196 protein-coding genes, 1 other RNA gene and 2 pseudogenes (1 of these 199 cut by a window edge) are annotated in these 230686 nt (G+C 45.7%); 70 read left to right on the forward strand and 129 right to left on the reverse strand.

Annotated elements, in window-relative coordinates; translation table 11 throughout:
* The first annotated feature begins 50 nt into the window (after window positions 1-50).
* From L6472_RS09620 to L6472_RS09650, 7 genes are all read left to right on the forward strand, one after another.
* A complete protein-coding gene (locus L6472_RS09620) occupies window positions 51-443 on the forward strand; it encodes an endonuclease domain-containing protein (RefSeq protein ID WP_237804547.1) in 393 nt (130 codons plus the stop codon).
* 280 nt (window positions 444-723) lie between these two features.
* The gene (locus L6472_RS09625) at window positions 724-3078 is read left to right on the forward strand and encodes an alpha-N-acetylglucosaminidase (protein WP_237804549.1); all 2355 of its coding nucleotides are present in this window, start codon (window positions 724-726) and stop codon (window positions 3076-3078) included.
* Window positions 3068-4144, forward strand: a complete 1077-nt coding sequence (locus tag L6472_RS09630; RefSeq protein ID WP_237804551.1) for an acyltransferase family protein — start codon at window positions 3068-3070, stop codon at window positions 4142-4144. Before L6472_RS09625 ends, L6472_RS09630 begins: the two co-directional genes overlap by 11 nt.
* 59 nt (window positions 4145-4203) lie before the next feature.
* Window positions 4204-5991 carry a lysine--tRNA ligase gene (gene lysS / locus L6472_RS09635; RefSeq protein ID WP_237804553.1) on the forward strand — a complete coding sequence of 596 codons (1788 nt, stop codon included), beginning with the start codon at window positions 4204-4206 and terminating at the stop codon, window positions 5989-5991.
* Between the two features lie 22 nt (window positions 5992-6013).
* Window positions 6014-7009 (forward strand): NAD(P)H-dependent glycerol-3-phosphate dehydrogenase, encoded by a 996-nt coding sequence (locus L6472_RS09640; protein ID WP_237804555.1) that lies wholly within the window; start codon window positions 6014-6016, stop codon window positions 7007-7009.
* Between the two features lie 39 nt (window positions 7010-7048).
* Complete coding sequence (locus L6472_RS09645) at window positions 7049-8404, forward strand: glucose-6-phosphate isomerase (protein ID WP_237804557.1); 1356 nt, start codon at window positions 7049-7051, stop codon at window positions 8402-8404.
* Between the two features lie 5 nt (window positions 8405-8409).
* Entirely contained in the window at window positions 8410-9126 is a 717-nt protein-coding gene (locus L6472_RS09650; RefSeq protein ID WP_237804559.1) for an HAD family phosphatase, read from the forward strand.
* A gap of 17 nt (window positions 9127-9143) precedes the next feature.
* On the opposite strand, the gene L6472_RS09655 is transcribed toward L6472_RS09650, so the two are convergent.
* The 4 genes from L6472_RS09655 to L6472_RS09670 form a co-directional block, all read right to left on the reverse strand.
* The gene (locus tag L6472_RS09655) at window positions 9144-9698 is read right to left on the reverse strand and encodes a DUF4738 domain-containing protein (RefSeq protein WP_237804562.1); all 555 of its coding nucleotides are present in this window, start codon (window positions 9696-9698) and stop codon (window positions 9144-9146) included.
* Between the two features lie 120 nt (window positions 9699-9818).
* The gene (locus L6472_RS09660) at window positions 9819-10283 is read right to left on the reverse strand and encodes a DUF4890 domain-containing protein (RefSeq protein WP_237804564.1); all 465 of its coding nucleotides are present in this window, start codon (window positions 10281-10283) and stop codon (window positions 9819-9821) included.
* Between the two features lie 104 nt (window positions 10284-10387).
* On the reverse strand, window positions 10388-11068 hold the full coding sequence (gene tsaA / locus L6472_RS09665) for a tRNA (N6-threonylcarbamoyladenosine(37)-N6)-methyltransferase TrmO (protein ID WP_237804566.1): 681 nt from the start codon (window positions 11066-11068) through the stop codon (window positions 10388-10390).
* 14 nt (window positions 11069-11082) lie between these two features.
* Window positions 11083-13632 (reverse strand): DUF5686 family protein, encoded by a 2550-nt coding sequence (locus L6472_RS09670; RefSeq protein ID WP_370640841.1) that lies wholly within the window; start codon window positions 13630-13632, stop codon window positions 11083-11085.
* A gap of 87 nt (window positions 13633-13719) precedes the next feature.
* On the opposite strand from L6472_RS09670, the gene L6472_RS09675 reads away from it, so the two are divergent.
* The 4 genes from L6472_RS09675 to L6472_RS09690 are packed head-to-tail and all read left to right on the forward strand — an operon-like array spanning window position 13720 to window position 16225.
* Window positions 13720-14199 carry a phosphatidylglycerophosphatase A gene (locus L6472_RS09675; protein ID WP_237804568.1) on the forward strand — a complete coding sequence of 160 codons (480 nt, stop codon included), beginning with the start codon at window positions 13720-13722 and terminating at the stop codon, window positions 14197-14199.
* Window positions 14187-14594 (forward strand): GtrA family protein, encoded by a 408-nt coding sequence (locus L6472_RS09680; protein ID WP_237804570.1) that lies wholly within the window; start codon window positions 14187-14189, stop codon window positions 14592-14594. The genes L6472_RS09675 and L6472_RS09680 overlap by 13 nt, the downstream gene beginning before the upstream one ends.
* A 16-nt stretch (window positions 14595-14610) precedes the next feature.
* Window positions 14611-15273 (forward strand): CDP-alcohol phosphatidyltransferase family protein, encoded by a 663-nt coding sequence (locus tag L6472_RS09685; protein WP_237804572.1) that lies wholly within the window; start codon window positions 14611-14613, stop codon window positions 15271-15273.
* Window positions 15260-16225: a phosphatase PAP2 family protein gene (locus tag L6472_RS09690; RefSeq protein ID WP_237804574.1), complete on the forward strand. Its 966-nt coding sequence runs from the start codon at window positions 15260-15262 to the stop codon at window positions 16223-16225. Before L6472_RS09685 ends, L6472_RS09690 begins: the two co-directional genes overlap by 14 nt.
* Window positions 16226-16575: 350 nt before the next feature.
* Here L6472_RS09690 and L6472_RS09695 read toward each other — a convergent pair whose 3' ends face one another.
* Window positions 16576-17823 carry a HAMP domain-containing sensor histidine kinase gene (locus tag L6472_RS09695; protein ID WP_237804576.1) on the reverse strand — a complete coding sequence of 416 codons (1248 nt, stop codon included), beginning with the start codon at window positions 17821-17823 and terminating at the stop codon, window positions 16576-16578.
* A gap of 108 nt (window positions 17824-17931) precedes the next feature.
* Between L6472_RS09695 and L6472_RS09700 the strand changes: the two genes are divergently transcribed.
* Both L6472_RS09700 and L6472_RS09705 read left to right on the forward strand, forming a co-directional pair.
* Window positions 17932-19407, forward strand: coding sequence for a class I SAM-dependent RNA methyltransferase (locus L6472_RS09700; protein WP_237804578.1), 1476 nt, complete (start codon window positions 17932-17934; stop codon window positions 19405-19407).
* On the forward strand, window positions 19397-21511 hold the full coding sequence (locus L6472_RS09705) for a S9 family peptidase (protein WP_237808013.1): 2115 nt from the start codon (window positions 19397-19399) through the stop codon (window positions 21509-21511). Before L6472_RS09700 ends, L6472_RS09705 begins: the two co-directional genes overlap by 11 nt.
* Before the next feature lie 21 nt (window positions 21512-21532).
* Here the strand turns inward: L6472_RS09705 and L6472_RS09710 are convergent, their stop codons facing one another.
* Window positions 21533-23050, reverse strand: coding sequence for a sodium:solute symporter (locus L6472_RS09710; RefSeq protein WP_237804580.1), 1518 nt, complete (start codon window positions 23048-23050; stop codon window positions 21533-21535).
* Window positions 23051-23102: 52 nt separating this feature from the next.
* Entirely contained in the window at window positions 23103-24200 is a 1098-nt protein-coding gene (locus L6472_RS09715; protein ID WP_237804582.1) for a porin, read from the reverse strand.
* 254 nt (window positions 24201-24454) lie between these two features.
* Between L6472_RS09715 and purD the strand changes: the two genes are divergently transcribed.
* The 5 genes from purD (at window position 24455) to L6472_RS09740 (ending at window position 31412) form a co-directional block, all read left to right on the forward strand.
* A complete protein-coding gene (gene purD / locus L6472_RS09720; protein ID WP_237804584.1) occupies window positions 24455-25723 on the forward strand; it encodes a phosphoribosylamine--glycine ligase in 1269 nt (422 codons plus the stop codon).
* Between the two features lie 9 nt (window positions 25724-25732).
* Window positions 25733-26704: a hypothetical protein gene (locus L6472_RS09725; protein ID WP_237804586.1), complete on the forward strand. Its 972-nt coding sequence runs from the start codon at window positions 25733-25735 to the stop codon at window positions 26702-26704.
* The gene (locus tag L6472_RS09730) at window positions 26692-27150 is read left to right on the forward strand and encodes a YqaA family protein (protein WP_237804588.1); all 459 of its coding nucleotides are present in this window, start codon (window positions 26692-26694) and stop codon (window positions 27148-27150) included. The genes L6472_RS09725 and L6472_RS09730 overlap by 13 nt, the downstream gene beginning before the upstream one ends.
* Before the next feature lie 277 nt (window positions 27151-27427).
* Window positions 27428-30781: a DUF2723 domain-containing protein gene (locus tag L6472_RS09735; RefSeq protein ID WP_237804590.1), complete on the forward strand. Its 3354-nt coding sequence runs from the start codon at window positions 27428-27430 to the stop codon at window positions 30779-30781.
* A 19-nt stretch (window positions 30782-30800) separates the two neighbouring features.
* On the forward strand, window positions 30801-31412 hold the full coding sequence (locus L6472_RS09740) for a polysaccharide deacetylase family protein (protein ID WP_237804592.1): 612 nt from the start codon (window positions 30801-30803) through the stop codon (window positions 31410-31412).
* A 66-nt stretch (window positions 31413-31478) separates the two neighbouring features.
* Here the strand turns inward: L6472_RS09740 and mnmA are convergent, their stop codons facing one another.
* The 9 genes from mnmA to frr form a co-directional block, all read right to left on the reverse strand.
* Entirely contained in the window at window positions 31479-32564 is a 1086-nt protein-coding gene (gene mnmA, locus L6472_RS09745; RefSeq protein ID WP_237804595.1) for a tRNA 2-thiouridine(34) synthase MnmA, read from the reverse strand.
* A 328-nt stretch (window positions 32565-32892) separates the two neighbouring features.
* On the reverse strand, window positions 32893-33168 hold the full coding sequence (locus tag L6472_RS09750) for a Txe/YoeB family addiction module toxin (protein ID WP_237804597.1): 276 nt from the start codon (window positions 33166-33168) through the stop codon (window positions 32893-32895).
* Entirely contained in the window at window positions 33165-33419 is a 255-nt protein-coding gene (locus L6472_RS09755; RefSeq protein ID WP_237804599.1) for a hypothetical protein, read from the reverse strand. Before L6472_RS09755 ends, L6472_RS09750 begins: the two co-directional genes overlap by 4 nt.
* Window positions 33420-34271: 852 nt before the next feature.
* The gene (locus L6472_RS09760) at window positions 34272-34469 is read right to left on the reverse strand and encodes a hypothetical protein (RefSeq protein ID WP_237804601.1); all 198 of its coding nucleotides are present in this window, start codon (window positions 34467-34469) and stop codon (window positions 34272-34274) included.
* A gap of 129 nt (window positions 34470-34598) precedes the next feature.
* Window positions 34599-38627: a hypothetical protein gene (locus tag L6472_RS09765; RefSeq protein WP_237804603.1), complete on the reverse strand. Its 4029-nt coding sequence runs from the start codon at window positions 38625-38627 to the stop codon at window positions 34599-34601.
* A 263-nt stretch (window positions 38628-38890) separates the two neighbouring features.
* On the reverse strand, window positions 38891-41341 hold the full coding sequence (locus L6472_RS09770; protein WP_237804605.1) for a prolyl oligopeptidase family serine peptidase: 2451 nt from the start codon (window positions 41339-41341) through the stop codon (window positions 38891-38893).
* A gap of 35 nt (window positions 41342-41376) precedes the next feature.
* Entirely contained in the window at window positions 41377-42168 is a 792-nt protein-coding gene (locus L6472_RS09775; protein ID WP_237804607.1) for an RNA methyltransferase, read from the reverse strand.
* 64 nt (window positions 42169-42232) lie between these two features.
* Entirely contained in the window at window positions 42233-43153 is a 921-nt protein-coding gene (gene rsgA, locus L6472_RS09780; RefSeq protein WP_237804609.1) for a ribosome small subunit-dependent GTPase A, read from the reverse strand.
* Window positions 43153-43713: a ribosome recycling factor gene (gene frr, locus L6472_RS09785; protein WP_237804611.1), complete on the reverse strand. Its 561-nt coding sequence runs from the start codon at window positions 43711-43713 to the stop codon at window positions 43153-43155. Before frr ends, rsgA begins: the two co-directional genes overlap by 1 nt.
* A 146-nt stretch (window positions 43714-43859) precedes the next feature.
* Here frr and L6472_RS09790 point away from each other — a divergent pair, with 146 nt between their 5' ends.
* The 4 genes from L6472_RS09790 (at window position 43860) to L6472_RS09805 (ending at window position 48958) form a co-directional block, all read left to right on the forward strand.
* A complete protein-coding gene (locus tag L6472_RS09790) occupies window positions 43860-44318 on the forward strand; it encodes a T9SS type A sorting domain-containing protein (protein ID WP_237804613.1) in 459 nt (152 codons plus the stop codon).
* A gap of 182 nt (window positions 44319-44500) precedes the next feature.
* On the forward strand, window positions 44501-46327 hold the full coding sequence (locus L6472_RS09795; RefSeq protein WP_237804615.1) for an ATP-binding protein: 1827 nt from the start codon (window positions 44501-44503) through the stop codon (window positions 46325-46327).
* Entirely contained in the window at window positions 46324-48051 is a 1728-nt protein-coding gene (locus tag L6472_RS09800; protein WP_237804617.1) for a PAS domain-containing sensor histidine kinase, read from the forward strand. Before L6472_RS09795 ends, L6472_RS09800 begins: the two co-directional genes overlap by 4 nt.
* Window positions 48052-48085: 34 nt before the next feature.
* On the forward strand, window positions 48086-48958 hold the full coding sequence (locus L6472_RS09805) for an AraC family transcriptional regulator (RefSeq protein WP_237804619.1): 873 nt from the start codon (window positions 48086-48088) through the stop codon (window positions 48956-48958).
* 179 nt (window positions 48959-49137) lie between these two features.
* On the opposite strand, the gene nhaD is transcribed toward L6472_RS09805, so the two are convergent.
* Entirely contained in the window at window positions 49138-50475 is a 1338-nt protein-coding gene (nhaD, locus tag L6472_RS09810; RefSeq protein ID WP_237804621.1) for a sodium:proton antiporter NhaD, read from the reverse strand.
* 191 nt (window positions 50476-50666) lie between these two features.
* Between nhaD and L6472_RS09815 the strand changes: the two genes are divergently transcribed.
* Both L6472_RS09815 and L6472_RS09820 read left to right on the forward strand, forming a co-directional pair.
* Complete coding sequence (locus tag L6472_RS09815; protein ID WP_237804623.1) at window positions 50667-52151, forward strand: rhamnulokinase family protein; 1485 nt, start codon at window positions 50667-50669, stop codon at window positions 52149-52151.
* Window positions 52152-52249: 98 nt separating this feature from the next.
* Complete coding sequence (locus tag L6472_RS09820; protein ID WP_237804625.1) at window positions 52250-53500, forward strand: L-rhamnose isomerase; 1251 nt, start codon at window positions 52250-52252, stop codon at window positions 53498-53500.
* A 143-nt stretch (window positions 53501-53643) separates the two neighbouring features.
* Here the strand turns inward: L6472_RS09820 and L6472_RS09825 are convergent, their stop codons facing one another.
* Together L6472_RS09825 and L6472_RS09830 are read right to left on the reverse strand one after the other, a co-directional pair.
* Entirely contained in the window at window positions 53644-55566 is a 1923-nt protein-coding gene (locus L6472_RS09825; RefSeq protein ID WP_237808014.1) for a nucleoside-diphosphate sugar epimerase/dehydratase, read from the reverse strand.
* 268 nt (window positions 55567-55834) lie between these two features.
* Entirely contained in the window at window positions 55835-56995 is a 1161-nt protein-coding gene (locus L6472_RS09830) for an FprA family A-type flavoprotein (RefSeq protein WP_237804627.1), read from the reverse strand.
* Between the two features lie 115 nt (window positions 56996-57110).
* On the opposite strand from L6472_RS09830, the pseudogene L6472_RS09835 reads away from it, so the two are divergent.
* Together L6472_RS09835 and L6472_RS09840 are read left to right on the forward strand one after the other, a co-directional pair.
* A pseudogene (locus L6472_RS09835) lies at window positions 57111-57602 on the forward strand (hypothetical protein); the annotation flags it as partial.
* 266 nt (window positions 57603-57868) lie between these two features.
* Complete coding sequence (locus L6472_RS09840; RefSeq protein WP_370640842.1) at window positions 57869-58543, forward strand: hypothetical protein; 675 nt, start codon at window positions 57869-57871, stop codon at window positions 58541-58543.
* Between the two features lie 64 nt (window positions 58544-58607).
* Here L6472_RS09840 and L6472_RS09845 read toward each other — a convergent pair whose 3' ends face one another.
* From L6472_RS09845 to L6472_RS09855, 3 genes are all read right to left on the reverse strand, one after another.
* Window positions 58608-58838 (reverse strand): helicase associated domain-containing protein, encoded by a 231-nt coding sequence (locus L6472_RS09845; protein WP_237804629.1) that lies wholly within the window; start codon window positions 58836-58838, stop codon window positions 58608-58610.
* 88 nt (window positions 58839-58926) lie between these two features.
* On the reverse strand, window positions 58927-59376 hold the full coding sequence (gene bcp, locus L6472_RS09850; protein WP_237804631.1) for a thioredoxin-dependent thiol peroxidase: 450 nt from the start codon (window positions 59374-59376) through the stop codon (window positions 58927-58929).
* 384 nt (window positions 59377-59760) lie between these two features.
* Window positions 59761-59910, reverse strand: a complete 150-nt coding sequence (locus L6472_RS09855) for a hypothetical protein (protein WP_237804633.1) — start codon at window positions 59908-59910, stop codon at window positions 59761-59763.
* A gap of 175 nt (window positions 59911-60085) precedes the next feature.
* Between L6472_RS09855 and L6472_RS09860 the strand changes: the two genes are divergently transcribed.
* The 6 genes from L6472_RS09860 to L6472_RS09885 all read left to right on the forward strand — a co-directional run bounded on the left by L6472_RS09860 (window position 60086) and on the right by L6472_RS09885 (window position 64485).
* The gene (locus L6472_RS09860; protein WP_237804635.1) at window positions 60086-61276 is read left to right on the forward strand and encodes an AAA family ATPase; all 1191 of its coding nucleotides are present in this window, start codon (window positions 60086-60088) and stop codon (window positions 61274-61276) included.
* A gap of 208 nt (window positions 61277-61484) precedes the next feature.
* Window positions 61485-62927: a DUF6371 domain-containing protein gene (locus tag L6472_RS09865; protein ID WP_237804637.1), complete on the forward strand. Its 1443-nt coding sequence runs from the start codon at window positions 61485-61487 to the stop codon at window positions 62925-62927.
* A gap of 82 nt (window positions 62928-63009) precedes the next feature.
* Entirely contained in the window at window positions 63010-63183 is a 174-nt protein-coding gene (locus L6472_RS09870) for a hypothetical protein (protein WP_237804639.1), read from the forward strand.
* A gap of 293 nt (window positions 63184-63476) precedes the next feature.
* Window positions 63477-63926, forward strand: a complete 450-nt coding sequence (locus L6472_RS09875) for a hypothetical protein (RefSeq protein ID WP_237804641.1) — start codon at window positions 63477-63479, stop codon at window positions 63924-63926.
* Between the two features lie 22 nt (window positions 63927-63948).
* Window positions 63949-64041: a smalltalk protein gene (locus L6472_RS09880; RefSeq protein WP_155808497.1), complete on the forward strand. Its 93-nt coding sequence runs from the start codon at window positions 63949-63951 to the stop codon at window positions 64039-64041.
* A 21-nt stretch (window positions 64042-64062) separates the two neighbouring features.
* Window positions 64063-64485, forward strand: a complete 423-nt coding sequence (locus L6472_RS09885) for an N-acetylmuramoyl-L-alanine amidase (RefSeq protein WP_237804643.1) — start codon at window positions 64063-64065, stop codon at window positions 64483-64485.
* Between the two features lie 615 nt (window positions 64486-65100).
* Here L6472_RS09885 and L6472_RS09890 read toward each other — a convergent pair.
* The 8 genes from L6472_RS09890 to L6472_RS09925 form a co-directional block, all read right to left on the reverse strand.
* A complete protein-coding gene (locus L6472_RS09890) occupies window positions 65101-65301 on the reverse strand; it encodes a helix-turn-helix transcriptional regulator (protein WP_370640843.1) in 201 nt (66 codons plus the stop codon).
* Between the two features lie 296 nt (window positions 65302-65597).
* Window positions 65598-66710, reverse strand: coding sequence for an FRG domain-containing protein (locus L6472_RS09895; protein WP_237804647.1), 1113 nt, complete (start codon window positions 66708-66710; stop codon window positions 65598-65600).
* A complete protein-coding gene (locus L6472_RS09900) occupies window positions 66707-67681 on the reverse strand; it encodes a hypothetical protein (protein WP_237804649.1) in 975 nt (324 codons plus the stop codon). The genes L6472_RS09895 and L6472_RS09900 overlap by 4 nt, the downstream gene beginning before the upstream one ends.
* Window positions 67682-67731: 50 nt before the next feature.
* Complete coding sequence (locus tag L6472_RS09905; protein ID WP_237804651.1) at window positions 67732-67929, reverse strand: hypothetical protein; 198 nt, start codon at window positions 67927-67929, stop codon at window positions 67732-67734.
* Window positions 67930-67998: 69 nt separating this feature from the next.
* Window positions 67999-68802, reverse strand: a complete 804-nt coding sequence (locus L6472_RS09910) for an SEC-C metal-binding domain-containing protein (protein WP_237804653.1) — start codon at window positions 68800-68802, stop codon at window positions 67999-68001.
* On the reverse strand, window positions 68795-69316 hold the full coding sequence (locus tag L6472_RS09915) for a hypothetical protein (RefSeq protein WP_237804655.1): 522 nt from the start codon (window positions 69314-69316) through the stop codon (window positions 68795-68797). The genes L6472_RS09910 and L6472_RS09915 overlap by 8 nt, the downstream gene beginning before the upstream one ends.
* Window positions 69317-69355: 39 nt before the next feature.
* Entirely contained in the window at window positions 69356-71890 is a 2535-nt protein-coding gene (locus L6472_RS09920; protein ID WP_237804657.1) for a hypothetical protein, read from the reverse strand.
* A gap of 199 nt (window positions 71891-72089) precedes the next feature.
* Window positions 72090-72881, reverse strand: coding sequence for a transposase (locus L6472_RS09925; protein WP_237804659.1), 792 nt, complete (start codon window positions 72879-72881; stop codon window positions 72090-72092).
* Between the two features lie 312 nt (window positions 72882-73193).
* On the opposite strand from L6472_RS09925, the gene L6472_RS09930 reads away from it, so the two are divergent.
* Complete coding sequence (locus L6472_RS09930; RefSeq protein WP_237804661.1) at window positions 73194-73991, forward strand: transposase; 798 nt, start codon at window positions 73194-73196, stop codon at window positions 73989-73991.
* Window positions 73992-74052: 61 nt separating this feature from the next.
* Here the strand turns inward: L6472_RS09930 and L6472_RS09935 are convergent, their stop codons facing one another.
* The 5 genes from L6472_RS09935 to L6472_RS09955 all read right to left on the reverse strand — a co-directional run bounded on the left by L6472_RS09935 (window position 74053) and on the right by L6472_RS09955 (window position 78102).
* Window positions 74053-75048, reverse strand: a complete 996-nt coding sequence (locus tag L6472_RS09935; RefSeq protein ID WP_237804663.1) for a hypothetical protein — start codon at window positions 75046-75048, stop codon at window positions 74053-74055.
* Complete coding sequence (locus L6472_RS09940; protein ID WP_237804665.1) at window positions 75048-76904, reverse strand: ATP-binding protein; 1857 nt, start codon at window positions 76902-76904, stop codon at window positions 75048-75050. The genes L6472_RS09935 and L6472_RS09940 overlap by 1 nt, the downstream gene beginning before the upstream one ends.
* Window positions 76905-77306: 402 nt before the next feature.
* Window positions 77307-77585, reverse strand: coding sequence for a DUF4160 domain-containing protein (locus L6472_RS09945; protein ID WP_237804667.1), 279 nt, complete (start codon window positions 77583-77585; stop codon window positions 77307-77309).
* Window positions 77586-77588: 3 nt separating this feature from the next.
* Complete coding sequence (locus tag L6472_RS09950) at window positions 77589-77810, reverse strand: hypothetical protein (protein ID WP_237804669.1); 222 nt, start codon at window positions 77808-77810, stop codon at window positions 77589-77591.
* Window positions 77803-78102, reverse strand: a complete 300-nt coding sequence (locus L6472_RS09955; protein ID WP_237804671.1) for a hypothetical protein — start codon at window positions 78100-78102, stop codon at window positions 77803-77805. Before L6472_RS09955 ends, L6472_RS09950 begins: the two co-directional genes overlap by 8 nt.
* Before the next feature lie 192 nt (window positions 78103-78294).
* Here L6472_RS09955 and L6472_RS09960 point away from each other — a divergent pair, with 192 nt between their 5' ends.
* On the forward strand, window positions 78295-78654 hold the full coding sequence (locus L6472_RS09960; protein ID WP_237804673.1) for a four helix bundle protein: 360 nt from the start codon (window positions 78295-78297) through the stop codon (window positions 78652-78654).
* 736 nt (window positions 78655-79390) lie between these two features.
* Here the strand turns inward: L6472_RS09960 and L6472_RS09965 are convergent.
* The 16 genes from L6472_RS09965 to L6472_RS10040 all read right to left on the reverse strand — a co-directional run bounded on the left by L6472_RS09965 (window position 79391) and on the right by L6472_RS10040 (window position 96223).
* The gene (locus tag L6472_RS09965; RefSeq protein WP_237804675.1) at window positions 79391-79573 is read right to left on the reverse strand and encodes a hypothetical protein; all 183 of its coding nucleotides are present in this window, start codon (window positions 79571-79573) and stop codon (window positions 79391-79393) included.
* A gap of 13 nt (window positions 79574-79586) precedes the next feature.
* Window positions 79587-80003, reverse strand: coding sequence for a WbuC family cupin fold metalloprotein (locus L6472_RS09970; RefSeq protein ID WP_237804677.1), 417 nt, complete (start codon window positions 80001-80003; stop codon window positions 79587-79589).
* Window positions 80004-80065: 62 nt separating this feature from the next.
* Entirely contained in the window at window positions 80066-81145 is a 1080-nt protein-coding gene (locus L6472_RS09975; RefSeq protein WP_237804679.1) for a glycosyltransferase family 4 protein, read from the reverse strand.
* A gap of 50 nt (window positions 81146-81195) precedes the next feature.
* Window positions 81196-81717: a hypothetical protein gene (locus L6472_RS09980; RefSeq protein WP_237804681.1), complete on the reverse strand. Its 522-nt coding sequence runs from the start codon at window positions 81715-81717 to the stop codon at window positions 81196-81198.
* Window positions 81718-81744: 27 nt separating this feature from the next.
* Window positions 81745-85068 (reverse strand): DEAD/DEAH box helicase, encoded by a 3324-nt coding sequence (locus tag L6472_RS09985; protein ID WP_237804683.1) that lies wholly within the window; start codon window positions 85066-85068, stop codon window positions 81745-81747.
* Between the two features lie 4 nt (window positions 85069-85072).
* Complete coding sequence (locus L6472_RS09990; protein ID WP_237804685.1) at window positions 85073-85924, reverse strand: Hachiman antiphage defense system protein HamA; 852 nt, start codon at window positions 85922-85924, stop codon at window positions 85073-85075.
* A 16-nt stretch (window positions 85925-85940) separates the two neighbouring features.
* Window positions 85941-86909 (reverse strand): hypothetical protein, encoded by a 969-nt coding sequence (locus L6472_RS09995; protein WP_237804687.1) that lies wholly within the window; start codon window positions 86907-86909, stop codon window positions 85941-85943.
* Between the two features lie 18 nt (window positions 86910-86927).
* The gene (locus L6472_RS10000; protein WP_237804689.1) at window positions 86928-88988 is read right to left on the reverse strand and encodes an ATP-binding protein; all 2061 of its coding nucleotides are present in this window, start codon (window positions 88986-88988) and stop codon (window positions 86928-86930) included.
* A 706-nt stretch (window positions 88989-89694) separates the two neighbouring features.
* Window positions 89695-90630, reverse strand: coding sequence for an IS3 family transposase (locus L6472_RS10005; RefSeq protein ID WP_370640904.1), 936 nt, complete (start codon window positions 90628-90630; stop codon window positions 89695-89697).
* Complete coding sequence (locus tag L6472_RS10010) at window positions 90612-90968, reverse strand: transposase (RefSeq protein WP_237804691.1); 357 nt, start codon at window positions 90966-90968, stop codon at window positions 90612-90614. Before L6472_RS10010 ends, L6472_RS10005 begins: the two co-directional genes overlap by 19 nt.
* Before the next feature lie 84 nt (window positions 90969-91052).
* Window positions 91053-91901 carry a hypothetical protein gene (locus L6472_RS10015; RefSeq protein ID WP_237804693.1) on the reverse strand — a complete coding sequence of 283 codons (849 nt, stop codon included), beginning with the start codon at window positions 91899-91901 and terminating at the stop codon, window positions 91053-91055.
* A 141-nt stretch (window positions 91902-92042) separates the two neighbouring features.
* Window positions 92043-92981, reverse strand: coding sequence for a hypothetical protein (locus tag L6472_RS10020; protein WP_237804695.1), 939 nt, complete (start codon window positions 92979-92981; stop codon window positions 92043-92045).
* 147 nt (window positions 92982-93128) lie between these two features.
* Window positions 93129-93542, reverse strand: coding sequence for a hypothetical protein (locus tag L6472_RS10025; RefSeq protein WP_237804697.1), 414 nt, complete (start codon window positions 93540-93542; stop codon window positions 93129-93131).
* Between the two features lie 76 nt (window positions 93543-93618).
* The gene (locus L6472_RS10030) at window positions 93619-94524 is read right to left on the reverse strand and encodes a putative phage abortive infection protein (RefSeq protein ID WP_237804699.1); all 906 of its coding nucleotides are present in this window, start codon (window positions 94522-94524) and stop codon (window positions 93619-93621) included.
* A 502-nt stretch (window positions 94525-95026) separates the two neighbouring features.
* Window positions 95027-95842 carry a hypothetical protein gene (locus L6472_RS10035; protein WP_237804701.1) on the reverse strand — a complete coding sequence of 272 codons (816 nt, stop codon included), beginning with the start codon at window positions 95840-95842 and terminating at the stop codon, window positions 95027-95029.
* A 6-nt stretch (window positions 95843-95848) separates the two neighbouring features.
* Entirely contained in the window at window positions 95849-96223 is a 375-nt protein-coding gene (locus L6472_RS10040; protein ID WP_237804703.1) for a hypothetical protein, read from the reverse strand.
* Between the two features lie 291 nt (window positions 96224-96514).
* Here L6472_RS10040 and L6472_RS10045 point away from each other — a divergent pair, with 291 nt between their 5' ends.
* Window positions 96515-96874, forward strand: a complete 360-nt coding sequence (locus tag L6472_RS10045; protein ID WP_237804673.1) for a four helix bundle protein — start codon at window positions 96515-96517, stop codon at window positions 96872-96874.
* 628 nt (window positions 96875-97502) lie between these two features.
* Here L6472_RS10045 and L6472_RS10050 read toward each other — a convergent pair.
* The 37 genes from L6472_RS10050 to L6472_RS10220 form a co-directional block, all read right to left on the reverse strand.
* A complete protein-coding gene (locus L6472_RS10050) occupies window positions 97503-98363 on the reverse strand; it encodes a hypothetical protein (RefSeq protein WP_237804705.1) in 861 nt (286 codons plus the stop codon).
* 3 nt (window positions 98364-98366) lie between these two features.
* Window positions 98367-100064: an AAA family ATPase gene (locus tag L6472_RS10055; protein WP_237804707.1), complete on the reverse strand. Its 1698-nt coding sequence runs from the start codon at window positions 100062-100064 to the stop codon at window positions 98367-98369.
* A 46-nt stretch (window positions 100065-100110) separates the two neighbouring features.
* Window positions 100111-100671 (reverse strand): hypothetical protein, encoded by a 561-nt coding sequence (locus L6472_RS10060; RefSeq protein ID WP_237804708.1) that lies wholly within the window; start codon window positions 100669-100671, stop codon window positions 100111-100113.
* The gene (locus L6472_RS10065) at window positions 100634-101062 is read right to left on the reverse strand and encodes a hypothetical protein (RefSeq protein ID WP_237804711.1); all 429 of its coding nucleotides are present in this window, start codon (window positions 101060-101062) and stop codon (window positions 100634-100636) included. Before L6472_RS10065 ends, L6472_RS10060 begins: the two co-directional genes overlap by 38 nt.
* Before the next feature lie 148 nt (window positions 101063-101210).
* The gene (locus L6472_RS10070) at window positions 101211-102149 is read right to left on the reverse strand and encodes a hypothetical protein (RefSeq protein ID WP_237804713.1); all 939 of its coding nucleotides are present in this window, start codon (window positions 102147-102149) and stop codon (window positions 101211-101213) included.
* 2 nt (window positions 102150-102151) lie between these two features.
* Entirely contained in the window at window positions 102152-102706 is a 555-nt protein-coding gene (locus L6472_RS10075; RefSeq protein WP_237804715.1) for a hypothetical protein, read from the reverse strand.
* Between the two features lie 198 nt (window positions 102707-102904).
* Window positions 102905-103903 (reverse strand): NAD-dependent epimerase/dehydratase family protein, encoded by a 999-nt coding sequence (locus tag L6472_RS10080; protein WP_237804717.1) that lies wholly within the window; start codon window positions 103901-103903, stop codon window positions 102905-102907.
* Between the two features lie 44 nt (window positions 103904-103947).
* A complete protein-coding gene (locus L6472_RS10085; RefSeq protein ID WP_237804719.1) occupies window positions 103948-105057 on the reverse strand; it encodes a nucleotidyltransferase family protein in 1110 nt (369 codons plus the stop codon).
* Window positions 105058-105085: 28 nt separating this feature from the next.
* Entirely contained in the window at window positions 105086-105820 is a 735-nt protein-coding gene (locus L6472_RS10090) for a WecB/TagA/CpsF family glycosyltransferase (RefSeq protein ID WP_237804721.1), read from the reverse strand.
* An 11-nt stretch (window positions 105821-105831) separates the two neighbouring features.
* Window positions 105832-107055 (reverse strand): glycosyltransferase family 4 protein, encoded by a 1224-nt coding sequence (locus L6472_RS10095; protein ID WP_237804723.1) that lies wholly within the window; start codon window positions 107053-107055, stop codon window positions 105832-105834.
* On the reverse strand, window positions 107048-108202 hold the full coding sequence (locus L6472_RS10100) for a polysaccharide pyruvyl transferase family protein (protein WP_237804724.1): 1155 nt from the start codon (window positions 108200-108202) through the stop codon (window positions 107048-107050). Before L6472_RS10100 ends, L6472_RS10095 begins: the two co-directional genes overlap by 8 nt.
* Before the next feature lie 28 nt (window positions 108203-108230).
* Complete coding sequence (locus L6472_RS10105) at window positions 108231-109457, reverse strand: Coenzyme F420 hydrogenase/dehydrogenase, beta subunit C-terminal domain (protein WP_237804725.1); 1227 nt, start codon at window positions 109455-109457, stop codon at window positions 108231-108233.
* Window positions 109445-110494 carry a glycosyltransferase family 4 protein gene (locus L6472_RS10110; RefSeq protein ID WP_237804726.1) on the reverse strand — a complete coding sequence of 350 codons (1050 nt, stop codon included), beginning with the start codon at window positions 110492-110494 and terminating at the stop codon, window positions 109445-109447. The genes L6472_RS10105 and L6472_RS10110 overlap by 13 nt, the downstream gene beginning before the upstream one ends.
* A gap of 110 nt (window positions 110495-110604) precedes the next feature.
* A complete protein-coding gene (locus tag L6472_RS10115) occupies window positions 110605-111651 on the reverse strand; it encodes an acyltransferase family protein (RefSeq protein WP_237804727.1) in 1047 nt (348 codons plus the stop codon).
* A gap of 72 nt (window positions 111652-111723) precedes the next feature.
* Window positions 111724-112533 (reverse strand): acyltransferase, encoded by an 810-nt coding sequence (locus L6472_RS13660; RefSeq protein ID WP_370640844.1) that lies wholly within the window; start codon window positions 112531-112533, stop codon window positions 111724-111726.
* Window positions 112434-112691 (reverse strand): hypothetical protein, encoded by a 258-nt coding sequence (locus tag L6472_RS10120; protein ID WP_237804728.1) that lies wholly within the window; start codon window positions 112689-112691, stop codon window positions 112434-112436. Before L6472_RS10120 ends, L6472_RS13660 begins: the two co-directional genes overlap by 100 nt.
* Before the next feature lie 9 nt (window positions 112692-112700).
* Window positions 112701-113843, reverse strand: coding sequence for a UDP-galactopyranose mutase (gene glf, locus L6472_RS10125; RefSeq protein ID WP_237804729.1), 1143 nt, complete (start codon window positions 113841-113843; stop codon window positions 112701-112703).
* A gap of 4 nt (window positions 113844-113847) precedes the next feature.
* Window positions 113848-114783 (reverse strand): DUF6625 family protein, encoded by a 936-nt coding sequence (locus L6472_RS10130; RefSeq protein ID WP_237804730.1) that lies wholly within the window; start codon window positions 114781-114783, stop codon window positions 113848-113850.
* Window positions 114784-115803 carry a glycosyltransferase family 2 protein gene (locus L6472_RS10135; RefSeq protein ID WP_237804731.1) on the reverse strand — a complete coding sequence of 340 codons (1020 nt, stop codon included), beginning with the start codon at window positions 115801-115803 and terminating at the stop codon, window positions 114784-114786.
* A gap of 14 nt (window positions 115804-115817) precedes the next feature.
* Window positions 115818-116843: an acyltransferase gene (locus tag L6472_RS10140; RefSeq protein WP_237804732.1), complete on the reverse strand. Its 1026-nt coding sequence runs from the start codon at window positions 116841-116843 to the stop codon at window positions 115818-115820.
* Window positions 116844-116977: 134 nt separating this feature from the next.
* On the reverse strand, window positions 116978-118165 hold the full coding sequence (locus L6472_RS10145; protein ID WP_237804734.1) for an EpsG family protein: 1188 nt from the start codon (window positions 118163-118165) through the stop codon (window positions 116978-116980).
* Between the two features lie 8 nt (window positions 118166-118173).
* Window positions 118174-118878 (reverse strand): DapH/DapD/GlmU-related protein, encoded by a 705-nt coding sequence (locus L6472_RS10150; protein ID WP_237804736.1) that lies wholly within the window; start codon window positions 118876-118878, stop codon window positions 118174-118176.
* Complete coding sequence (locus L6472_RS10155; RefSeq protein WP_237804738.1) at window positions 118875-119870, reverse strand: hypothetical protein; 996 nt, start codon at window positions 119868-119870, stop codon at window positions 118875-118877. Before L6472_RS10155 ends, L6472_RS10150 begins: the two co-directional genes overlap by 4 nt.
* A complete protein-coding gene (locus tag L6472_RS10160) occupies window positions 119867-120613 on the reverse strand; it encodes a glycosyltransferase family 32 protein (protein ID WP_237804740.1) in 747 nt (248 codons plus the stop codon). Before L6472_RS10160 ends, L6472_RS10155 begins: the two co-directional genes overlap by 4 nt.
* On the reverse strand, window positions 120610-121536 hold the full coding sequence (locus L6472_RS10165; protein WP_237804742.1) for a hypothetical protein: 927 nt from the start codon (window positions 121534-121536) through the stop codon (window positions 120610-120612). Before L6472_RS10165 ends, L6472_RS10160 begins: the two co-directional genes overlap by 4 nt.
* Window position 121537: 1 nt before the next feature.
* Entirely contained in the window at window positions 121538-122719 is a 1182-nt protein-coding gene (locus tag L6472_RS10170) for an ATP-grasp domain-containing protein (protein ID WP_237804744.1), read from the reverse strand.
* A 1-nt stretch (window position 122720) separates the two neighbouring features.
* Window positions 122721-123641 (reverse strand): glycosyltransferase, encoded by a 921-nt coding sequence (locus L6472_RS10175; RefSeq protein ID WP_237804746.1) that lies wholly within the window; start codon window positions 123639-123641, stop codon window positions 122721-122723.
* A 210-nt stretch (window positions 123642-123851) separates the two neighbouring features.
* Complete coding sequence (locus L6472_RS10180) at window positions 123852-125300, reverse strand: lipopolysaccharide biosynthesis protein (protein WP_237804748.1); 1449 nt, start codon at window positions 125298-125300, stop codon at window positions 123852-123854.
* Between the two features lie 73 nt (window positions 125301-125373).
* Window positions 125374-126303, reverse strand: coding sequence for a glycosyltransferase family 8 protein (locus L6472_RS10185; RefSeq protein ID WP_237804750.1), 930 nt, complete (start codon window positions 126301-126303; stop codon window positions 125374-125376).
* Window positions 126304-126317: 14 nt separating this feature from the next.
* Window positions 126318-127343, reverse strand: a complete 1026-nt coding sequence (locus tag L6472_RS13665; protein ID WP_370640845.1) for an acyltransferase family protein — start codon at window positions 127341-127343, stop codon at window positions 126318-126320.
* Between the two features lie 83 nt (window positions 127344-127426).
* Window positions 127427-129016, reverse strand: a complete 1590-nt coding sequence (locus L6472_RS10190; protein WP_237804752.1) for a hypothetical protein — start codon at window positions 129014-129016, stop codon at window positions 127427-127429.
* A gap of 55 nt (window positions 129017-129071) precedes the next feature.
* Window positions 129072-129725 carry a dTDP-4-dehydrorhamnose 3,5-epimerase family protein gene (locus L6472_RS10195; protein ID WP_237804754.1) on the reverse strand — a complete coding sequence of 218 codons (654 nt, stop codon included), beginning with the start codon at window positions 129723-129725 and terminating at the stop codon, window positions 129072-129074.
* Window positions 129726-129854: 129 nt separating this feature from the next.
* A complete protein-coding gene (gene rfbD, locus L6472_RS10200; protein WP_237804756.1) occupies window positions 129855-130817 on the reverse strand; it encodes a dTDP-4-dehydrorhamnose reductase in 963 nt (320 codons plus the stop codon).
* Entirely contained in the window at window positions 130817-131719 is a 903-nt protein-coding gene (rfbA, locus tag L6472_RS10205) for a glucose-1-phosphate thymidylyltransferase RfbA (RefSeq protein ID WP_237804758.1), read from the reverse strand. The genes rfbD and rfbA overlap by 1 nt, the downstream gene beginning before the upstream one ends.
* Window positions 131720-131774: 55 nt before the next feature.
* Entirely contained in the window at window positions 131775-132878 is a 1104-nt protein-coding gene (gene gmd, locus L6472_RS10210; RefSeq protein WP_237804760.1) for a GDP-mannose 4,6-dehydratase, read from the reverse strand.
* Window positions 132879-132962: 84 nt separating this feature from the next.
* On the reverse strand, window positions 132963-133757 hold the full coding sequence (gene nagB / locus L6472_RS10215) for a glucosamine-6-phosphate deaminase (protein ID WP_237804762.1): 795 nt from the start codon (window positions 133755-133757) through the stop codon (window positions 132963-132965).
* A gap of 715 nt (window positions 133758-134472) precedes the next feature.
* Window positions 134473-135786, reverse strand: a complete 1314-nt coding sequence (locus L6472_RS10220; RefSeq protein WP_237804763.1) for a UDP-glucose/GDP-mannose dehydrogenase family protein — start codon at window positions 135784-135786, stop codon at window positions 134473-134475.
* 271 nt (window positions 135787-136057) lie between these two features.
* On the opposite strand from L6472_RS10220, the gene L6472_RS10225 reads away from it, so the two are divergent.
* On the forward strand, window positions 136058-137074 hold the full coding sequence (locus L6472_RS10225) for a UpxY family transcription antiterminator (RefSeq protein ID WP_237804765.1): 1017 nt from the start codon (window positions 136058-136060) through the stop codon (window positions 137072-137074).
* Window positions 137075-138189: 1115 nt separating this feature from the next.
* On the opposite strand, the gene L6472_RS10230 is transcribed toward L6472_RS10225, so the two are convergent.
* Window positions 138190-139164, reverse strand: coding sequence for a FimB/Mfa2 family fimbrial subunit (locus tag L6472_RS10230; protein WP_237804767.1), 975 nt, complete (start codon window positions 139162-139164; stop codon window positions 138190-138192).
* A 111-nt stretch (window positions 139165-139275) separates the two neighbouring features.
* Window positions 139276-139678: a transfer-messenger RNA gene (gene ssrA / locus L6472_RS10235) on the reverse strand.
* Window positions 139679-139794: 116 nt separating this feature from the next.
* Between ssrA and L6472_RS10240 the strand changes: the two genes are divergently transcribed.
* The 11 genes from L6472_RS10240 (at window position 139795) to L6472_RS10290 (ending at window position 152991) form a co-directional block, all read left to right on the forward strand.
* Window positions 139795-142332: an SLBB domain-containing protein gene (locus tag L6472_RS10240; protein WP_237804769.1), complete on the forward strand. Its 2538-nt coding sequence runs from the start codon at window positions 139795-139797 to the stop codon at window positions 142330-142332.
* 20 nt (window positions 142333-142352) lie between these two features.
* A complete protein-coding gene (locus L6472_RS10245; protein ID WP_237804771.1) occupies window positions 142353-143405 on the forward strand; it encodes a chain-length determining protein in 1053 nt (350 codons plus the stop codon).
* Between the two features lie 45 nt (window positions 143406-143450).
* A complete protein-coding gene (locus L6472_RS10250) occupies window positions 143451-144773 on the forward strand; it encodes a flippase (RefSeq protein WP_237804773.1) in 1323 nt (440 codons plus the stop codon).
* An 83-nt stretch (window positions 144774-144856) separates the two neighbouring features.
* Window positions 144857-146029, forward strand: coding sequence for a hypothetical protein (locus L6472_RS10255; protein ID WP_237804775.1), 1173 nt, complete (start codon window positions 144857-144859; stop codon window positions 146027-146029).
* A complete protein-coding gene (locus L6472_RS10260; protein ID WP_237804777.1) occupies window positions 146026-146928 on the forward strand; it encodes a glycosyltransferase family 2 protein in 903 nt (300 codons plus the stop codon). Before L6472_RS10255 ends, L6472_RS10260 begins: the two co-directional genes overlap by 4 nt.
* 14 nt (window positions 146929-146942) lie before the next feature.
* Window positions 146943-148121, forward strand: a complete 1179-nt coding sequence (locus tag L6472_RS10265) for a glycosyltransferase (protein ID WP_237804779.1) — start codon at window positions 146943-146945, stop codon at window positions 148119-148121.
* A complete protein-coding gene (locus L6472_RS10270) occupies window positions 148118-148693 on the forward strand; it encodes a DapH/DapD/GlmU-related protein (protein ID WP_237804781.1) in 576 nt (191 codons plus the stop codon). Before L6472_RS10265 ends, L6472_RS10270 begins: the two co-directional genes overlap by 4 nt.
* 27 nt (window positions 148694-148720) lie before the next feature.
* Window positions 148721-149887 carry a glycoside hydrolase family 99-like domain-containing protein gene (locus L6472_RS10275; protein ID WP_237804783.1) on the forward strand — a complete coding sequence of 389 codons (1167 nt, stop codon included), beginning with the start codon at window positions 148721-148723 and terminating at the stop codon, window positions 149885-149887.
* Window positions 149888-149898: 11 nt separating this feature from the next.
* Window positions 149899-150933: a glycosyltransferase family 4 protein gene (locus L6472_RS10280; protein ID WP_237804785.1), complete on the forward strand. Its 1035-nt coding sequence runs from the start codon at window positions 149899-149901 to the stop codon at window positions 150931-150933.
* 546 nt (window positions 150934-151479) lie between these two features.
* Window positions 151480-152283 carry a glycosyltransferase family 2 protein gene (locus L6472_RS10285; RefSeq protein ID WP_237804787.1) on the forward strand — a complete coding sequence of 268 codons (804 nt, stop codon included), beginning with the start codon at window positions 151480-151482 and terminating at the stop codon, window positions 152281-152283.
* A 78-nt stretch (window positions 152284-152361) separates the two neighbouring features.
* Window positions 152362-152991, forward strand: a complete 630-nt coding sequence (locus L6472_RS10290; RefSeq protein WP_237804789.1) for a sugar transferase — start codon at window positions 152362-152364, stop codon at window positions 152989-152991.
* A gap of 228 nt (window positions 152992-153219) precedes the next feature.
* Here L6472_RS10290 and L6472_RS10295 read toward each other — a convergent pair whose 3' ends face one another.
* Both L6472_RS10295 and L6472_RS10300 read right to left on the reverse strand, forming a co-directional pair.
* Window positions 153220-153663: a lipocalin-like domain-containing protein gene (locus L6472_RS10295; protein WP_237804792.1), complete on the reverse strand. Its 444-nt coding sequence runs from the start codon at window positions 153661-153663 to the stop codon at window positions 153220-153222.
* A complete protein-coding gene (locus L6472_RS10300; protein ID WP_237804794.1) occupies window positions 153660-155192 on the reverse strand; it encodes a capsule assembly Wzi family protein in 1533 nt (510 codons plus the stop codon). Before L6472_RS10300 ends, L6472_RS10295 begins: the two co-directional genes overlap by 4 nt.
* A 234-nt stretch (window positions 155193-155426) precedes the next feature.
* Between L6472_RS10300 and L6472_RS10305 the strand changes: the two genes are divergently transcribed.
* Window positions 155427-156431, forward strand: a complete 1005-nt coding sequence (locus L6472_RS10305) for a hypothetical protein (RefSeq protein ID WP_237804796.1) — start codon at window positions 155427-155429, stop codon at window positions 156429-156431.
* Between the two features lie 1067 nt (window positions 156432-157498).
* On the opposite strand, the gene L6472_RS10310 is transcribed toward L6472_RS10305, so the two are convergent.
* The 3 genes from L6472_RS10310 to L6472_RS10320 are packed head-to-tail and all read right to left on the reverse strand — an operon-like array spanning window position 157499 to window position 159689.
* Window positions 157499-158005: a histidine phosphatase family protein gene (locus L6472_RS10310; protein WP_237804798.1), complete on the reverse strand. Its 507-nt coding sequence runs from the start codon at window positions 158003-158005 to the stop codon at window positions 157499-157501.
* Window positions 158002-158616, reverse strand: a complete 615-nt coding sequence (gene udk / locus L6472_RS10315) for a uridine kinase (protein ID WP_237804800.1) — start codon at window positions 158614-158616, stop codon at window positions 158002-158004. The genes L6472_RS10310 and udk overlap by 4 nt, the downstream gene beginning before the upstream one ends.
* A gap of 23 nt (window positions 158617-158639) precedes the next feature.
* Window positions 158640-159689, reverse strand: coding sequence for an endonuclease/exonuclease/phosphatase family protein (locus L6472_RS10320; protein WP_237804802.1), 1050 nt, complete (start codon window positions 159687-159689; stop codon window positions 158640-158642).
* Window positions 159690-159843: 154 nt separating this feature from the next.
* Here L6472_RS10320 and L6472_RS10325 point away from each other — a divergent pair, with 154 nt between their 5' ends.
* The 8 genes from L6472_RS10325 to L6472_RS10360 all read left to right on the forward strand — a co-directional run bounded on the left by L6472_RS10325 (window position 159844) and on the right by L6472_RS10360 (window position 169913).
* Complete coding sequence (locus L6472_RS10325) at window positions 159844-162387, forward strand: TonB-dependent receptor (protein WP_237804803.1); 2544 nt, start codon at window positions 159844-159846, stop codon at window positions 162385-162387.
* A 16-nt stretch (window positions 162388-162403) separates the two neighbouring features.
* The gene (locus L6472_RS10330) at window positions 162404-163270 is read left to right on the forward strand and encodes a DUF5689 domain-containing protein (protein WP_237804805.1); all 867 of its coding nucleotides are present in this window, start codon (window positions 162404-162406) and stop codon (window positions 163268-163270) included.
* A gap of 35 nt (window positions 163271-163305) precedes the next feature.
* A complete protein-coding gene (locus tag L6472_RS10335) occupies window positions 163306-164241 on the forward strand; it encodes a hypothetical protein (RefSeq protein ID WP_237804807.1) in 936 nt (311 codons plus the stop codon).
* A gap of 85 nt (window positions 164242-164326) precedes the next feature.
* Window positions 164327-164581: a type B 50S ribosomal protein L31 gene (locus tag L6472_RS10340; RefSeq protein ID WP_027451013.1), complete on the forward strand. Its 255-nt coding sequence runs from the start codon at window positions 164327-164329 to the stop codon at window positions 164579-164581.
* 73 nt (window positions 164582-164654) lie between these two features.
* Complete coding sequence (locus L6472_RS10345) at window positions 164655-165671, forward strand: DNA/RNA non-specific endonuclease (protein WP_237804809.1); 1017 nt, start codon at window positions 164655-164657, stop codon at window positions 165669-165671.
* A 180-nt stretch (window positions 165672-165851) separates the two neighbouring features.
* Complete coding sequence (locus L6472_RS10350) at window positions 165852-166403, forward strand: glutathione peroxidase (protein WP_237804812.1); 552 nt, start codon at window positions 165852-165854, stop codon at window positions 166401-166403.
* Between the two features lie 42 nt (window positions 166404-166445).
* On the forward strand, window positions 166446-167378 hold the full coding sequence (gene trxB / locus L6472_RS10355; RefSeq protein ID WP_237804814.1) for a thioredoxin-disulfide reductase: 933 nt from the start codon (window positions 166446-166448) through the stop codon (window positions 167376-167378).
* A gap of 846 nt (window positions 167379-168224) precedes the next feature.
* Window positions 168225-169913 (forward strand): response regulator, encoded by a 1689-nt coding sequence (locus tag L6472_RS10360; protein ID WP_237804816.1) that lies wholly within the window; start codon window positions 168225-168227, stop codon window positions 169911-169913.
* On the opposite strand, the gene L6472_RS10365 is transcribed toward L6472_RS10360, so the two are convergent.
* On the reverse strand, window positions 169873-171306 hold the full coding sequence (locus L6472_RS10365; RefSeq protein WP_237804818.1) for a sodium:solute symporter: 1434 nt from the start codon (window positions 171304-171306) through the stop codon (window positions 169873-169875). The genes L6472_RS10360 and L6472_RS10365 overlap by 41 nt on opposite strands.
* A 132-nt stretch (window positions 171307-171438) precedes the next feature.
* On the opposite strand from L6472_RS10365, the gene L6472_RS10370 reads away from it, so the two are divergent.
* Window positions 171439-172803 carry a TrpB-like pyridoxal phosphate-dependent enzyme gene (locus L6472_RS10370; protein WP_237804820.1) on the forward strand — a complete coding sequence of 455 codons (1365 nt, stop codon included), beginning with the start codon at window positions 171439-171441 and terminating at the stop codon, window positions 172801-172803.
* Window positions 172804-172811: 8 nt separating this feature from the next.
* Here L6472_RS10370 and L6472_RS10375 read toward each other — a convergent pair whose 3' ends face one another.
* From L6472_RS10375 to mfd, 3 genes are all read right to left on the reverse strand, one after another.
* Window positions 172812-173516 carry a hypothetical protein gene (locus L6472_RS10375; RefSeq protein ID WP_237804822.1) on the reverse strand — a complete coding sequence of 235 codons (705 nt, stop codon included), beginning with the start codon at window positions 173514-173516 and terminating at the stop codon, window positions 172812-172814.
* A gap of 139 nt (window positions 173517-173655) precedes the next feature.
* Window positions 173656-174084, reverse strand: a complete 429-nt coding sequence (locus tag L6472_RS10380; protein ID WP_237804824.1) for an Hsp20/alpha crystallin family protein — start codon at window positions 174082-174084, stop codon at window positions 173656-173658.
* A 215-nt stretch (window positions 174085-174299) separates the two neighbouring features.
* Window positions 174300-177839 (reverse strand): transcription-repair coupling factor, encoded by a 3540-nt coding sequence (mfd, locus tag L6472_RS10385; RefSeq protein WP_237804826.1) that lies wholly within the window; start codon window positions 177837-177839, stop codon window positions 174300-174302.
* Between the two features lie 99 nt (window positions 177840-177938).
* Here mfd and L6472_RS10390 point away from each other — a divergent pair, with 99 nt between their 5' ends.
* Complete coding sequence (locus L6472_RS10390; protein ID WP_237804828.1) at window positions 177939-178694, forward strand: polyprenol monophosphomannose synthase; 756 nt, start codon at window positions 177939-177941, stop codon at window positions 178692-178694.
* A 364-nt stretch (window positions 178695-179058) separates the two neighbouring features.
* Here the strand turns inward: L6472_RS10390 and L6472_RS10395 are convergent, their stop codons facing one another.
* The 8 genes from L6472_RS10395 to L6472_RS10430 form a co-directional block, all read right to left on the reverse strand.
* Complete coding sequence (locus L6472_RS10395) at window positions 179059-179817, reverse strand: 1-acyl-sn-glycerol-3-phosphate acyltransferase (protein WP_237804830.1); 759 nt, start codon at window positions 179815-179817, stop codon at window positions 179059-179061.
* A 7-nt stretch (window positions 179818-179824) separates the two neighbouring features.
* Window positions 179825-180811: a metallophosphoesterase gene (locus tag L6472_RS10400; RefSeq protein ID WP_237804832.1), complete on the reverse strand. Its 987-nt coding sequence runs from the start codon at window positions 180809-180811 to the stop codon at window positions 179825-179827.
* Window positions 180808-181587 (reverse strand): vitamin B12 dependent-methionine synthase activation domain-containing protein, encoded by a 780-nt coding sequence (locus tag L6472_RS10405; protein ID WP_237804834.1) that lies wholly within the window; start codon window positions 181585-181587, stop codon window positions 180808-180810. The genes L6472_RS10400 and L6472_RS10405 overlap by 4 nt, the downstream gene beginning before the upstream one ends.
* Window positions 181584-182906 carry a dihydroorotase gene (locus L6472_RS10410; RefSeq protein WP_237804836.1) on the reverse strand — a complete coding sequence of 441 codons (1323 nt, stop codon included), beginning with the start codon at window positions 182904-182906 and terminating at the stop codon, window positions 181584-181586. The genes L6472_RS10405 and L6472_RS10410 overlap by 4 nt, the downstream gene beginning before the upstream one ends.
* Entirely contained in the window at window positions 182903-183634 is a 732-nt protein-coding gene (locus tag L6472_RS10415; RefSeq protein WP_237804838.1) for a DUF4369 domain-containing protein, read from the reverse strand. Before L6472_RS10415 ends, L6472_RS10410 begins: the two co-directional genes overlap by 4 nt.
* Window positions 183635-183736: 102 nt before the next feature.
* Window positions 183737-184123 (reverse strand): hypothetical protein, encoded by a 387-nt coding sequence (locus L6472_RS10420; protein ID WP_237804840.1) that lies wholly within the window; start codon window positions 184121-184123, stop codon window positions 183737-183739.
* Entirely contained in the window at window positions 184107-184457 is a 351-nt protein-coding gene (locus tag L6472_RS10425; protein ID WP_237804842.1) for a septum formation initiator family protein, read from the reverse strand. The genes L6472_RS10420 and L6472_RS10425 overlap by 17 nt, the downstream gene beginning before the upstream one ends.
* A gap of 20 nt (window positions 184458-184477) precedes the next feature.
* The gene (locus tag L6472_RS10430; protein ID WP_237804844.1) at window positions 184478-186235 is read right to left on the reverse strand and encodes a DNA polymerase III subunit gamma/tau; all 1758 of its coding nucleotides are present in this window, start codon (window positions 186233-186235) and stop codon (window positions 184478-184480) included.
* 351 nt (window positions 186236-186586) lie between these two features.
* Between L6472_RS10430 and L6472_RS10435 the strand changes: the two genes are divergently transcribed.
* Window positions 186587-187945: an IS110 family transposase gene (locus tag L6472_RS10435; protein ID WP_237804846.1), complete on the forward strand. Its 1359-nt coding sequence runs from the start codon at window positions 186587-186589 to the stop codon at window positions 187943-187945.
* A gap of 104 nt (window positions 187946-188049) precedes the next feature.
* Here L6472_RS10435 and L6472_RS10440 read toward each other — a convergent pair whose 3' ends face one another.
* Window positions 188050-189195 (reverse strand): S41 family peptidase, encoded by a 1146-nt coding sequence (locus tag L6472_RS10440; RefSeq protein WP_237804848.1) that lies wholly within the window; start codon window positions 189193-189195, stop codon window positions 188050-188052.
* 387 nt (window positions 189196-189582) lie between these two features.
* On the reverse strand, window positions 189583-190449 hold the full coding sequence (locus tag L6472_RS10445; protein ID WP_237804850.1) for a hypothetical protein: 867 nt from the start codon (window positions 190447-190449) through the stop codon (window positions 189583-189585).
* Window positions 190450-190745: 296 nt separating this feature from the next.
* On the opposite strand from L6472_RS10445, the gene L6472_RS13670 reads away from it, so the two are divergent.
* The 3 genes from L6472_RS13670 to L6472_RS10455 all read left to right on the forward strand — a co-directional run bounded on the left by L6472_RS13670 (window position 190746) and on the right by L6472_RS10455 (window position 193294).
* The gene (locus L6472_RS13670) at window positions 190746-190943 is read left to right on the forward strand and encodes a hypothetical protein (protein ID WP_370640912.1); all 198 of its coding nucleotides are present in this window, start codon (window positions 190746-190748) and stop codon (window positions 190941-190943) included.
* A 359-nt stretch (window positions 190944-191302) separates the two neighbouring features.
* Window positions 191303-191632, forward strand: coding sequence for a hypothetical protein (locus L6472_RS10450; protein WP_237804852.1), 330 nt, complete (start codon window positions 191303-191305; stop codon window positions 191630-191632).
* 63 nt (window positions 191633-191695) lie between these two features.
* Window positions 191696-193294: a hypothetical protein gene (locus tag L6472_RS10455; RefSeq protein WP_237804854.1), complete on the forward strand. Its 1599-nt coding sequence runs from the start codon at window positions 191696-191698 to the stop codon at window positions 193292-193294.
* 185 nt (window positions 193295-193479) lie between these two features.
* Here the strand turns inward: L6472_RS10455 and L6472_RS10460 are convergent, their stop codons facing one another.
* The 6 genes and pseudogenes from L6472_RS10460 to L6472_RS10485 all read right to left on the reverse strand — a co-directional run bounded on the left by L6472_RS10460 (window position 193480) and on the right by L6472_RS10485 (window position 198824).
* The gene (locus L6472_RS10460; RefSeq protein WP_094389646.1) at window positions 193480-194238 is read right to left on the reverse strand and encodes an NYN domain-containing protein; all 759 of its coding nucleotides are present in this window, start codon (window positions 194236-194238) and stop codon (window positions 193480-193482) included.
* Window positions 194239-194249: 11 nt separating this feature from the next.
* Window positions 194250-194936: pseudogene (locus tag L6472_RS10465) on the reverse strand (KilA-N domain-containing protein); the annotation flags it as partial.
* A gap of 416 nt (window positions 194937-195352) precedes the next feature.
* Window positions 195353-195829, reverse strand: coding sequence for a DUF4625 domain-containing protein (locus L6472_RS10470; protein ID WP_237804856.1), 477 nt, complete (start codon window positions 195827-195829; stop codon window positions 195353-195355).
* 12 nt (window positions 195830-195841) lie between these two features.
* Entirely contained in the window at window positions 195842-196252 is a 411-nt protein-coding gene (locus L6472_RS10475; RefSeq protein WP_237804858.1) for a hypothetical protein, read from the reverse strand.
* 51 nt (window positions 196253-196303) lie between these two features.
* Window positions 196304-198415: a TonB-dependent receptor gene (locus tag L6472_RS10480; protein ID WP_237804860.1), complete on the reverse strand. Its 2112-nt coding sequence runs from the start codon at window positions 198413-198415 to the stop codon at window positions 196304-196306.
* A 70-nt stretch (window positions 198416-198485) separates the two neighbouring features.
* Window positions 198486-198824, reverse strand: a complete 339-nt coding sequence (locus L6472_RS10485) for a hypothetical protein (protein WP_237804862.1) — start codon at window positions 198822-198824, stop codon at window positions 198486-198488.
* A gap of 173 nt (window positions 198825-198997) precedes the next feature.
* On the opposite strand from L6472_RS10485, the gene L6472_RS10490 reads away from it, so the two are divergent.
* Genes L6472_RS10490 through aat form a run of 3 tightly spaced genes read left to right on the forward strand, consistent with a single transcriptional unit; the run spans window position 198998 to window position 202200 of the window.
* Window positions 198998-199303: an ATP-dependent Clp protease adaptor ClpS gene (locus L6472_RS10490; protein WP_237804864.1), complete on the forward strand. Its 306-nt coding sequence runs from the start codon at window positions 198998-199000 to the stop codon at window positions 199301-199303.
* Window positions 199304-199307: 4 nt separating this feature from the next.
* Window positions 199308-201575: an ATP-dependent Clp protease ATP-binding subunit ClpA gene (gene clpA, locus L6472_RS10495; RefSeq protein WP_237804866.1), complete on the forward strand. Its 2268-nt coding sequence runs from the start codon at window positions 199308-199310 to the stop codon at window positions 201573-201575.
* Entirely contained in the window at window positions 201553-202200 is a 648-nt protein-coding gene (aat, locus tag L6472_RS10500) for a leucyl/phenylalanyl-tRNA--protein transferase (RefSeq protein WP_237804868.1), read from the forward strand. Before clpA ends, aat begins: the two co-directional genes overlap by 23 nt.
* Window positions 202201-202318: 118 nt before the next feature.
* Here the strand turns inward: aat and L6472_RS10505 are convergent, their stop codons facing one another.
* Both L6472_RS10505 and asnA read right to left on the reverse strand, forming a co-directional pair.
* Window positions 202319-205972: a hypothetical protein gene (locus L6472_RS10505; protein WP_237804870.1), complete on the reverse strand. Its 3654-nt coding sequence runs from the start codon at window positions 205970-205972 to the stop codon at window positions 202319-202321.
* A gap of 203 nt (window positions 205973-206175) precedes the next feature.
* Complete coding sequence (asnA, locus tag L6472_RS10510) at window positions 206176-207213, reverse strand: aspartate--ammonia ligase (protein WP_237804872.1); 1038 nt, start codon at window positions 207211-207213, stop codon at window positions 206176-206178.
* Between the two features lie 244 nt (window positions 207214-207457).
* On the opposite strand from asnA, the gene L6472_RS10515 reads away from it, so the two are divergent.
* The gene (locus tag L6472_RS10515; RefSeq protein ID WP_237804874.1) at window positions 207458-211972 is read left to right on the forward strand and encodes an autotransporter-associated beta strand repeat-containing protein; all 4515 of its coding nucleotides are present in this window, start codon (window positions 207458-207460) and stop codon (window positions 211970-211972) included.
* Between the two features lie 167 nt (window positions 211973-212139).
* On the opposite strand, the gene L6472_RS10520 is transcribed toward L6472_RS10515, so the two are convergent.
* From L6472_RS10520 to L6472_RS10530, 3 genes are all read right to left on the reverse strand, one after another.
* Window positions 212140-213579, reverse strand: a complete 1440-nt coding sequence (locus tag L6472_RS10520; RefSeq protein WP_237804876.1) for a glycoside hydrolase family 57 protein — start codon at window positions 213577-213579, stop codon at window positions 212140-212142.
* 116 nt (window positions 213580-213695) lie between these two features.
* Window positions 213696-214964, reverse strand: coding sequence for a glycosyltransferase family 4 protein (locus L6472_RS10525; RefSeq protein WP_237804878.1), 1269 nt, complete (start codon window positions 214962-214964; stop codon window positions 213696-213698).
* A 16-nt stretch (window positions 214965-214980) separates the two neighbouring features.
* Window positions 214981-216930, reverse strand: a complete 1950-nt coding sequence (locus L6472_RS10530) for a glycogen debranching enzyme N-terminal domain-containing protein (protein WP_237804880.1) — start codon at window positions 216928-216930, stop codon at window positions 214981-214983.
* A 225-nt stretch (window positions 216931-217155) separates the two neighbouring features.
* Between L6472_RS10530 and L6472_RS10535 the strand changes: the two genes are divergently transcribed.
* Entirely contained in the window at window positions 217156-217848 is a 693-nt protein-coding gene (locus L6472_RS10535) for a Crp/Fnr family transcriptional regulator (protein ID WP_237804882.1), read from the forward strand.
* Window positions 217849-217859: 11 nt separating this feature from the next.
* Here L6472_RS10535 and L6472_RS10540 read toward each other — a convergent pair whose 3' ends face one another.
* Entirely contained in the window at window positions 217860-218792 is a 933-nt protein-coding gene (locus L6472_RS10540; RefSeq protein WP_237804884.1) for a diacylglycerol kinase family protein, read from the reverse strand.
* Complete coding sequence (gene miaA, locus L6472_RS10545) at window positions 218780-219709, reverse strand: tRNA (adenosine(37)-N6)-dimethylallyltransferase MiaA (RefSeq protein WP_237804886.1); 930 nt, start codon at window positions 219707-219709, stop codon at window positions 218780-218782. The genes L6472_RS10540 and miaA overlap by 13 nt, the downstream gene beginning before the upstream one ends.
* A 75-nt stretch (window positions 219710-219784) precedes the next feature.
* On the opposite strand from miaA, the gene L6472_RS10550 reads away from it, so the two are divergent.
* The gene (locus L6472_RS10550; protein ID WP_237804888.1) at window positions 219785-220696 is read left to right on the forward strand and encodes a DMT family transporter; all 912 of its coding nucleotides are present in this window, start codon (window positions 219785-219787) and stop codon (window positions 220694-220696) included.
* Here L6472_RS10550 and L6472_RS10555 read toward each other — a convergent pair.
* Window positions 220665-221126: a GAF domain-containing protein gene (locus L6472_RS10555; RefSeq protein ID WP_237804890.1), complete on the reverse strand. Its 462-nt coding sequence runs from the start codon at window positions 221124-221126 to the stop codon at window positions 220665-220667. The two genes, L6472_RS10550 and L6472_RS10555, sit on opposite strands and share 32 nt — an antisense overlap.
* Before the next feature lie 91 nt (window positions 221127-221217).
* Window positions 221218-222243, reverse strand: a complete 1026-nt coding sequence (gap, locus tag L6472_RS10560; RefSeq protein ID WP_237804892.1) for a type I glyceraldehyde-3-phosphate dehydrogenase — start codon at window positions 222241-222243, stop codon at window positions 221218-221220.
* A 265-nt stretch (window positions 222244-222508) separates the two neighbouring features.
* On the opposite strand from gap, the gene mscL reads away from it, so the two are divergent.
* Both mscL and L6472_RS10570 read left to right on the forward strand, forming a co-directional pair.
* Window positions 222509-222928 carry a large-conductance mechanosensitive channel protein MscL gene (mscL, locus tag L6472_RS10565; RefSeq protein ID WP_237804894.1) on the forward strand — a complete coding sequence of 140 codons (420 nt, stop codon included), beginning with the start codon at window positions 222509-222511 and terminating at the stop codon, window positions 222926-222928.
* A 106-nt stretch (window positions 222929-223034) separates the two neighbouring features.
* The gene (locus L6472_RS10570; protein WP_237804896.1) at window positions 223035-224717 is read left to right on the forward strand and encodes a SulP family inorganic anion transporter; all 1683 of its coding nucleotides are present in this window, start codon (window positions 223035-223037) and stop codon (window positions 224715-224717) included.
* Between the two features lie 180 nt (window positions 224718-224897).
* Here L6472_RS10570 and L6472_RS10575 read toward each other — a convergent pair whose 3' ends face one another.
* The 5 genes from L6472_RS10575 to L6472_RS10595 form a co-directional block, all read right to left on the reverse strand.
* Complete coding sequence (locus L6472_RS10575; RefSeq protein WP_237804898.1) at window positions 224898-225743, reverse strand: hypothetical protein; 846 nt, start codon at window positions 225741-225743, stop codon at window positions 224898-224900.
* Between the two features lie 16 nt (window positions 225744-225759).
* Complete coding sequence (locus L6472_RS10580) at window positions 225760-226950, reverse strand: SPFH domain-containing protein (protein WP_237804900.1); 1191 nt, start codon at window positions 226948-226950, stop codon at window positions 225760-225762.
* A 30-nt stretch (window positions 226951-226980) separates the two neighbouring features.
* A complete protein-coding gene (locus L6472_RS10585; RefSeq protein ID WP_237804902.1) occupies window positions 226981-228234 on the reverse strand; it encodes a zinc ribbon domain-containing protein in 1254 nt (417 codons plus the stop codon).
* A 365-nt stretch (window positions 228235-228599) separates the two neighbouring features.
* Window positions 228600-229511 carry a hypothetical protein gene (locus L6472_RS10590; protein WP_237804904.1) on the reverse strand — a complete coding sequence of 304 codons (912 nt, stop codon included), beginning with the start codon at window positions 229509-229511 and terminating at the stop codon, window positions 228600-228602.
* A 254-nt stretch (window positions 229512-229765) separates the two neighbouring features.
* Window positions 229766-230686, reverse strand: partial view of a DUF4876 domain-containing protein gene (locus L6472_RS10595; protein ID WP_237804906.1) — the 3' portion only. 714 nt of this gene lie beyond the right edge of the window; the window shows 921 of its 1635 coding nt (coding positions 715-1635); its start codon lies off the right edge, out of view; it ends in the stop codon at window positions 229766-229768.

The following is a 230686-nucleotide window of genomic DNA, read 5'->3' on the forward strand; positions in this document are numbered from 1 at the left end:
AACTAAACAATAATCCGCAGATTTCTACGTTATTGCAAAGAAAAGCCCCTATGCACTATCCTACAGCTAAAGCAAACGCTACAGAACAAAAAGAGTATCGCAAGGCTCTTCGCAACAACATGACCACAGCAGAAGCTACGCTCTGGCGTGCCCTGAAGGGTCGTGGGGCTGGCGGCATGAAATTTCGTCGTCAGCAAGGTATAGGCCCTTATATTCTTGATTTCTACTGCCCTGGGCATCGGTTTGGAATAGAACTTGATGGTGCCAGCCATGATTACAAATACGAATACGATGAGCAGCGAACTGAATATCTTCGCGAGCAGGGTATCCGTGTGCTCCGCTTTAGCAATCAGCAGGTGCTTACATCCATGCAAGGTGTCTTGGCTGAGATTGTGCGCGCTGCCAATGAAGTTACAGACCCCACCCCCGACCCCTCCCCTTGAAGGGAGGGGAGTACCTACAGGGACCTTGGATTATCAACCACGCAGTACGAAAGATTCCTTTTTGGGGATATGTTCTATAAATTGCATATAGCATCCGCGAACTCACCTCCCATATATGGGAGGGGAGGGGCTGCGCAAGGTTCAAGCTAAGGAAGCTAGTTGTATGAACTAGAAATTAGGAGCCACTTCACTATGGGCTCCTATTTTTTTAGACGAACCTTTGGACACTACGATTATTTTATATATCTTTGCAGACATAAAAAGCAAACGAGATAAAACTATGAAGATGCTACTCACTGTGGCAATAATGCAGATTGCAATCATCAAGGCTGTTGCCACGCCCATAGACCAACTGTTGGAGCGCATAGACAAAGGGGCTTCACAGAAATTCAAAATAGAACTAAGACAGGAGAAGACGACCAAAAATGTGGATGCCGTACAAAAGGACTTCTTCGAACTGGACCAGCAGGGACAGCGCGTGGTAGTGAGAGGCAACACGTGGGTCAATATTGCCGTTGGCATCAACTGGTACCTGAAATACTACGCAGGCATACATCTGACGTGGAACCACATGAACGCCCAACTGCCCAAAGTGTTACCACGCGTAAAAAAACGTGAGCGTCACGACACGCCCCTAAAGTTGCGCTATGCCTACAACTACTGCACATTTTCTTATTCGATGGCCTTCTGGGACTGGGAGCGCTGGCAACAGGAGATTGACTGGCTGGCGCTGCACGGTGTTAATATGCCACTGGCTATTGTGGGTGAAGAATGCGTGTGGCGCGAGATGCTGCTAAAGTTGGGATACAGCGAGAAGCAGATAGGACAATTCATAGCGGGACCAGCCTTTTTGGCTTGGTGGGAAATGAACAACCTGGAGGGATGGGGCGGACCACTCCCACGCTCATGGTATGACCGTCAAGCACGGCTTCAGCGACAGATACTGAAACGTATGAAAGAGCTAGGCATGCACCCTGTATTGCCTGGCTATTGCGGCATGATGCCTTCAGACTATACCAACGACAAGAAAATACTATGGAATGGTTTTACGCGTCCATCCAATGTTCCAACCACAGATCCACGCTTCGACGAAATCAGCAAGTTATACTACGACGAGCTGACACGGCTCTATGGCAAAGCTGACTTTTACTCGATGGACCCCTTCCACGAGAGCAGCGACGATGCTTCGATAGACTATGCCGAGGCGGGACGCAAACTAATGGCTGCCATGAAACGGACTAACCCACAGGCCACATGGGTGGTGCAGGGATGGACGGAGAATCCTCGTCCCGAGATGCTCGATGCCCTTAAGCCTGGCGACCTGCTTATATTGGACCTATTCTCGGAATGTCGCCCCATGTATGGTGCTCCATCAATTTGGCGTCGCAAGGATGGTTACAAACAACACCAATGGTTGTTCTGCTTACTCCAGAACTTTGGCGCCAACGTAGGCTTACACGGTCGCATGGATCAACTATTAGACAACTTCTACAGCGTGGACCAGCCCACCATGAAGGGCATTGGTTTCACCATGGAGGGCACAGAGAACAACCCTGTGATGTTTGAACTGATGAGCGAGCTGCCCTGGCGCCCCCAAAAGTTCGAAAAAGAACAGTGGGTCAAAGGCTATGTGCATGCCAGATATGGCCTTCCAACAACCACCGATGAGAAAGGAAAGAATGCTGACAACACCTCTCAGTTCTCCGCTCGAGCTTGCTCGCTTTCCTCAGAAAGAACTCTCAGTTCTCAACTAGAACGCTCCTGGCTCCTTCTTGCCCGCACCATATACAACTGTCCGGCTGGCAACAACCAGCAGGGGCCTCACGAGAGCATTTTCTGCGGACGACCTTCACTGAACAATTTCCAGGCTTCATCGTGGTCGAAGATGAAGAACTACTACACGCCCGCCTCTACACTGGAGGCAGCACGACTTTTCCTGGAGGGCGTCACACCGATACTTACGAACAGCGATGATAGCAAGGCCATTTCACCGACTGGCTGCGAGCGAGCTGCTTTCGACCTTGTTGACATTACCCGTCAGGCGCTGGCCGATCAGGCTCGCGTACAGTATCAGCACACCATTGCCGACTATAAGGCCTTCGACATAGACGCATTCCGTCGCGACAGTCAGCGTTTTCTCGACATGCTCCTACTGCAAGACGAACTGTTAGGCACTTGTCGCGAATTTCGACTAGGCCACTGGCTGGAAGCTGCCAAACGCTGTGGCACCACCACAGACGAACAACAACTCTACGAATGGAACGCCCGTGTACAGATCACCACTTGGGGTAATCGCTACTGCGCCGACACAGGTGGATTGCGCGACTATGCACACAAGGAGTGGCAGGGACTACTAAAGGATTTCTATTATCCCCGTTGGAAAACTTATTTCGATGCTCTCCTGGCACAAATGGAAGCACAGCTACACCCGCAACCCGAGCTATTAGGAGGTGGACCGAACGCCAACAAGACTGCTGCCGAACTCTTTGCAATGGCTCTGCCACAAGAGGTAGTCATCGACTGGTATGCCATGGAAGAGCCTTGGACAAAGGCTCATAACATCTACTCGGCAGAACCTGAGGGTAATGCCCTACAGGTAGCTCAAAAAATCATGAACTTTCTCAATGGAAAATAAACAAAGACTGCTATCATTAGACGTCCTACGCGGTATGACCGTAGCTGGCATGATATTAGTAAACAATGGCTACGGTGAATCATTCACCATGTTGGGACACTCACGCTGGAACGGACTGACGCCCTGCGACCTCGTGTTTCCTTTCTTTCTCTTCATTGTGGGCATAGCATGTTATCTTTCGCTGGCCAAAGGCGGATTCACCCCCACTCCACAAACGCTACGACGCATTGCCAAGCGCACGATATTACTCTTCGTGATAGGCCTGGCCATCAACTGGTTTCATGATGCCCTGAAAGGTGACCCACTGGGCTTCGACCACCTGCGTCTGTGGGCGGTGATGCAACGCATAGCCCTATGTTATGGCGCTGTATCGCTCATTGCGCTATATATGAACCATCGCTACATCGTGCCACTCATCATTGCTTTGCTGAGTGGTTATACATTATTATTAATATGGGGCAATGGCTACAGCGAAGACCCCACACAGAACATCCTGGCACGTGCCGACAGAAGCCTGTTTGGCTATGCCCACCTATACCACAAGAGCCCTGTTGACCCAGAAGGTCTCTTGGGCACCATCTCAAGCATTGCCCACGTACTGATTGGCTTCTACTGCGGCAAAGCCATCTATATGGCTAAAAACGTAGAACACAAGGTGATGGGGCTCTTTGTCATTGGCACCGTATGTCTGGTGGCTGGCTACCTGCTGAGCTTTGGACTACCACTGAACAAACGCGTGTGGAGCCCTTCGTATGTACTTGTTACGTGTGCGCTTGCTGCCCTGCTGCAGGCCCTGTTGATGTGGCTGATTGACATTCGTCAAAAAAACAAATGGACCAAACCCTTCTGCGTCTTCGGCATGAATGCACTCGCACTCTACATAGTGAGCGAGGTGCTTTCCATCATTTTCGGACAATTTAGTGTTAACGATCTTGTTTACTGCACATTACATACTTTCATCATTCCTTTACGATGGGCTTCGCTGGCCTATGCGCTAAGTTTCGTCATGTTGAATTATGCTATTGGTTACGCACTCTACAGAAAGCAAATTTATATTAAATTATAAACAGTATCAGTTTTTTTTCGTAACTTTGCGGCCAAAAGAATATATTCGAATATAAAGATATGAACGTACTTGAACTGAGTGAACAAGAAATTCTACGCCGACAGTCGCTCGACGAACTGCGCAAGATGGGCATTAATCCCTACCCCGCCGCAGAGTATTCTGTAAATGCATGGAGCACAGATATCATTGAAAACTTCGAGGATCTGCCTGTTATTGGTAAAGACGAAGAGGGCAACGACATACGTGAGACCGCTACCCCCGAAAACAGTCGCATGGTGAGCATCGCTGGTCGTATCATGAGTAAGAGCATTATGGGAAAGGCCGCCTTTGCCAAGTTGCAAGACTCAAAAGGACGCATACAGGTGTATGTGCAGCGCGACTCTATCTGCCCCGATGAGAATAAAGACCTCTACAACATCGTATTCAAGAAGTTGCTGGACCTTGGCGACTTCATTGGTGTAAAGGGCTATGTGTTCAGAACGAAGACGGGCGAGATTAGCGTTCACGTCATGGAGATGACTGTTTTGAGCAAAAGTCTGAAGCCACTGCCCGTGGTGAAGACCGATGCCGACGGCAAAGTGTACGATGCTTTTGACGACCCCGAGCTTCGCTATCGCCAGCGCTATGTTGACCTGATAGTAAATGCGGGCGTGAAAGAAACATTCCTCAAGCGTGCCACCATCATTCGCACCATGCGTAGCATTCTGGACAACGCTGGCTACACCGAGGTGGACACCCCTATCCTGCAGAACATCGCTGGTGGTGCATCGGCCCGTCCGTTCATCACACACTTCAATGCCCTGAACCAGGACATGTATATGCGTATTGCCACAGAGCTCTATCTGAAGCGCCTCATTGTGGGTGGTTTCGAGGGTGTCTATGAGATGGGCAAGAACTTCCGCAACGAGGGTATGGACAAGACCCACAACCCGGAGTTCACCTGCATGGAGCTCTATGTGAGCTACAAAGACCTGCTGTGGGGTATGACCTTCACAGAGAAGATGCTGGAGGAGATTTGTACAGCCGTAAACGGCAAGCCCGAGGTTGAGATTGACGGTAAGGTGATTTCGTTCAAGGCTCCCTTCCGCCGTCTGCCTATCCTCGATGCTATCAAGGAGAAGACAGGCTTCGACTGTGACGGCAAGAGCGAGGATGAGATACGCCAATTCTGCCTCTCAAAGGGTATGGATGTTGACGAGACCATGGGTAAGGGTAAGCTGATTGACGAACTCTTTGGTGAGTTCTGCGAAGGCAGTTTCATTCAGCCCACCTTCATCACAGACTATCCCGTGGAGATGTCGCCCCTGACCAAGATGCACCGTTCTAAGCCCGGCCTTACCGAGCGTTTCGAGCTGATGGTCAACGGTAAAGAGTTGGCCAATGCTTACTCTGAGCTGAACGACCCCATTGATCAGGAGGAACGCTTCAAAGAGCAGATGCGACTGGCCGACAAGGGCGATGACGAAGCGATGATTATCGACCACGACTTCCTGCGTGCACTTCAGTATGGTATGCCGCCAACTTTTGGTATCGGTATCGGCATCGACCGTCTGGTGATGTTGCTTACTGGCAAGTTCGCTATCGGAGAGGTGATGCTGTTCCCACAGATGAAACCTGAGAAGAAAGCACCTCAGAGCAGCATCCAGGAGTGGGCCGCAATTGGCGTAGCCGAGGATTGGGTCTATGTACTGCGTAAGGCTGGTTTCTATTTGATTCAAGATATCAAGAACGAGAAGCCTCAGGGCTTGCAGCAGAAGATTGGCGATATCGTCAAGAAATACAAGCTCGATCTGCAGAAACCAAGTGTTGACGAGGTAGCTGCTTGGATCGAAAAGGCACAATCCTAATTGTAAATTAGCAATCAGTCTCATGTTCGACTGCGGAAAAATAGCAATTATCGGTGGAGGCAGCTGGGCAACAGCGATAGCCAAGATTGTGGTGAGTCATACACACCACATTGGTTGGTATATGCGTCGTGATGATCAAATAGAAGACTTTAAGCGACTGAACCACAATCCAAGATACCTAACCAGCGTACACTTCAACACCAACGAGATTGAATTCGACAGCGATCTGAACAAGATTGTAGAAAAGTACGACACATTGGTCTTTGTGGTACCATCACCCTACCTGAAGAATCACCTGAGAAAGCTGAAGACACGTCTCAAGGACAAGTTCATTGTAACAGCCATCAAAGGTATTGTGCCCGACGAGAATCTCATCTGTTCGGAATACTTCCATCAGGTGTTTGATGTGTCGCACGACAACCTGGCCTGCCTTGGAGGTCCCTCGCACGCCGAAGAGGTGGCACTGGAACGACTGAGTTACCTCACCGTTGGATGCGCAAACCTTGAGAAAGCGCAAGCTTTTGCCGATGTCCTGACCAGCCAGTTTATCAAGACCAAGACATCGACTGACGTCATCGGCATAGAGTATTCATCGGTACTGAAGAACGTCTATGCTATCGCTGCAGGCATCTGCAACGGATTGAAGTTTGGAGACAACTTTCAGTCTGTCCTTATGGCCAACTCCGTGCAGGAAATGGCACGTTTCCTTCAGGCCGTACACCCTATTGAGCGCAATGTGTGCGACTCAGTCTATTTGGGCGACCTGCTGGTGACAGGCTACTCAAACTTTTCACGTAACCGTGTTTTCGGTACAATGATTGGAAAAGGTTATTCGGTGAAAAGCGCACAAATGGAGATGGAAATGATTGCCGAGGGCTATTTCGGCACCAAGTGCATGAAGGAAATCAATCGCCACTGGCACGTCAACATGCCCATTCTCGATGCCGTCTATAACATCCTCTACGAGCGCATCACGCCGCAGGTTGAGATTAAATTGCTGACAGACTCATTTAGATAATAATAGGTAAACATACAACAACACTTTATATAGTAAGAAATGAAAAGTATTAGTCTTGACATCACAAAGGCTGCTTGCTTCCTCGAAGCAGGCGCAGTGAAGGCTTTCGAGCCTAAAGTGAAAGCCGCACAAGAGGCTTTAGAGAACGGCACTTGCCCAGGCAACGACTTCCTTGGTTGGCTACACCTGCCCTCTTCTATCACACCCGCATTCCTCGACGAGATTCAGGCTACAGCCAATGTGCTGCGCGAGAACTGCGAGGCTATCGTCGTAGCTGGTATCGGTGGTTCATATTTGGGCGCACGCGCCGTCATCGAGTCGCTGAGCAACTCGTTCACCTGGCTCATTCAGGACAAGAAGAACCCCACCATCCTCTTTGCAGGCAACAACATCGGTGAAGACTATCTGTTCGAATTGACAGAATATCTGAAAGGCAAAAAATTTGGTGTTATCAACATCTCGAAGAGTGGTACCACCACCGAGACAGCTCTGACTTTCCGTCTGCTGAAGAAGCAGTGCGAGGCTCAGCGTGGTAAGGAAGAGGCAAAGAAGGTGATCGTGGCTGTTACCGACGCTAAGCGCGGTGCTGCACGTACCTGTGCTGATAAGGAAGGCTACAAGAGCTTCATCATCCCCGACAACGTGGGTGGTCGTTTCTCTGTGCTGACTCCTGTAGGTCTGCTGCCTATTGCTTGTGCTGGTTTCGACGTGAAGGCTCTCGTTGCTGGTGCTCAGGATATGGAGAAGGCATGTGGCAAGGATGTTCCCTTCGAGCAGAACCTCGCTGCACAGTATGCTGCCGTACGAAACGGACTCTATCAGAACGGCAAGAAGATTGAGATCATGGTGAACTATCAGCCTAAGCTGCACTTCTTCTCTGAATGGTGGAAGCAGCTCTATGGCGAGTCTGAGGGTAAGGACGGCAAGGGCATCTTCCCTGCAAGCGTTGACTTCACCACCGATCTGCACTCTATGGGTCAGTGGATTCAGGAAGGCGAGCGCACCATCTTCGAGACAGTTATCTCTGTAGAGGAACCCGAGAAGAAGTTGCTTTTCCCCGAGGATGAAGAGAACCTGGATGGTCTGAACTTCCTGGCCGGCAAGCGTGTTGACGAGGTCAACAAGATGGCTGAGCTGGGTACACGTCTGGCTCACGTGGATGGCGGTGTGCCCAACATGCGCATCAGCGTTCCACAGCTCAATGAGTATTACATCGGTCAGCTCATCTACTTCTTCGAGATTGCTTGCGGCATCAGCGGCAACATCCTTGAAGTAAACCCATTCAACCAGCCCGGTGTAGAGGCTTACAAGAAGAACATGTTTGCCCTGCTCGAGAAGCCTGGCTATGAAGCTGAGACAAAGGCTATCAAGGCTCGCCTTGAAAGTGAGAAATAAAAAAGATGACAGAACAAGTTATTCAAGGATACTTAGAGAAGCACGGCTTCGGGCTCTTCAGCCCGAAAGCCGTGCTTTTTGATATGGACGGGGTGCTCTACGACTCGATGCCTAATCATGCAGTTGCATGGCAAGAATCAATGAAGACCTTCGGCATACACATGACAGCCGACGATGCCTACACCACAGAAGGGGCACGAGGCATCGACACCATACGCATGATGGTGAAACAACAGCAGGGACGCGACATCTCGCTGGAGGAGGCTCAACGCATGTACGATGAGAAGACTCGTCTTTTTCACCTGATGCCAGAAGCCAAGATGATGCCAGGCATACAGGATCTGATGCAGAAGATACATGCTGACGGGTTGTCAATCGGCGTGGTGACGGGTAGCGGCCAACGCCCACTCATCGAACGACTGTTGCGCGACTTCAAGGAATATCTGGACGAGAGTCGCATTGTCACAGCCTATGATGTGAAACGTGGGAAACCGTATCCAGACCCATATCTGATGGGACTTGAGAAAGCCGGCAAGCTGAATCCATGGGAAGCTATTGTCATAGAAAATGCGCCCTTAGGTGTGAAAGCAGGAGTAGCGGCCCGCATATTCACCATTGCAGTAAATACGGGGCCGCTAAAAGATGATGTCCTAAAGGACGCAGGAGCTACTCTGGTATTCCCAACGATAGCGTCGTTGGCAGAACACTGGGCATTTAAATAATACTATAGTCATTGCCCTCAATCTTCAGAATCATCGTCGAATTCATCTAACATATCATTATCAACCTTGATGGCAATACCTTGCTGAGCATTGATAGTTAGTTCAAGAGGAAGATACTCATCGTCCAAAGCATCGGGGCGAGCTATGGCTACCGAGAACTCCAACTCGCCATCATCCACCTCGTTGAAACGCATACTTGACAGCAAGCCATTGCGCTTATAGTCGGCATTCAGATAGGATACAAAGTTATTCTTCGAGAACTTCTTACTGAAAAATACAGACTGGTCGCTTCTAAGCACGGTCAACGTCACATAGTTATCTTTATACTTTTGCCCAATCTCGTCGGAGAGCATCGGCAGACTATCGCTTGCTGTACGGTCTATCTTGACATAATAGACAGCATTCTTCCAACGAACAGTATCCGTCAGATGTTCGTCGTTCATAGCGATAGGAGCCTGTGGACGTTTAGGCACGTACTTTGTCGTTATGATATCTTCCTGTTTTTTTTTCTCCTTACAGGCGCCAAGCATCATGATGCCAGCAGCCAACATAAATGGTAGCAAATATCTCATAGTGGGGGCAAAGATACGAAAAGTTGCGAAAAGTGCAAAAGGAATAAAGAAGAAATCAATAAAAAAACGCAAAGAGCATCGTGAGCTCATTGCGTTTCTCTCTTATCCTAATAGACAATCTTAATCCTTTTTAGGGCGTCTGTCGCCGTTGAAACGAGGATTCTGGCGCATCATTTTCTTCATATCTTCGGTGTAGGCTTTGAACTGCTTCTCTGTGAGAATGGTCTTCAGTTCTGCCTCGTAAGCCTCCTGATTCTTGCGCATCGCCTGACGCAGCGAGTCTCTGTTTGCCTGCGAGAAGTGTTGGCCCTTATGCTGACCGCCATTATGCTGGAAACCGCGATTTCCGCCACGCATACCATGTTCACCACGCATATTCTTAGCAAACTTTGTGTTCAGCTCTTTCAAACGAGCCGTCTGCTCTTCGTTAAGTCCATAGGTCTCAGCCATCTTCTTAGTGCGCTGGTTGATCATCTCCGTAGGATTAATCTGCTTGCGGTTAGGTTTCACACGAGTTGAATCCTGGGCTGCGACACTCATACTGATGGTCATCAAGGCGACCAATGCCAAAACTATCTTTTTCATCGTTTTTATTCCTTTTCCTTTTAGTTTGTTAATACTACGTTTAATTAGTTGCAACTGTCTTTATGACGTTGCTACGCATGAAAAGTTTAACGACTAAAGACGTATTAATGAATTTTAGCAATCTCGAGTACGGTCAGTATGCCATGTTCCACCCGGAAACGGACATCCTTGCCAGCAAATGGCATCCCATAGATGCGCGATTCGTCGTGGTGATAACGGGGACGAGGGTCTTGCGAAAGCACCTGACGAAGCCCCTTCAGTTCGACATCAGAGAACTGTGTCGCCAAGGCATCGGGCAGTTGCACGGTGAGAGGATGCCACTCTACCTGATCGACGAAACCGCTACGAGCATCAGGACGGCTGTCGGCATAAACCACATAGGGCTTGATGTCGTAAATAGGTGTACCATCCATCAAGTCGGCACCAGCCACATGGATGACGGGTCCGTTCGGAGAGCTTATTTCCACCTTATTTATATATACGCACGAGAGCCCCAAGCGGTTAGGACGAAAGGGTGACCGCGAGGCAAACACCCCTACTCGTTCGTTGCCGCCCAACCGAGGTGGCCGAACGGTTAGGTTGGCATTCTCCACACGATTACCACTGAACTCCCATATCAGCCACAGGTAGTCGAACTGATCTAAGCCACGGATAGCATCGGGGTTCTGAAATTCTGGTACGAAAACAATGGTGCCCTGCAAGTCGTTCATCAAACCACTCTGACGAGGAATGCCAAACTTTGAGGTCATGGGCGAATGGAAATAGGCTATCGGTTCAATGTTCATCTTTACGGAATCATTTAGAATGAGGCACGCAACAAGATGCGGATGCCTTGTTTGCTGACGTTGGGATTGTCTAAATACGACAAGCGTCTGACATATTGTATCTGTAATATCTTGAATATATTGTGTATGCCGACAGACAGTTCCCAATAAGGTTTGTGAGAATCCATCACATGATATGCACCATCAGGGAAAACCATCAGAATGTCATTCTGGGAATTTTCATCAAGACAAGGATTATTTTTATCGGTCAAGCAGCCCCACAAACACTTCACGCTCAACCACTCTCGCCACTTCAATTGACGTAACAAGGGAATACGGTTGAAGAGTTTTCCATTCATATTCCAGTCAATCATGAGCGAAGCATATCGGTCGTTCAGAAACTCCATGTTATTGATGAGGTTAAACGTCTGGCGCTGCAACACATAGCTCAGGTTGGCAGAAGGCATGATGAGTAGCGGATAGGGCACTCTGTTCCACTGAGCGCCCATCTTGAGATAGGTGTCCACGCGTCCCCACGACATGGGCAACCATATACGATCAGAGAACGAGGCCTCGGTGAAATTATAATTATAATGACCGCCAAGTACGCCATCGAAGCCCATTGTATGTTTCAATTCAAAGACGGCGACCTCCTTGTTCAACACATGTCGTCGCTGTTTCGTGTTGACATAGGTTTCACCGGGCGACAAGCGAAAGCCGACAGTAGCCTCCGTATAACGCAACGATGACTGTAGCTGTTGGTCGCGGAGTCTTTTCAGTTCCATACCACCAATAGGCTTCACCTTCTCGGATTTAGCCTCCACAAAATACTTCAAGCCCCACTCTTTCTCGTATTCGAACTTCAGAGACTGGGTGTTATATAGAAACATTTTGTCAATGTCAGTCACCTTAAACGACGTGAACACATTGTCCTTGTCGGTACTCAGAAACTTATCACTGGGCATTGCAACGTCACGAGACGACTGGAATGTGACAGCCTGTTTAGGAAACTCGCGAGGCAGATAATCCGGACGATTGAAGGTATAGGTCACCTCGCCACTATAGTAATTCTGTTTAGACGCCATGCCTCGTGCATAATAACCCTTCAAAAAGAGGTGCGGATGAAGATTGGCGGTGGTCTGCGCACTGGCTCGAAGGCGCCACTTATCGTAAAAGTTCTGCGACACAATCGTATTGATAGGACCGATATCCACCTTGCTGGGATGCTCTTTTGTACCCGTTTCCACATAGTTCTCAAAAAGAGCCCTTAGACCAAAGATGATATACTTAAAGCCGTTCATCTGTTCCATGCCTTTCACAAACTGGCTCATAGAGGCTTCACTTCGAGTCAACTCCACCTGTCGATATTGTGTCCAGAAGTCCTCTCCGCGATGGTCGGCATGAGGAACTCTTGTTATTTTCTTATTTCCACTCAACAGATGGTCGGGCAACTCATCGAACGAGAAGTCAGTACGGCGAGTGTTTCTCACCACCATCATCTTTTGAACGAAGTCTAACACCATCAGTTCGACAAACATATCGTCAATGCCCAACACCCATTCACCATTGTCCAACTGCACAAACTCTTGAAGACATTGCATATTCTCCACCCAGTTGATTTCACTTGAACTTGGAATTGTCAGTTCGCAACGACGCACCTGATACGAGGAATCGGCCAAGACATATAGTTGTCCGCGGAAACCTATATCTTGCTGGTTGTTGGGAGTAAAGTCAAGGTGGTAGCAGAGATCATTACCCACGTAAACCGTATCCGTAATATAATAGCGATAGAAGGCTATCGCATCGCGACCGATGGGACTCGTGAAGGATTGTCGAAGAACGCGAATTTGGTCGTCGAAGATGTCAATATCTGCAAACACATCTTTCATCACAGCAGTCAGGATATCGCCAGTCTGAAACAAATCGTTGACGCCCTTTGACGACTGTCCTAGAACAACCTGTCGTTCAACCTCAGGCTTTCGTCGGTAGTATTCCTTCGTCACTGTTTCTTCGAGAGAGAGCGGAAGCACCAGTTTATTGTTGTAGGGCGACACCTCTACTTGGTTCATCAACCACTCATGCTTCTTGAACATAGGATGATCAATCGTCGAAGGGGAAAGGTCGTTGAGTCCCAACATAATCTTCTGGTAATTACAGAACTGATAGTAGTCGTGACTCTTCAGGTGATGACGACGTCGTTGAGCTATCACTCGCCTCATCAGTTCAACCGCAGGATTGTTCTTTCTGCTGTATCTGGCGCGCTTAGACTTCACCGTAACCTCCTGGATATGCTGCGACTCAGCAGAAAGACGTATCACCAGATGATTGGGTGTGGAAGATGTCACATTGACCACATGCGTCACATAACCCACCGAACTGACACTCAAGGGCCGACCTATGTGTCTGGAAATGGTAAATCGTCCCTCTCCATCGCACGACACTGCCACACGATTGCCACTATACGAGACGCTGGCATAAGGCACTGGTCCACCGTCATGAGCATCGATAACCTCACCGGTTATCTGCGCCAATGCCGTCTTCATCATCAGCAGGAGAAGAGAAAACAGTAATAAACGACGTCTCAAAATATAGTAGTTTTTAACAATTAAACTGTGCAAAGTTACGAAATAATTTCGTAATATCAAATAAAATATATACTTTTGCACGCAACAATGAAAAGACTACCCATCATTCCTACCATGATAGCCACAGGCTTTGGGGCCGGCTTTTGGCCTTGGGGGCCAGGCACTGCCGGTGCTGTGTTGGCTACGTCAATATGGTTGGTGCTATCACAATTTCTGATGCCAACCACGACAATGCTCACCACTGGCGTTCTCATTGTCGTGTTTACGTGGCTGGGCACATGGGCAACAGCCAAGTTAACACCACATTGGGGCGACGATCCCAGCAGAGTGGTTATCGACGAGATGATTGGTGTATGGGTTCCGCTATTGCTGGCATACAACTGGTGGACTGCTCTTACTGCACTTTTCTTATTTCGTTTCTTTGATATCGTGAAGCCATTGGGCATCCGTTCTCTTGACAGACGCAAAGGTGCCTTCTGGGTGATGGCCGACGACCTTCTGGCTGGCATCTATTCAGCCATCGTATTGGCTGTCATTATTTACATCTCAAGCACATGGGCAAGATAAAACACGAATTGTGGACATTCTGCAAAGCACAGCTTTCTGCCCAGGCAGCAACGCTTATCGACTTTCTCACATCTATCTTTCTGGCAGAAGTCATTGGCATCTGGTATTTGTATGCCACCTTCGTTGGTGCCGTAACAGGAGGTGCTTTCAACTGCATCATAAACTATCGCTGGGTGTTCGACAATGAAGGACTGAAGAAAAAGAAGGTTGCCTACAGATATGCCTTTGTTTGGGCTGGCAGCATTTCCCTGAATACCATTGGTACATACGTGCTGACAGAACTATCCAGCTATTACTTCGTCATCACAAAGGCAATCGTATCTGTCGTGGTAGCCGTGTTCTGGAACTACCAGTTGCAACGGCTATTCGTCTATAAATCATCACTAAAAGAATAAAAACATTATCAACAATATGAACTACAGAGATTTTCTACAGAAGGTGATCTACATCATGATCAACCCCATCATCAAAGCAATGATTCGCATTGGGTTGACACCTAATATCGTGACCGCATTAGGATTCGTCGGCAATCTGGTTGCCACCTACTTATTTATCAAGGCTGCCATCTTATTTCCCGACTACGAATGTGCTGCCTATCCACTCATCGCATGGGGCGGTGGCATCATTCTCTTTGCAGGTTTGTTCGACATGATGGACGGACGTCTGGCACGAATGGGCAACATGTCCTCCACATTCGGTGCCCTGTGGGACTCCACACTTGACCGCTATAGCGAACTGGTGACACTATTTGGCATCTGCCTGCTGTTCATCAAGGCTGGCGATGAATGGTTTTGGATGGGCGTCATCACCTTTGCCGCAATGGTCGGTTCGGTGATGGTGAGCTACGTTCGTGCACGTGCCGAAGGCCTCGACATCGAGTGTAAGGTGGGCTTGATGCAACGTCCAGAACGTGTGGTAGTCACAGCTATTGTGGCTATCGTGAGTGGTTGCACCTTAAACCTATGGTGGCTTGCGGGTGGCATGATTCTCATTGCCGTGCTTGCCAACATCACAGCATTCTGGCGCATCGGTCATTGTTACAGGGAACTGAAGAAGAAGGATGAAGATAAATAAGCTATTTTCATTAGAAGGCCTATCGCGACGCGAGATAGTGCTTGTCCTGGCGTGCTGCCTTGTCTTCTTGTTGCTACAGGGTATCGTCGTTGGACTAATCCCCGCACAAATCGTGATGGTGGGATTGTTCCTACTACTCTACTTTGCTCACGACTACACCAGGAAGATGGCAGTTGCGCTCTTGCCTTTTATTGCGTTCGAAATCAGCTACGATTGGATGCGCCTATACCCCAACTATCTGGTGAACGAGGTTGACACACAGGCCATATACGAAACCGAGCGTCAGCTGTTTGGCATCGGCGACGGTGCAAAAAGCATCATTCCCGGCGAGTTCTTCATGAGCCATCACAATGCCATAGCAGACCTCATGGCAGGCTTCTTTTACCTGTGCTGGGTTCCTGTCCCCATTGCGTTTGGTTTATATCTATTCATCAAAGGCAAGCGTCGCGACTATCTGCGCTTTGCACTGGCCTTCCTATTTGTCAACTGGTTAGGCTTTATTGGCTATTATATTCACCCCACCGCCCCACCATGGTACGTCTTGCAATACGGTTTCGAGCCCGATTTCAGTACCCCTGGCAATGTGGCAGGCTTGATACGCTTTGACGAGATGATTGGCATTCCCGTCTTTCAGAGTATCTATGTCAACAATTCCAATATCTTTGCAGCGGTACCTTCACTTCATGCAGCCTACATGCTCATAGCCACCATCTACAGTGTAATCAGTCACAGGTCGTGGTTCTGCACCACCATCTTTGCCTTAATCACCGTAGGCATCTGGTGGACAGCCGTCTATTCGTGCCACCACTACATCATTGATGTTCTTCTGGGCATCGCCACAGCATGTGTGGGCATAGCACTGTTCGAAAAACTGTTGATGAGATGGAGCTTCTTCTCTCGGTTCTTCAATGCTTATTCGAGATACATTGGTGAAAACTCCGTACGGGGATAATACAAAAGTGCCACTTTGCGAAGGCTAAAGTGGCATTTTTCTTATGCAATAGTGGCACTTTCATCATGCAATAGTGGCACTATTGATCCGATTCCAGGGGCTAGAAATGCTAATTCTAGGGGCTAGAAAGAGTGTCTCCAGGGGCTAGAAACAACAATTCTAGGGGCTAGAAAGGGAATTTCTATGGGCTAGAATAAAATTCAATGCTTTACTTTTGGATTTTAAAAGGGGGCGAATGGTGCTGTTATAGTGGCACCATAAGCTGGTCAAACAGCAAGAATAAAGTCGCTGTTGCACCAGAAGAAAAAAAAGAAAAGCTTATGCCTACGTCCTATGCTGCAGCCATCACACTATTGAATAGGTATTTCAAACCAGAAGGTGGAGCCTTCGTTCAATACCGATTCCACGCCTACCTGTCCACCCAGACTGTAGGCCAAGGTGCGACAAAGACTCAAGCCGAGGCCGGCACCCGGTATAAACTCATCGACTTTGAAGAAGCGCTCGAAGATGCGCTCATGATTCTCGGGTGCGATACCCTTACCAGTATCGCGCACCCAGACACGGATACGACCATCTACGGGAGCGTCATATCCCACCACAATGCTGCCGGCATCGGTAAACTTAACTGCATTGTTCAAGAGGTGTTTCAGGATTTCGCAGACACGGTTCAGGTCGGATGTAACCATCTGCTCATCACGGGCAAACTGGGTAGTCATCGTGACACCAGGCTTACAGTCGTGCTGACAACTGTCCACATGCTCCGACAACATCATTCCCAACTCAAAATTGGTCATCACCAGTTCTTCCTCGCCAGCTTCAATCTTAGATATACTTACCACATCGTCAATAATGCGCAACAGCTTAGATGTATTTTCGTTGACCAATCCTAACAAGCTCTTGCGTTCCTCTTCATCAGTAACATCGGGCAAAATACCAGTAAAGCCGACAATGGCATTTAACGGCGTACGAATCTCATGACTGATATTTGCGACAAAGGCCGTTTTTAGACGGTCGCTTTCTTCTGCGCGGTTACGAGCACGGATGAGCTCGCTCTCAATATTCTTTTGTTCGTCAATGCGCATCGTGGCACCTGCAATCATAATAGGCTTCCCATCCACATCACGCTCGGCTATCGTCGCATAACTATCTGCCCAATAGGTCTGTTTAGAATGAGGAACTCTCACCTGATATTGAGCTCTACCCAACTCCACGCGTCCACTTACAAGGTCTTCAAAGTTCTTTTTCACCCATTGTCGTCCCGGTTCCAAAATCACAGAATAGACTTCTTCAAGAGGCGTATTGGTAGCCGGAGTATAATTGTCAGTACCTTCACGGAAATCGTTATCGAAGGTCATCAGACGTTGTCTCACATCCAAATGCCATGTGGACAAATGCATCGCCTTCAATATCAACTCATATTCTACATTATGTTTCTTAACCTTATCCAGCTGTTTCAATTCAAATTCAAGATTCAAAGTGATACGATGCTGATAAAAAAGCAGCCATATCGACAATAATATAGCGCCTATGAGTCCCACCCACAGGAAGACACTCGACAAGGTCGATTGGTGACTTACATAAAGAAGCAATTCCTCCATTGTCTGCAAAATTACGAATTAATTTCTAATAAAGAAATAAAAATGCAAAAATATTTTGTTTTTTACCTGAGTTACATTAACTTTGCAGATTGAAACTTTTTTAATTCAATGAACCAAGAATTTGAACTAATCGCCAAAACGTTCATGGGACTGGAACCTGTGCTGGCGAAAGAACTGACCCTGCTGGGGGCAAATAATGTACAGATAGGTAGACGCATGGTGTCGTTTACAGGTGACAAAGAAATGATGTATCGCGCGAATTTCTCGCTGCATACCGCTATCAAAATTTTGAAGCCAATACGTCATTTCAAAGCACAAAGCGCCGATGACGTTTACGAAGCCATTAAGAAAATCGATTGGAGTGAATATCTTGACAACGACCATACCTTTGCGGTCGATGCCGTTGTGTTCTCAGAAGAATTCCGCCACTCTAAGTTTGTAAGCTACAAAGTAAAAGATGCCATCGTCGATCAGTTTCGCGAGAAGACGGGCTCACGTCCAAACATCTCTGTAGCCAACCCCGACATCAGACTACATATCCATATTGCAGAATCTGACTGCACGCTGTGTTTAGACTCAAGCGGCGAGTCATTGCATCGTCGTGGCTATCGTCAAGAAAGCGTCGAGGCTCCCCTTAACGAAGTGTTGGCAGCTGGTATGATCCTGATGACTGGCTGGCAGGGCGACACAGATTTCATTGACCCCATGTGTGGCAGTGGCACCTTGCTGGTTGAAGCAGCACTCATCGCTCGCAACATGGCGCCCGGACTGTTCCGCAAGGAATATGCTTTCGAGAAATGGCCCGACTTCGATGCCGACCTCTTCGACCGGATCTATAATGACGATTCACAGGAACGCGAGTTCAAGCACCATATCTATGGTTACGATATTGACATGAAGGCTGTAAACACTGCACGCCTGAATGCAAAGGCTGCCGGTCTTACGTCCGACATCACCGTAGAGCAGCGTGACTTTAAGGATTTTGTTCAGCCTAAGGAAAAGAGCATCATGGTTTGCAACCCACCCTATGGCGAACGTATCTCTACGCCCGACCTGCTGGGCACTTACCGCATGATTGGCGAACGTCTGAAACATCAGTTCCTCAACAACGAAGCCTGGATTCTGTCATATCGCGAGGAGTGCTTCGAGCAGATTGGACTGAAGCCATCTATCAAAATACCTGTATTCAACGGCTCTTTGGAATGCGAGTTCCGCAAATATCAGATATTTGACGGCAAACTGAAAGAATTCCGCAAGGAAGGTGGTGTTGTAAAGTCAGAGGAAGAGAAGCGTCAGATGAGCGAGAAGCATCGTTTCAAGAAGAATCGCGAATTCAAACAACGTCTCGATGAGCAGGGAGAAAACGAAGAAAACGATATTCGTTCATTCACATTCCACCGCCATGAAATCAAGTCCAACAAGGATTTCAAAGACAGCAGAAGCCGCAAAGGTGGCAGAGATTTTAAAGGCGACAGAGACAGCAAAGGCAGCAAGGAGAATCGCAATCGCGGCGGACACGAGCGTTTCGACCGCAGCAAAGGTGGTAAGAAAACATTTAAGCGTAATCGCTATGATGAAGATTAAACCATTTATTACTGCTTTATTGCTCATCTTTACATGTATGCCCCTCATGGCTCAACAGAAACTTTTCACGCTGGAAGACCTTAACTTTGGCGGTAAGAACTACCACAACCTGCGACCAAAGAACATGTTCCTCACCTGGTGGGGCAATCAGCTGATGTACCAAGACGCAGAGGAAGGCGGAACTGTTGACAACAAGGGCAACAAGAAAGTGTTATTCAACCTCAAAGAGGTGGGTGCCGATTTCCACTCGGCCATGAATGCCAAGTATCCTTATGCAGACCAGCCGCTTGTATTGCTAAGCAACGGCAAACGTCGTATCTTGTATAACTTCAAGACCAAAGCAGTGGTATGGCAACAGGACATGAACCAGAACGAGGCTAACCAGCATTGGAACAAAACATCTAAGGCCGTAGCCTTCACCCGAAACCACCAGCTGTATGTCAGAGACGCCGATGGCATCGAGACACAACTTACGACTGATGGCTCACGAGATATTGTCTATGGCGAGGCTGTACATCGCAACGAGTTTGGCATTAACGAAGGTATATTCTGGAGTCCCGACGGCAAGAAGTTCGCTTTTTACCGCATGGACCAATCTATGGTCACCGACTACCCCCAGGTCAACATCGACCCACGCATTGCAGAAGTAGAGCCCGACAAATACCCCATGGCAGGTATGACCTCTCACGAGGTTAAGGTTGGCATCTATGATTTGAACCTTCAAAAGGTGACCTATCTGAAAACCAACGAGACTTACCTCACCAACATTGCCTGGAGTCCCGACTCCAAGGAAGTGTTTATGTTTGAGTTGAATCGCGATCAGAACGACTGCAAGCTGAAATGCTATGACGCATCAACAGGCAAGTATCTCTATATGCTGAACCACGAGACAAGCTCAAAGTATGTAGAACCGATGCACCCCATCCAGTTTCTGCCTTGGGACAAGAACCTCTTCATCATGCAGAGCCAGAAAGATGGTTTCAATCATTTATACCTTTGTTCTATTAAAGGCGAAATAATCAAACAGCTCACCCAGGGCTCATGGGTTGTACTCGACGTCCTTGGATTCAATGAGAAAAGCCAGTCGGTCATCATCGCTTCTAATGAAAAGCATCCATTGCAGCGCAACATCTACAGTGTTAGCGTGAAAACTGGTAAGCGCACACTACTCGACAATGGCGAGGGCGTGCATCATGGCAACCTGTCAACAACGGGGCAGAAGCTCGTTGACAAATACTCTACGCCATCAATTCCAAATGCTATCAACATCATCGAAGGATCCAAGAAGTCATATCAGTTGCTGTTGGCTGACGACCCCTGGAGCGAATATGTGACGCCACAGTTTGAATGTGGATCCATCAAGGCTGCTGACGGTGTCACAGACTTATACTATCGAATGGTAAAACCTGCCGACTTTGATGCTTCTAAAAAATATCCCACCATCGTTTATGTTTATGGCGGACCTCATGCACACAACGTAGAGGCCTCATGGCACTGGTATAGTCGCTCTTGGGAGACTTACATGGCACAAAAGGGCTATATCGTATTCATCCTTGACAATAGAGGCTCCGAGAATCGCGGCCTGGCCTTCGAGCAGGCCACCTTCCGACAACTGGGACAGATAGAGATGCTGGATCAAATGAAAGGTGTTGACTACCTGAAGTCCCTACCCTATGTTGACACGAACCGCCTTGGCGTACACGGTTGGAGTTTTGGCGGATTTATGACCATTTCTCTGATGACCAACTACCCCGACGTATTCAAAGTAGGTGTCGCTGGTGGCCCTGTCATCGACTGGAAATGGTATGAGGTCATGTATGGCGAGCGCTATATGGACACGCCAGAAAGCAATCCCGAGGGGTATGCCAAGACAAGCCTCATCAACAAAGCAAGCCAATTGAAAGGCAAGCTACAGATTATCATAGGCTACAACGACCCAACCTGCGTACCACAGCACACACTATCGTTTCTGAAAGCTTGTGCAGAGGCTGGCACACAACCCGACTTCTTCGCTTATCCAGGCGAAGAACATAACATGAGAGGACATGCCAGTGTTCATCTACACGAGCGTATCACTCAGTATTTTGAAGATTATTTGAAATAACCTATAACGTATATTCGACTGCTACTTCTTATAGCAGTCGAATATACTTTCTACCAATGGCTTTGACATCTTTGGTGTTATCATACTGACCAACCAAACCACCGGGAAGCCTCCAACCATCGCAATAGCGCCACAGTTGATGGGATTAATGGGATTACCAAGCAGCATGTTTACCACCGTAAGACCTACCCCCCATACGAAACATGCCCACACAGAAACAGTAGTCACGCCACGCCAGTACAATCCCAACATAAATGGTGCCAGAAAAGCACCTGCCAGAGCACCCCATGAGATGCCCATCAGTTGTGCGATGAATGTTGGGGGATTCAACGCTATCAACAGAGAGATAGCGATAAAAAACACAATCAATACTCTCATCACCACCACCTTGCGATGTTCTGTTCTTTCGGCAACAACATCATCAATGCTGCCATCCTCCACCTCGCCTGGCAGCGATTTCTTATCGCGGTATATCAGGTCAAGCGTCATCGTACTTGACGAAGTAAGAACCAATGAGGCCAGCGTTGACATGGAAGCTGAGAGGACCAGCAGAACCACAAGTGCAATTAGTGCTGGCGACAATTGAACCAACATAGCGGGAACAATAGAGTCAAAAGCTATTTTTCCATTGTCGGCAACCACCGGATCATAAAGTCGGCCAAAGCCTCCTAAGAAATAGCATCCACCTGCCACGATGAAAGCAAAGACTGTACTGATGACGGTTCCCCTTCGAATGGCGCTCTCGTCTGAAATGCTATAAAACTTTCCCACCATCTGAGGCAACCCCATAGTACCAAGACTTGTCAGGATCACCACACCCAACAGTCCCCATGGATCTGGACCGAACCATGTTGCAAACATCCCCTGTTGTCCATCATCACCTGGAAGCGCAGCCAACTTGGATACGGCCTCCACAAGACCACCCTGTGCTGCGAGGACGGCTGCAATAACTGCAATGATACCAAAGATCATGATAATGCCTTGAATAAAATCGTTCATCGCTGTAGCTTTATAGCCACCAAGTATCACATAGACAGCTGTGAGGATTGCCATGATAACTACACAATATTCATAAGGAATGCCAAAGCCCATCTCAAACAACGTAGAGATACCTTTATAGACACCCGCCGTATATGGAATCAAAAAGACAAAGGCAATGACAGAAGCCGTCACACGCAACCCTTGACTATCGAAACGAGTGCCAAAGAAATCTGGCATTGTTCTGCTTTCTATATGTTGTGTCATCAACTTTGTCCTACGGCCTAACAACAACCATGCGAGCAACGAACCTATCAAGGCATTACCCACTCCGATCCACGCAGATGAAAGACCATATTTCCAACCAAACTGACCAGCATAACCCACAAAGACCACTGCCGAGAAATAAGAGGTTCCGAAGGCGAAGGCTGTAAGCCATGGTCCCACGGAGCGACCACCCAACACAAATCCATCAACACTTTTGGCTTGCTTACGTGAGTAAAGTCCCACGCCAACCATCACAACTAAAAAAACTACCGTTAAAAGAATTTTTATTATCATTTCAATCTTCTATTTCAATTTATATCTTCTCGTTATATACATCCCTAACTTCTCAAAACGCCACTTGCACCTGAGCCTGCAGCCAGTTATAATCCTTTAAGGAAATATTGTCGCCACAAAGACAACGAGTATATTGCAACTGTACGCGACACTTCTTATAATACCAATACTGCAGCCCCACGGTGAGATTGGTCTGATCCCAGCCATCAACCTTTGTATTTCTGTCAAAGGTCTCTCCACTAGCCACCAAGTCAAGTGCTCCTCTCAGGGGAATACACGTCGTGACATAACCACCACGCGAGCCAACATCCCCGTCTTTACCGCCCAGCCATTCTGCACGGATGCTGGCAGGACGTGCTTCCTTATACTGACCAGGAGAGTAAGGCAGGGTCTTGTATTCCACACCAACGCTATAACGGTCACGCTTGTAGTTATCACCTACGGCCACATCGGGATTCCAGGCTGCGGTACCTACGGCATGACCCGTGCCCAGATAACCAGAACCAGCAATGCGCAGTCCGTCAACCGGACGGACCTCGAGCTTGGCGATAACGTCCTTCTGATTATTTCCATCTTTGCGGTTGATACCCTGGCCACTCATCAGTGCCAGCTCGTAGTGCAACTTGTTCTGCAACAGGTCACCATAGACCATCAATCCCTGGTCACGTCCGTAGTTCACGCCGTTGAGGGGGTCTGGACCTTCACCAGCCAGATAGAGAACGGCTTGCGAATAGACGTCAATCAGTTCCAACTGTGTCGGCGACAACGGATTCTCCATCGAATACGAATGTTTAAACTGTCCGAACCTGACGGTCATGGCCTTGCTGTTCGTGACACGGTAGTCGGTATAGAACTCCTGAACCACACTGTTGAAGTCGTGCATAAACAGAAACGACCATCGATCCGTTATTCGCGCTTTTGCCCAAAGCAACGTGCGCTTTAGATTGTAGGAGTTCATGTTGTGCTGCTTACCAGAACCCGCCTTATCCCGCGAATTCTGATACGACCAACCCGCCTGTGCATAACCATTAAAGGTTATGCGTGATGCCAGATCTTTCGTCCAATCCCCGCTATTTCCTGACTGTGCAATTGCTGTAGTATTCATCATAATGGCTACTGCAGTCAACAGTAATGTCTGTTTTGTACTCATAAAAAAAATCTAATTATGGTCTTTGCGTTAATAAATCGCAGCAAAAGTAAACAAAATTATTGTGACAGCCAAGAAAAAAAGCCACAATATTATATTCGAGGTGGTTATTTTATACACCGACTTCTCAGCAGATGAACCTGCTGACACAGAACGTTAATTTATGTAGTGAAAAGAAATTATTCTCTTGCGATGACCTATTATTTCGATTAAAAAGCTTAACTTTGCACTCGATTGTTCAATCAACCACACAGAGTATGAAGATTTTATTGTTAGGAAGTGGCGGCCGCGAGCACGCCTTGGCTTGGAAGATTGCTCAAAGTGAGCGTGTTGAGAAACTTTTTATTGCACCTGGCAATGCCGGGACAGTTCAAGTTGGCACCAATGTGAACATCAAGGCTGATGACTTTGAGGCCATCAAAACTTTTGTTGTCGAGAATCAGGTGAACATGGTCGTTGTCGGACCAGAGGATCCCTTGGTAAAAGGAATCTATGACAACCTGAAGAATGACGCCAGAACCAAGAACATCCCCGTGATTGGTCCATCAAAAGCCGGTGCAGTATTGGAAGGTTCCAAAGATTTCGCCAAGGCATTCATGATGCGCCACCATATCCCCACAGCAAAATATGCCACGTTCGATGGTGAGCACCTGCAGGAAGGTCTGAAGTTCCTTGAAACATTAGAAGCACCTTATGTATTGAAGGCCGATGGCCTTTGTGCTGGCAAGGGTGTACTTATCCTCCCCACCTTGGAAGAGGCTCAGAAAGAATTAAAGGAAATGCTTGGCGGTATGTTTGGCAACGCATCAAGCCGTGTGGTGATTGAGGAATTCCTCAGCGGCATCGAATGCTCTGTATTCGTACTCACCGACGGTGATCACTATAAGATTCTGCCCGAGGCCAAGGACTATAAGCGCATTGGCGAGGGTGACACCGGTCTGAACACCGGTGGTATGGGTAGCGTGTCTCCCGTTCCTTTTGCCACCAAAGAGTGGATGCAAAAAGTAGAAGACCGCATCATCCGTCCTACGGTAGAGGGATTGCGAGCAGAAGACATCGACTATAAAGGCTTTATATTCTTTGGACTTATCAATGTCAAAGGCGAGCCAATGGTCATTGAGTACAACTGTCGTATGGGCGACCCCGAGACCGAGAGTGTCATGCTTCGACTAAAGAGCGACATCGTTGACTTGTTTGAAGGTGTGGCTGAAGGCAATCTGGATCAGCGGCCGATTGAATTTGACGAACGTGCCGCTGTTTGTGTCATGTTGGTTTCAGGTGGTTATCCCGAGGCCTACCAGAAAGGCTACCCCATCACTGGCATTGAGAATGTAGAAGGCAGCATCGTCTTCCATGCAGGAACAGCACAGAAAGACGGACAGGTAGTCACCAACGGTGGTCGTGTCATTGCCGTTTCTTCCTATGGTGTCAACAAGGAAGAAGCACTCAAGAAGTCATTCACCGAAGCTCAGAAGATTAAGTTCACCGACCAATATTTCCGTCGTGACATCGGTGCCGACCTATAATTGAATGATATGGAGAAACGCCTACACAACCATATCAGCGAGAGCATATTAACCCTTTACAGCAGTGCAATCTATTGTTTCATCACATGGATTGCTGCCGGTTTGTTCACGCACAACTTATGGTTACAGATGGCATTGATGGCTGCCACATGCTACCTGATGGTGGAGATGAGCAAGCATCTTATTTTCCTACGATTGCGCAGCTGGATGGTCACATCGGCATTTATGATGTTGTCATCCTGTTGCGCATTCAATTACGATTCGACAAGTGCGGGCATCATTGGCATCAGTGCCGTGGCAACCCTCTTCCTGCTATTGTCCACCTACCAGAATCCTCAGGATGTAGGGCATAGCTACTATGCCTATGTGGTCTTAGGCATAACAAGTTTGTTTTTTATTAAGGCGCTCTATTTCATCCCCCTGATGTGGCTATTAACACTCCTGATGCTACAATCGTTGAGCTTTCACACTTGGCTGGCATCTATATTAGGCACCATCACCCCCTATTGGCTTATCGGTCCTTGGTACATCTACAAACAGGATTACGATATTCTTTCTACTCATTTCGAGCCTTTATTCAACTGGCACACACCGACAGCGGATGATGTCTTGACACCCATCCGCATCGTCATCTTCGTCATCATTGGCATACTGTTCATACTTGGCGCCATCAATTTCTGGAGTAAGAGTTACGAAGAGCGCATCCGCACACGTCAGTATTATGGTTTCCTGCAATGGATGGTATTGGCACTCAGCATCTTCGTTCTGTTGCAACCACAGTATTACGACACGCTCATCCGTGTGATCATCATCTGCGCCTGTCCTTTTGCAGCCCACTTCTTCACGCTGAACAGTTCAAAAATCACCAACTACCTATTTTTCATCACCTTAGCCATCATCATGATCTTGTCTGTCATCAGTACCAACGAGTCACTGACAGACATCGCCAACCATACACTTCTGGAGATATGGAATGGATAATCGATCTGCTCACCAGCTATGGCTATATGGGCATGCTGATAGCGGCATTCTTGGCAGGCAGTGTGTTTCCGTTTTCCAGTGAGGCTGTCATGCTGGGACTGACGGCAACACCGGGCATTGACTCCTGGCTACTGGTTGTCTATGGAACCATCGGCAATGTGCTGGGCTCATACTTTAACTATGGCATAGGGCGCATGGGCAAACTGGAATGGATTGAGAAGTATTTGAAGATCAAGAAAGAGAAAATGGATCAAGCCGAGCGCTTGATGGCAGGTCGCGGTGCATGGATGGGATTCTTTGCATTTCTGCCCATATTGGGCAGCGCCATCACCGTCACGCTGGGATTCCTGCGCTCCAACATTGTCATTTCGTTTATTAGCATTGCCATCGGAAAGTTTCTTCGCTATTGGCTATTGGTCTATGGTGCAGAACGTCTATTCTGTTAATAATTGTGCAACAGCTGCAAATTCTTATCTTTTCGCAATGCACTTTTCGCTAAAATTACTACCTTTGCATCAAACTTTTCGAATAGACGAAAGCAGACATGAATAATAACAATACTGACCCCACCCCCTGCCCCACCCCTACAAGGGAGGGGAGAACCGCAGAGGAAGCCGCCTCTCTCCCCTCCCTTGTAGGGGTGGGGCAGGGGGTGGGGTCAGTAACCTTAGTTATATAGAAGCTATAATTTGTATTTTAACGTTAAAAAATTACTCATTAACAATGAAACAATTTCGTCTCGTGGACAATATTGTCGGTTGGCTAACCTTCTTGATTGCTGCCGTTGTGTATTGTTCAACCATCGAGCCGACAGCCTCTTTTTGGGACTGTCCTGAGTTTATTACGACAGGCTACAAATTAGAAATCGGTCACCCACCCGGTGCACCATTTTTCATGTTGACAGCCAATCTTTTCTCGCAGCTTACCAGCGACCCCACCCACGTGGCATATATGGTAAACATGATGAGTGCACTGCTGTCGGCCACTTGTATATTGTTCCTTTTCTGGAGCATCACACACCTGGCTCGCCGTCTGGTCATCAACCAATGGAGCGAGCTGACACCGGCCAAGACCATTGCCATCGAAGCATCTGGTCTGGTAGGTGCACTTATCTACACCTTCAGTGACACGTTCTGGTTTTCGGCTGTCGAGGGCGAGGTCTATGCCTACTCGTCTGCCTTCACTGCTGTCGTGTTCTGGCTGATCCTAAAATGGGAAGACCACGCCGACGAACCACATGCCGATCGCTGGTTGGTGCTGATTATGTATATGGTGGGGCTCAGCATCGGTGTCCACCTGCTGAACCTGCTATGTCTGCCCGCTATTGTGCTGGTTTACTACTATAAGCGTTTCCCCAATGCCAACGCACTCGGGTCTTTTGTAGCCCTTGGCATATCTGTCATCATTCTGGCGGCCGTGCTCTATGGCGTAGTGCCTGGCATTATCACCGTAGGCGGATGGTTTGAGCTCTTCTTTGTCAACACGTTAGGTTGTCCGTTCAACACTGGTGAGTATATCTACCTGCTGCTTTTGGTAGGCATTGTCATTTGGGCTATCTACGAGACACAGAATGCCAAGGATACCCGCGGCAGCTGGATTCGTCAGAACTGTGCATTCCTGCTTTCTGTTGGCATGCTGGGCATTCCTTTCTATGGCTATGGCTGGTCAGCTGCCATCATTGGCATCATCGCACTCGTTGCCCTGTGGTTTGTACTTATCTACAGACCGAAGGCCAACGGTCAGAAGCCTCAGCCACTTGTTTCAGCACGTTTAAAGAACACGATGCTGCTGAGCATGCTCATGCTGATGATTGGCTATTCTACCTATGCCGTCATCGTGATTCGTTCATCGGCCAACCCACCAATGGACCAGAACTCACCCGAGGACATCTTCACCTTGGGCAACTACCTGAGCCGCGATCAGTATGGCTATCGCCCTCTGCTCTACGGTCAGGCCTACAACTCTGAATATGCCGTTGGCGAAGACGGACGCGTCAAGATGGATGAGGGTGCCCCCATGTATCAGCGCAAGGAGAAAGCCAATGCCGACGAGCCCGACCGCTATTTTGTGGTCAGCACAAAGGACAAGCCCGTCTATGCCCAGAACATGTTCTTCCCCCGCATGTACTCTAACAATCCTCGCCATATCGAGGCCTATGAGAGCTGGTTAGGAGGCGTAGAGGGCCGACAGATGCCATCCAACTATCGTTCTGGAGAGACGGTGAAGATTCCCACCATGCTCGAGAACCTGCGTTTCTTTATCTCATACCAGTGTAACTGGATGTACTGGCGCTACTTCATGTGGAACTTCGCAGGTCGCCAGAACGACATCCAGGGTCATGGTGGCGTGGAGAAAGGCAACTGGTTGAGCGGCATTCCGTTTATAGACAACGCCCGCCTGGGCGATCAGTCTAAACTGCCCGACGATCTGAAAAACAACAAAGGACATAACGTCTTCTACTGCCTGCCGCTCATTCTGGGTCTGATCGGTCTTTTCTGGCAGATTATGGCATGCGGACAGAAGGGCGTAAAACAATTCTGGGTGGTATTCTTCTTGTTCTTCATGACAGGTCTTGCCATCGTCATCTATTTGAACCAGACACCCGAACAGCCACGCGAACGTGACTATGCCTATGCAGGTTCGTTCTATGCCTACGCCATCTGGTGCGGTCTTGGCGTCATTGCCATCTACGACCTACTGCTCAAGAAGTTGAAGAAGGTCAATCCTGTCGCCGTAGCAGCCGGGGTAGCAGCCGTCACCGTACTCATCCCCATCCAGATGGCCTCACAGACTTGGGACGACCACGACCGCTCTGGCCGCTATACATGTCGCGACTTCGGACAGAACTATCTCATGTCGATGCAGGCTGAGGGCAACCCCATCATCTTTACGAATGGCGACAACGACACCTTCCCACTCTGGTACAATCAGGATGTTGAGGGCGTTCGCACCGATGCACGCGTATGCAACCTCTCTTATCTGCAGACCGATTGGTATATTGACCAGATGATTCGTCCTGCCTTCGACTCACCAGCACTGCCCATCACATGGAGCCGTCTGGAGTATTGTTCCGGCACTAACGAGTACATACACATCGAACCTAATTTCAAGCAGGAGGTCCTGAACTACTACAAACAGGATCCCGAGGCTGCCCGCCGCAACTTTGGCGACGAGCCTTTCGAACTGAAAAACGTGCTGAAATACTGGGTACGCTCAAAGAACCCCGAACTGCAGGTCATCCCAACAGATACGCTTTATATGACCATCGACAAGGAAGCGGTGAAACGTAGTGGCATGCTGATGCAAGGCGACTCCATCCCCGACCGCATGGTCATCTCGCTGAAGGGTCTCAGCTCGCTTGACAAGAGCAAACTGATGATGCTGGAACTGCTGGCCAACTGCAACTGGGAGCGCCCGCTCTACGTTGCCTACACCGTTGGTCAGGAGAACTACATGAACCTGGGCGACAACTTTGTGCAGGAGGGTCTGGCCAACCGCATCACTCCATTTACGACCAACGTAAATGGTCGTCCGCTGGAAGGCATGACCGACTTTGACACCGACAAGACCTTCGACAATGTGATGAACCGCTTCAAGTATGGCAATGTCAATGCCGAGAACATCTACCTCGACGAGACCGTCATGCGTATGTGCTACACCCACCGTCGTCTGTTGGCTAAGCTGGCAATGGAGTTGGCCTACAAGGGCGAAAGCGACAAGGCAGCCAAGGTGTTGGCCAAGTCCGAAGAGGAACTGCCTGCCCGCAATATTCCCCATGAGTATCAGGGTGGCTCACTCGATATGGCTCTGGCCTATTCACTGATTGGCAACAAGGCCAAGGCGAAAGATCTTCTGTCGCAGGTGTGGAACCGCAGCAAGCAATATGTGGAGTTCTACCTCTCGCTGGATAATAATCTGTTCATGATGTCGTCTGGTGATTGCCGCATACAGTTCTACATCATCCAGAGCCTTATCTCTATTGCCGAAGATGTTGACCATGCACTCGCAGCTAACTATACAGCGGAGTGGCAGCAAATGATGAATACATTTGTAAGCAAAGGCGGCAAGCTACGCTAAGCCGCATCCGGATTGATTAATGATTATCGAACAACCCGCCATCTACCTGAGATGGCTATATCCTAAAGCACTTTGGCGCATGGACCGTCACGAACGTTCAGTCTATCTGACGTTCGACGACGGTCCCATCCCAGAGTCCACTCCTTTCATCCTAAAAGTATTGCGCGAAGAAGGTATCAAGGCGACCTTCTTTATGGTGGGCGACAACGTCAGAAAACACCCTGAGCTGTTTCAGCAGATTCTGGACGAAGGCCATCAGGTGGGCAATCACACCCATAATCATATCAGTGGTTTTCGCCATTCGCTCCACGACTACAGCTATAACGTTGAGAAGGCCAATGCCTATATCCATAGTCATTTCATGCGCCCACCTCACGGGTGGATGCGCCTGGACCAATATGCTTGGCTCAGCAGGAAATATAAGGTGGTGATGTGGGACCTCGTGACGCGCGATTATTCAAAATGGATGACGGCAGAGGATATTCTCAACAACGTGAAACGCTATGCACGCAACGGGTCTATCATCACGTTTCACGACTCTCTGAAGTCTATCGAAAAACTGAAAACAGCCTTGCCCGCCAGCATCCAATGGCTGAAAGAGCAAGGCTATGAGTTTAAGATATTCAAATAACCCCTCCCCGACCCTCCCGAGGGAGGAAGAAAAGGATGGAGTATAAAAGTCTCCCCTCGGGGAGATTTAGAGGGGGTTTACTGTTATCTCTGCCGACCCGTAACAACGGTGATGTGCTTCGTCATACACCACGCAGAACTGTCCTGGTGCCACGCCGTGAATCGGGTCTTTTGAGTGTACGACAAAACTTCCCTCACTCGTTTTTTCCAACGATGCCTCATGAAATTCGGGGGTATGACGAATCTTAAAGGTGATTCGTTCGCCCGGCATCTCGCCATTGATGCTGTGGAATCCATGTATCGGAAAGTCTTTCTTATAGGCTGTCTCAGGGTCGTAGCCATGCGACACATACAGCAGGTTCTTTGCCACGTCTTTTTTCACGATGAACCAAGGACCACCGCCAAAGCCTAACCCTTTACGCTGACCGATGGTGTAGAACCAATGTCCGTTGTGCTTACCTATCAACTTACCGGTCTCCAGTTCCAGCACGTCACCCTGTTGTTCGCCCACGTACCTTTTTATATAGTCCGTATAGTTGATCTTTCCCAAGAAGCAGATGCCCTGTGAGTCGCGACGCTTGGCATTCACCAAGTGTTCACGCTCGGCAATCAGGCGCACCTCGTCTTTCACATAGTGCCCAATGGGGAAGATGGCTTTCTCCAGTTGCCAGTCGTATATCTGTGCCAGGAAGTCGGTCTGGTCCTTCACGGGGTCAGGACTGGTGGTCAGCCATTTCTTGCCACCGATGGTTTCCGTTTGAGCATAGTGCCCAGTGGCAATGAGGTCGTAGTCATGACCGCGCTTCTCGTGGAAGGCTCCAAACTTGATCAGTCGGTTACACATCACGTCGGGGTTGGGCGTCAGTCCGGCCTTCACCTTTTCCATGGTGTAAGCCGTCACCTGATTCCAATATTCCTGATGACAGTCCACCACTTCCAACTTGCATCCGTACTTACGTGCCACGGCGGTAGCCATCTCCAAATCTTCCTCGCTGGAGCAGTCCCACTCCTCCTGTTCCTCAGGTCCTATTTTGATATAGAAGCAGTCAGGCTGCAGTCCAAGTCGTGCAAACTCGTACACCACCACACTGCTATCCACGCCACCCGACAAGAGCACAGCGATGCGTTTATCCTTTAATTCATCTATATTCATGCTGCAAAGTTACGAATAAGTGAGTAAAGAACAAAATAAAAAACGCTTTTTCAGTTTGTTAGCTCCAGAAAGACAGCCCAAAACAACAGCTTAAAGCGGCGGTATATTGCGCAAAAAGCTGAGCTTTTGAAACATCATTTCTAAACTATAAAGACCATCCTAAACTCGACGATCCGCAGGGACGGGTACCTATTCTATTCTGTACCGAAAAGAGGTCGTGTCTGTTACTATTGACACGACCTCTTTGCTATTCCGTATATAAATCTTGCAAAGGAATTTGTGGGGTTAGATTGTTTGTTAGAGGTAAAGAGGGGGGGGGCGGTAAAAATTACTTGTCGTTGTAATGTTCCTCGGCTTGAACTACAAGCACCGTGACGCGGTCGTCGTAGATGTCGTATATGATGCGGTCGTGGGCTGTGATGTGGCGTGAATAGGTCACATCGTTTCCTCCGACAAGTGCTTCGGGGTGGCCCAAACCCGTGCGGGGATGCTGCATGATGTCCATCAGAATCTTCGTCGCCTTCTTGAAGAGCTGAGGGTTGGACTTCTTCCACTTGCGCAACGTCCGGTCAGCCTCCTTGGAGAACTCAATCGTGTAGGTCATAGGCTGTCGAAATATCGCTGCATCTCCTCCGGGGTGCTGCATTTGATAGTCTCACCCTTGGCATATTCACGGCGAGCCTTGTTGATGGAGCGGCGCATGGCGGGGGTGATGGTGTGGTCATCACTGATGGTGGCGGTACGCACTGAGGCTATGCCGCGTATCATTTTCAGTGCCCGCTTGATGTCGGCCACGAGCGCATTGTCTTCCAGCGTGATAATCATCTGGGGCGAATTGGGGATGGTTGTTGCCATAATCTATATTATTTCTTTGAATTGTCTGTTGTTGTCTGTCGGTTAACAGTCTGTGGGCTGACAAGTCTGCGGTTCTTGGACTAGCCAAGCGGCAAAGCCGAGCGAAGCGAGGGCCATGATGCTTGCATTGATGGCCGAGCGTGAGCAGACTCGCACGCTTTTGCGTACAAAGATACAAAAATATAATAAATTTCGTACTATTTATAGGTTAAAAATGAAGAAAAGCGGCAAATTGTCCGTGTTTTCGTGTTAATTTCTATGGGAATAGTCCCTAAACCTTGAACCGCAGAGACGTGATCCGCAGGGACAGTACTGTTCTATTCTGGACCGAAAAGAGGTCGTGTCTGTTACTATTGACACGACCTCTTTTATATTCCACATTTAAAACTTGCTAAGGAGGTTTCTTTACAACTAGCAACCTATTACTGGGTCATCTGCAGAAAGAGCACTGATGCTTGATCGCAAGTATGCAGATGCTATTGGTTGTATTCTTAGCAGCAATCTTTCTATTTGGTACTCACTACTGTCCCGTTAAAGTGGACTAATCGGTCTTTGAAATAATTGAATTACAGTCTTTTACGAGCAATTTTGAGAGTCAACGGTTTTGAATTTGTACCTTTGCTGCCAAATTTAACAGGCTACAATGAACCAAGGTCAATACGTTTTCTAAACTCTACAAATACCCTTTCTAGACTCTACAATTACCTTTTCTAAACTCTAGAAACAAACCAAAAGCAGAACTATTGCGTGACAATAGTGGCACTTTAGCCTGTGAAAAGTGCCACTATTCCATGAGCAAATCGGCACTATTCGCAGGGAAAAGTGCCGCTTTTCTATGAGAGAAGTACCGCTTTAGTATTCTTTCTCTTCATCCATATCATCCCACACGTTGTGGCGACGGGTGTCGGCACCGCCTGGGGGCTCGGGGTCTCCCTCACCCTTATCTACATCGGTGTCACCACTAACACGTGTAAGCGATCCGCAGATCATTTGCTGTATCATGATTCTCTGCACTTGAATGGCAGGAACGATATATGTTTTCTTTTTCATATTCTTATACTCGTTTTTCTCGTTCAACATATTTGAGCAAGCTCATTGTTTCTCTCACTTAACCACGACCTTGAGCTTCGCTCGAGCTCGTTCGCGTTCGGAAACATTTGAGCAAGCTCATTGTTTCTCTCACTTAACCACGACCTTCTTGCCATTCTTGACGAATACACCGTTCTTCACGCTCTGTACCTTCTGACCGTTCAGGTTGTAAACAACGCCCTCACTTTCAGAGAGGTCAGCATTGAGGTCACGAATACCCGATGTCACACCATCGATGGTGAAGTCCACGATGCGAGCGCCCATAGTCTTAGCCTCGATGTAAGCACGAGTACCCTTGATGAAGGTACCATCATCCTTAGCCGACTTATAGATCTTGTTCTGATAGATGTAGTAGTCACCAGTCTTAACAAACTTGCTTGCGTCATAAGAACCCACGAAGTCGAAGTTGGTTCCAGCCACCTTAGCCTCACCTGTCTTCACCTGCACACCATTGAAGGTAACAGAAGCAGGAGCAGTAGAAGTCTTCAGCAGCACAGGCGTGTTAGCAGTAATAGCAGGCGTAGCCATCTTTGTAAAGCTAACCGTAGCATTCTGAGCATCAGCACTTGCCTCAGCATATTCAGCCACCTCTACAGTACCGAACTTAGCCGTAAGCGTAGCATTGTCAATGTCGAACGGAACCACAAACGTATTCCAGTTGGTGTTAGAGAGTGTACGAGTCAGGGTAACATCTGCGTAGTCAGAAGCAGCTGGAGTATAGTCAACTCCCTCGTTGATAGAAACAACGTCTGCTACAGCCTTCTTCAGTTCAATGTTAGAAACAGCAATGGCATTATCGGCGCTTACCGAACCGTTCTTCAAGAAAACTTTGTAGTTTCCATCCTCAACTTCGAATACGAAGTTTACAGCAACAACTGAACCTCCTGAGCTCACAGCTACATTAGGTGTATGAACAGTCTTTTCTTTAACAATGTCACCATTTTCTTTCGCAATCTGAATAGTAACATCCTTGTCTACCTGTCCCCAGCCACCTACTTGTGCAGTCATACGATAAACAGTATTTTTGAGAGGTATTGTATAGCCTACCGTCTCGCCATATGTATAAATAGTAGTTTTCGCACTATTAGTACCATCAAAACGGAAGTATGCGCAAGAACGGGTACCATCACCCTGATTGAATACAGCAAGATTATCGTAGTTACCTTGACCAGAAGTCAGAACAAATGCTCGTGCATGATATGCTCCACCTATACCAGCAGAATGGTCAGTTTTCCAACCATCCATAGTACCATCGTTTTCAGATAGAGCAAAGTCACCATTATAAATAGCATTCACCTCGGCAACATTAGCAGTCCATGTAGTGCCAGTCAGAGCAGTGGTAGCAGCAACTACATTCTTTCCTGATACGGTCTCTGGATTAACAGCCTTGGCTGCAGCAAGTTTAGTGAGAGCATCAACGTTATTATAAGGTGCATATTCACCATCTTCAAATCCAAGAGTCTTAGCCTCGGCAGCAGCAATGGCATCAGAAAGGGCTGTCTTCTCTGAAGCGGTTGCCTTTGGCTCGTAGTAAGTCAGAGTCCAGTTGTCATAAACTGTCCATGTGCCACAGTTAGCACCTGGGCGTGAAGGATTCTTAATACCAATCTCCAAACTTCCTGTACCACTTCCTCCATCTGCTACATATACATATACCTCATTACTATAGTTACCTGTTGCAAGGGCTGTATAAGCAGAAGATTCGTTATTAGGATAGTGTTTGCCACCAAAAGAATAATCACTTGCATATGCATCATTTGCTCCATAATCCATCACTGACTTAAGCTGTGTCTTTGCATCGCCTGCATAAAGGTAAGTGATACCACGTGCACCGTCTGCTGCAGATACCTTGACATTGCTTGCTGCACGCTGGAAAGCATCGACGCTCAGTTTATAAAGACCTGGCTCCAGATTCTCCACAGTCTCTGAATAATAAGTCACTGGACCACTATCTGATTGATTACCAGGATAAACTTGGTATTTCTCAGCCTTAGAACCTGTAATAGTAATAGATGTCTCTACATAATTAGTTGCTAATTCAGAATCAAGTGCAGCCTTCGTTGTGATACCTGCCATGCCAGCAGCAGTAGCAGCGTTGATTGACTGTGTGTTTGCATTGGCCGTGTAATTGTCAACATGAGAAGCGGTGCTTTCAAGTGACCAGATATTTGACGTACCTAGCAGATTAACTCCTTCAACAGCATCAGCAACAGTAGCTCCACTATTAGCTGCAAGATATTTGCTGTTGTTGGTGTTCAGGAACTTGTAACCGCCGGCAACTTTCGTTACGTTGAAATTGCGGATTCTACTGTCAGTACAGTCACCATAACAGAATCCATCGTCGCCCAAATACAATTCACTGTCGAAGTATCTGAGTTGTGTGTTGTTGTTTCCGTCAGTGGCAACCTTGAATGCCAGTCCCCAGTTGTCGAGCACAGCCTGTGTGTTATAGGCACCAGCACGACTGATATAAGAGTTTGTATAAGTATTGTACATATAATATGTTCCATCATATATTGCTGGAGTTGTCAAGGTAATGTTCTGAGCCTCATTATATGTACTACCAACAGCATAACCAATAGCATTTGCAGGAATAGCAAGCGTGAAGGCGGTGCCTACTGCAAGACCTGATGGTACCTCGAAACTGAAACCATTAGACGTTGGGGTAACTGCTATTGCATCACCATCGAAAGTGACGCCACTGAAATCCTTGGTGAGAACTGCGCCTGGATTACTCGTCACCAGATCCTGATAGCTAACCGTAACAGTATTACCAGGCTGGATATATGTCTTGTCAGCAGTTGCCGAACCAACAGTATAGGTATAGGAAGCCGGAGCAACCACGAGGTTATTAGCTGCACCTACAGACTTAACATAGTAACGTGTAACAGAGAGTGAATTATTCTCGGCAACGAGTGTGACACCACCTGTAGTGGCAGTAGTTAGTGTATAACCATCGGTTGTACAGATAATTTTGCTAAGATCCGTAGCTGTAGCATTATAGTTGTCGCCGGCAACGGCAATATCAAAGTAATACCATGTGTCAGCAGCCATAGCGCCGCCAGCAGGAAGTTCCTCTGCGTAGTCTTGAACAACCTTGCCAATATAGGTCATTTTAATCCAATCGACACCAAACCAATTAGTGCTTCTTGCACCGTTGTTCTTTACACCAACACGCAATTCTCCATCATTGACGAAAATACCATCAGTTGTATATGTATGAAGATCACTATCACCGCAATCATCCGTAACGCCGGCAAAAACCGTAACACTAGAATTATTTGTAGCATAGACGCCACTATTGCCATTGGGGGTTCCTTGTGTATTCCACATAGATGCAGAAAGAGTATATCTGCCATCAGGCAGACCCGTCACAGTTTGGTAATAGTCGAAGTATCTAGCATGATTGTCACACCAGTGTTCTATAGCGGTATTTCCATGAACCCATGAGTTACCACCATCTTTGTTTATAGTCCAACCATTAAAAGAATCGTTAAAACACCCCCAGAAGTCCCAGTTACTGATAAACTCCGTAACATCAGAACCTGGCGCAATCTCCGTTCCTAAGAATGTTAATGTTACAGCATCAAAATTGGCCCAACGCGCATTAATATCAGAATGACCGGCACAAGAAATTGCCAATGTGCCATCAGTAACTTTGGCTATAACTCTAGTATAACGCCAACCTGCTACACCTGAACCAATAGCTGTTTCTGTACCATTAGCAAGAATATTACCATTTGTGTCACCATTGCGGCTAAAGTAGCTTTCAGCTCCATTGGCAATCAATTTCATCCAAAGATCGGAAGCATTTGACATTTGAGCTGCCGCTTGTACCTGATAATAACCATTTGGTAAACTTGTTACTGTCTGGCTGATAGTAGCATCCCAAGACGAGCCCCAATTTGTAAGTTCAATAAAATTGGTAGTACCATCGAAACCTTTTCCATTGTAATAGCGAGCCTGACCTGTAATTGTCCATCCATCAGCATTGTCCGTAAAAGTAGGATTGGTGATATACGAAGTCATATCATCACCCGGATTAGGATCTGCCCATGCCAAATTGCCACCCCCAACAAATAGGGCGCAAATAGCCATTAATAGTTTTAGTCTTCTCATAAATAGTTAGTATTGTTAGTTAGTAATAAGTTATTCTTAACGTTTTAGTAATTAGTACGTTAGATATCACATCTATCAGTTGCAAAAATAGGATATTTTTATGATATGACCAAATAAAATTGCCATAAAAAACAAAAATAGGACGAAAATTTTTCTTTCGCCCTATTTCATTTTATGTTCTTTATCAATGATTTTTATCACTTTCTGACAAAATCCAAGGATATAATTTGCCGTTTTTTGGACAAAATCCAAGGATTTAGTGCTTAAAGGTTCTTTTGGGGATAAAGCGCATCCCACCATGTGGAGTCGTCTTTCAGCCATTTGGCAAACCACGCCATCTGGGTGGCCAACCACTTCTCTTTCTTGGCATAGTCCAGGATGTGATGGTTCTCACCTTTCACCTGAACCAGAGCCACCTCGCGGCCCAACAGCTTGAGCGCGGTGAACATCTGCAGACTCTCTACCAGAGGGACATTGGTGTCGGCATCGCCATGAAGCAACAGCAACGGGGTGTGAATCTTGTCGGCATTGAACAGTGGCGACTGGTCAACATACAACTGTCGGTGGCTCCAGGGATAGCTGTTGGCCATCGACACCTCGCTGTAGTTGTAGCCCCAATAGCCCTGTCCCCAGTAGCTGGTGTGGTTGGCAATGCCGGCATGACTGACGGCAGCGGCAAAGATGTCAGTCTGCGTCTGCAGATATTGTGTCATGAAACCGCCATACGAAGCGCCCATACATCCCACTTTCTCGGCATTGATGAAGGGATGAGCAGCACAAATCTGCTTCACGCCCTCGATGATGTCTTCGGCAGGCCCATGACCAGCGGTGTTGACATGGCGCGAAGCCCACTCCTGACCGAATCCGGTGGCGCCGCTGGGTTCTACGATGTAGGCCACATAACCCAGCGAGTTCCAGTACTGAGGGGCATAAGGCGACTCGAAATAACGGCTGGTGGGCGAACAACCACCATAATAATAGACAATCATGGGATACTTCTTTGTGGCATCGAAGTCTTTGGGCAGATAGAGACGACCATAGACCGTGTCTCCCTTTGAGTTGGTGTAGTTCCAGTCCTCACAGGTGCCCAACTCTGCATCTCCCAGGGCCTCGCGACCGTCAAACAGCTGGCTGTCTTTTGCCTTCTTGAAGATGTTGGCGACAGAAGCTACATAGGCAGAGGCTGGTTCCATGGTCTTATAGGAGAGATAAGCCACGGTGGCGGCATGCGATGCCATGTCATAACGGTAGATGTTATCACCCGTCACGGGCATTCTCTTGATCTGACCGTTCTGGGGATTGAGCTGATAGAGATAGACATAGTCGCGACACTCAGCACGGAAATAGACCTTTTCATCTACCGACGACCAAACGACATGGCCTGTCACCGAGGGGTCGAAGTCCTTGGTCAGGGGCTTCACCTGCTTCGTGGCGATATCATAGAGGAAGAGTTCGTTCTCGGTCATACTGGGCGTCACGTCGGCAGCCAACTGACAACCGATGCGGTTGAAGGCTTCGGGGCTGCCACTGAACAGGATCTGCCTCCCGTCGGGCGAAAAGGTGCCGCCACCCAAGAATCCCTCACACTGCATCAGGGTGTCGGTCTGCAGCGTCTGTGCATCGATGACAAACACATCTTGCACCTCGGTAGGACGCTTGGCCAGACGGGAATATGAAGACACGACCAACAGTTTTTTACCGTCTTGCGAGATGTCCGACAGGTAGGTGGTCTGACGTCCAAAGGTGATGCGCTGACACAATCCGCTGGCTATGTCGTAGCGTTTCAGGTAGTATCGTGAGCGCCAGCCTGGCTGACGGTCGTCCATCTCCAGCACCTGATAGACGTCGGCATCCTCCTTGGGACCTTCTTCCTGACAGGTGAAAATCAGGAAATCCTCCGTGGGACTGATGGTATAGTCATCGCGTGGAATGTCATAAGCCCACTGCCTGCGCTGCCCGGTCAGAGGATTGACCTGATAGAGCACGCGCTTGTTGCCCTGATACTCTTCTTCGATGTAGGCACAGGTGCGCGGCATCCACCTGCCCATCGACGTGGGGCGCGACAGCAGACGCTGGCTCTTCACGTCGCGCAGCTCGTAGCTCCACTGGCTGTTGCCACCACGGGCCGTGGTCTGATAGGCCACCATCACATACTGACCGTCTGCCGATAGCGAGACGCTGCGCACGCGCTTGCCATCGGTCAGGTCGTGTACCATGTAGGGATGTTGCTTGCTGAGCACAGGTGTCAGCGCACGGGTCATGTCCATGGTCACGTGGATGCTGTCACTATCGGCTGGCTGAGCCAGAAAACGTACAGCCACCTCGTGGTGCTCGGGGGCCAGTTTCACCTCGCCCTTCACCTCTTGACCATCAACATAGACCTGATAGTTCTTGGGACCTTTCACGTGGATGGATCCCTTGGTATAGTCGCTGTTGTTCACGTAGAAGCTAAGCACACCCACACTCTTGCTGTCTGCCAACGAGGGCAACACATGACCCTCGAAGGTGGTGAGAGGCTGACTTCCCAAGGCCAGCTCGTTGAGAAGGGTTTTCTCGTCAAACTTATCACCTTTCACATTCACAGAGTCCATGCACTGCGGTGTCTTCACCGCAAAGGGACCTGCCAGGTTGAAGGCCTTCACGTCGGTCTTCACCTGTGCCGATGCTGCCATACTCAACAGCAGCATGGCAAACACAATCTTGCGATTCATCATTGCTTTTCTATTTTATTTTTTGTATTAGTCTGATGCTATTTTCCAAGTTCCCAGAAAGCCACAGCTGCTGCGGCAGCCACATTCAGGGAGTCCACGCCATGGGCCATCGGGATGCGCACCACATAATCGGTGCTGGCAATGGTGTCCTTGGGCAATCCGTCGCCCTCTGTTCCCATCACGATGGCCAACCGAGTCTCTGCTTTCAGCCTGGGATCGTCGAGGGCTATCGACTTGTCGGTCAGCGCCATCGCCACAGTCTTGAAGCCCATAGTCTTCAGCTCGTCATAGCTATCCAGCCAGGTCCAAGGCACCAGAAAGACCGACCCCATCGACACACGCACGGCACGTCGGTTCAAAGGGTCGCAGGCATTCCTTGTCAGCAGCACGGCATCAATGCCCAAAGCTGCTGCCGAACGGAAGATGGCCCCGATGTTTGTCGTGTCCACCACCCCATCAATGACTACCACCCGACGGGCGCCATCGAGCACACGCGCCATCGAGCATGCAGGCTGACGGCGCATGGCACACAACACACCACGTGTCAAGGTGTAGCCCGTCAACTGCGCCAGCAGTTCGCGCTCACCCGTATAGACAGGTATATCGCCACATCGTGCAATGATATCAGCCGCATCCCCCGTGATATGTCGGCGTTCGCAAAGCAGCGACACAGGCACATACCCCGCGTCCAGCGCCACCCTGATCACCTTCGGGCTCTCAGCAATAAACATCCCCTTTTCAGGATCCAGAACATTGCGCAACTGCGCTTCGGTCAACTTCCCGAACACCTCCAGTCCCGCATCATTCAACGAAGAAACTTCAATAATCATAACCTCTCACCTCTCAATTCTCATCTCTCATCTCTCATCTCTCATCTTGCGGCGCAGCCGCACATCACTGTGCCGCTCTATATTTTCCCTCTTCCTTATCGTTGAGCATCGAGAGATACGACTGATAGCGACTTTCTGCAATGTAGTGATTTTCCAAGGCTTCGAGCACGGCGCAACCAGGCTCGTGCGTATGCGTACAATTTGAGAATCGACAGTCTTTCGAAAAGCGGAAGATGTCCTTGAAATAACCCGTAATCTCTTCGGGCTCCATGTCGAAGGTACCAAATCCTTTGATACCCGGCGTATCAATTAAGTATCCAGAGGGGGCGATGGGAATCATCTCACTGAACGTCGTGGTGTGCATACCCGTATTGTGTGCATCGCTGATCTCCGAGGTGCGCAGGTTGGCATGGGGCGCCAGTCGGTTTATCAGTGTTGACTTGCCCACACCACTATTGCCGCTCAACAGTGTCACCTTGCCATTCAGCATCTGTCGCAGGTCTTCTACACCATCACCTCGACAGGCCGAAATCTGACGACACTCATAACCGACAGTCTCGTAGAGCGTTACCATCATCTGTTGATAACGCAACTCATCGGCATCCAGCAGGTCTGTCTTGTTAAACACCAATACCACAGGGACACTATAAGCCTCAGCCGATGCGAGAAAACGATCAATAAAAGTGGTTGAAGTTTCTGGTTTACTAATTGTTACAATCAGGAAAGCCTGGTCAACATTAGCCGCAAGAATATGACTCTGCTTCGATAAATTAATACTCTTGCGGATAATATAGTTGCGGCGGTCCGCTATCTCAACAATCCATCCTTCGCCATTCACCTCCACACGGTCGCCCACAGCAACGGGGTTGGTGGTGCGAATGCCCTTCAGACGGAAATTACCCTTTATCTTACAATCAAGCAGCTGGCCATCGTCCATGCGGACGGTGTACCAGCTGCCAGTATTCTTAATGACCAGTCCTTTCATTAAACCGTCATAATCTCCTTGTTCTTAGCCTCAATCAGCTCATCGAGCTTCTTGATATATTTGTCGTGCAACTTCTGCAACTCTGCCTCGGCATCCTTCTCGTTGTCTTCGCTCAGACCGTCCTTGATGGCCTTCTTCAGCTTATCCTTCACGTCGGCACGCACATTGCGCACCTCCACCTTTGCCTTCTCGGCTATCTTATTGCACTGCTTCACCAAGTCACGACGACGCTCTTCTGTGGGCTGAGGAAGTGCCAGTCGAATCACCTCGCCATTGTTCTCTGGGGTGATACCGACATCGCTGTCCATGATGGCCTTCTCAATATCACGAATCTGCTTGCGGTCCCAAGGTTTGATGGCGATGGTTCGTGCATCGGGACAGTTCACCGTGGCCACCTGATTCAGTGGTACTCTGCTTCCATATGACTCCACACGCACGCCATCAAGGATGGCCACGTTGGCACGTCCGGCACGAATGCGGCTCAATTCTTCCTCCAAGAACATCGCAGCCATCTCCATGCGCTCTTCACTTTTACTCAATGTCTCTTTAACGTCTATCATAATTATTTGATTTAATTTTCTGTTGACAAATTTAGTGGTTTTATTTTGATTGAGCAACAAAAAGGATTTTTTTTTGTAAAAAAACAAAGGAAATGTACTATTTTTCCAAAATAATATATATCTTTGCCACAAAATAGTCGAAAGTTATGAAGGTTTTAAGAAGTTTAATTGCAGCACTGCTGCTCACAGTCAGCGCCCAAATGATGGCCGACAATTTTGTCTATCTGACCGTTAGTCAGAATGGCTCTGCCAGCAATTTTGAGGTGAGCAAGATTAACAAGATCACATTCGATGCCTCCGACATGATTTTCACCATGACCGATGGCACTTCACAGCGTCTGCCACTTTCTGGGTTGTCGAAGATGTTTTTCTCGGATGGCGGGCTCAACAGCATTGCCACACAGGACATGGCTTCGAAGTGTGAACTGCGCGATGGCACCTTGCGTATTGAGATTGCCAACGGTGAGCGTTGCACACTTTACAATTTGAAAGGTGAGGAGATTTTTAAAGCCAACGAATCTGTCACGCTCAGCGTCAGCTCGCTGAAAAAGGGCGTCTATATCGTTAAGATTGGAAACGAGGCAAAAAAAATACTCAACAAGTAGAAAACCTTTAAATAACTAAAAACACCTTGCTACTAACACCTTTCATCATTAACGTCATCTGCCTTCTTTTGTTCTTTTCAATAGGAGGCTACCTCTTCTATTTGCATCGGAAAGGAGTGCAGAAAAGACAGGAAAACGCAAACATGTCAAGCAGTCTGTCCGAAATCTTATCACCTCTAAAAATGAAAATTTGGGTGTATCATGTGGACCGACAGACGTTTTCGTGGATTGACAATGACGGTCGTCCAGGCAAGATGATAAAGGCATTGGAGTTTGCGCGCGATTACCTGCACGACGACTTCACACGCATCAACGAGGCTTTCGGCCGACTCATCAACAATCAGGAAGAGAAGGTGACGCTGTTCATCAAGGATGAAGACACATCTGACGAGAAGAAAGAAACCCGCTATTTCAATTTGGAGCTGTCGTTATACCGATATCCCAACGGCAAGCCATACCTGATCTTTGGTGCGCGTCGCGACATCACCAAAAAGCACCAGCGCATCAACTATGAGAAGGAAGTGCTGCTGCGCTATCAGAACATCTTTGATTCGTCTTTTTCTGGGCTGGCAATCTTTGCGCCAGATGGCACCATGATTGATGCCAACGAGGAGTTTGCTAAAATCCTGCGCATGACACGCGAGGAGCTCAGGGCCAGCAACATCACTGTCATGGACAGCTTTGGCGAGGACATCATTGACATCGTCAAGCAACACGAGGTGCATGTCTGCTGCATTGCACACCCTCAGCCCAATCGTGATCCCGTATATATTGAAATACAACTCAAGCCTATCTTCGACGAAAACGGCAACTTGAAATACATATTCTGCACTGGAAGAGACATGGGCGAGTTCGTGCATGCGTTCAGAAAGCTGAAAGAAGGGACACAGCAACTTGATGTGGTCAACAAGGAGATTACGAACTACATCAGCAATATAGACTACATTCTGCAAATGGGTGGTCTGCGCATCATCAAGTATTCACCAACCACCCACGACTTAACGATCTTTGATGGCAATCACAAGGAGCTCTATACACTGACTCAGGTGCGCTGTATGGTATTTGTTGACGATGCCGACAAACGTGTTCTCACGCACGCCTTTAAGATGCTCGACAACAAAACACCTAAACCTATCACTACGAATGTCAAGACCATCATTCGCAACAAGGGTACAGAGGTGCTGTACCTACAGTTCGACCTGCTGCCTGTCTTCGACGAGAATGGTGCCGTCAAGTCTTACTTTGGCATCTGCCGAGACGTAAGCCAGACCAAATGGACCGAGCATCTGCTTGCCATTGAGACGGCACGTGCACAGGAGGTGGAGAGCATCAAGAATGCGTTCCTGCGCAACATGAGTCACGAGATTCGCACACCGCTGAACACAGTGGTTGGCTTTGCCGAACTCTTCAATGCGGCAGCATCACCCGAAGACGAAAGTGTGTTCATCGAAGAAATCAAGAACAGCTCGGCTCATTTGTTGCGGCTCATCAACGACATCCTGTTCCTCTCAAGACTGGATGCCAAGATGATTGAGATCAATCCGAAGCCGACGGATTTCAGCAAGTCATTTGAAGAACACTGCTACGAAGGATGGAACGGCCACATGAAAGAAGGTGTGAAATTCAATATTGAGCAGCCCTACAACCAGCTCTTCGTGGATATCGACGACACACAAGTGGGGTATGTCATCCGTAAGATCATTGAGAACGCAACCACCTATACCGACCATGGCTCTATCAGCGCCCGCTACGACTATATCGACGGCAAACTGTTTATCACTATCGAAGACACTGGACGTGGCATCAAAAAGGAGGACCTGCCACGCATCTTCGAACGATTTGTATTAGGCACGAACAAAGGCACGGGCCTCGAACTGGCCATCTGCAAGGAGTTACTCCAACAGATGGGGGGCACTATCAGTGTTTATTCGGAAGACGAAAAGGGAACATCTGTAGTGATCACCCTACCATGTAATGCAATAACCATTGAAAGAAAGGCTTCGCTATGATATTGTTGGATTCCATATTCTCTTCATTCATCACCATCAACATTCTGATGGTTTTTGTGATGATATTCATTCTGGCGATGACCTTCTTCATCGTGAACAGGCGATTTAGCATCGTCACAGCCCAAAATCAGCTACTGAAGGCATTAACACTTTATGTGAAGCACCATGAGTCTTTCGACAATGAAGAAGAAGAGCATCTCGACACCTCATTAGCAGAGCTTGGAGAAAACTACCAAAGGGCTTTCGAGAGTACCCTCGCGGCCATGTCGTTCTATACGCCTGACGGCAAACTAATAGAGGTAAACAATGCCATGCGCAAGCTGTGCCACTTTGATGAGAAGGGCGACACCTACTACCTCCATGTCAACATGTTCGACACCCCTCATCTCATCAAGGACTTTAAACGTGACAGAACAGAGGAGTTTCACGTATGCCAGCACATGTATCAGCCTGAGATTGGCATTGACCAGTTTATCGAGGCAAAGATTCGTCCTGTATTTGACAACGAGGGTAACAAAGCGTTCTATATGTTTGCCGCACGCGACATCACCGACGAACGCAGAACGTATCTTGAGCAACAGCATCGCGACAAGGAATTGCAGGAGGCCAATAGCACCATCATGGAATACGAGAGCGAGCTACGCTATTTGCTGGAAAGCAGCAAAATGTTTGTATGGCACACCATCGACAAAGAGGGTATCATACACTTCTCGCAATCGCTGCGCGACAAAGGCTATACAGAAACTTTCGAAGAGTATATCTCTACCATCAACATATCGCAGCGTGCACAAGCTGCCAAGGCTCTGAAAGAGCTATTGAATAGTGATGAACCACTCAACACGATACATCTCTTCGACCGTACATTCCTCGACGACCAGTCTGGCTGGTACTTGATCAGCGGCGTACCTTTCTACGACGAGAAGGGGGAAAGAACAGGCTACATGGGCATCGTGAAAGACGTGAGTGGACTCATGGAGGCTCAGGAGAAATTGAAAGAGGAGACCCTGCGTGCCGAGAATTCTGGCCGACTGAAGAGTGTCTTTCTGGCCAATATGACCCACGAGATACGCACACCGCTGAATGCCATCGTGGGATTCTCTGACTTGCTGCAGATGGTCGATGAGCCTGAAGACCGCAAAGAGTTCATTCGCATCATCCGCAATAACTGCGACATGCTGATGCGACTCATCGACGACATCCTCGAAGCGTCCGACATGAATCAGGGACCGCAATCCATCCATCCGGAAGACGTTGACTTTGCAGTGGCATTCAACGATATCTGCGAGACCCTGCGACAGCGTGTGCAGAATCCCAATGTGACATTTATCGCTGAAAACGCTTATCAGTCATTCAACACCTGCATCGACAAAGGACGTATCCAGCAGGTGGTCACCAACTTTGTGACCAACGCTGTGAAATACACTAAAGAGGGACATATCAAGGTGGGCTATCAATACACCACCTGTCCTAACAAGCCTGCCGACAGCGAGAGAGGACTTTACATCTACTGTGAAGACACGGGGGCAGGCATTCCGAAAGAAAAACAAGCAGATGTATTCAAGCGCTTCGTCAAGCTCAACGACTTCGTACAGGGCACAGGCCTGGGACTGAGCATCAGCAAGAGCATTGCCGAACGCTGCAATGGAGATATCGGTGTCACAAGTGAGGGCGAGGGCCACGGCTCTACGTTCTGGCTATGGATACCTTGTCAACTGAAAGGATGACCGTAGTAATAATGAAAGATATTTAAATCTAACTATGCAGAAAAGCAGATACTTACTCGCCAGCGAGCGAGACAAACTATGGGGACTGACCATCACCACTGTCGGTTATGAGGAGATTTCCCCCAACGAGCCATATCCTACTCGCGGACATGCAGATGGATATTATTTCGACTGTCAGAAAGGACGCACACTTCAGGAATATCAGTTGCAATATATCATCGAGGGCGAAGGTGTGTTCCGCAGCCAATCACAGAAGGAGACTATCCTCAAAGAGGGCGACATCTTCATCTTGTTTCCCGGCGAATGGCACACCTACTGTCCATCACGCGAAAAAGGATGGAAGTGTTATTGGATTGGATTCAAGGGCAACAACATGAACGAGCGGGTGAGAGCAGGCTTCATATCTCCCTCAAAGCCAATCTATCACGTGGGCTATTCGTCCGACATTGAGACGATCTACAAACAAGCCTACGAGACGGCAGTCGAAGAAGCTGCCTACTCCCAACAGCTCTTGGCTGGCATTGTGAACCACTTGATCGGTCTGATGTACTCATTGGAGCGAAACATTCAACTGAAGACACGCAACGAGGCTCATGTGGATATGATCAGTCGTGCCCGCATGCGCATCCGCGAATCGCTCGAGAGCCCACTCTCCATCCAGCAAATAGCCGAGGACATGGGCGTCAGCTACAGCAACTTCCGCAAACTATTCAAAGAGCACACTGGACTGTCGCCCGCCATCTACCAACAGGATCTGCGACTGCAGCGTGCCAAAGAGTTGCTCAGTTCCACCGACCTCAGCATCAAAGAGATTGCCTATCGCTTGAACTTCGAATCGCCTGATTACTTCTCTGCCAAGTTCAAAGCAAAAATCGGACGCAAGCCCAGCGAGCTCAGAAATAAATAGCCGGCCGCCGGCCGCAAAAAGAATGTCGATATATCGAGATATCGACATATCGAATGGCGGCCGCGTCGAAATATCGATATATCGATATCTCGATATTTCGACAAAATCTCCGGCCGCCTGCCGCCAGGCCGCAAAAAAAAAGAACTGCCAGCAATGCCGGCAGTTCTTTTTTTACTTCTTTAGAAGAACAGCGCCTTCTCTAACCAATAGCAACCAATGCCTGCCAAATAGCCAACAATCACAATCCATGTGATGCGCTTCAAATACCAGCCAAAGGTGATCTTCTCCAAACCCATCACTACTACACCAGCAGCAGAACCGATGATCAGCATCGAACCGCCCACACCGGCACAGTAGGCCAGCAACTGCCAGAAGATACCATCTACGGCCATTGCGTCGCCGGCAACCTCACTGACAGGGTACATGTGCATACAACCAGCGACAAGGGGCACGTTGTCAACCACCGACGACAGCACACCGATGATGCCATTAATCAGATAGTAGTTGCCCGAGAAGGCCTCTGTCAGACCGGTGCCCATGGCTGCCAGCACCTGCACCTCCTGGAGCACGGCAACAGCCATCAAGATACCCAGGAAGAACATAATTGTCGAGAGATCAATACGCGACAGCAAGTCGCTCACACGCTTAGCCATAGTGTCGTCTTCGGAGGTGTTATAGTGGAACACTTCTGTCACAGTCCAAAGCACACCCAATACTAAAAGAATGCCCATGAACGGTGGCAGATGAGTCAGGGTCTTGAAGACAGGTACAAACATCAATCCGCCCACACCCAGCCAGAAGATGATGGTGCGCTGGGTCTTAGAGAACTGGCTGACTTCTAACTTAGGCATATTCTGACTCTTATCAAAACGACCTTTCAGCGAATACGACAGGATCACGGCAGGAATGACCATGGATACCAGCGATGGCAGGAAGATCTCGGTCAGCACACCTTGGGTGGTGACAACTCCCTTAATCCACAACATGATGGTTGTCACGTCGCCAATAGGCGAGAATGCACCACCACTGTTGGCAGAGATGATGATCAAAGCGGCATAGATCAGTCGCTCTTCGCGGTTCTGCACCAGCTTGCGCAGCACCATCACCATCACGATACTCGTGGTCAGATTGTCGAGAATGGCAGACAGAAAGAAGGTCATAAAGGCCATACGCCACAACAACTTACGCTTAGAACTGGTCTTCAGCGTGTCGCGCACAAAATTAAAACCACCATTGGAATCTACAATTTCCACAATGGTCATGGCACCCATGAGAAAGAACAACGTACCTGCGGCATCGCCCAAGTGGTGCTCGATAACCTCACTGATATGGTGCACTACACTTTCTGCCGGCACCTCAGGATAGTAGGCACCAGGCGCCACCATGAGAAGTGTCCAACAACACACACACATCAGCAGCGCAATAGCTGCTTTGTTGACTTTTGTCACACTCTCCAAGGCAATGCAGAGATAGCCTACACAGAAGACTGCGACAATGAAAACGGTTAATGTTGACATTGGATTTTAACTATTACTTATTATAGATTATTGTTGCTGTCTGTTTACCCTTTATCTTTTCAGTTTGCAAAGATAAACATTTATTTTGAGAAAATCATTTTTCTTAGTGAGAAAATCAAAAAATGAGGCCAGCAAAAGTGTTATTCTTCGTAACTTTGCATGCGAACGCTTAAAACAACTAAAACAATTCAATGGAAAACGAAAAATATTTCTTCGCCGTGGACCTTGGGGCGACCAGCGGACGCACCATCATTGGCAAAATCGACAATGGCAAGATTGACCTTGAAGAGGTGACGCGCTTCCCTAATAACCTTATCGAGCAGGGCGGTCACTACTACTGGGATATTCATGCACTTTACTTCGAGATGATTCGTGGACTGAAAGAGGTGGCCACACGACATATCAATATCACATCTATAGGTATCGACACCTGGGGTGTTGACCTTGTGTGCATCGGTGAGGATGGAGCCATCCTGCGCAACCCGCGTGCCTATCGAGACCCCATCACCTTCGAGGCGATGGATCACTATCTGGAGCATGTCTTGCCACGACGCGAGGTTTACGATGTGACGGGCATCCAGTTCATGAACTTCAACTCTATCTTCCAACTTTATGCCATGCAGCGTGAGAACAACTCGGCCTTGAAGCATGCAGAGAAGATATTGTTTGTCCCCGATGCGCTGTCATGGATGCTGACTGGCGAGATGGTGTGCGAATACACCATCGCCTCAACCTCACAGTTGCTGAACCCTCGCACCAAGGAACTCGACGAGAAGTTGCTCCATTCCATTGGGCTGCAGCGTTCTAAGTTTGGGCGTATGGTACAGCCAGGCACCGTGATTGGCACGCTGACCGAAGAGGTGCAGCGCCTCACCGGACTGGGTGCCGTCCCCGTCATTGCGGTTGCGGGCCACGACACGGGCTCGGCAGTGGCTGCCGTACCAGCCAAGAACGAACAGTTTGCCTACCTCTCAAGCGGCACATGGAGCCTGATGGGCATCGAGACGAAAGATGCTATTATCAGCGATCTGAGCTATGAGCGCAACTTCACCAACGAGGGTGGCATTGAGGGAACCACACGTTTCTTGAAGAACATCTGCGGCATGTGGCTCTACGAGCGCTGCCGACTGGAGTGGCCCGAAGAGGTGCGCAGGCTCTCCCACCCCGAATTGCAAGGCTCTGCCATGCAGGTTGAGGCATTCCGCTCTATCATCAACCCCGACGATGCCGTTTTCGCAGCACCGTCAAGCATGATCGAGGCCATTCAGCAATACTGTCGCAAGACCGGTCAGCCTGTTCCCGAGACGCCTGCAGAGTTCTGCCGTTGCATCTTCGACTCGCTGGCACTGCGCTACCGCCAGGTGTTCACGTGGCTTCAGGAATTCACGGATACTGACCTCAACACGCTGCATATCATTGGGGGTGGCAGTCTGAACAAATATCTCAACCAGTTTACCGCCAACGCAACGGGCGCCACCGTGCTTGCCGGTCCACAGGAATGTACTGCCATTGGCAACATCATGTTGCAGGCAAAAGCATCAGCACTGGTGAAGGATATCTGGCAGATGCGCTCCATCATTGCCAACTCTACAGAGCTGGTGAAGTATGAGCCACAGGACAAAGCTGTCTGGGACAAGGCCTACGAGAAGTATCTCGGCATCACGGCACAGGCCTGACGACATGGTGATACTTCCTTTGCGGCGACAAGTGTCCGTCTGATACTGACAACAAGGAGAAAAGAAAGATATTATAAACTTAAAAACAACGAGAGACTATGAAAGCTGAACTAATTGAGAAAGCCTATGCTGTGGCCAAAGATCGCTATGCAGCTATTGGCGTTGACACCGACGCAGTACTCGACCAATTGCAGAAACAACAGATTTCTCTGCACTGCTGGCAGACCGACGATGTTGTTGGTTTCGAGCGTAACGACGCATTGAGCGGCGGTATTCAGACCACAGGTAACTATCCTGGACGCGCTCGCAACATTGACGAGGTGCGTCAGGACATTGAGTTTGTGAAGACGCTGTTGGCTGGTAACCACCGTCTGAACCTGCACGAAATCTATGGTGACTTCCAGGGTAAGTTCGTAGATCGCGACCAGGTAGAGGTCAAGCACTTCCAGAGTTGGATTGACTGGGCCAAGGAGAACAACATGAAGTTGGACTTCAACTCTACATCATTCTCACACCCCAAGAGTGGCGACCTGACACTGAGCAACCCCGACAAGTCTATCCGCGACTTCTGGATCGAGCACACCAAGCGTTGTCGTCGTATTGCCGACGCAATGGGTAAGGCTCAGAACGACCCTTGTATCATGAACATTTGGGTTCACGATGGCAGCAAGGACATGCCTGTGCAGCGCAAGAAGTATCGTGAGATCTTGGCTGCTTCTCTCGACGAGATTATGGAGGAGAAGCTGGATGGCGTAAAGAACTGTTTCGAGGCCAAGCTGTTTGGCATCGGTCTGGAGAGCTATACCGTGGGCTCGCACGACTTCTACACAGCTTACTGCGCCACCCGTAAACAGATGTACACACTCGATACCGGTCACTACGAGCCGACCGAGAACGTGAGCGACTTTGTCAGCACGCTGCTGATGTACGTGCCCGAGCTGATGCTCCACGTGAGCCGCCCAGTACGTTGGGACTCTGACCACGTGACCATTATGAACGACCAGACACTGGATCTGTTCAAGGAACTGGTGCGTTGCGATGCTCTGAACAGAGCACACGTGGGTCTCGACTACTTCGATGCGTCTATCAACCGCATCGGTGCCTACATTGTGGGTACACGTGCCACACAGAAGTGCATTCTGCAGGCACTGCTCGAACCCAAGGAGTTGCTGCGCAAGTACGAGGACAATGGTCAGTACTTCGAGCGTCTGGCACTGATGGAAGAGGCAAAGTCAATGCCTTTCGGTGCTGTGTTCGACTACTTCAACCTGAAGAACAACGTACCTGTTGGCGAGGAATACATCGCTGCCATCCAGCAGTACGAGAAGGATGTGACCAGCAAGCGTTAACATCACCCTATGCTCCACTCCTCGCAAGCCGCGAGGATGTGGGGTGCTTATATCGGCAAACAAAAGTGGCGCTATTCGCAGTGAATAGCGCCACTTTTGATATCCAAAACGAGACATCAAGGGATTCCTCTACTTAGAGGACTTTAACTGACGGGGGTATTTTTATCCAGTTTCTCGTAGATGGAGTTGTTGCTCTTATACTCTGGCACGATGGTCTTCATCTTTGCCACAGTAGCCATATCATCGTACTGTTTCGAGATGGCTATCAGCTCTTCTATCTCTTTGTTCACCTCCTGATAGTCGTACTCGCGCACCTCTGCAATACGTATCTTCTCATGGAACGAGGGCTTGGTGCCCTCCAACTCGTTGAGCACTTCCTCGTAGAGCTTCTCGCCTGGGCGCAGACCCGTGAACTTAATCTCTATGTTCTTGGCACCACTCAAGGCAATCATGCGCTTGGCCAGATCGGCAATCTTCACGGGTTTACCCATGTCGAAGACGAAAATCTCGCCGCCATGTCCCTTGGTTCCGGCTTCCAGCACCAGCTTACAAGCCTCGGGTATCAGCATGAAGAAGCGCACGATGCGCTCGTCGGTCACGGTGACAGGTCCTCCTTTCTTGATCTGTTCGCGGAACAAAGGAATCACAGAGCCGTTAGACCCCAGCACATTACCAAAACGAGTGGTCACGAACTGGGTCACCTTCTGGGCGTTGTTCAGCGACTGAACATAAATCTCACAGATGCGCTTAGAACAACCCATCACATTGGTAGGATTCACAGCCTTATCGGTAGAGACCATCACAAACTTCTTGACGCCATACTTCACACTCAGATCGGCAAGTACCTTCGTGCCATAAATATTGTTCTGCACGGCCTCACTGGGGTTGTTCTCCATCATCGGCACGTGCTTATAGGCCGCTGCATGGAACACATAGTCGGGCTTATACATCTCGTAGATCTGTTCCATTCGATCTGCTTTGCAGATGCTGGTGACGATGGTCTCTGCCTTGACTTTGGGGAAATCGCGTGCCATCATCAGCCGGATGTCATGCTCGGGGGTCTCTGCCTGGTCTATCAGAATCATCTTTTCAGGCTTATAGACGGCAATCTGGCGCACCATCTCTGAGCCAATGCTACCTGCCGAACCGGTGATGAGCACTGTTTTTCCTTCAAGCAGCGCCCCCACAGAGTCCATATCGACCTTGATTTCCTGACGAGGCAGCAGGTCTTCCACCTGCACCTCGCGCAACTGCATGCGCTGAATTTCGTCTTCAGTCACGTCATCATCCATTTCCCTTGTCGATTCTGCCAAGAATATCTTGCAACCGGCCTTGATCAGGCAGTCTTGTAGCGCCGTGTCATTGCGGAAATCCCTAACTCGTAGCGGAGACACCAGAATGCCTTCGATGCCTTCTCGGGCAACGATGTCTTCTATATCATCCGACACATGATACACATTCAGCCCCATCAGCTGGATCTGGTGTGCACGGTCGTCGTGAGAAATGAAGCCTCTCAAAATAAAACGCTTGGGGCGTTCGGAGTTGATATTCTTGGCCAAGCCGACGCCACCCTGCAAAGCGCCGTATATCAGCACCTTCATGGCACGCTTATCGTAGAGTGCAATGCTATAGAGATTCTTCACGAGAATACGGATGCCCCACATGATTACCGTGGCCAAGACAAACGTCAGCAAGATCTCTGTGCTATTGAACGCCGCTACATCGAAAATATGGAGGCTGTTCATCAGCAACGTATAGCAGAACACAAGCACCATAGACAAGAGGTTACCATAAGCCACACGCATCAGATCCACAAAGCTACTGAACCTCACGATGCCTGAATAGGTGCGGAATGCGCGAAAGCCCATACAGCCAATCATGGTGTAAATAAGCATCGTTGAGAACACCTGGATGCGGTTTTCTATGAGCATGTCTGTCTTGCGATACAGCCAGAAAGAAAAAACTCCGGAAAAGAAGAGAATCAGTGCATCTAACAAAAGCATGCACCAATATGGTAAAGATTTCCTGTTAAAATACCAATTAAGTATCTTATTGAATGACATCATCATGGTTTCCATTTCCCAATACTTAAATCAAACATCACTATTTTTCGATGCAAAAATAAACATTTTTTTTATTTTGATACTGATAATTCATGTTTTTTTTCATTTCAAGGCCACAAATACCGTAAAAAAGATAAGTTAAAGGCATTTGTTACCATTTTTTTTTGTGAATGACATCACTGAACGTACACCTAAACAAAATAATAAGGGCGAAGCTGAACTTCTCCACTTCGCCCTCATCATATGCTTTTCACCGGGAATGAACGCCCAATCACTTCGAAAGAATCTCGGCCAACTGTGCCAGTCGTGCTTCATCCTCGGCTTTCATGCGCGAGCGAATGCTCACCATAGGCTCCACAATCTCGCAGTCCTTCATGGCTTCAATCATCGTGCGCATGGTGCGACCTGCCGTAGGTGCCCAGCTTCCATTCTCAATAATGCCAAAGCGACGCTTTTGGTAGTTCTTGATTTGCAGGTGATACAGGAAGTCGTGCATGGGTGGAAACACGCCTGCATCATAGCTGGAGGCAGCCACTACCACCGTGGGATAACGAAAGGCGTCCTCGATGGCCTCAGCCATGTCTGATCGACACAGGTCGCTCACCACCACTTTCTTGGCGCCCTTCTCGCGCAGCAACTCTGCCAGGTGCTCGGCAGCCTTGGCCGTGCCGCCATGGATGCTGGCATAGGCAATAAAGATGCCCTCGCTCTCGGGTTCGTACTTGCTCCAGATGTCATACAGGCGCACAGCCTCTTTCAGGGCAGCCCCCTGCAGCTCTGGTCCGTGCAGCGGACAGATGGTCTGCACATCGATGTCTGCAGCCTTCTTCAGAACGCTCTGCACCTGAGAGCCATACTTTCCACATATATTAAAATAATAACGGCGTGCCTCACAAGCCCAGTCGTCGGTCTCGTTGACCAATGCGCCAAACTTACCAAAACCATCGGCTGAGAACAGCACCTTCTCTGTGCTCTCGTAGCTCATGATGACCTCGGGCCAGTGCACCATAGCTGCACCAATGAAATGCAAGGTGTGCTGTCCCAGCGCCAGGGTATCACCTTCTTTGACGATGACAACGCGACCTTCGAAGTTCACGCCCTCGAAGAAGTTGGGCAACATCTTGGCGGCCTGCGCGCTGCACACCAGTTTGACATGGTGATAGGTCTCCATCATCCAGGCTATCAGCGCTGCATGGTCTGGCTCCATGTGGTGCGCCACCAGATAGTCGGGCTGACGACCGTTCAGGGCCTTCGTCAGGTTAGCTTTCCACTCCTCGCCCTTACGACAATCAGCCGTGTCCAGCACGGCTATCTGCTCATCGTCGATGAGATACGAGTTATAACTCATGCCCTCGGGCACCGCATACTGACTCTCGAAGAGATCGATGTCGAGATCGTCCACACCGATATACTTGATGGTATCGCTTATCATGTCTTATCCTTAATAATAAATAGAAATACAATTTTCGACAAAGATACGAATTAAATTTGTATTGCCAACATCAAACCAAAAAATTTTGTAATTTTGCAAAGAAAAAGAACCGCTTATGACCACTACGACATCCTACTTGAACGAAGAAAACATAGCGCGCAGCACCAACAGCGTGGAGTATCACCCACTGCGTCCGTTCCTTCCCGAGAACGCCCAAGTACTGTTCCTGGGCAGTTTCCCTCCACAGCGCAAGCGGTGGTGTATGGATTTCTACTATCCCAACTTCATCAACGACCACTGGCGCATCGAGGGTCAGCTGTTCTTTGGCGACAAGAACCACTTTGTGGACACAGAGCATAAATGCTTCAAGATCGACGATATTATCGCCTTCTGTCGGGAGAAAGGGCTCGCCTTCTACGACACCTCCACCGCCATTCGCCGCCTGCAAGACAATGCCTCCGACAAATTCCTCGAGGTGGTAGAGCCCACCGATGTCCGCGCCCTCATTTCCAAGCTTCCCCACCTCCGTGCCATCGTCACCACTGGCGAGAAGGCCACCGCCACCATCTGTGCCACCCTTGGCATCCCAGAAGTACCCAAGGTCAACACCTCTGTGCTAGTCTCTGCCGCACCACCTCTCACTTCTCACTTCTCACCTCTCAGTTCTCAGTTTGCGCCAAAGGCGCACTCACCTCTCACCTCTCATCTCTCATCTTGCGGCTCTGCCGCACCACCTCACACCTCAGACATCAGACATCAGACATCAGCCCTCACCCTATGGCGCCTACCCTCTTCTTCACGCGCTTATCCCCTGGCCTTCGACAAAAAGGTGGAGGCCTACCGACTCATGTTTAAAGAAGTATTTGACGAAATATGATGAGACTACAAGAAGAAATACATAGTTGCCCGGAACTGATGGACTTGATCCAAGAAATAGGCTTTCTGCCTCTGTTGGACAGCGGCATCACAGGTTTTTCTGCTGAAGACTTGGTGGACGAAGACTGCCGCTATGTCGTCTATCCCGATGGCGGTTGGGACTGGCCTTTATGGAAATGGAAAGGCCCCATCGTACAGGAGGGCAACTGTGTCTATGGAAAGTTCTTTGCCACCAAGGCTGGCTTCATCAGCCGCGAGTGGTGGCCCGACTTCTGTAACTATCGTCGCAGCAGGTTTTCTGCACCCGAAGAAGGTAGCATCGAAGAAGCCATCCTATTCACCCTGCAGGAGCAAGGCAGCATGATTACACGTAAACTGCGTGCCGCCTGCGGTTTTACGGGTCCAAAGATGCGGAGCAAGTTCGACGGCTACGTCACACGTTTGCAGATGGCTTGTCGTGTCGTCACCGAAGACTTCGTCTATCCACTGGACAAGCACAACCATGAATACGGATGGGGCTGGGCACTTCTCACGACCCCCGAACAACTCTTAGGACATGACGTTTCTCTATGTCCTCACACACCGGAGGAATCCTTTCAGCGTCTCAAGCATCATTTCTGCGCCCTCCTGCCCGAGGCTTCCGACAAGCAAATCGCGAAGTTAATCGGATAGCATCATGCGCCATGATTTGACAGCAAGTTATCCTCATGTCTCGTAGGTTGCGATGCCATCACAGCTACTCATACTGATTCTTCCGCCGATATTGTTCTGTCAAGGTGAGAAGTTCTTTAAACGTCTCCACCCTCTCTGGCTTCATCTTCCCAGCATTCATCGCTTTACGATTCGCCTTCAGCCAGTTCAGCATGTCATGTTCCTCAATCCGATGCTTCGAAGGATTTCGTTTATTGACATCAATAAACGAAATCACTTCCTGATATCTTGCCTCCCAACGTTCGTCTTGTGTCATACCATCATCCATTTTTTAGATAAACAAATAATAATCCGAACAAAGTCCTTTCATCTTTGGGCGATTTTTATTGCTTTACGCTTCGCCCTCATCCCAATATCTGCTTGGCATGCTCCTGGGTTTTGATCTGCTTGCCGGCAAAGATCTGCTCGATGATGCCTTCCTCGTTGATCACAAACGTCGTGCGGATGGTCCCCATTGTCTTTTTGCCATACATATTCTTCTCACCCCAGGCTCCCATTGCCTCCAAGAGCGCATGGTCAATGTCAGCGATGAGCGGAAAAGGCAGTTGATGCTTCTCCTTAAACTTCACATGCGATGCTGCCGAATCCTTGCTCACGCCAACCACCTCGTACCCTCTGCCCTGCAATTCGTTATAATGGTCACGCAAGCTACAAGCCTCAGCCGTACACCCGCTGGTATTATCCTTAGGATAAAAGTACAACACCAGTTTACGGCCACGATAGTCACTCAGACGGATTTCCCGTCCCTGTTCGTCCTTGCCCAGAATCTCGGGCGCTTGATCTCCAATGTTCATATCTTATATTATTTAATACACTTTCCCATATCGTTTCCATTTATTGGTTTCGGTTGCAAATATACGAATTAATTTCTGTCCACCAAGAGATTAAAGAAAACTTATAAAAAAAAGAGCCGCACCACCTCTCACCTCTCACTTCTCAGTTCTCAGTTCTCAGTTTGCGCCAAAGGCGCACTCACCTCTCATCTCTCATCTCTCATCTCTCATCTTGCGCCAAAGGCGCACTCATCTCTCATCTTGCGCCAAAGGCGCACCAATGATAGCTGACAAATCCCAGTTGGGGGTGGCGGAGGGGTGACGGTCGTAATAGGAGAGGATGTCTTGATGGATGGCTAAGAGCTGATCTACGCCCAGGACATCGCTGGGCAGAAGTTTCCCGTTTTAGGCTCGCGAAAAAATGCCATGGGCCAGGTGATAACGGGTCTCCATGGCACGACGACTGTTAGCGAAGACACGGTCGGCCTTCTTCAATACGATGGCTGTCAGCTTGAGCGCTGACGGCAGGGTCACTAAAACGTTTTCTTTCTTCATATAAAACTTACTATTAATGAATAACTGATGTATAAAATATTACAACTTAAAAACATTTGTTAAATGCGTCCTCACACGGACACTTTTTCTTTCGTCTCGCAGGAAATAACGAACTTTGCATCGTCAACATAAACAAGACATTGAATAGTTAACGTAATAATTTGATAGATAGTATATGACAGAACAGAAAAATTCAGTTCCTTTGCACCTGATTCGCGAGGAGCTGTGCCTGGCTGGCATCTCCAGCGAACAGGAACAGCGCCTGCATCAGTTGGAGGCCCGAAGACGCATCACGCCACAAACCAGGCTCCGTCCCATGGAGTTCCTGTTCCGTCTGGGCGGCAGCCCCTGCTTTGCGCGAGGCGAGCTCACCGGCCTGTCGGGCAAGGCCAAGAGCGGCAAGACCTTCGTCAGCAGTATCCTCATGGCCCTGTGCTTTCGCAGTCAGTTGCTCTCCGTCGAACGGATTGAGCAGAAACGGCTGCACGTGCTGTGGTATGACACCGAGCAGAGCGAGGAATCGACGCAAGACATCCTGCGCAACCGTATCATCCCCCTCACAGGCATCGCCGAGGAACAGTTCCCCAACGAGCTGATGGATGTGTTCAACGTCCGTGGCGAGGCCATGGCCGACCGTATCGGCATCCTCGAGCTCTTTGTGCTGCGCTACCAGCCCGACCTGGTGGTGCTCGACGGTATCCGCGACCTCGTGGCAGATATCAACGATGGCGTGGTGGCGCAAGACACCATCGAGCGACTGATGCGTCTGGCCTCCGACAACCATTGCGCCATCGTGTGCGTGCTCCACCAGAACAAGTCGCAGGAAGACCGTAACCTCCGTGGCTGGATAGGCACCGAACTCAAGAACAAGGCCTTTGAGGTGTATGAGTGTTCCAAGTCCAGTGAGCGCATCTTCACCTGGGCGCAGACCGACACCCGTAAGTACGACATCCCCACAGCACTCCAGTTCGCTGTCAACGAGGAGGGACTACCCTACCTGTGTACCCACGAGGAGCTCGTAGAGGCGCAGTTCCGATCTCAGCAGAAGATGGCGGCGAAGATGCAGCAGGGCACCAACAAATTGCCCGACATGAACCCAAAGTACGTACGCAAGGAGGGGCGCAAGTATGTCTTCGATGTCAAGCAGCTCTTTGCTGACATCATGACGCCCGGTCAGCCCTATCAGCAGGACACGCTGAAGACGCAGATCTACGATGCCACCAATGCCATCAAGCCCAAGCTGCACGACGAGATCCTGCAGAAGGCCGTCGCCGAAAAGGTCCTCCTCTGTGTCACCAATCCCTTCGGTAAGAAGGAGTATCTTCTCCCCTTGCCCGATCCAGTGCAGCAAAACCTACCCTTTTAGCGATATCTCTTCCCTCAGACATCAGCCTTCATACATCAGCCATCAATCTCTGCCGTAGGTGAAGTCCTACCCCCATACGTAATTCTCTCTACGAGAGAGAATGTAGTATGTGGGGCCTCAGGCCCTTCACCGCAGGCTATAAAACGAATCGAGCCATCTGCTCACTTTTTTTGTATAATTTCCCGCGATAGCGGCTAAACTAGAAAATATGAAATACGACGATTTAAATCTTAAGAGAATCCGCGAGGTACCTATCTTCGATGTCTGCTCCAAGCTCGGCATCTCGCTCTATGGCATGGGCAAAATCACCAAGCGTGCCAAGTGCTGGTACCACGACGACAAGCATCCCTCGATACACGTCAACAAGAAAAAGAACATCTACAAGTGCTTCGTCTGTGGCAAAGGTGGCGACGTGATTAAGCTCGTGCAAGACTACGAGAACAAAACCTTCCCCGAAGCCTGCGACTGGCTCGTCAACGAGTTCCACATCGTCCTGATTGATTCGGAACCGCTTTCAGCGGAAAGGTATAGCTCGACGGCCTTCAGCCCTCAGACATCAGCCAAAACCTCTCACTTCTCACCTCTCATCTCTCATCTCTCATCTTGCACCAAAGGCGCACTCACCCCTCTTCCCCCCGACCTCGTTCAGAGGTCCTTGTCCCTGGATTCGCAATTCTGTAAATCCGCCATCTCCGCCGGCTATCTCACCGATAGCCAGCTGCGCCACGCGGCAGCCCGCTACCGCCTTGGTTGTTCCAAGGACGGCGGCGTCATCTTCTGGCAGATCGACGACCAGCAGCGCGTGCGTACCGGCAAGATCATGTATTACCAGCCCGACTGTCACCGTGACAAGGAGCGCCACCCCACCTGGGTCCATGCCCTCATGAAGGATACTCTCCCTCCAAATTTCGAAATGCAACCATGTTTATTTGGTTTACATCTTATAAATTCCCATCCCGACCCTCTGATGGGTCGAGGATACCTTAGTGAAAGAGCGACAGGAGGAGCGGTTAAGCCACCCAATATAGGGGGTGGTTTGGCGGGGGTGGATGCTTCTTTTAGTTCTTTTCTTCGCGCCGAAGAAAAGGACAGTTCACAAGAAAAGTTCGGCCTCCATCTGCTGACTCTGGAGCAGCCTACGGCTGGAAATTCTTCAAAATCTAATTCAAAATTGAACAATTCTGAGACCAATTCTGTTAAATTTCCCAGCGAAGCTGGCCCTCAGACATCAGCCTTCAGCCCTCAGACATCAGCGGGAAGGTATAGCTCGACGGCACAATTTGACTTTCCCCTTCGGGCCGTCGAGCAAAACCTTCCCAGCGAAGCTGGCCCGAAAATAGCCATTGTGGAGTCAGAGAAAACGGCAATTATTCTTTCAGAAAAATTCCCCGACTTTATCTGGCTCTCATGCGGCGGCCTCCAAATGTTCAAACCAGAACTGCTGGAACCCCTGCTTCAGCACAGAATCATTATCTTCCCCGACACCGACCCACAAGGCGAAGCCTTCCGCCAGTGGACCCAGGTAGCCCTCGACGCCCAGCGCCTCTACAAGTTCCGCTATCCCCTCCGCGTCTCTCCCCTCCTGGAGCAGCACGCCACACCGGAACAGAAGGAAGCCAAGATAGACCTCGTGGACTTCCTCTTTAAATAACGTTTGGGGCCTCCAAACGCACCGTTTGAAGCCCCCAAACCCATCGTTTAACGCCCCCAAACTCCAAGACCCCATGAATGCCATGTCCAAACTACAGCTGGCGCAATATGCCGGCGTCAGCGTAAAGACCCTCATGAGCTGGTGCGAGCCCTATAAGGACGAGCTCGCCGCCATGGGCATGAAGCCCAACAACAAGGTACTGCCACCCCACATCGTCAAGTTCATCATCGCCAAATTCGACATCGACATCGAGTAGAAAGCAGAAGAAAGCGGAAGAAACGCGACGAGCCATCCCCAAGCGGAAAGCACCCCTCCCAAATGTTGTACCTTTGCAGTGTCAGAGACAAAACCTCTCCATACGAGATAAGGCCTGCTTCGCAGGGAAGGTATACATTTCCCGCGACAGCGGCAAAAACCGCTCGGCTCTGCCGCTTGGCTCTGCCAAGAATTATCCGCTCGGCTCTGCCGCTTGGCTCCGCCAAGAATTCTCATTTTTCATTTTTCATTTTTCAATTTTTCAATTTTTCAATTTTTCAATTTTTAATTATCATGCCCGTACTTTACAAAACTTACGTCAACCAGGTGAAAAACTCAAAGATGTTCGGCAAAGTCTATGCCCGCATCGTGTCACTGAAAACCATGACCTACCAGGAGCTGTGCAAGCACATGGCAGAACACAACTCCGTGTACGGCTCAGACGTCTGTCTGGGCGTCGCCAACAAACTACAGTCCTGCATCCTCGAGCAGCTGCTCGAAGGCAAGAAGGTACAGTTCGGTGACCTCGGCACGTTCTATCTCTCTGCCCGCACCAACGGTGCCGACACCCTTGACGACTTCAACATCAGCAGCAATGTGAAAGGCATCTACCTGCGCTTCCAGCCCAGCCGTGTGGACCTGAACGACCTCTCGTCGAAGACCCTCAAGAAGCGAGCCTCATTCCTCAACGTGAAGGAGCTGGCAGGTCTGAAAGACGCGGAAGACAGCAACGACAATGAGTAACCAACCCCTAAAACCTTAAATCATGACTTCAAAAATCAAACCCATCATCCAGTTTATCATCACCATTCTCACAGCCATCCTTAGCAGCTTCTGCGTGCAGAGCTGCATATGTTAACCACAAAAGGAAAACCATACCATGAGAAACATCACCATGATCATCATCCACTGCAGCGCCACGCGAAGTGACCGTCCCTTCCCGGTCACCTCGCTCATCGCCTGCCACCGCCAGCGCTTCGGTTACACCGGCTACCACTACTATATCACCCGCAACGGCCAGACCCACCAGACCCGCCATGAGAACCTGGTGGGAGCCCATGCCAAGGGCTACAACACCCACAGCATCGGCATCTGCTACGAAGGAGGCCTCTTGCCCAACGGCCATCCCGCCGACACCCGTACCGAAGCCCAGAAGGCAGCCCTCTGGCATCTCCTCCAGAGTCTGCTGGCCGACTACCCCCAGGCCCGCATCCTCGGTCACTGTGAGCTCCCCGGAGTCACCAAGACCTGTCCCAACTTCCTCGCCAGCCGCGAGTATGCCGACCTGCAGCCCGCTGCCTAAACAAATCATCGCCCGGACCGCAATGGTCCGGGCGATGATTTGTTTTACCCCATGTGTCAGGATCCGTCCCCAGACATACCCTTTTGTGCATTTTCACCTTTATTCCCCCGCTCCACCCCTAAATCGGTATCATCCTTTCAGTCTGATGTCGTTCTTATCATTCATGGGGCTCTCTGCCCCATACCCCGAGTGTATTTATGGCATAGATTATTAAAAACATCAAGGTTCACCCGATGGGCAAAGGCTCGAGACCATACCTTTAGAATCACTTGAGAAGGGATGGCTATAATGCAGGGTGCGTAAGCCATTAAACACGCCATGGCGAATCCCGAAGGGACGAAAGCTTGAGAGCCATACTAGAATTTTTGCGTAGGCCGGTCTCTGGCCGTAGCAAATTGAGCCCTTGCCAACGATTGGTGAGGGCTGGGAGTGGTTCGAAGCCCTCCTTAGGCATGCAAGGAGGGTTGGGTGGTTGTGGCCCTTGCAGGGGCACCCTGCATTCTTTTAGTCGTTGTACTTTGTAAAAGCGGCAAAGCCAAGCGATAGCCGCCCCTCGTTAGGGGCTCTAACGTGACGAGGAACCTGCCCCACTGTCACTTTTCGTCATCGTTTTGATTACAAGTTATCAGTCTTTACAGGTCCCAAACACTCTCCAAACAAAGCCAGCACATCGTTAACCTTGTCCATTCGTAATGTCTGCTTACCTTGTTCCAGGTCCCTGACAAACCTGAGCCCCACACCGGCCCTCTCAGCCATTTCCACCTGCGAGAGCCCGTATCTCTTACGTTTTTCCTTTAAATGTTCCGATAAAGCCATACTCAATTATACCTTTTCGGGTACAAAAATACATAATACCGCATAAAATTATATCATATCGGGTATATTTTTAAGTATTCTTGCCAAAATTATACCCGTTAAGGTATAATTCAATATCCACAGCAAAGCAGACCAGGGAACGGAGCTCAAATTCCTCGGTTTTTCCGAATTAGCCGTAGTTTTTCCAGTTTTTCGGAGCCGGAAATCACACTTTTTATACTAATGCAAAAAATAGAGGAAATTCCCCCAAAATTTCCCCTAATTCCTCATATTTAACAATAGTTATCTATAAAAAGTCACTTCACCAAATCCTTAGCACCTACCTCTTTGAGAGGACCATGATAAGCCCACCTCGGTTTGATCTTATTCAAGAATTCCCGCTCATGCGCCTTCCAATAGTCAACGATTTCCGCCTTTTCAGCTTCAGCAAACCACTGTATATTGTCAGTTCTGACACCTATCTCCTTCTCTTCCAGATAACCTTTCAATTCCTCTTCGCTCCTGTTCGCGAAATAGCGTTTTCTCGCCTCCTCAAAAGCCCATAACGAGAATTCCTTTCCTTCTACAATTCTTTTCCTTATCCTCTCATTCAACAGCTCCTTTGGGAAAAGCCTATTGCTGCGGTTCGTATAGTTAAAGACCAGTTCGTTTACTCTGGCATCATGTCTGAACAGGTTTTTCTGAGTCAGGTCGTTAAAGTTCTCACCTTTCTCCATCTTAAACACATATGCAGACTGTCTTCCTGGTCTTGCCAGTGGCTGCATTCCCACCACATCCACTCTTTGCTTTTTATCGAATGAAGGCAGCATCGGTATTTCATTATAGAGGTAAAAGGCTCCATAAGGATGCTTGTCTATATCCGTTATGGGCGAGTACGTGTCTGAAGCATAGTCGTAGGTGGTGGCTGCAAAAAATGCAGCAGTCCACACGTCTAATGTCAGGTCCATATACTCCGTTTTGATGCCATAATGCTGTGCCATCCCGTCATATCCAATCCTAAAGAAAAGCGGATGCCAGTTCCCTACAGGATCCTGAGCTTGGATACCACGTTCCACGATGCCCGTGATGGGGTAATCCCTCATCAGCAACTCCATCTCACACCGTTTTACGCGTTCAACAAATATCTCCGCCTCGCCCATTCCTTTTCTATAGAGCGATGGGTAGCACTCCTCGTGATAGCTGCTCTCACCTCGGTAGTAACTATGTTGAATCGGAGACAGCGGCAGCAGAATGCTTGTCCCGTCTTCCATCAGCAGCGGTTCAAAGAATCCCTTTTGCAGATGTGTCGGGAATGCACCTTTAAACACGGAGAGTTCTGTTCTCAATTCCACATTGTGCTCTCCTGCCAGATAATAGTCTATCAAGTCCAGCAGTGTCGGCAGTTTTGCTATCTCTTCCTTTGTCATCATTGGTTTCCCTGTTGCACTTGAGTATTACGAATAGTCCGAATATAGCCCTCGCAATCTTTGATGTCTTGATAAGCGTTCACACGCTGGTAAAAAGCCAATGCTTTCTCTATCGATGCAATATCAACATATATCAGCCCGTATGTGCGATAATAGAAAGCCTGGTCCGATTCGAGTAGCAGTTTGTCAACATCCACCATCCCTATGTAGGCCTTGGCTTGCTGATGAAACCTCTCCATATCCTTTTCAGTAAACCGACTCCTATATTTGGGCATATTGTACATCGCCAGATAGCTCATCGCCATATACATCCGCGTCCCCATCAGTTCCTGCTCTTGATGGTTGATCATATAGTATTGTTCCGCCTTTTGAAGCAACGACAGTCCTGTTGCCCCTTGTCCCAAATAGGAGAACATCCGAGACATCTCACGGTAGCACATGGCTATGCGGTCTTCATCACCCTCCTGCTCTGCTTCGCCAAGGGCTTCACAAAGAGTATTGATTCTATATTCCGGTCCGGTCATGCTTGTCTCTATACCACCCAACGTGTATAGGAGCCTTTGCCTAACATCGGAAGTACAGTCCAAGTCCAGAGCTTCCCTTAGCACCACACATGCGTCAGCCAGCCGGCCCTGTCTCGCCATCAACACAGCTTTAAGGTCCCTGTGTATTCCCTCCATATTGATAGGTATCATCCGACCGACGGCATATCGCTCAAACAACAAGATGGGTTGCCAAGCCCTTTCAAATTCATTTCTGTTCAAGAAGATGGACGTTCTAACATTCAGGTAGTTCAACACCACCGACAGACTATAATCGTTCAGTGTGAGGAGGTATCTGTCCAGCCCATACTGCACAAATACCTCCTCACACAGCTGATATGCCCGCTCAATCTCCGCAGGAGTATCGAGCATAGCCATCACCCTCGTCTTATAGTCAATCTCGTCAATAAACATCCACGTTTTGGCAAACATATTGCATAACAATAATCTAAATCGTCCATTCTACCTCCTATACAGTTCCGTCAGTTCCAGAAGTTTTCTAAACTTCTCAACCTCTCCGTCTTCATCGTTCCAGCATTTAGCTGCTTTCTATTATGCTTCAACCACGTATAATAGTCACCTTTCTCCTCAGCGTTATACTTAGACGGATTCCGCTTATTCGTTTCTATGAAGCTCTTCACCTCATTATATTTGGCCAACCATCTCTCCTCTTGCGTCATATCTTGTCACAATTATAGTGAAAATAAAACAATCATTTTTCATCATATGCCATTCCATATGGCGATAAACTACGGCTTAAGTCCTGATTTAAACACATACACCACATGCTTCACCCCCTCTGGATCATTCTTGCAGCACTCTCCATAAGTTTTCCCCGAACCACAAGGACACTTCGACTCTTCTGTCAAATCAGGGAACTCGTCGGGACTTTTGTGAATATGTTTGGTCGTATAATACCATGGCTTATATGGATCATCCCATGCTCTCATGATTTTCTCCAATATGCCATAATCATAATGGTCGGTTTGATCACCTTCTTTTCCCCTCAGAAAAGCTACAGCGTATTTATGTTCTGGATTAAATACAATATCTACACCTTCCAACTCTGCTTTCTTCACAATGTCTATACACAACTCTCCGTTATACACATGACCAGGGAAATGACCACAGTGATGGCGTATAGATCTTTTCTTACCACAGATACAACATGTTCTCTCCTTGACAATGATGACTGTACTGAAGAATACTCTATATGGATAGAGACTTTGCAACTGTTTCACCATCGTTTCTATATACGACACTGCATTCTTGGTTCCAGGGAAATTCCGCAAAAGGTGTGTTATTCCTATCTCTATTTGTTCCAACAAGCACCAAGCCTCATAATATTGCTTATTACGAAGCATCTCGTATGCCTTTCTGTAATCACGGTGCAAACTAATAATTTCCAGCGTTGCCCATGCCACATTGGCATTCTCCTCGTCGTGCTGTTGCTGATAGCCCTTCCTTAACGCATCTACTTCCTTGATCGTTGCATCATAGTCAAAGCCATCTTCCAACAGGTGAGATAGTATCTCCTGCGCCTTATTATTCATTCCACATTTTCTGTATTTCTGCTGCAACTTTCTTATAGTCCGCTGCAGGGCCTTCATATTGGAACTCCTTCTTCTTACCCAAAGTATCCTCTACAGTGATTGTAAAACTAACCGTTGCCGGTTGTTGATATTCTGGGACATCTACTTCTTTGACAACGGGACCGGGTTCCGTAAGCCGGTCATAAATGTAATTCCCCACAAGATTAAGAAATAATGGCAAAGCAACTGATACTACCAAGAAACTGCCCAGTCGTAATGTCCTAGAGTTCAATTCTATCTCTTCATAGTCTTCGTCAGCTATGCATATCTCCATTTTATCACCCAAATGCGACTTAAGGAGAGCATACAAATCCATTGTTCCTACCATGAACGCCTTAGGTTGATCCTGTATCATCGAAGGTACAATCAGTACATCTGCAGCCATCACATTCTGTCTCAAATCCTCTGGCAGTCCAACTATTTCCATCCACTCATCACGACTGCGAGTTGCATCATTTATCTTCAAGTTTTCCATACTTTGACACTATAGTTTTAACCATAATTCTATTATTCTTTACGCAGCATCCCTTTTCAGCAGTCTCTTCACCTCATCAATAGTCATCACCGGCGAAGCTTTTTCCATACGTCTCACCGACCATTCTCTCAAATACCAATTCAGATGTATGAACTTATGCTCATCACTTTGTATCAGCTGTGCGAATAGCTCTTGCACCTTAGTCCATCCCTCGTCCGTTGCACAAGCAATAACGCCCACGGCATTCAGTATTCCTGTACATTCCGAACGATGTAGACTGCCTATTGCTTTCGAATATACGGACATTAATAATGGTAAGGCCGATATATCATACTGCCTAATGTCCGACCTCATATCTATGACTTGAAGATGATTCTCTACATATTTGAGTCCCTTCACGCTTCCTTTCAACAGCAACAGTCTGACAGCTCTGCTTTTCAAGCCTTCATCTAATTCATCAAAGTCATTCTCCAAGCCTTTCTTTACATATTCATCCATTGTTGCATCCGGTGATAAGTGTTCATAGATAAAAAGTCGCTTCTCAGCTCCGCACCTTTCCATAATGTCTTCATTCAGCACCATGCTGCGTGTTTCGCTGTTATCTAGCAATGCCTGCGCAATACTCAACGATGGGTCTGAACACGGCAGAGAGAGCATCCTATTGATAACTCTTTCATATTCCGAAGAGACACCTCTCTTAACAAGATAAAGACACCATATCTTCCAGTTAGTCTCATTATGTCTTTCAGATTGATTCATGCATGTTCTTAAAGCTGCCAGCAACTTCTGTCGGTTGTCTGTAAACCTTTCACTGATATAGTCAAATAGATAATAGTTCCTACCCGAATAGCCTTCCCCTCTAAGATATATATGACAATATGAATAAGGCAGCAACTTCAGAAGCTGTTCATCGTCCACTATAACATCATGGTGCAACAACACCTTTATGGCTGGGTATTCAATATATAATTCTTCATTATTTGAATCATTTGCCAACTCAGCAAGCCAGTTTGCGGTGGCTTCTTTGAATAGCTTATCCTGTTCGTCGGTCAATTTTATTCTTCCATGTTCGCTGTAGAGTTGTTCATTCGTATATAATACTACAAGTTTCTGGTAAACTTTATAGTCTTCCACGTATTCCCTAACCTTCTGCAAATCAAAGCTATCATCAGCCCGGTTATAATGCTCATAGAACACACTGCTCACATAATGACTAATCCGTTCTTCCTCCTCATCCGTGAACTTCACTTTCACATGTCGCAACTTGCTTATATCTTCCTTTGTCTTTGGGGCTTTTTCATCTACAATACTAAGCACCTTCTTCTTGAACCGCTCATAGTCCATCATCTCGTTATACTCCTGCTGCTCCATGATTTCCCATTTGGTCGGTGCATTCTTGTCACGCCAAAATTGAGGATATCGGTTCTTCCTGATAATGTCTATCTCCTTCAGCATTTCCCCCGTTGCGTATTGCGATAGACACGACAACAAACGGTCACCATTTGGATTCTTGTAATCCAGCGCATCTGCCACTTGATCCAGTCTTTCTTCATTCAACAGCAACGCTGCACAATGAGCCTTACCTTCCAGTTTCCGAAGTTCTTCATAGCCATTGGTAGTAATCGTGTTATCAATGAAATATCCTCTGAGTGTGTCCATCGATTTTTCGAAATAATGCTGTGTCGATTCTATGTGGTCAAAGAATTCTATAAACACATCTTTCTCCTTTTTTCTGAAACGTCTGTCTTCAGCCATGTCAGTCAGCATATCAAATACGAAGTCGGATGCTTCTGGGTACTCACCAACAAATCCTTCCACTTTCACAAGCAGTTTGCCGATAATTTCGTCAAACTTATCCTCGTCAGTTGTTCCTAACAGATGATTTACAAATTCATACTTCAACTGCTCCAGAGCTTTCTTTACGCTTTCCCAGGTAGTAAAAGCCTGATATGCTTCATATAGATTATCCCTACTTATTATTCTTGTATAACCATTCTTTCTAATGTCATGTATATACTTACCCTTTTCTATGATTACATCTGCATATTTCTCCGTACAATCTGTATCTGTAAAGTATTCAACCAAATGGTTTACAATATTTGGATGCTTAGAGTCTTTAAGAATATGATATATAGCATCGGCGTTTTCCTCAGTTTTCAACCAAGGACTCCTGAACACCTCAAAGAATACATATATATGTTCATCATCTTCCTTAAACTTCTCAAGCATTTGTAATAGTAGTGTTCTCAAATCAGAAGCTTGCGTTGTTGTCAAATTCTCTATTCGCAAATAGCGCATCAGGAAGAGTATATTCACAGTATGGCTATTTATTTCTTCACATCCCCGCAACTCATCCATCAAGTAGTCTATACTCTCTGCCGAGCAGCCAAAGTTCATCAGGACTTCATATTTCGATGACATGTAGTCTGCCAGTCGCAGAATTTTAGACTTATGCCATTCTATGATGTCTTTGAAAATTGCAGTTCGCTGCTGGATATCAAACAAATTTCTGTCAACATACAGCACCATCTCTTTATTGTCGCTTACTATCCATGCCAGGATCTGCTTCGCCAATTCAGAATCTTTCGGAAGTTGAGCAAGCAACAATGCCACAGTATTATTCCATCCTGTCCTTATTATCTTTGTGCCATGATAACAGCACAATTTACGTATCTCATCCAGCGAGCCTAGCGCAAACAAATACCGTGATACGAAATACTCTTTGAAAGAGTTATGCGTAAAGCCAGAACCACCGGGACGGGTTCCTGTTTCATCACATGCGATAAATCATGCTTTTACTGATTCCTGTCAATCTCTCCAATTGACGCAATGATGCTCTTTTACCCTTCAATTCTATTAACAGAGACTTCTTTATATCTGCAGGCAATTGTTGAAATGCGCTGCTATTCGTTGCGCCAGTCTTTTCTTTGATCAGCATCATAACCTGATCATCCGAAGGACGTCCTTTCGAAGCATCTTCTATGTCAAGGCAAACAATATCATCAGACAAAGGCTCATTCACTAGTTCATTCAACTCCTCAAAGGGTATTCGGTTCAAAACAGTGCGAGTATCACATAAAGGGAACAACGTACTATTCTTATCAATGTACTCATCCCAACTACTGAACTCATAATCCTTCACCTCTGCCACCATACCTGCCTTCACAGGGTTTTGGTGTATATACCTGAGAAGCGTTACAAAATAAGCAATATCATTCACAGGTTCACTCTTAAAACGCTCGCGGAACAGATGACCGTCTCTTGAATACTTATGGTTATAATAGTACACATAAGAGGAAGCTATTCTTTTTATGGCCATACCTATCTTATCCTCTCGTTCACGAATGAGCAGGTGGATATGATTCGTCATCAGACAGTAAGCATAAAGGATATAGTTTCTTCCAGAGGGGGTACCATCAGGCTCATACGACAGAGCCATCATGTCCAAAGTCTTGAGAAACTGGTAATAGTCCTCTTGATCCTCAAAAATATTCTGGTGATTTATACCACGCATCATCACGTGATATATACCAGTGCCTGATGTTTGTCTCGCCTGTCTTGACATTACTTTACCAAAATTTTAGCCAACTCCTATTGTTACGGAACATGTACCTGTCCCCCCGTTCCCTAACCCATTTTCCAGGCTTCCCAAGCCGATGTTTTTTCTTTTTTCGATGCTTGTAATAACGGTAGTTATTGCGATAAGTGGCATGGAGTGGGCATAAGAGCTCGCTCTTAAAGCCAAGTCCATACCACTTATCACTAGAGCTAGGCAGGAGCTACAAACATCGAAAAGGGTTCTTTCCTGTTTTTTCTAACCTTTCCGTTCTCTCTATGTGAATTATTTCGTACCTTTGCGCGTCAAAAGAAAAAACTCATGCCCAGACAGCCACGTAAACCATCAAGCACCGGTATCTTCCACATCATGATGCGAGGTATTAATCATCAGAACATCTTCGAGGAACCAGAGGACTACTATCAGTTCATCAATATCCTCGACAGAATGCGTACTCAGTATGATGATGATGGTAATCCATGTAGCACCAATTGCATCTATTATGCTTACTGCTTGATGTCAAACCACTTCCACTTGCTCATTCGTGAGCGTGATGAAAAGGTTGGCAATACCATCAAGAGGATTGCAGGTGCATATGTCTATTATTACAACCATAAATATCTTCGCGACGGTCACCTATTCAAAGAGCGTTTCAAGTCAGAGCCTGTAAACGATATTTCTTATTTCACCACCCTATTGCGCTACATCCATCAGAATCCTGTCAAAGCAGGTGTTGTTACACAGGTAAAGGACTACGAATATAGCAGCTGGGGCGAATATGATGGTTCTGTTGAACCCGTCTTTCAGATTTGCAACACTAGAACTGTCTTAAAGCGTATTCCCTTCAAAGATCTCAACGAATGGGTTAACGACCTACTACCTGATGATGCCAACTTCCTTGACAATGATTTAGAGCAGCCTCGTCTCAGGCTCTCCGATGATCAGGCATGGCAACAGATTATCAGAATTACAGGCGTTTCAAGTAGCAGCGAATTCCAGAAGCTCGACAGAGAAACCCAGCGGCAGTCTTTCATTCAACTCAAAGAACTTGGAGCATCAGTCCGTCAGCTTCAAAGACTAACTGGCATAGACCGAGGAATCATTCAAAGAGCAAGGTAAGCTATCTGCCCCAGTGGGCATGTATCCGCTACCCGTGTCAGGAACCTGTCCCCTGACATCTTTAATACCCTTTTACGAATTCGCCCCAGCCCTCTATGGCTGCATTGGCAAGATCTGTAACACGACGGGCGATGGAATATCTCATTTGACCACAACATTTACATGTCTCTGGTTCTTTATCTCCAAGTGTTATTATCTCCAATGCTGACATATAAGCCACATTCGCCTGTTCTGCGTAAGGTTCAGGTAAGCCTGTCGCTATTCCAGATAATTCCTCATTCCGTACTCCCTGTGCAAATAGTTGCACACTCTTATCAAAATTCGAAAAATGCTCTTCATATCCGTATGGACGGTCCAAATACGAATCAATATAGTCAGCCATCCGGTCTGACACCACAAGGTTTTGATACATTTTGTTCTTTTCCACCTCGCCTGTAACCTCGCCTGTTTTACTATCTATCAGTCTGGTTATGAAATTGTGGTTTTGCCGTATCTCCTCTGTAAGTGTATTCGATAATGTAATGTACCGTAAGGTATCAAAAGTCAGAAAGTTGCAAACCTGATGAATTTGTGCTTGAAACATCGTCGCACAGTCTTCATCATCATATCCAAGCACCTTTATCGTAATAGTGTCTCCTTCAATACTAAAATTCTTTCGAGATTTCTTTTGGAATGATATGCACTTATCAAGTTTTCCCTTGCCAAATACCTTTCTGATATATTTTTCTGGTAGCAGAGCCTCTTTAACGCACTTTTTCAACTGTCTATGTAGTGTATCATGATCATAGGTTCCTTCTGGATCAAAATCTATGCTTGCCACACAACCTTTTTGTTTGTAGGTAAGTTTAATGTTTAGATGAGTATTTTCTCCTATGCATGCGATACCCACAATAATTGTGTTCCCTATTCTAAGAGGTGAATACTGCCAAGCTAACTTGCCAAAGGTAGCAGCCATCCTTGCCCATAAGCATCTAAGGAAATCATTTGTTTCCTTATTGCTTTTAAGTCCAACTCCAAATAAGAAATCACCACCATTCATAAGGCTACCATCTTCCATCACTCCCCTTCCTCCACACTCTCCTTAAACGTATTCTGTATAATACTCAGGAAAGTCTCGTTCCTTCTATCTGCATCGCCAATCAAAGCATCGTAATCCACCAGATAAACACCAACATCTATCGTCTTCATCGGGTTCAATGATATTTTAACGTTCTTCTGCGCGAAGAGTACTTTTCCTGTAGAGTACAGAGGATCGTATCCATTCAATTCCAACTCCACCTTTTCACTTATTTCTATGATGCCATAGAACCACATACGCTGGATTTTTTCTCCAAAATGGCTATAAAGTTCCCTTGCCCTATCAAACAATTGCCGCTCAACACCTAATGTCTTGTCAATATCTATACCCTCACGCTTAAGTTCAATGATAACCACATCAAATTTCTCTGATTTGTCGGGGTCTGAAGAAAACACAATAGCAATGTCAGGTCTACCTGTATTCTCGTAGTCTGTTTCAGGATCAATGATCTTAAATAGTTTCGTCATCTCTTTCTCACTGAGCACATTACTATAGGTCATAAACCTATCATCTATCAACCATAGATTCTGTTTGTACAAGTCATTATAGGCATTCTTTCCATCAAACACACGATACCTGGGGCAAATCAAATTATGCACTTCCTCCTCTCTGTTTCCTGCATCGAGCGACTTTAACTTGTCTATTACTCGCTGTCTGAACAAGATATATTGTGTCAATGATGATGATGTAATGTTCTTGGCTTTCTCATATTGCTCCTGATTTAATATAGGTGCATTGAGTACCTCTCGCTGAGCTTTGAAAAACAAATCCTCGGCCTTACCCAATACTTCGCTCTGCTGCATATAGCCAATACTATTACCATCAATATAACTCGACAAGTGAGGATAGCGCCCTTCCAGTTGTTCCCTCTTTTTCGATTGTGCCGTTGCAATATCTGGGTACATTCCATTCAGAATCTTGGAAATATACTTAATGAAAATATTACGAAACAGCTGCTTGTTTGAATCCGTCAGAGTAATGGTCTCTCGATTGGCTTCGGCCAATCCATTGAAGTTATTCGAGAAAAGAAGGAACACCATATTATAACCACTATGGAAAAATTCCTTGGTTATAAAGTTTTGAGCATATGTTCTCCCCTCCACATTAATTGCCGTAACAACATTGCTTGGCTTCTTGTCATCCGTCTTTTCTACGAAGTAATACAGAGTCATGCCAGTGAACATCACTCCAACGTCCGTATCTTCAATAGGGATTGTCTTGAAATCAGGGATATCGTCTGTCGAAATAACCGCCTTTTTCTCTTTACCGTCAATCTTTGAAGCAAGATGAATAACTATATTGGCCTTCTGCTTTTTTAGTAGGAACAATCTGAGATAGAAATGCGAGAGAATCTTATTCTTCAGAAACTTCACATCTATTATGCTGTTATTAAACAGTTTCTTTTTGGCATAATCAGAAAGAAAAAGCTTTGTTCCGCCAATCCATTCATCTTCATTGACTGTATCTACATCACTTTTACCATCAAAATCGTCAGAGAAAGAAAACTTTCTGTGTTTACTCTTATCATACCAGCTTTCTATTTCTACATCATTGAAGTAAAATCTATATGATAAGCGTCCCAATCCTTTGTGGGCAGTGTCCTCCGTATCAAATAGGTTGCTAAACTTTTTAAACCTGCCATCTGTAAAGCCTACACCATTATCGCTAATGGTCACCTGTAGCGTATCTGCAATCTTTTTTGATTGAGCCGATATTTCTACATTTATTTCGGTTGCCATTGCATCCAGCGCATTGGCAATAGCCTCCATGTAAACCATCTCGTAAGATGATTTACCATAGAACATCCTTACAGCATTTGACAAGTTTACATTCATTTGAGTATAATATTATCCACGTTTTTTATCTAACAGGTAAACTATACGATGAGAAGACCTTAATGAGTTATTTAGTCTAGAAGCAGTCTTTAACCTTTATTATCTTCCTGTTCTTCGAAGTCTTCAAGATACACTATGATAAAACACTATCTGCATAGTATTGGTTATGGCAGCTGCAACACCTCCGACAATCACATTCATCCTTCAGAAAAAATCAATAGGCTCTTCTTCCCTATCACGGAGATAGCACTCCATTACGCAAAAATCCCATTCTCTATACGCAGCACTCATCATATACCTTTTACCCAATCATAAATCCCTTTTTCCGTAATTCCGTGAGTCCTGTTACGATTTCATCTATCGCAACGCTTCCTCCCCACATCCTATATACGTAATTAGACATTACTTCTCGTAATACCCCTTTTCGCTATACTGCGACCAACGGAGGTACATTTCCTGATAATGATCCTTGATAAAATCGGATATCTTGGCAATCTCGCGGTCATTAAGGATACCACGGTTCTGCAGAACCGTATCACCATTGTTCTTTACGAAGAATTTTGCAGAGCCGCCCTCTGTCAGTTTACTATCGCTTGCATGCACATGCATACACTCCACAACACAGAAAGACGTAAAATACAAATAATAGCCGGCAACCTTAAAATCGTAATACTTCGGCATCAATCAGTCCTCCATATACTTAAGGTTCTGTTTCAAATAACGGCTCGCAATGGAAAGCTCAATATCGTCCATAGTGGTTTCCAGCACCTCACCATTCATATCAAAAACCACAGCCTTATCAGGGCAATTCAAGTTAAGTACATGTATACCATCATCCTTTCGGGTAAAAGCGTAACCGTTGATGATGACATCGGCCTTATCGGCAATGTTTTTTATATCAGGCATAAGCTATACGGACGTTTTTAATAGGTTTAAGGAATGCGGCAGAGTCGATATACAGCCCCTCAAGGATAGGTTTTAAGTCAATGTACTCCTCCTCGGGCTCTGCATTGTGACTGTACTTAGCCAATACAACCAGATAGCCATTGTCCCACTTGATGACATCAACATATCGTTCCAGACTATAGGGCGCCCGGAAACGGATGTTATAGCCACCAAAACTAAAGGCGGTAAAGCCATCTGTACTACTTAGCAGAGCTTCGTGGCTTGGGGATGTTGTCTTTTTATACTCTGTCATCACTCATATTTTTTGCAAAAATACGTATTTTCCCGCTATTCAGTTTGGGAATTAATCCTTTTTAACTTTATCTGTCTAGAATATTTCGTACCTTTGCCCTCCAAAAAGCAAAAACGACATGCCTAGACAAGCTAGAGTTTCATCAGGAACCGCTGGGTAAAGTTTAAAGATTAACGGTTAAAGGTTAAAGATATGTTTTCGTTCGAAAATTTAAGAGTTTATCAGTTGTCAAGACAGTTGGTAAAGGATATTTATCTACTGCAGAATCAGTTCCCCAAAGAGGAATGCTACGCACTTGGCGATCAGGTGCGTCGGGCTGCCACTTCTATTACTGCAAACATAGCAGAGGGCAGTGGCAGGCAATCACCTAAGGAGAAGGTACATTTTATCGAAATTGCCTTCGGATCACTGACTGAGGTATTCTGTGAATTGCAAACAGCAAGTGACCTTGGCTATATTCAAACAGAACAACTTGAAGCATTACGCCCTCAATTTACTGAGGTAGCTAAGATGCTATCAGGCTTGCGCAAGTCTTTAACCGTTAACCCATAACCGTTACAATCACTACCCTATTGCGCTACATCCATCAGAACCGACGAACGAAGCAAATGCAGAGCGATGCTCGCATCAGCTATGCCTTGCAAGGAGGAGGAAGACGAAAGTCAATCCTGTCAAAGCAGGTGTTGTTACACAGGTAAAGGACTACGAATATAGCAGCTGGGGCGAATATGATGGTTCTGTTGAACCCGTCTTTCAGATTTGCAACACTAGAACTGTCTTAAAGCGTATTCCCTTCAAAGATCTCAACGAATGGGTTAACGACCTACTACCTGATGATGCCAACTTCCTTGACAATGATTTAGAGCAGCCTCGTCTCAGGCTCTCCGATGATCAGGCATGGCAACAGATTATCAGAATTACAGGCGTTTCAAGTAGCAGCGAATTCCAGAAGCTCGACAGAGAAACCCAGCGGCAGTCTTTCATTCAACTCAAAGAACTTGGAGCATCAGTCCGTCAGCTTCAAAGACTAACTGGCATAGACCGAGGAATCATTCAAAGAGCAAGGTAAGCTATCTGCCCCTGTGGGCATGTATCCGCTACCCGTGTTAGGAACCCGTGTCAGGAACCTGTCCCCTGACATGCTGGATGCATCTCCTGCAACCGCTGCTCCATCTGAGCGAACATCTGCTTTCGCGTCTCTCTCAGTCCATTCTTCTCCATTGTTACGTCCTATATTAAGGCATAAAGAGGTACAAGCAAAATGCCCATACCCCTTTAACAATCTCCTTTATCCAACCATAAATCCTTGATACCTTAGCTCCATCAACCCGTTCTCAATATCTTCCATCGGGATAGCACCTCCACACATCCTATAGACATAAAGAGGTGTTATGCAGCCAAGATCCATAGAACCAGACCGTACCTCGTTCTCTATAAATTCACGCAAACGGGATAAAACATCTTCCTTCATACCTTTTCTTTTCTCACATCGAGGGGTACGTCTCCGACCCATCCTCCCCGTACTTTTTATCCTTCCCTTCGTATATCACCGAAGGTTCCAAGACCTCCACCGTATGCCACACGCCTTTGGGCACTTGGCAGCCGTAGACGCCATCCTGAGGGCAAAGATGTATGCGCTCAGTCTCCTTCAGCGTCACCTTGCCATCGTCAGAAACGACCTCTTCATACAGCACCTCGTCCAACTTTCCCTTAATGAGAATCACATTTTCATTACTCATTGGGTGCCTGTGTATCGCCACTTCCGTCCCTGGCAGCATCGCGTTCAGCATACGCTGCGAGCCATCCTCTGCCGATGTCCTCAGGTCTAAGTTCGTCCTCAGGCGAGGATTCACCTTCGTCTCTTCAAACAGTTTCTCCAATAATTCTTGGTTTATCGTCATAGTTCTCAGATTCTTGATAGATTTTATGTCGATTTTTTTAAGATTTCTCGCGCAGCGACCCCTTACTTCAATGAGGCGAGATAAGCCTCGTGCAAGTGGTAGTACTTACGCATAAAGAGGATATACATAATCGCTAAAACGAGCGCAGCCCCCACCAGATAAATCCAGTGCGCCAACACCGTATTCGGGCACAGATAGATAAAGCCCAGACTCACCACCAGCTGCATAGCCATATACAGCAGACTCACCACCACATGGCTCATCTTCAACTCATTCGCCATCAGCTGATAAGCATGCTTACGATGGGCCTGCCCTAAGTTCTCGTGCAACATAATGCGATGGAATATCGTCATACTACCATCAATACCATATACCAGGAAGAACACGATCCATGTCACATCCTGCGTAGCCAGCATCAACTTACCCAATGCAAACAGAATGATAAACGCGATACCTATCGAACCTACATCCCCCGCAAAGCACTTCGCCTTACCCTTCGGTCTGAAGTTAAACAGACTAAACACCAGCACCCCAATAATCGCCACTATAAGATAACTCGGTTCAATAAACCCTTGAACACTTGCGCTCGAGCTCTGCTCGCTTGCTACCAACGGGACGCAAGAACCTGAATTTAACAGCATTAGCGGAACCAGCATTGCCAGCGCATACCCTGCCGTTATTCCATTGATACCATCCATAAAGTTGATGATATTGGTGGCCCCCACACAGAAGAACAGCGCCACCAGCGCAATCACCACCTGCCAGAACCAAGCACCTTGAACCGTGCCCCCTGAACCGAGATTGATGCTCCAAAACATCAGCAGAATCGATACTATCTGCACCACCATGCGCAGACTATCTGGCAACGAGTGGATATCATCCACAAAGCTAATCCCGGCCACCATCAACAATCCAACCATAAATGGCAAATAATCCTGCACCGTTAACCATTCACCATTAACCATTTGCAATATCATCCAAACAAAGATAGATATTGCAAATATCACTCCTCCTCCACGTAGCACTATCGTGCTATGGCTCGACCTTTCATTCGGCTTATCAATAATGTTACACTTATCCGCTATGCGGAAGTAAATCAACTCTGCTGCCAACAGCAGCACTGCTATAATAATATATTTCATCTAAATAATTAATTATTTCCTATTGAGTTAATTGCTATACTCCAAGCAAACTACGCCCCTCCTATCAACTTTCCGAACTCCTTTGCCGTTTTTTCAATCTCCTGTCCAAGATACTGTCTTATATCCTTAGCACCGCTCCCATAGTTATGAAACTCATATTCCCAATGCCTGATAGTATCAGTATCAAAACAAGGGTAAGATGCTGGCGAACATATAGCAGCATACTGAAATGCATGATACAACTCATGAGCCATGTGTTCAACAATAGCATTCTCTTTATCCATCCCAATACAATATGGCAGGTACACGGCATTATTATGTTCACTATATCGCCCGTATTCCTCATCATTATCACGGAAGAAATCAAGTTTACAATTCAATCCCATCACCACCTTAAATTTCTCAAAAAGGTCGTTCAGTGAATCTGCAGAGACTTCCATCTTTTCCATGTCATCTTCATTATTCAACGGATCTAGACTTTCCCTTTCCGTAGCAACGGCCCTTTTGAATTCAATTGCGATTTCCTTACAATCCTCAATCATTTGGTTATATACGATTGTTGTACACTTCATAGCCTTCCATTTTAATACAGCCCCTCATTATTCTTCTGCAACAGAAATATACGGATTGACGTTTTTCATCCTCCACACATCTCCATCTCTAATAAAAAACACACCTGGTACATCTGCTACATCTGAAAAAGGCAATCTTTCAGTGTCCGTTACAGAACGTTTATATTTCAAATCAACAGAGCACAAAAAAGCGCTTTTTGATGTTTTCTTACATATAAGAAAAGAGGGTATATCCGTTTCATCTTTCTTAAAATGGAAATTGCGGACATACTTAATTTCTCTCTTGGTCATCGGAGGTCTTGTATTAAACACTTCGAGCCATGCTTTAGCCAAATCAGAACATTTCTCATTTTTCAGAAGTTCATTAGCATTTTGCCGCACATATTTGGCAACGGCATATTTTGTAGAAGAACTGTCAATCTCATCTAACATAAGAGACAACTCAGTAGCCACTTTTCTGGAATTAATACCGCATAGGTATAACCGTGCAGCCCATCTAGAAGGAACACCGTATGATGCCATCAGGCTCATTTCCTCATAACATTCTTTAATCCTATCTTCATCTACCTCGCTGAATCTGCTTACCAACGCATTCAACAGCCAAGACACAGTGTTTCCATAATATGATTCAGCCAAACTAATCTCGTTATAGTTCATTGGTTCACCAGAGAACCAATCTATACGAATACTACCTAGCACATCCATATCTGGAACATTTATCCTTTCTGAAGGAATATCCTGAGCAATCTGGTCAAATTGATGGAAGAAATACAACTTATCATCAAACTTATGCGACGAATTAATGTACTCATCTGCGATTCTCATCAGTTCATCTGCTTTCTCGTCTAAATAAATAGCCGCTTTCAGAGGTATTCCAGAAGAAGCAAATGCACGGGGCATCACTTCTCCATTTATAAATCTTCTTAAAGCATGTACTCTAGCTTTAATGATTTCTAAATGTTGCGACCTTAAAGCCTCGTCTTCTTCCTGAATAACTGCCAATGAATTTTTAAAGTGTTCGTCTACCCACTGCACATCATCACTGTCACTATCCCTATATGCCTGGTCAAGCGTCAATAGTGAATCATCTATCAACTCAAAAAAAGCATTCCACGACAAATCGCCATCTTCTTGCGGCAACCGGTCTAATTGATTTTCTGCAATAAGCTCAAGAAGTTGGTTAAAGTCAATATCCATTTCCCATTGAATCGCGCATAGTTTACTAAGATATACATATACGCCACTGATTGCTTTATCTGTAGCTATTTTATCCATATATCTTGCCGCTTGCCGCCTACTTTTCTTTTCATCCCGAGTACAATCGCAAACAAAAAGGATTTTACCTTCAGTATCAATGTAAGAACGACCTGCTCTACCTGCCATATTCCAGAAATCATTCGTACTCAAATATGTTCCCCTTCCTAATACCGTATTAGTGACTATCAGTGTAGAAACTCCGAGGTTTACGCCCTGTGCCAATGTATTTGTGGCGTATATAAAACGTGCTTTGCCTTTTCTTAAAAGTCGTTCCATATACCTACGCACATCTACCTTCATTTTGGCGCTGTGACACAGAATACCCTTTTTTGCTAAATCTATATACTCACGGTCTTCCTCCAATTCTTGACATACCAAATTGAATCGTTTCCAATCCAAATCGTCATCCCCCCAATCAATATCAGGATAATCCTTTATCAACCGGAACATAGTTCTGGCATTTGGTAAAACCCAATCCGGTCTTGTAATATAGATTAGCACCGCCCCAAGTTCTGATAATTTAATGGCAGCTTCCGCTATAGATTGTTTCTTATCTCCGTTTGTTTTCACAAAACTGCTATTAAAACAAGGTACTTCTCCTTGCCATTCAATATCTATTCTGTTGCCCCGATAACACATCAGTCCTATACGCTGGGAGGATGGTCTCCACGTATCATGAACTACATTATCCTGTTTACTCGAAAGCCACTGTGATATATCGTTAGCGTTGGGAAGTACTGCTGACAAGAGCAGAAATTTACCTCTATTCTGTTTAACGATTCTACGCAATTCTTCAGTAAACATCTCGTTGGCTATTTCTCTTGGCTTTGGACGAAGGAGGTGGCCTTCATCCATCACCACCAACTTGATGCTGTTCATTTCTTCATCATTAATACGAAGTATTGCTTTGGCTTTCTCTGGCGTAGCTATCATCACCCTAGCGGTTTCCATCTCATTCCTGTCCAAGGCCGTAATTTGCGCACCACCATACAGGTGGGTCACTTTAAAACCCATTGGATCGAATGCATTAGTCAGCGTTTCCTCTACCTCAGAAGCCAACGAACGATAAGGTGCTATATATAACACCTTTGATGATGTATCTCGAAGCAGAGACTGCAATATCACTATCTCTGCTATTCGAGTTTTACCACTACTGGTTGGCATACTTACAACTGAACTCTCTTCCATAAGAACTTTTTGCAATGCATTCCTTTGGCTAACAAACAATTCTGTTATTGGAGCTTTTTTGAAAGTCTGCGAGTGTATATACAGTTCCAACTTTTCCTTTGCACTTGCATCCCAGTCCTTTTCAGGCATACCTAGCCATTCCCAAACTGCTCGCCATCCGTTATTATCCACTGTAAACATAGGATGATTGTGAAGGTTTTTCCAGAGTGAACTATCATTAAATCCGTCAAACACTATAGTCAATAGTCTAAAAAGCCACCAGATTTCAGCATCAACGTCTAATAAAGCCAGTTCTGTAGCATCCCTTAATATTTCTATTGATTCATCTAAGTACCTTTGATTCCCATAATAAAAGTAGTTCAAAACCAGAGAGAACGCTCGCGCTAGCAAAATATCATAAGGTGTTATTTCTTCTTTATGCTCTTCTTCCAACAGCACATTTTTAATCTCATTTTCCAACAAATTAAAGCGTCTGTTCAAAAAAGCATAGATGATTCGGTTGATGAAACCGTCGTACCTTCCTTTTGATATTACAACAAAGGCTTTCGAATATTGGCTCGCACAATAATATGCCAAACCACAAATCATCAGATTGAATCCTCGTTCTGGAATCTCTGTCTGACTGTTTGCGAAATTATATTCTAGCAATTGGGCACCCTTATTGAAATAGGTAGATGCGGATTCGTGTCGTTGGTTGTTATAATAAGTACAGGCTATTTCCAGGCAAATATATGCCACATTCTCTGACCTGAAAGTTAGTCTTTGGTCAAATTGTGGGAAGTTGGCTTCATCCTCATGTACACCATAGAGTATATATCTTGCATTAGCTTGCGCCTGCAAGGTCTTATAGGTTGAATAGCGCTCCAAACGTGACGCGATCTTCTCTATTTGTTGTAATGAAGGCATAAGTTTATAATGACTTGATTATTGCATCAGCTCTTTTAAAGGCCTCGTCTACAATCTCAACTGGATTATCAACGCCAAGTGAAATCATAACCAAACGTGAGTTCGTTGATTTTAGATGTTTCTCCACCTGCTTTGTTGTATCTTCGCCAGCTCTTGCATCCGATTTAGTGCTAATCAGAAACCCGACATTTGTAACGGGCACACTACCATCTTCCACTTTCTGGTGGAGTTCTGAAATACTATCAGCCAAATCATACTCTCCCCTGTCATCCAAGACATTGGCCACAAATTCCATTGACACAGGAAGTCTTTTTAACCCCTGTAAGTTATTGACTATTTCATTAACAACGGCTTTGCTGGGTGTGCTTCTAAACTTGCATTCACCATAAATCACCTCTGAGAAAAGATTGTCACGTTTGAAAAGGAGGACATCGTCACCTTTCATTGCCTGGTCTGTATTCGTATTGTATTGTAACTTATGAACAATGGGGTCAAAGCCCCTGCTTTCTTTCAGATACTCCATCAAAACAATCTCCCCAAGATTGCCTTTCTTCGTATTTTCAGCTTTTGGGAGTAACTTCATATTATCTATGAATGTTTCTAATCCGTGTTTATCAAGAATAGCTTTCTTCCGTGTATTTATGATTTTCCTTCTACTATGGCTATGCACATGGTAGTCAACAATCCATTTAGCAAGCTCATCGATGGCAGCATTACGCATACCAGTATTTTCCTCCAACATACGATGTTTCTTATTCCCTGTTGTGGGAAGGTCTGTAGCATTTAGCCAAACGCCGTATATCTGAGGTGCGACAGGATGTTGCCCTATCAACATTTCTTGCTCTGTCTGTGCCATTTCGCTTAAAATGAAATCATACCCACTGATTCTTACGTTTATTTTGCTCCGTAAGTTCCATCAACTCTTTACCTTTCACCCTATCATAGAACAAGAAATAGTCTCTCCCATTTTTTGCTAAATCGTTCATCATTGCCCTAATCTCTTTCTCTGTACGTTCTCTTGTATATTCAGGATATTGGGCCTTTAGCCTACAAAAGTTATCGTTGACGATATGAGCAAAACCATCAGGATCTCTATCAGGATTGGTAAATAAATCAAATATGTGGTCGGCAACCATCAAATGAAAAGGGCTGGATTTTTCATCACCTTTATTCACTTCATCCCTAATAACACCTGTAGCCTTGAAAACATCAAGAGGATTTTTATAGCTATTATAGAATGCGGTAAACCCACGCTCCACTTCGTCAACAGTCACATCCCTATTAGTCAATAGTATCGCCTTAAATGGAGCCCTTTGTGTTGGGTCTATACTGCCCAATATCGGAAAAGAATAGCACATTGACAATGTAACTACCAGTAGACCACTTATTTTATCGTTCAACTTACGGCATTCATCCATAAAATCTTTCCAGCCTAAATTGTCACCTGAAGCAAGACGAATTCCATTCTCACCAGCGCCATGTGCCTCTATGTGAAGCGTAACGAGTTCATCACCACCAAGACTATCAGCAATCTCATCAATCGCTCTCTTGAAATTAGTTATATCGTTCACCACATGCAAAGAGGCTGTGAGCGACTCATCTTTAAGTGTCAATGGTTTCAGTTCGCCTTCATATAAATTTGTGCCTGTTTTTGATTCACCATCTGATAATGATTCAATTACAGCAATTCTGAATTTGGTAACATCAGTATCAGGACTCATAAACTCAGCTTTAGTTGACATAATAGAGCCCTGGCGGTCAATATTCCGCCTAGACTTCTTATGCTTCTTTTTCCTTCTCGGTGAAGCTCCTCGAATTCCAATCTTTTTGTGATGAGCCATTTTTCCAGCATTAAATCATTACATCTTCGACGTAAACAAATGGTCAAAAAACGGATTATTCCTTTCCTTCGCATTCTTCAATAGCGTATGGAAATCCATTGCCTCAATATGAAGGTTCAAATCTGGGTTAATCTTATAGTATGACCCAAACGGCGTTTTTCGCCACTGATGGTTCTTATTATAACGGATAAGCTCATCGGGCATTTCATCCATCACTACATAGCCATACTTGGGTGTATCTTCAGTTACATGAACCTTCTGACCTTTCCAATTCTTTTTCTCTTTTTCTTTTCCATATAAAAAGTCTTCAAAGTATTTTTCCACCAACTCCGAAAACTCCCATCTGTTATCGGTCTTCTTCTTTTGATGCGCAGTATCGCCAGGTCTTTTGAACTCGAAGATAACCATTGAGCCAACCTCACCCATCTCTTTGTCTCCGTATGATATAGCATTGTTTACCAACAGATGGTCATCGTTTATCATCACGATGTCAGGTTCCTTCGAACTCCTTATCTGACTCATAGAAGTGATAGATTTATCTGATGCAATATACCTGAAAGTCGAGAATCTGTCATCAAGGAGCCAAAGATTATGGTACTGATAGTTAACGCTCTCGTTGGTGAGCCCCATTGGGAATATCAAGTTATGAATCATGCTCTCCAACTCATATTTCCCATCCTCTTTCATTTCCAGCATCTTTTCAAACAAAGATATGATGGCTTTACGACGAGTGACGTAGGCAACCAAATTGTCTGCATCATACGCTGTTCGCTTCTTGATAGTGTCAATAATTCCACTTATCTCCTCTTCGTTCACTTCGCGTAGCTGGATAAACTTATCTATCTTTTCAGATATCTTCTTGTTCTCGTTATATGCCACACCATGTAGGTATGCGTCTTTCTTTTCATCAGTTAGATTCGGTGGCATTGCCTCAAGGACATCATCCCTCAGCAGAAAACTCCTGTATTCAGGCGATGTTGTTGTTATATAGTTCTTTACCTCCTCTATGTTTCTCTTCTTGGTTTCAACCGCATAAGTCTCGTACATGGTTGAAATCTCTTTGGCCACGCCTCTCAGAATATCCTCAATCGTAACCACTTTCTCCATACCCTCTAAATATGGCATATCATCTGCCTTTTCGGGTATCTTAAACATTGTTCTTGCATTGTTGACACTATTATCCAAGTATTCGGATACCACATAGATGTCTATAAATTTCGACTCTCCATTTTCTGTTATCGGATAGTTATACAGTGAATCAACATCAGCCAAGTTTCTTTTAGCACCGACTACTCGAGAATTAGCACAAAGTAAAACATAGTTATACTTTCGGCTAGTAATCTTATCAGACTTCACCACATATAAGTGAAACTTCTTCCCCTCTACCTCAATGTCTTTCTCCTTCTCTTTTGATTCCAAAGAAAAATAGTTGTTCACACTCAGCGAACTGTTTTTACCATCTTGTGTTTTCTCTGTAATGTTGATGATTGGCAGATTATCACACAAGTAATAAATGAAGCAATGCTCCATGATTCCGCGCGCTATATCCTCAGCATTACGGGCCGTACTTGATATAAGCTCCTTGTTATTACAGTTCCTTAATACAACTTTTGTTTGTGGTGCCGATGGTTCTATCTCTTCCTTTGTCTCTTCTGTTATTTCGTTATCTTTGTCGAACTTGAATGAGCGTTTCCACCATTTTCCGTCTTCTTCATAGATGCTAGTTATCTCCATCCTTTCAAAGAGTGCCAATATGGTAAAACGGCCAACGCCTTTACATCCATACTTTTTCCTGTTCAAATCACCGTAAGGACTATTGAACGAAATAAAGTTTTCTTCTGTAAAGCCCTGTCCGTTATCTATGATTGTTATGTCCTGAATAGGTGGAACGTCTCGACCATACAAATCCGAAACATATTCTCCTGCAGCACGCTCAATGAAAACCTCTATTCTCTTCTCTTCGCGTGTTACTTTGTCCAAGCTGATAATAGAATTGACAACAGACTCATAAAGCGGAAGAAACACTTCTGCCTTGCTCAAATCTATTGAATTTACAAAGTCTTTAACTTTCAGTTCCATAACAGATAGTCTTTTACATTAATTCCATAATCCCAGCGTAGCGCGCTATGCCAGCCACCCCAGCATCACTTATAATACGCCGAGGTATCTACTTCAAACTCTTCCATTTTGCCAATCTTGAGAATTGATATGGAATGGCATCTTAAACTTACATTCCTCTTGATTGTCCAAACATATCTCTACGTCGCAAACGCATTTGAAACACAGGGACGGTCCCTATTTCATCACATGCGATAAATCATGCTTTTACTGATTCCTGTCAATCTCTCCAACTGACGCAATGATGCTCTTTTACCCTTCAATTCTATTAACAGAGACTTCTTTAAATCTGCAGGTAATTGTTGAAAAGCGCTGCTATTCGCCACTTCCGGTTAATAGTTCAAGATTCCCGGTTCACGGTTATTTCTCCATGCGCCAGCCAACCCTGAACCACGAACCCTGAAGCATGAACAATGAACCATTAATCATGAACCATCAGTTTGTCTTTTCCTGATTTTGGTTGACAGTTTATTGCTTTTTTCCTGATGTAGTTGACAGTCGATTTCCTGAATTAGTTGACAATTTACTAGAAACGTTGACACCTTTACTGAAAAGGTTGTCTTTTTCCTGAAACTGTTGACAACTATGAAAAACACTGCGGTGGTTTGCCAAGCGGCTGGAGGCGCAAAGCCTCCAAAGAGTGCCCTCCAGCATTCCGCCTGCAAAGTTATGGATTAATCTGCAGATTCTGTTCATTCTTGCGATATATTTTATTCTTCCACATCTTTTTCTGTTCACCAGTCTGTTCGTGAACAGCATTTGGAGTCTGCATGCCGATGCTGTAGTGAGGACGCCTGCTGTTATAGAAATCAACAAAGCGCTTTATCTGCTCAAGAGCCTCTTCATACGTTGCGAATCGCCTTTCCTGACGATAGACGCTCTCGTACTTGATTGTTTCGTTCACACGCTCTGCAATGCCGTTATCAGTAGGTTTGTAGTCCTCTGTCATGGATATTAATATGTTATGTTTTAGCAATTCTTCCACATACGAATCGCAGCAGTACTGTACACCTCGGTCAGAGTGGTGAATGAGTCCGGAGAGGTCGCCACCGCCAGCCTGTTCTATAGCCATGCGGAGAGCCTTGAGCGTAAATGCAGATGAGAGAGATTCTGCCAGATACCAGCCAACAATCTTCTTTGAATAGGCATCCGTTACGAGATGCAGATAGCAGCATCCGCTCTTGAGTTCAATGTAAGTAATATCGCTCACCCAGAGCTGGTTGGGTGCTGTAGGAATGAATCCTTTAATAAGATTCTTCCATTTGTGGTATCGATGGTTGGAGTTCGTTGTAGAGCGGCTTTTGCGAGGCTTCTGCATCAGTTTGTGGCGACGAAGTAAATTCATAAATTTATCGCGCCCAGGCATCCAACCCGTATTAAACATTACACCAAGCATCAACCAGAGTTTTACTCCTCCAATCCCTGGATCAATCTCACGTATCTCACGTACAGCATCAAGAATATGAATCTCACGGGCCAACCGTTCCGTTTCATCCGTCTTCTTCTTGTAATAGGCCTGCCTGCTTCGGCCAAGCAGATCACAGGCAGCAGTTACCGTCAGGCCATGCTGCCTATGAAGTTCTTCTACTGCTTGGCCCCAGATTTTTTTCTGATATCAATTCCGTTCTTTTCGGCTACGTCAATCAGAGTGTTCAGGGCCAGATTCTGCAACTCCAGCTCGCGGACACGGGCTTCAAGTGCCAGTACCTCAGGAGATTTCTCCTCTTTCTTCTTACGTGCCATATCTTCAAGCGCTTTGGTATCCGCCTGCAAAGATACAACTTTTTTTGAATGTCGATATCTCTTAACCCAAGTTCTTATCGTATGTGGGTTAACATTGTAGTACTCGGCCAGCTCTTCTGCGCTGTTGTCGCCACTTAAAAATACTGAGACAATCTCGTCTCTTTTCTCCTTTGGAGTCCTTTGATACGTTCTTTTCATAAGTTTAACACATTTATTAAGTTCCTAAATGTGTCAACCTATATCAGTATAAGACAGTTGCCATGAACTCCATATCATCCAAATTCATGACAGTTTTTGTTTCACCTCTTTTTCTTCCTTTTTTCCTGAAATGGACACTGGCATTGGATTAATCAGCGGTTGTGGGTTGCAAATTATCTGACCCATCTGGACTTGAGCTTTGACGCTTTGATAATTCTCATAGTTCCACATCAGATAAGAATCCCACAACCCCAAATCTATATCTTTCAATAACGTATCAATTCTTTCTTTAATAGGCTCACCATTCTTGTCAAAATACATCTGATCTCTCACTTGTTCTCTCAGGACTTGAATTGCTTTAAACTCGCCAAGCGTGAAAATCGCCCCAAGCTCAATCGGTTCAGTCATTATCTTTGTGTCTGTATTTACCTTACTCTTCGCCAAGATCTCTGTCACATACTTCTTTCCAGCATTTCTCATGGCAAACAATGTGAAATTTGAAGAGAAATAAGAATCCGGATCAATATAGAACAAAGTATCACAATAGCCCTTAGATATTTGAATCAAAATACCATCAATATCATCTTCATTGACCATAGTGTCAACAAAATGTATCTTTCTTATATTGAATGATTCATTTGATGGAACGCCAAACGGAATGCCCAATTTGTGCAAAGCAACTATAACTGTCCTTTTCTCCGCAATCGACATCGCTCTATTAAATTCTCCTTCAGCCTCTCTATACGACTTTTTGGCATAAGATTTCAATATATTCAGTGCTTTGACAGCGATATCACGAACAATTTCTTTCTCCTTAGACTCTTTGTCCTTTCGATATTTATTTCCAAAAAACGCTCCAACCCATCCACCTATTCCTGCCGTTAAGATGGGTATTAAAATATAAGCTACAAGATTTAACCAAGTCCATTCCATCTCCGTTTTCTCCTTTTATCTCGAACAACATGATATTCACGCATCATATCCATCAGCGATAACACTCCTATCGAATATCTGCCTTCTTATCAAAGCGTTAATCATGAACCGCCAGTTCTTCCAATCCTTCTTGACACCTGTTTATATTTCTCTATATATGGCAATCGGATCAATTATATACTCATTCCCCAGTCTGCCATTAAAAGTATCTTCAAGATTGCTGATAATACTTGTAAAATTTAAACTGGCTTTTTTTATAGATTCTTCAGGGGCATCTGAATCAATCATCGCTTTATCTCCGCCACATTGAGTCAATAGTCCTACAATAGAAAACTCGACCTCTGTCCTTCGTGAATATTTGGCTATCAGACTTTCTTCATTTTCTTTTAGAAACTCCCTATTTAGTATAGATGCAAAAACGTTATTGCTAAATCGGTAAGGAATATGTACCGCAAACATATCCTTATAACCGAAATCATACAGTTTTACCAAATTCTCTGCGAACTTCTCATTAACAATGAGCCCTTGTTCCTGAAGATATCTCTTAAAGACACTATCTATTGCATTCTTTTTCTGTGATACTTTAGCCTTTTGGTTTCTATCATTAATTTGTTTTGTCACCTCATCTATCTTAGTCAGAACCTCTCCCATTGGCCCATAGCACTGGATATAGCCTAAGGCAGTACCTATTTCATTAAATCTTCCAAAGGTTTCCTTCAAGGCCTTATAATCGTTGAAATATGCCTTGCCGCTTACCTTTACGAATTGTTTACCTGTCATATCACCCAAATCAACACAGTCTTCAATAGTGCTCAGTAGACCGCGCTCCGTTAGTTCCTTTTCAAATAAACTATATGCATAGTCGTGGAAATATCTCTTCTCCGAGGAGCCCCTTTCGTATTGAAAAAGTTCTCGCATAATACTACCGCTGAAGGTATGCATTTTTTGTTGATCATCCTCAGTAGCTGTTACTTTACTATCCTTCAAGATATATTCCGTCAGCCCCTCAAACAACTGTGACGATATAGAATACATCTTATCATTATCAAGATAGATGAACGACTTTATCTTATTTTCCATGTTCAAACTCCTTTCTTATTTCATTTCGCCTTTCCATAAATTTATCAATGCTTCTCTTACGTATATCGTGCATTGTTCTGGTTCCAAGATAAACGCCGTAGAAGCAAAAGGCAATTACGCCTACAACAAACAGAATATCTATTGTACTCATACCTCTATAGTATTTATTTTGTTTATTACTCTAAAACTAAGAAAAAACGATGCTATTGCCAGCGAGATTGAAGCTATAAGCATGGCTGTCGGATTAAACTCAGTCTGCCCTCCATGGGGAACATATAAAAAGCCCAAGATAATACACAGCACCACAATAGCACCAATGGACCAAGCTGATAGTTTTTCCTTTTCATCCTCGCTTATCGTGGTTTTACGTCCTTTTAATCTCAGACTGTTCAATTCATTCATATTTGAGAGGTTAAGAGTTAACCCAAAGAATACGAAATCAACAGCATTGACCAAAACCGCCCAATCCTTATGAGTCATCAGGATAAATACGATTATCCTAACAATTATTGGGAGTGCGGCAACTCCTACTGTATAATATAGCCACCTACTCTTCTTCATGTTCGCTTTTTATTTACTTCTATTAAAAACATCTTTAGTCTCCGTCCACTTCCCTGCTATTCTTAGCTGGTTCTTCTCATTCATCAGGTTTCGTTTTTCTATACGCAGATTCCGCATAGCTCCCCACGTCTACGCCATCTACCAACAAGTCATCCCTAAGATTCTTCAACATAGCATACCTCTCAATCAACGGTTTTAGTTTTTCCTCACCATTGGTCAATCCATTATAGAACAACCATACCAATTCATATCGAGACAACACTGCTCTAAGCATTGCAGTATATTCATATTCATCTTCAAACTTTGTAATCAGGGATGTATTCTTCACAAATTTCAAAATGCGGTATAATAGTCTGAAATAATGGTCAAATTGCGTTGGTTCGTCAGAATGCGAATATCCTTCCAGCCCAAGTGCCTCTATAGCACCTCTCATCCCCCAAAAGGGTTGTCTATCTCTATCATCATTAGGATTATTCACACAAATAACAGCTCCTTCAAATAACGTTTGAAAAGCTTCCCTTCCTGACAAATCAACATTTTCCCCATTTATCTGAGCCGATATAGACAAAGAATTCACCACCTCCTGAAACTGGCTTAGCATATTAAAGAACGTATTCTCAAACCGCTGAATCTTCAGTGTTTCGTTCTGTTTCTCAAACTCAGCAGTCTGATCCTCCATTTCTTTTCGTGTTAACTCCAATTCACGCCTCTGGTAGAGTAAGTCCCTCCTCTGAAGTTTCAAATCATGCCGCTGCAAGATGATAGTATATATCAATCCAGCAAAGGCCAGTCCTGAAAAAAGCGCATTCACAGCTCCGAACTGGTCACCAAATGTACCTCTCTGTTCCTTATCAAATGGAAGAAATATCAGGCAGAAATTAGCGAGGAACAACACTAGCACCATAGCTAGCATAATACCAAGCAAATTGCATCTAAGCCACACAAGCTTTCTTTTATAGAAGGACTTTCCTATCCTACACATATTGATAAACTTTAATCCTTACCCAAAATTAATTTTCAAACTATCGAATAGTATCCATATTGTAAATAGAAAACAGATATACTTCACTATTATCTGCAATACCAATATAATATTCACATAGTTTCTTCCACTCCTAACTGGCGACATCCATTTTTGCGTCTCGTCATAATAAACTTTAATGGTCGCTGATACATTCTCATCCGTTCCTTTATAGAACTGTTGCTTACGAAACTCCTCCCAGTCCACAATATTAATCAATTGGGCCATTATTTCTGTAGCGTCCTTATGTTCCCTCTTATATGCATTCGCATACGTTTCTTGGAGATTATTCACGTGACGCGGAACTGTCACCCTGTCACCCACCTTCATCATCCACAGGGGTCAGTGCATTTTTTATCTTTATGCGTTCCTCCTTATAGGTACTTCTGCGAGGACAGTCTTGTCGCACTTCAGCAGGTATCCCGTCACACAATGTGATAAACTCCGCAGTATCCATATCTGCTTACCAGAAAGGATATATCGATTTATCTTTCCAGAACTCTATATCATCCTTGCGGACCATAGAGAGTTTTCCATTATCTTCCAAAATGAGCACATACGAAGAGCCGACATCCTCCACATGACCATAACGATCATTCAAGCCACTCTCCCGTATAGTGAAAAGATCCTCATTACGAGACAACACATCACCATTCGGCAACGTAAAGCTATTACCCGCGGAGGAATCCTGCTGTCTCTTTGTGCCAAACTTCGCAGACAGCCCTTGTATCGCATTCAAAACGATACTCAGATCCTCGTTCATCTCCCTTTTTTCCGGAATTTTAGCACCACTCTTAACAGAAAGCAGCTGTACCAAAGAGTTACCATCAGAAGTTCTGTTATTATAAGTCTCCTTTATCGCGTTTGTCAGCTCCTCCACTTTCTCATTGATAAGATCTATTCTCAGAGACTCGTCATACGTCGTTGTGCGGAGCATTGACGTATCAAATGGCCTGTCCGTCTTAGAATCAATGATAAGCACACATTTCTTATCAAAAGCCTGCCTCAAGCCAAGTTCATAGAACACATTCGGATTTCGTGAGCTAAGATCACAGATAGCCATATCACAATCCAGGATCATATTAAGTATATCCAAGACTATCAGGCTCGTCTTCGCATTCTCATCAACACGCTTTGCTTTAAACCCAGCCTTCTCACAAGCAGGCTTTATCAGATAATCATATACCCGTTTGAAATGTCCCTGCGCATAACCAGCAGGTTCCGTAAAAGGCATCATGACTAAACACTCCTTCATATTACCAGATTGTTTCTCACTCATAATTTATCACTCCAAACATTTCAAAACTAAATTCACCATGTTCTCAGCAAACACGTCTCTGAGGTCTGTACCATTAGAGAGTTCGGGGCCTCTTCTATGGAAATGAGTGGTCACCTCAACCACCTCATATCCATTATCACGAGCCAATCGATATGCATCATCATATGTCTTACCATATGAACGACATGCAGCAACAATAACCTCACAATCAGCATCTATGCATGCCATTATCCATTCACTCTGATTAGAACCAGGATCCCCTTGGCTCTCAATGCCTACGATATGTTCTTTCTTCTCATTGTCTTTAACAGTACCTATCACATACGAATCATAGTCATCATTATGCCATGATTTAATTATCGAGGTAAAAGGCATCTTCATTGCCAACCTCTTTATACTTTGGGACTTCCCTCTATTTGAAGTCCCCCTAACCAGAATCATTGTTTTCATAGGCTTATTGATTTATTTAATACGTGACGAGGAACTGTCCCCATCCCCATGTCACACTGAATAGTCACACGCCAAACAAAAAAACGTGTATTCTGTGCTTGCTGTCTAGAATATTTCGTACCTTTGCCCTCCAAAAAGCAAAAACGACATGCCTAGACAAGCTAGAGTTTCATCAGGAACCGCTGGGTAAAGTTTAAAGATTAACGGTTAAAGGTTAAAGATATGTTTTCGTTCGAAAATTTAAGAGTTTATCAGTTGTCAAGACAGTTGGTAAAGGATATTTATCTACTGCAGAATCAGTTCCCCAAAGAGGAATGCTACGCACTTGGCGATCAGGTGCGTCGGGCTGCCACTTCTATTACTGCAAACATAGCAGAGGGCAGTGGCAGGCAATCACCTAAGGAGAAGGTACATTTTATCGAAATTGCCTTCGGATCACTGACTGAGGTATTCTGTGAATTGCAAACAGCAAGTGACCTTGGCTATATTCAAACAGAACAACTTGAAGCATTACGCCCTCAATTTACTGAGGTAGCTAAGATGCTATCAGGCTTGCGCAAGTCTTTAACCGTTAACCCATAACCGTTACAATCACTACCCTACTCCGCTACATCCATCAGAACCGACGAACGAAGCAAATGCAGAGCGATGCTCGCATCAGCAATGCCTTGCAAGGAGGAGGAAGACGAAAGTCAATCCTGTCAAAGCAGGTGTTGTTACACAGGTAAAGGACTACGAATATAGCAGCTGGGGCGAATATGATGGTTCTGTTGAACCCGTCTTTCAGATTTGCAACACTAGAACTGTCTTAAAGCGTATTCCCTTCAAAGATCTCAACGAATGGGTTAACGACCTACTACCTGATGATGCCAACTTCCTTGACAATGATTTAGAGCAGCCTCGTCTCAGGCTCTCCGATGATCAGGCATGGCAACAGATTATCAGAATTACAGGCGTTTCAAGTAGCAGCGAATTCCAGAAGCTCGACAGAGAAACCCAGCGGCAGTCTTTCATTCAACTCAAAGAACTTGGAGCATCAGTCCGTCAGCTTCAAAGACTAACTGGCATAGACCGAGGAATCATTCAAAGAGCAAGGTAAGCTATCTGCCCCAGTGGGCATGTATCCGCTACCCGTGTCAGGAACCCGTGTCAGGAACCTGTCCCCTGACATCTTAGGTATACACTCATTTCAAAATCTCAATTTAATAATTCACAAAACTGCACCATTATTCACAACTATCGGATTATTACGGTAATTATTAACGACTGTCATGTCAAATGCAGCGCAATTTCTCAATCCTCGAATGACTGCTGTTCGCCAGTCGTTATCACCATACTGTCTGCCTGTAATAGTCTGCATCTCAGCAAGAGTCCTTCTAAGTCCTGCATTTGTCCGCACATGGCTTCTTAACAATTCATGGGTAAGAAACTCATTCACAGCCTTCTGGAGTCTCTTATCCAATCGAATCTCACTTATCTGCCTGGTAAGACGAACTTCCAATGCCACATTGCCCAATGCTGTACCATCTATGCTGAAAGAAACACAAACTCTACCATGAACAATAGTGCAATCTGCTTTCAGGAATACCACCCTAGATCTTACTTTAGGATAATATGGATGCATAAAGTCTTTATATGGTTTATCACTCTTCAACCAATTGCAATGTCCACAAAGCGGCACAAGATTCAATCTGCATGTAGCTAATTGACCATATGTACTCTTGTCCATATAGTGATCTAGCTGATTTGGCTTATTGATACTGCAATATGGACATGTTTCGGCAAAATCTGGATCAAGCAGTTCATTTCTTAAATAAACAAGTGTTTTGTCTAATCCTGTATTAGGATCTTTGCCAGAAGTCTTACTATATTGTCCTCTGATAACGTCCTTTTTCCCATCTGTAGCAGCCAACTGAGCTGTTGTCACTTCGCCACCTCCATTGTCATAATCATTATAGAGTTGCTCCAACAATGGTTTGTCTACTACGGCATCCAGATTATTACAATGTGCTATTAACACATCAATATCTTGTTTTGATCTGGCTAAACTCGGTTTATTCAGTACCCACATCGCTTAATTGTCCTCTTCTTCTGAATGCTCATCATAATACCTAGATATAATATACGACAGCATCTGATTGCTAACCTTACCTCTCATATGATTGTTAAAACTCTCCAACATCTCGTCTACGCTACCCCATTCCTCATTTAGTGACCATGTGTCATATAGCTTATTGTATGCCTCATAATAATTTGAAACATCAGTTGTTAAGTCAAAGACCTCGCTTGTTATCTCACCTATATTAGCACCGTAGGTCTCTATTCTTGGATGAGTTATTGTGGTATGGCCATTGTCATTCCTAACCACATATACATTCTCTGCAAATGATTCCTGCACGATAACTGGCGAATGAGTGGCCACCATCAGAATCGAGTTATATTGAGCTATCACATAACGTAATGAAGACATCATAAACGAAAGCATTGGAGGATGGATATGGTTTTCTGGTTCATCAAAGAGTATCATGCTGTCCCTCTCAATGTAGGCAATTACATGCGATAATGCATGAAGATAATATTTGAAGCCCGTTGAGAGATTAAGAAATTCTGCCATTGCTTCATCCTCAGACTTATACATCAAAGCATACATCTTCTGCTCTATGTCCGGGAAGAGAATCGCTGCTTTCTCTCTGATTTGGTCCCAGAGTTTTTTCCTTTCTCTGTCATTATAGATGATTCCTAAAGCCTTCATACATTCAGTCGCCAACAAACTTACAGACTTCAAAGATGTTTCCTCCAAACGTACTTGTTTGAACAACTCGTTATAGGTATCATCATTCGGATTATTTAGTATACGCTCAAATTCCGATTTTACATCCCTTATACCGCAGAACACCAGTCTCCCCTTTCCTGTTTCCATACCTTTTACTAATAATCGATAGTCTTCACCACCGATACCTGGCAACACAAAATTGTCAAATGGACTATACGAGATCAAGAAGAGCTTGCTGATTCCAATATCTATGGGTTCAATTGTGCCAATATCCTCTTTCAACCGGAATCTTTGGTCAGGGTAAGCATACATAATCTTTGCCAAGTGATATATCAGTGTACTTTTGCCAGAGCCGTTCTTGCCAATAAACGTCATCACACCGTTTGGTATCATCGTTGTCTTAACATCAGGCAGGCAAGAGAACTGAAGGGGAATCCTTTTACGCACATTTGCAAAGGAGGCTGTTATCATCTCCTTCCGCAAATCATAGTGAGTCTCGCCAGCCAACATGATCTTCTTTCCTCTCTTTAGGGAATATGACTCCATGGAAGAATCACGTAATAATCCATTTATTAATGCTTCCTGTCCTTCTACCATCGAGTAATAATCATCATCCTGGGTTGAGAGGATGAGGTGCATCTGTTTAACGAAATCTTTCTTCTCTGTAGCTTTTAGAAGATTGTTTAGGCCATCAAATACATCTATCGACTGTGTTAGCGACACAAAGTCCTCGGGCAATTCCTCAAACTCGACCTGCTTGCCTAATGCCTTTCTTAACAAGTACTCGTCATACTTTTCTTGTCCTGACTTCATGATTTTGATGTAGCCAAGATACACAGTTCGGCTGCCTGTTATCAACGGAGTAGCATGAAGATGGTACATGACGTAGAAATCATAGTCATTCCAGTCATTCTCCTCAATTAGGAAATGGGCATTCCCATATTCCACGCCTGAGGCATCCTGAAAACACTTGCTTATAAGTCTGAAAACAAAACTCATAGTTAATTGTATATCCGAATTTTAATTATATCGGTTGGGGATACTATCATAAATCATCTGTACATGCGGCTTTCCTCAATTTCTCAATGGATGTGTACCTTTGCCTTTGCACAAAAGGTCCGAATTGCTTATGCTCAACTATATGGGGGAGCACGTCTGCATCTTCCAATTCAAAAAAAGTGTGAGGTTCTTTATCCACATCTGTAAGTACATAGTAATTAGGCAATATATTCTGAACCTCCTCCAGTGACTCAACATCATGAATGCTTTTTATTTTGAATACATACTTGATGCGCTTTTGATGGTAGAATGCAATATAACTTGCCTCACGGAATTTTCTGTTTGGCTGACATGAATAAAAATGATACTTACATGCCACATCCTCAGCAAAATGTTCACCAACTATTATAACTCTATTATTCTTGGTATATCCATCATTCTTGCTAAAGACCACATTATCTATAAGAATTTCGAATTGATTGGCAAGAAACGACATTACCTCGTTATTAAAATCAGACTTGTAATTCTTAAGCCGAGTTACAACCTCCTGCCAGTTTGTCCAATACACATCAGGATAAACAGCTATGTCTGCAGTTTTTTTTATCAACTGTGATATAAAGCGAACTGGCTTTCTCTGTCTGAGCTAAAATAATATGATTTTGCAATTGCAAAAGATTATGTTTAGTCTTTTTCCAAATATCAATTTTGCTCTCAATAAATAGATGGTAATTTGCTTTCAGCTCTCCGTCGGATCTCGATTTAGTTTGTCCTTTAACCTGTGCATTAACTTCGGCTTCAAAGTTAATATCCAAGTCGTCAAACACGGCATGCATCAGTTCAGAACCGCCTATACGAAGTATCTGCAACAAGGCTGCAGTCACTCGATCTTCGTCTTTATGATATTCACCAAAGATTGACAGATATGCAATAGAACGATTATTTGTCATAAAACCTTTCACTTTTATCCATTGAACCATAACCCCTTCAACGTGAACCATTAGTTGACCTTAAATTCACCATTAACCCTTTACCTCAAGTATTTCTCTCTCGCCTGCCTTGCCATGATTATAATACAAGCACGTTTATCGTGTCAATTTATGCCGATGCTTATGTCACAGTATCTGTCCATTGGCATTCATTATTATTCTACTCCAAAGCCTCTATTCCCGTCAACTCCACGCTCTCGTTCTTCTTCCCATTAGAATATGTCACTAGATTCCGAATAACATGAAGTCTGCAATCTTTTCTGGAAAAAGCCCTATTCATCTCAGCAATTTCATCATAAGAAAGATCTTCTGATACATCACCATGCTTTACCTTACCATCCTCGTCAGTATATTCAAACTTACCACTTTCAATAAATGCTCCTTGGAATATTCCTATGATGCAATCTTCTTTAGTCGTAATATCCGATTTACATATATTATCATAGGCGCGAGCCACATGAGGCACGTCAAGACTCATCATAACATCTCCTGACTTCATTTTCACAATACTATGCTGTTTTTCAACAATTGTCAGAAAATCCTTTAAATGCGAAAGAAGTTTTAAAGGTTGAGTATCAATTAAATCATCAACATTCAGGGTAACCTTCGATGTATCATCTATTATCTTCATTACCTCTTGGATACTATTCGCAGTCGTTTCGTCTTTCAGAAAATTACCTTGCTCTTTAAACTCCATTGCATAACCAAATGAGCCATGAGTCACTCCTGTTATATAAAATTTTCCCTTAGGCATCTTGGCTGTTTGCTTTTTATGTTTCAATTTCAGATCTGCGTTGACATCATTCACCTTCTTGCGTGTTTTTGCCTGAATCATACCAACTAAAGAATGCATTGTTTTCTCCATAAAAGCTGAAGATATACCTAATGAACCAAAAACAGCCTCTCCTGAAAACCACATATCTATCTTAGCTTCAGGAGCGTTCTCTTGCTTTGACATCTCCTCAATTCTGCCTTTGATGTCCTCAATCCTGTTTTCCAAAGATATTCGCATCAAATAGCTCTCTTGATATTGACCTAAAAGTTCTTCAGTAGCATCCAATTCCTTATACAACCAAGCCAATTCCGAATTAAAGACCATAATTATATGCTATTTAAATAGTTCAAAGCCTGCATATCCATAACGTCGTTATTGTATAGAGGCAACTCTATCATACCCTTCCAAGTGCCTGCGCGGTTATGCCCAAACAGTTGATTCCAATACTTAACATTCTCAATCGTTGCAAATGGAGATACATTGACTAAACACAGATAATGATCAACTTTATATTTTATCTTTGATAATCTTGGATCTACAAATGCAGGAAAATTATTGGCTATAGCTATCTGCTGGTTGGGGTCAGTCAATGCACATATTGTCACCACATCAATATCATGCGGGTCTCTCCTCTGCGAAATCTCAACATTCTCTACGAAACTGCCATCAATCCATTGATATCCTAACTGAATGCCATATTTAAGGCATTCTATTCTAAACTCAACAAACCCTTTTAAAATATCTTTTCTCGCAGGCGTTTTGGCAAAATATTGACAAAACTCCATGATATCGCTTTTGTAGGGCGACAGACTTCCACGTATAGTAGGATCACCTCCCTGAAAAGGCGGAAGTACATTATTATGATCAAACGGTGGTATCATTTCAGATATACTTATAATTATGAATTCTTAGTTGACTTTGCTTCTTCCCAATTGAGGCACAAAGACGTAAGAGCGGAACTGCCATATTGCTTTCAAAAGCCTCATTCTCAAATTCTCTTAATCTTGATTGTTTTAGAGTTTTTTACGTTTTTCGGTATTTTCGGGATAAAAGAAGATTCGTGGGGTTCGCCTTAATAGTCATCCCTTCGCAAAACTCTTAATAGTCTCCCTAAGTCCATCCTTAGCTCTCACCGGCATTTCTTTCAAGCCTAATGCAGCCTTGATCTTGGCGTTGGACACTACATAGTTCTCGGTGAGTTTCTGCATGCGCTGGGTGTTCAGGGGCAGGTGGAGCACGTCACCTATCTTTGCTATGCCATTCATCAGTCCGCGGGGGATGCGCCAGATATGCGCTTTCTTGCCCAGGGCACTGCATATCACCTCTATCAGCTCGTTGGTAGATAGCGCTTCATCATCACCCATGTGATAGATGCCGCTGGGAACATCCTTGGTCAGGAGGCCCTTGATCACCTCCTGCAGGTTTCCGATGCTTGTAAACGAACGTCTGTTCTCAAATGCGCCCAGTGGCCAGGGAATTCCTTTGCTCACTACACCATACAGCAGGTTCAGATTGCCCTTGTTGCCAGGACCGTGAATCATACACGGACGCATGATATACACCTTCTTTCCATCCACCACAGCATCCTCATCCGTAAAGTTATGGAACGGACGCTTCAGTGCCTCTGGTGCAAACTTCTCTATAATATAGTTCTCTGCCGCAATCTTCGATTCCCCGTAAGGTCCTACAGGCGTGGGGATGCAATCCTCCGTCAGGAAATCCCCTTCCACCCTATCTGCCGCACTCTTCACCGTTGAGAACTGTATGAACTTCTTTGCTGTAGGATGCGCCAGATACCAATCAAAAATCCTCTGTGTCAGTCCCGTATTCACTTTAAAATACACATCTGCAGCACTTTTGTTCTTCACATCGTGCGCCTTACCTGCAAGATGGATGATGGCATCAATATCTGGGATCTTTTCGTTTTCGTTTGAAAGGTCTTCCCACGAAAAAGTTTTCTCCACACCGTCCTTGGAAGGACTGATGATGTCCAATCCATATATTATATGCTCGCCTTTCAGAGCCTCCACCAAATTCGAGCCCACAAACCCGTGAACTCCAGTAATCAGTATTTTCATACCATTTATATCATTTAAATCGATTATCTTACTTCAGCAACCGCTCATTTGTTCATTGCTACTTTTATTCCATCCCCAACGAAGTGGAAATAGAATTTGATGCTGTCCAATGGAAATACCTGGGCATGTCGAGCAAAGTCTTTTGTCTTATGCCATAGAGATACGAGTTTTCCATCCGCATTATGTCTGTTATGCCCGAAGTTACCCGTCTCCATCACAAAATCTATAATCCTGTCTGCCTTTTTATCAAACTGCGAATCATGAAACATGAATCTTGAATCCAAATCTGGCATACCAAGATATCTGCTTGCCAGATTGTAGAATGCCATCCATTCACTCATCAGGCCCGTCTCCTGTATCCGCGACTCCAGCAATCCGTAATTCAGTGATTCCCTATACGTCCAAAGCAACCGGCACCAGTCGCAAATCTGCCTCAGGCCAACACCCTCAATGTAAAAATGGTGCAGGATATGGGTAAATACAAATATGACATCTTCATTTGGTGCCGGTATAAAAATTTGTGTACCATTATTGTCCCATGATCTAACATTACCACCAAAGAAAACATTCCCCTGCATTTTGTCTATCATCCTATCCACACGCTTTGACAATCTGCTGTGCAGTGTTCCATGCAGTTCCACCACCCAGCCTTTGATGGTCATTCCCAAGTGCTTAAAGTGTGTAAACTCCTGTTCTATGTCGGCAGCCAATGGTAACAGTACTTCTTTTGCCTTATCATAATTGGAATCACTCAGCAGTAAATCTATATCACCAGAAGAGCGCCAAAGTGGTTTTTCATAGCATTGTGCTATTCCTTGTCCTTTTACAAGTATTGCATAAATATCTTCTTTTCGTAGCTTTTCAATGAGTTCAGCCACAAAGACATTCATTTTCTTGTTCCGCTGCTCAATCATCTGCACCTCACCAATCCACTGCAGCAATAGCACCTTGGGCACATTCAGCTCTACGTTCTTAGCTCTTAGTTCTTCGAGGCCACTAAGCACAATCCCTTGTTCCGACTGCTCCTGCGCCAGCTGGTATACCTCCTGCCAATCCGTGGTTCCGTCAATCCGTATATCCGGATTTTCGTCACCCCACAGACCTGCCTTCAGGAGTTCGAAGAACATTTTTTGATTTTTATCCAACTGTTTCAACGTCCTTTATATCCTGAGTTCAAAACCGTTATCCCTTACGTGAAGCCTTGGCCTTTTTTCTTTCCTCCCAATACATCTTAGGCACAGCCCTCAAATAGCCACCGACGCGCTTCAGTTGCTTCTTGGGCTCTTTCAGTATTCTCTCCAGCCATATCAAACGTATTCCGCCCACCTCTTTCTTGTTGTTGTGCAAATCGCCGGTATAGAAGTTAAATGCCGCGCCTATGCCAAAAAGCACGCCCTGCTCCACATATGGGAAGATATTGGCAATGAACTTTTCCTGCTTGGGGGCACCCAGGCTCACCCACACGATGTCTGGCTTCAGTTTGTTAATCTGCAGGGCGATAGCCGGGTAGTCAAACTCCTCCACCGGCATAAACGGCACATCCACATGCTGCAAATTCACGTCTATGCCCTTCTGCTTCACAAACGCCTTGATCTGCTCCACCTTGGCTTTGGTGTTGCCCACCAGCACATGCCTGTAGGGTCGCTCAATGTAATACTCGAACACCTCCGGCCCGTTGTAGGCATGGTAGTGCGTACCGTATATTTTGTTCACCATCTTCGCTATGGAGCTGCCATCACAGGTATTAATGGTGGCATTCTTCACTATCTCGCGATACTTCAAGTCTTTCTGTGCTATGGTTATCACATTGGCATCCACCACACAAACGTAGGCCTTTTTCTTCTCTTTGATATGTTGCTCCACGGTATCTCTAAACACCTGTGAATCAAACTCGATATGTATATTAAATACGTCCATATATTAAAGAATCAATTATCTAAAACACGATTATAAATCTCCACCATTCTCTGAGCTTTAAAATCCCACTCAAACTCCTTCACTCGTTCTTTACAATTATTCGACATACGTGATAATAGATTCCTTTCATTATACAGTTTACGTATAGCACAAGCAAAATCTTGAACTGATTGTTCAGGATTACTTAATGGTATCTTCACTCCTATGGTTTCATCTACCACAGTGCCAAATCCACAAGTATCAAAACAAACTATTGGAAGTTGATTCTGCATAGCTTCCATTACCACAGTACTTGTTGCATCCATAATACTCGTAAACAGGAAGATATCCGAGCCTTGCATTAAAGTGTTCATTTCATCATGATTTACCCTCCCAAGAAATTCTATTTTGTCTTCCACACCCAGTTCTATTGCAAGAGCCTTATAAGGTGCCTGTTCTCCTTCCCCTGCAATCTTTAACTTTATATTCAAGTCTTTTATTTCTGCAATCACCTTGATGGCTAGCCCCAATTGCTTTCTGAAATCGTATTTACCTACCCATAATATGTCTAAAACATCTGAACTAACCTTATGTGTGAGTGTCTTGTCAACTAGATAGCACCCTGTCTCATTAAGTAGATATATATCCTTATGGTAATAATTCATTATTTTACATTGGCATCCGCTTGTTGCTGCGATAACAGCATTTGCACGTCTCATGGCTTTACGCACGTTGGGTTGATATCGGTATTGTAAGGTATTAATCGTGTTTTTCAAACGATTAAATAAAGCTGTTTTTGTACTTACGCCCTTTAAGTATGCTATTGGCATAGTCTCCATCCCCCCAACAGGTCCCCAAACATACTTATATCCATCAATTTTCCATAATAATCCAGGTTCACGGAAACCTATCATATTAAGATGATGAATGATATCTATATGAACTCCCTTGACAATCTCAACAGCTTTTTTTAAGGCTCTTTTTTGCCATTTTCTGTAATAATAATAAAATCTCCAATCACCTTGATTCCAACACTTCTTACGTATATTATCTGATACTGGCAGATAGTAAAAGTGAAGATTGTCTTTAAACGGATGGGACTCTAATGCAATATCTATCTCTTTCTTCCATTCTCCCTCTGTTATAACATAGAGGTTACAATAACGGGCTAGGTTGGAAACCCAATTCCATCCCATACCTGGTTCACTACCCCATGCAGGACTGACGGCATAAGCGTTTATCAGAATATTAAGCATCTATTGAGTCTTTTAAATATTTTAAAGATAATTCTCTTTCTGTTTGAAGAAGTTTTTGAGCATTAGCTACATCATAGGTGTTCCATGATATTTGCTCAAATGGATCATCTTCGTACACAATTCTGTCTTCAAGTTCAAGTTTTTCAAGAAGACTTGTTATTCTGGAGTTGTTATTCCGACCTCTGAGTAAAACGGAATAAAAAGACACTCCCATATTTACGCTAAAAGCAGTTCCATGGAATGAGCCTGTCAGTACTAGACCTGCTTTTGCTATCAATCTAACGAAATCTTCCGGTCCGCAATCCTCGAGATTTATAACGCCCTCATCTTTATTATTTAGAATAGCTTTTGTTTGAATCCTATATATACTAACATGGTGTCGTTTTGCATAATGATATGCCATCTTAAGTAATTTCGCAGACCTATATGTTTCATATATGAGCACATATCCACTTTCTGTATTTTGTCCTCTATACAAATCTGTCCACTCATCCTTGGTTAATAAAAGCGTAGGATCTAATACAACCGTAGAATTGCGTCCTGTTAGTTCTTTAATGATGGTACATCCAGCATCTTCACGCACTGATAGGTTATCAATATTATTAATCCACTCTATGTAGGTATTCCTCAACGTTTCTGGAATTCTTGCAACTCCGAAACTCGATGCATAAGAAACTTTTTTAGCTTCCTTTGGAGCAAAGGTTAAAAAATATGGGGAAAGGGTTGCGCCTGTTCCTGGATTCCAAACCTGGTCACTACCTACCATATAAACATCATAGCTCATTTTTTCCGCATAAAGATCTTCTATACTATGATACGTTTTTGATAGTTTTGTATTTTTCAGATGGAAATTCTCAAATTTCTTGTCTAAAACCTTTTGCTTCCTGACGAAAACAGGCCCTATCACAGAAAATATTTTACCAATTATCTGATACTTTATATATTCAATAGCATCTGTCTTCCATTTTCTTTTCCAAGAGGTTTTAGCCTTTTTAGTATATTTAAAATGCGGATGCTTATAATATAGATAATCTATAATCTCTGCATCATAGCCCATTTGCTGTAACTTCTTTTGAGTAGCGTATGCTTGAAGTTCCGCTCCAAAATTATTACATTTCAATATAGTAATTATTCCTATTCTTTTCATTTATTTGTCGTCAACAAAAGTCGTGATTTTAATATTGTGTTCCCCCCCACCAATCATTAAACAGATATCCATACTTTGTTATTATTTTACGTCTTTGTATTTTCTCATCTATGATACTAATTAAACGAAACAATCCCCACAAAAAACGCCATGGGGCATTATTCATCACAACACGAAGCCAAACACTTCTTGGGACTAATTTTCTACATAGATTTCCCCATTTTACGAATGGATGATACCGAATAAATTTTTTATTTGAAAAAAGACAAGGATTACCAGTTATTGCTTTCCCAAGTGTACTACTATACATTTCCAAATCTGTGCAATTCTTTAAGAATTCACGTGATTTCATATTATTTGTTAATATAACATTCACTCCCTTCTCATACTCCCTATAATCCTTGTTACCTCCCCAAAAATCTCCTATTGTAATATCTGCGACTCTTGTCAATCTTGCAAATTTACAATCAAAACATGACCTGCGCTCTAGTATACTGCTAGAAAAACAACGATAAAAAACATCCACATCCCTTTTGGTAAATCTAAAAGGTTTGCCATTTATCTCAATTGTAGTACATTGAGATTTGATATAATTTTGTCCTTCAACTTTGTTTCTAAATGACAACAACTTTGGTGAATTAAAACTTTTCAAATGAATATCTAAGGCCTCCGGGCTCATCACACCTGCACATATCAGTTCTATGGTCAGCAAATGCTCATCATCTCGTTTTTTTCCCAAGAAACCATATAAACCAGCAATCTGACAAGGAGTACCAGAGAATAATACATATTTTCTATCTTTTAAATCTTCACGAACTTTCTTATAAACCCCTTTCGTATTACTTTGAATATATTTTGAATTCATCAAAAGAGGAAGTTCTGAAATAGTAGTAATTCTCTCATGATATACTCTATTTTCTTTTAAACATGCCCCGTATATGGCTACATTATTTTCATGCTGCTTAATATACGACACAGCCATTCCAGCAAAAGCACCTCCACTTGCGGCATTAATTCTTAACATCTCATCTATTGCCCAACCTCCAGCAACTCTTATATCCTCAACACAATTTAAGCGTATTGGTGTAACTATAGGACATGCCTTCTCGCACGCTTTACATTTGACACATCTTTCACTATCAACTTCTGGATATAATAACTCATGGTCTGATTTTATAGAAATCGCCTTATGATTGCAAGAATCAACACAAGCAAGACAGCCTGTGCAAGTATTATATAAAGCTAATTTTGGCATACTTCTGAATATATACGTCCCAACTGTTTATTTATATTAGCAATATCGAATTCCTTTACTAAGTGAATATCTGCATTTTTTACTATATTAGTCCTAATAACTTCATTACTCATCAATAATTTAAGTTTTTGGGACAACATCTCAACATCACCCACTGGCGATATCATACAATCCACAGAATCAACTAAAACATCTTCAACTCCTCCAACAGGGGTTGTAACAACAGGGACACCATATGCAATAGCATCAAGTACACCCATTGGAAACCCCTCGCCCCAACTCGGCAAACAATATATACTTGCATTATTAAACACTCTATCCTTTTCTACACCACTTATCCATCCTAAGAATTCTATCTGCTGTTCTGGAATTTTTAATTCTACCCGCATTCTTTTTGCAACTTCAATCTCACCATTTCCAGCATATTTTAATTTCCAGTTAGGGAAATCATTACATATTTTTGCAAAAGCTTGCAATAGCCAATGGTATCCTTTGCGTTCCGTTATCGTTCCAGCAAAAAGAATATATTGTTCTTCCCTGTCAGAATGATTTCGAATAATGGAAGGGCACGGATTATAAATCACTTCTATTGAGCACGTCAGATTCGGCATTTCTTTCCGTATTAAATTCTTCCATCGTGGAGAAAGCACTAATAGTCTATCTGCAATATCAAACAAGCGATATGTAGGCGTACGCCAAGGCTCCTCTATCAAAACCTTTTCTGCTGGAGGGTGAAAATGTACAAGAACATTCTTACCACAATGTTTCGCGAGTTTTGCAAATGGTAACTTTCGTCTGGCAGATCCACCTGCAGCAGCATGAAAATGAACTGCATCACAAAATGGAAGTAAGCATAGGAACTCTATCCAAGCAGAAAACAGATATAATATTTTTCGCCATTTAGGCCCATCCCTATGCGTCTGAATCCACACGCAATGATATTTCTTCCATTGCTCACCTGTTTCGTGGGCCTTTATTACTGATGTTATACCACCTCGAGTCTTACGACTGGTGGCTACTATTAAAACTCGTGGCATGGTAGTCCTATCTTTTGGATTTGGAATCAATAAAAATCATTTAAATATAGAAGTTCTCAGCTAATAACGTCGTAAACTATATAATTTAGATAACAGGTTACACAGTACAATTATTCTGCAAAAACACGTTTAGCTCCAAACATCCAGTGATTAATGAATGGGCTCATTCGTATGATACTTGAAACAAGTAGGCTACATGCGACAATTACTGCACCTATTATTACAGAAACCAGGAATTCTAAAAAAGGAGAATCCAAGCAAGAAAAATCAGGAAGGGCATTACTTAATCTGCTGAATATAAAAAAATAATGAATTAAATATATATCAAGTGTTCGTCTTCCTACATATTGCATTATACGCCCCAATTTGCCATTTCTCCCAAATTGCACTTCATTCTTTCTAAAAAAAGCAAATACAAGCAGTAAGCCAGATATTGATGTTAATATATTGAATAACGTACTACTATAAACTCGGAAAAAATCTGAGTATATATTAAAACTAAAATATAGCACTATTGCCACGAATATTGCAGGTGTATTATCTAACATCTTTTCGAAAGAAGAGAAATGTTTACGAACGATAATACCTATAATAAAAAAAAAGTAATATCCCCACTCAGGAATACAGAGGAAGCCACAAACCTCTTCACTTACAGGCCACTTCGGTATTGTTATTGGGGTAGTCAAAACATATAAAACAAATGCAGAAAAAAATAGTAATACATCTCTTAAATATGATTTTGCACGAACCATATCAAGCAACACATTGCTAAAAATATAGATACAAAAAAATATAAACAAGACAAAAGTAAACCAATATCCCGACTTTTGGTAATCAAACACACAATTATAAGCACTTATATTGCGTATACTTATTGAAGCTAACATAAAAATTGTTGGCGTAACAATCTGTACAGGAATCTTCTTCTTTAAAAATGCTATGGTTGTATTTAGATTCCATACTGTACTAGTCTTATAGAGCAGGAAACCACTTAGGAAGAAGAACAAAGGCATCCGAAATTGGGCAAGAATTGTGCTCAAGGATACTGTATCAGAACCAGCTAAACCAAGTCCGAACCCACTCACATGCGTCACAACAACTAGAAGCATGGTGAAACCACGCATTGCATCAAGGTATTCAATTCTTTGTTTTTTCATAATTTCAATGTATTATGCCACTTCGTGTCTTACAACTAGTGGCAACTATAAAAACTCGTGATAAGGTAGATACTAATCTATTAACTTTATCACTTCTTTCATACAAAAATATTCTTTTTGGAAAACTTGACGGAAGATTCTGCCTAACATACGAGTTATATATGCAATAACAAATATATAGACAAACATTATCGGAATGTTAAGAGGAAATAGAAAATTCATTTTATTTGTAAACAAGAATGGTTGTACCAAAATTGCTTCTAGACAAAGTCCTGATATAAATCGTATATACAAACCTTTTTTTGTTGTCATCAATGACTTGATGCTGTCAAAACAACATATTTTGTATAGATAAAAAGATACTCCCATAAGTGTAAGTAAACTTAAAATTTGAATGTTATTAATAAACTGAATACGAAAAACTGTTCCACATATAAACATACCATAGAATACACACAATGATGCGAAAAACAAAAACACATCTGTCTTCGGACGTAATTTTACTGGTATGGTATTATTGCCAATATATGCGCCCAAAAGCATAAACAAGAAGAAATGCCCCCACCTAAAATAAGTATACCAATACATAAAGAATGTTGACTTGTCCTCAAGGAAGTACCAAATAAGGACAATTGCGCATGCTATAATGAACGGGTATGCAGGCCTGAATTCCGCATGTTTTTTTACAAAATACTGAACTATATAGTAGAGCATGATACATGTAACAAACCAGCATCCGCCACCGAGCACAATTTCAACAATATCAAAAGTCTTAAACCCAATCATTGCAGTAAGAATTGCCCAAGCAAATATACTTGGATATATCCTGGAAATCCTGCGCTTATACCAATTTGCGAAATTTCCGCCTCTGCCCAAAAACAAAGTAAAGCCAGAAGCAAAAAGAACAGACTATCACCAATAGCTCCCCCTGAGACTAAAAAACTATAGTCTCCATACAGTAATTCCATGTGACTGTTTGCCACAATGATTACTGCTATAAATTTCAGAAGCTCAATGGAGAGATTTCTTTCTTTTACCATAGGATAAATCTATTCAATTACCAAAGATAATACACGCTCTATCACCGGAGCCATGTCATAGTACTTGTATTCTGCCAAACGTCCACCAAAGATGACACTTTTTTCTTGCTGTGCCAACTGGCGATACTTATCTGCCAACTGGTTGTTTGCTTCGTCATTGACAGGATAATATGGTTCCATACCCTCCTTATATTCTGTGCTAAACTCTTTAGAGATAACGGTCTTGGGACATTCATACACTTCCTGCCCAAACATTTCAAAATGTTTATGTTCTATAATGCGAGTGTATGGCTCGTCATGAGAGGTATAGTTGACAACAGCATTGCCTTGGTAGTTGGGACAGTCCTTCATTTCTGTCTCAAAGCGAACGGTACGCCAATTCAGCTTGCCATATTGATAACCGAAGTATTGGTCCAGGGGACCGCAATACACAAACTTATCTGCATATTTCTGCCAATCTCTATATTCTGAATTAAAGAAATCTGTATCCGTCAAGCATTCTACTCCTTCCAAAAGTCCTTCTACCAGTTTGTTATATCCTCCAATAGGTATTCCTTGGTATTTATCATTGAAATAGTTATTGTCGAAAATCATACGAACAGGGAGGCGCTTGATGATAAAGGCTGGCAGTTCTGTACACTTCCTACCCCACTGTTTCTCTGTATATTCCTTGATAAGTTTCTCAAAAATATCCTTGCCAACCAGTGTCAGGGCCTGCTCCTCCAAGTTTTGTGGCTCACGGCCATTAAGCATCTTGACAGCCTCAGCCTTTTGCTCCTCTATCTTCGCCTTAGCCTCTTCTGGGGTCAACACGCCCCACATCTGATAGAAAGTGTTCATATTGAATGGCAAGTTATAGAGCTTACCCTTATAATTAGCCACAGGGCAGTTGGTATATCTGTTGAACGGCACGATACTGTTCACAAAATTCCACACCTCCTTGTTGTTCGTATGGAAGATATGGGCCCCATACTTATGGACATTTATGGTTCGACCTGGCTCACCACAAGTCACTTCTTCACAATAGACATTGCCGCCCAGGTGCGGGCGCTTGTCTATTACAAGGCATTTCTTGCCTTGCCTTGTAGCTAGGTGCGCAAAAGTGGCACCAAAGAGGCCTGAGCCTACTATAAGAAAATCGTAATGGTTCATAATTCTAATCAAGGTGTTTAGGATAAAAATGTCTCCAGAAAGAAGTTATCTTCTCCTTCTTTAAAATTTGGAAATATCTTTTGGTATATTTACACCTGCTGTATCCATACTTTCTTAGTGTCTCAAGAGTGACATTTTCAATGAATGGGATGTAAGCATCCGGAATCATTGTAAAGTAATCAGCGACCTCAGTATTCAGCTGCATCAATCGTTTCTGGAAATGTACATACAGGCATTCTGTCTTTTTTACCATTCCGTCTTTCTCGCTATATCTAAAAACTTTTCCATTCTCAAAAGAATATATGATGTTTTTTTCATCTTTTGCGACTCCATGATCAGGATAGAACTCTGCACGATAATAATTTACATCGTCAAATGGTTTACCTTGATAAAACCTGTTTGATCTATTTTTGTCCCAATAACGACTCGTCCCCCAATATTCCTCAAAGTAGAAATTACGACCGTGTGTATAAACAAATTTATACGTAGGATTATCTACCAGCTTATAGGAAGCATTAACCTCAGGATTATTACGATACAATGTAAGATGACCGTTTCCTAATAATTTATCGTATTTCTCTAATAATTCATCCGTGAAGAAATGTCTAATATCCCCATATACTAAATCCTGCTCACTGAATCCCCAGAAATCATATTCCTTTAGGAACTCTGCAAAGATTTCACCAAAAGCCGGACGAAAATCGGGGTATTTATAGGCACGCGGGACAGAAATCTTGAAATCAAAATTATCTTGCGCCATTTGAATTAATTCATTAAAACTCCTCTTGACTACCTTTAAGTTAGGAAAAGACACTTTAACTTCCAAATCTGTAAAAAGGAAGAAGTCGATTGTCGGGTTTTTTTCGATTGATTTGAACCAGAAATAGATGTTGTTAGGGAACTTACCATGATAGGTAGTAACGATTGCTATCTTTTTCATTTATCTATTTTTTAATTTTATTATTAACCTTGAGTATAAGTAAACCATGATGGGCATATCCCATAGACATAATTGATGAAAAATTCGAGAATATATAGGAAAATAGGATGGTTTAAACAATGAAAGTTCTTTCCATATGGGATTCTTCAAATACTCTCTTAATGTATTAAGTTTGTTCGTCCGATTAGACTGCACCAATCTTATTATCTGCATTCTGTGTTCTGATGACACAAATCGTCGGATCCTCAACCTCGCCTCTGCATCATCTCCAACGATAGAATCCAAGCATCGCATAAGATTATTTGTTTTATCAAACAACTCTGGTCTGAAAGTATGCGTCAAAGAACCATTGTTAAGATAATAATTATAAAAAGCATATGGTTCACACACTATAATCCTTGCATGCTTGAGCAATGGAATTTTAAACAGAGTATCTTCAGAGGCGTAATCTCGTTCAGACTTGAATCTTAGAGAATTACTTTCAATCAGATTTCTCTTGGTACATAATAGACAGACAGATACCGGATATTGCCTTTCTCTACTAATATGTGGCGCCGATCCGATTACATCCAACATATATCTTTTCACTTCTATGCCTTTAAAGACCTGTCGAGATACAGGTTCATCGGTCTTACGCCATTTCCCCGGCATGTATTCTGTGTTAAAATTACCAGTTACGATGTCCGCATCATATTGTTTCGCCACATTATAAAAACGTTCACAAACGTCTAACTCATACGTGTCATCACTGTCAAGGAACATAACATATTCACCACCAGCATTGTCAAGACCTGTGTTACGGGCATAGCCCAAACCGCCATTCTTTTTGTGGACGACCTTAATACGATCATCTTTCTTTGCCCACGCATCACACATCTCTGGCACTCGGTCGGGACTTTCGTCATCAACAAGAATTATCTCAATGTCCCGTAAGGTTTGGTTTACGAGACTGTTCACGCAACGATCAAGATATTGCTCGACTCCCCAACATGGGACAATTATTGAAACTTTTGGTCGCATATTCTCTGCTTTCTTTATTTGGCACTTTGTTTTTTGCTATTATTGCTTATTAGTTTTGTCATGACAATATGTATCACATAAGCTAAACACAAAGAAAAGACAAATCCACTCATTTTTTGTAAAAAAGCCGGCATATTAAAGGCATAATTGGATACTGTCACTAAGAAACGAAGAATAAACTCATGTATCAAATAAAATTCCAAGCTAATCTTTCCTACAAAAGAAAGGACTATATTGATAGGATGTTGTGATATTATTGGCGCTAAAGCCAATAATATGAATGGGAAGGTTGCATAGAGTAAAGTTGTTTCTAAAACAGGTATTTGAATCATTCCCAAATGCATTACCTGTCTTAAACAATAATAGAGCAATGCTCCACCTCCAATCAATACCACAATGAAACCATTAACACGATAATCTGATTTCACCCAATAATATGCCAACGCACCATATAAAAATATACCTACAAAACTCAAAAAATAAGCATACTCTCCAAATGTTTTTTCCGGGTAAAAAGACAACAACAACGGTACAATAGCAATTGAAATCGCTGCCCACCTCCATTGAGAGTATATCTTATAAACAAAGGGAAAGAGCAGGTATAGGACCGTTATCGCGGGAATATACCAGAGATAATACAAACCACCTTTCATCCAATAGCCTATCGTTGTATATGACTGTACCGCCTCCCATACTGTATGAGGATAGCGGTAATAGTCCGATGGCATTAATCCGACGCTGGTTAATATGGCCACGAATAAATATACACAAGTCATTATAAGCCAATATGTCGGAAAAATCCGAAATATCCTTCGTTTATAAAAGGCCATTATATTCCCATTTTTCTCCATAGAATAACTAAGACCTATTGCTGATAGGAATATAAAGACTGCCACTCCCATGTATCCTCGTGATGTTATAGTTGTTATACAATCTGGAGCCCAGTCGTCACCACAATGAAAGAAAAACACAGAAATCATCACAACACCCATAAGAGCATCACGATAGGTAGAAAATGACTTAAATGATATTTTATACATCGATTTAGACTCTACTATTTATTTTCTGCCAAAGAATATCTGACCACAATATGGTATCTGTTTAATTAAATGCGAGAGATAAATACTGGCATAGGATAAGTATGCATCAATATATTCTAAACGTTTTTTCATGTTTACTGAATTGCTTGCTGAAATAATTTGCCCCAATTATCTAGATTATGAAATAAGAATAGTTTATAGGTAACAGATTCTATTGGATTGTCCATATTCTTCATTATATTCCAAGCAGTAGAGAGCCAAATTACACCTACATACCCCCAAAACTTTGTTCTTAATTTATTACAATAAAAATAATACAACAACAAGGAGCTAATTATTAACTGAAATGGCTGAAAATATAAGAATGGCCGGATAAACATAAATTGCACATTACAAACTAAGAAATATCCACATGAATAGATATAAGAGAAGAACCACCATAAGTCAAAATAAGGCACTTTGTCTTTATATTCCCGTTTTAATTCAGGTCCAAACCAAATGGAAGCCATTGCTATCAGGAAATAGGATAATTGCATCGGGCCAAAACTTCTTTCTGACATCTCACCTTCCACAATAGTTTGCTGAATAACATTTCCTACATAATCATAAGTACCAAGATTTTCAACTAAAAAGGAAAATAATCCCAAAATATTCTGAAACTGAGGAGTTATACCCAAAACAAAGCATACAATAAAGATGCTTGTAGTCAAAATTTTCTTGTCGGATATTGAGATTTTATCTGGTCTTATATAAGCAAACACATACATGACGTACATCATTTGGGCCGAATGATGAATCTGTGAAGCAGCAAAAATGCAAAGAATATATGGAATCAACTTCTTATTTAGTATAAACTGAATTGAATACACAAATATACTTGCAGCCATCATCTGTCGGACTGCATTACACCAGTCTAGGAAGTGGCTCGCTCCAAATAAAACAATCGGGAGGAAAAGGAGGATATATCGGTATTTACTAGTCAGTTTCGTAACAAAATAGATTTGAACAAAACCTGTTATAGCCATACCGATGGTGTAGTGTAGATGTAATCCGTGAACGCTCAAGACTAGTAAATCCCATAAATGTTCAACACTATTTTCACGTATTCTACCCTTATCGAAGTCTATCATGTAGCCAACGCTGTCATCACCCACATTCCATCGGATGCCACATATCAATGCGAAGAATAGCCAAAACTTCCAAAGATTGTGATCCGGTATATCAACGACTCCTGTCCTCTGCGAATATGCATAGGATTTCTCGGCATAGCCGCACATCACATATGCAAAAAACACATATATTAATATCTCAAATATAAACATAATACTAATTATTTAATTCCCGCAGCATCAAGAAATGCCTCGAAACTGTTGTATTTTGCTTTATGCGAACTTACAAAATTCTGATATGCCGGTCCTAATTGCTTGCAGATAGGAATTTCTGGATATTTTCCCACATCATCTCCACTAACAAATAAAGGGAATTCCTCCCAGAAGTCTGTAGGCACAGGTCTACGGCAGAATCTCTCCTGAATGCTTCGTGCATAATCAAGAGCTTCTTCCTCACATACCATCAATCGCTTCTGGTAATACTCTTCAAGTGACATAACAACCTTTGCCGGGCTGCCTACCGCAATTGAATTCGCCGGGATATCTTTTGTCACAGTACTGTTGGCGCCTATAAAACAATTATCACCTATAGTCACACCTTTCAGAACCATCACATGGCGGCCAAAGGCGACATTATTGCCGATGCGGATTCGTCCACTGCTATTGACGAAATCCCGATTAGTGCGCAAGAAGACATGAGTCACCCAATCGTGAGAATGAAGCTCTACAAAACTGTTAAAGAAGCAATCCTTACCTATGGTTATCAGTGAAGGGCGAGTATCATCAATTTCTATATGAAGAGGATCCTGTATATATGTTCCTTCACCAATTGCAATTCCTTTACTCCGCAAGTAATCTATGTAGCTTGCAGAAGATCTTCTAACATAATAATATCGTAACTTTGCTATAATTCTTTTTATAATCATAGATTCATTACCTTTTTCATTCTTAAATATGCGTTTTGCATTGAATATTCATTATATAAAACATTCTTGTCTTTAGGTCGTTCGATGTCTGTATGTCTTATTCTTTCAATTGCATTAACCCAATCGTCCACACTCGTTACGATATCAAATTTGCGCATACGATCTGTTGTATGATATGGATTCCTGGTTATAATTAATGGTTTCCGTAAGCCCTCAGCATCTGCGATTGTAGAGAGTCCGACACAATAATCCAATCTATCCTGTCGCAATGGGCATACAAGCGCTCTGGCCTGAGCCATAGCTTCAAGCATCATAGGAAAAACATTGCTGGAGTTTTCTGTTAGAACCACCTCAATATTTGGTATATCTTTACATTTGGTCTCTAGGTTGGTGTAATCACTGCCAGCATGAGACTTTGCGGTCATAATCTTCAGGGGGGCACCTGTTTTTCGGAATGCCTCTATCAAGATGTCAAAATCACGATTCTCTTTACCTGTAGATACGAAATATCCATTGTCGGAAGTTTTAACCTTATCATAAAAAACTCTATCTGCGCCCCAGCCAGGGACTGAACATTTATCAGCCCCAAGAAACCCCCGCTCTATAGTTTCGTTCATGCTCCTATCCGATAAGAAAAACACGTGTTTCAATATTGGCAGAAGTATTTTATATAGGCGAATTTTCCACCCCTCATCTAATTTCGGAGCGTGATGTAGGTACGCGAAAACCGGTACGTGAATAATATGCAACCATACTAAAAGAAGTAGCAGAACATGATTCCTGATATTCAAATTTGGCAGATAGATAATATCCGGATGGTATTTTAACACGAGAGATAAGTCGTAAGTGGTTCGTCTCTCCTCTTTACACCAAATTACATCGTGTCCGTCTTTCTCCATCTCAACTGCACCATAAAACCAGTGAGAAGGAATTAAGCCTTTTAAATATTGTTCATGAACCTCTGGCGATTCGTTGATATAGAGAATTTTCATCTAATAAATTCAATTATTCTTTTAATTACTCTACCAATGGGATTTGTGCGATAGAAATAGCCACGTTTCATCTTGCGTATATCTGCCTTAGACATCCACGTTGCGGAATAATGGTGAATGGTGTAAGTATTGTCTGTACATTCAATTTTGTTATATTGAAATCCTTCTTGCGGGCAAAAATAATCCCAAGGATAGATGGTAATACCATCCACTTCTGTTGGCTGATTAATATGTGCGGGCATACCATGTTTCCGGAGAATATCTGTGACAATTGGCACGATTGGTATCTGTTCCATGTGCCCATCGGGAAAGATGTAATGGGTATTTTCATAGAAAGACATCACTTCTTTGAGGATTAGATTGTGAGGTTCTACAGCAAAACCCAAACCTACCGCAACCTGATCATTTGCGTTTGGCGTCGAAGTATGTTTCTCCACTCCCATCCATGGACCTTCTGCCATGAGGTCATCCATATTGCGAATCACCTCGACATCGGTGTCGAAATACACACCTCCGTTCTCGTAAAGTATCTTCAGACGTGCATAGTCACTAACATAGGCGAATTTCTTAACCTTATATGCCTCTTGAATGAAAGGAATGCAATTAACATCAAAGTTAGTCTCGTTCCATTCTTTAATTTCATAGTCTGGAAGGAATTTTCTCCATGTTTCAATATATGCTTGATATTCTGGCGGAATCGGATTCCCACCAAACCAACAGTAGTGTATGATTCTGGGTATCATATCAATGTATGTATTATCTTGTTAATGATTTTCTGTCCTATTAATTTGTGATACTCCTTTGCATCAGTCGCAACTATCCACTGATCTTTGAATTGGACAGCATTAAATTGATGACCTCCGTTAATATAAAACCTATCATCGGTTGGTATAATATTCTCTTTAACCAACAGTTCTTTATATCCTGTCGGTGAAATTTCGGTTATTTCGCTTACATGCACATTATCTCCATAACGGACGACACAATCTTGAGAGAATCGAAGCAACTTACCATTTAATTCTAACAAGCAACCCGCATTGCGCCCTAATTTTTGCGAATGCTGAATAGGAGAAGAAGGGTGAGGGCGGTATTCACCCATTATACTGTTGGAGATGTAAAGTTCCAATGTATTAATACCATCTTCATACTGTACTTGGGTAAAGAGATAATATATTCCACCCTTCTTATAGATGCAGTTGTCTGCATAGTGCATAACAAAACTCTTGTCAAAAGGTTCTTTCATCAAAACCTTAACAAGTTCAAATCTTGTAAGGTCAGCATCTGTAGCTTCATATAGCCGGATTTCGTGACCTGCTCCAGTCTCCGGAATCATATATATGCGACCATCTTCTTCAAATACCCATGGAAATGACAAATGATATGGTTCTTTGAGTACTGTTACCGGCTTCGACCAATGCTTTAGGTCTTTTGTACAAACCATATTCAACACTCCTGGGTCTTGCCATAGCTTATGCTCATAAAACAGGTACAGAGTCTCTCCCTTAACGAACAGAAAGGGATCTGCCTCTATTAATGTAGGATTAGGGACACAATAAGGCGAAAGACAGTCTATCTTATAAATCGGACGTCCTTTTTTAAGGTTGAAGATGTCATCTGAATCTCTAAAAGACAGAAGCTGAATCTTGAAACATTCAAACTGAAACATATTAGCCAATACTTTCTTTTGGTGCATGCATGATTCCCAAACGAATCAGATTCTTTTTAACAGCAAGTTGCTTGAACGCGAACCAAACGAACTTAATCCAAAAGTAAGGACTATCGCCTTTATAATAGTTTGTAAAACTATTTGCCCTGAGCAAGTCTCGTACAAGTGTAAAGAAAGGAACCTCACCATAAGCACATTGCAGCACATAGAACATTTCAGGGCAATAGCAAACAGGTTTAAATGTACTATTTTGTATTTCAGATATATAATCACCACCTGTCGCCCAAAGGTACCATATGTAAGGAATATTATAGCCGGAATCTATAACACATATTGCATTACCGTCATTCCGGAAATTCATTTCAAGAAAATAATCCCTTCCATCAACTCCTCGTAAAAATTCAACACTAAAATGGCCAGAATATCCCGTTGCTTTAATGAAAGCCTTAGCTTTTTCTAACGTGTCAGCGAATGTCTCGTCATTTGCTATATAATTAAAGAAATAAGTGTTCTGAATACCGTTCGGCCTATCTATATGCGAATGACCCGGAATAACGATTGTTTCACCTCCATTTAAAGAAACACCTATAAACTGGAATTCTAATTCTTTCTTGATAAACTTTTCTATCTGTATTAAAGGACATAAATTAGGAGTAGATAAAAAATTTTCAAGTTCGTCTCTATTCTGACATATAGTTGTATCAGATTTATCGCCCTCAATGCTCGAGATAGCCTTGGTAATACAAGGGAATTCAATGTTATCAGGTAAAGCCTCACCAACTTTATGAACAAAATGCTGTGGTACATTCATCCCCAAAGATGTGGCCAAACTGCTCATTTTTTCCTTATTCATCCACTCGTGCAAAGTACCCGATGCATTAAAAAAAGCATAAGTGTCCTTCAAGCGATCGTAATTTCTATCAATGATAGCACTTACTGCATCACCTGCTGCATAAAGCACGACTTTGTCTTTATAAGAAGAAGACGTCTCAAGAAGATGGGCCAACATTTTCTGCTCATCTTCAAAGATAACCGTCTTTTTTATATACTTGCTCCTGACAGAACCTGCAGATCCTGTTTTGGTTATTATATAAGCATCAGGACATATTCCTTTAATGCCTAATCCACGTATAATGCCTAACGTGTTGTGGTGAATGCCACCGATAACAATTGTCTTGTACATTTTAGTATCGTATAAATTTATGTGCTAGGTTATATAGCCCCAGTTGAAGAAACACAAATCCTATTCTCCATCTTAGGCCTAAACGGGCATAGGCTAATGAAGAAAATTGTTTGCTTGCTCTTTTTACTTCTTCTTCACTCAGAACATTATAAATGAAACCATCTAAAAAAGATTCAAAACGTTCTTTTTGTATTAAATGTTTAAATTCTCTATCTGGTAGAATCTTCTCGATACTGTTTAAAAAAGCCTGCTGTTCCTCATATTGCTTGCGGGAATACCTGCGTGTGATTGAGTCCGGATTAGAGTAATAGTGATAAAAAGCTTCGGGAAGGTACGCTGTTTTTATATTATGGCAATACAAACTTATAATCACAAATCTATCCTCACAATAATTAATTCCGAAAGGGAATTTAATGTTATATTCCATAAACCTATTCCTGCGAACGAGTTTATTACAACAACTGCCATGGAGACCACCAAAAAGGTTGTGTAACAAAAGGTCATGATCAAGAGATTTAGGCTCTTGTTTTATATAAACTTGCCTATCTCCACTATTCGTATAATAATCACAAATAACTATGTCTGCATCCTCTGCCTTGGCATTCGCATACAGTTCCTCTAACATCGTTGGTTCTACCCAATCGTCAGGGTCTGCATGGATGACATACTCGCCCTGTGAAGCATCAAGCCCCGTTTGACGGGCTGCACTAACCCCCCCGTTCTGTTTGTGAATAACCCGGATGCGAGAGTCTTGCGACGCATATTGATCACATATTGTCCCAGAGGTGTCTGGCGAACCATCATCCACAAGGATGAGTTCCCAATCCGTAAAGGTTTGGGCAATAATGCTATCTACACATCTACATATGTATTTCTCTACATTGTAAACCGGACTTATTATACTTATCTTTGGATTACTCATTGCCAATATCATAAAGATGAATGATTTGCACGCATAAGACCATATGCACTAAAGAAAAGGAAAAGCGATACGCATTGTGCACCCAGATTCATCCAGCAGCTAAGCTCCAGCATCCCACTGTAATACATAAATGTGTGTCCATTCACTACTAACAATGCTGCCATGAACTTGGTGATGTCTGTAATCGTTCGTTTATTTGACAACATTAGGTTATTTCTTTTTAAATATTTTACGGAGGACCATTTCGCGAGTCTCTTTATTAAGTGCAAATACCCATAGGACACCGATGACCGACAATACAGAAACGCTGCAAACAACTAGGAATCTTATCCAACCCTCTGCCATTAATGATTGGACAAAATAAGGCGGCAGGCACGCAAACAACACCAGAAGGACATTCTTAACAAAGATATTTAAGAAAAAACGCCTTGCCGGAAAATTAGCGTATCTGCGAAGGATATAGAGATCCATCGTCATGTTAAGAAGACAAGGGATGGATGCGACCCAATACACTGCAGTAGGAGACCAACCCATGTATAGGACTAACCAAACCAATGGGAGATTAAGCAACGAGGTAGGAGAGACAAATAGAGTAAGTTCTTTAACTCTTCCTATTGCAGAACAACCTTTAATCAACATTATGTAAGAATACTGAATAAAACATACAATGACAGTGATTTTTATGAACTCCGGTGTATATTCCGGAACTTGTCCTAACCACAATTGAAGAACAAACTCCATTTCGAAGAAAACAGGTACGGCAAAAATAGCAAGCATGAAAAGTGTCATTTGTGAGATGTTAAAAATCAGTCTTTCAAAACGCACCATATCATTCAGAGCATAATATTTAGCTAACTGTGGTTCCGCAGCAGTTATAAAACCTGCAGTAAAGTTTGCTATGGTAGAAGTCACAGTATTGGCTAAACCTCGTGACGCATTAACTGCTGTATTAAAAAACATATTCAGCAATACAGTAGTCCCTTGGTTGTTTAATATGACTGTAATGTTTCCCAAACTATCCCAACCGGAGAACTTCAACATTTCCTTCATCAAAGGTTTGTTAACGTGCAGAGAAAAAACACACTCGTCAAAGTGACAAATACAATACCAACGGTAAATTGCAACAGAAATAGCATTGATGACCATGATAAGTGCAGCATAAACTATCAGCTTATCATACGGAAGATAAATCAATAAGAATAAAACCGCAATTTTAGCAACAATATCAAAAATACTCATGAAAGCATAGAGATTGAACTGCTCATGAGCCGTGACTGCAGCCGTATATGGAGTTTGAGTGATGGCGATAAATACACTAAAGACAGAAAAATGGAACACCCAATTGGCAGCGAAAAGTCTGTTTGGATCAATATTTAAAGTATTATTAATAAGATACAACCCTATTGATTCCAACAATAGCACTACCACTCCTCCTATAATAAGATGCATTACAAAGGACGTGGAAAATGTATCTTGAATAAGGTGGTTGTCATTCTTACCAATTGATATCGCCATATATCTTCGTGTAGCACTTTGAAGGATATTATTCAGGATAGTAAACATAGATACAAATCCCCCGATTACAGTATAAACGCCATAATCATCAACTCCCAGTTTATCAAGGACTATACGCGTGCTGATAAAACTGAGTGCCATCATCACTATCATCCGGAGATAGAGATAGACTGTATTTTTAAGTATTCGCTTATTATTTGCTTCCACAACTATACAATTAGCAATCGTAACAATAATCGTATTTTTTAATCCCCATACAATGTATGAGTGACTTTATACGTTGTTTCATAAATACATTACGCCCTTTGTATTCCTTACTAAATCCGTAGGTCTGACCATTCCACGGAGTCATGGCATGATAGTGCCAGTAATACTTCTTATATGGGAAATTATTATCCTTGAACCACGGCTTGACAGAATCTATGTAATGTATTATGACAGGATTGTCCTTACTCTCCAACCATTGTTCCATATATTTCTTTGGTATCGCCTGTCCATGATGAAGCCAATAGTGACTAAACATGTTATATTTCAAATGCAATGGATAGATATGCCCCATGCATACTCTATTTATCACATCCTGCTCTCCCCATTGGATAATCTCTCTGTTCTTCGGATTGTTAAAATAATCAAAACAAGCTTTGCGAACATTGTGAGCCCTCCATGCAGCGAGATTGAAGTACATTAGACCAGCACAGCCATAAAATGAGTCCACTGGCATACCAAGGCGAGCTTTATGCTTTGAAGAGCCTTCTTCGTCCGGGCTTGCTGCCACATACCAGTTGGTCATGTCCTGTTGGTCAATTTCCTTGAGGCTGCCAAGGCATATCATATCGGCATCAACGTAGAGCATGCGGTCAACGTTCGGATACAAATCGGAAGCATAGAGTTTGAGGGAAGGGAATATCCCCCACTTACCGCACACAGAAAGGTCTATTTCAAGTTCATCAGGATTAATTAACTTGATATCGAGGGTTTGGTGATAACTTTCAACAAACAGTTGGAGCTTGCGGCGGTTATCATCTGATATATCAGTGGCCATGACATGCACCACGAATTGCATGTCCTTATTGTTCTCTAATATGGAACATAAGGTTGTTGCTACATGCGGCACATAGGCATCATTTGTTGCAAAAAGTAAGTGCATATCTTTCGTATTTTTTATATATATGTTACATTCTTCTCCCCAATAATCCATGCACAGTTCAACCTTCGCAATATGAAAGCAAAGAGTATTGAAACACCATAGCATATAATAATGGATAATATGAATTGAGTATAACAAGTACCTAAATTTTTGAATATGTAAAAGTATAATAAATATATAAGCATCGGATGTATCAAATAGACAGAATAACTGTCTCTTATGAAACATCCTACAATTTTCGAATGAAGAATATATTCATTTGATATAAGGTTTGATATTGTTAACATGAGGAGGCTCCCCAACATGGCACATCCTAGGCCTAAAACATTATGTATTACTATGTAGCCCCAAGTCTTCATGACAAGATAGAAGAAAATAAGATGTAATAGAAAAAATACAAATATATTCTTTGCTTTATATAGTTTTAAGATTTGTTTCTCGTTCAGTTGAGCCACGGCGCCTACATGATAATAAATCAAATAATGAGCAATATTATGCATCGAAAGGTAGCTGGGCAAATAATCTGAAATAACATATAACACAATGAATACCAACAGACATAGATATGACCTTTTTCTTATAAAGGTTCTTAGTGAATTATACAGAATAGAAATCACAAATAAACATGGCAGAAACCATAAATATGTATCATTATATAAAAGTAAAGTATGACAATAATTCTCCAAAATACTTCCCTGAAAACGCCCCACATAATACAAAACTGCTGTAAGAGGTATTGAAAAACAGAAAAATGGCACCATTAACCTTTTTACCTTCTTATTAATGAAAGTTGTTTCATTTGATAAAGAATAATCTATATTTTTATTCATTTGCTTCCCATACACATAACCTGAAATTATGAAAAATAATGGCATGTGAAAAGAGTAAATATATGCAGCCAACTGAGCTAAATAAATATTGTGCCCCCCCCAGTCAAGCCAGTCATCCAATTTGTATCTATAAAAAACATGACCTATTACGACTAAAAAGCATGTAAGTACTTTTGCAACATCAAGATAATTAAATTTTCTTACATTCATATCAGGTGTTTTTGAAAAAAAATAATTTTTGGTATTATTACCTACACGTCTTCACCTATTATCACATGGATAAAAGTCTATCACTAGTGTCTCTTTATAATGTTAAATACTATTCTCAATGGCTTATAGAAGCCTATTTTCTCTAAATACTCGCGTCTGCGCCAAATAAAATGCTCTATACAGAAATCGTGTGTCTTACGCCAATGTCTTTTACAAGAATACACAAGCGCCGTTTTCCATTTTTGGAAAGATGAAACGCCCGTACCTATTGTTTGAATAAGTTCTATATCATGTTTGTCCTTTATGTCGTGATTCTTCGCATATCGTTTTTCTTTAAATTTCTTGAGATTCTCAAGCGACATGAATTTTACTTCGTTGAACACAAAATAGTGCTCCGGACTTAAGATATAATCCGTTACAGGCTTATCATAGAATGCTTTTTGGCTATCATCATGTTCTTCAACATCTTTCACGTTAAGGAATACCGACAAATCCGTTTCTGGGAGACAATAGAAATCCAAATCCTGAGCTTCACGTGCGCCAAAAATTGCCAGCACCATGCTAGAGTCAAGAATAAAGTTGTCCATCGGGAGTAAATTACTCTTTACGATCTCTTTAAAACGCTCCACAAGTTTATATGATGACTTAAAAGCTGTAGGCTTTGCCCGCTCAAGAAATTCGCGTGAAAGAGGATTGAGAAGGGCATTGAGTGCAAGGCGAGTTTCACGCATATTATCAGTGCTGTGACATGACGAGAGACCAATACCGAACATATCGCGAATCTGGGCTTTAAGATTAGTAATGTACTCACAAGATTCGCCACGAGTAATAATCAGTTGTACCTTTCCATTCGATGACCACACCTCATCAACCTTCATTAGGACATTTTGAAACTCATTGTCAATGTTACCCAACCAGTCCATATGTCCGTATATCTGAATCAAAAGATTGCGTATTGCTTCGTAGGAAAATTTATACTCTACATCATACATGACATCAGTGTGGACATAAATCATCTCCTGAGCCTTCTTAAGCTTCTCTGGATTACTATGCGCCTGTGGCCATAAGAAAAAGACAAAGAGGTCATTATGCCATTTTGCCGACTCTAGTGCCATATAATCAGATATCAACGTAGGTAGGAGTTCGTGCTTTAGGTATTGATAGCCTTTAAACTGGTATTCTCTATCAGGAAATCTCAAAACTTTGACCTGCTTTCCAAAATATGCAGCACAGGTCACCCGATGTGCCCCATCCATCGGGACATAATCCTTGTCAACTGGCACAAGCGTCCTATCTATATCAAAACGGTCGTTTTGGAATTCATCTATCAAAGTATCCAGTACAGAGATGAAATCATCAAATGAGTTCTTTTCATCACTACCTGGTTCTGATAACTTATGACCTGTCATAGCAGAGGTTCTCTCCTTGTAAATATTCTTTGCCCATGTAAGATCCTGAACCCCTCTAACCTTTTGGTCAATATAGATGAGGATGCCATAGAAATCGAAACGCGCTGTACACAACAACTTGCGCGCATCAATGGTTTCTTCAATGCAGTTATCATCAAGAGAATACTTGAGATAAGAACCTTTACTAAGTTTGTCTAATTGCTGTTGAGTCATTTTTAAAATTAAATTTGCTGCTCCTATTCTCGGAACAATTCCTATCTTCACTAGTTGTAATCTTGTTCTTCCAAGTAATACTCTTATTCAAAAAAAAACGACAATTTCAGTTTAAATTAAGATTCACATCAAACGGACTTTCAAAAACCTTCAGCAACGGATGTTTTGTATCTTTCTCGCTGAGCAGGGCTTTATCAGTAGGTATCTTCCAGTCGATGCCGAGAGAGGTATCAAGAATACTGATGCCGCCATCTGCCTCTGGATGGTAGAACTCATCACACTTATATTGGAACACTGCCGTCTCGCTGAGTACAGCAAAACCATGAGCAAAACCCTTGGGGATGAAAAATTGGAGGCCAACTTTTCCGGTTAGCGGTGATGGGTTAGCAGTTAGCGCAAATTCTTGTGCAATGCGTTTTCCTTCTTCGTCGTGAGCACAGAGAAGGCATTCGACATACTGTCCATAAGTAGGGCTACCCTTGCGGATATCGACTGCAACATCGAGCACTGCACCCTTTACACAACGCACCAGTTTGCTCTGCGTGAAAGGAGGGCGCTGAAAGTGCAAACCACGCATCACACCATAAGAGGACATTGACTCGTTGTCCTGCACAAAATTTATCGTGTGACCGAGAATAGGAGCCACCTTCTCATCGAACTCACGCTGAGAAAAACTCTCGAAGAAATAGCCACGATTATCGCCAAATACCTTTGGCTCTATTATCAGAACTCCTTCTATATTTGTCTTTATTACATTCATTTATCTAATTGAAAATTCTTTTAGTCGTCCTGTAGCCTTTCTTAAGACTTGCTTTGCTCATATAAGCGTGCAGAGCCCGAGCGGTAAAAGCATCACAAGTGCTGAGCGGAAAATCAAAAATTGAAAATTTTATTGCTGACGCATAAGATTAGTTATGCACTTACGTAAAGAATCCGTCCAGTAAGGAACCTTAACGCCAAATGTTTCCTTGATGCTCGTCTTGTCAAGAACGGAATAGGCAGGACGCTTCACTGGTGAAGGGAATTCGTCGGAGTGACAGGGCTGCACGTCGCAAAGGCCGTGAGTTTCTGGTTTCTGGTTTCTGGTTACAAGTTCTGATGCTATTTGCTGAATCATCTTTGTGAAGTCATACCACGAGCAAACGCCTTCGTTACTGAAATGGTAGACGCCTGACTTGGCGTAGGTTAGCGGTGAGAGGTTAGCGGTTAGCGAATTTTTATAATCTTCGAGTATTACCATTATTGCCTGAGCAAGGTCGTATGCATAAGTAGGCGTGCCTACTTGGTCAAAGACTACTTTTAATTGGAGCTTTATGGCGGTGAGATTCAGCATGGTCTTCACAAAGTTCTTACCGAACTCTGAATACAACCAGGCTGTACGAATGATGACATGATTGCATCCTACCCTTTGGATATTCTGTTCACCATGCAATTTAGTAAGTCCATAAACACCTGTTGGAGTTCCCTTCTGATCCTCCTTGCATGGAGTATTGTATGGATCACCACCAAATACATAGTCAGTAGAGATATGTATTAACAAGCCACATGCTTCTTTCACCGCCTTTGCAAGGTTCTCTGGTGCTGTAGCGTTTAATTTCTCTACTAATGCGTATTTCTCAGGATCCTCTGCCCCATCAACATTGGTCCATGCAGCACAGTTAACGATAGCTTGAACATTATTATCCGTAACCATCTTGCGTATTGCCTCAAGATCTGTTATATCCAAGTATAAAGTTTCTACACCTTCAACCTGATTAACATCGGTGAAGATATAATTGTCAGTTGAATTCTTCGAGATGATTCGCATCTCATTGCCCAACTGACCGTTGGCTCCTGTAACAAGTATATTCATCAAATATTTGGATTACCCGTGCGTTTAACTTCCTCAATAACCTGTAACAGATACTGCCCGTACTGATTCTTTAACATTGGCTTAGCCAATTCTCGCATTTTCGCTTCATCAATCCAGCCCTTACGGTATGCTATACCCTCCAGGCAAGCAACCTTCAGCCCTTGGCGCTTCTCCAAGACCTCGATATATGTAGAAGCCTCACTTAAAGAGTCGTGAGTGCCGGTATCCAGCCATGCGAAACCTCGTCCCAATGTCTGCACCTTCAGTTCCTTGTCATTCAAGAACCACTGATTGACAGTGGTTATCTCATACTCGCCACGAGCAGAGGGCTTTATCTTGCTGGCTACATCAACGACCTTATTTGGATAGAAATATAAACCGACTACTGCATAGTTGCTCTTAGGATGATCAGGCTTCTCCTCAATAGAGAGGCAGTTGCCATCCTTATCAAACTCAGCTACGCCATAACGCTCTGGGTCATTCACCCAGTATCCAAAAACAGTAGCCTTCTTCTCTTCTTCTGCGGTACGAACAGCTTCCTTCAGCATCGCTGTAAATCCTGCACCTTGGAAGATATTATCTCCCAAAACGAGACAAGCAGAATCGCTACCAATGAAATCCTTACCAATAGTAAATGCTTGCGCAAGGCCATCAGGAGATGGTTGCTCAGCATACTCGAAATGTACACCATAGTCGGAACCATCACCCAGCAAACGTTTGAAACCAGGGAGGTCGAAGGGTGTAGAGATGATAAGAATTTCCCTGATACCAGCCAACATCAACACTGATATTGGATAATATATCATCGGCTTATCATAAATAGGGAGCAATTGCTTGCTCACACCTTTGGTTATGGGGTAAAGGCGAGTTCCGCTGCCTCCGGCAAGAACGATTCCTTTCATATTGGGAAAACTATAAGGATTGTCTCTAAACTCTCAACTATCGACTCTCAACTTTTTATTTAACAATGCCCTTTTCGAGGTACTCGGCAAGATTTGTACGGACCTTGGCGGCAGCACCTTCAGCAGCAACCTTGGCAATGTCGTGCTCAACCATAATCTTCACCAACTCCTCGAAGCTCGTCTTATTAGGATTCCACTTCAATTTAGCTTTTGCCTTTGTGGGATCACCCCAGAGGTTGACAACATCGGTAGGACGATAGAAATCTTCGCTAACAGCGACAACGACCTTACCAATCAAGTTTTCAGGACCTTTGACAACAATGCCCTTTTCATTGATACCTTCGCCCTCGAACTTCAATTCAATACCTGCATGTTTGAAAGCCAAGTCAGTGAACTCACGGACGGAGTGCTGTACACCGGTGGCGATCACAAAGTCCTCTGGCTTATCCTGCTGAAGGATTAACCACATGCATTCCACATAATCCTTAGCATAACCCCAGTCACGCAGAGAGTCCATGTTACCAAGGTACAGACAATCTTGTACTCCCTGAGAGATACGTGCTGCAGCGAGAGTGATTTTACGAGTTACGAAGGTCTCTCCACGACGCTCTGATTCATGGTTGAACAGAATACCAGAACAGCAATACATGTTGTATGCCTCACGGTACTCTTTGACAATCCAGAAGCCATATTGCTTGGCAACAGCATACGGGCTATAGGGATGGAAAGGCGTATTCTCATTCTGAGGAACTTCCTCAACCTTACCATAAAGCTCCGATGTCGAAGCCTGATAGATACGACATTTGTCAGTTAATCCTAACTGACGAACTGCCTCCAAGATACGAAGTACACCTACGGCATCTACATCTGCCGTAAACTCTGGAGAGTCAAAGCTCACCTGAACATGGCTCTGTGCAGCCAAGTTATATATCTCGTCTGGTCGTACCTTACCAATCACGCCCAACACACTCATTGAGTCGCCCAAGTCTGCATAGTGTAGATGGAAATGAGGAGTACCCTCCAAATGTGCTATACGCTCACGGAAGTCCACAGAACTACGTCTGATAGTTCCGTGTACATCATAACCTTTTTCCAACAAAAACTCGGCCAAATAGCTACCATCTTGGCCAGTAATACCAGTAATTAATGCTGTTTTCATACTAAACTGTGTTTAATTGTTCTGACTGGCAGTATCGAACTGCATCGCAACGCGACCACCTGAGCAGTCAGATTCCGTTAGCATTTACAGAAGGTTGTCCTTCTCGATATCCTTGAAGTACTTATACGTGCCGTGCTTCAGCTCATCGGTGGCAGCCTCGTCAGCGACGATGATGGCATGGGGATGGAGCTGCAGGCAGCTGATGGTCCACATGTGGTTGACAGGCTCTTCTACGCCATGCTGGAGGGCACGGGCTTTATTGTGTCCATTCACCATGATCATCACCTCCTTGGCATCCATCACAGTGCCTACACCTACTGTCAGGGCTGTCTTGGGCACCTTGTTGACATCGTTATCGAAGAAACGACAGTTGGCGATGATGGTATCGGTGGTCAAGGTCTTCTGACGGGTGCGGCTGGCCAGACTGGAGCCTGGCTCGTTGAAGGCGATATGACCGTCAGGACCGATGCCGCCCATAAACAGGTCGATGCCGCCGGCAGCCTTGATGGCCTTCTCGTAGTTCTCGCACTCTGCCTTCAGGTCCTTGGCATTGCCATTGAGGATATGGACGTTCTCTTTCTTGATGTCGATGTGGCTGAAGAAGTTGTTCCACATGAATGAGTGGTAGCTCTCGGGATGCTCTTCGGGCAGGTTGACATACTCGTCCATGTTAAACGTGATCACGTTCTGGAAGGACACCTTGCCGGCCTTGTTCAGAGCGATCAGTTCTCTGTACATGCCCAGGGGTGAACTGCCAGTAGGACAGCCCAGCTTAAACGGCTTCTCTGCCGTTGGCTTTGCTTCGTTAATGCACTTGGCTACATAGTTTGCAGCCCACTTCGACATCTTTTCGTAGTCGGGTTCAATAATTAGTCTCATTGTTTTGCTTTTTTATGTTATTCGTGATTAGTATTTCCGCAGGACCTGCCACTAAAAAGCCAAAACAGGGGGTTTCCTGCGGGATTATTCTTTAATTACTCTATGTGCGGTTGTTATTCCGATGTGAATTAACAAAAACCAGAAACGCAACTTTCTGAGCCGTTCGTGTTTTCTGTTTGTGTTTATTGAACAAAAACCGAGAAGACCCCTTTCTGAGACAGAAATCTCTGTCGAGATTTTCATGTTGCCAGTGGTAATCCTTCTTGTGAACAAGTTCACATCAGGCTTCCCACTGACGCCATGACCCCTTCGGGGTTTCTGTCTCACAAAGGAAAAACCACGGACCTTCGGTCCTGAAAACCAATCGGAGCCCTCCGAAGGGAAACTCCACCCTGGTCCTCCAAAAGGAATCCCAGCCAGGTTCTCCCGGTGATGGGAGTAATTTTGTCCTTTCCGATCTGACTCCTAAAGCCTTACTCACAGTTAATATTTACCAAGCCGTAGGCGGTTTTCTCGGTTTTTCGATTCTGTTGTTACAGCCGACAGGCGGTTTGGGGGTAATGCGGCGGCGAAGGCAAGCTTGCTTGGCTTCGATGAAGCATTGGCAACAAACCGATGGGCCGAAGGACCAGCAACAACAGAAGCGGGTCTTCACGGTTTTGGTTAAAAACCCACCCCGGCCCTCCCAAGGGAGGAGGTATATAATAAGGTGGGATTACTTCTCACCAATACGGGTGTAGATGAAGCCCAGCCCCTCAAGTTCCTGACGGTCGAAGATGTTACGACCATCAACAACGACATTGCCTGTCATCACCTTCTTAATCACATTCCATGAGGGCAGGCGGAACTGACGCCACTCTGTCATCAGTGCAAAGACATCGGCACCATCTGCAGCATCATACATGTTGGTGCAGTAGGTCACCGTGTCGCCAATGCGACGCTTGCACTCGTCCATGGCGATAGGATCGAAGACGCGCACGCTGGCACCGTCTTTCAACAGCTTATCGATCACAACCAAGGCGGGCGCCTCGCGCATATCGTCGGTCTCGGGCTTGAAGGCCAGACCAAGAACTGCGACGGTCTTACCCTTGACGCTACCCACCGCCTTGACAATCTTATCATAAACGATAGACTTCTGCTTCTCGTTGACACGCTCAACAGCCTCGATTACCTCCATGTGGTAGTCGTTCTCAAGACCTGTGTGCACCAGAGCCTTCACATCTTTGGGGAAGCACGAGCCACCATAGCCGCAACCGGCATACAGGAACTTAGAACCGATACGGCTATCGGTGCCGATACCCTTACGGACACTATCAACATTAGCGCCCACACGCTCACAGAGATTTGCAATGTCATTCATAAACGAGATGCGAGTAGCCAGCATAGCGTTGGCGGCATATTTGGTCATCTCGGCAGAAGGGATATCCATGAAGATCACGCGGAAGTTATTGATCAAGAATGGCTTATAGAGGTGCGTCATCACTTCTTTAGCCTTCTCACTCTCGGTGCCCACAACCACACGGTCGGGACTCATAAAGTCCTTGATAGCTGCACCTTCCTTCAAGAACTCTGGATTTGAGGCCACATCAAAAGGCACACTGACACCACGCTTATCGAGCTCCTCCTGGATGGCCGCTTTCACCTTCTTAGCGGTGCCTACAGGAACGGTCGATTTGGTCACCAGAATCGTGTATTTATGGATGTTCTGACCAAACTGGCGGGCCACAGCCAACACGTATTTCAGATCGGCAGAACCATCCTCGTCTGGCGGAGTTCCCACCGCACTGAACACCACTTCGACATCGTCGAGAACTTCAGTCAGGTCGGTCGTGAACTGCAGTCGTCCATATTCCACATTGCGCTTTACCAACTCCTCGAGACCCGGCTCATAGATAGGCATGATGCCATCTTTCAGCTTCTGAATCTTCTGAGCATCCACATCAACACACGTTACATGTGCTCCCATCTCAGCGAAGCACGTACCACTCACCAAACCGACATAGCCAGTTCCGACAATTGCAATATTCATAGACAAAAAAGTGTTATTATTCAATTAGACATAATAAATCCCTTCCAACGTACAGCATAAAAGTGGTTGATATTCAGTACGTTAGTAAAGATTTAATGAAAGATTAGGCCTTAAAAGCAACCCAGCTTCCGTTATTTGGCCCTACATTATTTATGCAAAGTTAAGGAGAAATATCGAATGAACCAAATAAATGGCTGAAAAACAATCAAAATATCATAAAATTCTTTTGTTTCCTTTGCAAATTGAATATTTATTTCTAACTTTGCATAACATGGAATCACCTAACGCCCCCAATAGCCAATGGTTTGTGGTCGGCACGCTGACCAAGAACAGAGAGATTGCCATCAGAGACCATCTGATAGCCAGTCATCTGGAATGTTTCGTGCCGTTGACATACACGACAAAAGTAGTCAAACAACAAAAGCAGCGCATGCTGGTGCCCGCCATCAGCGGGCTTATCTTCGTCAAAGGCACCTTAGACGAGCTTAAGGACTATTTTCTCAAAAGCAAATATCAACTTTTTCTGCGCAAATCGACCTTCTCACGTAAGAAAGACTACCTCACCGTGAACGACTGTGAGATGGAGAGTTTCATCCGCCTGATGGAACGTGCCCAGGAGAAGGTCAACTTCTACAATCCTGCCGACATCAAGTTGCAGAAAGGTGATAAGATCATTGTCAGAGGTGGCATATTCGATGGCATCGAGGGTTATGTGATGCGCATTGCCGGCAAGCGCAACAAGCAGTTGGTGGTATCCATTCCCGAGGTGACCATTGCCGCGGTGACGCTGAGCCCAGAGATGCTGGAGCTCAAAGAGCGAAACGAGAGTGTTTGCTGCAACATGCGTTCAAAGGATGTGGAAGGCGACACCAAGCGACTGACCGAACTGTCAAAACGTCTGCTTTTTTACATGCCTGAAACATACCGTATCAAGGACGAGCGCAACCTTATAGAAAAGGAGATTCGCGACATCTATCTTCGTCTAAAGCCGATGCAAGGTGTGATCTCGCTGTTAGAGGGTCGCATTGCCATGGCGCTCTACCTGGCTTCACAGGGGCTGAAAGAGGATGAGGATTACGCTACCAAAAGGCTTCTCGCTGCTATCAAGAAGATTAAAGAAACGAGCATCTTGCGGTTATTCTTGATGCTCTATCATGCTTACTTCACTCACGACAGTGAGGCTGGAGACAAGTTAAGATTGGTCATTGGTTCTTGGGATGGGAAATACAGTGAGGCGCAGCGACGATTCATCGAAGAGTTTGACAAATTGTTTCCAAGTACATATTGAACAAAAACCAGAAAGACCCCTTTCTGAGACAGAAGTTTGTGTTTATTGAACAAAAACCGAGAAGACCCCTTTGTGAGGCAGAAATCTCTGTCGAGATTTTCATGTTGCCAGTGGTAACCCTTCTTGTGAACAAGTTCACATCAGGCTTTCCACTGACACCATGCCCCCTTTGGGGCTTCTGTCTCACAAAGGAAAAACCACGGACCTTCGGTCCTGAAAACCGAACCCCACCCCGGCCCTCCCAAGGGGAGGGAGATATTCTCAATAGGATTCCTGCTTCTAGTTTCTTCATTGTATTATTCGGTTAATTGTTTGTTTTTAAAGGCCTACGGTAAAAATAAAGTTTTCATTGGTTGGAACCGCCTACGGCGGGAAATTCTTCAAAATTGAAAACAAAATTTTTCATTTTTATTTTTTTCTTGTCTGACACAAGCCGAATGGATAAAAGATCCTGTTTAATTTTGAATCAAATTTTTCAACCTGTGCGGTTGTTTCCTTAGCTTGAACCTTGCGCAGCCACTCCCCTCCCATGTAGGGGAGGAGTTGGGGGTGGGGCCAGTGTTGTTCTAACTGCCAATGGAGATACAGACCCCACCCCGGCCCCTCCCCTACATGGGAGGGGAGTTCAGCGGATGATATATGCAATTTATAGAATATACCCTAAAAAGGAATCTTTCGTACTATGCGGTTGAAAATCCAAGGACTCCGTAGGCGCTCCCCTCCCATGTAGGGGAGGGGTCGGGGGTGGGGTCAGTGTTGTTCTAACTGCAAAGAAGTTACAGACCCCACCCCTGCCCCTCCCCTTCTTGCGTCCCTTCGGTAGCAAGCGAGCAGAGCTCGAGCGGAAGGGAGGGGAGATATTCTTGATAGGATTCCTTTCCTGTTGATTTCAATGCCAAAGAATGCCTCATGGCCGTAGGCGGTTTTCTTTGTTTTTCGATTCTGTTGTTGCAGCCGTCAGGCGGTTTGGGGGTAATGCGGCGGCGAAGGCAAGCTTGCTTGACTTCGATGAAGCATTGGCAACAAACGGATGGGACGAAGGACCATCAACAACAGAAGCGGGTTTTTGCGGTTTTGGTTTTAAACCCCACCCCGGCCCTCCCGAGGGAGGGGGACTAATAAGTCAGTCGAGTGATCTGATGCCACACGGTGTCAACCACCATCACAAAGGACGTACTGTCGGCAGGCGTAGCAACAGGCTCATCGTCAGACGGTTCGCCTCCACCATTTGTTGTTCCATCAGCAAAGAAGCTACCCCTCATCTCTACGAACTCCTGGCGATGAACGGGCACCGTGAATTCCGTCTGACGACCATTCACACGGGTCGTCCCATTCTTCTTCAGCCCAAAAGCCGTAATCTTCAGTTCACCCTCTTCGTCCTTCATCATCGTGTAGATATCAAAGACATACGGCGGCTGAGCTTGATGGTCAACGGTAAACTCCATATACTGCTGCGAGTTCTTGCAACCATAGCCCGTGAGCGCATTCAGCGTACCGCTGCCACCCGTATATTGGAAAAGCATCGTATTCACCGTGGCAGGTATCTCATCCTCGATGATGAAGCGCACACACGACGTCACGCGCGTCATCTCAAGCGTATATTGCTTAGGCTGACTGGTCACCACCACATCACCATAGTAACAGAAGGTGTCTGAGAAGCCATCCTTATTGGCGAAATAGATCTCATTGGCATGTGCCAACGTAGGATTAGCCTTGGCACTATGCGCCAGTGCCAGCACCTGATATTCGCCTGGCTCAAGGCTGACCGACAGGTTACCATAATTCTCACTCGACGGATGTTGCGTGAAAGCATTCATTTTCTCACCATTTTGATAGACCACAAAGTTGATGGTTCCAAAATAGCTATTATCCAGTTGTCCTGCCCGCGTATCCTTGAAAGCGATATGGAGGATCAGATTGCCGTTAGGGTCTTGCCCTTCAGCAGGATTGTCGAAGACTGGTTTCTCGCAGGCGAGGAGGAGGAGAAGTGCGGCGATGCCGCAAGATGAGAGATGAGAGATGAAAGATGAGGGGTGCGCCTTTAGCGCAAACTGAGAGATGAGAGATGAGAACTGAGAAGTTAGAGACATGGTAGTTTATTGGTTTTGATTTATTGTGGAGCTGGAGGGAGTCGCGCTCGGCTATGCCGCTTTGCCTTAGCAAAGAACCCTCACGAGGGTGAGGCTTGCTTCAGCGCAACGTAGTGGAGCTGGAGGGAGTCGAACCCTCGTCCGCACAAGGAAACCATACGCTTTCTACACGCTTATCTTGGCCTTCATTTTCGAGCTATGACAAGACCCAAGCCACCAATCATAGCCTTATCTCCTAAGTTTTCATCTGCCAGTCGGAGCGTCCGACAGACTATTTCCGATTTAACCTGCGCCGCTAAGTCTTTGGATTCGGAACCAGATCCTCGGAGCGACGTCTCGTTCCTCTACCTTGTAAAGGAATAAAGCCAGTAATCTACTATACTTCGATTAGGCAGCGAGAGCATACTCATTGTTGCCAATTAAATTTCCTACAGAAGAGATTATGGAGCCTCCCGTAGCCCAGCTCCGCGTGCTTACGTACCATCTCATCTTGCCGTCAAATCCAGTCAACCCCAAGTAGAAATGCGTAATTTCTCTGCAAAATTACATATTTTTCCTTAATCTGCAATATTTTACCAAAAAAAAGCACTAACTTTGCACGAAATTTACAAAAACCACGTTAAGATAAATATGAAAAAGACCATATTACTATTAACATTCGCCTTGTTGACGCTGGCCCTGGGGGCACAGACCGGCAGCAAGAGCATGACCGATGAAGAGGTGCTTGCCTTTGTGATCAAAGAGCGCCAAGCAGGTACCGAGCAAACCAAGATTGTGACCAAGCTGATTCAAAACGGCGTAGATATCGCCCAGATCCGTCGTGTCAAGGAGAAATACCAAGGCAAGGGTGGTTCGGCAGGCAACGTCGTGGGCAGCATCAACGTGGATCGCTCACGCATGAACAACGGCACAGGCAAGGCTGGCAGCAAGAAGACCGACAGCAACTTAAACCTGCCCGAAGGCATGACGTCCGACCAAATGACGATGGTTGGCACCTCCGGCATCGATATGGTCTCGCCCATGAGCATGTTTGACAGTAGCATGTATGGCAACATACTCGACGACTTCGAGCCCGACTCACTTGCCATGTTGCGCGTCATACTCCAAGCGCAGAACGAGAAGAAAGTGTTTGGTCGCGACATCTTCAACAATGAAGAGATGACCTTCGAACCCAATATGAACATCGCCACCCCCAAAGACTATCGCTTAGGGCCTGGCGATGCTGTGTTTATAGAGATCTATGGTGCCTCACAGCGCACGATTGAAGGCACCGTGTCGCCCGATGGCGAGATCACCATCGAGGGCTATGGTCCCATACAGCTGAACGGACTGACCGTCAGCCAAGCCAATGCCAAGCTCCGTTCGACCATCGGTCAGCGCTATGCCAGCAGTCGCATCAACCTCACCGTAGGTCAGACGCGCACCATCATGGTCAACGTGATGGGTGAGGTCAACTTTCCCGGCACCTACACGCTGAGTGCCTTTGCCTCTGTCTTCCACGCCCTCTATATGGCTGGTGGTGTCAACGACATCGGTACGCTGCGCGACATCAAGGTGTATCGCAACAACCGCCTTGTTTCCACCATCGATATCTACGACTACATCCTGAACGGACAACTGAAAGGCAATGTGCTGTTGGCCGACAACGATGTCATCACCGTGGGCGCCTACGACTGTCTGGTGGATATCAAAGGAAAGGTGAAGCGCCCCATGTACTACGAGATGAAGAAGAGCGAGAGTCTGAACACCCTCATCAACTATGCCGGCGGCTTCACTGGCGACGCCTATACGAAATACGTCAAAGTATATCGTAAGGCAGGCAAGGAGCTTTCCATCTACAACGTAGAAGAGTTTGACCGCAACGCCTTCCTCATGTCGGATGCCGACTCCGTCATCGTGGACGAGGTGCTGCCCCGCTTCTCCAACATGGTAGAGCTACGCGGTGCCGTGTTCCGCCCCGGACAGTATCAGGTGGGTGGCAACATCAACAGCGTGAAGACCCTCCTCGAGGCAGCAGAAGGTCTGCGCGAAGAAGCCTTCACCGCCCATGCCATCCTGCACCGCATGAAGGATGACCGTTCGCTGGAGGTCATCCAGGTGGATGTTGACGGCATCATGAACAACACCGTCTCAGACATCACCCTGCAACCCAACGACGTGCTGTTCATCCCCACCAAGCAAGACCTGGTGCAGAATCGCGTGGTGACCATCTCGGGCGAGGTCTATCGCCAAGGCACCTATAAATATGCCGACAACATGACCCTTGAAGACCTGGTGCTCCAAGCTGGCGGTCTGAAAGAGACGGCCTCGATGGTCAAGGTTGACGTGTCGCGACAGATCATCGACACCAAGGCGACGACCTCAGACAGCACCATTGCCAAGACATTCACCTTTGCCTTGAAAGACGGCTTCGTGGTAGATGGCGAGCCAGGCTTCATCCTACAGCCCCACGACCGCGTGTTCGTAAGACGCAGCCCAGTAGCCACCGGATTACAGAACGTAACCGTAGAGGGAGAGGTTGCCTTTGCCGGCATCTACACCCTCCCCTTACGCCAGACACGCCTGAGCGACATCATCAAGGCAGCTGGCGGCCCCAACGAGCGTGCCTATATCAAAGGGGCCCGACTGGAAAGACGCATGACCCCAGAAGAGCGTCTGCGCATGGAAGCCGCCATCACCGCCCTCTCCAAGCAGAGCCAGGTGTTCAGCGACACCGTGTCAGCCCGCAAAGCCTTGGATACAGCCTCATCCTACTATGTAGGCCTAGAGTTGGAGAAAGCCCTCAAGAATCCCGGTGGCGAGCACGACCTGCTGTTGCGCAATGGCGACAAGATCATCGTGCCACAGTACACCGAGACCGTGAAGATCAACGGTGAGGTGATGTACCCCAACACCGTGGGCTATGTGAAAGGCAAGAAAGCCAAGTATTACATCAAGCAAGCCGGAGGCTATGGTCAGCGCGCCAAGAAACGCCACACCATCATCATCTACATGAACGGCAAGGTGGCCAAAGCCAAGAGCGGTGCCGTCGTGCAGCCCGGTTCCGAGATTGTGGTGCCCAGCAAGCCCAAGAAAGACCCAGCAGCCCTGAGTCAGTGGTTCAGCATCGGTACATCGATGGCCTCTATCGGCACCATGGTTGCCACCATTGCTAATTTGTTGAAATAACCATCAAGCATCAAAACACTATGGCTGAGAATAAAGAATTAGAAGTCATCAACATACGTCAGATACTGAAGGTACTATGGAAAGGCAGAAAGACCTACTATAAGACGCTGCCTGCCGTCTTCCTCATATCATGCATCTATATCGTCTTTGTGCCACGCTACTACACCTGCAGTGTGAAGCTTGCACCAGAAACAGAAGCCCCCAACACAAGCGGCATGCTAGGTTCGTTAGCCTCATCATTTGGCTTTGACATAGGCACATTGGCCAACCAAGATGCCATTTCTCCCACCCTATATCCCGACCTGATGGAGTCCAACGATTTTGTAGTTAGTTTGTTTCCCGTACAAGTCACTACCGAAGACGGTGAGCTGACCACCAGCTATTATGACTACATCTCGAACCACCAAAAGGCATCGCCCTGGAGTATGCCCTTGATATGGACGAAGAACCTCATCAACAGCATGTTTGAAGACAAGGAAGAAGGGGGAGAAGAAAAGATTAATCCTTTCAGGCTGACACGCCAGCAAGAAAAGATTGCGAAGGCCATGAGAAGTAATATCACCTGTAGTGTAGATAAAAAGACAGACGTTATCACCATCATGGTGAACGATCAAGACCCCCTTATCTGCGCCACCATAGCCGACTCCGTTCGTACTCGTCTGCAAGACTTCATTACCGACTATCGTACCAACAAAGCCCGCATAGACCTGGAATACTACAAGCGGCTAACGGCAGAAGCCAAGACCGACTACGAAAAGGTGCGCAGACAATATGTGAGCATGTCAGATGCCAACAACGACATCATCCTCAAGAGTGTACAGTCGAAGATTGCAGACATGGAGAACGACATGCAGCTGAAGTACAACACCTATAACGTGCTGAACACCCAGTTGCAGGCTGCACGTGCCAAAGTGCAAGAGCGCACCCCAGCCTTCACCGTATTGCAAGGAGCCACCGTTCCCCTCAAGGCCACAGGTCCCAAGCGCATGATATTCGTCTTCGGGATGACCTTCCTTGCATGCTTGGTAATAACTTTTTCTATTGTAAGAAAGGATTTTCACTTAGAATTCTAAAACATAAGGTATCGAATGAATCCACTACAATTCGTAACGAAAAGGATGAGCATCTCCAAAACAAAAGAACTCATTTTAAAAAATCTGTTCTGGTCGCTTTTGGGAAAAACTATTAACCTTATTGGTGGACTTTTTGTAGGAATTCTTGTAGCAAGATACTTGGGACCAGAACAATATGGACTGATGAACTATGTCATCAGTTATGTTTTCCTTTTCCAGACTTTCGCCCTATTTGGTCTTGATGCCATAGAGATAAGAGAAGAATCCAAGCAACAAATACCATATCAACTCATCATAGGAACAGCCTTTTGGTTGAAACTATTCCTTGGCATTATATGTATTCTGTTATCCATTATTACATCCCTGTTGATGACCGATGAGATATACACTACAGCACTTATCGCCATTTATTCTCTGACCATAGTTTTTAATTCGTTCAATGTTATTCGCAACTATTTTATGTCAATAGTACAGAACGAGTTCGTAGTAAAGGCAGAAATAACAAGAACAGTTATCAGCATCGGTATAAAGTGTCTGTTGCTCATATTTAGTACTCACCTTTCCTGGTTTGTAATCGCAGCGATGTTCGACTTTGTGCTTTTGGCAGTAGGATACTACATAGCTTATCGTACGAAAATTGGAAGGGTTAGCGACTGGTCATTCAACATGCAGTATGCCAAATTTCTTATGAAGGAGTCGTTCCCGCTGATGCTTACCAATGCTGCTGTCATTATTTATCAGCGTATTGATCAGGTTATGATAGGTCAGTTGATAGACTCTAAGGCGGTAGGTTACTACTCTGTAGCATCGCGTTTCGTGGAAGTGCTCATATTCATTCCAATCATGTTAGCTCAAACAATAACTCCTATTTTGGTGAGGTTCCGCAAAGAGAGTGAGTCAACTTATAGAATGAAGGCTCAGCAATTCATGAATATCTCACTATGGATGTCAATACTTATATCCGTATTCGTATCTGTAATGTCATATTGGTTGGTAACATTAACCTTCGGAGAAATCTATATGCCTGCTGTTGCTGTTTTACAGATAATGGCGTTCAAGGCAGCCAGCGTTGCCCTATCAAATACTGCGGGGACTATGCTTGTGGCAGAACAGTTGCAACGCTATGCTATTTTCCGTGATGCGTTCGGATGTATTGTATGTATTGGACTGAACTTCTATTTCCTTCCGAAATACGGTATTATAGCTGCTGCTTATATAGCTATAGCAAGTAATGTTGCAGCGGGATATATTGCCGACGCATTGATTCCTGCGTATCGTCATCTTTTTGTTTGTCAGACCAAAGCATTATATTTGGGGTGGAGAGATTTATTGTCAGTTAAAACGCTCTTCAACCCGCCTGCTGCTTAAAGAATATTGCTATGGTATATTTTCCTCTGATATATTTCACTTGTCTGTTTGGCTACATACTTTTCAAGGAGCGCAGTTGGAACATGGATTTGGCAGCAACGTCAATTCTAATGATTATTTCTTTTTGCGCTATCCTCATTGATGAACATGAGCTTTATGGAGAATATGGCGTAAATAACGACTATCTGACGGTACCGACAGTTTTGCTCTTCTGTGCCCAATGGACTATAGTATTATGGTCAATACACATCTTATGCAGATTGCCACTTCGACAAAACGCCCCTATAAAGATGCCAATGTTATACACCTTGTTCGTGTTGCTCATAGTGTCATCTTTCGCAATGATTGCCGTAAGTCTTGAGGATATCAGGGACGCAATGATTATGGATATCGCCGATGTCAGCGATGCTCATTACTACAAATTAGAAGAAGGTATTTCGGGCGACAAAAACTACCTGCTATTCATTCCTAACATCCTGGTTTCAGCGCCCTTCCCGACCCTTGCACTATTCCTGTGGTTCTACATGAAGGCGTTTATGGACTGCTCCATATTCCTTCGTGCAGGAATACTTATTGCTTCTGTTGTTCAGACTATTCTTGCGATTGCTATGGCAGGTCGTGCCGCATTTATTTTCTGGGCTTTTGATTTCTTCCTTGTATATAGCTATTTCTACCAGTATTTACAAAAGAATACACGCTGGTGGATAAACATTACTGCCGCAGTTATTGGAGGACTTGCTGGCGCACTATTCATAGCCATTACGATGGTACGTTTCGACACTGGCTCAAACAGTAATGCATTAGATTCTCTTTTTGCCTATGCCGGGCAACACATCAACAATTTCTGTGCTGTAGTTACCGAAGGAGGTGACACCCCGTTCCTCCCAGGACGAATATTCCCGTTGTTGACTAAGTTATTCACAGGTCAAACCTTTGACCTTTACGAGCACTATAACGAACTAACCCACTCCGTTGATGCCTTAGTAAACGTTTTCGACACTTTTGGAGGAGAGTTATACCTTGACATCGGATTGTTCGGCTATATTTTCTTCTTCATAGCTTTGTTTCTTGTTTTTTTGATTATAAAGAATCGTTGGAAAGAATTAGCGTTCCACCACATTTTCCTATTTGTTATTTTGGTAGCATTCTTCACACGTGGACTCTTTGCTTGGCCCTTTACTGGTCACTATACAACACTTGCATTGCTACTATCAGTATCCTTCTGTTATTTCTTTAAATACATATTCAAGATATGAGTAAGGTCTTTGCAGTAATCGTTACATATAACGGCATGCAGCATCATTGGATAGAAAAATGTCTGAAGAGCCTTGAGCAAAGTACTATGCCAGTTACAGCAATTGTTATTGACAACAACTCTACAGATAACACTTGCGAATATGTTCCGACGTTTTTTCCCAACGCCATATGGTTCCCCCAAGAGAAGAATCTCGGTTTTGGACAAGCTAACAATATAGGTATAAGGTATGCTCTTGACAACGATGCTGACTACATTCTGCTACTCAACCAGGATGCAACGTTACATCCGATGGCGTTGAAACACCTCATTGATGCCTGTGACGGCGAGTCGCTGCTTTCGCCTGTTCATCTTAATGGCGACGGAACAAGACTTGACGAAATGTTTTCGTTCTCAGTACATAAGGCTGGCGGAACAATCGTTGACGATATTCTTACAAACAAACCTCTTGCACAGAGCTATGCGGTCGGCGAGATTTGTGCTGCCTGCTGGCTACTCCCTGCCAACGTAGTGCGTAAGATAGGAGGATTCAATCCGCTGTTCTATCATTATGGCGAGGATAACAACTACTACCAGCGTCTTGTCTTTCACAACGTGAAGACGCTGTTGGTACCTGCTGCCACAATGTGTCATGACCGACAGTTATATGGCAACATAGAAGCATACAAGAATAAGCTCCTACATAGAGATATTCTTTTCATTACCGCAGATATCAATTTGTCGGTTACCAAGATTCTTTTTTTCTTGGCGCGCAAGCTTATTCGTCTCTATACAACAGAACGCAAACAATATCGTATAGGTGGCTTCACGAAAGAAATGCTATGGACCATAGGTCACATTGTAACGATACGTAAATCGCGAGATAAGGACAGAATGGCAGGAAACTCATCATGGATTTAATCAATTGAACGACTATGCGTATCGCTTATATTCTCAGTGCGACAATCCCCAATGGTGGTGCTACTAAAGCATTCGTATCACTTCTTCAAGGACTAACGAAGAAAGGGGTGGAACCTTTTATAGTATGCCCTGACAAAGATGGCATATATAATGAGTTTGTTGCTATGGGAATACCGACATTGGCTTTGACTTATCGACCAGCCACCTATCCCTACCTTCGAACTATAAAGGACAAATTGCTCTTCTTGCCTCGTACAATAGCACGTCTATTGGTAAACAGAAAAGCGGCAAGAAGTCTGACGCGATGGCTTAAAGGTCATCATGTTGAAATGATACACACCAATGTTGGAATCATCGATATCGGCTTCAAAGCTTCACGAAACTTAGGTATTCCTCATATATACCATATCCGCGAATATGCTGATAAAGACTTTGGAATGCATTATTTCCCACGCAAAAGAAGTTTCCAAAAACAATTGAGGAAGTCGCACTCCTACTCTATCTGTATTACTAAAGACATTCAAAACTATCATAGAGAGAAGGACCATGTATCATCAAGAGTTATATACGATGGAGTTCACCCTGCAACAACCACTTATCCAAAAGAAGAGAAGCAAGATTATTTGCTCTATGCTGGACGTATAGAACCAGCCAAGGGACTCGATTTACTTTTAAAAGCATACACCAAAGTAATTAAGGATTGTGGAAAAGATAGTCTTCCGCCGCTTTGGGTTGCAGGGCACATTCAACAACCTCTGTTCCATCATGAGTTAAAGCAATATATTGAAGATGAGAATATTGACGGCAAGGTGCGTTGGTTGGGAGAAGTTGAGAACATAAAAGAGTTTATGCGCCACGCTCAAGCTTTAGTCATACCATCACGCTCAGAAGGTTTTGGACTATGCATGCCTGAGGCTATGTTTGAGGGGTGCTTATGCATAGCTCATAATACAGGAGGGACCAAAGAACAACTTGACAACGGACGTAGGCTAAAAAGAAAGGAAATAGCATTTGGGTATAACTCCACAAACGAATTGGCAGAGATTTTGAAGAATCTTTTCAATGGAACAATAAAGAAAGAAGAAACGGACGTCATGATTGCTGATGCCTTTGAGGTAGTAAATACGCTTTACAGTACAGAAGCTGACGCAGAGAACGTCTTTAAGTTTTACAAAGAAATACAGAGCAGATGAATATATATTTACGACTAAGTTATAAATGGCGAGCTCTATGTTCGCACTTATATACAGTTCTTATACGTAGCAGTTTTGCCCATATTGGCAAAGGCACTCTCTTCATATATAAAGCCGACATGCTTCGTGGTTGTCCGTATATAAGTATTGGTAACAATACAGAGATAAGCCAGAACTGTCGTCTTACCGCATGGGATAGACACGAAGAGCAACAATTCTGTCCTAACATAAAAATTGGAAACAACTGTAAACTTGGACCCTATTCACACATCACTGCTATTGGTAACATTACCATAGGAGATAATCTGCTCACAGGTTCTAACGTACTTATTAGCGATAATGCTCACGGAAGTCTTCAGGACACCAATTTGCCCCCATTGGAACGCCCTTTGAAGACAAAAGGAGACATTCATATTGGAAATAATGTCTGGATAGGCAACAACGTGTGTATTCTTTCTGGCGTAACTATTGGCGATTGTGCCATTATTGCTGCTGGCAGCATTGTAAACAAAGATGTACCAGCTCACTCTATGGTGGCAGGCGTTCCTGCAAAAGTCGTAAAAGCACAATAAATCATAAAGTTATTAGTTTATATTAATATGAAAGCACGCGTTATAGCATATTACCTTCCCCAGTTCCATCCAATACCTGAAAACGACCAGGTTTGGGGTCCTGGTTTCACAGAATGGACAAATGTTGCCAAAGCCCGTCCCCTATTCAAAGGTCACTATCAGCCACGTATTCCTGCTGACTTAGGCTTCTACGACTTACGCTTACCTGAGATTCGTGAGCAACAAGCACAGATGGCTCGTGAAGCAGGTGTTGAGGGTTTCTGCTATTGGCATTATTGGATGGGGAATGGACGACAATTACTACAGCGTCCTTTCAACGAAGTCTTAGCGTCAGGTAAGCCCGACTTCCCATTCTGTCTGGCTTGGGCAAACCACGATTGGACAACAAAAACATGGCAACGTGGTAGCGGACGCATAGAAACTAATAGATACATTGCGAAGCAGGAATATCCTGGAGATGAAGACTATACTAATCACTTCAACTATGTTCTTCCAGCGTTCAAAGATCATCGTTATATTACTGTTGACGGAAAACCTATATTCCTCATCTTCGATCCATATCGTTTTACCGATGTCATGCACTTCATAGAACTATGGCGTGAATTAGCAGACAAGAACGGATTACAAGGAATATACTTTATTGCTATTGGCAACGCCACCTCTACTGTACGCCGTAGGGCAGACGGGACACTTGAAAAGGTAATGCCGAACATTAAAAGCAGCGCGGAGGTATATAACAACTTCCTTGCACTTGGTTTTGATGCTGTGAATCCTTTTGGAAAGCCAAGAGCAGAAATGTGGTACACAGGAAAATATCGCAGACTTACGCAGAAGGCGATACGACGTTTCCTGCCACAACTTCCAGCAGTACGTTTCGATTATCCAAAAGTTATGCGTTACTTCTTTGCTCCTGAGGATTCTTGGGAAAATGTTTTCCCAACAATAATGCCACAATGGGATCGTAGTCCAAGAGCAGGAAATTTCGATGGAGTATATGTTAATGCCACCCCAGAGCATTTTAAAGAACACATTGCTAACGCCCTGGATATTATCAGTCAAAAATCGCCAGAACACAAAATTCTTTTTCTTCGCTCATGGAACGAATGGGGCGAAGGCAACTATGTAGAACCCGATGAGCGATTCGGACACGGATATCTTGATGCTTTACGCAACAGTTTGATGCCTACAAAATAAAAGTAAGGTCTATGCAGAAAGTTGTTATTATCGGACATTTCGGATTTGATAGCAAGAAACTCAGTGGACAGACTATAAAGACTGAAATTGTTACTCAAGAACTCATAAAAAAGTATGGGGCTGACGAGATTGGGAAGGAAGACACACACGGAAAATGGCGCTTTCTTATCAAATCTCCGCTGATAGTTCTTCGTGCTCTTAGAAATGGAAGGAACGTCATCATGATGCCTGCATATAAAGGCATTTGGGTAATAACACCGTTTCTAGTCCTTTTCAACATATTCTTTCATCGCAGCCTTTTTTATGTAGTTGTAGGTGGATGGCTTCCTGATTTTCTAAAGAAACATCGCCTTTTCAGTAGTTTTTTTTATTCATTCAATCAAATTTATGTTGAGACCAACATGATGCTTACCAGCATGCAGGAGTTAGGGTTCAGTAACGTCAGCATAATGCCAAATTTCAAACACCTTGAAATACTTTCATATATGGATATTGACAGTATTCCCACTCCACCTTATAAACTATGCACCTTCTCGAGAATAATTAAAGAAAAAGGAATTGAAGACGCAATACGTGCCGTAAATAATTGCAATAAGATACTAGACAAGACAGCATATACTCTTGATATCTACGGGCAGAATGAGCAAAATGAATGGTTCACGAAGCTTATGAAAGAACAACCGCCACACATAAGTTACAGAGGTAACATTCCATTCAACAAAAGTGTAGAAGCATTACGTAATCACTTCGCACTACTCTTCCCAACATATTATCGTGGTGAAGGATTTGCTGGCACCCTAATCGACGCTATGGCTTCAGGACTTCCTGTCATAGCAACGAAATGGCATGCTAACGAAGAGTTTATCAAAGACGGAGATAATGGGTTCACATTTCCTGTTCATGATGTGGAGGCTTTGACGTCTATACTTCTTGACTGCTATAAAAATCCAGATAAAATATTATCTATGAGGAAACGACAGTTAGACAAGGCTCAAGAATATGCTCCCTCAAAGGCAATAATAGTTTTAACCGACAAACTCAATTAACATTCTATTAAAAAGGGAAAAGCACTACTTTTGCATTGGTAAAGTGGTACTATTACGGCGTAAAAGTAGCACTTTTAACTTCCAATACTGCCACTATTGCACCCGGTCTAGCCCCTAGAATGGTTGTTTCTATGGGCTAGATTGGGTCTGTTCAGGGGCTTGAAGTGGCTGTCCCAGCCCCTGGAAGTAAGCAACGCAGCCCCTATAACCGAAACAATAGTGTAGCAATAGTGGCAGTATTGGGGCCGTTCCAGACTCTAAAAGTGGACGTTTTAGACTTTAAACTGGCAGCAATATGGCTGCTGTTGGCAAACTATCGCGCGGGTTTCTCATCTTATTTTCGTAACTTTGCGACAAAAAGTCGCTTAGTTACTCTGTCTCGGAAGAAAAAACAAACAAGTTTGCTTTGTTCTTCTCTCGTTTTTTCGTAACTTTTCCTTTGGAGAAGTTACTTCGTCTCGGAAATAAAAAGAAAAACAAGTTTTCCTTTTGTATTTCTCTCGACTTTTCGTAACTTTGCAACCTAAAATAACTAAACAAAGAATAATGAGCCAAGATCTTGTATCTGTCATTATGCCAACCTACAACTCGGGGCGACACCTCAAGGACAGCATCGACAGCATACTGAATCAGACATACCGCAACATCGAACTGCTGATCACCGACGATCACTCGGACGATGACAACACGCTGCAAATTCTGCACAGCTATGTGCAGCAAGACCAGCGTGTGAATGTGTTGTTTCTGGACAGCAACCATGGTCCTGGCTATGCCCGCAACAAATCAATCGAGCGGGCCAAGGGGCGCTACATCGCTTTCTGCGACAGCGACGACCGCTGGATGGCTGATAAACTGGAGCAGCAGATTGCCTTCATGCAGAAGGAGCAGCTGGCGCTGAGCTACAGCTCGTTTGTGACCTGCGACGACAACAACTGCGAACGCGGGGTGGTGATTGCACCGCGCGAGTTGACCTTCGGACAGCTGAAGCGCGACAACAAGATTGGTTGTCTGACGGCTGTTTACGACGTAGAGGTGCTGGGCAAGAAATACTATATGCCTGCCATCCGCAAGCGCCAGGACTGGGGATTGTTTCTCTCTATCATACGTGACTGCAAAAGGGCTGCCGGCATACAGACACCGCTGGCCTACTACCGCATGCGCAAGGGGTCGGTGTCGCACAACAAGCTGGGGCTGATTAAGTACAACATACTGATTTATCAGAAGGTGTTGGGCTTCTCTAAGTGGAAGTCGGTGGCTTACTTCTACCTGCTGTTCATGCCTACCCACTCGCTGAAAGTGATGAGGAGTAAAATAGATAGTTTCCGGTACCTTCAGAAAAAGCACAAATAAACTCTTAATTATATATAATAATAGCTACGATTGCTCGTTACTATTATATATTAATAACGAGAAGACCTCAACAGATATATGACCAAACTTGAGAATGGATATGTACTAGACGGTATGAACGAGATTGAGCGCAACATCAAACGCATTGTTGACTTCCTGATTGCCACCGTCGCACTAGTTATCTTTTCGCCACTATTCGTGATATGCTATTTCTTGGTGAAACATGAGGATGGCGGTCCTGCCATTTTCAAGCAGGAGCGCATTGGCCGCTTTGGTCGTCCGTTCAACATCTATAAGTTTCGCAGTATGCGGGTGGATGCCGAGAAAAACGGTCCGGCACTCTATCAACACGAGAACGAGACGCGCATGACGAAGATTGGAACGTTCCTGCGTGCGCACCATCTGGATGAGTTGCCACAGCTGTGGAACGTGTTCAAGGGTGACATGGCTTTCATTGGGCCTCGTCCGGAGCGTAAGTTCTATATCGACCAGATCGTAGAGCACGACCCACGCTATTCTTATCTCTACCAGATTCGTCCGGGTGTGACGTCGTATGCAACCTTATATAATGGTTATACGGACACCATGGAGAAGATGTTGCGCCGACTGGAGTTGGATCTTTACTACTTGGAGCATCGCTCATGGTGGTTTGACTTTAAGATTCTGTTCAAGACCTTCATCAACATTGTCTTTGGCAAGAAGTTCTAAAGACATAATAACTGAGGGAAAGACATAATAACTTTTAAAGACAGAATAACTGAGGGAAAGACATAATAACAAACGAACAGACGTTTTTACGAACAGACGTTTTTTACGAACATACTAAAAAGAAAAGAAGTGCATAACGAGATAAGTCGCTATGCACTCCTTTTCTATAAACTCCCCTCCATACAGGGAGGGGCCGGGGGTGGGTCTGTTGGGGAGGTCGGGAGGGGGTTAATATTTCCGAAATGTGAGTCGGAGTGTGTTTGACTGCAGGACTAATCGGGTGGCAGAGAGTTGTAGTACTTGGAACTGCTGGGACAACGCACTGAAGCCAAAGGGTTCGATGTCTTTGACATCCTCAACCAAAGGATCCTCCTTGTAGCGATTGTTGAGATAAGGACTGTAAGTTTTCAGCACATTGCCTTCGTGCGAGAACTTAAAGATGTAGATGGGCGTTCCTTTTTGAGTAGCCTCGCGGACCTCAAGGATGCGCCCCTGAAAACTCCACGTCAGGGCTTTCTCTTTCACGTCTTCGTGACCACCAGTGGCCAACGTATCTACATCGGTCATCTGCCAGAAGCCGTCCAAAGGACCATTATCCGATGTTTCCCAATCGCATGCTGCCAGCGTTAGCAGCATACAGCCTAAGGCTATCAGCCATACATATCTCTTCATGGTCTGTTCTCCTTTCCTTTCTTATTCAACCATAGCGAGCGACCCACGGTCAGTTGTATGCCGAGGTTATCGCCCATCAGTTCACCACGATCCATGCCCAGCGCTCCCTTGACGTGCCACCCTGCCCACGGCGAGGTGGCAGGGAAGTGGTAGGCAGCCTCTGCCAGCATGCTGACATTGTTGCGCGGCTCGGGGTAGATGGCATAGTAGGTGCCGAAGCCCCGCTGTATGGAGGTCAGAAGACGGTAGTGAAGACCAGGCAACGGGTCGCCGCTGACGCCGAAGTGCCATGCCCAGAAGCGGTTGTCCTTCACCATGATGGTGTGGTCAGTATTATATATAGGTGAAAGATAGAGCGGGTTGCCCATCACCATGCCCCAGTGTTGCCAGCCAGTGAAGAGGTGATGGTTGTAATAGTCATCGAGACCGGTGATGTGCTCACCGTCGGTCTTGGTGATGTCGTGATACACGGGACCACCCTGATACTTCGTGTGCAGATACTCCACGACAAAATCGTTGACCCAGGGAAACGCCTTCAGTTTCAGTTCTGCCCCCACCAGACCATCGCGGAAGTCATAGCAGAAGTAGCGCGACTGCTTGCGTTGGAAAGCCTCATCACCACTGCCATAGCCATTATAGGCGATGTGCACCATCATCGAGTTGTCCTCGAAGAACTGGTCGGCATAGAGTCCCAAGCACCACTTCTTTTGGTCGATGTTAAGCTTGACCACCCAGCTGCCCACGTGGTTGCCCTCACTGTTCAGGTATTTGCCATCGGTCTTGTCGGTGCCCTGTGCTGTCAGCGCATTGAGGAAAGCCTTGAAGCCCTTCGCATTCTCTATCTTGGGTGCCGACACATGATCATAGACGGTGCCCCCAAACTGGCAGCCCATCTCCAGTCCCAGTTCGAAGGTGATGTTCTTGGGACCAAAGCGAAGGTAGCCGCCCTTGGCGTGAAAGAACGTGTGCTCCGTGCGGCGGTCGTGCCCCTGCGTAAAATCCTTCTGCCAACCGTCATCGGTCGTCATGCCATAGGAGCCATAGCCACGAAATGCCACCCACCCACGGGTGTAAGGGATGGGCCACCAGTCCAGATCGAAGCGAACCTGCGGGATGGGCCGTGCGTTGATGCCAAAAGTCTGGCTGCCCGAGCTCAGTTCCTGATTCTTGTGAACCATCGGCTGCTGTTTGCTGCCAACGGTCATGCGCACCTTCTTCCAATGCAGGTCGGCATAGGCTTGTTGCACCACCAGCGTACTGGTGAAGTTGGCCGCCACCGCCACGTCGGCACCATAGCCCCAGCGCCACTGACGAGTGCGGTTGCTATCTGCCTCATGAAAGATGCCAGCACGCAGATAGCCACTATTACGCTCTATAGAACTCAGTCCGTAGTGGTTGGCATTGAGCCACAACGGCGAGTGGTCGCCAGCCGATGCCGTGACCTGCGTCTCGGTGCGTAGCTCGGTCTGGGCCGTGGTAGTCATCACCACCCCCAAAAGCATACAAACGATCGTGATTCTCTTATTCATTGGTCAAAAGGTTTCCGGCGCAAAGTTACGAAAAAACGAGAGAAGAACAAAGCAAACTTGTTTGTTTTTTCTTCCGAGTGCTGAGTAAGTTCGACATCTTTGATGTCAAAGATAATAAATATTAGGGAAATTCCCCCAGCGTTTAGGGAAAAACCTTTGCAAGGACCACACTTTTCCACTACTTTTGCATCAGAGAACAAGAAAAAAATGTAGAACCATTTAAAGAATACGATTATGAAAAAGATGTTGTTGATCCTGGTTAGCATGCTGACGATAGCAGCATCGGCTAACGCCATGTCTTACGAGCGTGCACGCAACGAGGCTCTTTTCCTGACCGATAAAATGGCATACGAACTGAACCTCACCGACGCACAGTATGAGGCGGCCTACGAGATAAACCTGGACTACCTGATGGGCGTGACCAGTCGCTACGACGTGTTTGGCACCTCATGGGAGCGCCGTAACATCGATCTGGAGTTTATCCTTTACAGTTGGCAGTGGGATCTGTATCGTGCAGCAACCTATTTCTTCCGTCCATTATACTGGAATGCAGGCTACTGGCACTTCAGAGTCTATACATACTACCCTCATCGCGACTACTTCTACTTCGGTCGTCCACACTTCTACGCCTCTTATCGCGGTGGACACAGCTGGCGCCACAATGGCGGTCGGAGCTACTATGAGGGACGTCACGATTACTATCGCCCTCACCATTCTCGCGAGCAACACACTGGTATGCGTACCAGCTGGGATCGTGGTGACTATCGTCTGACGGCACACAACAGCAGTTCTACGCGTCATGCAGCTGCAACAGAGGGCAGCCGTCGCACGGAGACCACCAGTACAGCAACTCGCGAACTGCACGTCGGCAGTCGCGGCACGATCGGTACGAATAATGACACACGCAATCGTCAGGTAGAAGGTTCGCGCAGCCACAGCACAAGCGAAATCCGCATCCACAATGGCAGCGAGACTCGCAACCACAGCGCAGAAAGCATCATACGCAGCACGGGCAGTCGCAGCACCCAGAGTGTAGGCAACATTGCACGTGACAGAGGTAGCCGCAGCAGCCAAAGCGTAGGCAACATTGCACGCGACAGAGGTAGCCGCAGCAGCCAAAGCGTAGGCAACATCTCGCACAGCGCAGGTAGCACTCGCAGCATGGGCAGTAGTAGCGCACGCAGTGCAAGCAGCAGTACACGGAGCACGAGTGGAGGTTCACGCGGTTCGCGCAGATAAGCATTGAGAAACAAGACATTTGGGGCGCCATTCGATGAGGATGGTGCCCCAAAACGTCTTCCCAAGTGTGAGGAAATGATAAGTGCTCCTTCTTTTTAACAAAAACCGTGAAAACCCGCTTCTGTTGTTGATGGTCCTTCGGCCCATCCGTTTGTTGCCAATGCTTCATCGAAGCCAAGCAAGTTTGCCTTCGCCGCCGCATTACCACCAAACCGCCTAACGGCTGCAACAACAGAAGCGAAAAACCGAGAAAACCGCCTACGGCCATGAGGCATTCTTTGGGCATTGAAATCAATAGAACAGATATCAAATCGGAAAGGACAGGATGTCTCCCTCCCTTGGGAGGGGCGGGTGGGGTCTGTATCTCCATTGGCAGTTAGAACAACACTGACCCCACCCCCGACCCCTCCCCTACATGGGAGGGGAGCGCCTACGGAGTCCTTGGATTTTCAACCACGCAGTACGAAAGATTCCTTTTTGGGGTATGTTCTATAAATTACATATATCATCCGCTGAACTCCCCTCCCCTTCTTGCGTCCCTTCGGTAGCAAGCGAGCAGAGCTCGAGCGGAAGAGAGGGGAGTAGCTGCGCAAGGTTCAAGCTAAGGAAACAACCGCACAGGTTGAAAAATTTGACTTCCCCTGTCGGCCGTCGAGCTAAACCTTTCCGACGTAGGCGGCCTCAATCGCGGAAGTTTTAGCCTGCTGCGCAGGGAAATTTTTCAAAATCTGATTCAAAATTAAACAGGATCTTTTATCCATTCGGCTTGTGTCAGACAAGAAAAAAAATAAAAATGAAAAATTTTGTTTTCAATTTTGAAGAATTTCCCGCCGTAGGCGGTTCCAACCAATGAAAACTTTATTTTACCTACTGATTATACGGATTTTACAAATTTTTATTCCGTTAAAAACCCAATCTGTAAAATCCGTATAATCCGTAGGCCTTTAAAAACAAACAATTAACCGAATAATACAATGAAGAAACTAGAAACAGGAATCCAATCGAGAATATCTCCCTCCCTTGGGAGGGCCGGGGTGGGGTTCGATTTTGGTTCAATGAGTACAAGGTTACAATTCCAATCGTCTGACCTCAGCATTAGCCATCCTCGGAATCTCATTCATGGGTTTGTGGTGGTAAACAGCCTGAATGGCTTTATTCATGATGCCATGGCCAACAGCCAAGACAGTCTTACCAGCGTATTGTCGCCTAACCATGTCGAGAAACTCCTTCGCCCGCTCCATCATGTGATCGAGCGTCTCAATGTCGTCGGGCCACACCTCGTTTTTCAGTTCAGGAATAAAGCGCCCCGTGAAGCCACCCCAGTCACGTTCGCGCAAGAGCGGTGTGGTGAGCACCTCGAGATGATGAGGTTCGGCAACAATAGTGGCAGTCTGGACAGCACGATACAGGTCGCTTGCCATGAACACATCTATCAATTGCGAGGCCAGCTCGTCGCGCAACTGCTGCGCCTGAGCAATGCCCACCTCGTTCAGTTGCCCGGGCGTCTGTCCCTGCATGATCTGTCGTGCATTATCGATGGTCTCGCCATGGCGCACCAAAAGGAGAGCCGTCATACGCCAGTGACAATGCCTTGAATATAAGTCTTCAGGATATGGATTCCCGTCTTATTCTCTCCGCCCCAAGGCACGATCAAGTCTGCAAACTGCTTGGTGGGTTCGATAAACTGTTCGTGCATGGGTTTCAGCACCTTCTCATAGCGGTCGAGCACCATCTCGACGGTGCGTCCACGTTCCACCACGTCGCGTCGGATGTTGCGTATGAGGCGTACGTCGCTGTCGGTATCTACAAAGATCTTCAGGTCCATCATGTCGCGCAACCTCTTATAGTGCAGCGTCATGATGCCCTCGATGATGATGACCGGCTTGGGTTCCACATGGATGGTCTCCTTCAGTCGGTTACTCTCTATGTAGGAATAAGTGGGTTGCTCAATAGCCTCGCCATTCTTCAGCATTTTGATGTGCTCGGTGAGCAGTTTCCAGTCGAAGGCATCAGGATGGTCGAAGTTGATAGCCTTGCGCTCTTCGGGCGTCAGCGCAGTCGTATCGTTATAGTAAGAATCGAGTGGTACCACTGCCACACAACGAGCGGGGAGTGCATTGGCAATTTTCTTCACGACGGTCGTCTTGCCAGAACCTGTTCCGCCTGCTATTCCGATGATAGTCATAATGATGCGTTAAAGAGTTGATTCTACTTGACCTCCTTGATGACATAAACCACCGTTGGCAGGTGATCACTATAACCATCGAGCCACGAGCCACCGGCATGTGTGCGCAGAGGGTTGCCCTTATATTTGCCTTCTTTCTGAAAGAGATAGTCGCGCATGAAGATCTGGTGATTCCAGTAGGTCAGCGTTTGGTAGTCCTTCTTGCCCTTCACGTCGAGCAATGAGCGCGACAAGATGATCTGGTCGAAAAGATTCCAGCGTCCGTCGTACTGCAACGTGCCGCGACCGCTGGCGAGCGTGTCCCAGAAAGGATTCCAGAGTCCACCCTCCTCTACCTTGTTCATCTTACGTTTGGCGCCCAGTGCCTCGGCCATTGACTTGTCTTGCGGATCGTCGTTCATATCGCCCATCACGAAAAGTTTAACGTTAGGGTCTTCCTTCATCAACGAATCCTTGACCAAACGAATTTGGCGACCGCCCTCCTCGCGGTAGAAAGAACCGGCAAAGCGCGAAGGCAGGTGATTGACGATGAACACCACGTGCTCGCCAGCCATCTGTCCGCTGACGGTCAGGAAACCGCGTGTGGCACGATCAGCATCAGCCGGAAGAACATAGACGTAGGGCACCAACTTGACATGATCCACCTTGAAAAACTTGGGATTATAGAGCAAGGCACAATCGACACCACGCTTATCGGGACCTTCTACATGCACAAACTGGAAGTTGCGAGCCTTCAAAGGCTCCTGGTTACAAAGGTCGGTCAGCGCACGGGCATTCTCCACCTCAGAGACACCAATCACAGCACAGCCGATGCCAGGCAACTTATCGGTGCCCAATTCTGAGAGCACGCGTGCCATGTTCTTTAACTTATGAGAATACTTCAGGCCATTCCACCTGTTCTTGCCATCGGGCAGATACTCGTAGTCGTTCTTTCCTTCATCATGGCACGTATCGAAAAGGTTCTCAAGGTTATAGAAGCCAACACCGTAGAGATTAAACTTACGCTCTTGTGCTGTTGCACTGTTCACACCGACAAGGAGTAACAATGCCAAAAGGATTAATGTCTTTTTCATAATTTAGCCAGTAATGTTTCTGCAAAGATATATAAAAATTCTGGTACGGCAACAGAATCATTATTTTTTTTTAGAAAAGTTTTGCGCTTAAACCATTTTTATATATCTTTGCACCAAATAAGACTAATTAAATCTCTATAAAAAACATTTATTTATGAACAGAAAGCTGAAAACAATGGTGCTGATGCTTTGCATCGCTCCAGCTGTGATGGCTCAGTCAGAGTCAGACCCTCTGACCACCGACCTCCAGAATGAGCATGCGTTCACCTTCACCGAAAGTCAGCTGGACGAAGACGAAAACATTCCTAAGAACGTCATCATCTTCTCATCCAGCCGTAATGTGTATGCCAGCGAAGTGGGCTACCGCTTCAGCCCTGCCCGTTTCAAATTCCGTGGTTATAACTCGAAGTATAACGACGTCTATATCAATGGCAATCCAGTGAACGATATAGAGAGTGGCTCTTTCCGCTACTCATTTGTGGGTGGTTTGAACAACCAGACACGCTCGCAAGAGACCACCCTGCCCTTCGAGGACAACCAGTTCTCTATGTCGGGCATGGGTGGTTCGGCCAACTACAACTTCCGTCCAAGCAGCTTCGCTACAGGACAGCGCTTCTCGCTGGCCGGTGCCAACCGCAACTACAACGTGCGAGCCATGTACACCTACAACACAGGCATGATGGACAACGGATGGGCCTTCACCGGTAGTCTGACCTACCGCTGGGGTAACGGTACGGGCTTTGTAGATGGTACATTCTACAACTCGCTCTCTTACTTCCTGGGGGCAGAGAAGATGATCAACGACCAGCACTCACTATCGCTGGTGACATGGGGTAACCCCACCGAGCGCGGCACGCAGGCAGCCTCTGTGGATGAGATGTATTGGATTGCCAACGACTATCAGTACAACTCTATATGGGGCTATCAGAACGGCAAGAAGCGTAACTCACGCGTCATTAAGGACTTCCAGCCTGCAGCCATGCTGATATGGGACTGGAAGGTTGACGATGACACCAAGTTGACCACAACGCTGCTGGGCAAATATACGATGTTCAGCAATAGCCGTCTGGACTATAACAACACCACCAACCCACAGCCCGACTACTACTCGGTGCTGCCCAGCTATCACTTCAAGGTGTGGGACCAGGAGTCAACAGAGGATCGCGACGCTGCAGCGCTTGCCAACTGGCAGGCCAGCTACGACTATCTGTCGGCCAGCAAGGCTAACCGCCAGGTGCACTGGGACCAGATGTATTTTGCCAACCGCACCGTAGCACTGCAGGGCGGTGACGCTATGTACTATCTGAAGCGCTTCCATGACGACCAACTGACGATGAACTTGTCGTCTTATCTGGAGAAGGTGCTGAACCCCAGCACCGTGCTGCACGGTGGATTGCTGCTGTCGGCCAACAAGGGTATGCACTACCAGACCATGGACGACCTGCTGGGGGCTACGACTTTCCGCAACATCAACACTTACGTGATTAAAAGCTACGGTAGGGACAGTCAGCAGGCACAGTACGACCTGAACAACCCCAACAAGCTGATTGGCAAAGGCGACCGCTTTGGTTACGACTATAACCTGCTGGTAAACCGTGCTCAGGTATGGGCTGGCATCTCGAAAGATATGGAGAACGCTCACCTTTTCCTGAACGGACGTATTGCCGGAACCAACATGCAGCGCGATGGTAAGATGCGCAACGGTCTGGCTCCCACCAACTCATATGGCAAGAGCAGCACCAAGAGCTTCTTCGACGCTGGCTTTAAGGCTGGTGCACATCTGGACTTGGGCAAGGGTCACGCCATGCTGATGGGCTTGAGCTACGACTCAAAAGCGCCTGATGCCAAGACCGCCTTCCAGGCTGCTCAGGTGAGCAACGAGTATGTGGCCGACTTGAAAGACGAGAAAATCCTGACTGCAGAGCTGGGCTACCAGCTGAAGACTTCATGGTTGGGACTGAACATCAATGCCTACTATAGCGATCTGAGCGACGTGACCGAACAGAGCATGTACTACTCAGACAGTGACCACTCGTTCTCATACGTATCACTGACGGGCATTGCCAAGTGCTACTACGGACTGGAACTGGGTGCCAACATCAAGGTGACCGACTGGTTGAACATCAAGGCACTGGGAACGATCAGCGAGGCCATGTATATGAACAATGCCAACGTGAACTACATGTTGTCTGAGGATGGTCTGACACGCAGTGACATCGTACTTAATAAAGGTATGCGCGAGGGTAACACACCACTCACCGCAGCCAGCCTGGATCTGAGCTATCATGCCAACGGCTGGTATGTGGACCTGATTGGCAACTATTACGACCGCATCTACTTGTACTACTCTCCCGTGACACGCTATGCCAGCAACCAGTCTAACAGCATCAACATGCTGACTGGTGAGACCGAATATAACGACATTCCCGCACAGGACAAGGGTAAGGGTGGCATCATGGTTGATGCCTCTATCGGCCGTCAGTTCTACCTGAAGAACGGACACCGACTGGGTGTGAACCTGATGGTGACCAACCTGCTGAACAACCGAAAGATTGTCACTGGCGGACGCGAGCAGAGCCGAGTGAAGTATGAAGACGGCGAGCCCGTGAACCCCAAGAAGGACCCCTTCAAGAACAGTCCTTACAAGTTCTATGCTAACGGCATCAACGGCATGCTGATGCTTAACTATTACTTCTAAACAAAACGGACGCATTATGAAAACAATCAAATATCTTGCAATGACACTTGTGTCCCTGTTGGCAGTAGGCTGTCAGGGAGACTGGGATGAGCCGACGTTAGCCTATGGTGACTTGAATGGCAACAATAACATCACGGATGAGAACATCATCACCATTGCACAGCTGAAAGACAAATATCCCAACGTGTTTGCTTCTACAGACAAGGCCGTAAAGATTGAGGAAGACATCAAGATCAAAGGCCGCGTCAGCGGTAACGATATTGGCAGCAATATCTACAAGCAGTTCTTCCTTCAGGACGAGACTGGCAGCATCATCATTTCCGTAAACCAGAGTGGTATGCACGCATTCCTTCCCGAAGGACAGGAGATCATTGTTGACCTGAAAAACCTCTGGATTGGCGGCTATCGCAAAGAGCCACAGATCGGGTCGAAGTATGGCAGCGGTGTGGGACGCATGAACAAAGAGGTGTTCCAGCAGCACTTCAAGTATGTGGGCACTCCCGACGTGACAAAGATTGACACCCTGAAGTTTGCATCGGTAGCTGACTTCATGAAACTCGACAAAAACAAGAACTGCGGTCAGCTGGTACAGATTGACGGCATAGAGTTCAAGGACGTGGAAGGTCTGGGCACCTTTGCACCCGACTCGACGAAGGACCACACCGTGGAGATTAAAGGTGGATGTGTGTCGCGCGAACTGAAGGGCTACACCGCCAACCAAATCGTGGTACGCACCAGCACCTATGCTAAGTTTGCTGCCTGGAAATTGCCAAAGACCAAAGGCACCATCGTAGGTATGGCAACGCGATTCGTCAGCGGCTCTACAGACATCTGGCAGATTATGATCCGAAAGGAGAGTGACATCAACTTCCCCGAGGAATAATACTAAAAACAAGAACCTTTTAAAAAAGCAACAATATGAAAAGGCTATTTAGAAATCTGACATTCTTCGCACTGGCTGCAGTGGCACTGACAGCCTGCGATAACGATGTCGAAGCGCCCTACGGCATCCCAGGAACAGATGCGAATCCACTGGGTACACACATCAAGGGTGGCACCGGCAGCGGAACCTTGGAAAATCCCTATAACGTCATTGGCATGCTGAACGTGGCCAGCAATCTGGAGGCTGGCGACAATACCGATGACTACTGCTACATCAAAGGTAAGGTGGTTTCGATCACTGACCAATTCTCGGCACAATATGGCACTGGCACATTCTATATCTCTGTTGACGGTACGAAAACCAACCAGTTCTATGTTTACCGCGCTTACTATCTGGGCAACAAGAAATGGACTGCCACAGACCAACCGCTGGAAGTGGGTGACGAGGTGACCATCTGCGCCATCGTGACTAACTATAACGGAACGATAGAGACAGCTCAGAACCTGGGCTTCATCTACGAGCTGAACGGCGAGAATCGCGGTGGAGCACCTAAGCCACTGGCTTCTGCAGTAGGCGATGGTAGTCTTGAGAATCCATTCAACGTTTCAGGTGCACTGAAGTTTACCAAGAAACTGGGCAAAGACGTGAACTCAACCGAGAATGTTTACATCAAGGGCATCGTGTCCAAGATTGACGTGAGCAAGAATGTGGAGCAGAACTACAATAGCGGTTTTGGTAATGCCACCTTCTATATCTCGGACGATGGCGAAGATGCCAACACCTTTGAGGTTTACCGCGCCAACTACTTCAACAACACCAAATGGGCAGAGGGTGCTGGTCCTATACTGAAAGTGGGCGACGAAGTAATTGTCTATGGTAAGGTGGTGAACTATAGAGGCAACACGCCCGAGACTGTTTCTGGTCAAGCTTACCTCTACTCGCTAAACGGTGAGACAAGTGCCGGAAAGTAAAAAAAGGCTTAAAAGTTTGCGAGAATGGAAAAAAGTTCGTACCTTTGCAGCCCGAAATTATTCATAAACAACAATTTATAAAGAAATGAAACAAGGTATTCATCCAGAAAACTATCGCCCCGTCGTGTTCAAGGACATGTCCAACGGCGATATGTTCCTTACGAAATCTACTGCAAAGAGCAATGAGACAGTGGAGTTCGAAGGCGAAACTTACCCAGTGGTAAAAGTCGAAATTTCAAGTAGCTCTCACCCTTTCTATACTGGTAAGAGCAAGCTCGTTGACACGGCTGGTCGTGTTGATAAGTTCATGAGCCGCTACGGTAAGGCTGCGAAGAAATAAGATAACTTACACTTGTAGGAATAAAAGGTGCATTCTGGGTAGTTGCATATGCCCATGACTGCACCTTTTTCTTATGAAAAGAACAACAACCACAAGCAACACACACAAAAACAAGATGGTTTATCAACAGCACTTATTGGGTAAGACCACCCTATTCACTCTGACTCTCTGCGCATCATTGCTGAGCGCCTGTGACAACGATAACGAGACAAACAGCTATAAGAGCGCAAACAGCAATGACATTAGCACCTATCGAGAAGTTTCGAGAAACGAGTTTCCTAAAATCAAGAACGACAACAACAGCATTGTCATTGTGCACTACACCAGCAATGGAGAGATCAACTACTCGGTGGAATGGGACATCGAGAAGCAGTCGCAGCGCTGGTCTTGCTATCAGATATATGCAGGCAATCGTGGTTCGAACACATCGAGATATTATGGCAATCCACAATATCCATTCGACCCAGAACTCAGTTCAGAGACGCCCTATTTCGATGGCGAAGACCCGTTCAAGGGAAGCGGCTTTGACCATGGACACATCTGTCCATCGGCAGACCGTCTGAACTCAGCCGAAGCAAACTTCCAGACTTTCTTCCTGACCAACATGCAGCCACAATACAATGCGTTTAACGCCGGCGTATGGGCACACATGGAAGACTTCATGCGCGACAAGATAACGAAGAGTAGCTCGGACACCTTATTTTTATGTAAAGGTGGCACCATCGACAATGAGAGTCAGATATTGATGCACCGCAGCAATGGGCTCATTGTGCCAAAATACTTTTTCATGGCAGCCTTGCTGAAACGATCCAAGGACTGGAGCAATGTTGGTGCGCTGGGATTCTTCATTGAGCAACGAAAAACGGACAACTATGCAAGAACGTCGGATGGCACGAAATACGACCTCAGCCCGTATGTTGTCAACATCAACGAACTGGAGAGACTGACAGGACTGGACTTCTTCTGCAATCTGCCAGACGATATAGAGGAAGTCGTTGAAGGCAAGCCCGTTGACTTTCTTAAAAAAGTTTGGGGTCCCATGGTATCATCCAACCTGACAATCCAGAAGAAAACGAATGATGACTATTGATTAAAATTACGTAAATTGTTTGGCAAAACAGAACTTTTTGCGTAACTTTGCGACAAAATGTTGCGAGGTAACTTTGTCTCAGACTAAAAAGGAACAGTCATTCTTTTGTTTTTAAGCTCGACTTAACGAACCTTGCAAAAAAGAGTTCTGAATAACATAGATTTTTTACATAACACAACAATGAGAACTATTTACGATTTCTCTGTCAAGGACAGGAAAGGAAAAGATGTATCACTGAAAGAGTATGCCAACGAAGTATTACTTATCGTGAATACAGCAACGAAGTGCGGATTTACCCCACAGTATGAAGAACTTGAGAAACTCTACGAGAAATACCACAGTCAGGGATTCAATGTATTGGACTTTCCATGCAACCAGTTTGGCCAGCAAGCACCCGGTACCGACGAATCTATTCACGAATTTTGCAAAGCAAACTTTGGCACAGAATTTCCACGTTTCAAGAAAGTAAAGGTGAATGGTGACGATGCAGAGCCCCTGTTCAACTTCCTGAAAGAGCAGAAAGGCTTTGCCGGCTGGAATATGGAACACCCCATTGCCCACATCCTGGACGACATGTTGACAAAGACAGACGCAAACTACAAGGAGAAACCCGATATTAAATGGAACTTCACAAAGTTCTTAATCAACAAGAAAGGACAGGTGGTAGCCCGTTTTGAGCCCACAGAGAAGATGGATGTCATTGAAAAGCAAATCGTAGAGCTGCTGAAATAAGTCCTAAGCTCACCGTTTTACATAACAAAACAGTTCACAGTCATGAAGACAAAATGCTTAATTATTGGTAGTGGACCGGCAGGTTATACGGCCGCTATTTACGCATCAAGAGCCAACCTGTCGCCTATTGAATACTGCGGACTACAGCCCGGCGGACAGTTAACTCAAACAACTGAAGTAGAAAACTTCCCTGGCTATCCACAAGGTGTTGACGGCAACCAGATGATGATGGACTTGCGTCAACAGGCAGAACGTTTCGGAACAGACATCCGAGATGGCGAGATCGTAAAAGTTGATTTTTCGAAAGCACCATACAAAGCATGGGACGATGCTGGCGAGGAGATAGAAGCCGACACCGTGATTGTGGCTACAGGTGCTTCAGCAAAGTATCTGGGACTGCCCGACGAAACGAAATACAACGGCATGGGTGTTAGTGCCTGCGCAACATGCGATGGTTTCTTCTACCGCAAGAAGACGGTTGCAGTGGTAGGCGGTGGAGACACTGCCTGCGAAGATGCCCTCTACTTGAGTGGCCTTTGCAAGAAAGTCTATCTGATTGTACGCAAGAACTATCTGCGCGCATCAAAGGTCATGCAACAGCGCGTGATGGACCGCGAGAACATCGAAATATTGTTTGAGCACAATACCATAGGACTATTTGGAGATGGAGCCGTAGAAGGAGCCCATCTGGTGAAACGCATGGGAGAAGCTGACGAAGAGAAGATTGACATCCAGATTGATGGATTCTTCTTGGCCATCGGCCACAAGCCCAACACAGCCATCTTTAAGGACTGGCTGGACACTGACGAGGTTGGCTACCTCAAGAAGATTGATGGAACACCGAAGACCAAGGTTCCCGGTGTCTTCGTGGCAGGCGACTGTGCTGATCCTACCTATCGTCAGGCCATCAGTGCCGCAGGAACAGGTTGTCAGGCTGCAATTGAGGCAGAGCGCTATCTACTGGCGCAGAATTAAGATGAACCGAAATCGAAACATCGTTATATCGAGATATCGACAAAACGACAAAAAAGAATAAAAACGCAAAAAAGCCTCGCTTCACAGCGAGGCTTTTTCAATTAACTAAATTAATCAACCATAAACCTTAACCATTAAAAATCTCTTTAGATGTTGCAAAGATAAACAATACATTTAATGATGAGGTTCATTTTTTGTTATTTAAGGTTTAAAAAATGAGAATTATTATTATTTAAACTACAAATCACGGATTTTAAACCTCTTCAGACGCCAAAATATCCCTTAAAACACTTAACAAGTTAAAAAATCGCTTAAAAAAAGGAAAACTGATTGTACACAAAAACACTTATGGTAGAAATGTGACGCCACCTGGTAACCCACCTGGAGAGAGCGGACAAGAAAAGTGTTTCAACGCCTACGCTATGGATACCCATAGGGATGAATGTCATCCAAGTTAAATTAAAAAAAAACGTAATGGGATTGCACATATATAAATATGTATAAATGCAGCGATAGCGCAAAGAGAAGAAGACTCTACGGCTTTAGCGGTTGTGAAGCAGGAATAAAAAAAAAGAGACACGCTTCACAGCGTAGCTCTTTCGATTAACTAAATTAATCAACCATAAACCTTAACCATTAAAAATCTCTTTAGATGTTGCAAAGATAAGAAATGCTTTTGAAAAAGACGTCTAACTTTTGTTATTTAAGGTTTAATAATCGTGAATTAACGTTATTTCTACCAAAAATCACATATTTTAAACCTTTTCCTACACTTTTTGGGCGTTTTTGTTGCTACTTTCGATAAAAATACCTACCTTCGCATTTGGAAATCTAAACCTTAAAGGAATGAATATCGCGTATCAAATAGCACTCGGCATAGCTATCATTGCCATTTTAATCATCCATGGGCGAATGACCTACAAACAAACTGTAGGCCGCAGGAATCGCAAACAAATGGAAGATGTGTTCACAAATATCAGTCATGAACTGCTGACACCACTCACTGTGATCTCTGCTTCGGTAGAGCATCTACGCGAGCAAGAACCCGACCACGCATCAGACTACGCACTCATGCAGCTGAACATAGAACGCATGGTGCGCCTGCTCCAACAAATACTAGAAACCAGCAAATCGCATTCTGGCGAACTTAAACTTCTTGTATCACAAGGAGACGTCATGCAGTATATCAGGCAGACAGCACTCTGCATAGAGCCACTGATGCACAAACATGGCCAAACCTTCAGCATAGAGACAAAGCCCAACTCCATGATGGGATGGATAGACACAGACAAGCTGGATAAAATCATCTACAACCTGCTGTCTAATGCCGCCAAATACACCAAGGCAGACGGCAACATCTCCTTGCGAGTCATGACGAATAAGCTATATGACCATATTATAATACAAGTAAAAGATGATGGCATTGGAATCTCTGCACATAAGATGAAAAACCTGTATCAGCGTTTTCACGATGGCGAATACCGTCGCATGCAGGTAAAGGGCAACGGACTTGGACTTGCGCTGACCCACGATCTTGTGATGCTACACGGAGGAACTATCGACTGCGAGAGCGAGGAAAATAAAGGCACCACATTTACCGTCACCATACCTATTACCAAAGAAGCATTCCTACCAGAACAAGTGGATGAGAACAACGCCTTCGATCTCAGCAAGATCGAATCAAACATCATTGACATGAAGGCACTCTATCCCGAAGACGACAAGCAGCTTTTGTCCACCGCCATACCAACAATCAATGAAAATGCTTATAGGATTTTGTTGGTAGAAGACAACGAAGAACTGCTGATGCTGATGAGCACGCTGCTGAGCAAGCGTTACAATATCTATACGGCACCAAACGGAAAAGAAGCACTCAAGATCATACAAAGCAAACGATTAGACCTCATTGTCTCTGATGTGATGATGCCCGAAATGGATGGCAACGAACTAACACGCGAGATAAAGTCGAAGCCAGAATGGAACCATCTGCCCATTATCTTACTGACAGCCAAAACCAGTGAAGAAGACCGGAAGGCATCTTTGACTATCGGTGCAGACGACTACATCGCCAAACCTTTCCGACTGGGCGACCTGGAGTTGCGCATAGACAACCTGATATCTAACCGCAAGCGTATTTTGGAAGCTGCCGGCAAAGAGACAACCACTGAGGAACAAGTGCTGACGGCCGATGAAGAGTTTATGCAACGCGCACATAAATGCGTACTGGACCATCTTGACGATAGCGATTTTGACCGAGAAGCCTTTGCCAAAGCAATGGGCGCCTCGAGCTCAACGCTCTACAACAAGCTGCGCGTACTGACGGGAATGAACATCACATCCTACATCCGCGACATACGTATGAAGGAAGCTAAACGGCTGGCTGAAACCCAATCCAACCTGCGTGTCAGCGACCTCGCCTATCGAGTAGGATTCAAAGACCCGAAATACTTTGCTACCTGTTTTAAAAAAGAGTTTGGCATACAGCCAAGTGAATTTATTGAGTCTTTGAACAACGACACATCCACAGACCTATAAACGTCAGCAACCCATTGAGCATCAGCAGTTCATAGCCAAAGTGATAGTTCCATAGCTGTACTGTTGTGGCTGCGATGAAATAGCAGATGACCGGCGATGCCAGACAAACCACGGGCACCAAACGCTGGCGAACATACTTTTGCGTAAACAGTCCAAAAGCAAAGAGTCCCAATAAAGGACCATAGGTATAGGAAACGATGGTATAGATGGCATCTATCAGCGATTTACTATTGAGGGCATGAAACATCAGTATGAATGCCACAAAAAGCAAGCAAATGACCAGATGGACGCCCTTTCGCAGTTTTTCATCATCGACTTTTTGTCGAATATCAACACAATAACTGGTGGTCAGCGACGTCAGTGCCGAGTCGGCACTTGAAAACGAAGCCGCCACAATGCCAAGAACAAAAAGCAGGGGGAGCAACTGAGAAGACAACGGCATCAGCTCGCCCTTGACAAACATTGGCAACAGCTGATCTCCTTGAACAGGGATATCGACCCCTTGTTGTTCAAAAAGCTGCACCAACAGGACGCCTAACGACAGAAACAGCAAATTGGCAGGTACAAAAGCAACACCATAGCTGCACATATCTTTCTGTGCTTCACGCAACGTACGACACGTCAGGTTCTTCTGCATCATATCCTGATCGAGTCCAGTCATCACGATCACAATAAAAGCACCACTCAGAAACTCCTTCCAGAAATAGAAAGGAGAGCGCCAGTCACTGAACTCGAAGATGCGGCTATGAGCATCACAAGCAACAGCCCTTACGGCATCAGCCAACGAATAATGGAGAGCCTGAGCCACCATATATATAATAAGGAGTAGCGCCGAGAAGAGGCATACCGTCTGAAACGTATCGGTGAAGACCAGCGTGCGCACCCCACCCTTTCGCGTATAAAACCATATCAGCAATACCATTGAAAGAACGTTGACCACAAATGGCACACCGACTGCCTCAAACACAAACTGCTGCAGAATGAGGCAAACCACATAAAACTTCACGGCGGCGCCCACCATCTTCGATACAAGGAAGAACCAAGCACCCGTCTTATACGACGACATGCCCAAGCGCTGTCCCAGATAAGTATAGATAGAGGTGAGGTTCAACTTATAATACACAGGCAACAATAAAAAAGCGATGACCAGATAGCCCACAATAAAGCCCAAGCAGACCTGCAGATAGGTCATCTGCGAAGAAAGTACCATACCAGGCACACTGACAAACGTAACCCCCGATATAGAAGCGCCCACCATGCCAAAGGCAACCATATACCATGGTGAGCGGCGCCCGGCACGGAAGAAAGCCCGATTGTCAGCACGCCGTGCTACAAGGCGACTGATGCCCAACAGCACGAAGAAATAAGCCAAAATAGTTATAATAATCCACATACAGCTTGCAAAGTTACACATTTTTCCGAAGTCAGCTCGCTTAGTGTAACAAAATTCTCACCCCTTCATTCTTCATTCTTAATTAATTATATTATCTTTGCATCGCAAATACTAAACCAATAATAGAAACGTATGAGCAGACAAAAGAAGTTTATTCTCCCCGAGAGTGAGATTCCCACACAGTGGTATAATATTCAGGCAGACATGCCCAACAAGCCTTTGCCTCCTATTCATCCCCAAACCCACCAGCCTCTTGGTGTTGACGACCTTGCACATATCTTCCCACGCGAATGCTGCGTGCAGGAATTAGACACCGAACACGCATGGATAGACATCCCGGAAGAAGTATTAGAAAAATACAAGTACTACCGTTCGACACCATTGGTACGTGCCTACGCCCTTGAAGAGGCACTCGGCACACCCGCCCACATCTATTTCAAGAACGAATCAACCAACCCATTGGGTTCGCATAAGATTAACTCTGCCATCCCTCAGTGCTACTATGCCAAGCAGGAAGGCACGACCAACGTCACCACAGAGACGGGTGCAGGTCAGTGGGGTGCTGCTCTATCGTATGCCGCCAAGATATATGGTCTCGAAGCTGCTGTCTATCAGGTCAAGATTACCATGCAGCAGAAGCCCTACCGCTCGAGCATCATGCGCACCTTTGGTGCTGCCGTTACTGGTTCGCCCTCTATGTCAACGCGTGCAGGCAAAGACATTATCACCAAAGATCCCACCCATCCCGGTTCGCTTGGAACAGCTATCAGCGAAGCCGTTGAGTTGGCCACCACCACCCCCAACTGTAAATATACGTTAGGTTCTGTGCTGAACCACGTAGCCCTCCATCAGAGCATCATTGGCCTGGAGGCAGAAAAGCAGATGGAGATGGCAGGCGAATATCCCGATATGGTGATTGCTTGTTTCGGTGGAGGAAGTAACTTTGGCGGTATAGCTTTCCCCTTTATGCGTCACAACCTGAAGGATGGCAAGCACACCAAGTTTATTGCTGCCGAACCCGAGAGTTGTCCTAAGCTGACACGCGGCAAGTTCCAGTACGACTTTGGCGATGAAGCAGGCTACACCCCCTTGCTCCCCATGTTCACACTGGGTCATCAGTTCAAGCCTTCCAACATCCATGCTGGCGGACTCCGCTACCATGGTGCAGGCATGATTGTCAGCCAGCTGATCAAAGACGGCCTGATGTATGGCGTTGACATCCCCCAGCTCGAGTCATTCGAGTCTGGCATGCTCTTCGCCCGCACCGAGGGTATCATCCCAGCGCCCGAGAGTTGCCACGCCATTGCCGCCACGATTCGCGAAGCCAAGAAATGTATTGAGACTGGCGAGGAGAAAGTTATCCTCTTCAACCTCTCTGGTCATGGTCTTATCGACATGCCTTCTTACGAGTCGTTCATCAATGGCGATTTGCAGAACTACAGCGTCAGCGATGAGATTATCGAGAAGAACGTGTCTGAACTTGAGCAGATTATCTAACGAAAGAATTATTCGATGGTCAGTCCGAAGACGATGTAAGTCTTCTGCGAACAAGGATTGGCCACCACTTGTGCAAAGACTGGCAGGGCAAAATGTTCTGTCAGTCTTATTTCTTTTACAGCCTTTAGGTTGACATTCGTCACGGCAAATCCCGTTGTATTGTAATAGTCTGATTTCCAAGGAACAAAGGCCAGCTGAGCCTCCCACTTGCAGGAAGCCAACCGAAAGGGCGCAGTCAGTTCGACATACGAAGAATAAGCCCGTTTGCCATCTGCCACCTGATAGTCTTGTCCGGCAAAGTTAGTTTGCCACGAAGCATTCAGCACTCCGAAGTCATAGCCCACAAAAGCCTCGAAGACATGGCTGGTGCTATGTGCATCATAATAGAGATAGCGTTTGTTGGGCGAGTCGCTCCAATAATCGACCAATCCGAATCTGAAGTTCCCCATGGTATATTGTGCCGTTATATCCAGTTCTTTAGGGTCGTTCTTATCCGAGATACCGACATTAGCGCCCCCCACCAAGCTGAATTCTCTCCACTCAATGCCCAGTGCGGGCTGAAAACTGGTGGCACCCATTTCCTGTCCACGCCACATATACTGACTCAGAATGTCGGCCTTGGCAATGGTGTTTATCTCGTCTTGTGCATGAACATACATGCTTAGGGCACACACGAGTGCCACCGACCAACTACGCAAAGAAGTTTCAATCATTTATATATACATTATTCATTATCGCATACAAAGGTACGAAAAAATACACATTTAACCAACAAACGGGAAAAAAAAAGAGGAAACAGCACTCCACTGCAGAGTACCATTTCCTCCATAAGTCAATCTTTATATGCTGTTTTTATCCAATCTCTATCTGGCGGCTCACCTTGACTTTCTCCTCCTCGTGCTTAGGCAATTCTACGGTCAGCACGCCGTTTTCCACATGAGCTCGAATCTGTTCACGCTCCACATCATCGGGCAACAGCAGTGTCTGCTCGAACTTAGAATACGAGAATTCGCGTCGCAGATAGCGAGTGCTCTTGTCCTCCTCCTTCTGTTCCTGTTTCTTCTCCATCTTGATAATCAGATTGCCCTCATCATTAATATGCACGTTGAAGTCCTCTCTCTTCATGCCTGGAGCAGCCAGTTCTACAGTGTAAGCCTTATCGCTCTCCTTTACATTGATAGCCGGAGCCGTACAATTGGCGCGTGGCATAAAATCTGTGTCAAAGAAATCGTTGAATACACTGGGCAGCCAAGCTGCGTTACGTCTCATCATTGGTGTCATAATCTTGTCCTCCTAATTATGTTTTAATTTTGGTTTAACTTCTTGTTTGAGCTCCCGATGTGTTATCGATGCTCACTTAACTAAATGCAAGATAAATGCCAACGCAGAAATATCAGACAATCTGTCATATATAAGAGACAAATTGTCAGCCAACAATTCTTTTCATCTCATTTTGAGAAGTAAAACCAAGGTTACGGTAAAGCGGCACTAACGCATCACGATAGAGTCGCTTTACCAATGATGTCGTTCAGCACCTTCACAGCCTCGCCCACAGTAGGCACATCGGTCACGACCATAGAGCGTTTGCCATTTTGTTCGCGAAGATTGCAACGACGCACATTTCGACCTATATAATCAAGTATATGACTGAAAGCCGCACTCTGATAGAACGGGCTTCGCACGTTGCTGACGAAGTAGAGAAACATTCGCCCTTGCTTCAGCATGATCTTCTCGCATCCCAGACGCTTACCGCTACGGCGCAAGCCTACCACCTGCAACAGCTCTTCAGCCTGTGGCGGTAACGGGCCGAAACGATCGACAAGACGCAGACGATAGGCCTCCACCTCCTGGTCATTGCGCGTGTTGTCCAGTTCGCGATAGAGCAACATGCGCTCAGAATCGCTGGGCACATACTGGTCGGGGAAGTACATCTCCAAGTCCGACTCGAGGTTGCAATCGGCCACAAAGTCTGCCTGAGCATCGAGTGCCGAGAACTGCGAAGAGCCATCCGATGTCTCTTTCGCGCCAATGCTCTGGGTCTTTTCGCCTCGACTACTGTCACCTCGTTCTGCAGTTCGTCCTTCGTTCTCGTTCACCTCGGGCTCTTCATTTCTCAGTTCCGCCATGGCCTCATTCAGAATTTTCTGATAGGTCTCATAGCCTAAGTCAGAGATAAAGCCACTCTGTTCGGCGCCCAGCAGATTTCCCGCACCACGAATGTCGAGGTCTTGCATGGCGATATTGATGCCACTGCCCAGGTCCGAGAAGTTTTCAAGAGCCTCCAAGCGTCGGCGACTATCGGTTGGGAGTGCTGCCAATGGCGGTGCCAACAGATAGCAAAAGCCCTTGCGGTTGCCTCGTCCCACACGTCCACGCATCTGGTGGAGGTCTGAGAGTCCGAAATACTGTGCACTATTAATAATAATGGTGTTAGCATTGGGGATATCAATACCATTCTCAACGATAGTCGTTGAGAGCAACACATCGTAGTCGTAGTTAGAGAAATCAAGGATAATCTTCTCCAGTTCGTCGGGCTTCATCTGTCCGTGCCCGATGGCTATACGACAGTCGGGAACGTACTTATGAATCATCTCGGCAATGTGCGTCAGGTCGCTGATGCGGTTGTTCACGATATAAACCTGTCCGTTGCGACTCATCTCAAAGTTGATAGCATCCGTGATAATCTCTGCCGAGAAGGTGTGTATTTCGGTCTGAATAGGGTAGCGGTTGGGCGGTGGTGTCTGTATGACGCTCAGGTCGCGTGCTCCCACCAGCGAGAACTGCAGGGTGCGCGGTATGGGGGTGGCACTCATCGTGAGCGTATCCACGTTGGTTTTCATCTGGCGCAACTTCTCTTTTGTAGAGACACCAAACTTCTGTTCCTCGTCTATAATCAACAGTCCGAGGTCTTTGAACTTCACACTCTTGCTGATCAGCTTCTGCGTACCGATCAAGATGTCCACCTTGCCATCGGCCAGGTCTTTCAGTAGCGCAGCCGTATGTTTTGCCGAACGAGCACGTGTCAGATAGTCCACACGCACTGGCATATCCTTCAGACGGCCAAGGAACGTGCGATAGTGCTGATAGGCCAGCACCGTGGTGGGCACCATCACCGCCACCTGCTTGCCATCGACGGCAGCCTTAAAGGCAGCACGCACAGCCACCTCGGTCTTGCCAAAGCCCACATCGCCACACACCAGTCGGTCCATTGGTTTCGGCAACTCCATATCTGCCTTCACCTCTTGTGTTGCTTTCAACTGGTCGGGTGTATCTTCGTAGAGGAACGAGGCCTCCAACTCGTGTTGCAAGTAGGTGTCGTGGCTGAAGGCAAAGCCCTTCTGGCGTTTACGAGCGGCGTAGAGTTTGATGAGATCACGGGCAATATCCTTGATGTGTTTCTTGGTGCGCTCTTTCAGTCGCTCCCACTGTCCGGTGCCCAGTGTTGACATGCGTGGCTGCTGTCCGTCGTCCTGCGACTTGTATTTCGACACTTTGTACAGCGAATGGATGCTCACATAGATAGCATCACCACGCTGATACACAATCTTAATCATCTCTTGGAAACCGCCATCCTGCAGAGGCATCCTGACCAGTCCGCCAAACTTACCGATGCCGTGGTCCACATGCACCACGTAGTCACCCACCTCGAACTGCTGAATCTCCTTCAGTGTCAGTGCCACCTTACCACCACGCGCCTTGTCACTCTTCAGGTTGTACTTATGGAAGCGGTCGAATATCTGATGATCGGTGAACAAACACAGGCGTGCATCCACATCAATGAATCCTTCGTGAAGGGTCTTGTCCACGGGCACAAAAGTGATACCCTGCTTCATTTCGGCAAAGATATCCTTCAGTCGCTCCTGTTGTTTCTCGCTGTCTGCCAAGATATAGAGTTTGAAACCCTGCAACAGGAAATCCTCTAATGTCTGCGACAACAATTCGAAGTTCTTATGGAACAGAGGTTGTGGCTTGATGTTGAAAGAGACGCATGCGCCCTCGCTGGCATGGGCTCGAGCCAGCAACAGCTTGCGAAACGGTTCGGCATCACGCGCAAACTGGCTGCCAGTGATTATCTGGCTGTCGCGTTGCATCTCCTTTTCTATCTGCCGCTGTTCTAATTCTGTAGCTCCCTCCAAACGTTCCTGCAGGGCCTGTGCTGAGAATCCCTCTTGGTAGGCCCGTTCAATCGTCTCGCGCACAAACTGGAAATCTTTCATAGCCAGCAGCGTGCTCTTTGGTAGGAACTTCAGAATTGACTCTTTTTCCTCGACTGCCGTCAGCTCAGGCACCACATCCACAAGCTCACAGCGCTCTTTCGACAACTGATCTTCTACCTGAAACGTGCGGATGGAGTCTATCTCATCGCCAAAGAAGTCGAGACGGAAGGGAAACTCATGACTGTACGAATAGACATCGAGAATAGACCCGCGCAAGGCGAACTGCCCTGGTTCATAGACGTAATCGACTTCGCGAAAGCCGAAGTCACGAAGCGTCACGCAGACATCATCCACGCCAATGGTCTGTCCTTGTTGCAGCGTCAGGCGGCGGGCATCCAACTGTTTACGCGTCACCACCATCTCGGCCAATGCCTCTGGATAGGTGACCACATACAAACTGGAGGGGACCGTGGAGGCTTGCGAGACTTGTGAAGCAGGTGAAGTCTGTCGATTCTCCATTCTTGGTTCTTCGCACTCCGTCAATCTTGTCAACACCTCCGTACGGAGTATCTCGCTGGCGGGGTCTTTCTGTCCATATTTGATGGCACGCCGATAGCTCGATGGAAAGAAGAGCACACTCCCCTCGCCCATCACCTGGCATAGGTCATGGTAGAAATAGCCTGCCTCATCGGCATCGTTGAGGATAAAAACAAGTCTCTGCGAGGTCTTCAGTGCCAACGCACTGAACAACATAGGTGCTGCTGAAGCCAACAACCCATCAAGAGAAATCGTCTTCTCTGAAGATTTCTCCATCAGCTTTGCCAATGCCGCCACCTGCGGCTTCATGGCATACAATGTCTGTAATTCCTGAATGTTCATTATAAATACCTGGTGCAAAGGTAACAAAAAAAAATCATAATACATGATGACGTATTCACAAATAATTAGTACCTTTGCATTATCAAACCATATAAAACTATGAACAAAAGCGACTGTATTGTCATCATCCCCACATACAACGAGAAGGAGAACATCGAAAAGATTATCCGTGCCGTGTTTGCATTGGAGAAGTGTTTCCACATCTTGATTATTGACGACGGCTCGCCTGATGGCACAGCACAGATTGTCAAGGGACTCATGGACCAGGAGTACAGCGACCGTTTGTTCTTGGTTGAGCGCAAAGGCAAATTGGGACTTGGCACTGCCTATATTGCGGGATTCAAGTGGGCACTGCAACACGATTACGACTATGTGTTCGAAATGGATGCTGACTTCAGCCACGATCCTAACGACCTTCCCCGTCTTTACAGTGCTTGTCACGATGAAGGCTACGATGTGGCCATCGGCTCTCGCTACGTCAGCGGAGTTAATGTGGTCAATTGGCCCATGAGCCGTGTGCTGATGAGCTACTTTGCTTCTAAGTATGTGAAGCTGATGACAGGGTTCCCCATCCACGACACTACCGCAGGATTCAAGTGCTATAGGCGTCGGGTGTTAGAAACCATTGAACTCGACAAGATTCGCTTCAAAGGCTATGGTTTCCAGATTGAGATGAAGTTCACAGCCTATAAGATTGGTTTCAAGATAAAAGAGGTTCCCGTTATCTTTGTCAATCGCAAAGAGGGAACCAGCAAGATGTCGGGGGGCATCTTTGGCGAAGCCTTCTTCGGCGTGATGCGTCTGCGTCTGGATGGTTGGAGACGAAAATACCCCTCATTGCCTGAGACAAAATAACAGATTAATTAAAGACATAACAACAAGGTTACAAAGACATAATAACCTAGTTTTAAAGACATAATAACAAACGAACATACTTTTTTAATCCCAATTATCGCATCAAGGGAAATAATTGTTTGTTCGTTTGTTCTTTTAGTCGCTTCGCTTAATGAAAGCGGCATAGCCGAGCTATTATAGCTTTAAAAATGTCTGTTCGTAAAAAAAAAGTATGTTCGTTTGTTATTATGTCTTTACACCCAGTTATTCTGTCTTTAACAGATGTCTGTTCGTAAAAAAAGTATGTTCGTTTGTTATTATGTCTTTCCCGCAGTTATTATGTCTTTCCCGCAGTTATTATGTCTTTAAAACCTTGTTAGTATGTCTATTGATCGGGGTTTTCCACGTAGCCCTGATATTCTGGCACCAAAGCAGACATCACGCTGTCGTAAGCCTGGTTCTTTGTTGCCTCGACATTGTCGGGACCCTGCCCCACGGGATAAATAGGCTGATGAATAGTAAGTGTCAAGGGGTGCCAAAGCACAAACTTCATGTCGCGCATGCGAGGCATCACATTAAAAGAGCCATTGATAGTGAGTGGCACCACGGGCAACTGTAGCTCGTCGGCCAGAGCAAAAGCGCCACGCTTAAACACGCCCATGTGTCCGGTGAACGTACGCGACCCTTCGGGGAACACCGTCAGACTGGTGCCACCTTGAAGTGTAGCACGCGCCTTATCATACGTAGCTTTGATTTTCTTTGGCCCACGCTTATCAACAAATATCTGGTGAGACCTCTCGCAGGCATAGCCTACAAAAGGAATATTGCGAAGCTGATACTTCATCATCCATTTAAAATTACGATTCAGAAAACCATAAATCAGGAAAATGTCGAAAGCACCTTGATGATTAGCCACAAACACATACGACTGGTCTTTCTCCAGATGTGCACGTCCCTCAACCTTGACCGGAATCAACAAAGCCCAAAGAATGACACGAGCCCATATATGGGCAGGGTAATATCCCCAGAAATGACCACTGCCGACGGCACAGCCAACAGATATAGAAATGACCACCAACACAGTAGCCATCAGTATGATGGGCAGTGCGACAAACAGTTGATAGATGCGATATAAGTATTTCATAATGGTATTATTTCTTTTTGAGTGTAATGACAACGATTTCTGCAGGAACGCCCAGACGGAAAGGAATGGCACCACCCACCCCTTGAGTGACGCAAAGGGCACGTTCGCCAATCTGATAAAGACCGCCATATTCCTGATAGCAAAGTGAGGCTGGCGACCACCCCAACAGATTGAGTTGTCCACCATGGGTATGACCACTGAGGGTCAGCTGAGCATGACAATGGGGTAATATCTTTCTGCGCCAGGATGTGGGGTCGTGCTCCAACATGACAACAAACTGTTCTCTGCGAATGTGGCTCAAGGCCTGGGAGATATCACCCTTCTGCGGGAAACGTCCCTCGCCATCATTGTCCATACCTGCAATGACGATGCTGTCGTTGCCACGGCGGACCAAATGATGACTATTACACAACAAGTTCCAGCCCAACAACTGATGATTCTCGACAGAACGCCCGGTCAGGCCAGATATCTCAAAAGGATCGTTTGTCTCCAGATAGTCGGGATAGTCATGATTTCCCAGCACCGAATAGACACCGTCGGGGGCTTTCACTCTGCCAAGCAACTCTAAGAACGGCTTCACCTCATCAGGATGTCTGTTCTGCAAGTCACCTGTAAACACAACCATATCGGCATGTTGAGCTTCGATGCTATCCACCACTCGCTCTAACAATGCACGGCGTTTTCCTTTGAAAGTTTCCAGGTGGGTGTCACCAAACTGCACGATGCGATAGCCATCGAAAGCTGCCGGCAGGTCGGCACTCGCAAATTCCACCTCGACAACACGTAGTTGTTGGTTTCCGATATAGAAACCATAAAGGAACATCATCCACAACACCAGCATCAGCATGCCAACACTCCAGCACACCCTGCGACGTGGTTTCAGATAGAGCATCACGCCCACAAAGATGCTCAGCATCATCAGCACCACCCACCCTATCAAGATGTAAGTGTCTGGCTCGAGTAATATCAAGAGAAGCTGAGATAGTATTTTCATAGGTTTGCAGACAAGAATTTACGAATCTTTTCCACGTTCATGCCGCGACGTGCAGCATAATCACACAACTGATCGTTTCCTATACGACCAACAGAGAAGTAGCGTGCTTGCGGATGACTGATCATCAATCCCGAAACGCTGGCATGAGGACGCATGGCTCCGCTCTCTGTGAGCGACACGCCAACCTGCTTCATGTCGAGCAATTCATCAAGCAAGAAGTTAATACTGGCATCAGGGAGTGACGGATAGCCCACAGCCGGGCGGATTCCCTGGAAATGCTCCAGATGCAACTCTGCCACGGAAAGATGCTCATCCGCAGCATATCCCCAGTAGTGGGTACGCACCTGAAGGTGCATCAGCTCTGCTGCAGCCTCCGCCAAACGGTCGGCCAACAGCTGTGCCATCATCTTCTGATAAGGGTCAGCATCAAAATCTTGTTCCATTCCCCGATCCACACTGGTCACAAAAATACCAACCTTATCCCGCTCGGGGTGAATAAAGTCGGCTAACGATAAGCAGGGGGACACATCCTGTTGACGCAGACAAGGCAGACGTTTGTTGGAAGGAAGCAGAACGATATCATCACCGTCACTATGTGCATCTAATATCTGAAACAACGCATAAGCGTGATAACGATTCTCTAACGACATCAAGAATTGTTCAGCCTCAGCCTTTATCTTTTGCTGTTCAACAGGCTGTTTCAACTGCCATGCATGGTAGAAGTAAACCCAGTTGATATAGGGAACAAGCGTATTAATATCGTAGGTGAGCTTCATCGAAATGCTATGGGCTGACCAATATAATTGCAATCCACTTGCCCCTTATTATATACAAGGTGTCCGTTACAAAGCGTTTTCTCAACTCGCCATTGGAAGGTGTGTCCCTCCAGAGGGCTCCATCCACACTTGCTCTGGATGAGATCTGGCGTCACCGTCCACGGACTGTTTGGACGCACGATGACCAAGTCGGCCTGCGCTCCCTTACGTATGAAGCCTCGGTTGCGCACGTCAAATAGTCGTGCAGGACTATGCGCCATCAGTTCCACCATCCGTTCTATCGTCAGCACGTTCTGATCTACCAGCTCCAGCATAGCCACCAACGAGAACTGTATCATCGGCATGCCACTGGCTGCCTTTACGCAGCCGCCCTCTTTCTGTTTCAACAGATGTGGTGCATGGTCGGTGCCTACCACAGCGATACGTCCATCGCTGAGCGCCTGACGCAACATGAACTGATCAACAGGACTCTTGATTGAAGGATTCACCTTGATACGTGTCCCCAATCGGTCGTAGTCGAGCATCGAGAAGAACAGATGTCCCACACACACCTCGGCAGTGATATCGGCTTCGCCTGGTGAAAAGAGTTCCAGTTCTTCTGCCGTCGTCACATGTGCCACATGCAGACGTGCCTTATATTTCTTGGCCAAATTGACAGCTTTGGTGGTTGAAACCAGACACGCCTCTTCACTACGTATCAGCGAGTGCAGACGCACATCGGGATCATCACCATAGCCTTTCTTGGCCTCCTCCATATTCTTATTAATAATAGCAGTATCTTCACAGTGCGCCATCAATGGGAGTGGTGTATTCTTAAAGATACGCTCCAGTGCTTCGTCTCTGTCCACCAGCATGTTTCCGGTAGAACTGCCCATAAAAAGCTTAATACCAGGAATGCGGTGAATATCCAACTGGGAGAAAAGCGCTGTGTTATCATTAGTAGCACCAAAGAAGAACGAATAGTTGACGTGACTCTTCTTAGCAGCCAATTGGAATTTCTCTTGCAGTGCCTCTATCGTTGTCGTTTGAGGTACACAGTTGGGCATATCAAAAAAAGACGTGACACCGCCAGCAGCAGCAGCACGACTTTCACTTTCCATATCAGCCTTATCCGTGAGTCCTGGTTCACGAAAATGCACATGATCATCGATTACGCCAGGCAGCAAATAGCAGCCTGAGGCATCAATTAGCTCTCCGTCAAAGTTCTGAGGCTCACCAGTGGTCAGTATATCTGCAATGCTTTCGTCTTCAATGACAACGCATCCCTTGAACCGACGTCCTTCATTGACGATAGTGGCACCTTTGATAAGTGTTTTCATTTGCCTTCCAAGATTTTGTTAACCTCTTCGTCTGTTGGTTCGGACACTACGTCGTCTGCCTTCTCGGGCATATCCGACTTCGTCACGGCCTCGTAGAAAGCTTTCACCTGAGGGTTGTTCTTAAACTGCTCTGTGGCCTTGCTCATGATGTGCTCAACTTGTGGAACCGACGAACAGTTTCTGACAAACACATACGGACCCAAGATATTATCGAAGTTGTTCACCACGAAATCCGTGACCAGACTATCCTCTTCACTGATAATCCTCATGCGTTCACGACCTATCTCCTGCGCAACGACTGACTCGTCGATACCATCAAGCAACATCTGTGCATCACGATGCCCCAGTTCCACCATACGCCCGGTCAACTGGTTCATTTGGTCCAGGAAGTCATAGAGGCAATCGTTCAGGGGTGTACCACTCACCCGCTGCTTCGTATCGTCTATCGTTATGCTGATTTCGCCCTTTTCCATTACTACAGGCATGATGCTCTGATCGTCCATAAAGAGACCAGCCATGCACGTACTGTCAAGCACGCCGCAGAATTTAAAATCGCCATGCACAACCTCGCAAGAATCCAGATTTACCAACTTATCATTTTGTGCCACTTTCAGGTAGAGCTTGCTGCCATCCAAAAGTGACAATGAAGAACTACCTTTAATAGTGTATGACTCTGCACACGAAGTTAAGGCTGCTACTATGGTTAGTACGTAAAAAACTTTTCTCATAAATACATTTTCTATTTTTGCAAAAGTACAACGATATCTTGAACTACAAAAAAAAGTTTGCGCATTTTAAAACAAATGCGCAAACTTTTAGGGATTTTTTGCTTATTTAATCAGTTCATTGTCAATTCTGACCGTTGTATAAAGCTGTAAGATGGCTGCCAAGAGTAGTGTCACCACCCAATTATTGTGCACATACTGTGCATAAGTTATCTGACTGATAAAAGGCAATTTTCCGTAATTTGCAAACATCATGACGGCTGTCAGCAAGAGCAAGAAATCGCTGAACAACATGATGCGGCGAAGGCGTCGGATGGTAAGATTGCGCCCATCATAAGTTTCCATCATTTGTATAATGGTATAAAAGATAGCGCCAACCCCATAGACATAGGGTGCTAAAAACCAATCAAACACGGTACCAACTGCACCTACCAACAACAATACTGCCCCCAACTGAAAAGCAAGGACTTGCCAATTATTCTGTTTTTTCATTATCTAAAGTCTTTTCTTCTTGTTTAATCTCATCATCACTCAACACGAAGATGTCCTCGTCGGCCGCCTTCATAAAATAACGTTCGCGCGCTATGCGTTCCATTGCTTTGGGGTTGTGTTGCAACTCGTGAATGGTTTTCTGGTCGCGCTCGAAGTTATCCTCATAGACAGCTATCTCCTCCTTCAGTTCAGCCACGCGCTGTTTATAGCGGAAATGGTTCCACACACTATTTTCATCGAGGAAGCCTATGAACAATAAGCCTATCACGAGTACCACGATATACTTCATGTAGGGCAAATGCACAATGCGCTTGAGGGTTTCTTTAATTTTCATGTCTTCTCTACTTAACGTTGTCAGGCGAGCACCAAGTCAAAAGCAACTCGCAATTTCTCAACAGATGGATTCTCTTTTACTAGTTCTTCAAACTGCTCGCGGCGTGTCAGGGGCTTTGCCGTTTCCAGATTCTCGGCCACGTGCAGCAGTAGGTCAATACCACTATGTCGCAGATGGAGTTTCAAGGTGCTGATGATGCTACCCTTGATCTGTTCCATCTCTGTTTTCATAATCTCGTTGGGCACTTCCACTTCAACGATAGGCATCTCAGTAATCACTGGATTCATGTTCTTCATGCGCATCGCGATACCACTATATTTCTGCGGCATGCGGTTGCACATGGCTAACCATTGCAGTTCCAAGTCGGCCTGCGTGAACTGGTTTTGCTCGTTTAGCGGTTTAGTCTCCACACCTGGTGTACCTGGCAGAATTTTCATCTTGCTGTTCTGCTGTCGCAGGTTTTTCCACGACATGCCAAGATTGGACACCTTCAAGGTGGGTTTCGACGCACTCTTCACAGGTTGAGTTGGCTGTGAAGCCGAAACACTTACCGTTCCGTTGTCTTGACTCTTCGACGCAGCCACGGTCACCTGCTGAACCGTTTGCTGAGGCTTTGTCTGCTGAATCAGTTGCTTAAACAGGGATTTTAGTCTTCTGGGCTTACGCCCACCAGCAGCCCCCTCGTCGGGCTGTGTCAGTTGTGCCACCTCAATGAGTGTGAGTTCCACCAAGAGGCGTTTATTACTTGACTGACGATAGTTCACGTCACACTGGTTCATCAGCTTCAGTGCGCCATAGAGGAAAGGCAGCTGTACACGCTGAGCCTGTTCGACATAGCGCTGGCGCTGCTGTTCGCTGACCTCCAAGAGAGACAGTGTCTCGGTGTTTTTAGCCATCATCACGTTGCGCACGTGCTTGGCCAGTCCTTGTATGAGCAATCCTCCGTCAAATCCCTTGTTGATAATATCGTTCAGGAGTACCATGATGTCGCTCACCTTGTTTTCCACAGCCATGTCAACGATGCGGAAATAATAATCGGAATCCAGCACGTTCAGGTCTTCTATCACCTTCTGATAAGTGATATTGCCCTGACAGAACGAGGCTGCCTGATCAAAGATTGAGAGAGCATCACGCATACCGCCGTCAGCCTTTTCGGCAATCACTGCCAGTGCCTGTTCCTCGTATTTGATACCCTCCTTCTCGGCTACGCTCTTCAAATGCGCAATGGTGTTCTGCACCGTCATGCGTTCAAAGTCATAAATCTGACAACGGCTCAAGATGGTGGGCAGAATCTTATGTTTCTCTGTTGTGGCCAGAATAAAGATCACATGTGCGGGCGGTTCCTCCAAGGTCTTCAGGAAAGCATTGAAGGCAGCAGTAGAAAGCATGTGCACCTCGTCGATGATAAACACCTTATACTTGCCCAACTGCGGTGGGATGCGTGTTTGCTCCATCAGGGTCTTGATGTGTTCCACCGAGTTATTTGATGCGGCATCCAATTCAAAGATGTTCAGCGAACGTTGCTCGTTGAACGACTGGCAGCTCTCGCACTCGTTACAGGCCTCACCATCTGCCGTAGGGTTCTGGCAGTTGATAGCCTTAGCAAAGATGCGGGCACAGGTCGTCTTTCCCACGCCTCGCGGTCCGCAGAACAGATAGGCATGTGCCAGTTTCCCGCTCTTCACGGCATTTTTCAATGTCGTCGTCAGAGCGCTCTGTCCCACCACCGTATCAAAAGACATCGGGCGGTACTTTCGTGCCGAAACGATATATTCCATGACAATAACGTTGTTTTTAGTTTCAGGTGGCAAAGTTACGAAAAAACGAGAGAAATGCAAAAGGAAAACTTCTTTTTTCTTTTCATTTCCGAGTAACGAATTTTGCAGGGCCCAAAATGAAGTCCCGAATAACAAATAGCCCTCGGCAAGCCGAGGGCCTTGGGAATTAGAGGAATAGTCACTATCTTTGCAACATCAAGCAAGTAAATCATCTACGCTCTGGGCTGACACCCCAATTCCGAGTATGATTCTGTTGTCTGTAGAATGAAGATTGGCCGTTAGATGCCGTATGGAAGAGTACCCACATTCCCATGGACACAGGCTTGTTTTTAACCTCTAAATCCATTTCACATGGCAAAGAAAGCAAAAAAAATCAAGACAGAGAAAGGTTTGCGCCTAAAAATTGTTAATCCAGATTCCGCCGGCATAGACATTGCCGACAAGGAGATTCAAGTGTGTGTCCCGGAAGACCGTGACGGGGAGAACAACCGCCGGTTTGGGAGTTTCACTCGTGACCTGCATGAGATTTGTTCCTGGCTTCATGCCTGCCACATACGCACGGTAGCAATGGAGGCGACAGGAATTTACTGGCTAAATCTGTATCTCATGCTCAGGGATGCCGGGATTGATGTAATCCTAGCCAATCCTCTCCAAGTAAAGAATCTTATGGACGAGAAAACGGATGAGGCAGATGCGGAATGGCTAATGCTCATGCACAGCTATGGAATGGTCAAGCCAAGTTTCCAACCAGAGAACATCACCAGGAAGATACGTAACCTCACACGCCATCGCTTAAACCTGCTCGAATCCGCATCTGTAGAAATCCTGCACATGCAGAAAGCCATGGAAATGATGAACATAAAACTCTCAACCGTCATCTCTGATGTCACGGGAAAGTCCGGCCAGGCTATCATCCGTGCCATCGTTGCGGGAAACCATGACCCGGCATCTCTGTCACAACTGGCCGACGGCAGGTGCAAAGCCTCCAAGGAAACCATTGCCATGTCCCTTGAGGGAACATGGGAAGATGACGTACTGTTCATGCTTGAACAGAGCCTGAAGGCTTATGATTTCTATCAGGAACAGGTGGGGGATTGCAATAACAAGATAGAATCGCTTCTGATGGAATATGCTGCAGCCATCGACACCAAAGGCACAGAATTCGTCCGGACCAAGAAAAGCGCAGCCCATAAGAATGTGCTCACTTTCGACATGGAAAAGTATGCCTTTGACATATGGGGAGTCAACGTTAGGGCTATTCCCGGCATGAACGTAGGCTCAATGCTACAGCTTGTCGGTGAACTGGGACATGACTTCGTAGACAAATTCGATACATGCAGGAAGTTCTGCAAATGGTGTAATATCGTCCCAAGCAACAAAATATCGGGAGGAAAACTTCTCTCAAGCCATCTGCCAAAGAGAAAGAACCCTGTGGGGCAGATTTTCAGAATGTGCGCTAATGCAGTCAAAGACGAGAAAACAGAAATGGGAAATTACTTCAGACGTTTGAAGTCAAGAAGCGGCTCTGCACAAGCCATAGTCGCAACAGCACACAAAATTGCAAGAATCTTCTATACTATGATAAAGAACAGGCAAGAGTACAATGCAAAATTAGTCGGCAGCGACGAGAAGGAACTATTAATCAGGAAAATAGAACGGGCAAAAAAGGCACTGTTTAAGCTTGACCAAAGACTTGCAGAAGCCTCCTAAACAAATTTGTTATATGGAAGTGCCAAGTAAGTTCGGCGAAGCCAAAGTTACGAAAAGTCGAGCGCAAAACAAAGAAAAGTCGTTTCTTTTTTATTCTAAAAACATCACTTGCCATTCGTTCCATACTTTCTGACGATATACCGCCATGATGCTTCCTTGTCGTCGAGGTCCACCTTCACATCCGGCTCCAGGTGTTTCTCGTCTGTTTTTGTCACATCGGGACGTACGAAGTAGCTGCTGGAAATGCTACCCAGAGCTCCCGTGTTAGGAAGCCTATAAGGAATCACCTCGCCATAATGAGAGGGTGAGAAGATAGATGTTGTTCCGATGATGGGACCTATATGGTTATCGCGTGCCATCGTAAGGAGAATCCCCGCACTACTGAAGGTGCGCTTACCCATGACAAAGACCACTTGTCCCTCAAACTGTTTCGGTTGTACATAATTAGCTGGAATCACGGGAGCAGGTTTCTGGTAGAGTTCATCCTTGTGCCCATCGTCCTCCCAATTCTTCTTGGCAGCGGCAATTCTGGGATTATAGGCTGCCATGAGGTTGGAGAAGCGCAGATAGGGTGTGAAGAACTTCATCTTATCTATCGGACAAAGATGTTGCAGCAGCTGGTCGCAGAGTCGGCTACTGCCACCGTTGTTATACTGTACATCCACCACCAGTGTCTTAATACCTCCCTTCTCCATCTGGGCAAACATGTCATCGAGAAACTTGGCGAAGGGATAGTCTGACGCATTCGCGCATTGGTTAAACTGCAGGTAGCAGATACTATATTCCGGAAAGATGCTATAGTCGTAATATGACCTATGGAGACGCATGATATGTTCCATATCTCTGTCACTGGGTATATCCACGTTTCCAGCATCCTGATTTTTCTTCAGTTTGGCCTCTTGCATACGCTTCACCGTTGTGATGTCCGTATGTTTGTCGTGGAGCGGACCTAACACCTCGATGAGTGCATCGACGAAGGCTTCGTCATTCTCCAGATCTTTGCATTGCTCAAGCAGCGCCGGCTTCTTGGCAAACCATTCTGCGCGTCGCACCTCTTTAATATAATAAGGATGTGTATCGGCCACCATGTCCATAAACATGATGGCATCCTTCTGGTACTTGTTACCCGTTTGATATTCACTCTTCGTCTGGTATGCAGAATCGCTGAGTAACTTAAACATATTCACATTCTGAGCCAGTGCCATCTGCCATGCCGCAACAAGGAACAGAGCGGATAGAATTTTCTTCATAAGATTGCTTTCCTAATACGTATTTAGTTTATAGTTTTATGCCGCAAATTTACATATTTTTTTTGCGTCAGGCAAAGAAATGGCAGGAATTCTTCAAGAAAAACTATTGTTCTCCCACTAAAATCTTCAAATTATATATCGCCAAGCCATAAACAATAATGTATGCCATTTAAATAGTATTCAAATTTCTTTTTCATTATTCATCCATGCACAATGGCCATTCTATAATTATCAACCTAATCCTCTAATTATTTGCTTTTAGCCAAGCAGAACTCCCCACATAGCAACGATACCCATAAAAGTCACTATAACAGAACCTATACAGATTAGGACAAAACAAGGAAGACTTTTTTATAAGGTTATTTAGAAGGGAGAAAAAACATAGGGCTATTTCTCCGTATCAGTCTCCCATACCTTTTCAAACTCCTCTTGAGAAATGAAGTTTTCTGGCTTTAGTTCTTCAAGGCACTCCTCATCACCATATAGAATATCGAGAATATTTGAAATATCATCTGATGGTTCTGTTTCATCATGGATATCATAACGTTCCTTTTGGTCTCCGCAAATGAGCAGGAGTCGAGATATCTTGTATTTTTCATATTCAATATACACGGTATCACCCTCTAACGAACGACATACGTAATAGGGGCTATCGAAGTCATCCTTCTTCATCTCAACCATGATATCGCGAATTTTGCATAGGTTATCTTTTGTTGCATGCTTTTTTGCTAATCTGATACTCGTAGAGAAGTACATACAATCAGAGCACACAAAAATCTCGCCATCATGAGGAATAGCTGTTTGCTCCATTCGCATACGAATTTTGCGACTTCGTTTTTCCCACTCCTTTTCATAGCACCCTGGATTTACAAACATAAGTGCATCAATACGGAATTGCTTTCTTTTTCTACTATACTCATAACATAGTTGTCTTTCTTCATCATAGAAACTATATACAGTATTTTTCCCACTTTTCCAAATGTCTGGATTGGGATTATCCGTCAACCAGAGTGCCCTTTGCCTTATCCATGCCGTAGGCAAGAAATAACATAAGGAGAAGATTATAACACAGAATAATACGATAAGTATTTCAATATATGCACCGCCGTCTATATGCGAAAGAGGTGATAGCATCTGATATGTTATATATACAAAGAAAAATAAGACTAAAAAGAATATATAAAGGAACGTTTTCACCACAAAGCGCCTCATTTTGGCAATCATAGGGACAGTTAATATACTCTTTATATTCATCGCTCAAGGGGATTGTTTCTTTGTGTTGTAACTCAGTTTATAGTTTTATGCCGCAAATATACATATTTTTTTACGTTAGACAAAGAAATGGCAGGAATTCTTCAAGAAAAGCTATTGTTTAGTGTCTGAAAAGCTATACTTTTCTTCCCTCGTGAATCATGGGAACAGGCACTTGATTCATAAATTTGAAGTGTAAAATTTCCCCAATTTGATTAACTTTGCAAGCGAAATATGAAGATGGACGAAAAAACAATAAGAGAGACATTGCTGAAAGGTGAGCGAGTGACGCTGGGATGATGAAAGTCGCTCGATTTTATAGCGACGAAGAAATGTTTGCGACACTATCGCAAACATTAACGTGGAGTCATTTCTTGAAACTCGTTACCATAGAAGATAATAACAAGCGATTGTTCTATCAACGAGACGCCCATTGCCCAATGGTTTATGGAGCAGTTTGGATTATCTCAAAAAGAGACTCAAAGGAAGGGAAATAGGCTTTAAACCTATTCCTTTTCTTGTTATTGGTATGTATTTTTGCTATTTTCTTTCATTTTCGATTGGAATCTCGTTTAAATTTACTATTTTTACACACGGATTTCGTATTTGTACGTTTTCCAAGACATATTGCTCGATAGTCACACAATCACCACCGTTGATATACGAGCAAACCTTCATTATTGGGACTGCTACCCAAACGGGCGCAGCTTTCCCATATTTGAAGGTGGTTTGTGGTGAACCGTGTGACGTATGGCGAATGTCTGCGCCTTTTTTAAGATATGAACACGACTTCAGCACCATTGCAATATAAAGGAGATTTTTGACATATTATACTTAAAATTCAAACTGATTCATAATGCAAATTAATGTAAGTACCTCCAATGTAGATTGGAATTTTGAAATAGCGAACAGATATCTTCCTGTAAGATTGTCAACAACGCATTTTGATGGATATGGTGAGTGTATCGTCATTGTGGCAAACAGAGCCGACGGGATGACTTCTGAAATCACCGAGAACAATAATTCAGAAGTGTTTATTACACTTATGGATAAATACCTATATGAAGACGTGAAAGCAAAAGTGTTAGGTATGGATTATTGGAAACCCAATACGCATTACAACACTTTTGATGGTTTCGCTGATGATATAAAGAGAAAAATTCATTTAGATGGTTCTGTGTTTTAAATTCAAGCCGTCGAATTATTAGCGAAAACCATAGTTTTTAACAATACTATAAGCATTACTAATATGTCAATAAAAGAATTTCTCGATAGCGAAAGGAACTCTTTTGATTCCTTATTACAAGATTACGACAACATGCAACCTCTATATGCATGTCCCGTATTGGCGACAAATCAATTTTCATATGTTTATGATTCCTGTCCAATGTTTTGGGATTTAGACAAAGGCTTTTTCCTAAAAGAGGACAAAATAATACCAAATGTTGATTTACATGGCTCTGATGACCTAATTCCACAGCTGTATTTGAAATCATCATCAAGGTTTTATAACACATACGTAGAAGACAAACATATTGGAATGACATATACGTTCTATTCCAAATTAGCTTGCCATAAAATCTATCAATTTTTTGATGAAGACGGAGAAGGTACACATGGTATTGAACCTTTTTCTTACAAAAGGATGCCTTCTTTTTTTGAGGACCCCAATAATCTTCCAGATTGGTTAATTGAAGGAATGATTAATGAAGACAACGTGATTGGAATGGTGTGCATTGAGGCATCGGTTTCCAAGGAGCGAATTGGAGTGTTCTCATTATTATTAAATAGACCACGTAAAATGGAACGTCTTCACAAATTTGATCTTTATGAAATATTTGATTACCAAAAGGTCTATCTGGAATCCTCCTATTTAAAATCATATAATACAAAGATTTTAGTATGGGCATTTGTTCATGACCTCAAAAAGGGTACAGGGCTTGCTAAATTACAAGTAATTGGTGATGAAGAGAATGCAAGGAATCTTCATAGTTACATTAGATGTAATTATGAAAGATTTACTGACGAGAAAAAAGATGAATGCGTATTGCTGTATCCTGATGAATATAAAAAGTTCACACCATCAGATGAGATTTATCAAAGGCTTGTTATTGATACGGTAATGAGTATGGCAACAACGATTCGTCGTTGGGGGCTTGGCGGATCTTATGCTGTTGCAGCCATTACAGGAGACGAATCGGTTACAAATCTGATGGTTACAACAATTAAGAAGATTGATAACAACAAGAAGATTACTTTAAAATTACCCTGTGAATACCAGTTTCCACTAACCATCGTTCTTTCATTCATGAACATGATGTATGGGGAAAATATTCCGATAAAAGCACCTCTCGGCTTTTGGTTGTATTACTTACTATTTGAATACAGGAAAAGATGTTCCCAAGAAGAATTACCATTCATCAATACCCTTATGGTATTTACATTGAGAAACAATTTGAGTTCATTTGCTAAATTTTTCAGTGTAATCAAGCAAAAAACGTTTATTGAAGAGATAAAGACGAAAGGATTCTTTGGAACAAAAGTTAAAACAGTTAGTAGCGATTGGATTTCTCGTGACAACAACTCATGCGTATTCGAACTTATCTATTATTTCTCAGGAAATGGTGAGACACAGTGGGACAAATTATCATCGGAAGAGCAGCTGTTTTGGAGCAGAAGGCTTGATAATGAAATAGAATACGAGGCGATTCTTCAACAACTTCAAAGAGACGGACAACATACCACGATGGGGATTGAAAAACAACGGGAATTCTATGCAAGTCAATTATATGAGGCTATCAAGTCTGAAATCGATAATAATAATTTCTACATGAGGGACTATAATTGACGGGCAAAAACATAAGTGAACATTATCAGAAGAACGTTGTTTTATTATAAAAACTAATCGTGAGGATGCCGCCACAAATTGCCAACGCATCCTCACGAAAGAAATGTCACATTCTGTCTTATATACAAATCTTGTTGATGATTGTTCAAATTTTGATACAACAGACTGTTCTCTTGCTAAACTAATTAGCCATTCCGCTTTACATAAACATGTTTGATACGGCTATCTCCAGAATTTCTCTTATCTATCGTAAAATGAGTTTTACAAGATTCAATTAAAGGAGTCAATTTAGGAAATCCATAGTTACGAGGGTCAAAGTCTGGTTTCTTTTTGAGTATAAGATTCCCAACTTCAGCGAGAAATGCCCACCCACTATCATCTGCCAAATCATCTATTGACTGGTTTAGAAGACTTATTATGTCATTTCCAATAGCATCTTTGACTTTTGTTGGTTTAGAAACTTCTTTGGTCGTTTTGCTATCATGCACATTTTGAGTTTCATTATTGCCAAGTATTTCTATATAGATAAACTTGTCACATGAAACAATAAAGGGTTTAGGCGTCTTCTTTTCTCCCATACCAATGACAAATTTGCCAGCTTCTCTCAATCTTGTTGCTAAACGAGTAAAGTCACTATCGCTCGACACGATGCAAAAACCATCAACTTGATCGACATGTAAGATGTCCATTGCATCAATGATCATAGCAGAATCAGTAGCGTTTTTCCCTGTTGTATAACTATATTGCTGAACAGGTGTTATTGCATTCTCTAACAAAACTGATTTCCAACCAGACACAGAGGGTTTTGTCCAATCTCCATAAATCCTCTTTATAGTAGGGTTGCCATATTTGGCAACCTCATCCAACATTTCCCTAACACGAGAATACGGCACATTGTCAGCATCAAATAGTACGGCTAATTTGTTTTCTTTGTTTGTACTCATAATCTTGACATCTATTTTAACATATTTCTATTGTTGTTTCCTTCAAGCACCTGCATTTGCTGGATAGCAATCTGATTGAGTTTCAAAAGTCTTTCGCCCTGCGGCATTCCATCATTGATAAGCACAGCATTGATATTCTCCATATTCGACAGACATATCAGTTCGTTGATGGTGGCATAGTCACGGATATTGCCCTTCAAGTCTAGATTTGCCTCTCGCCATTGCTTGGCGGTCATCCCAAACATGGCCACGTTAAGCACATCTGCCTCTTCTGCATAGATGATACTGGCTTGTGCTGGGGTCACTTCTTCTGGTATCAGATGGCTCTTGATGGCATCAGTATGTATATGGTAGTTGATTTTGGATAATTCTCTTTTGGCAGTCCATCCCAACATTTTTTGTTCCTCAGCTTTCAGCCGTTGGTATTCCTTGACCAGTAGCAGTTGGAATTTAGGACTTATCCACATGCCAAAGTGATAGGCAATATAGCGATGTGCGTAAGTGCCACCATATCGCCCAGCCTTAGAGAAGATACCAATGGCACCTGTCTTTTCTATCCATGTCTTGACTGACAGAACAAAGTTATTACTGCCCGCCATATTTCTAAATGTACCGAATTCGGTACAATTAAAATTTGGATTGTAGAGCATTTCCCATTCTCCAAGATACTCAATCGTACTTTTCAGACTGAGCCATCTATTCTTTTTATTTCCGAGAAAGCGGTCCAAGTGACCGAGCGATTATATCTTTAATAGAGGTATGTTCGAAAAAAGTATGTTCGTAAAAAAAAGTATGTTCGTTTGTTATTCTGTCTTTCCCCCTGTTATTATGTCTTTAAAAAGTTATTATATCTTCCCGCCAGTTTTGACATGCAATTCAAGCAGTATTAAGGAGGCATACAAAAGCTTTGGGGATGCTGTTCTTTAGGTATGACTTTTGTTCCAGGGGCTAGAAATGATTATTCCAGGGGCTAGACGAGATGCGCCCAGGGGCTGGACAAAGTGATTCCAGGGGCTGGACAGAAGGATTCTAGGCCCTGGAATCAGAACAAAAGTGGCACTATTACATTCGAATAGTGCCACTTTTATACTGCAATAGCGGTGCTATGGCGATGTTATTCTGCTACTTTGATGGCGACAGCATGCAACTGTTGCCAACCAGCAGCATCGGTCAAGCGTATCATGAAGTGATAGTCGCCGGGATCAACGTCGGCCGGAATGGGGATGTTGACGTTGGCTTCGTATTGGCGCTGACCTGCTGGTATGCTGAAGTCTTGATTGTAGATCCAAGGCTTGACAGGCGCCTTGTCGGCATCCATAGGACACTCGACGACCGAGGTGCTGTGGGTGTGGTGATCGAAGTTGTTGTGAATCTCGATATTAAAAGCCCCCAGCTCGGTATTGTCGGTGAACACATAGTGTACCGTCATCACCTCGCAACGATGATACACCTGACAGTCAATAGGGTTTGCAACGATGCCCTGATCGCTGATGACGGGTTGCTGCTTATCCATATTGCCTTCGTCGTCAGAGCTGCTGCACGCACAAAGTGCGCACAGCAGAGTAAAAACAAAAACTATATTCTTCTTCATTTTCATATTATTTTATTCTTCCTCCTCTTCAGTGATACTCTTCTTAGCCGATGTTGACAATCCCTGCGCATCGGTCACGGTCATGGTCAGCACATCGCCCTCCAGCACACCTTTGCCGGCAATAGGTACATGTACGTGGAAGCCGTCAATGTTGAGCACACCGATATATTTGCTGTCTGTCACGGGATAGGCCACCTTAACGTTTCCTTGCTGGTCGCTGACAACGATCTGTATAGAGGCCGTGCGACCCATAGCCACCACGTCAGCCTCGGTACAGAGGATATCACCTTCGATGTTTGCCTCTTCAATCGTAATCTCGGGGGCTGGTTGCAGATCATCATCATCGCTGTCGCAAGAAACAAAACCGAGTGTAAACACCAATGTGAGAGCCATCATGAGACTCATATATTTCAGAATTTTCATTTTCAAAAATAAGTTTTTATGATCGTTAATACTAAATATGTTTGTTAAAATTCAGAACGTCAGCCCCACCATCAATGACATGTTGCGTCCCGGTTCGGGCACGTCAATGAGGCGATAATAGCTGGTGTGATCGTAGTAACGGCGATTCAACAGGTTGTCGGCATGCAGCGCAATGTCCAGCTTGCACGACTTCAAATCCACCTGCTTACCTGCCGAGAGGTTCAAGGTCCAATGTCCATCAGTAGGTTTCTCTGGCGGCACAATCTCATGCTGTGCTCCCACGATGTGGGCATTCACACCCACGAAGTTGTCGCCCAGCCACTGAAAAGAATACTTTGCATCAGCATCGATGGACCACGGCGTACTGAAAGGCAGCGTGTAGCCCTTTTTCTGTCCAGACTGCTGACGTGCATAGAGATACTCGCCCTTCAGTTCAGTCTCCCAGTGAGCATTAACAACCCATGTTGCCTGTGCCTCAACACCATAGCGCAGCACGCGTGCCTGGGTGTAGTGATAGAGTTGTAAGCCTTCCACATACTGTGACGTAGGATTCAGATAGATATAGTTGGGAAAATAGTTCACGTAGGGATCCAGCTGCACGCAGAATGCGTCGTTGTCCCAGTGGATGCCCAGGTCCAGCTGGTAACTCTCCTCAGGGTCGAGGTTGGCATTGCCACGCTCATAGCGGAAAATGTGGTAGTTCACACCGTCGGCGCCCAACTCCTTAGGGATTGGCACGCGATAACTCTTGCCCACATTGGCCTTCAACACCCAGTGGTCCACGCCATAGCTGACACCCGTTGACCAGGTGAGACTGTTGAAGTAGCGGTCGATGTTGGCCGAGCGTTCCTTGTACTCCTCGCCATTGGCTGTAGGCGTCGGGAACCAGTCGCGATAGCCATCGATATGCGTATGAGCATGATCCATGCGGAAACCTGCATTCCACTTCAACTGGTCGCTGATGGTGTAGCGGTCTATGGCATAAAGCCCCATGCTCGTGGTCTCAAAGTCGGGAATAATAAATCCCCATCCGCCACGACGATTGTGCTGATACTCGCTGTTCAGTCCCACGCTCAGCTCATGACGCTGAGAAAGTTTCAGCATCATGCCCAGATTGGCCGTCAGTGTGTTCTTCACGAAACGCCGTTCCAACGATCCCTCTGGACGTGGCATATAGCCATGACTCACGGGCTCTGTCAGTTCTTCGCGGTGGTTGTTCTGCCATGCCAGGTTGGCCTCCAAACGAAGGTGATCAGCCTGCCACGAGGTGTGGCTCAGCACTTTCAGGTGGTTCACCCACTGATAAGGCAAGTCCACGTCACGTCGCGACTGGTCGTAATCGATATTCGACAGACGCACCTCCAGTCCGTGGGCGTTGGCAAAGAAGCCACTCTTCATGTAACTGTCCGACACCCGCACGTCTGTATGAAAGCGATAGCCTGCATAACCCAGTGTCACACTGCCGTCACGCTCGCACCCAGCCGTGTTGCGCAGTCGTTGATCCTTCAGTTTTATCCAGTAGGAATAATACTGAATACTGTCGGTAGGCACCCGATAGTCGGCATAGTCTATCAACGTAGCCCCCAGACGATAGAACCAGTTGCCATGTCTTCCGCCCAGTTTAGCCGTCAAGCCAACCTGCTCATTGTTCGAGCGTCCAAACACCTGGATGTTGCCACTCAGGGGTTCTGTCGGGATATGATTGGTATATAGGTTCAGCACACCGCCAATGGCGTCTGAACCATATAGTAGCGCAGCTGGTCCCTTGACCACCTCTGCCCTATCTACGGCAAACTGATCAATCTCGAGTCCGTGGTCATCACCCCACTGTTGGCCTTCGTGTTTGACACCATCTTCGCTGACCACCATACGGTTGAACCCCAGACCGCGAATCACAGGCTTAGACTGGCCAGAGCCAATCGTCATGGCTTTCACGCCGGGAATACCTTCAAGGGTCTGCATCAGCGACCCCGAAAAATGCTGCTGCAAGTAGTCGTGACTGACCTGTATCGCCGTCTGCGACGTGCGCATCAGATAGTTACGCTGCTGCTGTCCACTCACCGTGACTTCTTTCAGCACCACAGTCGTATCGTCTGGCACTACTTCAGCATAGCTACTGGCAGCCACCACCGACAGCGATGCAGCCAGAATAGAAAATGTCATAGCTATATTTCCATTTATAATATAAAAAAACTACAGTCCACATCCTCACGGATGCTGACTTCCCAACCTGCTAAATGGAGAAAGCAGGGGGCGCTCGCAATCCGACAACGCCGCCGTCGCCAATATGCACAGGATATTGACGGACAGCAGTTCTGACGCACACGTCCTTCGAAACGACCGAAAGAACGACAGTTGCTACTGCTACATACGTCAGCGTCAGAAACTGGCACAGCACACAGTCGTGACTCCACGAGACGACATTTGTCAAGTGTCCCTGACAACTATGTCGCACGCAGTCGTTACATTCCGTCGTCTCTTTTGCCTGTCCCTCATGAACATGAAGTGAGGTCAGCAAAAGCATTGACGAGAATATCAACAACAGCGCCCATGCTGTAATGAGTCTCTTCATAACCAATTTCACGCGTGCAAAATTACAACTTTTTATTGAATCGCTTTTCATTTCCTTACAAAAATAACTTTTTTTTAGTAACAACAAGCTGGCTAAAAGCCCAGAGAAAAAAACACGTTATTCTTTGTTTTCCAATAAATTCAGTAACTTTGCAGCCAATTAGTTATTGAACAATGGCAAAAGAACAAAGCTCTGTCAAAGAAAGACAACACACCAACCTGCGCGAACCACGGCGCTACAAGGTGCTGATATACAACGACGACTTCACACCTATGGAGTTTGTGGTGAAGATTCTCGTAGAGATTTTTTTCAAAAGCAATACCGAAGCCGAGGCGCTGATGCTGCAAGTTCACCACTCCGACAAGGCGGTGGTGGGCATCTACAGCTATGATGTGGCCCTTTCAAAGGTTAGCAAAGCTACAAACATATCACGAGAGGCGGGCCATCCACTCCGCCTATCGGTTGAACCAGAACAGTAAGACTATGGCAGAAATCAGACGAACCAAACGGGCTACCCGCACGCTTGAAGATGCTGTGGCATGCTGCGAGACTTTCAGACATGAGTTTGTCATGCCCGAACATCTGCTGTTGGCACTTCTCAACGATGTGGAGTTTCAGCAAACGCTGAACCTTTTCTACTCTGCTGAACTTCTGAAAAGGAAAACGAAAGAGAAGCTGGCAGAGGTAGAGTTCGTGCCAAACGGCTGCGACTACGATCCCGAAATATCAGTACAGCTGGCACAAATCATCAATATCGCATGGCAACAGGTGACCTTTAGCAGCGCAAACGAGATAGACGTGACGCATCTTGTCACTGCCCTGTTGCAGCTGGAAGACTCTTGGGCAGCCTATTTACTGAAAGATGCGTTAGGCGAAAAGGAGAGCAACTTCATCAGTCTGCTCATTGACGGCTATGAACTCGAAGACCATCTGAACAGCGACTTTAACGAAGATGACGAGGACGACGACCTGTTTGACGACTACGACAAGCATCATGAGTTGGCCTGGCGTCAGTTGGTGACGTGCATGAACGAGCTGTACGAGAAGCACAACCCGCTGATAGGACGTGACATGGAACTGGCACGGACCATACAAGTGCTGTGCCGACGCGACAAGAACAACCCACTGCACATCGGCGAACCTGGAGTCGGAAAGACGGCTTTGGTGTGGGGACTGGCCCGAATGATTGCCGAAGGACGAGTGCCCGACCGACTGAAGGAGTCGCGCATCTACCAACTGGACTTAGGCACACTACTGGCCGGCACACAATATCGCGGCGACTTCGAGAACCGCATCAAGATGATTATGGACGGCATTAGGAATGAAAGCGAAGCCAACATCGTGTATATCGACGAGATACACACACTGGTGGGAGCGGGTGCAACGGGCGAAGGGGCCATGGATGCCTCAAACATGCTGAAGCCTTACCTCGAAGCTGGCAGCATTCGCTTTATCGGCAGCACTACCTACGAAGAGTATAACCGCCACTTCTCGCGCTCAAAAGGACTGGTGCGTCGTTTCCAGCAGATAGACATTCCTGAACCATCGCCCGAGGAGACCAAGCATATTCTGCGCCAGCTACAGCCCAACTACGAAGCTTTCCACCATGTGAAGTACGACAGTGATGCCATTGACTTTGCGGTGGATGCCAGCGCCAAATACGTGAACGACCGCTTTCTGCCCGACAAGGCTATCGACTTGATCGACGAAGCGGGCGCTGCCTATGAAAGCAAACGGGCAGAGGGGGAACCTGAAGATGCAGCGACGGCAACGGTGACCAAGGCCGACATTGCCGAGGTGCTGGCAAAAACCTGCAAGGTGGATGCGCTGGCAGTCAACGAGACCAGCGAGCACCTGCTACTGGAGCAGATGGCACCAAAGATGTTGGCAAAGATTTACGGACAGGACGAAGCCATCAGTCAGGTGGTGGAAGCTGTGCAGATGGCGCACGCAGGACTGCTTGACGACAACAAGCCTGTGGCCTCGCTGCTGTTTGTCGGTCCGACCGGCGTCGGGAAGACCGAGGTTGCACGGATGCTGGCCCGCGTGCTGGGCATCGAACTGGTCCGCTTCGACATGAGCGAATACACCGAAAAGCACACTGTGGCCAAACTGATTGGTTCGCCTGCAGGCTACGTGGGCTACGAGGATGGCGGTCTGCTGACCGATGCTATCCGCAAAACCCCCAACTGCGTGCTGCTGCTCGACGAGATTGAAAAGGCGCATCAAGACATCTATAACATTCTGTTGCAAGTGATGGACTATGCCCGTCTGACCGACAATAAAGGACGCAAGGCAGACTTCCGCAACGCGATTCTGATCATGACCTCGAATGCGGGCGCACAATATGCGGGCCAAGCAGCCGTCGGCTTCACGGGGGGCACCTCGCGCGGCGCGGCAATGTTGCGACAGGTAAAGAAGACCTTTAAGCCGGAATTCATCAACCGTCTGTCGGGCACGGTGGTGTTCAACGACATGGACGAGAAGATGGCACGCCTCATCCTCGACAAGAAACTCGACGAGCTGCGCGAGAAACTGAGTCATAAACACGTCACGATGACGCTCAGCGATGAGGCCTTCGACCTGCTCCTAAAGGAGGGATTCACTCAAGAATATGGTGCTCGCGAGATGGATCGTATCATTGCTCATCATCTGAAGCCCCTGCTGACACGCGAGATTCTGTTCGGCAGCATGAAGCAGGGCGGCAACATTAACATCACCACAGACCATGGCCATCTTTCAATTGGATAAGCGATTGTGGTTCCCGCATCCAAGTATGGGCGAGGACGACGGACTGATAGCCGTGGGAGGCGACCTCAGCATCGACCGTCTGCTGCTGGCCTACTCCAACGGATTCTTCCCTTGGTACTCGTATCGCGACAGCAAAGAGCCGATGTGGTACTGTCCGCAGCAGCGCTTCGTCATCTTCCCCGATGAGATACACATCAGCCATTCCATGCGTCAACTCATGCGCAGCCAACGCTATCAGGTGAGCATCAACAAGGACTTCGACGGCGTGATTCGTGGTTGTTCGATGGCTCAAGACCGCGACACCACCGAGGGCGCGTGGCTGGGCCCCGACATGATGAAGGCCTACACCGAGATGCACCGCCAGGGCTTTGCTGCCAGCGTGGAGGTGTGGGACAATGAGCAGCTGGTGGGCGGTCTCTATGGCGTCACCATTGGTTCTGCCTTCTTTGGCGAGAGCATGTTCTCGCTGGTGCCCAACGCGTCGAAACTGGCACTCATCCATCTGGCTCAGGTGTTGCGAGAAAACGGCGGGAGCCTCATCGACTGTCAGTTCGAGACGCCTCATCTCCGCTCTATGGGCGGGCGCCACATCTCCTACGAAGAATATATGGAACTCATCGGATGACCACCCTCTTGTCATCCCATCACCTTAAACTTAGAATAGTGGCACTTTACGACCGGTAAAGTGCCACTATTCACTTGTAATTGTACCACTTTTCAGCGAGCAAAGTGGCAATATATGCTTATAATCTTACCTTCTTTGCAGTGCCATCTGACATCTTCACAATGTAAACCTTGCCACTCTCGGGATGCAGGATGCGGCGCCCATCGAGCGTGAAGTAAGCCACGGGCACGGACTGACGGACAGCAGGAGCGATGCTTGTCGTTTCTTCTGATGTCATGCGTGAGGCATAGCTGCTCTCCACACGACAGTTCAGCAGGATGTTGTCAAACTGCACCTGGCCAGCATATCGGTTGGTGTTGTAGAGGATGCTGCCCACCTTGACAAACGATGTGCCTATGGTGTACTTGGTTCCATCGACATAGAGGAAGGTGCCTGCCTGCGAAGAACGCAGCGAAACGTGGTGGTTGATGGTCGGAGCCGTCTCTGACTTGAAGTAAGTGCCCTTGGTCACCGCATAGTGACCCACAACCGTACCGTTCACAACGATGTCGCCCGTCGTGGCGCCAGTGAAGGCACGGAAGGTGACAATGGCGCCATTGCTCTGGTTGCGGAGAATGATTTCGCCAGCGCGATCGGCATTACTGCCAATGATCGACGTCTGAGCAAAGTCGAAACTAAACTCATAAACGGTGGTGTTGGCATACTCGCTGATGGCGGGAATGGTGTAGGTAGCCGAGGTGCCGTTGTTGGCATCGAGCACGCTCTTCAGCCAAATGCACTTCGAACCACTGGCGCCATTCGACTGCTGGACAGCGGTCAGACGTCCGGGCAGGGCGATGGTCCAGTTGTCTTGCCAGTTGGTGCCCTCAAAGTTTTGCTCCAACACGTCGAGATAGGTGGCTCCATCAATCTGATAGGTGGCATCGATGGCGGTGCCCACGTGCAGGTAATAGCTCTTGTTGGCCTGGTTGAAGAACACCGTGCCGAAGTGACCGCCGACCTGTGCGGTGCATTCAACTTTCACGTCGAGCAGGCTGGCAGAACCGGTTGCCATGCCCTGGAGTGTGCCCAACAGATAGTCGCCATCGGCCAATGCACCCGTAGAGCGGATGTCGATGACGGGCATCAGGTACTGTGGTCCGTACTGCCAGTTCTGCTTACGCACAAAGAGGGTGCCAATGTTCAGGCGGTCGCCGTTGGCATTGCCACTGCCCTTGACGTCGAACACCAGTCGTGAGCCCTCCTTGATAGTGAGGTTGCCTACAGTCATGTGGGCATAGCCGTTGTCGTTGACGTAGGGAGTGGTCTTCTGTTGGCTGGTGATATAGAGCGCAGAACCATACTCCATAGCAATGGATTGGTACTGACTTTCGACTGCAGCGAGGTCGGAACCGAAGAACAACTCGGTGAAGCGGTTGGCCCACACATCGCTGTTGGTGATGCTACCATTACAGATGAGGGCTCCCTGCCAGACGTCGGTCTTGCCAGAATGCGTATGCGTGGTATAGGGTAGATGGGCTGCCGACGAGCCTTGCTTACAGAGATTGGTGGTACCTGAAAGGCCATTGCCAGTGAGACGGATGCGGTCCCACGTATGCTTGGTTTCGAGATACTGCACGCGGTCGCCACCCTCGATGGTGGTTCGCGAGTTCAGGAAGAGCGTGGCGGGCTTGGCACCTGCATTGATATTTACGGTGTACTGAGAGCCATTGCCGTCGGGCCACACAAACACGTCGCGTCCATTAAGGGCGGTGGTGATTGACCCATTGTTGCCAATGCCAGTGCGTCCAGTCCATGTCAGGGCGGGAGGTGCCTGTGTGAGACCTTCCAGTTCGCCCACGAAGAAGCTGGGATGAGGTGGCTGGTTGTAACCTTCGGTCTGCCACACCATGGCCTGACGATACTGATGGTCGTACCATAGCGACTGCATGCGGTGCTCGGTCGGGGTGACGGTGGTATAGACGCGGATGAAACGGTTGTCTGACGAGCGCATCACCAGCTCTTCGCGCCAGTCGCCCAGAATGTCGCCAGTGGCGCAAGGGTTCTTCTTAGTGCCATTGATACAAGCGGTAGCATAGGAGCCATGATTGGTGTCGAAGATGCGCTGGCCCAGCTTATCGATATAGAGATAGCTCTCATTTGAGCCAGGTCCATTGATGGTCTCTGACAGGAGGTCGCCGTCCCAATAGATGCGGAAGTTCAGAGCCATGGGGTATGGCGTCTGTGCATTCCAGTTGTTGGCCATGCCACTGATGTAAACAGGCGATGTCGGGTTGGGCTGAACATAGCTCAGAGGGATGATGCCAGAGGCTGTTGAGGCGCCGATACCACCAGGATACTGGTTGGTGAAGTTGCCAGCCATGGCGCGTCCATCGTCGGCACTACCAGGTGTGCGGGCGTAGATCTCGCAGGTGGTGGCATTGCGGAAGTTGTTGCAGGGGCGGTCTTCATTGCATGCGAAAGTCTCAAGACCACGACGGAAGGGGTCGAGATCACCGGTATGAGCCGCATCTCCATGTCCGAGTCCGGTAGAAGAGCAGCCGTGCAGCGAGTTGTCGGCAGTATGGAAGTCGAGCACCATAGAGCCATAGATAATCTCGTCGCTGCCATCTTCATCGACATCGGCAATAGAGAAGTTGTGGTTGCCCTGTCCGTTCCAGCCGCTATTGTTATAGCTGTGCCAGGTGTTGCCCACCTTATATAATTTATTAGTGCTCTTGTTAACGCGATAGGTGCAAGCATCAATCTTGGTGTAGATGCCACGTCCCAGGAAGATATAGGGGTTTACGCCATCCATATAGGGAGCGCCCATGAAGTACTTGCTGGAACGATGGCCATAGGAATCGCCCCAGTCAGAAGCATTGCCACGCGGCAATGGATAGGCAATGACGTCGTAGGTGCGCCCCGTGCGACCATTTATATACATCAGCCATTCCTCGCCAGCATTGGAGAAGGTCATGTTGGCAGTGTGGGTAATGCCGTTGCGGATGTTTTCATTGACATTGCCAATGGTCTCTGTGGTGCCGTCGGCATGGTGGATAACGGTGTTGGCACCACCACGATAGAGCACCTCGCAGGCGCCATCCTCGTTCCAGTCGAAGGCCACAGCATCCCACTGCTCGTCGGCACCATAACAGATGTTGGGTCCACAGTCAATCCACCACAGGCGTCCGTAGTTAATGCTGGAGGCATAGACCTCGATCTGGCAGTACATCTGGTAGTTGTTTGCCGGGAACAGATTGTCTTGATCCGTCTGGTTTTTACGCTTCACGATGAAGTCAACCTTGCCGTCGCCATCCACATCGCCCAGCGATATGTCGTTGATGACGTAGTTGGCCATCGCCGTAGAGGGGTTGTTTTGTTTCCACACCGTCACACCACTACGTGCCTGGACATTGGAAACGGGAATCTCAAAATACTGGTTCTGCCAAGGTGTGACGGCGGCGCACGGTGCCCCCTCCACCCCATTGCGAACAGCAGCAACGGTATATTGGCTCGAGGTGCTGCCACCGGCATCGGCATAGTTGGAGGCATAGAGGTTCTGGGCTATCAGCGCACCGTTGCGATACAGCTTGTAAGTCACGCCATAGTACTCGTCTGCCTGAACACGCCAACTGACAAACACGCCCTGCGACACCTTGACGGCAACCAAACCGCGATCCAACAGGTCGGTCTTACGTTGTGCAGAAGCATTGGGCACGAATAGAAACGAAAGGATAGCCAACAGAGCTATGCTTCCATACCTGCATAGGTACTTTGATAAATGTTCCATTGTTTTAATGAAGTTAGATAGTTTTAAAATAGTTTATAGTTAGTAAAAATATAGCAATGGTTAGGTGATGCAAAAATAATAATTAATTGTTATCAGCACAATTATTTCGACCAAAAAGAGCTCTTCGCAAACATTTATTAACATAAAAAGAGGCAGGAAAACGATGCTTCCTGCCTCCTAAGACCTATTATAATTGCCTGTTATTAGATGAGTGTCATGCCCATTTCCTTGCACTGCTGCCGCATATCGTCGGGCCAGATGCTGGCCTGAATCTCGCCGATATGTCCTTTGTGCAGAAGCACCATGCAGAGTCGGCTCTGACCGATACCGCCTCCGATTGAAAGCGGCAACTTGTCGTTGAGCAATTGCTGATGGAAATAGAGCTGCTTGCGCTCTTCTTTGTTCTCAATCTTCAGCTGACGAAGCAATGACTCCTTGTCAACACGTATGCCCATCGACGACAATTCGAACGAACGTCCCAGCACGGGATACCAGATAAGGATGTCTCCATTCAGTCCCTGGCGACCATCCTCGGCAATGGTGCTCCAGTCATCATAGTCGGGGGCACGTCCGTCGTGCTTCTCACCGTTAGACAACTTACTGCCTATGCCGATGATAAACACAGCGCCGTATTTCTGGCAGATGGCATCCTCGCGCTCCTTAGGCGTCATGTCGGGGAACATCTGCAAAAGTTCTTCAGCATGGATGAAATGAATCGTCTCGGGGAGGAAGGGCTTCAGCTGGGGATAGGTCTCGCAGGTCAGGTACTCGGTGCGGCGGATAGCTGCATAGATACGCTCTACGATGTTCTTCAGGAAAGCCAGCGTGCGATCTTCCTGACGGATAGATGCCTCCCAGTCCCACTGGTCAACATAGAGGGAATGCAGATTATCGAGTTCCTCGTCGGCACGGATAGCATTCATGTCTGTATAGATGCCATAGCCCGGTTCGATATGGTATTCTGCCAAGGTAAGACGTTTCCACTTAGCCAGAGAATGAACAACCTCAGCCTTAGCATCGCCCAAATCCTTGATAGGAAACGTCACAGCGCGCTCCACTCCGTTCAGGTCATCATTAATACCCAGTCCCTTTAAAACAAACAAAGGGGCGGTGACACGACGCAAACGCAACTCGGTAGAGAGGTTAGCCTGAAAAAACTCTTTTATCAACTTAATGCCTTGCTCCGTCTGTCTCATGTCGAGCAACGACTGATAGGCGATGGGTTTGATGACTTGACTCATATCCTCATGGTTTATTAATTCGGGCGCAAAGTTAATAATAAAATATTAAACTGCAAACAATCACACCCGAAATATTTTCAAATAGTCAGTAAGAAACGCGTTTTAGTAACTAATTGCAGTTAAAAACATTAATTAAGGGTAAACAATACACTTTTCGTTCAATTTGTTTGGTGGTTAGATACATTCTTCGTAACTTTGCACCCAAACCAAAATGAAATTACTAACATTAATCCATTAAAACTCAATGAAAAAAGTATTACTACTGCTTTTCATGACCGTATTTGCCATGACTGGCAATGTCTGGGCTCAAAGAACTACAGACAAGTTGGACCGTGGACTGGTGGCTGTTCCTTCGGGAAGTGGCACATTCGTCAGTTGGCGCATCTTTGCCGAGGAGTATTACGACACAGAGTACAACCTGTATCGCGACAACACCAAGATTGCTGGGCCACTAAAAGTATCTAACTATGTGGACAAAGACGGCAAAGACGGGGCCACCTATCAGGTGGCTGCCGTGGTACGCGGTGAGGAACAGGCTAAATGCGAAGCTGTGAATCGCCTGAAACAGCAATACATACAGTTTGCTGTGAAAAACGTGAAGGATCGTCAGGGCAACGACATCACGGCTGACTACACTATCAACGACATCGCTTTGGCCGACGTTGACGGCGACGGCATGAGCGAATTCATCATGAAACGCAACTACAAAGATGCCAGTTCGGTGAATGCTCCTGCATATAATCTGCTGGAATGTTACAACATCAAGGGCGACCGTCTGTGGTATATCGATCTCGGACCAAACATGGTGTCGGGACCAGACGAACAGTACGACGCCGTGGGCTACGACTGGGACGGTGACGGCAAGGCAGAGATCCTGTTGCGTGGTGCCGACAACATGATTATCTATCACGCTGACGGAACAACGACCAACATTGGCAACATGAGTGTGAACACACGCAACACCGTGAATCAAACTGCCAACATGACCTACACCAACACAGGAGCAGAGTACCTGCTCTACCTGAACGGTGCAACCGGCAAGCCTTATGCAATAGGCAACGACGGGGCGCTCTGGATGGATTATCCCCTACCCCGCAATGGTGTTGATAGCTGGGGCGACGGCTATGGTCACCGCTCTACGAAGCACTACTTCGGTGCACCCTTTCTGGACGGACGCCATCCGTTCATCTTCCTGGGGCGTGGTTGCTACACACGCCACATGATGAAGGCATTCAGCGTAGATCCTGCCACGCACAAACTGACACAATACTGGTCGTGGGAAGACAATAATGGCTGGGGCAGCCCATACTACGGGCAAGGTTTCCACAACTTTGGCATTGCCGATGTTGACTGGGACGGTCGCGATGAGATTTGTTTTGGCTCTATGGTCATCGACGATAATGGTCAAGGACTTTCTACCACAGGGCTGGGACACGGCGATGCACAGCACTGTTCTGACTTCGACCCCTATCGTCACGGACAGGAAATCTTCACCTGCAACGAGGACCATCCTGCCATGAACTATCGCGATGGTACGACGTCGAAGATTTACTATCGCCTGGAATCGACCAGCGACGACGGACGAGCGCTGTGCGGCAACTTCTCTAACGACTTCCCCGGTGCTATTGGTAAGTCGAGCCAGTCGGGTGTTGTCTCGTGTGTATCCGACAAGGTGCTGCCTAATGGTCCTGCTGGATTCACGCTCAACTTCCGCATCTACTGGGATGGCGACCTGCTGGAAGAAGGACTCGACGGTGCCTCTTCGCGCGAAGGTGCGGCCATGGTGGTAAAGGCTGATGGCACACGTGTATTCACGGCAGACGGCACAGCCAACTGTAACTGGACGAAAAACACGCCATCAGCCACAGGCGACGTGCTGGGCGACTGGCGTGAAGAGATCATCGCACGTACCGCAGATAACAAATATGTACGCGTGTACACTACTAATATAGCGACCCCATGGCGCAACTATACGTTGTGGCACGACCACCAGTATCGTCAGGGCATGGTGTGGGAGTCTATCGGTTACAACCAGCCTCCTCATGCCAGCTACTTCCTTGGCGAGATGGAAGGCATCACCATGGCGCCGCCACCACTGACCATGACCGACCGTACGGAGGTTGCCAACGGTGGCACAATCTCTACTGCTTTGGACGACAAGCATGTGATTGTGTGCGAGACCAACGACATGACTGTCAACGTTGCCGAAGGTGCAAAACCTTACATGGTGACCTTCAACATCCCCTCATGGGTACAGGGCACCAACAGTACGGCCACTAACGGTAACGCACGCATCATCTACACCTACTACACCTGCGACGTGAAGGGTGCTGCTTTCACTGGAGACATGCGACTGGTGAAACAAGGCGATGGTATTTTGAGCCTTCCTAAAGTGGACATGACCTATACTGGCGAGACCAACATTTGGGCTGGTACGGTGAACTTCGACGGTTCGTTGCTAAACTCACCGGTGTGGATGAACCGCTTTGCCGAACTCAACAGCAACGAGGGTCGCTTCCGCAGCATCAAGATGGACTATGACTCTAAGCTGTATCCTGGCAGAAAGGGCAACATTGGTTCAATTACTACCGATTCGCTATTAATGGGCTTTGGCTCGCGCGTGGTCTTCGATTTGAAAAGCGACTTTACGGCTGACCAGATTAATGTTGAGCTGTTGACCATCGAGAAGAAGAACTGGCAGTATGGTCCAAAGTACATGGTGCCGGTGTTCCAGTTCAACAACCTGAATGCCAGCGAAGAACTGGGCGAAGGTAAATACTTGCTGGGACAGGTAAAAACCTTGAAGGGCCAATTGGCGAACATCAAACTGGAAGGACTGAGTAACAAGAAGAAGAACTACCTGTCTATAGAGGAAGAGAAGCTCTACCTCGTCATTGAGAATCAGCGCGATGCCAGCCAGATTTTCTGGACAGGTGCAAAGTCAAGCACATGGGACCTCGGCATCAGCGAGAACTTTGCCGATGCTGAAGGTGAAGGCATGATCTTCGTAACAGGCGACCAGGTGACTTTCGACAATAATGGCAAGTATAGCTCTATCAATATTGCCAACGATGTGGAGACTAGCGACATCGTGGTTAACACGACAAAGGACATCACATTTACTGGAACAGGAAGTATCGTGGGCAACAGCCGACTGGTGAAGCAGGGTTCTGGCAAGCTGACCATCAACACGGAAAACACCTATAAGGGCGGTAACCGCATCTCGGAAGGTGTGGTCAGCGTTTCTTCACTAGCCAACACCAACCAGTCTAAGGGCAACCTGGGTGCTGTCACAAGCAATAGCGACCTGTTCATCATTGAGAATGGTGCCGAGCTGAACACCACGGCAGCCGTGAACAATGGCTCTCCCATCAAGTTCATGGGTGAAGAGGGTGGCGTCATCAACAATGCGCACGACTTTATCGCAGCAAGCTATATGACGGGTACGAAACTGACCAAAAAGGGCAATGGCTGGCTGAAACTGAACACGAACAATTCGTCGTTGGAACGACTGGTCATCGCAGGCGGTACGGTGCAGTGCATCAATGCCTCTACACCTGCAAAAACTGTAGAATTCCAGGGCGGACGACTGGACGAGAACACCGGTACCAGTTATAACATCTATATTCCTAAAGACAAGTCAGGTACTTGGAACACAGTGAATGATGCTACTTATAACAATACCATTACCGGTGAAGGTACACTGACGGTATCATGTCCTGTACGCAAGGGTGGCTCTAGTCCTAACTACTGGTATGCCACACGTACTCACCTGGCATTGAGACTTAATAATTTTGCTGGCATACTGAAGGTTACCAGCAATGGCGACCCAGGCGGACGAGTCACACTGGACACCAGCAACGGCATGCCTAACGGCACGCTGAATATCCCCAGCGGTGTTGTGGTGCTGAACTCTGGAAGAACGTTACGCATCGGTAAGGTGGTAGGCAACGGTTCACTGGGTGGTATCAGTGACTTCGGCAGCGGTGCCAACGGTACAAACACCTGGGAGGTAGGTAACGATGAAAACTGGAGCACCAACGTGGTGGTGACCGCTAACTCGCAGTTGATTAAAGTGGGTACTGGCAAGGTGACATGGAATGCGGCCTGTACACACACAGGGGCTACCTATGTCAACGAGGGCGAAATTGGCGTCAGCAATAGCACAAGCTTGGGAACGGGTGCCCTCACCGTGAAAGAGGCAGGTACTCTCTCTGGCAACAACACGGCAGACAACTCGTTGAAGAATGCTTCGTACACCATCCACGGAACACTGAAGTCTGGTGCATTTAACGGTTCTACAACGGGTACGCTTTACTTTGGTTCTAAGAATGTCAACATGAGCGCCACCAGCACTCTCATTGTCAATGCAGCGGCTTGCGCTACAGACACCTATAATGGTTGCTCGTTCATTGGCGGCATCAACGCATTAACCATGAACGGTACCATCGTGGTGACGCCATCGAAATCCAACACGCTGAAGCCCGGCGACTATATCCGACTGTGGAAAGCCAACAGCTTCAGCGGCACACCAAAGGTGTTGAACACCAATGGCATCACATGGGACGACAGTCGCATCAGCGAGGGTATTCTCATTGTGAAGGATGTGGATACCGCCATCGGTTCGGTCGTTTCTGAGAACAAGCCTCAGAACATCTACGACACAACAGGCCGACTGGTACGTCAGCAGGCTACCACACTGGAAGGACTGAAACCCGGCATTTACGTCATTCGTGGACGTAAACAAGTGGTACGATAAAAGGACAGTGGCACTTTCACGATGCGAAAGTGCCACTGTTACATTATAAAAGAGAATGTGACAGATACAGTGACCCCCGAAGGTTTTTTCTAACTTTCGGGGGTCATTGTATATTTAACACGACCTTTTTTTCCTATACCATAAAACAGATCGTTTACTTTATTCTTTTACTCCGCCTTTACTTCAGAAGCAGCTTTCTTGACTGCAGTCTTCTTCGGTGCTGCTTTCTTGACAGGGGCAGACTTCTTTGCTGCAGGTGCCTTTTTAGCTGGAGCGGGCTTCTTTGCCGCAGGCTTTTCTGCCTCGACAGGCTGCAGCTTTGCAAGTTTAGCCTTCAGACGCTCAATCTCAATATCCTTCATTTCAATCTCATCACCCTGATTTTTTATGGTGGTGAGTAGCGAGTTAAGCTGTTCATTGTCAATCTCCTCAGGATACAGCGCATTGACACGATTGATAAAATCGCCCAAGATATTCATGTAATTGGTAAAGGCATCAAACGGACCACTGTAAATGCCACGATCCAAGCCCACGTTAGAAGGCTTAGTGGTCATAAAGCGGAAGTTGTTGCTGGCTTGCAGGTAGTCCCAGTCTTGGTTAAGACGGGGATCATTGGCAATGAGCAAACGGTCGGCCACACTGTACAACTTGTTGAAAGCTTCGTGCTGCATAGCGTTTCCCAACCAACAGCTGACGTCACGCTCTTCATCAACCCACGACAGCGTATCGGGCACATCAAGCGCACCCACACTCTTGGTCTTCAGACATATCTCTGTGGGGGTGGAGAAAGTGATGCCCTTGGCCTTAGCACATACTGGCAGTGCTTTCATAAACTCCAAGATATTTGAACTCAACGGCTGAGCAATGCCTAGTGCCGACAACTCCATGAAGATATTGATGAACTGCTCATCTTCTGGCAGGCGGGCGATGCGATCGATATAGGCATCAGCAAAGAGGGGATAGCCCTCCCACTCGGCATTATTGAAACGCAAAGAGATATCATCACTAAACTCAACATCGCGCAACAACAGCTTCAGCGATGGAGCCATGTTACAATTATAAATATAATGTGGCGACTTCCATCCCAACACATGCTTTGCGCCCTCAGTCAGCATGCCCTTGAAGCCCATGCTGGCTACCTGAGCACCGATCTCGTCACTATAGATGAGCGAAGAGTTGCGGAACACTGTAGGTTTCTTGCCAAAGAGTTCCTCAATCTTCTTGCACTGCTTCTGCACATCGCGAATGAAGGCCTCGGTATTGGCCAGCGACGACAGACCGTGGCTATAAGGCTCGGCCAAGAACTCGACACAACCGGTTTCGTTCAGCTCCTGCAACTTCTCTATAACCTGAGGAGCATGGAACTCCAACTGCTCGATACCCGTTCCAGAGAGTGAGAAAGCCACCTTGAAGTACTTGCCGTTGTCCTTGATCATCTGCAACAGAGCATTCAAGGCTGGCATATAGCTGCGCTCAGCAATATCGCTGATGCTACGCTCATTCTCGTAGTCATCGTAGTAATAATGATCTGTACCAATATCGAAGAAACGGTAACGCTTCAGATGAATAATCTGATGTATCTCAAAATATAAACAAATTGTTTTCATAATTTAAACCCCCTCTCTTATCCCCCCGAGGGAGGAAGACCATGCAGGGAGCATTGGGTCTTTGAATTTAGTAAATGAATCTAACTACTCCTCCCCTCGGGGAGGCCGGGAGGGGGTCACTCCCACCCTAAAGTGCGTCTGTAGAGTGTGCGAATCCACTTGCCTACTTTATCCCAGGTGATCTGATCAACCTCTTTCTTTCCTTCCTCTTTCAGATAGTTGAACAGCGACTCGTTGACGCAAATTGAATAGATGGAGTCGGCTAAAGCATGCACATCCCAGTAGTCCACCTTGATACAGTTGTTAAGAATCTCGGCACATCCCGATTGCTTCGAAATGATGGAAGGTGTGCCGCATTGCATCGCTTCAAGTGGTGAGATGCCAAAAGGTTCACTGACCGAAGGCATCACATAGACATCTGAGGCTTTCAAACATTCGTAAACCTGTTTGCCACGCATAAAGCCGGGGAAGTGGAAGCGGTCTGCTATGCCACGTTCGGCAGCCAAATAAATCATAGCATCCATCATATCTCCAGAGCCAGCCATACAGAAACGTACGTTGCGGGTGCGATGCAACACCATGTTGGCAGCCTCAACAAAATACTCCGGCCCCTTCTGCATGGTGATTCGTCCCAGGAATGTCACCACTTTCTCCTTGCCAGTATGATCCTCACGTGGAATATCCTGGTATTCCTGTGGCAGAGGATAAACAGCATTGTGCACTGTGAAGCACTTGCGCGGATCCTGATGATACTGGTTGATGACTGTCTGGCGGGTTAGTTCCGACACGCACATAATGCAGTCGGCATTGTCCATGCCGTTCTTCTCAATAGAATAGACGGTGGGGTTCACCTTGCCACGGCTGCGGTCAAAGTCGGTGGCATGCACATGAATACAGAGCGGCTTGCCACTGACTTGCTTGGCATGAATGCCAGCAGGGAACGTCAGCCAGTCGTGAGCGTGGATAATATCGAAATCCTCTGTTCGAGCCACCACACCAGCAATGATAGAATAGTTATTGATTTCCTCGTGCAGATTGCCCGGATAGCCACCAGCGAACTCCATTGCACCGAGGTCATTGACATGCATGTAATTGAAGTCAGCATAGATATGTTCGCGAAGACGGAAATAGTAGTCAGGATCCATAATGTTGCCCACACGACTCTTCACATAGTCATAGTTCACATCACGATAAGCAATAGGCACCGCATTCATCGCCACAATGCGACAAGCATGCTGACTTTCATCTCCGAAAGGATGCGGCAGACAGAGCACCGTCTCTATATCGCCCTGAGCTTTCAGACCTTCAGATATACCGTAATTTGCAGTGGCAAGTCCACCAAATACATGAGGAGGATACTCCCATCCAAACATTAATACTTTCATTGTCGTTCCTCCTTATTTATTTTTGATAACTATACTTCTCCAACAATTTCATGGTGCGCAGAATCTCTGCCACATTAATGGCAAACGACATGGCGCCACGTCCATGGAATGGAGGATTACCATCGAAAAGCTCAGAGATTGTGCCAATGGCATGATAGTCCATCTCATCCTCGTATCCCACCATCATTCGCTCAATAAACGAAAGGCGCGTACGCTTGTAGAGCTTCAGGCTGGCTTCCATATAGAAGCCGCCAAGCCACGGCCATGCAGTTCCTTGATGGTAGGCATAATCGCGCTGTGTCTGTGGTCCAACATACATGGGATTATAGCCTCCGCTCTTTGGCGACAACGAACGCAGACCTTTGGGGGTCAGCAGTTCGCGGGTACAGATATCGACAACGCTCTTCATCTGTTGTTGAGATAGTGGCGAATAGTCGAGTGCCACGGCAAAAATCTGATTAGGACGGACGCTCCAGTCCATGTTGGTTCCATCGACATAGTCAAGCAGATAACCATACTCGTTAACAAAAGTATCGACGAATGACTGCTTACACTTTGCCGCAATATCTTCCAACATAGCTGCACCCTTGGGGTCGTTATGTTCTGCAGCCATTGATGCGCAGAATTTCAACGCATTATACCATAAGGCATTGAACTCTACGATGTATCCAGAACGAGGAACAACAGGATGGCCATTGGCGGTAGAGTTCATCCAAGTCACCGCTTTGTCGCGACCATCGGAATAAACAAGACCATTGTCATCCAGACGCAGATTAGGATGTTTGCCGTTCTTAATATATTTTACGATATCGTTCAGCAACTTGCCATAAAGTTCAAAACAGCGATCACGTCCTACATATTTGGCATATTGCTGAATGGCCCACACAGCCCACAACATGACGTCGGGCTGGTCTATCTCGTAGATTTGCACAGAAAGAGGTTTCCCCTCCATAAACTCGTAAAGTCCGCGCTCGGCCGTTTTCATCACCAATTCAAAATAGTCGTTTTCGCCAATAGAAAGCGTCAGACCTGGCAGCGCAATAAACGTATCGCGGCCACGAGCCTTGAACCAAGGATAGCCTGCAAGCAAATAGCGGTCATCGTTGGGCTTACGATTATGAAACTGATGGGCTGCTGCTACCAGACAATGATAGAAGTTGTCGCGAGGTGTACGCAAAGTCAACTCGTCCTGAAACAACTTTTTCAAGCTACTGGTTTTAATACTTGAGGTAGAAGCGGCAAAGATAATGCTTTCGCCCTTCTTGATAGGCACCTCAAAATAGCCGGGCACGTAGAGGTCTTCGTTTGAAGCATAGCCACGCTCCTGCTCTTTAGGATATTCAATGCCACGATACCAGTCGGGCTGGAACACAAATTCGCACTTCTTATTGAACTGCATGTATAGGTCTGGATAGCCCGCATACATACATGTTCTGATTCCATTCTCCACCTCATGATACTCCCGACTTGCCACAGAGTTCTCGTGGGTGAACTGACGAACGGAACGAAATGCCAGGAAGGGACGGAAGCGCAACGTGGTAGCCGAGTGTGCATCCTCAAGAGTATATCGAATCAAAATGCGGTCTTCGTATGCTTGAAAGATGCTCTCACGCTTCAGGATAACACCACCCACACGGTAAGTCGTCGTAGGAATCACGCTGGCATCAAACTCTCGAATGTACTTATGTCCTTTAGGGCTGTAGTTGTTGCCCTGATACTTGTGGAGTCCCAAGTTAAACTCCGCGCCGTGTTGTATCACCGTACAATCGAGCGATGACAGAAGAACATGGTTCTCATCATCGAGCTCAGGCACTGGGACAACCAACAGTCCATGGTATTTTCGCGTATTGCAGTCCACCAGCGTAGAACTGCTATAGGCACCAGAACGGTTTGTACGGAGTAATTCGCGACGAAGACTTTCCTCCAAGTTTGTCATCACGGCCTTCTCAAATCGTAAATAACTCATAGTTCCTATTTATTTAAGGGTTTTTTGATCGTATCTTCAGTTTTAGATTTTGATTTCCCAAAAGTACACATTTTTTGTGTCACGGCAAAAAAAAAGCCTGATTATTTTGCTTTTTAGTGAAAAAAAACGCCTTTTTTATCATCCAGTGTTTGACAATTATATAAAAATACGTACCTTTGTCCACCGAAAACATCATGTAAAACTTAGATTTTATTTAGGAAGCGAATGACAGACGACAAGATTGAAATAGCCAAATCAATATCAAACATTTGGTTTTTCATGACAGCCCAACAACAAGACATGTTTTTGGAACACATGGAAATAGAACACTACATGGAGACAGAAGTCATATTCCATGAAGGCGACACAGCCACACATACTTTCTATGTTTATCAAGGACGTGTAAAGAACGAAATGCTTGGTCTTGACAACAAGCAGCACGTCATCAGCATGGCGCCTGCTGGCCATATCTTTGCCAGTCAGTCACCTTTCGGTAGAAGTGTGTATAACTGTACAGCCATAGCAACCGAAGACTCGGTCATTGCCAAAGTGCCCAACGATATCGTTTATCATCTGGTAGAGTCCAATCCTCAGATAGCCTTGATGTATATTCGTGCTTTCTCAGAACGCATCGACACATTGATTCGCCGCATTCAGAATTTACAAAGAAAGCACATACGCGGAAAGATGGCAGACATGCTGCTTTTCCTTAAAGACAAATGCGGATATGAGGCCGATGGCAAGACGCTCAATGCCCACCCCAGCCGAAAAGAGATTGCCAACGCTGCCTACATGGACATCAGCAATGCCATTCGCACGCTATCGGCATTTGCTAAAGAGGGAGTCATTGCTCTAGACGGAAGACGTTATACCATTCTCGACGAAAAGAAGTTGCTGTGGATTTCTCAAAAAGAGTAACTCCACCACAGTCAATCAGGTATCAGGAAATTAATCTTCTCTGGGAGCACATGAATAGAAAAAGATTCGGCTGGCGACTCCCATAGTCGGCCGTCTATGCCAATTCGGATTTTCTTTGCCTCATCTACGTTCAATTTTCTGGCACGATAGGGATGCACACTACGATGGTTCAGCAATCGTCCTGTGACTAACAGCCAAAGACCATTCAGAAGCTGTTTGACACTAGAATTATACACAACCGACACATCCAGCATTCCACTATAAGGCACAGCATTAGGTGTTTGTCCGTAGCCAAGAGCATTTCCGACGCAAACGGTCATCACCTTACGGTCTATGATTTCTGAGTTTATATCAATACGCATCTTATAGTCGTGGCGATGGAATATCATTACCACCAGAGAAGACAAGAAAGCCAGTTTGACGGAGCCTAACATCTGACGAGCCTGACGACGCAAGTTCATAATGTCAGCTATCAATCCCATGTTGACACAATTCAGGAAATACAGACAGGTATCATGTCCTTCTTCATCTTTAAACGTGATACATCCCAAGTCCACCTTTCTCACACGTTGCTTCAACAACCATTCTACAGATTGCGCGTCTTCACGTTCAGTAAATCCCCAAAAGCGAGCGAAGTCGTTCAACAAGCCATTAGGTATAACGCCGAGAGAGATTCGGTTGCGCACCTCTTCATCCTCACGCATCAGGCAGTTCACCGCATCATTCAATGCAGAGTCTCCGCCCACGATGATAATCGTCTTATAACCATTGCGAATCAACATTGTCATCAGACGCTCCACACTGTCAGCGGCTTCGCTCTGCACCATATCATAGAGCACACCACGACTATCCAGCTCCTGCTGAATACGCATCCAATGCTGACGATGACGCCCCAACCCCTTTTTAGGGCAATAAAGAATACCCCATCTCTCTACTTCTGCCATATCTCGATTATCTTATTAACTTTCGCTTCCATCGGTAGTGTTGCATCAATCCAATGAATATGCATGCCTCGTCTCTCCATACCTCGGAACCAGGTCATCTGACGTTTTGCAAACTGATGGATAGCAATCTCCAGTTGTCGGAACATCTCATCGTAGGTCAATTTCCCGATGACGTACTCCGTCAAGTATTTATACTCCAGACCATAATAAATAAGATCTTCAGGCTGAACACCGTCTGCTATCAGACCGCGCACCTCATCAACCATACCTTCAGCCAGTCTGGCCTTCAGCCGTCGGGTTATCTTTTCACGGCGCAAATCTCGGTCAATGTTTACACCAATGAGCAGCGTTCCCTCTCCTATTCCGTCCGAAGAATCATTATCCTCGCGCGAATTCTGAGCCTGCTGACTACCATACTCTATCTCTATAGCTCTGATGGCTCGCTGCGCTGTATCAACATCAGTCGTGTTATGCATCACAGAGCCATTCTTTGCTTTGAGCTCCTTGAGCATTTGTGTCAATTCCTCAAGGCTTTTTCCTTCAAGACGAGCACGCAATTCAGGATTCTGAGGTACGGACGACAACTGGTAGTTCTTCAGCACAGCCTCTATATAAAGGCCAGTGCCGCCACATAGAATCGGTGTTCTACCTCGTTCAAGAATATCCTGATAAGCCCGAAGGAAGTCCTGCTGATACTGAAAGAGATTATATTTCGTTCCGGGTTCACAGATGTCAATCAGATGATAAGGCACGTCCTCGTATTCCACCAGGTCCTTACCTGTGCCTAAATCCATTTTGCGATACACCTGACGCGAGTCGGCAGAGATTATCTCACCGTCCACTCGTTTTGCCACAGCCACAGCCAAAGGCGTCTTCCCGCTGGCCGTAGGTCCAAGTATGGTTATCATCTGTTTCATATCTATTGCAAAAGTACGAAATAATATCTAATCTGAGCACTTTATCCAGAAAAAGTTTGTACCTTTGTACACGTTATGGATAACAAGCAACCACTTTATGCACATCTGTCGATGTTTGCTGCATGTGCCATCTGGGGACTGATGGCACCATTGGGAAAAGACGCCATGAACAACGGGCTTGATGGTCCATCAATGGTGATGATTCGCGTGATGGGCGGTGCAGTCCTGTTCTGGATAGCTTCGCTTTTCACGACATACGAGCCAGTTCCATGGAAACACGTATTCACCTTTGCCGGCGCTGCTGTCTTTGGCATCGTGTGCAACCAGTGCGGTTTCACCATTGGGTTGTCGTACACCTCACCCATCAATGCCAGTATCGTCACCACGTCTATGCCCATTTTTGCCATGCTATTGGCTGCTCTTATCCTTAAAGAGCCGCTTACCAGCAAGAAAGTGCTCGGTGTCTTAATGGGATGTAGCGGTGCATTGATGCTCATTCTCACATCAGCTACTCATGCCAGCGACAAGGTGGGCGACATCCGTGGCGATCTTTGTTGCTTGGGAGCCCAGTTTTCTTATGCGCTCTATCTGTCGGTCTTCAACAAGTTCATCAAGCAGTACAGCATCTTCACCGTCAACAAATGGATGTTTCTTTGGGCCACCATCATCCTCATGCCCATAGTCGGCCCACACACACTCACAATGATCAGCAACGAACTGTCCACCAAGACACTTCTTGAAACTGGCTACGTTGTCTTCTTTGGCACCTTTGTAGGCTACATTCTGATCATCAAAGCCCAGAAAGTGCTGCGTCCCACAGTTGTTTCCGTCTATAACTACGTGCAACCAATTGTTGCCGTAGCCGTCAGTGTCATGACCGGAATCGGCATCATGAAGTGGAGCCATGCGCTCGCCATTATTCTGGTAGTCAGCGGTGTCACACTTGTGACCAAGTCTAAGAGTCGTCGCGACATAGAAGGCAAATAGCCTCCAGATATTTCTGATCAATACTATCAAAGGTATTCAAGTGTTCGCTATCAATGTCGAGCACAGCAATCACACGCTCGGGATCTGTCTTAGAGAAGATGGGGACCACAATCTCTGAACGCGAAGCACTGCTACAGGCAATATGTCCAGGGAACTCCTCCACATCAGGCACCACAATAGTTTGGCGCTGCTTCCAAGCCGTACCGCAGACACCTTTTCCATAACCTATATGCATACAGGCCACTGGTCCCTGAAAAGGACCAAGCACCAACTCGTCATTCTTCACGCGATAGAACCCAGTCCACCAAAAATTCATCTCCTGATGAAGCACCGCTGCCACATTGCTCATAATCGCGATTTGGTCGCTCTCGCCTTCCACCAAAGCACGCACCTGATTTAGCAACAACTGATACCTTTCTTCTTTTTCCATAGTTTCTATTTATAAAACAGCGACAAAGGTACACAAAAAAAGTCGTCCGACAAAATCGAACGACTTTATTTATAACTGATATTGAAATATCTTATTTCAGCTCAGCGAGGTACTTAATGGTGCGAACCATCTGAGAAGTGTAAGAGTTCTCATTGTCGTACCAAGAAACAACCTGTACGAGTGAGTTGCCGTCCTCCATCTTGCTTACCATGGTCTGGTTAGCGTCGAAGAGTGAACCGAACTTCATACCGATGATGTCGCTTGAAACGAGCTTCTCCTCAGTGTAACCGAAGCTCTCGTTGGCAGCAGCCTTCATGGCAGCGTTGATGCTCTCAACAGTTACCTCACCCTTAACAACAGCGTGCAGGATAGTGGTAGAACCAGTTGGAGTTGGAACGCGCTGAGCAGCACCGATCAGCTTACCGTTCAGCTCAGGAATTACGAGACCGATAGCCTTAGCAGCACCTGTTGAGTTAGGAACGATGTTCTGAGCACCAGCACGAGCGCGCTGAACATCACCCTTGCGCTGAGGACCGTCGAGGATCATCTGGTCACCTGTGTAAGCGTGAACAGTTGTCATGATACCGCTCTGGATAGGAGCCAGGTCGTTCAGAGCCTTGGTCATAGGAGCCAAGCAGTTGGTGGTGCAAGAAGCAGCTGAGATAACAGTGTCAGCAGGAGTCAGAGTCTTGTGGTTTACATTGTAAACGATAGTAGGCAGATCGTTACCAGCAGGAGCTGAGATAACAACCTTCTTTGCACCAGCGGTCAGGTGAGCAGAAGCCTTCTCCTTAGATGTGTAGAAACCTGTGCACTCCAGAACAACGTCAACGTCCAGCTTACCCCAAGGGAGCTCAGCAGCGTTAGGAATAGCATAGATAGTGATCTTCTGACCATCAACAACGATGTAATCCTCACCAGCCTCTACAGTGTGCTTGTTCTCACCAATCTTGCCGCAGAAACCACCCTGAGCGGTGTCATACTTCAGCAGGTGTGCAAGCATCTTGGGGCTTGTCAAGTCGTTGATTGCTACTACTTCATAACCTTCAGCCTCAAACATCTGACGGAATGCGAGGCGACCGATACGGCCGAAACCGTTAATAGCTACTTTTGTCATTTTGCTTTAATTATTTAAAGGGTTTAATAATAAAATTCAACCAATTTTGCGTTCAAAAATCATTTTTTCGATGTTCCGAGCGCAAAGTTACGAATTATTTTCCTATATTTGCAACGAAATAAAAGTTTTTTAAGATAAAAGTGAAAATCACAAAGTGAAAAGTGAGGTATATCAAGATGAGAAAGTCGAGATTGCAACGTTCACTTGACAAAAAGGAAACTATAACCACATTATCTATATCGTTAAACTATTAAACAGTAAAACTATGGGATTTATTAAAGAATTCAAAGAATTTGCCATGCGTGGTAATGTGCTTGACATGGCAGTCGGTGTGATCATCGGTGGCGCTTTTGGCAAGATTGTCAGTTCGTTAGTAAATGATATTCTGATGCCTCCCATCGGTTGGTTGATCGGAGGTATCGAGTTTACTGACCTCAAAGTGGAACTGCCCGTAAACCCCTTGATGCAAAATCAGGATGCAGTAACCATCAACTATGGTCAGTTCATACAGACCACACTCGATTTCATCATCGTTGCTTTCTGTATTTTCTTGCTTATCAAGGGTATCAACAAACTTGCAAACCTTAGAAAGAAAGAAGAGGCCGCAGCAGCTCCCGAGCCCCCGAAGGGTCCCACTCAGGAAGAGCTTCTGACCGAGATTCGCGACCTGTTGAAGCAGAAGTAAATCAAGAAATATTCACATTATTTTATATTATAAGGTGGCAATTCTTTGTCACCTTATATATTTTTTATACCTTTGCACCCGTTTTTCAAGGATAATAAGATAAAAGATGAAAACATTAGATTTCCAACCGAAACTTTTTTCGGCTCTTAGAAAGTACAACCGACAAACCTTTATGGCCGATGTGATGGCGGGAGTCATCGTCGGCATTGTGGCATTACCACTGGCCATTGCCTTTGGTATTGCATCTGGTGTATCACCCGAGAAGGGTATTATCACCGCCATCGTTGCAGGTCTCATCATCTCTGCCTTGGGCGGAAGTAAGGTACAGATTGGTGGTCCCACCGGTGCGTTCATCGTCATCGTGGCAGGCATCATCAACCAATATGGCATGCAGGGTCTCACCATCGCCACACTCATGGCAGGTGTCTTCCTCATCGGTTTCGGCCTGTTGCGCCTGGGTACCATCATCAAATACATTCCCTACCCCATCATCGTGGGATTTACCAGCGGTATTGCCGTCACCATCTTTACCACGCAGGTAAAAGACTTGCTTGGCATGCAGATAGACGGACCTGTGCCCAGCGATTTCCTTCTACGTTGGGGCACCTACTTTCAGCATCTTAAGGACATTGACCCCTGGAGTACTGCCGTAGGTCTTATCAGCGTGGCCATCATTGCCACCACCCCACGTTTCAGCAAGCGCATCCCCGGCTCGCTCATTGCCATCATCATCATGACCGTGGCTGTACTGCTGTTGAAGCAGTATGCAGGCATCACCAGCATTGAGACCATTGGCGACCGTTTCAGCATCAACTCACAGTTGCCCGAAGCCGTTGTTCCCGAACTGTCATGGGAAACCATCAAAGGTCTGGTTGCCCCTGCAATGACCATTGCCATATTGGGAGCCATCGAGAGTTTGCTCTCTGCCACCGTGGCTGATGGTGTCATTGGCGACCATCATCATTCCAACACCGAGCTAATTGGCCAGGGTGTGGCCAACATCGTATCGCCCCTCTTTGGCGGTATTCCCGCCACAGGAGCCATTGCCCGCACAATGACCAACATCAACAATGGCGGTCGCACACCCGTTGCCGGCATCATCCATGCCGTTGTGTTGCTGCTCATTTTCCTGTTCCTCATGCCTTTGGCCAAATACATCCCCATGGCATGTCTCGCAGGTGTACTGGTGGTTGTAAGCTATGGCATGAGCGGATGGCGTTCGTTCTCAGCCTTGATGCGCAATCCCAAGAGCGACGTCACCGTACTATTGCTCACCTTCTTCCTCACCATCATCTTCGACCTCACCATTGCCATTGAAGTGGGTCTCATCTGTGCTTGTCTGTTGTTCATGCGTCGCATGAGCGAGACAACCGATGTCAAGGCTATCTGCGATGAGATTGACCTGAACGAGGATGCCGACATGGAGAGTGGCAATCTTGAGCACCTCACCATCCCCCAGGGTGTTGAAGTTTACGAGATTAACGGTCCCTACTTCTTTGGTGCAGGCAATAAGTTCGAAGAACTGATGGGCAACTTTGGTGATCGTCCCAAGGTACGCATCATCCGCATGCGTAAGGTTCCCTTCATAGACTCAACCGGTCTTCACAATCTGGAGAACATGTGCTTGATGAGTCAGCGTGAAGGCATCGCCATCGTTCTGTCAGGTGTCAACGAGAAGGTTGACTCTGTGCTTCGCCGCAATGGTTTCGTTCAGTTGCTTGGCGAAGAAAACATCTGCAACCACATCGACCTGGCTCTGTCAAGAGCTAATGAAATTGTGTCGAAGTAACGACCTAAATCAGGCCGTATAAATGCCATAAGAAAAGTACACAAACAGCACTGGTCTGCTTGTGTACTTTTTTTCTCTTCTTGCGCCATAAACGGCGACTTTAGAAGCTAATTCGATATCGATTTATTACTCGTCAGGCGTTTTATCTTTCTTAGAGAACAGACGGATAATATTCATATTTTAACGCATCTTTGCCCTGACGGCCAGTTCCTGGGCCAAATCCCTCACTCTCTCCCAGTCTGCACGGTCAATAAGCGCTGAAAGTTCGTCCAGGCCAGCTGTGATTGCGTCTTCTATCTGTTTTCCCTGTGGCGTCGTATGGTTGGCTCCATAGCGAATGGTTTCATAGAGCCTGCTCACTTCTTTCTTCGCAGCAGCATCCTTCACCTTGACCTCCAACAGTTGCAAGCGTTGACTCAACTGCATCTTCGAGTCTTGTTCAGCAGCCTGTTCAGCCAATGATTCCCTTGTGGCATCATTAGCAGTCTTGTGTATGCCCAAATTGAAAGCATAGAACAGCAGCACCAGCAGATATACAGACAGGACAATCACCGTATAGTTCTCCGCCAGGAACATCGACCTTCCGACAACCGTCTCAGTCGTCGTATTTACCGTATTTCCTATCGCAGAGCCTATGCTGTCGGTAGCAATGCCAGCCACACTGTCAGGCAGACTCTCCACCACCTTATTCACCGTATCCTGCATGTTGCTTGTCAAACTCTGCGCCGTTTCCTGTGTCCTGCGAAGCACCATGCCATAGCCAATAGCCACGGCACTCAGCACGGTCTGCACACAGAAGTAAGAGAGAGGCAGAAATGTTGTGGTCAGGTGATACACCTCATCGCTATCCTTGCTCACGCGCAACACCGCTATAGACGCCACCACAAAAGAAAACATGGCAAATCCATACGACATCCACTCTACAATGCCTCGTGTCTCGACATCAGTCCAGACAAAGAACAACACATTCAGCACAATGAGCACCAACACCATCAGTGCCACAAAAGTCATTTGATTGATTCTCATAATCTTCTAATTACGTTTAAAGGGTTGGAGGTGTCGGAGGCATGGGTGGAGGAGTCGCACCAGCCGCTGCAAAGAACTGCTGCAGCTCAGGCACCGTTTTAGCGGCAGCCCACTGCGGCATGCCCTCTTTCCACACCATCGTATCAGGAGTCAGCTGTCCAGCCTGCACATACTGAGCAAGCTGTTGCATGGGCACCGGTCCCACTTGCTGGTTGTTCACAAAGAGCCAGAACTGCGCCATGGGAGGCGGAGCAGCCTGCTGCATAGGTTGTTGCTGTCCCATCGGTTGTCCCATCATTTGCTGTCCCATACCGAAGAAAGAACCTGCCGCAGCCATTCCCATACCGATTCCAGCACCTATTGATGCCGTGCCCTGATTGGCGGCCATGGTCTTCATGATGTCCACCTGCTGCTGGGCAGCCCACTTATCGCCAAGGATATCCATCACTTCCGAGTCGGCAGAAGCATTACCGAGCTTAGCCTCATAGGCTTTACGCACCTCGTCGTCCAGATCAACTTCCAGAGCAGAAATCGAAAAGCGTTCCAGTTTCACGCCATAGTCAGACAGCACCTCTGCTACCAGCGGTGAAATCTTCTGACTAATCTCGCGCTGTCGAGCCTGAATGCCCAATATCTCGCCTTCCAGTTCCACCAAGACGGTGGCTATTTCCGTCTTGATATGTTCCAAAAACTCATTGCGGAAGTAGTCTTGCAACTCCTCAGCACCAAACGAACTGATGCCGTTGCCTATCAGTTTGAAGAGGAATTTTCCACCGTCCTCCACACTCACGCGATAGGCACCACGTGCAAACACTTTCGAAGCCACGCGCAGTTTCTTATCGCGCACCTGAATATCGCCAGCTCCCCAGTTCACCTCCATACTTGTGGCCGTTCGGATAAAGAACACCCTACAGTTGAAGGTACTCACGCCACCCGTAAAAGCATTGCGCAGACGGCTGATAAAGGGATAGTTCTCCGTTTTCAGCTGGTAGCGTCCCTCGGTGAACATCTGGTATATTTGTCCGTTTTTCTCGAAGATAGCCTGTTCTCCGGGGTGTACTGTCAGCGTAGAATTGGTGTTGAAGTCTTGATCAGGATGGAGCGAAATCATATCGCCTCCAAAGCCAACATTCTCTATAGACTCAGCCCAGTGCTTCTCGCCACCCACATAGTTGGCCTCTTTTGGATCTCTCTTAAAAAATCCCATAGTCGTATAATTCTGTTTATTAGTGATACATTAAGGTATTGGGAACTCAGGAACGTCGTATTTCAAATCCAGTTTAAAATTACGCTGAGCAGACTGACGCTTATGTTCCTGGAACTCCTGCCAGCGTGCACGGAACTTCTTACGGATAATACGATTGACAACGGCACGGATGATGGCATCAATACCGCCAGTGACAAGAGCTATCAGTCCATAGATAATCAGTCCGAGGAAGTAGCCTATCGCGCCCAGGATTGCCACACCAATAACACCAGTCCAGAAGCCGGCCTTAAACAGTGCAAAGACAATCAGCAACAGTATCAATATGAGGATGGCAGTCACAATCCACGTCACCGGCTTCATGCTGGTATAGTCGGGACTCTGCTTCAAGAACTCAGCATTCGGGAAATTATCAAACTCGTACCACCAGCGATCGCCACTTGCTGTGCCAATGAAGGTGTACTGTTGTCCGTTATACTCCACGACCTCCTCGACCACCGGCAGACAGTAGTAGGCTGGTGTTGGGATATACGAGCCGATGTCTGTGTGCGAGAACTCAAAACGGTTCTCCGAGGCCGACTGTTCCTTAGGAATTACATCCGTGTCGCGAATATAATCGCTTGCGAATGGCACCATCTCTTTCGTATTGAAGTGTTCCTCATAGTCAGCAATCAGCATATAGGGCGTGCCGCACAGTTTCTCGAAGAACTCTTTACCATACTTACACAGCGGGAAGATAGCACGCTCGGTGGCCTGTCCGTACTCACGAGCCCAGAAATATTTTCTCTTAATATCCACAATCTTCATATTGTCGAACACGTCCACAGGCGCATTTTCCATGAGGAACTGCATGAAGAATTTGTGATACTCGTCTTTTGTAATGGTAAACTTCGCGAGCAGCTCAATAATCAGGTTATCGTCGAAAGCATTACCACCGCCACCCAACAGAATAGCCTTACCACACTGGTGACACTTAGCCCAGTCCTTGCTCAACAAGTCTTTTGGTCCAAGATCAGCACCACAATGAGGGCACGCCATCTTCGAGGCGCTCATCTCTTGATTGCCAGCAGCCTGAGGTTTCGGTGGGAAAGGCTGCGGGTTTGAGGGTTGCGGATTAGAGGGCATTGCGTTTGACGGCATTGCATTAGAAGGTTGATACCCCCCGGGCATTGGGGGAGGAACAGGTCCGGTGGGGGCTGCCGATTGCAATGGGCAGCCACATTGTGGACACGTAGCAGCACGATCAGACACCTGCTTACCACATTCAGGGCATGTTATTAAAGCCATAATTACATTGTTTTAGGGTTAATATTTTAGGTATTGTAAACATCATTAGCAATCTACAATTGCAAAGAAAAACATTTATTCAGTCATATCCTAAAAAATCAACAACATATAAGAGTCATTGAAACAAAAAACCACAAAAATTGTTTCAATGACACACCAAAACATCAGTATATACGCCACTATAGAACGAAATGGTCAGTGGAGTAAAAGTGGCACAATAGATGGTCAATAGTCTTTGTTCAAGGAAGTGATATTGGCACCTTACTGATGTAAAACGATAAATACCATACAAAATCCAGACTCTAGAAATGTGCATTCTAGAGTCTGGAAACATCGTTTCTAAAGTTTAGACGCAGTCGTTCTTGTTATCTTATAAACTTCTTACCGTTTACGATATAAATACCTTTAACAGGTTTCACGACCTGACGTCCCTGAAGGTCAAACATCTTATCAGCGCTATGTTTCAAAACGGCTGTGTCAATATGGTTGGCCTCATCCGTTTTAACGATTTCAATACCATTACACTTTGCCTCGATAGCGCTCCAGTCTTCATCCCAACGGGCGGCATCTTTGACGATGAGCTTGGTTGCCGTAGGAGCCAGCTTCTTTGCAATAAGGGCATAGTCATCATAATCCACCGAATGCCAGTCGCCATCCCATGTGCACTGATAGGTGCCCTTGCCTATAACACCTGTGATCGTCACCTCACCATCGAGTGAATTGTCTGCACACGCAAGGATTCCCTTATCATTAACCATCGGGCCTTCCAGTTTGATGTCGTCAACATAGAAAGTCTTTCCATCGCCCTCACTTGTCTCCTCGTAAGGCCAGATGGAAAGCACCAGGTTATTGTCTTCGGTAATCTTTTCAGCATCAGGTCCCTCTGCAAACTCATAAGTCAGGATTCTCCATTCGTTGCCACCATCCTGCCATGCCCAGCGTGGCGTATTGAAGGCACCTTCCTTGCCCTCGAGTTTAACCATCACATTGTGACTGTCTGTCATCTTCAGTCGCATGGTCAGTCGGCGCAGCCCCTTGAAGTCAACACCTTCCAGAGGAATTGCGGCATTATGATGCTCATCTCCCCAGCCACCAGGATTAGCTTTCATCGTGAACTTCATCACGTTGTTGCCCTGCTCCTCTACGACAACAGGTTCTGCCCGATTCCAGAAGCCACCGTCACTTCCCACTTCCTTGCCATCGCCATTCCAGATCACGACCTGTGCACTACAAACCGTTGTTACAAACCATGCTGTGAGTAAAAATACTTTTTTCATAAAGATTACTGTTTTAAATTAATAATACATTTGGTAAAATTCTTAATTCTGCCGCAAATGTATATTAAAAAAGGCATCTTCACAATAAAAAATGATACATCCAATAAGAAAAAACGTTCAACACATCATTATTTCTCTCAAATGAAACAAAAATACCAAAAGACGTATAGTGGTCCTTTTAAAAACAAAGGACTCTCTGAAACGCATTCACGGTTCAGAGAGTCCTTATATTTAGAATTAGGTATAAGCGCAACTTATCTCATGATCTTTTTCATCGTGCCATCAGCCTGACGACAAATGTAAACCTTGCCAGGCTTCAGCACACGCACCTGTCGGCCATCCAACGTGTAATAAGCATCAGACTGTCTGTTGACCACAGTCGTCAACGCTTTCACGTCGTTTACTTTTGGCTTTGTGCCGTGCCAAGCCAGAAAGTCCAGATCGTCAGCACTTTTCACGCCATTAGCCTCATAGAAAGCCTCAGCCATTTTAGGCGTGATAGTGATATACAGGCGGTTGTCGCCACTGAAGGTGACATAGTTATACAGCCCCTCTGTGGTCTTTTCCACACGCTGGAAGCCCACCTTCTCTGCCGTGTTCACCCATTTATAGGCGATGCGAGTATTCTGACTACCGGTAAACTCCTTACTGTCTTCCTCCGACCATGTCAGCACATTGCTTGGAATCTTCTTTGTGGGCTGTGCCTCACTATAGTAAACAGAATATTCGCCTGGCTCACCTACAACGATAAAGTTTGATGCAGCCAGCAATTCCTCAGTGCCCTTATATTCATTATAGGTCAGGTCGCTGTTCTTCACGTTGGCAGTCACGTAGGTAAACGTAACATCGTTCGAGCCAAAGAAGTTTTTCTCTGGGCGGAACACCAGGAAGCCACTCTCAGGAATCGTAATCTTATCCTCTGTCAGTTCTGCCAGTTCATCATCGTAAGCGCGTGGCTGTATGGTGCCAGACGCCTGGAAGTCAACAGAAGAGTTGTTGGTGTCATACAGCACTTTGCGTCCGTCTGGCATGATGAAAGCGGTTTTGCGATAAACGGTCTCCCCATTGTAGCCACCTACTGCTGTCGTCGTGGCATAACCCTTATCATAGGTCTCACCCAATCGTTTCATCGACACGTCAACGCCCTTGTCTTTCACGTTGCCCAAAATCTCAAC

It is taken from the genome of Prevotella sp. E13-17 (assembly GCF_022024035.1).
Classification (GTDB): domain Bacteria; phylum Bacteroidota; class Bacteroidia; order Bacteroidales; family Bacteroidaceae; genus Prevotella.

What these genes read in the sequence shown, in the direction of transcription:
- L6472_RS09855 (WP_237804633.1), bottom strand. Translation starts at nt 59,910, where the DNA reads ATGAAGAAAGAAAACGTTTTAGTGACCCTGCCGTCAGCGCTCAAGCTG.
- L6472_RS10390 (WP_237804828.1), top strand. Translation starts at nt 177,939, where the DNA reads ATGAACAAAAGCGACTGTATTGTCATCATCCCCACATACAACGAGAAG.
- L6472_RS09795 (WP_237804615.1), top strand. Translation starts at nt 44,501, where the DNA reads ATGAAAATTTGGGTGTATCATGTGGACCGACAGACGTTTTCGTGGATT.
- L6472_RS10255 (WP_237804775.1), top strand. Translation starts at nt 144,857, where the DNA reads ATGGATTTGGCAGCAACGTCAATTCTAATGATTATTTCTTTTTGCGCT.
- L6472_RS09740 (WP_237804592.1), top strand. Translation starts at nt 30,801, where the DNA reads ATGATTATCGAACAACCCGCCATCTACCTGAGATGGCTATATCCTAAA.
- L6472_RS09940 (WP_237804665.1), bottom strand. Translation starts at nt 76,904, where the DNA reads ATGAATGTAAACTTGTCAAATGCTGTAAGGATGTTCTATGGTAAATCA.
- L6472_RS10015 (WP_237804693.1), bottom strand. Translation starts at nt 91,901, where the DNA reads ATGGAATGGACTTGGTTAAATCTTGTAGCTTATATTTTAATACCCATC.
- L6472_RS10375 (WP_237804822.1), bottom strand. Translation starts at nt 173,516, where the DNA reads ATGATTGAAACTTCTTTGCGTAGTTGGTCGGTGGCACTCGTGTGTGCC.
- L6472_RS10245 (WP_237804771.1), top strand. Translation starts at nt 142,353, where the DNA reads ATGGCTGAGAATAAAGAATTAGAAGTCATCAACATACGTCAGATACTG.
- L6472_RS09975 (WP_237804679.1), bottom strand. Translation starts at nt 81,145, where the DNA reads ATGAAATATATTATTATAGCAGTGCTGCTGTTGGCAGCAGAGTTGATT.
- L6472_RS10575 (WP_237804898.1), bottom strand. Translation starts at nt 225,743, where the DNA reads ATGAGAATCAATCAAATGACTTTTGTGGCACTGATGGTGTTGGTGCTC.
- L6472_RS10380 (WP_237804824.1), bottom strand. Translation starts at nt 174,084, where the DNA reads ATGACACCAATGATGAGACGTAACGCAGCTTGGCTGCCCAGTGTATTC.
- L6472_RS09660 (WP_237804564.1), bottom strand. Translation starts at nt 10,283, where the DNA reads ATGAAAAAGATAGTTTTGGCATTGGTCGCCTTGATGACCATCAGTATG.
- L6472_RS10290 (WP_237804789.1), top strand. Translation starts at nt 152,362, where the DNA reads ATGACCAAACTTGAGAATGGATATGTACTAGACGGTATGAACGAGATT.
- L6472_RS10435 (WP_237804846.1), top strand. Translation starts at nt 186,587, where the DNA reads ATGGCAAAGAAAGCAAAAAAAATCAAGACAGAGAAAGGTTTGCGCCTA.
- L6472_RS10220 (WP_237804763.1), bottom strand. Translation starts at nt 135,786, where the DNA reads ATGAATATTGCAATTGTCGGAACTGGCTATGTCGGTTTGGTGAGTGGT.
- L6472_RS10535 (WP_237804882.1), top strand. Translation starts at nt 217,156, where the DNA reads ATGACAGACGACAAGATTGAAATAGCCAAATCAATATCAAACATTTGG.
- L6472_RS09895 (WP_237804647.1), bottom strand. Translation starts at nt 66,710, where the DNA reads ATGATGACAAAGGAAGAGATAGCAAAACTGCCGACACTGCTGGACTTG.
- L6472_RS09825 (WP_237808014.1), bottom strand. Translation starts at nt 55,566, where the DNA reads ATGATGTCATTCAATAAGATACTTAATTGGTATTTTAACAGGAAATCT.
- L6472_RS10335 (WP_237804807.1), top strand. Translation starts at nt 163,306, where the DNA reads ATGAAAAGGCTATTTAGAAATCTGACATTCTTCGCACTGGCTGCAGTG.
- L6472_RS10110 (WP_237804726.1), bottom strand. Translation starts at nt 110,494, where the DNA reads ATGCCACGAGTTTTAATAGTAGCCACCAGTCGTAAGACTCGAGGTGGT.
- L6472_RS10075 (WP_237804715.1), bottom strand. Translation starts at nt 102,706, where the DNA reads ATGATACCACCGTTTGATCATAATAATGTACTTCCGCCTTTTCAGGGA.
- L6472_RS09950 (WP_237804669.1), bottom strand. Translation starts at nt 77,810, where the DNA reads ATGCCTGATATAAAAAACATTGCCGATAAGGCCGATGTCATCATCAAC.
- L6472_RS09955 (WP_237804671.1), bottom strand. Translation starts at nt 78,102, where the DNA reads ATGACAGAGTATAAAAAGACAACATCCCCAAGCCACGAAGCTCTGCTA.
- L6472_RS10325 (WP_237804803.1), top strand. Translation starts at nt 159,844, where the DNA reads ATGAACAGAAAGCTGAAAACAATGGTGCTGATGCTTTGCATCGCTCCA.
- L6472_RS10175 (WP_237804746.1), bottom strand. Translation starts at nt 123,641, where the DNA reads ATGAGTAATCCAAAGATAAGTATAATAAGTCCGGTTTACAATGTAGAG.
- L6472_RS10590 (WP_237804904.1), bottom strand. Translation starts at nt 229,511, where the DNA reads ATGAAAAAAGTATTTTTACTCACAGCATGGTTTGTAACAACGGTTTGT.
- L6472_RS10370 (WP_237804820.1), top strand. Translation starts at nt 171,439, where the DNA reads ATGAGCAGACAAAAGAAGTTTATTCTCCCCGAGAGTGAGATTCCCACA.
- L6472_RS10120 (WP_237804728.1), bottom strand. Translation starts at nt 112,691, where the DNA reads ATGGTAAAAGAAAGAAATCTCTCCATTGAGCTTCTGAAATTTATAGCA.
- L6472_RS09770 (WP_237804605.1), bottom strand. Translation starts at nt 41,341, where the DNA reads ATGATGAATCGCAAGATTGTGTTTGCCATGCTGCTGTTGAGTATGGCA.
- L6472_RS10025 (WP_237804697.1), bottom strand. Translation starts at nt 93,542, where the DNA reads ATGAAGAAGAGTAGGTGGCTATATTATACAGTAGGAGTTGCCGCACTC.
- L6472_RS09645 (WP_237804557.1), top strand. Translation starts at nt 7,049, where the DNA reads ATGAAAAGTATTAGTCTTGACATCACAAAGGCTGCTTGCTTCCTCGAA.
- L6472_RS09805 (WP_237804619.1), top strand. Translation starts at nt 48,086, where the DNA reads ATGCAGAAAAGCAGATACTTACTCGCCAGCGAGCGAGACAAACTATGG.
- aat (WP_237804868.1), top strand. Translation starts at nt 201,553, where the DNA reads ATGGCCATCTTTCAATTGGATAAGCGATTGTGGTTCCCGCATCCAAGT.
- L6472_RS09790 (WP_237804613.1), top strand. Translation starts at nt 43,860, where the DNA reads ATGAAGGTTTTAAGAAGTTTAATTGCAGCACTGCTGCTCACAGTCAGC.
- L6472_RS10000 (WP_237804689.1), bottom strand. Translation starts at nt 88,988, where the DNA reads ATGGAACTGAAAGTTAAAGACTTTGTAAATTCAATAGATTTGAGCAAG.
- L6472_RS10460 (WP_094389646.1), bottom strand. Translation starts at nt 194,238, where the DNA reads ATGAGTACAAACAAAGAAAACAAATTAGCCGTACTATTTGATGCTGAC.
- L6472_RS10150 (WP_237804736.1), bottom strand. Translation starts at nt 118,878, where the DNA reads ATGATTATAAAAAGAATTATAGCAAAGTTACGATATTATTATGTTAGA.
- L6472_RS10155 (WP_237804738.1), bottom strand. Translation starts at nt 119,870, where the DNA reads ATGAAAATTCTCTATATCAACGAATCGCCAGAGGTTCATGAACAATAT.
- L6472_RS10580 (WP_237804900.1), bottom strand. Translation starts at nt 226,950, where the DNA reads ATGGGATTTTTTAAGAGAGATCCAAAAGAGGCCAACTATGTGGGTGGC.
- L6472_RS10365 (WP_237804818.1), bottom strand. Translation starts at nt 171,306, where the DNA reads ATGTGGATTATTATAACTATTTTGGCTTATTTCTTCGTGCTGTTGGGC.
- L6472_RS10525 (WP_237804878.1), bottom strand. Translation starts at nt 214,964, where the DNA reads ATGAAAGTATTAATGTTTGGATGGGAGTATCCTCCTCATGTATTTGGT.
- L6472_RS09730 (WP_237804588.1), top strand. Translation starts at nt 26,692, where the DNA reads ATGGAATGGATAATCGATCTGCTCACCAGCTATGGCTATATGGGCATG.
- L6472_RS09985 (WP_237804683.1), bottom strand. Translation starts at nt 85,068, where the DNA reads ATGCCTTCATTACAACAAATAGAGAAGATCGCGTCACGTTTGGAGCGC.
- trxB (WP_237804814.1), top strand. Translation starts at nt 166,446, where the DNA reads ATGAAGACAAAATGCTTAATTATTGGTAGTGGACCGGCAGGTTATACG.
- L6472_RS09750 (WP_237804597.1), bottom strand. Translation starts at nt 33,168, where the DNA reads ATGACCTACACGATTGAGTTCTCCAAGGAGGCTGACCGGACGTTGCGC.
- L6472_RS10430 (WP_237804844.1), bottom strand. Translation starts at nt 186,235, where the DNA reads ATGGAATATATCGTTTCGGCACGAAAGTACCGCCCGATGTCTTTTGAT.
- L6472_RS10050 (WP_237804705.1), bottom strand. Translation starts at nt 98,363, where the DNA reads ATGTGGGTACTGAATAAACCGAGTTTAGCCAGATCAAAACAAGATATT.
- L6472_RS10405 (WP_237804834.1), bottom strand. Translation starts at nt 181,587, where the DNA reads ATGAAGCTCACCTACGATATTAATACGCTTGTTCCCTATATCAACTGG.
- L6472_RS09910 (WP_237804653.1), bottom strand. Translation starts at nt 68,802, where the DNA reads ATGAATAATAAGGCGCAGGAGATACTATCTCACCTGTTGGAAGATGGC.
- L6472_RS10360 (WP_237804816.1), top strand. Translation starts at nt 168,225, where the DNA reads ATGAATATCGCGTATCAAATAGCACTCGGCATAGCTATCATTGCCATT.
- L6472_RS09695 (WP_237804576.1), bottom strand. Translation starts at nt 17,823, where the DNA reads ATGGAGGAATTGCTTCTTTATGTAAGTCACCAATCGACCTTGTCGAGT.
- L6472_RS09820 (WP_237804625.1), top strand. Translation starts at nt 52,250, where the DNA reads ATGAAAGCTGAACTAATTGAGAAAGCCTATGCTGTGGCCAAAGATCGC.
- tsaA (WP_237804566.1), bottom strand. Translation starts at nt 11,068, where the DNA reads ATGAACATTGAACCGATAGCCTATTTCCATTCGCCCATGACCTCAAAG.
- L6472_RS09865 (WP_237804637.1), top strand. Translation starts at nt 61,485, where the DNA reads ATGAAATACGACGATTTAAATCTTAAGAGAATCCGCGAGGTACCTATC.
- L6472_RS09880 (WP_155808497.1), top strand. Translation starts at nt 63,949, where the DNA reads ATGACTTCAAAAATCAAACCCATCATCCAGTTTATCATCACCATTCTC.
- L6472_RS10310 (WP_237804798.1), bottom strand. Translation starts at nt 158,005, where the DNA reads ATGACGGCTCTCCTTTTGGTGCGCCATGGCGAGACCATCGATAATGCA.
- L6472_RS10135 (WP_237804731.1), bottom strand. Translation starts at nt 115,803, where the DNA reads ATGCGACCAAAAGTTTCAATAATTGTCCCATGTTGGGGAGTCGAGCAA.
- L6472_RS09630 (WP_237804551.1), top strand. Translation starts at nt 3,068, where the DNA reads ATGGAAAATAAACAAAGACTGCTATCATTAGACGTCCTACGCGGTATG.
- lysS (WP_237804553.1), top strand. Translation starts at nt 4,204, where the DNA reads ATGAACGTACTTGAACTGAGTGAACAAGAAATTCTACGCCGACAGTCG.
- nagB (WP_237804762.1), bottom strand. Translation starts at nt 133,757, where the DNA reads ATGAGACTAATTATTGAACCCGACTACGAAAAGATGTCGAAGTGGGCT.
- L6472_RS09700 (WP_237804578.1), top strand. Translation starts at nt 17,932, where the DNA reads ATGAACCAAGAATTTGAACTAATCGCCAAAACGTTCATGGGACTGGAA.
- L6472_RS10555 (WP_237804890.1), bottom strand. Translation starts at nt 221,126, where the DNA reads ATGGAAAAAGAAGAAAGGTATCAGTTGTTGCTAAATCAGGTGCGTGCT.
- L6472_RS10265 (WP_237804779.1), top strand. Translation starts at nt 146,943, where the DNA reads ATGCGTATCGCTTATATTCTCAGTGCGACAATCCCCAATGGTGGTGCT.
- L6472_RS09725 (WP_237804586.1), top strand. Translation starts at nt 25,733, where the DNA reads ATGGAGAAACGCCTACACAACCATATCAGCGAGAGCATATTAACCCTT.
- L6472_RS10485 (WP_237804862.1), bottom strand. Translation starts at nt 198,824, where the DNA reads ATGAAGAGACTCATTACAGCATGGGCGCTGTTGTTGATATTCTCGTCA.
- L6472_RS09930 (WP_237804661.1), top strand. Translation starts at nt 73,194, where the DNA reads ATGCCCAGACAGCCACGTAAACCATCAAGCACCGGTATCTTCCACATC.
- L6472_RS10145 (WP_237804734.1), bottom strand. Translation starts at nt 118,165, where the DNA reads ATGTTTATATTTGAGATATTAATATATGTGTTTTTTGCATATGTGATG.
- mfd (WP_237804826.1), bottom strand. Translation starts at nt 177,839, where the DNA reads ATGAACATTCAGGAATTACAGACATTGTATGCCATGAAGCCGCAGGTG.
- L6472_RS09710 (WP_237804580.1), bottom strand. Translation starts at nt 23,050, where the DNA reads ATGATAATAAAAATTCTTTTAACGGTAGTTTTTTTAGTTGTGATGGTT.
- L6472_RS10090 (WP_237804721.1), bottom strand. Translation starts at nt 105,820, where the DNA reads ATGGACGTATTTAATATACATATCGAGTTTGATTCACAGGTGTTTAGA.
- L6472_RS10140 (WP_237804732.1), bottom strand. Translation starts at nt 116,843, where the DNA reads ATGTATAAAATATCATTTAAGTCATTTTCTACCTATCGTGATGCTCTT.
- L6472_RS09640 (WP_237804555.1), top strand. Translation starts at nt 6,014, where the DNA reads ATGTTCGACTGCGGAAAAATAGCAATTATCGGTGGAGGCAGCTGGGCA.
- L6472_RS13670 (WP_370640912.1), top strand. Translation starts at nt 190,746, where the DNA reads ATGAAAGTCGCTCGATTTTATAGCGACGAAGAAATGTTTGCGACACTA.
- L6472_RS09900 (WP_237804649.1), bottom strand. Translation starts at nt 67,681, where the DNA reads ATGTTTGCCAAAACGTGGATGTTTATTGACGAGATTGACTATAAGACG.
- L6472_RS10520 (WP_237804876.1), bottom strand. Translation starts at nt 213,579, where the DNA reads ATGAAAACAATTTGTTTATATTTTGAGATACATCAGATTATTCATCTG.
- L6472_RS10320 (WP_237804802.1), bottom strand. Translation starts at nt 159,689, where the DNA reads ATGAAAAAGACATTAATCCTTTTGGCATTGTTACTCCTTGTCGGTGTG.
- L6472_RS10345 (WP_237804809.1), top strand. Translation starts at nt 164,655, where the DNA reads ATGAAAAGAACAACAACCACAAGCAACACACACAAAAACAAGATGGTT.
- L6472_RS09760 (WP_237804601.1), bottom strand. Translation starts at nt 34,469, where the DNA reads ATGAAAAAGAAAACATATATCGTTCCTGCCATTCAAGTGCAGAGAATC.
- L6472_RS10260 (WP_237804777.1), top strand. Translation starts at nt 146,026, where the DNA reads ATGAGTAAGGTCTTTGCAGTAATCGTTACATATAACGGCATGCAGCAT.
- L6472_RS09935 (WP_237804663.1), bottom strand. Translation starts at nt 75,048, where the DNA reads ATGGAAGATGGTAGCCTTATGAATGGTGGTGATTTCTTATTTGGAGTT.
- L6472_RS09650 (WP_237804559.1), top strand. Translation starts at nt 8,410, where the DNA reads ATGACAGAACAAGTTATTCAAGGATACTTAGAGAAGCACGGCTTCGGG.
- L6472_RS09755 (WP_237804599.1), bottom strand. Translation starts at nt 33,419, where the DNA reads ATGGCAACAACCATCCCCAATTCGCCCCAGATGATTATCACGCTGGAA.
- L6472_RS10115 (WP_237804727.1), bottom strand. Translation starts at nt 111,651, where the DNA reads ATGAAAAAACAAAGAATTGAATACCTTGATGCAATGCGTGGTTTCACC.
- L6472_RS10035 (WP_237804701.1), bottom strand. Translation starts at nt 95,842, where the DNA reads ATGAGTGAGAAACAATCTGGTAATATGAAGGAGTGTTTAGTCATGATG.
- L6472_RS10475 (WP_237804858.1), bottom strand. Translation starts at nt 196,252, where the DNA reads ATGAAAATTCTGAAATATATGAGTCTCATGATGGCTCTCACATTGGTG.
- L6472_RS09905 (WP_237804651.1), bottom strand. Translation starts at nt 67,929, where the DNA reads ATGACGCAAGAGGAGAGATGGTTGGCCAAATATAATGAGGTGAAGAGC.
- L6472_RS10170 (WP_237804744.1), bottom strand. Translation starts at nt 122,719, where the DNA reads ATGTACAAGACAATTGTTATCGGTGGCATTCACCACAACACGTTAGGC.
- L6472_RS10420 (WP_237804840.1), bottom strand. Translation starts at nt 184,123, where the DNA reads ATGAAAAAACAGAATAATTGGCAAGTCCTTGCTTTTCAGTTGGGGGCA.
- L6472_RS10280 (WP_237804785.1), top strand. Translation starts at nt 149,899, where the DNA reads ATGCAGAAAGTTGTTATTATCGGACATTTCGGATTTGATAGCAAGAAA.
- L6472_RS10400 (WP_237804832.1), bottom strand. Translation starts at nt 180,811, where the DNA reads ATGAAAATACTATCTCAGCTTCTCTTGATATTACTCGAGCCAGACACT.
- L6472_RS10340 (WP_027451013.1), top strand. Translation starts at nt 164,327, where the DNA reads ATGAAACAAGGTATTCATCCAGAAAACTATCGCCCCGTCGTGTTCAAG.
- L6472_RS09625 (WP_237804549.1), top strand. Translation starts at nt 724, where the DNA reads ATGAAGATGCTACTCACTGTGGCAATAATGCAGATTGCAATCATCAAG.
- L6472_RS10305 (WP_237804796.1), top strand. Translation starts at nt 155,427, where the DNA reads ATGAAAAAGATGTTGTTGATCCTGGTTAGCATGCTGACGATAGCAGCA.
- L6472_RS09735 (WP_237804590.1), top strand. Translation starts at nt 27,428, where the DNA reads ATGAAACAATTTCGTCTCGTGGACAATATTGTCGGTTGGCTAACCTTC.
- L6472_RS10445 (WP_237804850.1), bottom strand. Translation starts at nt 190,449, where the DNA reads ATGAATATAAAGAGTATATTAACTGTCCCTATGATTGCCAAAATGAGG.
- L6472_RS10285 (WP_237804787.1), top strand. Translation starts at nt 151,480, where the DNA reads ATGAGCCAAGATCTTGTATCTGTCATTATGCCAACCTACAACTCGGGG.
- rsgA (WP_237804609.1), bottom strand. Translation starts at nt 43,153, where the DNA reads ATGAAAGGACTGGTCATTAAGAATACTGGCAGCTGGTACACCGTCCGC.
- L6472_RS10410 (WP_237804836.1), bottom strand. Translation starts at nt 182,906, where the DNA reads ATGAAAACACTTATCAAAGGTGCCACTATCGTCAATGAAGGACGTCGG.
- L6472_RS10350 (WP_237804812.1), top strand. Translation starts at nt 165,852, where the DNA reads ATGAGAACTATTTACGATTTCTCTGTCAAGGACAGGAAAGGAAAAGAT.
- L6472_RS10490 (WP_237804864.1), top strand. Translation starts at nt 198,998, where the DNA reads ATGGCAAAAGAACAAAGCTCTGTCAAAGAAAGACAACACACCAACCTG.
- L6472_RS09675 (WP_237804568.1), top strand. Translation starts at nt 13,720, where the DNA reads ATGAAAAGACTACCCATCATTCCTACCATGATAGCCACAGGCTTTGGG.
- mscL (WP_237804894.1), top strand. Translation starts at nt 222,509, where the DNA reads ATGGGATTTATTAAAGAATTCAAAGAATTTGCCATGCGTGGTAATGTG.
- L6472_RS10300 (WP_237804794.1), bottom strand. Translation starts at nt 155,192, where the DNA reads ATGAATAAGAGAATCACGATCGTTTGTATGCTTTTGGGGGTGGTGATG.
- L6472_RS09875 (WP_237804641.1), top strand. Translation starts at nt 63,477, where the DNA reads ATGCCCGTACTTTACAAAACTTACGTCAACCAGGTGAAAAACTCAAAG.
- nhaD (WP_237804621.1), bottom strand. Translation starts at nt 50,475, where the DNA reads ATGTCAACATTAACCGTTTTCATTGTCGCAGTCTTCTGTGTAGGCTAT.
- L6472_RS13665 (WP_370640845.1), bottom strand. Translation starts at nt 127,343, where the DNA reads ATGAATGTAAGAAAATTTAATTATCTTGATGTTGCAAAAGTACTTACA.
- L6472_RS10045 (WP_237804673.1), top strand. Translation starts at nt 96,515, where the DNA reads ATGTTTTCGTTCGAAAATTTAAGAGTTTATCAGTTGTCAAGACAGTTG.
- L6472_RS09705 (WP_237808013.1), top strand. Translation starts at nt 19,397, where the DNA reads ATGAAGATTAAACCATTTATTACTGCTTTATTGCTCATCTTTACATGT.
- L6472_RS09915 (WP_237804655.1), bottom strand. Translation starts at nt 69,316, where the DNA reads ATGGAAAACTTGAAGATAAATGATGCAACTCGCAGTCGTGATGAGTGG.
- L6472_RS09690 (WP_237804574.1), top strand. Translation starts at nt 15,260, where the DNA reads ATGAAGATAAATAAGCTATTTTCATTAGAAGGCCTATCGCGACGCGAG.
- miaA (WP_237804886.1), bottom strand. Translation starts at nt 219,709, where the DNA reads ATGAAACAGATGATAACCATACTTGGACCTACGGCCAGCGGGAAGACG.
- L6472_RS10180 (WP_237804748.1), bottom strand. Translation starts at nt 125,300, where the DNA reads ATGATGGCACTCAGTTTTATCAGCACGCGTATAGTCCTTGATAAACTG.
- L6472_RS10585 (WP_237804902.1), bottom strand. Translation starts at nt 228,234, where the DNA reads ATGGCTTTAATAACATGCCCTGAATGTGGTAAGCAGGTGTCTGATCGT.
- L6472_RS09620 (WP_237804547.1), top strand. Translation starts at nt 51, where the DNA reads ATGCACTATCCTACAGCTAAAGCAAACGCTACAGAACAAAAAGAGTAT.
- L6472_RS10425 (WP_237804842.1), bottom strand. Translation starts at nt 184,457, where the DNA reads ATGAAAATTAAAGAAACCCTCAAGCGCATTGTGCATTTGCCCTACATG.
- L6472_RS09970 (WP_237804677.1), bottom strand. Translation starts at nt 80,003, where the DNA reads ATGACGATAAACCAAGAATTATTGGAGAAACTGTTTGAAGAGACGAAG.
- L6472_RS10395 (WP_237804830.1), bottom strand. Translation starts at nt 179,817, where the DNA reads ATGAAATACTTATATCGCATCTATCAACTGTTTGTCGCACTGCCCATC.
- L6472_RS09885 (WP_237804643.1), top strand. Translation starts at nt 64,063, where the DNA reads ATGAGAAACATCACCATGATCATCATCCACTGCAGCGCCACGCGAAGT.
- L6472_RS09655 (WP_237804562.1), bottom strand. Translation starts at nt 9,698, where the DNA reads ATGAGATATTTGCTACCATTTATGTTGGCTGCTGGCATCATGATGCTT.
- L6472_RS09965 (WP_237804675.1), bottom strand. Translation starts at nt 79,573, where the DNA reads ATGAAGGAAGATGTTTTATCCCGTTTGCGTGAATTTATAGAGAACGAG.
- L6472_RS10030 (WP_237804699.1), bottom strand. Translation starts at nt 94,524, where the DNA reads ATGTGTAGGATAGGAAAGTCCTTCTATAAAAGAAAGCTTGTGTGGCTT.
- gmd (WP_237804760.1), bottom strand. Translation starts at nt 132,878, where the DNA reads ATGAAAACAGCATTAATTACTGGTATTACTGGCCAAGATGGTAGCTAT.
- rfbD (WP_237804756.1), bottom strand. Translation starts at nt 130,817, where the DNA reads ATGAATATACTTGTTACAGGAGCCAACGGTCAGTTGGGCAATGAGATG.
- L6472_RS09980 (WP_237804681.1), bottom strand. Translation starts at nt 81,717, where the DNA reads ATGAAGTGTACAACAATCGTATATAACCAAATGATTGAGGATTGTAAG.
- L6472_RS09890 (WP_370640843.1), bottom strand. Translation starts at nt 65,301, where the DNA reads ATGGCTTTATCGGAACATTTAAAGGAAAAACGTAAGAGATACGGGCTC.
- L6472_RS10055 (WP_237804707.1), bottom strand. Translation starts at nt 100,064, where the DNA reads ATGAGTTTTGTTTTCAGACTTATAAGCAAGTGTTTTCAGGATGCCTCA.
- gap (WP_237804892.1), bottom strand. Translation starts at nt 222,243, where the DNA reads ATGACAAAAGTAGCTATTAACGGTTTCGGCCGTATCGGTCGCCTCGCA.
- glf (WP_237804729.1), bottom strand. Translation starts at nt 113,843, where the DNA reads ATGAACCATTACGATTTTCTTATAGTAGGCTCAGGCCTCTTTGGTGCC.
- L6472_RS10010 (WP_237804691.1), bottom strand. Translation starts at nt 90,968, where the DNA reads ATGAAAAGAACGTATCAAAGGACTCCAAAGGAGAAAAGAGACGAGATT.
- frr (WP_237804611.1), bottom strand. Translation starts at nt 43,713, where the DNA reads ATGATAGACGTTAAAGAGACATTGAGTAAAAGTGAAGAGCGCATGGAG.
- udk (WP_237804800.1), bottom strand. Translation starts at nt 158,616, where the DNA reads ATGACTATCATCGGAATAGCAGGCGGAACAGGTTCTGGCAAGACGACC.
- rfbA (WP_237804758.1), bottom strand. Translation starts at nt 131,719, where the DNA reads ATGAAAGGAATCGTTCTTGCCGGAGGCAGCGGAACTCGCCTTTACCCC.
- L6472_RS09870 (WP_237804639.1), top strand. Translation starts at nt 63,010, where the DNA reads ATGTCCAAACTACAGCTGGCGCAATATGCCGGCGTCAGCGTAAAGACC.
- L6472_RS10455 (WP_237804854.1), top strand. Translation starts at nt 191,696, where the DNA reads ATGTCAATAAAAGAATTTCTCGATAGCGAAAGGAACTCTTTTGATTCC.
- L6472_RS10530 (WP_237804880.1), bottom strand. Translation starts at nt 216,930, where the DNA reads ATGAGTTATTTACGATTTGAGAAGGCCGTGATGACAAACTTGGAGGAA.
- L6472_RS09840 (WP_370640842.1), top strand. Translation starts at nt 57,869, where the DNA reads ATGATGAGACTACAAGAAGAAATACATAGTTGCCCGGAACTGATGGAC.
- L6472_RS09685 (WP_237804572.1), top strand. Translation starts at nt 14,611, where the DNA reads ATGAACTACAGAGATTTTCTACAGAAGGTGATCTACATCATGATCAAC.
- mnmA (WP_237804595.1), bottom strand. Translation starts at nt 32,564, where the DNA reads ATGAATATAGATGAATTAAAGGATAAACGCATCGCTGTGCTCTTGTCG.
- L6472_RS10165 (WP_237804742.1), bottom strand. Translation starts at nt 121,536, where the DNA reads ATGTTTCAGTTTGAATGTTTCAAGATTCAGCTTCTGTCTTTTAGAGAT.
- L6472_RS10195 (WP_237804754.1), bottom strand. Translation starts at nt 129,725, where the DNA reads ATGAATGTAATAAAGACAAATATAGAAGGAGTTCTGATAATAGAGCCA.
- L6472_RS09830 (WP_237804627.1), bottom strand. Translation starts at nt 56,995, where the DNA reads ATGATAAGCGATACCATCAAGTATATCGGTGTGGACGATCTCGACATC.
- L6472_RS10440 (WP_237804848.1), bottom strand. Translation starts at nt 189,195, where the DNA reads ATGAAGAAAATTCTATCCGCTCTGTTCCTTGTTGCGGCATGGCAGATG.
- L6472_RS10240 (WP_237804769.1), top strand. Translation starts at nt 139,795, where the DNA reads ATGAAAAAGACCATATTACTATTAACATTCGCCTTGTTGACGCTGGCC.
- L6472_RS09845 (WP_237804629.1), bottom strand. Translation starts at nt 58,838, where the DNA reads ATGACACAAGACGAACGTTGGGAGGCAAGATATCAGGAAGTGATTTCG.
- L6472_RS09680 (WP_237804570.1), top strand. Translation starts at nt 14,187, where the DNA reads ATGGGCAAGATAAAACACGAATTGTGGACATTCTGCAAAGCACAGCTT.
- L6472_RS10185 (WP_237804750.1), bottom strand. Translation starts at nt 126,303, where the DNA reads ATGCACTTACTTTTTGCAACAAATGATGCCTATGTGCCGCATGTAGCA.
- L6472_RS10550 (WP_237804888.1), top strand. Translation starts at nt 219,785, where the DNA reads ATGGATAACAAGCAACCACTTTATGCACATCTGTCGATGTTTGCTGCA.
- L6472_RS10020 (WP_237804695.1), bottom strand. Translation starts at nt 92,981, where the DNA reads ATGGAAAATAAGATAAAGTCGTTCATCTATCTTGATAATGATAAGATG.
- L6472_RS10080 (WP_237804717.1), bottom strand. Translation starts at nt 103,903, where the DNA reads ATGAAAATACTGATTACTGGAGTTCACGGGTTTGTGGGCTCGAATTTG.
- bcp (WP_237804631.1), bottom strand. Translation starts at nt 59,376, where the DNA reads ATGAACATTGGAGATCAAGCGCCCGAGATTCTGGGCAAGGACGAACAG.
- L6472_RS10065 (WP_237804711.1), bottom strand. Translation starts at nt 101,062, where the DNA reads ATGGTTCACGTTGAAGGGGTTATGGTTCAATGGATAAAAGTGAAAGGT.
- L6472_RS10095 (WP_237804723.1), bottom strand. Translation starts at nt 107,055, where the DNA reads ATGCTTAATATTCTGATAAACGCTTATGCCGTCAGTCCTGCATGGGGT.
- asnA (WP_237804872.1), bottom strand. Translation starts at nt 207,213, where the DNA reads ATGAGTCAAGTCATCAAACCCATCGCCTATCAGTCGTTGCTCGACATG.
- L6472_RS10250 (WP_237804773.1), top strand. Translation starts at nt 143,451, where the DNA reads ATGAGCATCTCCAAAACAAAAGAACTCATTTTAAAAAATCTGTTCTGG.
- L6472_RS09990 (WP_237804685.1), bottom strand. Translation starts at nt 85,924, where the DNA reads ATGGCACAGACAGAGCAAGAAATGTTGATAGGGCAACATCCTGTCGCA.
- L6472_RS10450 (WP_237804852.1), top strand. Translation starts at nt 191,303, where the DNA reads ATGCAAATTAATGTAAGTACCTCCAATGTAGATTGGAATTTTGAAATA.
- L6472_RS10540 (WP_237804884.1), bottom strand. Translation starts at nt 218,792, where the DNA reads ATGGCAGAAGTAGAGAGATGGGGTATTCTTTATTGCCCTAAAAAGGGG.
- L6472_RS10415 (WP_237804838.1), bottom strand. Translation starts at nt 183,634, where the DNA reads ATGAGAAAAGTTTTTTACGTACTAACCATAGTAGCAGCCTTAACTTCG.
- L6472_RS10100 (WP_237804724.1), bottom strand. Translation starts at nt 108,202, where the DNA reads ATGAAAAGAATAGGAATAATTACTATATTGAAATGTAATAATTTTGGA.
- L6472_RS10480 (WP_237804860.1), bottom strand. Translation starts at nt 198,415, where the DNA reads ATGACATTTTCTATTCTGGCTGCATCGCTGTCGGTGGTGGCTGCCAGT.
- L6472_RS10230 (WP_237804767.1), bottom strand. Translation starts at nt 139,164, where the DNA reads ATGTCTCTAACTTCTCAGTTCTCATCTCTCATCTCTCAGTTTGCGCTA.
- L6472_RS10225 (WP_237804765.1), top strand. Translation starts at nt 136,058, where the DNA reads ATGGAATCACCTAACGCCCCCAATAGCCAATGGTTTGTGGTCGGCACG.
- L6472_RS10040 (WP_237804703.1), bottom strand. Translation starts at nt 96,223, where the DNA reads ATGAAGATGCCTTTTACCTCGATAATTAAATCATGGCATAATGATGAC.
- L6472_RS09995 (WP_237804687.1), bottom strand. Translation starts at nt 86,909, where the DNA reads ATGGCTCATCACAAAAAGATTGGAATTCGAGGAGCTTCACCGAGAAGG.
- L6472_RS09925 (WP_237804659.1), bottom strand. Translation starts at nt 72,881, where the DNA reads ATGTCAAGACAGGCGAGACAAACATCAGGCACTGGTATATATCACGTG.
- L6472_RS10470 (WP_237804856.1), bottom strand. Translation starts at nt 195,829, where the DNA reads ATGAAGAAGAATATAGTTTTTGTTTTTACTCTGCTGTGCGCACTTTGT.
- L6472_RS10570 (WP_237804896.1), top strand. Translation starts at nt 223,035, where the DNA reads ATGAAAACATTAGATTTCCAACCGAAACTTTTTTCGGCTCTTAGAAAG.
- L6472_RS09765 (WP_237804603.1), bottom strand. Translation starts at nt 38,627, where the DNA reads ATGAGAAGACTAAAACTATTAATGGCTATTTGCGCCCTATTTGTTGGG.
- purD (WP_237804584.1), top strand. Translation starts at nt 24,455, where the DNA reads ATGAAGATTTTATTGTTAGGAAGTGGCGGCCGCGAGCACGCCTTGGCT.
- L6472_RS10275 (WP_237804783.1), top strand. Translation starts at nt 148,721, where the DNA reads ATGAAAGCACGCGTTATAGCATATTACCTTCCCCAGTTCCATCCAATA.
- L6472_RS10270 (WP_237804781.1), top strand. Translation starts at nt 148,118, where the DNA reads ATGAATATATATTTACGACTAAGTTATAAATGGCGAGCTCTATGTTCG.
- L6472_RS10330 (WP_237804805.1), top strand. Translation starts at nt 162,404, where the DNA reads ATGAAAACAATCAAATATCTTGCAATGACACTTGTGTCCCTGTTGGCA.
- L6472_RS10505 (WP_237804870.1), bottom strand. Translation starts at nt 205,972, where the DNA reads ATGGAACATTTATCAAAGTACCTATGCAGGTATGGAAGCATAGCTCTG.
- L6472_RS09960 (WP_237804673.1), top strand. Translation starts at nt 78,295, where the DNA reads ATGTTTTCGTTCGAAAATTTAAGAGTTTATCAGTTGTCAAGACAGTTG.
- L6472_RS10515 (WP_237804874.1), top strand. Translation starts at nt 207,458, where the DNA reads ATGAAAAAAGTATTACTACTGCTTTTCATGACCGTATTTGCCATGACT.
- L6472_RS10160 (WP_237804740.1), bottom strand. Translation starts at nt 120,613, where the DNA reads ATGATACCCAGAATCATACACTACTGTTGGTTTGGTGGGAATCCGATT.
- L6472_RS10070 (WP_237804713.1), bottom strand. Translation starts at nt 102,149, where the DNA reads ATGGTCTTTAATTCGGAATTGGCTTGGTTGTATAAGGAATTGGATGCT.
- L6472_RS09860 (WP_237804635.1), top strand. Translation starts at nt 60,086, where the DNA reads ATGACAGAACAGAAAAATTCAGTTCCTTTGCACCTGATTCGCGAGGAG.
- L6472_RS09800 (WP_237804617.1), top strand. Translation starts at nt 46,324, where the DNA reads ATGATATTGTTGGATTCCATATTCTCTTCATTCATCACCATCAACATT.
- L6472_RS09775 (WP_237804607.1), bottom strand. Translation starts at nt 42,168, where the DNA reads ATGATTATTGAAGTTTCTTCGTTGAATGATGCGGGACTGGAGGTGTTC.
- L6472_RS09715 (WP_237804582.1), bottom strand. Translation starts at nt 24,200, where the DNA reads ATGAGTACAAAACAGACATTACTGTTGACTGCAGTAGCCATTATGATG.
- L6472_RS09815 (WP_237804623.1), top strand. Translation starts at nt 50,667, where the DNA reads ATGGAAAACGAAAAATATTTCTTCGCCGTGGACCTTGGGGCGACCAGC.
- L6472_RS10295 (WP_237804792.1), bottom strand. Translation starts at nt 153,663, where the DNA reads ATGAAGAGATATGTATGGCTGATAGCCTTAGGCTGTATGCTGCTAACG.
- clpA (WP_237804866.1), top strand. Translation starts at nt 199,308, where the DNA reads ATGGCAGAAATCAGACGAACCAAACGGGCTACCCGCACGCTTGAAGAT.
- L6472_RS09945 (WP_237804667.1), bottom strand. Translation starts at nt 77,585, where the DNA reads ATGCCGAAGTATTACGATTTTAAGGTTGCCGGCTATTATTTGTATTTT.
- L6472_RS10105 (WP_237804725.1), bottom strand. Translation starts at nt 109,457, where the DNA reads ATGCCAAAATTAGCTTTATATAATACTTGCACAGGCTGTCTTGCTTGT.
- L6472_RS10130 (WP_237804730.1), bottom strand. Translation starts at nt 114,783, where the DNA reads ATGAAAAAGATAGCAATCGTTACTACCTATCATGGTAAGTTCCCTAAC.